At 53.0% G+C, this 165,974-nt stretch carries 165 protein-coding genes, 1 tRNA gene, 1 other RNA gene, 1 pseudogene and 1 riboswitch; of the genes and pseudogenes, 74 read left to right on the forward strand and 94 right to left on the reverse strand.

What is annotated here, in order from left to right:
* Positions 1–389 precede the first annotated feature (389 nt).
* From ACTG3Z_RS09515 to ACTG3Z_RS09530, 4 genes are read left to right on the forward strand one after another with little or no spacing between them, the layout of a single operon-like run.
* Positions 390–1,760: a DUF6638 family protein gene (locus tag ACTG3Z_RS09515; RefSeq protein ID WP_439142795.1), complete on the forward strand. Its 1,371-nt coding sequence runs from the start codon at positions 390–392 to the stop codon at positions 1,758–1,760.
* Position 1,761: 1 nt separating this feature from the next.
* Positions 1,762–2,031: a hypothetical protein gene (locus ACTG3Z_RS09520; protein ID WP_439142796.1), complete on the forward strand. Its 270-nt coding sequence runs from the start codon at positions 1,762–1,764 to the stop codon at positions 2,029–2,031.
* A gap of 15 nt (positions 2,032–2,046) precedes the next feature.
* A complete protein-coding gene (locus ACTG3Z_RS09525) occupies positions 2,047–2,667 on the forward strand; it encodes a DUF1523 family protein (RefSeq protein WP_439142797.1) in 621 nt (206 codons plus the stop codon).
* On the forward strand, positions 2,668–2,844 hold the full coding sequence (locus ACTG3Z_RS09530) for a hypothetical protein (RefSeq protein WP_439142799.1): 177 nt from the start codon (positions 2,668–2,670) through the stop codon (positions 2,842–2,844). It begins immediately after the preceding gene.
* Positions 2,845–3,022: 178 nt separating this feature from the next.
* On the opposite strand, the gene ACTG3Z_RS09535 is transcribed toward ACTG3Z_RS09530, so the two are convergent.
* The 7 genes from ACTG3Z_RS09535 to ACTG3Z_RS09565 all read right to left on the reverse strand — a co-directional run bounded on the left by ACTG3Z_RS09535 (position 3,023) and on the right by ACTG3Z_RS09565 (position 12,797).
* Positions 3,023–3,895, reverse strand: a complete 873-nt coding sequence (locus tag ACTG3Z_RS09535) for a dimethyl sulfoxide reductase anchor subunit family protein (protein WP_439142801.1) — start codon at positions 3,893–3,895, stop codon at positions 3,023–3,025.
* Positions 3,895–4,668 (reverse strand): 4Fe-4S dicluster domain-containing protein, encoded by a 774-nt coding sequence (locus tag ACTG3Z_RS09540; RefSeq protein WP_439142802.1) that lies wholly within the window; start codon positions 4,666–4,668, stop codon positions 3,895–3,897. The genes ACTG3Z_RS09535 and ACTG3Z_RS09540 overlap by 1 nt, the downstream gene beginning before the upstream one ends.
* 82 nt (positions 4,669–4,750) lie before the next feature.
* On the reverse strand, positions 4,751–7,570 hold the full coding sequence (locus ACTG3Z_RS09545) for a molybdopterin oxidoreductase family protein (RefSeq protein ID WP_439142804.1): 2,820 nt from the start codon (positions 7,568–7,570) through the stop codon (positions 4,751–4,753).
* Between the two features lie 30 nt (positions 7,571–7,600).
* Entirely contained in the window at positions 7,601–8,350 is a 750-nt protein-coding gene (locus ACTG3Z_RS09550) for a TSUP family transporter (protein WP_439142805.1), read from the reverse strand.
* Positions 8,347–9,399 (reverse strand): phosphate acetyltransferase, encoded by a 1,053-nt coding sequence (gene pta, locus ACTG3Z_RS09555; RefSeq protein ID WP_439142807.1) that lies wholly within the window; start codon positions 9,397–9,399, stop codon positions 8,347–8,349. Before pta ends, ACTG3Z_RS09550 begins: the two co-directional genes overlap by 4 nt.
* A gap of 5 nt (positions 9,400–9,404) precedes the next feature.
* Positions 9,405–11,183 carry a sulfoacetaldehyde acetyltransferase gene (gene xsc / locus ACTG3Z_RS09560; RefSeq protein WP_439142808.1) on the reverse strand — a complete coding sequence of 593 codons (1,779 nt, stop codon included), beginning with the start codon at positions 11,181–11,183 and terminating at the stop codon, positions 9,405–9,407.
* A gap of 144 nt (positions 11,184–11,327) precedes the next feature.
* A complete protein-coding gene (locus ACTG3Z_RS09565; RefSeq protein WP_439142997.1) occupies positions 11,328–12,797 on the reverse strand; it encodes a PLP-dependent aminotransferase family protein in 1,470 nt (489 codons plus the stop codon).
* A 114-nt stretch (positions 12,798–12,911) separates the two neighbouring features.
* On the opposite strand from ACTG3Z_RS09565, the gene ACTG3Z_RS09570 reads away from it, so the two are divergent.
* From ACTG3Z_RS09570 to ACTG3Z_RS09610, 9 genes are all read left to right on the forward strand, one after another.
* Positions 12,912–13,610, forward strand: a complete 699-nt coding sequence (locus ACTG3Z_RS09570) for a GntR family transcriptional regulator (protein WP_439142809.1) — start codon at positions 12,912–12,914, stop codon at positions 13,608–13,610.
* Position 13,611: 1 nt separating this feature from the next.
* A complete protein-coding gene (locus ACTG3Z_RS09575; RefSeq protein ID WP_439142810.1) occupies positions 13,612–14,520 on the forward strand; it encodes a dihydrodipicolinate synthase family protein in 909 nt (302 codons plus the stop codon).
* Positions 14,517–16,007 (forward strand): aldehyde dehydrogenase, encoded by a 1,491-nt coding sequence (locus tag ACTG3Z_RS09580; protein WP_439142811.1) that lies wholly within the window; start codon positions 14,517–14,519, stop codon positions 16,005–16,007. The genes ACTG3Z_RS09575 and ACTG3Z_RS09580 overlap by 4 nt, the downstream gene beginning before the upstream one ends.
* A complete protein-coding gene (locus ACTG3Z_RS09585) occupies positions 16,004–16,765 on the forward strand; it encodes an NAD(P)-binding domain-containing protein (RefSeq protein WP_439142812.1) in 762 nt (253 codons plus the stop codon). The genes ACTG3Z_RS09580 and ACTG3Z_RS09585 overlap by 4 nt, the downstream gene beginning before the upstream one ends.
* On the forward strand, positions 16,762–18,312 hold the full coding sequence (locus tag ACTG3Z_RS09590) for a trimethylamine methyltransferase family protein (RefSeq protein WP_439142813.1): 1,551 nt from the start codon (positions 16,762–16,764) through the stop codon (positions 18,310–18,312). The genes ACTG3Z_RS09585 and ACTG3Z_RS09590 overlap by 4 nt, the downstream gene beginning before the upstream one ends.
* A gap of 44 nt (positions 18,313–18,356) precedes the next feature.
* Positions 18,357–18,686 (forward strand): hypothetical protein, encoded by a 330-nt coding sequence (locus tag ACTG3Z_RS09595; protein ID WP_439142814.1) that lies wholly within the window; start codon positions 18,357–18,359, stop codon positions 18,684–18,686.
* On the forward strand, positions 18,683–20,008 hold the full coding sequence (locus ACTG3Z_RS09600) for an NAD(P)/FAD-dependent oxidoreductase (RefSeq protein WP_439142815.1): 1,326 nt from the start codon (positions 18,683–18,685) through the stop codon (positions 20,006–20,008). The genes ACTG3Z_RS09595 and ACTG3Z_RS09600 overlap by 4 nt, the downstream gene beginning before the upstream one ends.
* 154 nt (positions 20,009–20,162) lie before the next feature.
* Positions 20,163–21,557 (forward strand): aminotransferase family protein, encoded by a 1,395-nt coding sequence (locus ACTG3Z_RS09605; RefSeq protein ID WP_439142816.1) that lies wholly within the window; start codon positions 20,163–20,165, stop codon positions 21,555–21,557.
* Positions 21,558–21,757: 200 nt separating this feature from the next.
* Entirely contained in the window at positions 21,758–22,258 is a 501-nt protein-coding gene (locus ACTG3Z_RS09610; protein ID WP_439142818.1) for a hypothetical protein, read from the forward strand.
* Here the strand turns inward: ACTG3Z_RS09610 and ACTG3Z_RS09615 are convergent.
* Entirely contained in the window at positions 22,255–22,887 is a 633-nt protein-coding gene (locus tag ACTG3Z_RS09615; protein WP_439142820.1) for a class I SAM-dependent methyltransferase, read from the reverse strand. The genes ACTG3Z_RS09610 and ACTG3Z_RS09615 overlap by 4 nt on opposite strands.
* 83 nt (positions 22,888–22,970) lie before the next feature.
* On the opposite strand from ACTG3Z_RS09615, the gene ACTG3Z_RS09620 reads away from it, so the two are divergent.
* The 3 genes from ACTG3Z_RS09620 to ACTG3Z_RS09630 are packed head-to-tail and all read left to right on the forward strand — an operon-like array spanning position 22,971 to position 25,698.
* Positions 22,971–23,867 carry a LysR family transcriptional regulator gene (locus ACTG3Z_RS09620; RefSeq protein WP_439142821.1) on the forward strand — a complete coding sequence of 299 codons (897 nt, stop codon included), beginning with the start codon at positions 22,971–22,973 and terminating at the stop codon, positions 23,865–23,867.
* Between the two features lie 30 nt (positions 23,868–23,897).
* A complete protein-coding gene (locus ACTG3Z_RS09625) occupies positions 23,898–25,061 on the forward strand; it encodes a cytochrome P450 (protein ID WP_439142822.1) in 1,164 nt (387 codons plus the stop codon).
* A gap of 40 nt (positions 25,062–25,101) precedes the next feature.
* On the forward strand, positions 25,102–25,698 hold the full coding sequence (locus tag ACTG3Z_RS09630) for a LysE family translocator (RefSeq protein ID WP_439142823.1): 597 nt from the start codon (positions 25,102–25,104) through the stop codon (positions 25,696–25,698).
* On the opposite strand, the gene ACTG3Z_RS09635 is transcribed toward ACTG3Z_RS09630, so the two are convergent.
* Entirely contained in the window at positions 25,677–26,531 is an 855-nt protein-coding gene (locus ACTG3Z_RS09635) for an AraC family transcriptional regulator (protein ID WP_439142824.1), read from the reverse strand. The two genes, ACTG3Z_RS09630 and ACTG3Z_RS09635, sit on opposite strands and share 22 nt — an antisense overlap.
* A gap of 125 nt (positions 26,532–26,656) precedes the next feature.
* On the opposite strand from ACTG3Z_RS09635, the gene ACTG3Z_RS09640 reads away from it, so the two are divergent.
* Positions 26,657–27,616: an acetyl-CoA carboxylase carboxyltransferase subunit alpha gene (locus tag ACTG3Z_RS09640; protein ID WP_375266501.1), complete on the forward strand. Its 960-nt coding sequence runs from the start codon at positions 26,657–26,659 to the stop codon at positions 27,614–27,616.
* Between the two features lie 54 nt (positions 27,617–27,670).
* Here the strand turns inward: ACTG3Z_RS09640 and ACTG3Z_RS09645 are convergent, their stop codons facing one another.
* The 4 genes from ACTG3Z_RS09645 to sfsA form a co-directional block, all read right to left on the reverse strand.
* Entirely contained in the window at positions 27,671–28,174 is a 504-nt protein-coding gene (locus tag ACTG3Z_RS09645; protein ID WP_439142825.1) for a DUF4262 domain-containing protein, read from the reverse strand.
* A 69-nt stretch (positions 28,175–28,243) separates the two neighbouring features.
* Positions 28,244–29,059 carry a type I methionyl aminopeptidase gene (map, locus tag ACTG3Z_RS09650; protein WP_439142826.1) on the reverse strand — a complete coding sequence of 272 codons (816 nt, stop codon included), beginning with the start codon at positions 29,057–29,059 and terminating at the stop codon, positions 28,244–28,246.
* 59 nt (positions 29,060–29,118) lie between these two features.
* A complete protein-coding gene (locus tag ACTG3Z_RS09655; RefSeq protein ID WP_439142827.1) occupies positions 29,119–30,360 on the reverse strand; it encodes a hypothetical protein in 1,242 nt (413 codons plus the stop codon).
* 40 nt (positions 30,361–30,400) lie between these two features.
* The gene (gene sfsA, locus ACTG3Z_RS09660; protein WP_439142829.1) at positions 30,401–31,123 is read right to left on the reverse strand and encodes a DNA/RNA nuclease SfsA; all 723 of its coding nucleotides are present in this window, start codon (positions 31,121–31,123) and stop codon (positions 30,401–30,403) included.
* A 48-nt stretch (positions 31,124–31,171) separates the two neighbouring features.
* Here sfsA and ACTG3Z_RS09665 point away from each other — a divergent pair, with 48 nt between their 5' ends.
* The 5 genes from ACTG3Z_RS09665 to ACTG3Z_RS09685 are packed head-to-tail and all read left to right on the forward strand — an operon-like array spanning position 31,172 to position 34,873.
* Positions 31,172–31,894 carry a competence/damage-inducible protein A gene (locus ACTG3Z_RS09665; RefSeq protein WP_439142831.1) on the forward strand — a complete coding sequence of 241 codons (723 nt, stop codon included), beginning with the start codon at positions 31,172–31,174 and terminating at the stop codon, positions 31,892–31,894.
* On the forward strand, positions 31,894–32,607 hold the full coding sequence (locus ACTG3Z_RS09670; protein ID WP_439142832.1) for a GNAT family N-acetyltransferase: 714 nt from the start codon (positions 31,894–31,896) through the stop codon (positions 32,605–32,607). Before ACTG3Z_RS09665 ends, ACTG3Z_RS09670 begins: the two co-directional genes overlap by 1 nt.
* A gap of 4 nt (positions 32,608–32,611) precedes the next feature.
* Positions 32,612–33,175: a peroxidase-related enzyme gene (locus ACTG3Z_RS09675; protein ID WP_439142833.1), complete on the forward strand. Its 564-nt coding sequence runs from the start codon at positions 32,612–32,614 to the stop codon at positions 33,173–33,175.
* A 9-nt stretch (positions 33,176–33,184) separates the two neighbouring features.
* On the forward strand, positions 33,185–34,138 hold the full coding sequence (locus ACTG3Z_RS09680) for an OmpA family protein (RefSeq protein WP_439142834.1): 954 nt from the start codon (positions 33,185–33,187) through the stop codon (positions 34,136–34,138).
* Positions 34,139–34,168: 30 nt separating this feature from the next.
* Positions 34,169–34,873 (forward strand): VIT1/CCC1 transporter family protein, encoded by a 705-nt coding sequence (locus ACTG3Z_RS09685; protein WP_439142835.1) that lies wholly within the window; start codon positions 34,169–34,171, stop codon positions 34,871–34,873.
* Here the strand turns inward: ACTG3Z_RS09685 and ACTG3Z_RS09690 are convergent.
* The gene (locus ACTG3Z_RS09690) at positions 34,853–35,800 is read right to left on the reverse strand and encodes an ornithine cyclodeaminase family protein (protein ID WP_439142836.1); all 948 of its coding nucleotides are present in this window, start codon (positions 35,798–35,800) and stop codon (positions 34,853–34,855) included. The two genes, ACTG3Z_RS09685 and ACTG3Z_RS09690, sit on opposite strands and share 21 nt — an antisense overlap.
* Before the next feature lie 27 nt (positions 35,801–35,827).
* Between ACTG3Z_RS09690 and ACTG3Z_RS09695 the strand changes: the two genes are divergently transcribed.
* Positions 35,828–36,961, forward strand: a complete 1,134-nt coding sequence (locus tag ACTG3Z_RS09695) for an aminotransferase class I/II-fold pyridoxal phosphate-dependent enzyme (protein WP_439142837.1) — start codon at positions 35,828–35,830, stop codon at positions 36,959–36,961.
* A 1-nt stretch (position 36,962) separates the two neighbouring features.
* Here ACTG3Z_RS09695 and ACTG3Z_RS09700 read toward each other — a convergent pair whose 3' ends face one another.
* Both ACTG3Z_RS09700 and ACTG3Z_RS09705 read right to left on the reverse strand, forming a co-directional pair.
* Entirely contained in the window at positions 36,963–37,613 is a 651-nt protein-coding gene (locus tag ACTG3Z_RS09700) for a GntR family transcriptional regulator (RefSeq protein ID WP_375266512.1), read from the reverse strand.
* 39 nt (positions 37,614–37,652) lie between these two features.
* Entirely contained in the window at positions 37,653–38,339 is a 687-nt protein-coding gene (locus tag ACTG3Z_RS09705; RefSeq protein ID WP_439142839.1) for a M48 family metallopeptidase, read from the reverse strand.
* Positions 38,340–38,444: 105 nt separating this feature from the next.
* On the opposite strand from ACTG3Z_RS09705, the gene ACTG3Z_RS09710 reads away from it, so the two are divergent.
* Both ACTG3Z_RS09710 and ACTG3Z_RS09715 read left to right on the forward strand, forming a co-directional pair.
* Positions 38,445–38,774, forward strand: a complete 330-nt coding sequence (locus ACTG3Z_RS09710; protein WP_439142840.1) for a TIGR02300 family protein — start codon at positions 38,445–38,447, stop codon at positions 38,772–38,774.
* Between the two features lie 94 nt (positions 38,775–38,868).
* A tRNA-Ala gene (locus ACTG3Z_RS09715) sits at positions 38,869–38,944 on the forward strand.
* Positions 38,945–38,952: 8 nt separating this feature from the next.
* Here ACTG3Z_RS09715 and ACTG3Z_RS09720 read toward each other — a convergent pair.
* The 3 genes from ACTG3Z_RS09720 to rpsU form a co-directional block, all read right to left on the reverse strand.
* Complete coding sequence (locus tag ACTG3Z_RS09720) at positions 38,953–39,465, reverse strand: CAP domain-containing protein (protein ID WP_439142842.1); 513 nt, start codon at positions 39,463–39,465, stop codon at positions 38,953–38,955.
* A gap of 546 nt (positions 39,466–40,011) precedes the next feature.
* On the reverse strand, positions 40,012–40,626 hold the full coding sequence (locus tag ACTG3Z_RS09725; protein WP_439142843.1) for a CAP domain-containing protein: 615 nt from the start codon (positions 40,624–40,626) through the stop codon (positions 40,012–40,014).
* Positions 40,627–40,810: 184 nt separating this feature from the next.
* A complete protein-coding gene (gene rpsU, locus ACTG3Z_RS09730; RefSeq protein ID WP_009830066.1) occupies positions 40,811–41,017 on the reverse strand; it encodes a 30S ribosomal protein S21 in 207 nt (68 codons plus the stop codon).
* A 119-nt stretch (positions 41,018–41,136) separates the two neighbouring features.
* Here rpsU and ACTG3Z_RS09735 point away from each other — a divergent pair, with 119 nt between their 5' ends.
* A complete protein-coding gene (locus tag ACTG3Z_RS09735) occupies positions 41,137–41,820 on the forward strand; it encodes a COQ9 family protein (RefSeq protein WP_439142844.1) in 684 nt (227 codons plus the stop codon).
* A gap of 5 nt (positions 41,821–41,825) precedes the next feature.
* On the opposite strand, the gene ACTG3Z_RS09740 is transcribed toward ACTG3Z_RS09735, so the two are convergent.
* Entirely contained in the window at positions 41,826–42,173 is a 348-nt protein-coding gene (locus ACTG3Z_RS09740) for a hypothetical protein (RefSeq protein ID WP_439142845.1), read from the reverse strand.
* 80 nt (positions 42,174–42,253) lie between these two features.
* On the opposite strand from ACTG3Z_RS09740, the gene ACTG3Z_RS09745 reads away from it, so the two are divergent.
* Positions 42,254–43,225 (forward strand): NAD(P)H-quinone oxidoreductase, encoded by a 972-nt coding sequence (locus ACTG3Z_RS09745; protein ID WP_439142846.1) that lies wholly within the window; start codon positions 42,254–42,256, stop codon positions 43,223–43,225.
* A gap of 51 nt (positions 43,226–43,276) precedes the next feature.
* Here the strand turns inward: ACTG3Z_RS09745 and ACTG3Z_RS09750 are convergent, their stop codons facing one another.
* On the reverse strand, positions 43,277–43,909 hold the full coding sequence (locus ACTG3Z_RS09750) for a ribonuclease T2 family protein (protein WP_439142848.1): 633 nt from the start codon (positions 43,907–43,909) through the stop codon (positions 43,277–43,279).
* Positions 43,910–44,038: 129 nt separating this feature from the next.
* Between ACTG3Z_RS09750 and ACTG3Z_RS09755 the strand changes: the two genes are divergently transcribed.
* Positions 44,039–44,797 carry a DUF1013 domain-containing protein gene (locus ACTG3Z_RS09755; RefSeq protein WP_439142850.1) on the forward strand — a complete coding sequence of 253 codons (759 nt, stop codon included), beginning with the start codon at positions 44,039–44,041 and terminating at the stop codon, positions 44,795–44,797.
* A gap of 86 nt (positions 44,798–44,883) precedes the next feature.
* Here ACTG3Z_RS09755 and ACTG3Z_RS09760 read toward each other — a convergent pair whose 3' ends face one another.
* The 6 genes from ACTG3Z_RS09760 to ACTG3Z_RS09785 all read right to left on the reverse strand — a co-directional run bounded on the left by ACTG3Z_RS09760 (position 44,884) and on the right by ACTG3Z_RS09785 (position 49,723).
* Positions 44,884–45,126, reverse strand: a complete 243-nt coding sequence (locus ACTG3Z_RS09760) for a hypothetical protein (RefSeq protein WP_439142852.1) — start codon at positions 45,124–45,126, stop codon at positions 44,884–44,886.
* Between the two features lie 5 nt (positions 45,127–45,131).
* Complete coding sequence (locus tag ACTG3Z_RS09765; protein WP_439142853.1) at positions 45,132–46,166, reverse strand: zinc-binding dehydrogenase; 1,035 nt, start codon at positions 46,164–46,166, stop codon at positions 45,132–45,134.
* A 73-nt stretch (positions 46,167–46,239) separates the two neighbouring features.
* Positions 46,240–46,833, reverse strand: coding sequence for a recombination mediator RecR (gene recR, locus ACTG3Z_RS09770; protein WP_439142854.1), 594 nt, complete (start codon positions 46,831–46,833; stop codon positions 46,240–46,242).
* 78 nt (positions 46,834–46,911) lie between these two features.
* Positions 46,912–47,256: a YbaB/EbfC family nucleoid-associated protein gene (locus tag ACTG3Z_RS09775; RefSeq protein ID WP_439142856.1), complete on the reverse strand. Its 345-nt coding sequence runs from the start codon at positions 47,254–47,256 to the stop codon at positions 46,912–46,914.
* An 11-nt stretch (positions 47,257–47,267) separates the two neighbouring features.
* Positions 47,268–47,606, reverse strand: coding sequence for a hypothetical protein (locus ACTG3Z_RS09780; protein WP_439142857.1), 339 nt, complete (start codon positions 47,604–47,606; stop codon positions 47,268–47,270).
* 374 nt (positions 47,607–47,980) lie between these two features.
* Positions 47,981–49,723, reverse strand: a complete 1,743-nt coding sequence (locus ACTG3Z_RS09785; RefSeq protein ID WP_439142859.1) for a DNA polymerase III subunit gamma/tau — start codon at positions 49,721–49,723, stop codon at positions 47,981–47,983.
* Between the two features lie 246 nt (positions 49,724–49,969).
* Here ACTG3Z_RS09785 and ypfJ point away from each other — a divergent pair, with 246 nt between their 5' ends.
* Both ypfJ and ACTG3Z_RS09795 read left to right on the forward strand, forming a co-directional pair.
* Positions 49,970–50,815, forward strand: coding sequence for a KPN_02809 family neutral zinc metallopeptidase (gene ypfJ, locus ACTG3Z_RS09790; RefSeq protein ID WP_439142860.1), 846 nt, complete (start codon positions 49,970–49,972; stop codon positions 50,813–50,815).
* A gap of 3 nt (positions 50,816–50,818) precedes the next feature.
* On the forward strand, positions 50,819–51,319 hold the full coding sequence (locus ACTG3Z_RS09795; RefSeq protein ID WP_439142861.1) for a dual specificity protein phosphatase family protein: 501 nt from the start codon (positions 50,819–50,821) through the stop codon (positions 51,317–51,319).
* Here ACTG3Z_RS09795 and ffs read toward each other — a convergent pair.
* An RNA gene (gene ffs / locus ACTG3Z_RS09800) (signal recognition particle sRNA small type) lies at positions 51,318–51,416 on the reverse strand. The two genes, ACTG3Z_RS09795 and ffs, sit on opposite strands and share 2 nt — an antisense overlap.
* 93 nt (positions 51,417–51,509) lie before the next feature.
* Here ffs and nudC point away from each other — a divergent pair.
* Both nudC and ACTG3Z_RS09810 read left to right on the forward strand, forming a co-directional pair.
* Positions 51,510–52,478, forward strand: coding sequence for an NAD(+) diphosphatase (nudC, locus tag ACTG3Z_RS09805; RefSeq protein ID WP_439142862.1), 969 nt, complete (start codon positions 51,510–51,512; stop codon positions 52,476–52,478).
* A 52-nt stretch (positions 52,479–52,530) separates the two neighbouring features.
* Entirely contained in the window at positions 52,531–53,004 is a 474-nt protein-coding gene (locus tag ACTG3Z_RS09810; protein WP_439142864.1) for an SRPBCC family protein, read from the forward strand.
* A gap of 5 nt (positions 53,005–53,009) precedes the next feature.
* On the opposite strand, the gene ACTG3Z_RS09815 is transcribed toward ACTG3Z_RS09810, so the two are convergent.
* Positions 53,010–53,846, reverse strand: a complete 837-nt coding sequence (locus ACTG3Z_RS09815; RefSeq protein ID WP_439142865.1) for a prephenate dehydratase — start codon at positions 53,844–53,846, stop codon at positions 53,010–53,012.
* A 118-nt stretch (positions 53,847–53,964) separates the two neighbouring features.
* Here ACTG3Z_RS09815 and ACTG3Z_RS09820 point away from each other — a divergent pair, with 118 nt between their 5' ends.
* The 5 genes from ACTG3Z_RS09820 (at position 53,965) to ACTG3Z_RS09840 (ending at position 60,416) form a co-directional block, all read left to right on the forward strand.
* Positions 53,965–54,480 carry a c-type cytochrome gene (locus ACTG3Z_RS09820; protein ID WP_439142867.1) on the forward strand — a complete coding sequence of 172 codons (516 nt, stop codon included), beginning with the start codon at positions 53,965–53,967 and terminating at the stop codon, positions 54,478–54,480.
* A 203-nt stretch (positions 54,481–54,683) separates the two neighbouring features.
* Positions 54,684–56,618 carry an extracellular solute-binding protein gene (locus ACTG3Z_RS09825; protein ID WP_439142869.1) on the forward strand — a complete coding sequence of 645 codons (1,935 nt, stop codon included), beginning with the start codon at positions 54,684–54,686 and terminating at the stop codon, positions 56,616–56,618.
* A gap of 6 nt (positions 56,619–56,624) precedes the next feature.
* Complete coding sequence (locus tag ACTG3Z_RS09830) at positions 56,625–57,710, forward strand: microcin C ABC transporter permease YejB (protein ID WP_439142871.1); 1,086 nt, start codon at positions 56,625–56,627, stop codon at positions 57,708–57,710.
* Positions 57,711–57,714: 4 nt separating this feature from the next.
* Positions 57,715–58,821: an ABC transporter permease gene (locus ACTG3Z_RS09835; RefSeq protein WP_375266322.1), complete on the forward strand. Its 1,107-nt coding sequence runs from the start codon at positions 57,715–57,717 to the stop codon at positions 58,819–58,821.
* Positions 58,818–60,416 carry an ABC transporter ATP-binding protein gene (locus ACTG3Z_RS09840; RefSeq protein WP_439142873.1) on the forward strand — a complete coding sequence of 533 codons (1,599 nt, stop codon included), beginning with the start codon at positions 58,818–58,820 and terminating at the stop codon, positions 60,414–60,416. Before ACTG3Z_RS09835 ends, ACTG3Z_RS09840 begins: the two co-directional genes overlap by 4 nt.
* A gap of 137 nt (positions 60,417–60,553) precedes the next feature.
* On the opposite strand, the gene ACTG3Z_RS09845 is transcribed toward ACTG3Z_RS09840, so the two are convergent.
* Entirely contained in the window at positions 60,554–60,697 is a 144-nt protein-coding gene (locus ACTG3Z_RS09845) for a hypothetical protein (RefSeq protein WP_439142874.1), read from the reverse strand.
* Positions 60,698–60,803: 106 nt separating this feature from the next.
* On the opposite strand from ACTG3Z_RS09845, the gene ACTG3Z_RS09850 reads away from it, so the two are divergent.
* Positions 60,804–61,670, forward strand: coding sequence for a LysR substrate-binding domain-containing protein (locus ACTG3Z_RS09850; protein WP_439142876.1), 867 nt, complete (start codon positions 60,804–60,806; stop codon positions 61,668–61,670).
* Here the strand turns inward: ACTG3Z_RS09850 and ACTG3Z_RS09855 are convergent.
* Entirely contained in the window at positions 61,667–63,100 is a 1,434-nt protein-coding gene (locus ACTG3Z_RS09855) for a D-alanyl-D-alanine carboxypeptidase family protein (protein ID WP_439142878.1), read from the reverse strand. The two genes, ACTG3Z_RS09850 and ACTG3Z_RS09855, sit on opposite strands and share 4 nt — an antisense overlap.
* 342 nt (positions 63,101–63,442) lie before the next feature.
* Between ACTG3Z_RS09855 and clpS the strand changes: the two genes are divergently transcribed.
* Genes clpS through hemF form a run of 4 tightly spaced genes read left to right on the forward strand, consistent with a single transcriptional unit; the run spans position 63,443 to position 66,560 of the window.
* The gene (gene clpS, locus ACTG3Z_RS09860; protein WP_375266317.1) at positions 63,443–63,781 is read left to right on the forward strand and encodes an ATP-dependent Clp protease adapter ClpS; all 339 of its coding nucleotides are present in this window, start codon (positions 63,443–63,445) and stop codon (positions 63,779–63,781) included.
* A 7-nt stretch (positions 63,782–63,788) separates the two neighbouring features.
* On the forward strand, positions 63,789–64,772 hold the full coding sequence (locus ACTG3Z_RS09865; protein ID WP_439142880.1) for a class I SAM-dependent methyltransferase: 984 nt from the start codon (positions 63,789–63,791) through the stop codon (positions 64,770–64,772).
* 57 nt (positions 64,773–64,829) lie between these two features.
* The gene (locus tag ACTG3Z_RS09870) at positions 64,830–65,630 is read left to right on the forward strand and encodes an SDR family NAD(P)-dependent oxidoreductase (RefSeq protein ID WP_375266315.1); all 801 of its coding nucleotides are present in this window, start codon (positions 64,830–64,832) and stop codon (positions 65,628–65,630) included.
* A gap of 36 nt (positions 65,631–65,666) precedes the next feature.
* A complete protein-coding gene (gene hemF, locus ACTG3Z_RS09875; RefSeq protein ID WP_439142882.1) occupies positions 65,667–66,560 on the forward strand; it encodes an oxygen-dependent coproporphyrinogen oxidase in 894 nt (297 codons plus the stop codon).
* A gap of 3 nt (positions 66,561–66,563) precedes the next feature.
* On the opposite strand, the gene fliP is transcribed toward hemF, so the two are convergent.
* The 4 genes from fliP to fliF are packed head-to-tail and all read right to left on the reverse strand — an operon-like array spanning position 66,564 to position 69,769.
* Positions 66,564–67,295 (reverse strand): flagellar type III secretion system pore protein FliP, encoded by a 732-nt coding sequence (gene fliP, locus ACTG3Z_RS09880; RefSeq protein WP_439142884.1) that lies wholly within the window; start codon positions 67,293–67,295, stop codon positions 66,564–66,566.
* On the reverse strand, positions 67,292–67,573 hold the full coding sequence (locus ACTG3Z_RS09885; RefSeq protein ID WP_439142885.1) for a FliM/FliN family flagellar motor switch protein: 282 nt from the start codon (positions 67,571–67,573) through the stop codon (positions 67,292–67,294). Before ACTG3Z_RS09885 ends, fliP begins: the two co-directional genes overlap by 4 nt.
* Complete coding sequence (locus tag ACTG3Z_RS09890; RefSeq protein WP_439142887.1) at positions 67,563–68,183, reverse strand: hypothetical protein; 621 nt, start codon at positions 68,181–68,183, stop codon at positions 67,563–67,565. The genes ACTG3Z_RS09885 and ACTG3Z_RS09890 overlap by 11 nt, the downstream gene beginning before the upstream one ends.
* Positions 68,150–69,769: a flagellar basal-body MS-ring/collar protein FliF gene (gene fliF, locus ACTG3Z_RS09895; RefSeq protein WP_439142889.1), complete on the reverse strand. Its 1,620-nt coding sequence runs from the start codon at positions 69,767–69,769 to the stop codon at positions 68,150–68,152. The genes ACTG3Z_RS09890 and fliF overlap by 34 nt, the downstream gene beginning before the upstream one ends.
* Positions 69,770–69,890: 121 nt before the next feature.
* Here fliF and ACTG3Z_RS09900 point away from each other — a divergent pair, with 121 nt between their 5' ends.
* The 5 genes from ACTG3Z_RS09900 to ACTG3Z_RS09920 all read left to right on the forward strand — a co-directional run bounded on the left by ACTG3Z_RS09900 (position 69,891) and on the right by ACTG3Z_RS09920 (position 74,333).
* On the forward strand, positions 69,891–70,385 hold the full coding sequence (locus tag ACTG3Z_RS09900) for a flagellar basal body-associated FliL family protein (RefSeq protein ID WP_439142890.1): 495 nt from the start codon (positions 69,891–69,893) through the stop codon (positions 70,383–70,385).
* Between the two features lie 7 nt (positions 70,386–70,392).
* On the forward strand, positions 70,393–70,770 hold the full coding sequence (locus ACTG3Z_RS09905) for a hypothetical protein (protein ID WP_439142891.1): 378 nt from the start codon (positions 70,393–70,395) through the stop codon (positions 70,768–70,770).
* Positions 70,767–71,339 carry a MotE family protein gene (locus ACTG3Z_RS09910; protein WP_439142893.1) on the forward strand — a complete coding sequence of 191 codons (573 nt, stop codon included), beginning with the start codon at positions 70,767–70,769 and terminating at the stop codon, positions 71,337–71,339. Before ACTG3Z_RS09905 ends, ACTG3Z_RS09910 begins: the two co-directional genes overlap by 4 nt.
* Positions 71,340–71,406: 67 nt before the next feature.
* The gene (gene motA / locus ACTG3Z_RS09915) at positions 71,407–72,276 is read left to right on the forward strand and encodes a flagellar motor stator protein MotA (protein WP_439142895.1); all 870 of its coding nucleotides are present in this window, start codon (positions 71,407–71,409) and stop codon (positions 72,274–72,276) included.
* On the forward strand, positions 72,273–74,333 hold the full coding sequence (locus ACTG3Z_RS09920) for a hypothetical protein (protein ID WP_439142897.1): 2,061 nt from the start codon (positions 72,273–72,275) through the stop codon (positions 74,331–74,333). The genes motA and ACTG3Z_RS09920 overlap by 4 nt, the downstream gene beginning before the upstream one ends.
* Positions 74,334–74,373: 40 nt before the next feature.
* Here the strand turns inward: ACTG3Z_RS09920 and ACTG3Z_RS09925 are convergent, their stop codons facing one another.
* From ACTG3Z_RS09925 to ACTG3Z_RS09955, 7 genes are all read right to left on the reverse strand, one after another.
* Positions 74,374–84,321 carry a Hint domain-containing protein gene (locus ACTG3Z_RS09925; protein ID WP_439142898.1) on the reverse strand — a complete coding sequence of 3,316 codons (9,948 nt, stop codon included), beginning with the start codon at positions 84,319–84,321 and terminating at the stop codon, positions 74,374–74,376.
* 470 nt (positions 84,322–84,791) lie between these two features.
* Complete coding sequence (locus ACTG3Z_RS09930; RefSeq protein WP_439142899.1) at positions 84,792–85,742, reverse strand: MBL fold metallo-hydrolase; 951 nt, start codon at positions 85,740–85,742, stop codon at positions 84,792–84,794.
* 12 nt (positions 85,743–85,754) lie between these two features.
* Positions 85,755–87,011: a fumarylacetoacetase gene (gene fahA, locus ACTG3Z_RS09935; RefSeq protein WP_439142901.1), complete on the reverse strand. Its 1,257-nt coding sequence runs from the start codon at positions 87,009–87,011 to the stop codon at positions 85,755–85,757.
* A gap of 101 nt (positions 87,012–87,112) precedes the next feature.
* On the reverse strand, positions 87,113–88,474 hold the full coding sequence (hmgA, locus tag ACTG3Z_RS09940; protein WP_439142903.1) for a homogentisate 1,2-dioxygenase: 1,362 nt from the start codon (positions 88,472–88,474) through the stop codon (positions 87,113–87,115).
* A gap of 102 nt (positions 88,475–88,576) precedes the next feature.
* Positions 88,577–89,386, reverse strand: coding sequence for a division plane positioning ATPase MipZ (locus tag ACTG3Z_RS09945; protein ID WP_439142905.1), 810 nt, complete (start codon positions 89,384–89,386; stop codon positions 88,577–88,579).
* Positions 89,387–89,489: 103 nt separating this feature from the next.
* Positions 89,490–90,155 carry a DUF1045 domain-containing protein gene (locus ACTG3Z_RS09950; RefSeq protein ID WP_439142906.1) on the reverse strand — a complete coding sequence of 222 codons (666 nt, stop codon included), beginning with the start codon at positions 90,153–90,155 and terminating at the stop codon, positions 89,490–89,492.
* Positions 90,148–91,029 (reverse strand): DMT family transporter, encoded by an 882-nt coding sequence (locus tag ACTG3Z_RS09955; protein ID WP_439142908.1) that lies wholly within the window; start codon positions 91,027–91,029, stop codon positions 90,148–90,150. Before ACTG3Z_RS09955 ends, ACTG3Z_RS09950 begins: the two co-directional genes overlap by 8 nt.
* 263 nt (positions 91,030–91,292) lie before the next feature.
* Here ACTG3Z_RS09955 and ACTG3Z_RS09960 point away from each other — a divergent pair, with 263 nt between their 5' ends.
* The 3 genes from ACTG3Z_RS09960 (at position 91,293) to ACTG3Z_RS09970 (ending at position 93,005) form a co-directional block, all read left to right on the forward strand.
* The gene (locus tag ACTG3Z_RS09960) at positions 91,293–91,781 is read left to right on the forward strand and encodes a twin-arginine translocation pathway signal (protein WP_439142909.1); all 489 of its coding nucleotides are present in this window, start codon (positions 91,293–91,295) and stop codon (positions 91,779–91,781) included.
* Between the two features lie 81 nt (positions 91,782–91,862).
* A complete protein-coding gene (locus tag ACTG3Z_RS09965) occupies positions 91,863–92,381 on the forward strand; it encodes a ferric reductase-like transmembrane domain-containing protein (protein ID WP_439142910.1) in 519 nt (172 codons plus the stop codon).
* Between the two features lie 81 nt (positions 92,382–92,462).
* Positions 92,463–93,005, forward strand: a complete 543-nt coding sequence (locus ACTG3Z_RS09970) for an NYN domain-containing protein (protein ID WP_439142912.1) — start codon at positions 92,463–92,465, stop codon at positions 93,003–93,005.
* Positions 93,006–93,066: 61 nt separating this feature from the next.
* On the opposite strand, the gene rpmE is transcribed toward ACTG3Z_RS09970, so the two are convergent.
* From rpmE to ffh, 13 genes are all read right to left on the reverse strand, one after another.
* Positions 93,067–93,288 carry a 50S ribosomal protein L31 gene (rpmE, locus tag ACTG3Z_RS09975; RefSeq protein WP_009830561.1) on the reverse strand — a complete coding sequence of 74 codons (222 nt, stop codon included), beginning with the start codon at positions 93,286–93,288 and terminating at the stop codon, positions 93,067–93,069.
* A gap of 11 nt (positions 93,289–93,299) precedes the next feature.
* Complete coding sequence (rplS, locus tag ACTG3Z_RS09980; protein ID WP_375265968.1) at positions 93,300–93,674, reverse strand: 50S ribosomal protein L19; 375 nt, start codon at positions 93,672–93,674, stop codon at positions 93,300–93,302.
* Positions 93,675–93,723: 49 nt separating this feature from the next.
* Positions 93,724–94,548 (reverse strand): tRNA (guanosine(37)-N1)-methyltransferase TrmD, encoded by an 825-nt coding sequence (trmD, locus tag ACTG3Z_RS09985; protein WP_439142915.1) that lies wholly within the window; start codon positions 94,546–94,548, stop codon positions 93,724–93,726.
* 1 nt (position 94,549) lies between these two features.
* Positions 94,550–95,233, reverse strand: coding sequence for a pentapeptide repeat-containing protein (locus ACTG3Z_RS09990; RefSeq protein WP_439142917.1), 684 nt, complete (start codon positions 95,231–95,233; stop codon positions 94,550–94,552).
* Complete coding sequence (gene rimM / locus ACTG3Z_RS09995) at positions 95,234–95,740, reverse strand: ribosome maturation factor RimM (RefSeq protein ID WP_439142919.1); 507 nt, start codon at positions 95,738–95,740, stop codon at positions 95,234–95,236.
* Positions 95,737–95,880, reverse strand: coding sequence for a hypothetical protein (locus ACTG3Z_RS10000; protein ID WP_439142920.1), 144 nt, complete (start codon positions 95,878–95,880; stop codon positions 95,737–95,739). The genes rimM and ACTG3Z_RS10000 overlap by 4 nt, the downstream gene beginning before the upstream one ends.
* A gap of 77 nt (positions 95,881–95,957) precedes the next feature.
* Entirely contained in the window at positions 95,958–96,347 is a 390-nt protein-coding gene (gene rpsP, locus ACTG3Z_RS10005) for a 30S ribosomal protein S16 (RefSeq protein ID WP_439142921.1), read from the reverse strand.
* 64 nt (positions 96,348–96,411) lie between these two features.
* The gene (locus tag ACTG3Z_RS10010) at positions 96,412–96,708 is read right to left on the reverse strand and encodes a chorismate mutase (protein WP_439142922.1); all 297 of its coding nucleotides are present in this window, start codon (positions 96,706–96,708) and stop codon (positions 96,412–96,414) included.
* Positions 96,705–97,232, reverse strand: a complete 528-nt coding sequence (locus tag ACTG3Z_RS10015) for a GNAT family N-acetyltransferase (RefSeq protein WP_439142924.1) — start codon at positions 97,230–97,232, stop codon at positions 96,705–96,707. Before ACTG3Z_RS10015 ends, ACTG3Z_RS10010 begins: the two co-directional genes overlap by 4 nt.
* Entirely contained in the window at positions 97,229–97,789 is a 561-nt protein-coding gene (locus tag ACTG3Z_RS10020) for a GNAT family N-acetyltransferase (RefSeq protein ID WP_439142925.1), read from the reverse strand. The genes ACTG3Z_RS10015 and ACTG3Z_RS10020 overlap by 4 nt, the downstream gene beginning before the upstream one ends.
* Positions 97,786–98,316 carry a GNAT family N-acetyltransferase gene (locus ACTG3Z_RS10025; RefSeq protein ID WP_439142926.1) on the reverse strand — a complete coding sequence of 177 codons (531 nt, stop codon included), beginning with the start codon at positions 98,314–98,316 and terminating at the stop codon, positions 97,786–97,788. Before ACTG3Z_RS10025 ends, ACTG3Z_RS10020 begins: the two co-directional genes overlap by 4 nt.
* A complete protein-coding gene (locus ACTG3Z_RS10030) occupies positions 98,313–98,828 on the reverse strand; it encodes a GNAT family N-acetyltransferase (protein ID WP_439142928.1) in 516 nt (171 codons plus the stop codon). The genes ACTG3Z_RS10025 and ACTG3Z_RS10030 overlap by 4 nt, the downstream gene beginning before the upstream one ends.
* Before the next feature lie 2 nt (positions 98,829–98,830).
* Positions 98,831–100,339: a signal recognition particle protein gene (ffh, locus tag ACTG3Z_RS10035; protein WP_439142930.1), complete on the reverse strand. Its 1,509-nt coding sequence runs from the start codon at positions 100,337–100,339 to the stop codon at positions 98,831–98,833.
* Positions 100,340–100,623: 284 nt separating this feature from the next.
* Here ffh and ACTG3Z_RS10040 point away from each other — a divergent pair, with 284 nt between their 5' ends.
* The 3 genes from ACTG3Z_RS10040 to ACTG3Z_RS10050 are packed head-to-tail and all read left to right on the forward strand — an operon-like array spanning position 100,624 to position 103,317.
* Positions 100,624–101,505: a LysR family transcriptional regulator gene (locus ACTG3Z_RS10040; RefSeq protein ID WP_439142932.1), complete on the forward strand. Its 882-nt coding sequence runs from the start codon at positions 100,624–100,626 to the stop codon at positions 101,503–101,505.
* Positions 101,502–102,419: a DMT family transporter gene (locus ACTG3Z_RS10045; RefSeq protein ID WP_439142934.1), complete on the forward strand. Its 918-nt coding sequence runs from the start codon at positions 101,502–101,504 to the stop codon at positions 102,417–102,419. Before ACTG3Z_RS10040 ends, ACTG3Z_RS10045 begins: the two co-directional genes overlap by 4 nt.
* Positions 102,394–103,317, forward strand: coding sequence for an alpha/beta hydrolase (locus tag ACTG3Z_RS10050; RefSeq protein WP_439142935.1), 924 nt, complete (start codon positions 102,394–102,396; stop codon positions 103,315–103,317). Before ACTG3Z_RS10045 ends, ACTG3Z_RS10050 begins: the two co-directional genes overlap by 26 nt.
* Before the next feature lie 28 nt (positions 103,318–103,345).
* Here the strand turns inward: ACTG3Z_RS10050 and ACTG3Z_RS10055 are convergent, their stop codons facing one another.
* The 11 genes from ACTG3Z_RS10055 to ACTG3Z_RS10105 form a co-directional block, all read right to left on the reverse strand.
* Positions 103,346–104,185 carry an alkaline phosphatase family protein gene (locus ACTG3Z_RS10055; protein WP_439142936.1) on the reverse strand — a complete coding sequence of 280 codons (840 nt, stop codon included), beginning with the start codon at positions 104,183–104,185 and terminating at the stop codon, positions 103,346–103,348.
* Between the two features lie 53 nt (positions 104,186–104,238).
* A complete protein-coding gene (locus ACTG3Z_RS10060; protein WP_439142937.1) occupies positions 104,239–105,873 on the reverse strand; it encodes an ABC transporter ATP-binding protein in 1,635 nt (544 codons plus the stop codon).
* Positions 105,873–106,691, reverse strand: coding sequence for an ABC transporter permease (locus tag ACTG3Z_RS10065; RefSeq protein ID WP_072630382.1), 819 nt, complete (start codon positions 106,689–106,691; stop codon positions 105,873–105,875). Before ACTG3Z_RS10065 ends, ACTG3Z_RS10060 begins: the two co-directional genes overlap by 1 nt.
* An 11-nt stretch (positions 106,692–106,702) precedes the next feature.
* Positions 106,703–107,659, reverse strand: a complete 957-nt coding sequence (locus tag ACTG3Z_RS10070) for an ABC transporter permease (RefSeq protein ID WP_439142938.1) — start codon at positions 107,657–107,659, stop codon at positions 106,703–106,705.
* A 14-nt stretch (positions 107,660–107,673) separates the two neighbouring features.
* Positions 107,674–109,257 (reverse strand): ABC transporter substrate-binding protein, encoded by a 1,584-nt coding sequence (locus ACTG3Z_RS10075; RefSeq protein ID WP_439142939.1) that lies wholly within the window; start codon positions 109,255–109,257, stop codon positions 107,674–107,676.
* A 131-nt stretch (positions 109,258–109,388) separates the two neighbouring features.
* The gene (locus ACTG3Z_RS10080) at positions 109,389–111,380 is read right to left on the reverse strand and encodes a CocE/NonD family hydrolase (protein WP_439142941.1); all 1,992 of its coding nucleotides are present in this window, start codon (positions 111,378–111,380) and stop codon (positions 109,389–109,391) included.
* A 188-nt stretch (positions 111,381–111,568) separates the two neighbouring features.
* Positions 111,569–112,129, reverse strand: a complete 561-nt coding sequence (locus ACTG3Z_RS10085) for a F0F1 ATP synthase subunit B (protein ID WP_439142943.1) — start codon at positions 112,127–112,129, stop codon at positions 111,569–111,571.
* Positions 112,130–112,133: 4 nt separating this feature from the next.
* Positions 112,134–112,679 carry a F0F1 ATP synthase subunit B' gene (locus ACTG3Z_RS10090; protein WP_439142945.1) on the reverse strand — a complete coding sequence of 182 codons (546 nt, stop codon included), beginning with the start codon at positions 112,677–112,679 and terminating at the stop codon, positions 112,134–112,136.
* 84 nt (positions 112,680–112,763) lie between these two features.
* Complete coding sequence (locus tag ACTG3Z_RS10095) at positions 112,764–112,988, reverse strand: F0F1 ATP synthase subunit C (protein WP_072630388.1); 225 nt, start codon at positions 112,986–112,988, stop codon at positions 112,764–112,766.
* Positions 112,989–113,057: 69 nt separating this feature from the next.
* On the reverse strand, positions 113,058–113,801 hold the full coding sequence (locus ACTG3Z_RS10100) for a F0F1 ATP synthase subunit A (RefSeq protein WP_439142946.1): 744 nt from the start codon (positions 113,799–113,801) through the stop codon (positions 113,058–113,060).
* Between the two features lie 3 nt (positions 113,802–113,804).
* The gene (locus ACTG3Z_RS10105; RefSeq protein WP_439142947.1) at positions 113,805–114,134 is read right to left on the reverse strand and encodes an AtpZ/AtpI family protein; all 330 of its coding nucleotides are present in this window, start codon (positions 114,132–114,134) and stop codon (positions 113,805–113,807) included.
* Positions 114,135–114,353: 219 nt separating this feature from the next.
* Here ACTG3Z_RS10105 and ACTG3Z_RS10110 point away from each other — a divergent pair, with 219 nt between their 5' ends.
* On the forward strand, positions 114,354–114,677 hold the full coding sequence (locus ACTG3Z_RS10110) for an ArsR/SmtB family transcription factor (protein WP_439142948.1): 324 nt from the start codon (positions 114,354–114,356) through the stop codon (positions 114,675–114,677).
* A 21-nt stretch (positions 114,678–114,698) separates the two neighbouring features.
* Here ACTG3Z_RS10110 and ACTG3Z_RS10115 read toward each other — a convergent pair whose 3' ends face one another.
* Positions 114,699–115,121 carry a bleomycin resistance protein gene (locus ACTG3Z_RS10115; protein ID WP_439142949.1) on the reverse strand — a complete coding sequence of 141 codons (423 nt, stop codon included), beginning with the start codon at positions 115,119–115,121 and terminating at the stop codon, positions 114,699–114,701.
* Between the two features lie 101 nt (positions 115,122–115,222).
* The gene (locus ACTG3Z_RS10120) at positions 115,223–117,022 is read right to left on the reverse strand and encodes a PIG-L family deacetylase (protein ID WP_439142951.1); all 1,800 of its coding nucleotides are present in this window, start codon (positions 117,020–117,022) and stop codon (positions 115,223–115,225) included.
* A 344-nt stretch (positions 117,023–117,366) separates the two neighbouring features.
* On the opposite strand from ACTG3Z_RS10120, the gene ACTG3Z_RS10125 reads away from it, so the two are divergent.
* The gene (locus ACTG3Z_RS10125) at positions 117,367–118,473 is read left to right on the forward strand and encodes an alcohol dehydrogenase family protein (protein ID WP_439142952.1); all 1,107 of its coding nucleotides are present in this window, start codon (positions 117,367–117,369) and stop codon (positions 118,471–118,473) included.
* A gap of 174 nt (positions 118,474–118,647) precedes the next feature.
* Positions 118,648–119,121 carry a tRNA (cytidine(34)-2'-O)-methyltransferase gene (locus ACTG3Z_RS10130; RefSeq protein WP_439142954.1) on the forward strand — a complete coding sequence of 158 codons (474 nt, stop codon included), beginning with the start codon at positions 118,648–118,650 and terminating at the stop codon, positions 119,119–119,121.
* 32 nt (positions 119,122–119,153) lie between these two features.
* Here the strand turns inward: ACTG3Z_RS10130 and ACTG3Z_RS10135 are convergent, their stop codons facing one another.
* The 9 genes and pseudogenes from ACTG3Z_RS10135 to cobN form a co-directional block, all read right to left on the reverse strand.
* Positions 119,154–119,900, reverse strand: a complete 747-nt coding sequence (locus ACTG3Z_RS10135) for an SDR family NAD(P)-dependent oxidoreductase (protein ID WP_439142955.1) — start codon at positions 119,898–119,900, stop codon at positions 119,154–119,156.
* Positions 119,897–120,673 carry a FadR/GntR family transcriptional regulator gene (locus ACTG3Z_RS10140; protein WP_439142956.1) on the reverse strand — a complete coding sequence of 259 codons (777 nt, stop codon included), beginning with the start codon at positions 120,671–120,673 and terminating at the stop codon, positions 119,897–119,899. The genes ACTG3Z_RS10135 and ACTG3Z_RS10140 overlap by 4 nt, the downstream gene beginning before the upstream one ends.
* 109 nt (positions 120,674–120,782) lie before the next feature.
* Positions 120,783–121,130 (reverse strand): Lin0512 family protein, encoded by a 348-nt coding sequence (locus ACTG3Z_RS10145; protein ID WP_439142957.1) that lies wholly within the window; start codon positions 121,128–121,130, stop codon positions 120,783–120,785.
* Positions 121,127–121,474, reverse strand: a complete 348-nt coding sequence (locus ACTG3Z_RS10150; RefSeq protein ID WP_439142959.1) for a Lin0512 family protein — start codon at positions 121,472–121,474, stop codon at positions 121,127–121,129. The genes ACTG3Z_RS10145 and ACTG3Z_RS10150 overlap by 4 nt, the downstream gene beginning before the upstream one ends.
* A 52-nt stretch (positions 121,475–121,526) precedes the next feature.
* Positions 121,527–122,186: a hypothetical protein gene (locus tag ACTG3Z_RS10155; protein ID WP_439142960.1), complete on the reverse strand. Its 660-nt coding sequence runs from the start codon at positions 122,184–122,186 to the stop codon at positions 121,527–121,529.
* Between the two features lie 3 nt (positions 122,187–122,189).
* Positions 122,190–123,589: pseudogene (locus ACTG3Z_RS10160) on the reverse strand (selenium-binding protein SBP56-related protein).
* A 607-nt stretch (positions 123,590–124,196) separates the two neighbouring features.
* The gene (cobO, locus tag ACTG3Z_RS10165) at positions 124,197–124,805 is read right to left on the reverse strand and encodes a cob(I)yrinic acid a,c-diamide adenosyltransferase (RefSeq protein WP_439142962.1); all 609 of its coding nucleotides are present in this window, start codon (positions 124,803–124,805) and stop codon (positions 124,197–124,199) included.
* Between the two features lie 28 nt (positions 124,806–124,833).
* Positions 124,834–125,745, reverse strand: coding sequence for an endonuclease/exonuclease/phosphatase family protein (locus tag ACTG3Z_RS10170; RefSeq protein WP_439142963.1), 912 nt, complete (start codon positions 125,743–125,745; stop codon positions 124,834–124,836).
* Positions 125,746–125,796: 51 nt separating this feature from the next.
* Positions 125,797–129,507 carry a cobaltochelatase subunit CobN gene (cobN, locus tag ACTG3Z_RS10175; protein WP_439142964.1) on the reverse strand — a complete coding sequence of 1,237 codons (3,711 nt, stop codon included), beginning with the start codon at positions 129,505–129,507 and terminating at the stop codon, positions 125,797–125,799.
* Positions 129,508–129,669: 162 nt separating this feature from the next.
* Between cobN and ACTG3Z_RS10180 the strand changes: the two genes are divergently transcribed.
* A complete protein-coding gene (locus ACTG3Z_RS10180) occupies positions 129,670–129,831 on the forward strand; it encodes a hypothetical protein (RefSeq protein ID WP_375264401.1) in 162 nt (53 codons plus the stop codon).
* Between the two features lie 2 nt (positions 129,832–129,833).
* Here the strand turns inward: ACTG3Z_RS10180 and ACTG3Z_RS10185 are convergent, their stop codons facing one another.
* Together ACTG3Z_RS10185 and cobW are read right to left on the reverse strand one after the other, a co-directional pair.
* Positions 129,834–130,295 (reverse strand): GNAT family N-acetyltransferase, encoded by a 462-nt coding sequence (locus ACTG3Z_RS10185; protein ID WP_439142965.1) that lies wholly within the window; start codon positions 130,293–130,295, stop codon positions 129,834–129,836.
* Complete coding sequence (gene cobW, locus ACTG3Z_RS10190) at positions 130,295–131,377, reverse strand: cobalamin biosynthesis protein CobW (RefSeq protein WP_439142966.1); 1,083 nt, start codon at positions 131,375–131,377, stop codon at positions 130,295–130,297. Before cobW ends, ACTG3Z_RS10185 begins: the two co-directional genes overlap by 1 nt.
* 34 nt (positions 131,378–131,411) lie before the next feature.
* Here cobW and ACTG3Z_RS10195 point away from each other — a divergent pair, with 34 nt between their 5' ends.
* Complete coding sequence (locus ACTG3Z_RS10195; protein ID WP_439142967.1) at positions 131,412–131,741, forward strand: DUF1636 family protein; 330 nt, start codon at positions 131,412–131,414, stop codon at positions 131,739–131,741.
* A gap of 4 nt (positions 131,742–131,745) precedes the next feature.
* Here the strand turns inward: ACTG3Z_RS10195 and ACTG3Z_RS10200 are convergent, their stop codons facing one another.
* Entirely contained in the window at positions 131,746–132,429 is a 684-nt protein-coding gene (locus tag ACTG3Z_RS10200; RefSeq protein WP_439142968.1) for a CbtA family protein, read from the reverse strand.
* Between the two features lie 21 nt (positions 132,430–132,450).
* Positions 132,451–132,621 (reverse strand): CbtB domain-containing protein, encoded by a 171-nt coding sequence (locus ACTG3Z_RS10205; RefSeq protein WP_375264396.1) that lies wholly within the window; start codon positions 132,619–132,621, stop codon positions 132,451–132,453.
* A gap of 37 nt (positions 132,622–132,658) precedes the next feature.
* Positions 132,659–132,881, reverse strand: a riboswitch (cobalamin riboswitch).
* A 205-nt stretch (positions 132,882–133,086) separates the two neighbouring features.
* On the opposite strand from ACTG3Z_RS10205, the gene smc reads away from it, so the two are divergent.
* Positions 133,087–136,542: a chromosome segregation protein SMC gene (smc, locus tag ACTG3Z_RS10210; RefSeq protein WP_439142969.1), complete on the forward strand. Its 3,456-nt coding sequence runs from the start codon at positions 133,087–133,089 to the stop codon at positions 136,540–136,542.
* Between the two features lie 72 nt (positions 136,543–136,614).
* Here smc and ACTG3Z_RS10215 read toward each other — a convergent pair whose 3' ends face one another.
* Complete coding sequence (locus tag ACTG3Z_RS10215; protein ID WP_439142970.1) at positions 136,615–136,941, reverse strand: AzlD domain-containing protein; 327 nt, start codon at positions 136,939–136,941, stop codon at positions 136,615–136,617.
* On the reverse strand, positions 136,938–137,648 hold the full coding sequence (locus tag ACTG3Z_RS10220; RefSeq protein ID WP_439142971.1) for an AzlC family ABC transporter permease: 711 nt from the start codon (positions 137,646–137,648) through the stop codon (positions 136,938–136,940). The genes ACTG3Z_RS10215 and ACTG3Z_RS10220 overlap by 4 nt, the downstream gene beginning before the upstream one ends.
* 83 nt (positions 137,649–137,731) lie before the next feature.
* Here ACTG3Z_RS10220 and ACTG3Z_RS10225 point away from each other — a divergent pair, with 83 nt between their 5' ends.
* From ACTG3Z_RS10225 to ACTG3Z_RS10245, 5 genes are read left to right on the forward strand one after another with little or no spacing between them, the layout of a single operon-like run.
* Complete coding sequence (locus tag ACTG3Z_RS10225) at positions 137,732–138,604, forward strand: formate dehydrogenase accessory sulfurtransferase FdhD (protein WP_439142972.1); 873 nt, start codon at positions 137,732–137,734, stop codon at positions 138,602–138,604.
* Positions 138,601–139,209, forward strand: a complete 609-nt coding sequence (mobA, locus tag ACTG3Z_RS10230) for a molybdenum cofactor guanylyltransferase MobA (RefSeq protein ID WP_439142973.1) — start codon at positions 138,601–138,603, stop codon at positions 139,207–139,209. Before ACTG3Z_RS10225 ends, mobA begins: the two co-directional genes overlap by 4 nt.
* Positions 139,206–139,706, forward strand: a complete 501-nt coding sequence (gene mobB, locus ACTG3Z_RS10235) for a molybdopterin-guanine dinucleotide biosynthesis protein B (RefSeq protein WP_439142974.1) — start codon at positions 139,206–139,208, stop codon at positions 139,704–139,706. Before mobA ends, mobB begins: the two co-directional genes overlap by 4 nt.
* Complete coding sequence (locus tag ACTG3Z_RS10240) at positions 139,703–141,805, forward strand: molybdopterin-binding protein (RefSeq protein ID WP_439142975.1); 2,103 nt, start codon at positions 139,703–139,705, stop codon at positions 141,803–141,805. The genes mobB and ACTG3Z_RS10240 overlap by 4 nt, the downstream gene beginning before the upstream one ends.
* An 18-nt stretch (positions 141,806–141,823) precedes the next feature.
* The gene (locus tag ACTG3Z_RS10245; RefSeq protein WP_439142976.1) at positions 141,824–142,195 is read left to right on the forward strand and encodes a VOC family protein; all 372 of its coding nucleotides are present in this window, start codon (positions 141,824–141,826) and stop codon (positions 142,193–142,195) included.
* On the opposite strand, the gene ACTG3Z_RS10250 is transcribed toward ACTG3Z_RS10245, so the two are convergent.
* Together ACTG3Z_RS10250 and greA are read right to left on the reverse strand one after the other, a co-directional pair.
* The gene (locus ACTG3Z_RS10250) at positions 142,192–143,208 is read right to left on the reverse strand and encodes a hypothetical protein (RefSeq protein WP_439142977.1); all 1,017 of its coding nucleotides are present in this window, start codon (positions 143,206–143,208) and stop codon (positions 142,192–142,194) included. The genes ACTG3Z_RS10245 and ACTG3Z_RS10250 overlap by 4 nt on opposite strands.
* 40 nt (positions 143,209–143,248) lie before the next feature.
* The gene (gene greA / locus ACTG3Z_RS10255) at positions 143,249–143,719 is read right to left on the reverse strand and encodes a transcription elongation factor GreA (RefSeq protein ID WP_439142978.1); all 471 of its coding nucleotides are present in this window, start codon (positions 143,717–143,719) and stop codon (positions 143,249–143,251) included.
* 277 nt (positions 143,720–143,996) lie between these two features.
* On the opposite strand from greA, the gene ACTG3Z_RS10260 reads away from it, so the two are divergent.
* Positions 143,997–145,631, forward strand: a complete 1,635-nt coding sequence (locus tag ACTG3Z_RS10260; protein ID WP_439142979.1) for an electron transfer flavoprotein-ubiquinone oxidoreductase — start codon at positions 143,997–143,999, stop codon at positions 145,629–145,631.
* A 31-nt stretch (positions 145,632–145,662) separates the two neighbouring features.
* Here ACTG3Z_RS10260 and ACTG3Z_RS10265 read toward each other — a convergent pair whose 3' ends face one another.
* Complete coding sequence (locus ACTG3Z_RS10265; protein WP_439142980.1) at positions 145,663–146,463, reverse strand: LytTR family DNA-binding domain-containing protein; 801 nt, start codon at positions 146,461–146,463, stop codon at positions 145,663–145,665.
* Positions 146,464–146,800: 337 nt separating this feature from the next.
* Here ACTG3Z_RS10265 and ACTG3Z_RS10270 point away from each other — a divergent pair, with 337 nt between their 5' ends.
* Together ACTG3Z_RS10270 and ACTG3Z_RS10275 are read left to right on the forward strand one after the other, a co-directional pair.
* A complete protein-coding gene (locus ACTG3Z_RS10270; protein WP_439142981.1) occupies positions 146,801–148,510 on the forward strand; it encodes a tetratricopeptide repeat protein in 1,710 nt (569 codons plus the stop codon).
* Positions 148,500–149,327 (forward strand): 4-(cytidine 5'-diphospho)-2-C-methyl-D-erythritol kinase, encoded by an 828-nt coding sequence (locus ACTG3Z_RS10275; protein WP_439142982.1) that lies wholly within the window; start codon positions 148,500–148,502, stop codon positions 149,325–149,327. The genes ACTG3Z_RS10270 and ACTG3Z_RS10275 overlap by 11 nt, the downstream gene beginning before the upstream one ends.
* Here the strand turns inward: ACTG3Z_RS10275 and ACTG3Z_RS10280 are convergent.
* Positions 149,320–150,321, reverse strand: a complete 1,002-nt coding sequence (locus ACTG3Z_RS10280) for a polyprenyl synthetase family protein (protein WP_439142983.1) — start codon at positions 150,319–150,321, stop codon at positions 149,320–149,322. The genes ACTG3Z_RS10275 and ACTG3Z_RS10280 overlap by 8 nt on opposite strands.
* Before the next feature lie 66 nt (positions 150,322–150,387).
* Between ACTG3Z_RS10280 and ACTG3Z_RS10285 the strand changes: the two genes are divergently transcribed.
* The 3 genes from ACTG3Z_RS10285 (at position 150,388) to ACTG3Z_RS10295 (ending at position 151,645) form a co-directional block, all read left to right on the forward strand.
* A complete protein-coding gene (locus tag ACTG3Z_RS10285) occupies positions 150,388–150,603 on the forward strand; it encodes a putative signal transducing protein (protein WP_439142984.1) in 216 nt (71 codons plus the stop codon).
* Positions 150,587–151,372, forward strand: coding sequence for a tRNA1(Val) (adenine(37)-N6)-methyltransferase (locus tag ACTG3Z_RS10290; protein ID WP_439142985.1), 786 nt, complete (start codon positions 150,587–150,589; stop codon positions 151,370–151,372). Before ACTG3Z_RS10285 ends, ACTG3Z_RS10290 begins: the two co-directional genes overlap by 17 nt.
* 108 nt (positions 151,373–151,480) lie before the next feature.
* Positions 151,481–151,645: a YdcH family protein gene (locus ACTG3Z_RS10295; RefSeq protein ID WP_375264379.1), complete on the forward strand. Its 165-nt coding sequence runs from the start codon at positions 151,481–151,483 to the stop codon at positions 151,643–151,645.
* 78 nt (positions 151,646–151,723) lie between these two features.
* Here the strand turns inward: ACTG3Z_RS10295 and carB are convergent, their stop codons facing one another.
* Positions 151,724–155,059, reverse strand: coding sequence for a carbamoyl-phosphate synthase large subunit (carB, locus tag ACTG3Z_RS10300; RefSeq protein WP_439142986.1), 3,336 nt, complete (start codon positions 155,057–155,059; stop codon positions 151,724–151,726).
* Between the two features lie 199 nt (positions 155,060–155,258).
* Between carB and aspS the strand changes: the two genes are divergently transcribed.
* Positions 155,259–157,034 (forward strand): aspartate--tRNA ligase, encoded by a 1,776-nt coding sequence (aspS, locus tag ACTG3Z_RS10305; protein ID WP_439142987.1) that lies wholly within the window; start codon positions 155,259–155,261, stop codon positions 157,032–157,034.
* A 36-nt stretch (positions 157,035–157,070) separates the two neighbouring features.
* On the opposite strand, the gene ACTG3Z_RS10310 is transcribed toward aspS, so the two are convergent.
* Positions 157,071–157,895, reverse strand: coding sequence for a polysaccharide deacetylase family protein (locus tag ACTG3Z_RS10310; protein WP_439142988.1), 825 nt, complete (start codon positions 157,893–157,895; stop codon positions 157,071–157,073).
* Between the two features lie 72 nt (positions 157,896–157,967).
* Complete coding sequence (locus tag ACTG3Z_RS10315) at positions 157,968–158,543, reverse strand: GcrA family cell cycle regulator (RefSeq protein WP_439142989.1); 576 nt, start codon at positions 158,541–158,543, stop codon at positions 157,968–157,970.
* 131 nt (positions 158,544–158,674) lie between these two features.
* On the opposite strand from ACTG3Z_RS10315, the gene ACTG3Z_RS10320 reads away from it, so the two are divergent.
* The gene (locus ACTG3Z_RS10320; RefSeq protein WP_439142990.1) at positions 158,675–159,493 is read left to right on the forward strand and encodes an ABC transporter permease; all 819 of its coding nucleotides are present in this window, start codon (positions 158,675–158,677) and stop codon (positions 159,491–159,493) included.
* On the opposite strand, the gene ACTG3Z_RS10325 is transcribed toward ACTG3Z_RS10320, so the two are convergent.
* Positions 159,483–160,382 carry a DMT family transporter gene (locus ACTG3Z_RS10325; protein ID WP_439142991.1) on the reverse strand — a complete coding sequence of 300 codons (900 nt, stop codon included), beginning with the start codon at positions 160,380–160,382 and terminating at the stop codon, positions 159,483–159,485. The genes ACTG3Z_RS10320 and ACTG3Z_RS10325 overlap by 11 nt on opposite strands.
* A gap of 264 nt (positions 160,383–160,646) precedes the next feature.
* On the opposite strand from ACTG3Z_RS10325, the gene ACTG3Z_RS10330 reads away from it, so the two are divergent.
* Positions 160,647–161,825 (forward strand): aspartate aminotransferase family protein, encoded by a 1,179-nt coding sequence (locus tag ACTG3Z_RS10330; RefSeq protein WP_439142992.1) that lies wholly within the window; start codon positions 160,647–160,649, stop codon positions 161,823–161,825.
* A 78-nt stretch (positions 161,826–161,903) separates the two neighbouring features.
* Positions 161,904–162,830, forward strand: coding sequence for an ornithine carbamoyltransferase (argF, locus tag ACTG3Z_RS10335; RefSeq protein ID WP_439142993.1), 927 nt, complete (start codon positions 161,904–161,906; stop codon positions 162,828–162,830).
* A 15-nt stretch (positions 162,831–162,845) separates the two neighbouring features.
* On the opposite strand, the gene ACTG3Z_RS10340 is transcribed toward argF, so the two are convergent.
* The 3 genes from ACTG3Z_RS10340 to ACTG3Z_RS10350 form a co-directional block, all read right to left on the reverse strand.
* Complete coding sequence (locus tag ACTG3Z_RS10340; protein ID WP_439142994.1) at positions 162,846–163,748, reverse strand: hypothetical protein; 903 nt, start codon at positions 163,746–163,748, stop codon at positions 162,846–162,848.
* Positions 163,749–163,814: 66 nt separating this feature from the next.
* A complete protein-coding gene (locus ACTG3Z_RS10345) occupies positions 163,815–165,296 on the reverse strand; it encodes an inorganic phosphate transporter (protein ID WP_439142995.1) in 1,482 nt (493 codons plus the stop codon).
* Positions 165,297–165,407: 111 nt separating this feature from the next.
* Positions 165,408–165,866, reverse strand: a complete 459-nt coding sequence (locus ACTG3Z_RS10350; RefSeq protein WP_439142996.1) for an NUDIX hydrolase — start codon at positions 165,864–165,866, stop codon at positions 165,408–165,410.
* Positions 165,867–165,974 lie beyond the last annotated feature (108 nt).

The following is a 165,974-nucleotide window of genomic DNA, read 5'->3' on the forward strand; positions in this document are numbered from 1 at the left end:
CAAGTACCGTGGCTGTAGGCTAAATCCGTCTGGGGTAAGGGGGAGATCGGCCTCAGACCGATTTGTGCAACAAAGCCATTCTTAGAGCTTTGCGAGGGCGTGCACTCTGCTCGTTCTGATTTGGCAAAAGGTAAAGCGCTTTACCGTGGTTTGATCAAATTACACGCAGACATGAGAACATATACTAAGAAAAAATTTGAATGTACTGGTACTGAATCTGTTTTCATCGGTGAACTGTCACTGATGTTACATATGTTAAGGCCCGAAAAGTCGCGGTTAAGTGAAGGTATACAGCTAAAATATGATCATATGGAAATATCGAATAGCACAGCTCTCGCAGATGAATTGGAGAGTTTGAAAGCATTCAGGCCATTTGAAGAAAACCCCCAATGATCCACCTCATCCAACGCGGCCTCATGTTTGGCAACCTCATCCACATCGCCTCACCCGCGCTGGTGGAGCGCTATAACCGTGCGCTCAAGCATCTCACCAACCACCAAACAAACCTCACCGAATTTCACATCGATATCTCCGGCTACTCGCCCGAGATTGGCGATGAGCTGAGTGATCATCTCTACCTCAACCACGCGGGGGTGAACCGGCAGTTTATCTTGCTCACCACCGATCAGAAATCAGCGCCACTGCTCAACGCGAAATTCTCGACCTCTCGTGAAATCCTCAAAGAGTTCATCACCAAGAATGAGCCGCAACTCTTCGCCTTAACAGCGCGGGATGCGGTGGCGGGGGAGTTGGTGAACTCTGTCTATGCAGTGGATAGCCCCGTGAAACTTTTCGACATTCGCCGCGTCAAGATTGAGGCGGATACGACTACAGGCACGGTCGCCGAAGCCCAAGCGCTGGGCAAAGATGTGGATCGTTTCATGCGCGAGGAAGATGCGTGGTTCGATGACGTGCTGATCGCCGATATGATCAGCAAGGCTAAGCGCACGGGCGATGTGACGCGCAATCCTGTGCGCCTTGATCTGATGGAATTTGAGCAGCAAAATTTCTGGACGGCGCATTTTGGCGGGCTTTATGTGTTCCAAGGTATGGATCATCCGGCGGTGATTTCTAGCGGGAGCAAAGCGGCGCTGGGCAAGCTGCCGATCAAATATGTGTTCGACACTAAAGATCGCAATCAGATTGCTAAGTTCTTGGAGTATAACGACCTCGCTGAACCCATCGTAAAAGCGCGTGGCATTGATGCGGCGTCTATCTTGCGCCAGAAAATGGACTTTATCGTAGTGGATACCGCGCAGGAAAGCGGGATCGATCTAACAGGGGCAACGCGCCGTGACATTCGCGCGCTTGCGCGGCGACACGCGCAGGATTTGCCGGACGAGTTTCACGGCCTCGCAGATTTGTTGCGTTGGGCGGAAGAAGGCGGCAAGTGGCCGCGCATCACCTCCGACCACCCTGCGTATTTCTATACATTGCGCAGTGCGGATCATGCGGACCGCGATTTGGTCAACATGTTGCTTAGCCAGCTCAGCCCAAAAGATGTGCGCCAACTGTTTATCTGTCACAAAGAGCTGTTTTATCAGCTTTATGCGGGTTGGCATGAGACCAAGAAATCCTATGTGGCGGATTTCTTGGATCGGGAGTATCAAGTCGATAAAGCTGGCGCGCGTGAAGCGCTTTTCGGGCATGAGCCAGAGATGGAGCAACCTGCGCCTGCGCCAAAGAAAAGCGGCCCTTGGGGCGTAAGTGAGAAACGAATTGCTGCCGTTGGCCCTTGGGGCGCGGTACGGGGGAAGTAAAATGTTTGCACTGGCACGATTGCTTGTCGTTGGGTTCGTGGTTTGCACGCTCGTTTATATCTGCCTGTCGCTCTATTCACGCTCTGTGCGTCGCGACAAGCTAGAGACGGAGTGGCGCGAGGGCGACACCAAGGGTGCAAACATTGAAGAGTATGTGCAAAAAGGGCTGAAAGACTATGATGGGTCCTTGCGGCGCAAGCTTATTCTTGGGGTCTATGTGGTTCCGTTTTGTATCGTGTCTTTTATCATCTACGCGACAAACTTTATGTAAGAGGAGCCTGAACTGATGGGCTATATCAAATGGGCATTGATGATCACCTTCTGGGTTTTTGTTGCGGCTTTCTTTCACTACACGCTACCGCAACACGATGTGGCACGTATCACCGACACATATGAAAAGCGGATTGATTTTGGTGAGAACTCGCTGTTCTGGGCGTCTGCAGATACCGGAAATGCGACGACCACGGCAAATCGTGATGTGTTCTTCATTCAAACGCGCCTGAATACCGAAGAGGTGATGGTCTATCGTAATGAAGACACAGGTTGGGGCTGGCCACCTTATTTCAAGTTCGACACGACAAATTTGCAAGCGGAAGCCTCTGATCTACGATCTGTCGCGGAGACGCCTCAGTGGGTTGTGATCAAGCATTACGGCTGGCGCAATGAGTTCATGTCGATCTTCCCAAATGCAGTAAGCCTGCGTGCTGTGGACAGCCCTGACGTGCGCATTATCCCATGGTTGAACATCGTGATCTTATTGCTCTTTGTTGCTTTCGTTTGGGCAATCTGGGTGCGCTGGCGTCGCTTCCGTGAAGCACGCATTGATCCCGTGCTCGAAGATGCGGGCGATAGCATTGCCAACACCAGTGACGGTGTGAAGCAATGGTTTGGCAGCTGGCGGAAGTAGATGTCCTGTCTTGTCGTCACAGTGCGACTATGGGTGAAAGAGGGGCGGTTTTCTGAGTTTGCGGACTTCGAAGCGGGTGCTTTTGAAATTATGGCGCATCATGGCGTAGAAATCGTCAGTATCGTTCAGGATCATGCGCAAACTCTAAGCGCTGCCCCCATGAAACGCATATTTTGAAGTTTCCTGATAGCGCAGACCTTGAGGCGTATCGTGCTGATCCGGCCCTACTTGCTTTGGCAGATTTGCGTAATGCATGTATCGCGAGAACAGAGATCGCCACTCAGTGATCTGCTTTGAATCATAAAGCCCCCGTCGCAATTAAGCGCGGGGGCTTCTTTCGTCGGAAAATTGGCGCTCAGCGTTTACCGTAGTACAAGCCAACCACGTGCTCTGCTTGTGCAAAGAATAACCAACGTGAAGTCATAATGCCTGCGACGTGACACAGCACTGCGAGTAGCGCGAAGATGTGGCCAAAGGGCAAAATCAGGAAGAACAAGGGCAACCCAAAGCCCAAGATTAACGCAATCGCGCGCAGCTTCATCGCGTGCTTACGTCCAACCACATGAATGAATTCGCGCATCAAATAGTTGGTGCCTGTATGTGGCGGCTCAAACGCTTTGACTTTGCCGATATGGCCCAAGCCTGTCGCGCTCTCTATGTTGGACCCGGATGCCGCAAGACGGCCATCACCCATGATCCAATACGCCACTTGTACGCCCGCTGAGATGATCAAGAATGCAATCGCAAGCGAGACCTGACCTGCAAGCAACGCACCGCCCGTTATGGACAAAGCCATGAACAATGGGCTCGTCAGCGGCATATGCCAACGCGGCACTGTCTTAAGCTGCGCGTAGATCATTGACGTTGTGTAGACGGTCAACAGCGACAGGACCGCCCCGATGCCGCCGATCAGGCCCCAGTGCTGTGCGAAGAAAACGCGTCCAATGCCATAAATCGCCATGACGACGAGGGCGGCAACAGCGCAGATCCCTTCGCGTGATAGCCAGCTTGAACGCCATTGGCTGAAGGCTTTCAGCGCGCGCTCTGGATGGCCAAGGTGGAACGTCGAGAACAAAAGCCCACCAACCGCAAGCAAATACGCGATGGTGAAGAAGACGAAGGCTGTGAACCCAGTGGAGCCGGGCATGCCGAGACCGAGGAAGGTCAAAAGGCCGAAGCCAAGACCAGAGAGGGTGGTGAAGAGAATAATCGACGGTGCTGGATGCATTAGTTCGCTCCTCCCGCAGAATTACCCGGCAGTTTGTCGAGCGCTTTGTCGAGCCAACCCAAGAAGCCGCCTGCGTCTTTTGCAACAGGCTCAAGATACGGTGCGAGGATGTCGAACTCTTCCATCGTGTCCTTTGGACGCGGTGGCAGGTACTTGTTCACAGGCTTCGTGCCTTGCTCTGGCATCAGATCAAAACCGCCCCGCTCTGTCACAAGGATGCTCACGTCGGATGTTTCATCCGCGAGATCACCAAAGTGGCGCGCACCCGACGGGCATGTGCGTACACATGCGGGCTGACGATCTTCTTCGGGCAGATTTTCGTTGTAGATACGATCCACGCAGAGCGTGCATTTCTTCATGACTTTTTCTGCCGCATCCATTTCGCGTGCGCCGTATGGGCAGGCCCATGCGCAAAGACCGCACCCAATGCAGTCTTGCTCGTTCACCAGAACGATGCCGTCTTCCACGCGCTTGTAGCTCGCCCCTGTGGGGCAGACAGTGACGCAAGGTGCGTCTTCGCAGTGCAAGCAGGACTTGGGGAAGTGGATGAGCTGTGCTGCGCCCTCATCAGGCTGCACTTCGAACGAGTGCACGCGGTTGAGGAACGTGCCCGATGGATCACCGCCGTAGGGGTTTTGATCGCTCAGTGGCGCGCCGTAGTTTTCGGTGTTCCAGCCTTTGCAGGATACGACGCAGGCATGACAGCCAACGCATGTGTCCAAGTCGATGACGAGGCCAAGTTTTTTCTGGGTGCTGGTGGGCAGTGTGGTCATGTTCTGGCCTCTGCTTTTGATTTTTGATTTCGGGACTGGGGTGCTACCCCAGACCCCGGGATATTTATGGAAAGAGGAAACATCATGGTTTGCTCTTCCACTTCAGCTCGGATGGGCCTGTGCCAACGGGCGATTTGAGTGGTGGCATAGCAGGCTGGCTTTCAGATGGGGGTGTTGTCGCCTTTGCGATTTTTACGCGAAGGTCGAACCAAGCGGCTTGGCCGGTGATTGGATCGGAGTTCGCCCATCTAAGACCATCACCTTTAGGGGGCATCAGTTCGTGGATGAGGTGGTTGAGCAAGAAGCCCTTGGTGACTTCCGGCGCATCCTCTTCCAAGGCCCACGCGCCTTTGCGTTTGCCAATGGCATTCCACGTCCAGACTGTATTCTCGTTGAGCGCAGCCATTTCCATTACAGGCACTGTGATTTCACCATGCGTTGAGGAGACCGTCGCCCAATCTTCATCCTTAAGCCCATGCTTTTGCATAAGGTTCGTCGGCAGATAGAGCGGGTTGTGACCGTGGATCTGGCGCAGCCACGCGTTCTGGCTGCCCCACGAGTGATACATCGCCATCGGGCGCTGCGTCAGCGCGTGGACAGGGTATTCGTCCACATCAACAGCGCTGTCTTCAAACGGTTCATACCAGATTGGCAGCGGATCCATTGTCTCTTTGATACGCTCGCGCAGATGCTCTGGCGGTTGACGCTCGCCGTGGCCTTCAGCCGCGCGTTGGAACTTGCGCATTGGCTCAACATAAAGCTGGAACAGATAAGGTTCAGGCTTGTCGATGATGCCCATGCCCACGGCCCAGTCTTGGTAGGCTGTGTTCCACGGCTTGTAGTAGTTCGCGCCGTCTGGAATGTGCTCCACAAAAAAGCCGCCGTTCTCGATATACGCATCGAGTTGCGCTTCATTCGCGTCGCCGCGCCCGTTTTGCAGACCGTTTTCGCCCATGCGCCAACCAGCCAGCGGGCCAATGCCCGGCTTGCGGATGTGGTTGGTGATGTAGTCAGCGTAATCGGCGTATTTCTGCGATCCGTCCTCGTTGATGAAGCCCGGCAAATCAAGACGCGCGCCTAACTCACAGAGCACGGATTGGAAGCCGCGCACATCGCGATCAGGCTCAATCACAGGCCAGCGGATTGCGTCGGCAGCAGCATCAGCTTCGCAGATCGGACGATCAAGGAGGGAGATACAGTCGTGACGCTCGAGGTAGGTCGTGTCAGGTAGGATAAGGTCCGCATAAGCGACCATCTCGGAGGAATAGGCATCGGAGTAGATGATCCGTGGGATCACATATTCGCCCGTCTCTTCATTCTTATCCGTCAGCATATCGATCACACCACGCGTGTTCATCGAAGAGTTCCACGCCATATTGGCCATATACATAAACAGAGTGTCGATCTTGTAGGGATCGCCGGCATAGGCGTTGGAAATCACCATGTGCATCATGCCATGCGCGCTCATGGGATTGTCCCATGTGAACGCCTTGTCGATGCGTGCGGCAGTGCCGTCGTCTTTCAGCGCAAGATCATCAGGGCCGTGTACGAAACCAAGGTGCGGACCGTCCAAAGGCTTGCCCGGTGTCACGCCATAGTGTGGCTTCGGATGGATCGTCGCTGGTTTTGGATAAGGGGGCTTGAAGCGGAAACCACCGGGCACTTCGACCGTGCCAAGCAGGATTTGCAGAACATGCAAAGAGCGACAGGTTTGGAAGCCATTCGAGTGCGCAGAGATGCCGCGCATGGAGTGGAAAGAGACAGGGCGCCCCGTCATTTTTGCATGCGTTTCACCGCGGAAATCGGTCCACTCGTGATCCAGCTCAAAGCTTTCTTCAAACGCGACGCGCGCGATCTCGTTGGCGATGCCGCGAATACGCTCGGCGGGAATGCCGCAACGCTCCGCCACAGCTTCGGGGGCGTATTCTTTGGACAGATACCGCTCTGCCATCAGGTGGAACACAGGCTTATGCGTCACGCCTGCATGGCGATGGGTTGCAGACAGATCAGGGCGCACGCCTTTTTGATCAAATGGGGTCAGCTTGCCTGTGTTGCGATCGATCACAAGCTCTTTGCCAGCTTCATCGCGCATCAACAAGCCTGTCTCAGCATCGACCAATACAGGCGCGTTGGTGTATTGCGCGAGATACTCTAGGTCGATCTTACCCGCCTTCATCAACTCATGCACGAGCGCGAGGATGAACAGGCCATCGGTGCCCGGTGTGATACCGACCCAATCATCTGCGACAGCATTATAGCCTGTGCGGATCGGGTTCACACCGATCACACGCGCACCGCGCTCTTTGATCTTGCCGATGCCCATTTTGATCGGGTTGCTGTCGTGATCCTCCGCAACGCCAAAGAGCATGAACAGCTTCGTATGATCCCAATCCGGTTGACCAAATTCCCAGAACGCACCACCCATCGTGTAGATGCCAGCGGCGGCCATGTTCACGGAACAGAAACCACCGTGCGCCGCGTAGTTCGGCGTGCCGAAGTGCTGCGCCCAGAAGGAGGTGAAGCTCTGTGACTGATCGCGCCCTGTGAAAAACGCCAGCTTCTCAGGGTTCTCTGCACGGATCGGTGCCAGCCAATCAGTCGCAATTGTAAGTGCTTCTTCCCATGAAATCTCTTCAAACTCACCAGAACCACGCGGACCAACACGCTTCAAAGGAGCCTTCAAACGCGAAGGCGCGTTGACCTGCATGATGCCCGCGGACCCTTTGGCGCACAAAACCCCTTGATTCACTGGGTGGTCTTTGTTGCCCTCAATGTAGGCGACTTTTCCCTCTTTCATGTGCACGTTAATGCCGCAGCGACACGCGCACATGTAGCAGGTGGTTTTTCGCACCTCGTCAGAGACGTGCGGAGAGAGATCCAGAACCGGTTGATCTTTGGGCATTGTGTGTAATCTCCCTTTGGGCGGTAAGCTTTAGAGTGCGAGACGGATCAGACCTAAAGATGCCAAAAACATCAAGAGGCTGAGACAAAATGGACGGTAATAGGGTTCCCACTTGGGGCTGAAGAACTTCGTGCCAACGAACACACCAAGCATCGCCACAGGCGCGAAGGCCAAGCCGCGCGTCGCGGCGAGCCATGTCATGACATCGAAATACATCAGAAACAGGAAGGACCCGAAAGAGGCGAGGAACAGGTACACCACCAGCGTGCCACGCATCATTTTCGCAGGTTGATTTTGCGAAAGCACGTAAAGAGCCACGACCATTCCACCTACATGACCGACACCTGCAGCTATACCCGCAACGATGCCAGAAATGAGCGTGCCGGGGCGTGTTGCAAGGCCCGGAATGCGCAGGCGCGCGAGTTGGAGGGCTGCAAGCGCGAGTATGATGCAGAGCGCGATGAGTGTGGAAGTTTCAGTCGGCAGCGATGTGGTAAGGCTTAGCCCGATTGGCCAGCCTATGAAGTTGCCGACAACCAAAAGGATCGCAATCGTGCGATTTGCATCGCGCCAGCCGCCGCCAGCCATCTGCAAGCTCGCGGCCATTTCTAAGAACCACAGAACAGGGATCAGCGAGATGGGTGAAATGATTGTTGCGGCTGAGGCCATGACCAAAGCAGAGAGCGCAAAGCCAGCGAAACCGCGCACGATGCCTGCGGCAAAGCAGATGAGTGCCAAGGTCGCGATCTGAAATGTTGTAAGATCGAGCAGCTCTGTCATGCGGTCTGCGCTTGCAGTGCCGTTACGGCGATCATCGCGAGCACATCACCAGAAACACAGCCGCGTGACAGATCATTCGCAGGTTTGGCAAGACCTTGCAGAACAGGGCCAATCGCAACGGCGCCGCCGAAACGCTGCGCAAGTTTGTAGCCGATATTGCCCGCATCCAAATTCGGGAAGATCAGCACGTTCGCAGCACCTAGCAACGGACCTGTCGGGGCTTTGGAGGCGGCAACTGACGGTACGAGCGCCGCATCAAGCTGCAATTCACCGTCCACAGTCAAATCAGGGCGCGCGGCTTTCAAGGCCTCAGTCGCTTCTTGAACTTTGGTCACGCGCTCATGCTTGGCAGAGCCATGCGTGGAGAAAGACAGCATCCCCAGCTTGGGGTCATCGCCAACCAAAGCCGCGAAACTGTCAGCGGCTTGGGATGCGATACCAGCCAGTTCGCCAGCATCAGGATCAATCACCATACCGCAGTCAGAAAAGATCATTGCGGGTCTATCAAGTGGATGGTTCTCAGGCAAAATCATCAAGAAGAACGACGAGACCAAAGGCTCGGACTTGGCTTTGCCGATCACTTGCAAAGCGGCGCGTACAGTATCGGACGTCGTGGCAACAGCACCACCGATAGAGCCATCCGCGCGGCCCGTTTCAACTAACAAAGCGGCGAAGATCAAAGGATCAAGTGTGGCTTTCTGCGCCAACTCCAGCGACAGCCCTTTGTGCGCACGCAGCTCAACGAAACGCTTAGAAAGCGTGTCGAATAGCACGGAGTTTTCGGGATCATGGATTTCGACGCCGGAGGCATCGGAGAGTTCAAACGTAGCCAGCGTGGCCTCAACTTTGGCTTGAGACCCAACAAGATGCGCTTGTGCGATAATTCCAGCGTTCAATGCAGCAACTGCGGCTTCAACAATCCGTGGATCGCCGCCTTCAGCGAAGGCTATTGATTTGGGGGCCGCCGCCGCCCGCGTCATCAAGGACGCAAGCGGCGGGAGCTTGTTTGCTTCATCTAGCAAAGCGGATGGGTTCGTTTTGCTAGACATCAAGCTTAAACCGCCTGCTCGACCATGTCGTCGGCACTGATGCCAGCCACTTCGACTGGCTTCTTCATCGCGTCACGGCGGAACGGGTCACCCAGCTCTTGGTTGATCATTGCTTCGATCAGCGTCGTGATGCCGTTCTCCATCTGATCTTTAACCGCTTGGTTCAGCGCTGCCGTCAGCTCGTCCTGTGTGCGTGCGACGACGCCTTTCAGGCCACATGCATTCGCGATACCTGCGTAGGAGACTTGCTCGTCCAGCTCTGTGCCAACGAAGTTATCGTCGAACCAAAGTGTGGAGTTACGCTTTTCCGCGCCCCACTGGTAGTTACGGAAGACAACCTGTGTCATCGCTGGCCAGTCGCCACGGCCAATCGCCGTTAGCTCGTTCACCGCAATGCCGAATGCGCCGTCGCCAGCAAAGCCAACAACCGGAACATCAGGGCAGCCGATTTTTGCACCAGCAACTGCAGGCAGACCGTAGCCGCATGGACCAAACAGACCCGGTGCGAGGTACTTACGGCCCTCATCGAAATCTGGGTACGCGTTACCGATCGCGCAGTTGTTGCCGATGTCGGAAGAGATGATCGCTTCACGCGGCAGAGCCGCTTGAATTGCGCGCCATGCCATACGCGGGGACATCCAGTCAGGCTTTGCCGCACGCGCACGTACGTTCCAGTCTGTGCCCGGATCGTCCTGCTCTTCTGTCATGGACGTCAGCTCTTGAGCCCAAGCGGATTTGGTTGTCGCAATATGTGCTTCACGCTCTCTACGGCCTGCATCGCCCGCATCGTCAGACAGTTGCGCTGTGATGCCTTCAGCAACTTTGGCAGCATCGCCAACGATACCAACAGTGACCTTCTTTGTGAGGCCAATGCGATCAGGGTTGATATCAACCTGAATGATCTTCGCATCCGCTGGCCAGTACTCCATGCCGTAGCCCGGCAATGTGGAGAAGGGGTTCAAGCGTGTGCCAAGGCACAGAACAACGTCTGCGTCTTTGATCAGTTGCATACCCGCTTTGGAGCCGTTGTAGCCGAGTGGACCTGCGAAAAGCGGGTGATTGCCCGGGAACGCGTCGTTGTGCTGGTAGCCAACGCAAACAGGTGCGCTCAAACGCTCTGCAAGCACTTTAGACGCTTCAATGCCGCCCTTGGACAGAACAACGCCTGCGCCGTTCAAAATCACTGGGTTCTTTGCGGCAGACAAAAGCGCTGCTGCTTCTGCAACAGAGTTGGAACCACCGGAGGAGGCTTCAAACTCAATCGGGTCAGAAATCTCAACGTCGATGATCTGTGTCCACATATCGCGTGGGATGTTCAACTGTGCTGGACCCGACAAACGCTTCGCTTGGGAAATCACGCGTGTGAGAACCTCAACAACGCGGGATGGATCACGCACTTCTTCTTGGTAGGCAACCATGTCTTCGAACAGTTTCATCTGCTCAACTTCTTGGAAACCACCTTGGCCGATTGTTTTGTTCGCGGCTTGTGGCGTGACGAGCAAAAGCGGCGTGTGGTTCCAGTAAGCCGTCTTAACAGCTGTCACGAAGTTTGTGATGCCCGGACCGTTTTGCGCAATCATCATGCACATCTTGCCAGTCGCGCGTGTGTAACCGTCAGCCATCATGCCTGCGGAACCCTCGTGGGCGCAGTCCCAGAACTTGATACCCGCTTTTGGGAAAATGTCAGAGATTGGCATCATTGCAGAACCAATGATCCCGAATGCGTGTTCGATACCGTGACGTTGTAGAACCTTAACGAATGCTTCTTCGGTGGTCATCTTCATGGATGCGCTCCTAGGTTGAGTTTTGAATTAAAAAACGGCCCGTGAAACAGGGCTTTGTCTTGAGGACTTCATATGGAGCCAGAGAGATTCCGGTTAGCGCCAGTTGATAAGGCGAAATATGTCCAGACGCAATATTATTGAGACTCATTGTCTCGATAATTGCTCGACTCCTTCTGCGATGCGGCTCACGCCTTCGGGAATAAGGTCCTCAGAAATCGATGAATAGGCAAGGCGGTAGAAGTTTTTGATCCCTGCGCCGGCTGCGAAATAAGGGTGGCCAGTTTCGATCAAGACATTCCGCTCCATCAGAGCATGCTTTAAATCGAACGTTGCCACGTTTTCAGGCGCACGCATCCAAAAGCTCGAACCGCCATAAACACCACGCCCTGCAATCTCTAGGTCATGCTGTTTTAAGGCCGTTTCCATCACTTCGCGGCGCTTCTGATATACTTTGGAGATCTTACGAACCAAGGCATCATAGTGCCCGAGGGACAGGAAATAGGCGGTCGTTCTCTGAATGTGACCCGGCGGATGACGCAGCACAGAGGCACGCAGCGCACGCGCTTCGCGGATGAATTCCTCAGAGCCGACAAGATAGCCGAGCCGCAAACCCGGAAAGATAGATTTTGAGAAACTGCCCACGTATATCACGCGGCCATCCTCATCGAGCGACTTCAATGCAGGCATCGGTGCGCCGAGGAATGACACTTCGAATTCGTAGTCGTCCTCAACAATGATCGCATCAAGATCACGGGCGCGTTCAAGCAATTCTTTGCGCCGTGCATGAGGCATTGTCGCGGAGGTGGGGCATTGATGGCTTGGGGTCGTGAAAATGACGTCTGTTCCGTCCTCAATCAGCTCTGGCTGTATCCCGTCACGATCGACCGGAATAGGCGACAAATGGCACCGCGACTGGGTGAGCACATCGCGCAGCGCATGATAGCAAGGGTCCTCTATGGCTGCTGTGCGGCGCTGGGTCAAAAGGATTTGCGCGGTCAGCCAAAGCGCGTTCTGTGCGCCAACGGTGATCAAGACTTCTTCGGGGCGCGCAACGATACCGCGACGGGGAAGAGTGTGGCGCAGGATGAACTCAATCAGCTGTGGATCGTCTTGATCATAATAGTCTGCCGTAAGCGCAGAAAAATCGCGTGCACCCAAAGCTTGCAATGCACAAAGGCGCCAATTGGCATGATCAAATAGGGTCTTATCAACTTGGCCGTAGATAAAGGGGTATTTGTATTTCTGCCAATCCACTGGCTTTGTGGGCGCGGAACCACCGGTAAATTTTTGCCCAATCGCACGCGACCAATCCACTGTCTCGGTCTTCTTCTCTTGCGGCGCAAACTTAGGGGGTTCTGGTGCGTTGTCAGACACAAAATAGCCAGAGCGTCCGCGACTGGTGAGGTAATCGTTAGCCAGCAATTCAGTATAAGCAAGCGTCACAGTGATCCGGCTGATCCCTAAATGCGTGGCAAGCTTGCGTGAGGAGGGTAGCTTCTCTCCTTTTGCATAACGCCCTGCAAGAATGCCCTGCGCAATCATTTGTTGGATTTGCGCCTGCAAAGTCCCTTGCGAGTCTGGGTCGAGGAAAAAGGTGTCTATCGATATGGCCATACCGTACATTATGCTGGCCCTATCGTGCAATGCAACTGGACTTAGTCGCAAACAAGATAGAATGTCGAATTTTTTGTATACAACATGAATACAAAAAGAGTGAGTCGTTAAGATATGTCTAAGAAAGACGCTTGCATTGCTGACCTAAAGACCCGCGTCCTCACGTTAAATCTTGCGCCGGGGGCAATGCTGGATGAAGTGTCGCTTAGTGCGTCCTACGGTTTGTCGCGCACGCCATTGCGCGAAGTGTTGCAGCGATTGTCAGGCGAGGGATATATCAGCTTAGAAGCCAACAAAGGTGCGCTGGTCTCTGCAATGGACTTTGCGGCAATGCGTCAGTTCTTTCAAACAGCGCCAATCATTTATTGCGCGATTTCGCGCTTGGCGGCTGAAAACGCGACCCCCGTGCAATTGAAAAAGCTAAAGGCAGCGCAATTTGAGTTTAGCAAGGCAAAAGGTGGTCTAGATGCGGGGGCTATGGCACTGGCCAACCACCGCTTTCACGAGATTACAGGGCAAATGTCAGCGAACCCCTACCTTTTCCCAGCAATGGGCCGTTTGCTGATTGATCACACGCGTATGTCACAACGCTTCTATCGCGGCGCTGCACCGCAAGATGGCGTGCGCATCAATCAAGCAGCGCACCAACATGATCTGCTGATCGATGCAATTGAACAGCGTAGCCCGGAAGAAGCGGTTGAAATTACCCTCGATCATTGGGCGCTCAGTCGCGGCGAAATTGAACGCTATGTTTGGCCTGATCCTTTGCCTAACGATTTTGGGCCAGATGACACTGCACGACAGGAGACTTAAGATGAAATTTGAAGGCATATATACGCCTTTGGTGACGCCGTTTAATGACGATTTCACCCTCAATAAAGACGCGCTGGAACGCACGGTAGAATACCTGATCGACGCAGGCGTGCACGGTTTGATCGTCGCTGGTACCACTGGCGAATACTACGCGATGAGCATGAAAGAGCGCGTCTATATGATGGGCTTGTGCCGCGAGTTGATCAAAGAACGTTTGCCGATGATCGTCGGCACAGGCGCGATCCGCACGGAAGAAAGCATAGAGTATGCACAACAGGCGAAAGCCAATGGTGCGGATGGTCTGCTAATCGCGACACCGCCTTATGCTTACCCAAACAGTCGCGAAATCGCGATGCATTGCCTCGCGATTGATCGCGCTGCGAACTTACCTGCGATGCTCTATAACTACCCCGGCCGCATGTCTGTGAACATGGATGAAGAAGTGTTGGACCGTTTGGGGCGCTCACCGAACTTCTGCGCGATCAAGGAAAGTTCGGGTGATATCAACCGCCTCCATATGCTCGCGCGTGACTATCCTCATATCCAAATGAGCTGCGGCATGGATGATCAAGCGCTTGAGTTCTTCGCCTGGGGCGCGCGTTCTTGGGTGTGTGCGGGCTCCAACTTTGCCCCGCACGCGCATATCGCGCTCTACCAAGCCTGTGCAGTCGAGGGCGATTTCACCAAAGGACGCGCAATCATGTCTGCGATGCTGCCTTTGATGCGCGTACTCGAGCAAGGTGGCAAATTTGTGCAATGCATCAAACATGGCCTGACGTTGCGCGGTATTCCCGCAGGGCCACCCCGCCGCCCGATGCTGCCGCTTAACAAAGATGACAAACGTGAATTGGATCAGGTGATCCGTACAATGGATGCGGCGCTCGCCGCGATTGAAGGAGAGAGCGCATGAGCGATTTACTGACCCGCGCGGAATATGCCGCGATTGCTGATGAAATCAATTTCCCGCGCTCCGCCTTTATCGATGGGGGCTTTCGTGCTGGCACAGGCGCGCCTTTGGTGACGCTGAACCCCGCGACGGGGGAGGAGATTTGCACGATTGCTGCGTGCGGCGCGGATGATGTGAATGTCGCAGTCGCGAAAGCACGCGAGGCGTTTGACGGGGGTGCGTGGAGAACCACACACCCTACGGAGCGTAAGGACATTTTGATCCGCCTCGCCAAGCTGATGACCCGCAACAAGCGCGAGCTTGCGGTGATGGAAAGCTTAGAAAGCGGTAAACCCATCGCTGATTGTGAAAACGTTGATATCCCAGAAGCGATTGCCACGATTAAATGGCACGCAGAAGCGATTGATAAGATCTACGATCAAACAAGCCCAACAGGCGATGATGCGATTTCGATGATCGTGCGTGACCCCATCGGAGTTGTTGCTGCCATTTTACCGTGGAATTTTCCATTGCTTATGCTCGCATGGAAGATTGGTCCAGCTTTGGCAGCGGGCTGTTCGGTGATTGTAAAACCAGCAGAGCAAACGTCGCTCACTGCTTTGCGTATTGCGGAATTGGCGATGGAAGCGGGTCTTCCACGCGGTGTCTTGCAAGTGCTTCCCGGCGATGGTCCATCTGTGGGTGAACCGCTCGGGATGCATATGGATGTGGACATGGTGAGCTTCACCGGCTCCACCGAAACTGGTCGTCGTTTCTTGCGATACGCTGCGGATAGCAACCTCAAGAAGACGGTGCTGGAATGTGGTGGCAAGAACCCTGCAGTCGTTTTGGAAGATGCTGAGAACCTTGGTCATGTGGCGTCGCACGTGGTGAATGCCGCCTTTTGGAATATGGGCGAAAACTGTTCGGCCGCGTCACGCCTGATCGTGCACGAAAGTGTTAAGGATGAGTTGTTGACCCATATCACGGCACAAATGCGCGAATGGAAAACGGGTGACCCGCTTGATCCGCAAAACCATCTTGGCGCGCTCATTGATGCAGAGCATTGCGCGAAAGTTGCGAGCTACCTGAAGGGCGAGGCGCTTATAGGCGGCACCCAAGATGGACCTTATGTTGTGCCGACTGTGTATGACGTTGCCAAAGAGGACCCGCGCGCGCGGGAAGAGATTTTTGGACCCATCTTGAGCGTTTTGACCGTCGCGAGTGATGAGGAAGCGATTGGGCTGGCAAATGACACTGAGTATGGCTTAGCGGCGTCTGTCTACACCGCCAACACCCGCCGTGCACTGCGCGCTGCACGTGCGATCCGCGCAGGCACTGTGACGGTGAATTGCTATGGCGAGGGTGATATTGCAACGCCGTTTGGTGGCTATAAGCAATCCGGTTTTGGGGGGCGCGACAACGGTATTCATGCGCATGATCAATATACTGAGATCAAAACGATTTGGGTCGATCTAAGTGATCCCAACGACGTGGACGCGTTGACATGAGCCGCATTGGGTTCATCGGCACTGGCCATATTGCAGCGCCTATGGTGCGGTTTCTCGCCTTGAAAGGACATGAGGTGTTTGTGTCCGAGCGCGGTGCAGATGTCGCCACTGAACTCGCTGCGTCGGTGGGGGTGACGGTGCTGCCCAACCAATCAGTCGTGGATCGCTCGGATATTGTTTTTCTGTGTCTGCGTCCTGCCGTTTGGCAAGAAATTGCTACACCTTTGACCTTTCGCATTGAGCAACAAGTCATTTCTGTCATGGCCGATGTCTCTGTCGCGTCTTTGTTAGATGTAATTGCACCTGCCACGGATATTTCCGTGACGATACCGATTGGTTTTCTTGAACGCGGTGGCTGTCCTTTGCCAGCTTTTCCAAAAGCAGAGCCGCTTGCCAGCCTATTCAGCCCGGAAAATCCTGTAATTGAACTCAGCGATGAAAGCCAAATCGCAGATCATTTTGCGGCCTCTGCGCTCCTATCCGGTGCTTTAACGATCATGAAGGACGGCGCAGATTGGTTGGGTCAGCAGACGGGCAACTCTGCGGGGGCAGACACCTACGTGGCCTCACTTGTTGCGGGTTTTATGCGTGATGTGCCGAAAGACGGGCAAGGGCGTATCTTAGAAGCGCGCAGCGCGCTGGCGTCGCCCGATACGCTGAACCGCGCGGTTGTTGATGCAATGGAGCACGCTGATACGCGCACAACGATTCGAACAGTACTTCAGAGTTTGAGCGACAAAATGAGGGGTGTGACATGAGTATTGATGCAGTTGGAAGCACACGCCGTGGTCGTGGGGCGCGCCGTGCCATTCGCCAGACGCGTGATGTGACGATGTTACCAGCGCTGAAGCGTGGCATTCCACTGACCGAGCCGATGAGCGCTGAACAGATTGCGCAGATCGATGAGGCCTCGATGGGTATCCTCGAAGATGTCGGTGTGGTCTTTCGCGATGAAATTGCGCTTGAAGATTGGCGTCGTGTTGGTGCGGATGTGCGCGGTGAAACAGTTCATCTGGACCGGGCCTTGGTACGCGAATTGATTGGTACCATTCCAGAGACTTTCACCTATCACGCACGCAATCCGGCGCATAACTTGCCGTTTGGCAAAGATCATTCCATCTTTATTCCCATGACAGGCGCGCCGTTTTTGCGTGATCTCGATGATGTGCGTCGTAATCCGACGTTGGATGATCTCGCGAATTTTCACAAGTTGAGCCACATGCTGCCGGCGATGCACTCTTCCGCGCATCATATCGTAGAGCCGTATGATCATCCCATTTCACAGCGCCATTTGCGCATCACCTATTCGTCGATGAAGCATTCCGACAAGACATTCATGGGGATGACAACCAGCCCAAAAAACGCTGAAGATGTGCTGGATATGGCTGCGATCTTGTTTGGCGAAGAATTCATCGACACGCATCCCGTTGTGACCGGCAATTGCAACGGCAATTCCCCGCTTGTTTGGGATGAAACAATGCTTGGAGCGCTAAGGGCCTTCTCACGGCGTAATCAGCCTGTGTTGTGCTCACCCTTCGTGCTGGGGGGCGCAAACACGCCTGCTTCTGTTGCGCCAACAGTTGCTCAATTGAATGCGGAAGCGCTGAGTGCTTTGGCCTACACGCAAGTGATCCGTAAAGGTGCGCCTGCAATCTATGGCCATTATCTTAGCACGGTATCAATGAAGTCCGGTGCGCCCATGGCAGGCACGCCTGAGATTAGCTTGATGAACATGATGATCGGGCAAATGGCACGGTTCTACGGTGTGCCTTGGCGAACCTCTAATACCTTGGGCGGCGCGAAGACATTTGATGCGCAAGCAGGCTATGAGAGTGCAACAACCTTGATGGCTGTGATGATGTCAGGCGCGAATTACATTTGGCATTCGGCAGGTTGGAACGAGGCTGGCATGCACTGTTCAATGTCCAAATTCGTTGTGGATGCGGAGCAATGCGCGATGGCCTACCGGATGGCGCAGGGCGTGAATTGGGATGATTTCGACGTGGGATTAGCGGCCGTCCGAGACATCGGTCCTGGAGGTCATTATCTTGGGCACCCACATACTTTGGAGAATTTCCAACGCGCATTTTTCATGCCGGAGCTTTTTGACAATAACTCAATTGAGCAGTGGCAGGCTGAAGGTGGGGTTGAGATCAATGAACGTGCATTGAACCAAGCGCGCACGATGCTAGGGGAGTATGAAGAGCCCAAGTTGGACGCGGGCGTAAACGAAGCGCTCTTGGATTACATCGCGCGACGGGAACGGGAAATTCCTGCCGCAGATGCGCTTAATCAGCAGTACTAGCGTGTTTTGTGATCCGGCCCTCTGGGAGGAGTTTATTCGGAAAAATGAAGATGCGGTTTCAAGAGGAAAAAGCGCTTATCACGGGCGCATTTGGCGGTTTGGATAGTCTTGTAAATGACGCTGGCATCGTCACGCTAGGTAAAATCGCTGAAGCGCGTGATGATGACTTTGCTCGGTCGATGGCTGTGAATGTGAAAGTACCGTCTCGTTTGTGTCGTGTAGATCCTGTAGCAGACCATCCGCTGCGTAGAACTGGTGCGCTGATGGAAATTGAGAAGCCTATGTGTTGGCTGGTCTCTAAAGAGACGAGTTTTGTCACAGGTCAGGTTTGGACGATTGATGTTGGCTGCATGGCACAGTTAAGTTTTCCATGAAGGTCACAGGCTTTCCCTCTAATCCCGGTCCTGCTGCGTGGGATGCGATTTTGCCAACACGCGCTCGTTTTGGCGCATTGGAGGCAGAAGAAACTAGCGACTGGTTGGTGATTGGTGCCGGTTTTGCAGGTCTTGCGGCTGCGCGTCGGTTAAGCCAGCTTGCCCCAGGCGACAAAGTTACTGTGCTTGATGCGCTGCGCGTCGGCGAGGGACCTGCGGGTCGCAACACCGGGTTTATGATTGATCTACCGCATGACCTTGCCTCTTCCGATTACGGGGGCGATGTGAGCGCAGATAAATCCATTATTGCGCGCAATCGTGCGGCGATTGCGTTTGCGCAAGACATGGTGGATGTGCTGGGCGTGCCACGTGAAGCATTTCAAAAAGTTGGCAAGATCAATGGTGCGGCGAGCGCCAAGGGTATCCAGCATAACGCAGAATACGCAGCACATTTGACGCAACTGGGTGAGCCGAGCGAAGGACTTGATGCGCGCCAGATGCAGGACATAACGGGTAGCACATATTACAATGGAGGACTGTTCACACCAGGCACTGTGATGCTGCAACCTGCGCTTTTTGTACGCTCGGTAGCGCATAAGTTGCGCTCAAACCGCGTAAGGATTTATGAGCAAAGCAAAGTCGTTGGTCTAGAGCGAGCCAATGGGCTTTGGCACGCGCGCTGTGAAAGAGGTGTGGTGAAAGCGCCTAAGGTGATCCTTGCTGTGAATGGCCATGCGCAGAGCTTTGGGCATTTCAAACGTCGGCTTGTTCATGTGTATACTTATGGCTCTATGAGCAAAGCTTTCCCTACAGAGCGACTAACAGGCAAAGAGAATTGGGGGCTCACCCCTGCTGATCCGTTGGGTAGCACAGTGCGTCGGATCTCTGATGCGCGTGGATCTCGTGTGATCGTGCGCAACCGCTTTACCTATGAACCCAATATGACGGTAAATCCCGCGAAACTCGACCGTGTTTGGCGGACACATGACGCAAGTTTTAAAGTACGTTTCCCAGAGCTTGATGGATTAGAGGTGGAGCATCGTTGGGGCGGGCATTTGTGTTTGTCGCTGAACAATGTGCCTGCATTTGGCGAAATCGATGAAGGTTTGTTTAGTGCTTGTTGTCAGAATGGTCTGGGGACGGTGCAAGGCACGCTTGGCGGGATGATGGCGGCCGAACTGGCAACGGGTCACCACTCGGATATGCTTGCGCAAATGCAAACGCTTGATACGCCTAAACGTTTGCCGCCTGAGCCGATTGCCACGTTTGGTGCGCGGGTGCGATTGATGTGGGGCGAAAGGCAAGCTGGGGTCGAGCTATAGGCACCGCATTTTGGACATAGAACAAACGTAAACTGGCCCTATTAGACTCGCGTGTTTCCATACGAACTACAAGGATCGAACCTCTTGCCAGACAGGGGTGTTTTAACGCGTTTGAGCGCTGCGGCGCGCATCAACCAAAAAAAGGTGAATGCAAATGGACGGTACATTCAAAGACAACGACTATTCCAAAGTCGTCGACGCAGATCGTGCGCACGTGTGGCACCATCTGATCCAGCACAAAGGTTTTGAGACCGGCGAGCCTAAGATGATCATCGAAGGCAAAGGCATCCACGTCTGGGACCAGCACGGCAAGAAGCACACTGATGCTGTGTCTGGTGGTGTTTGGACTGTCAACGTTGGCTATGGCCGCGAAAGCATCGCAGATGCTGTGCGTGATCAGCTCGTGAAGATGAACTTCTTTGGTGGCACGACGGGCTCTATTCCGGGCGCTTTGTTCGCAGAAAAGTTGATTACCAAAATGCCGGGCATGAGCCGCGTTTACTACGCAAACTCCGGTTCTGAAGCGAACGAGAAAGGCTTCAAAATCGTCCGTCAAATCGCGCACAAGCGCTATGGCGGCAAGAAGCACAAGATCCTTTACCGTGACCGTGACTACCACGGCTCAACACTTGCGACGATGTCCGCAGGTGGCCAAGACGAGCGCAACGCGCAGTATGGTCCGTTTGCACCCGGGTTCATCCGCGTTCCACATTGCATGGAATACCGCAAGCATGAGCAGGACGGCGCACCTGAGGAAAACTATGGCGTTTGGGCCGCAGATCAGATCGAAGAGGTCATTTTGCGCGAAGGTGCGGACACAATCGGCGCGCTGTGCCTTGAACCTGTCACAGCAGGCGGCGGTGTTATCACGCCGCCCGAAGGGTACTGGGAGCGTGTTCAAGAGATTTGCAAGAAATACGATATCTTGCTGCACATCGACGAGGTCGTTTGTGGCGTTGGCCGTACAGGCGTTTGGTTTGGCTATCAGAATTACGGCATCAAGCCTGATATCGTCACAATGGCGAAGGGCGTGGCGTCTGGCTATGCGGCGATCTCTTGCTGTGTGACGACGGAAGAAGTCTTTGACATGTTCAAAGACAACAGCTCTGATCCGATGAACTACTTCCGCGACATTTCTACGTTTGGTGGTTGCACGGCGGGCCCAGCAGCGGCGCTTGAAAACATGCGCATCATCGAGGATGAAAATCTGATGGCGAACACGCTCACGATGGGTGAGCGCATGATGAACAATCTTCATGCTTTGTCTGAAAAGCACGCCGTCATCGGTGATGTGCGCGGTAAGGGTCTTTTCATCGGTGCCGAGCTTGTGTCGGATCGTGCTTCGAAAGATGCGATGGACGAGAAAATGGTTGGTGCAGTGGTTGCAGATTGCATGGCGCAAGGCGTGATCATCGGCGCGACGAACCGTTCTATTCCAGGGCGCAACAATACGCTTTGTTTCTCACCTGCTTTGATCGCAACAGCGGACGATATCGACCACATCACTGATGCAGTTGATGGCGCATTGGGTCGCGTCTTCGGGTCATAAAAATTTTCTGATGCGACAGTTACAAAGCGCCGCCGGACATTGGTCCCGCGGCGCTTTTCTTTTGCAATCTTCAAAAATATTCAATCGATCTAATAAACAACTGACGTAAGCACATAGTGTCGCGGAGATTTGGCTGCTCATTGACGGATATCTGTTCGTCGACATACGCTAACGTATGCTGCAAGAAGGCAGGTGCATCCATGTCGAAAATAGTTTCATCCGAATTGCCGAAAGGGGCCTTTCTGAAGGCTTATGAAGCTCAGCCAGACACCCATACCGATTGCTACAAAACGAGCTTGCCTAAGCAGGTTTCGCTTGAAGGGTTTATCAATGCATTCTTCACTACTTGGCTGTTTCGGATAGAACGTTTGATCCTGAGACTCGCGATGAAAAAGCCATCGAGCGACTATGATATTGCTGAGTTCGCGAAAGGTACCACAGATATAATGGCCGCATGGGAGACGGAGCAGAGGGATAAAGATCAAGTTCTTCTCCGAGTACCCAATACTCCAATCAGGACTTGGCTCATGCGCCGCACAGACGGGGATCAAACTCACCTTTACTTTGGTAGCGCAATTTTACCTGTTCGCACTGATAAGGATGGCAAACCTGCGCTGGGGCGCATTTTTGTTTTGCTGATGGGCTTTCACAGGCTCTATGCGCGCGCACTTTTGTATTTTGCGGAACGTACACTGCGCTAGATTTTGCGCGCTACGATATAGCGGGCGGGTGGGCTCACTGGATGATTGCCGCTTTCCACAATCTCAAATCCTGCCGCCTCGATCATGCGATCATAGGCGGCAACCGTGAAACTTTGCACAAACGGCGCTTTGCCGAGCATCTGCCCAAGCGGGATGAGCTTTAGGAGAAGCTTAATTTTCCAATTTGAATCCGCCAAACAGGGCGTTTTTGTGATCAGCAAGCCGCCGGGCCTTAACGCGGCATGTATCGCGTTTAACGTTGAGGGAATATTTTCTAACAGGTGCAACAAGTTGAAACCCATGACCGCATCCAAACCGTCGTGTGCATGTATCCCGTCCAACGCAGGGTGCGCTTCAAAGCTCAAGTTTGGTAAGCTGGTTTCAGAAACCTTGTTGCGTGCAATCTTGATCATCTCGCCAGAAATATCGGTGCCGTGATAAGTACCAACACTTTGTGCAAGTAAAAGCGCAGTCGAACCTGTGCCACAGCCGATCTCTAAAACGGTGTCGCTGTCGCGCAAATAGCTGCGCGTGCGCTCTAATGTATAGGTATAGGATGCCATGTCCTTAATTGGATCATTTGCGTATTTCGCAGCGGCCTTGTCCCAGAAAGTGGCGGAATTGATCATTGGTATCTCCTTTCGTGTACCATAATCCATGCATGCTTAATCAAGGAATTGCCAAATTTCGTCTCTCTGATATGCGTTAATGCATGAATTGGCAGGCTGTCTCTTTCGATTGGAACCAAGCACGCGCGTTTTTGGCGGTGATTGAGAGTGGTTCGCTCTCTGCGGCGGCACGCGATTTACATCAAACGCAGCCCACTATTGGTCGCCAAATTACAGCCCTTGAAACAGAACTGGGTGTGACCCTGTTTGAACGCGCGGGCCGCAGCTTGAAAGTCACGCAAACGGGCCTCGAATTGGCAGAACACGTGCGCGCGATGGCTGCCTCTGCGACGCGAATATCGATGGTGGCGTCAGGTCAGTCCCAGGCGATCGAGGGGATCGTGCGCATTTCCGCCTCTGATCTCTTCTCGGCTTTTTTGCTGCCTCCGATAATCCAAAAACTGCGCACCCTCGCGCCTAAGATCGAAATTGATATCGTCGCAGTCAACACCATCAGTAATCTACTTGAACGCGAAGCAGATATTGCGGTGCGCAATGTGCGGCCAGAACAGCCGGATCTCATCGCACGCCTCGTGCACGATTCCAAAGGGCGTTACTACGCTGCCAAGTCTTACCTCGATAAACGAGGACGTCCAAAGTCACCCGATGATCTTGTATCCCATGACATGATCAACTTTGGCGATGCAGAGCAAATGCTGATGTATTACGCGCAGTTCGGCATCACGCTGACGAGGGACAATTTTAAAGTCGGCTCGTCGAACGGGCTTGTGGCTTGGGAACTGGTTAAACAAGGCTTTGGAATTGCGCCGATGTCTGTGGATGTTGCTGCCGCCTCTCCAGAGGTTGAGGTCGTGCTCCCTAATGAAGCACCGATGACGTTTCCAACATGGCTTGTCACGCACCGCGAACTACACACTTCCAAGCGCATCCGTCTGGTCTATGATCTGTTGGCGGAAGAGTTGCCCAAACACATGGCTTGACGCGTTCGTAAGGACGTCGCAGCTTACCCCATGTCCAACGCTCCAATTTATCACATCGACCCGAAGGCATTCTGGATAGATCCCTATCCTGATCTCGCGAAAATGCGGGCTAACACACCAATCGCCTATGTGCCTGAGCTCGATGCAACACTACTCACGCTGCGCAATGATATTTTTCGCGAAGAAAAGAACATTGTTGTTTTTAGCTCTGAGCAGCCCGGCGGCTTGATGACGACCCTCATGGGCGAAAACATGATGCGCAAAGATGGTGCGCCCCATATGGCAGAGCGTAAAGCGATCTTTCCAACCGTGTCACCGCGCACTGTACGGGATGTTTGGAAAAGCCAGTTCGAGAGCGCGACCCGTGCTATTCTGGACCGTTTGCCAAGTGATCAAGTTGACCTTGTAAGCGATTTTGCGATGCCGGTTTCTGCTGAGGCGCTTAAGGCGATAACTGGTCTGACCAATATGCATTTCGCTGAAATGGACCGTGTCAGCCAAGGCATGATTGACGGTTGCGCCAACTACGGTGGCGATCCAAAGGTCGAAGCCAATTGCCATGATTGTACGGCTTCGATTGATGCGCATATTGATGAGCAGATTCCGATATTGAAACGCGAGCCTGATCTATCCCTCCTGTCCGTCGCGATGAAGTCCGGTATGCCGGAGGGGCAGGTCCGAGCGAATATAAAACTTGCGATTTCAGGGGGGCAGAACGAACCGCGCGATGCGATTGCGGGGGCCATTGCGGCTTTGCTGCAGCATCCTTTACAATTGGAAAAGGCTCTAAGTGGTAAAGTCTCGTGGCTCCAAGTTTTTGAAGAATACGCACGTTGGATGTCGCCGATCGGTATGACGCCGCGCCGAATTGCGCAGCGCTACACTTTGGATGATATTACTTTTGAACCGGAAGATCGTGCATTTCTAATGTTTGGTTCGGGCAATCGTGATGAGTTGATCTTTGATCATGCGGATACATTTGACGTCACTCGGGACACCACCAAAGCGATTTCTTTTGGCGCAGGTCCGCATTTTTGTGCGGGCGCTTGGGCATCGCGCTGCATGATTGCTGAAGTTGCGTTGCCGATGTTTTTTGAGCGTTTTGCAGATGCGACCCTTACAGAGCCGGTCGCCTATCGTGGCTGGGCGTTTCGCGGGCCCCTCAGTGTTCAAGCAAGCGGTTTGGTACAATAAAACTGTTCTCCCAATCGATAAACTGAAGTAGCGATAGGACATGACCTATGACCTTGTTCTCGCACTCACCGTTTTTGCATTCGTGTCGTCAATCACGCCGGGGCCGAACAATTTGATGCTCATGGCGTCCGGTGCGAATTTTGGCTTTCGTCGTACAATTCCGCATATGCTGGGCGTTGGCATTGGGTTCACGCTGATGATTGTCTTGGTTGGTGTGGGACTTGTTCAAGTCTTTGATCTTTACCCGATCTCACATCAAATCCTGAAAGTGGTCAGTGTGTTGTATCTTCTTTGGCTTGCTTGGAAGATTGCAAATGCAGCTCCGCCCAAAGAGAATGTCGTAAGTGAAAGCACGCCTATCACATTTGTCCAAGCGGCGCTGTTTCAATGGGTCAACCCAAAGGCATGGACAATGGCGCTGACGGCGATCACTGCCTACACGCCAGAGCAAACGCTTTACTACGTGAGCCTTGTTGCGCTGGTCTTTGGCGTCGTCAATCTGCCCAGCGTATCTGTTTGGACCGTGCTTGGGGAACAAATGGCGCGCTTTTTAACAAGTGCGGCCCGCCTTCGCGCGTTCAACTGTGCGATGGCGGGCCTACTGGTGCTGTCCCTTTACCCTGTCGTAATAGGCTGAAGTGGCACGTAGATTTCGGTCAACAGCTCCGCTGGTGCGGTGTCCATCGGCGAATTCAGATAGACTTCATAGCTGGGTAAATCTGCAGGCATCCGGCCCGATTGTGGCAACCATTGTCCGTAGAGCCAGGTATAGGCGTCTTGTAGGCCACTGTAGGCGCCCTTAAGCAGCAAAACAGCGCTTTCGCCACCTTCAATCGTAACCTCTTCCAGACCGTCCGGCACTGTCGCGCCCTCAGCGAGTTCAACCGAAGCGTGGCTGCGCAACTCTGCCTCCGGAACTGTGGAAGGGTCATCATAGTAGATGCCCACCATCCCGCGCGCTTGGCTCCACAGATTGCGCGATGTGAACACGGCAGCCACCTTCTCGTAGCTTTTGCTGACCTCGTTGTACGGACCAACATGCGCCATCGCTGCCAAGCGGCGCTTTGGGGCGTCGTTTATTTTTATCTCATACATATCGTCATCTCCTTCTTTGCGTTTTAGCGTTAAGACATGCTGCGCTTGAGCCTCACGAATTTCCAAAGGTTTGGCATCAAATATCTCGCGAAAGGCGCGGGTAAAGCTTTGTGTATTATTATACCCAACATCGCGCGCGATCTTTGCGACGGTCCAATCTGTCTGAACCAACCAGAATGCAGCGCGGTGCATACGCACACGGCGCACAATTTGTGCACAGCTTTCCCCCGTCAGGGCTGAGAAAACCCTATGCCAATGGAACCGCGACATCGCAGCGACATCCGCGAGGCAATCGAGCGACAGGTCGGCGCTCGGATTGGAATAGATGTAATCTATCACCCGCGAGATACGTTTATCGTAACTATGGTCGCTCATTTGTTTTGTCCTCGTGACTGCTGTCCCTACCAATAGCCAAAGTGCTTGGACCGATCTTGCTTTATTGCATCTGGCCCACAGGCGCGCCATACAAGCAGCAAGTACCCAGCAAGTGAGCGCGCCCTATGAACTATCTTGATTTCGAAAAACCTTTGGCAGAGCTGGAAGGCAAAGCAGAAGAACTGCGGGCAATTGCGCGCGCGAATGAAGAAGCACATGTGGAAGATGAAGCTGCAGCACTTGATCAAAAAGCATCTGATCTTTTGGTTGAACTCTACGGCAACCTGACGCCTTGGCGAAAATGCCAAGTTGCGCGTCATCCAGAGCGTCCGCATTGCGCGGACTATTTGTCTAGCATTTTCACCGATTACACCCCTCTTGCGGGCGACCGTGGCTTTGCTGATGATCACGCCGTCATGGGTGGGCTTGCACGTTTCAAGGATCGCCCGGTTGTAGTCATCGGCCAAGACAAAGGGAACGATACTGCCACGCGTATCGCGCGCAATTTTGGCATGGCGCGGCCCGAAGGCTATCGCAAAGCGATCCGTTTGATGGAAATGGCGAGCAAATTTAACCTTCCAGTCGTAACGCTAGTGGATACTCCCGGCGCATACCCTGGAAAGGGTGCGGAAGAGCGCGGGCAATCCGAGGCCATCGCGCGCTCAACCGAGATGTGTTTGCAAATCGGCGTGCCCTTGGTCAGCGTAATCATCGGCGAGGGCGGCTCTGGTGGCGCTGTGGCATTCGCGACGGCCAACAAACTCGCGATGCTCGAGCATTCTGTTTACTCCGTCATTTCTCCTGAAGGCTGCGCATCGATCCTTTGGAAAGACAGCGAAAAGATGCGCGAAGCGGCGGAAGCGCTGCGTTTGACCGCGCAGGATTTGCAGAAATTAGGCGTTGTAGATCGCATCGTGGACGAACCTTTAGGCGGAGCCCACCGTGATCGCGCGGCGACGATGGATGCGGTGAGTAATGCGATTGCAGAGATGCTGGCGGACTTGGACGGCATGGACGCGAAAGCGCTGATCCAAGCACGCCGCGAGAAGTTTTTAGCGATGGGGTCGACTGGGTTGGCGGCTTAAAGGGTTTGTGAATACCCCCCGATTTAAGATGTCAGTAGGGTGCATATTGCAGCCTTATTGGGGCCAACTAATTTTCGAAATATCCGTCTGCAAACCTTTCAAAGTGGGGTCAAAGTCAGGATGCCATGGGAAAATACCCGAACGATCAGGCCAAATGATTTGAAGGCTTGCAAAGGCATGACCTTTGTAAAACCAAACGCTGGACCTCAAATACTCTGCAACAGCGTCGTCTGCCACTTCGAGCAAGTACACGTTTTCGCCGCCAAGTATTCCGCTTGTCGGCTCATTTTGCGAAAATTTTTCGCCTTGCGTCTGTTTGTTGAACATTTGGCCAATAACGTCATGCGCCAATGCCGCTGGAAAATCGAAAACGATGACTTCGGGCTGGCCTAAGGTTTTCCAAAATCCCGTGGAATAGGTGAAGCAAGGCTCGGTACTAGTGTCGCTTGCAACATGGGTCGCCCTCCAGCCGAACTCTCTAATCTGCGAGAGCATTTGCGCTTCGTAGTCAGTGTGGTTCTCGGGCGGGTCGTCCAAGGTTGTCGCGATTGATGTCACGGTGTTACCCTTTTCGATATAGGCGTAGTACGCGTGTAAGCACTGGTTTTGCTGTGGCTATCCGCGCGTTCAAACCTCATACGTCGGATGATACTTCCCCGCAGGCGAGAGCGTGAAAATCTCATAGCCTGTTTCAGTCACACCAATTGAATGCTCAAACTGCGCGGACAGTGACTTGTCGCGTGTCACGGCTGTCCAATCATCAGCCAGTACTTTTGTCTCTGGCCGACCCAAATTCACCATCGGTTCAATCGTAAAGAACATGCCGGGTTCGAGCACAGCACCTGTTCCCGGCTTTCCATAGTGCAAAACATTGGGTGGAGCGTGGAAAACCCGTCCTAAACCATGTCCGCAGAAATCGCGTACGACGGACATGCGATGGCTTTCTACATAGGTTTGGATCGCCGCGCCGATGTCACCAAAGGTGTTGCCCGGTTTCACCGCCTCGATCCCCTTGAAAAGCGCGTCATGCGTGACTTGCAACAAACGCTCAGTCTTGCGGGATAGTTTGCCTGCGACATACATCCTGGATGTGTCACCAAACCATCCGTCGACAATGACAGTGACATCGATGTTGACGATATCGCCGTCTTTCAGCTTTTTATCTCCGGGGATGCCGTGGCAGACAACGTGGTTGATCGAAATACAGCTCGCGTGCTTGTAGCCCTTGTAGCCAATCGTTGCTGACGTGGCTCCAGCGGCGTTCACACGATCCTCGATGAATTTATCGATCACGCCTGTGGTTTGTCCGACTGTGACCAGCTCGGCTACTTCGTCAAGAATTTGCGCCGCAAGTTTGCCAGCTGCTGCCATGCCTGCGAAGTCCGCTTCTTCATAAATGCGGATGCCTTCTTTGGTCATGTGGCCTTTGGGTTTCCCGAACATGGCGATGCTCCTTAGGGTGCGTTGCTTGATGGGTATGTAATTGGGAAAGGCGTTGGGTTCTAGGGGGCGTTACTAAATCTATAGACGTACACTGCGCCCTTGGTGTTCTCTGTGACGCGTGCTTCTTGAGCAACGATTACTGCTCCTATTTGGCCGAGTGTGACGCCGGAGCCAAAATACTCAAACGATTGAGCCGCTGGATTGGGGATTTCCTGAAGCAAAACACCAGTGCCAAGGTCGAACAAATAAGCGCTTCCGACCTTTTTCTTGCGTTTTTGACCCTCGCTGCGTGGTATCTCAATATCGGCTGCCCCGACGAGCAAAAGATCCTGCCAAAGCGCGATAGATCGACCGAACTGGCTGTTTTTACGGATATTTTCTGGTGCTACGAATTGGTGCGCGAGACGATAATCATCCAAGGTATAGACCCAGACAGTGCCTGTTTCGCGCTCGGTTTGGAGGGTGTCGAATGTACTGGCGATGACCAAACGCGTGTCATCCATCCTTATCTGCGCACCAAAGATGCCGGAGTTGTATGGGATTTCATTTTCCGGTCGCTCAAATCGCTGCAAATGCGCACCAGAGGACAGATCATAGAGATCGACATACCCGAAATATCCATGCTTCAAACTTGCCCCAGTGGAGGAAATTGCGAGCATTTCACCATATATCGCCACATCTGTGCCAAACAGCGCGCGCGTCTTAGGGTCGTCAGGCTCGATTCGCTGTATTTGTGCGCCCGTGGTCGCGTCATAAAGATAGACAACGCCTTTGATCCCCTCGACTTCGCTCTTGAGGGAGGGTGCCGTGATCACAACTGTATTCCCCTTGATCTTGCAAGTGCGCCCAAAGCCGTCACCGCGATGGGCTTTAGGATCACTGTGATAGAAGCGCTGTTGGAGTGTGCCGCTTTGTGCATCAAACAAACGCGCACTTGGGGTTTCTTTGAACCGCTCATAGGAGCGCCCGCAAAAGAGCGCGCGCGTGCTATCAAGATCGACACCTGCATTTGCGCCCGACACAACATACTCTGGCCCATCGTTCAATATTTCAACGGTTTCGCCCGTGTTCACGTCGATCAGCATAGCTTCGCGGCTGCTGCGGTAGTCGTCATCTTCATAGTGGTGAGTGACAAGGGTAAGGACGCCAAAGCTTGCCATGCGCCCGCTGATTGACTTCGTATACTGGGGCGCAACGATTGTGCGCTCCAATTCAAGGATATCTGCGCTTAAAGGGGCCGAGACGCTTGCGAAAAGCGCAACTGCGCTCACCTTTAGGGACTGAACGAAGGTGAGCGACATAACGGGAATCCTACTTTTTGAGTAGGGCGGAGTATTCAGATCAATTTGACGTGTGTGCGGCAGGATCGCGAAATTCGAGGGGCGCTGATACCCAAACACCCTCTGGCGTGATGCGTGTGCTCAGGCACATAACCTCTACGCCAGTTTTGCGCGCATCTTTAAACGCTTGCGCGTAAGTTGGATCAATGTCCGCCGCAAGTGTCATTGCCGTGCAATCCGTGCGTTGGATCAGATAGAGCATCACAGCGCGGTGCCCTTGAGCGACCATCGCGGACAGTTCTGACAAGTGTTTCGCGCCGCGTTTGGTCACGCTATCCGGAAACTCTGCTAGCCCTGTTTGTCGCGAAAGCGTGACGCTTTTCACTTCCACATATGTATCAGGCCCGCCGCCTTGCAAAAGGAAATCAATGCGACTGTTTTCACCGTACTTTACTTCTGCTCGCACGCTTTCGTAGTCACCTAATCCTGCGACTTCGCGCGCTTCCAAAGCCACTTTCAATGCGCGGTTCGGAACAGAGGTATCGACCCCTGTGAAATGCCCATTTTCATGATCGACAAGACGCCAGCCGAATTTCAGCTTTTTCTTTGGGTCATCGTTTGGCTCCAGCCAAATTTTCATACCCTCGTCCGCCAGTCCCATCATCGAACCGGGGTTGGCGCAATGGGCTGTAATTTCGCGTCCATCCTCCAAACGAGCATCGGCGAGGAACCGTTTATAACGACGAATAAGGCGGGCAGGAATTAGATCGGTTTGAAAGCGCATGCGGCAAGGCCTATACGAGTGCAAACTGCGCATCAAGGAGAGCCGCAAATGCCAAACCCCACAGCCGCCATGTTGGTGATCGGTGATGAAATTCTCTCTGGTCGTACGCTTGATTCAAATACCAACCACCTTGCAAAAGAGCTGACATCGCACGGCATAGATCTGCGTGAAGTACGCGTGGTGAGCGATGAACCTGCAGCGATTGTGGGGGCTGTCAAAGCGCTTTCCGAAGCGTTCGATCATGTGTTCACCAGCGGTGGGATCGGCCCAACCCATGACGATATCACCGCCGATTGCATCGCTGAAGCTTTTGGGGCGTCGATTGACGTGAGAGAAGATGCGCGCGCGCTTCTGGCCGCGCATTATGAGCGTCAAGGATCAGAACTGAATGAGGCCCGCCTGCGCATGGCGCGTATTCCTGATGGGGCGACGCTGATTGATAACCCAGTCTCTGTCGCGCCGGGCTTTTTAGTTGAAAACGTGCACGTTATGGCCGGCGTCCCGTCAGTTTTTAAAGCCATGGTCGCTTCTGTTCTTCCTACGCTCACAGGGGGGGCTCCATTGCTGAGCCAAACCTTGCGGGTCGATCGGGGTGAGGGGGATATTGCAGGGCCCTTGGCGACATTGGCGCAAGACTATCCAGAGCTTTCTATTGGCTCTTATCCGTTTCAGAAGGATGGCAAATACGGTTCTAATATTGTGATCCGTGGGCAGGATATCACTGAAATCGACGCTGCCATCGCACGCCTTGCAACTGAGATGGGCGTGTGATGCCAAATATCGAAGCGCTATATGAGGTTTGCTCTCAGACGTGGCCTGCTGCTTCAGAACAGCGTGTCGGCCCGTGGACCATTCGCGATGGGCAGGGCGGCGGACAAAGGGTGTCTGCAACAACTCAGGATGGCGATGCGCCATGGGATTTAGCTGCAGCCGAAGATGCGATGACGCAACTGGGGCAACCAAGATTGTTCATGGTGCGTGATGGCGAAGAGACGCTGGACACCGCGCTCGCGTCCAACGGCTACACCATCAAAGATCCCGTCAACATTTACATCTGCCCAATCACGCACCTTACGGATGTTGCGATTCCGCGCGTGACTGCGTTCACTATTTGGGAGCCGTTGCAGATCATGCACGACATCTGGGCGAGCGGTGGCATCGGGCCTAAGCGTTACGCCGTCATGCAGCGTGCGAAATGTCCCAAAACCGCGCTCCTCGGGCGTTGGAATGATCAGCCCGCAGGCACAGGTTACGTCGGTATTCACAACAATATCGCCATGGTCCACGCTCTTGAAATCCTGCCGCATCAACGTGGACAGGGCGTTGGTAAATGGATGATGCGGCGCGCGGCGGTTTGGGCGCAAGAACAGGGTGCGGCCCACATGTCTGTCATCTGTACACAAGAAAATGACGCTGCGAACGGGCTTTACACCTCGCTTGGTATGACGCTGACTGGTACCTATCATTATCGCATTAAAGGATAAGTCGATGAGCAAACCCACCGCCCTCGATCTGCAAATGGTCGACCCTCTTCCCGCGCCGACGCAGAAGTATTTTGATATTTGCCAAGACAAGCTTGGAATGGTCCCGAACGTTCTGCAAGCGCATGCTTTTGATATCGACAAGCTGAATGCATTCACCGCGCTTTATAACGACCTGATGTTGTCTGAGAGCAACCTCTCCAAGCTTGAGAGAGAGATGATTGCTGTGGTCACGTCCTCTATCAATAAGTGTTTTTATTGTTTGACGGCTCATGGCGCAGCGGTGCGCCAGCTTTCAGGTGATCCCAAGCTTGGTGAGATGTTGGTAATGAACTGGCGAGTAGCTGACTTGGATGCGCGTCAACGCGCGATGCTTTTGTTTGCAGAACATGTCACCAAAGAAAGCCACTCTATCGAAGAAGCAGATCGCCAAGCACTACGCGATGTGGGTTTCACTGACCGTGATATCTGGGACATCGCTAATGTTTGCGCATTTTATAACATGTCTAACCGCGTCGCGAGCGCGACCGACATGCGCCCAAATGACGAATATCACGCGCAGTACCGATAATCTGGAGTGATGGTATTTCGTGCGCTCCTTCTTTGTTTCTTGTGTGGTTTGCCTATTGCAGCGTCCGCTATTGAGCTGACCTTACCGGCTTCTGCGCGCCAGACAGCAGGGCAGGATCTGGGTGTCAGTAGCTATGCCTTACCCACTGCTGCATTCGACGGCGTTGAAATTCCGTCACGCGTGTTTGAGGGTTTCGTCACCCGTCAAGCTTGGCGGCTAGAAGGGGGGGGCGTGACGCCGCTTCAGCTTTTGCAGCCTTTGCGAGACGAGCTTACAAACGACGGTTTTTCGTTGATTTTCGAATGCGCGGATCTTCAGTGCGGGGGGTTTGATTTCCGTTTCCAAACGGAGGTTATTGACGCGCCTGAAATGTACGTTGATCTTGATGACTATCGTTTCGTCTCTGCAATTAAAGGGGACGCTGATGCGCCTTCTGCGGCTGTATCAATCCTTGTTTCGCGGAGCGCTGCTTCAGCCTACATTCAGGTCATACAAATTTCTGTCGATCAAAACGCTGATATCAATGTGGCCAAAGGTGAAGAAATTATTGCGAGCACGCAAGGTAGCGGAGCGATTGTATCAAGTGGTGAGCTGGGACAAGAATTGGATGTTTCTGGCCATGTCATCTTAAGGGATCTAGTTTTTCAAACGGGGTCTTCCAACCTCGGGGAAGGCAAGTTTGACTCGCTTGCCAGTCTCGCCGCTTATTTGCGTCAGAACCCGACCCGCCAGATTGCATTGGTCGGCCACACCGATGCCGAAGGAAGCCTTGAGGGCAACATCGCGCTTTCTAAACGCCGCGCGTCATCTGTGCGCGAGCGCCTTATCGCAGAGCATGGTGTTGCGGAAGCCCAAGTCTCGGCGCAGGGCGTTGGTTTTCTAGCGCCTGTGGTCAGTAATCTGAGCGAAGCGGGCCGCACCGCCAATCGCAGGGTTGAAGCGGTGCTAATTTCCACCAAGTAGTAGGGTGTGAGCAACACAAAGGTACTTTGCATGTCTGATCCTTCTGCCCATCCCGGTGACCCGCATTATGTTACACGCAGCAACTGGCTTCGTGCCGCTGTGCTTGGCGCGAATGATGGCATCGTTTCGGTATCGTCGCTTATTGTTGGGGTTGCCGCGGCGAATGCGGGTCAGGATGCCGTGATCATCTCGGGTGTCGCTGGCCTGGCCGCAGGGGCAATGTCTATGGCAGCGGGTGAGTATGTGTCTGCATCTTCTCAATCAGATATCGAGAACGCAGATATCGCTCGCGAAGAGCAAGCGCTGAGCGACTTCCCAGAAGATGAACTTGCAGAGCTTGTTCAGATCTATCGCGAACGTGGTTTAAGCGACGAAACAGCCCGTATTGTTGCCAAGGAGCTGACCGCGCACGACGCTCTTGGTGCGCATGTGCGCGATGAGCTGGGTATTGTGGATGAGCAGTCGGCAAATCCCTTGCAGGCGGCGTTTACATCTGCTGTGACCTTTAGCATTGCGGCGGCGATCCCAGTGCTCGCGGCTTGGCTTGCACCTGCTAGCTCGATCATTCCAGTTACACTGTTCGTGACAGTCCTTGCGCTTGCAGCACTTGGCGCGCTGGGTGCGAAGGTTGGTGCTGCCCCGCTTTTGCGGCCCACGCTGCGTGTTGTGGGTTGGGGGGTGTTTGCGATGGCTGTGACGGCTGGGATCGGCTCGCTATTTGGTGTGAGCGTTTAGGATGCAAGTTGCGATGGCAATGTCCTGCGCGGCGATCCCGGTGAGATCTGCGAGGGTGATCTGTCCTTCGTTGACACGGCCTTTGCTTGGTTCTTTAAGGATCACACCCAGCTCGGTCACGTCGCGTTTGTGAATAAGGCCAGCGTGAAAAGCATGTGACACTTCGCCATGATCGAAACATTGCGTCGCAAGATCGACAGCAATCACATCCGCACGTTTCATGAGGTTTGGATCGAGCTCTTGCTTGCCCGGTGCATCTGCACCCACAGCCGTAATATGAGTTCCAGCATGTACCCATTCCGAATGGAGCAAAGGGCTGTTCGCACCCGTCGCAGTCACGATGATATCTGCATGTTTGACGGATGTTTGAAGGTCGTCTGAATAAGTGATGTCAAACTCATTTGAAAGCACTGCCGCCAGTTCCTTTGTGCGTTCTGTGTTGCGGCCCCAAAGTTCAAAGCGAAGCGGGTTTGGCATCAAGGCGGCATGTGCCTGGATTTGTCTGCGTGCTTGTGGGCCTGTGCCGACAATCAATACCCGTTCACTATCTTTGCGCGCCAGAACACGACTGGCAATCGCGCCACCAATGCCTGTGCGTACATCTGTTAAGAGCATTTCATCATGTAAAACCGCCTGCACAACGCCTGTTTTGGCCGACATCACAAGGACCAGACCGTTGCCTGTCTCAAGGCCTAGGGCAGCGTTGCTCGGGAAGCCAGTCGCTACCTTGATCACAAAGCTATCGCTCGCAAGCAGATGACCATATTTAATGTGACAATCCGCGTTTAGATTTGGAAATGTGATATGCCCCACAGGAGGTAAATTTATCTCGCCTGCACTCGTCAATCGATACGCCTCGTCAATGTGGGGCGCGATGCTTGGTAAGTCGATTAACGCTTCGATTTCGGTGCGGCTTAGACTAATCATGAACAAACTCCTAAGAGGTTTCTTACTATGCCAACGCTTCCTGATTTTCGACTAGAAACGCATTTTTCTAAATGGGAATTCAAAGCGCGTTATCACATGACTGCTTCGGATGCGGAAAGCATGTCTTTGCCAGACTTGCTCTCTATGGCCTCGCCTGAGGATCGCGCAGGGTTTGAGAACATGTGGCTTGGTTACACGGAAACCTATGGTGCCCCAGACTTGCGTGCCGCCATCGCGCAAACCTTTGCGAAACAAAAGGCCGAGGATATTTTGTGCTTTGCAGGGGCAAGCGAAGGAATTTTCGCGGCCAATCAAGTGCTGCTTGAAAAGGACAGTCACGCGATTGTCGTTACGCCGAATTATCAGAGCCACGAAACCATGCCTTTGGCGATTTGTGAGGTCACGGGCGTGCCGCTCGATGCTAATGACAACTGGTCGCTTGATATAGATCGCATTGCCGCTGCGATCCGTCCGAACACCAAGCTGGTCACGATCAACTTCCCACATAATCCGACGGGTGCGATCCTGCCGCTAGAGCGTTACCGAGCTTTGATAGCGCTCTGCCGCAAACACGGGATTTACATTCTGCACGATGAAATTTTCAACGGGCTTGGTGCGAGTGACGCAGAACATTTGCCATATATCGCGGATGAATACGAACGTGGCTTATCGTTGGGTGTGATGTCGAAATCCTACGGTTTGCCGGGCTTGCGTGTGGGATGGATAGCCTGTCAGGACCGCGAAGTGCTCTCAAAGATGGAGCGCATGAAGCATTATTTGTCGATCTGTAATTCCGGTCCAAGCGAACGGCTCACAATGATCGCGCTTAATAATCGCGAAAAGATCCTCGCGCGTAATTGTGCGATTGTGGATGAGAATTTGCCAAAGTGGGACGCCTTCTTCGCGCGCCACGCCGAGTTGTTTGAATGGCAGCGTCCGGATGGGGCGTGTATGGGTTTTCCGCGCTACAAGGGAAGCGATGGCGTCGAGGCATTTTGTGCTTCTTTGGTTGAACAAAGTGGCGTCCTTTTTCTGCCAAGCACGATCTATTCGTCAGAGCTTGGAGAGACCCCCAAAGATCGCTTTCGACTCGGTTTTGGCCGCCGCAATCTTGACGAAGGAATCGCTGCGCTTGATGCGCATCTGATGAAGAATAAGTAAGCTAGCGCGCTAGCATCTTCAGACCTTGGGTCACATCAGAACGCACAGCAATGCGCAGACCGGGTTCATCCCCTGCTTTCAACGCTGCGACGATAAGGCGATGAAAATGCGGCAGTTCTTTGCGCCGCAAACGCCCGTACAGCGCGCGCATGGTTGGGCCGAGTTGTAGCCAGACCTGTTCCGCCATCGCGAGCATAGCAGGGGCTTGAGCGCGCAGATATAGGGTACGGTGAAATTCTAGGTTGGTGCGGATGTATCCAACGGCATCTTGTCGCGCGATTTGCTCTGCGATGGATGTGTTGATCATTTGCAGACGTTCGATAAGCGCCATATGCGCGCGGGGGAGGGCTCTGCTCGCCAGTTCAACTTCGATCAAAGCGCGTAGGGCTGCAAGTTCTTCGATTCGTTCACTGCTAAGTTCAGGCGTCGAAACGCGACCGGAACTCGACATTGACAACGCACCCTCTGCAACAAGTCGGCGCATGGCTTCCCGCGCTGGCGTCATCGAAACTTCGAATTCCTCGCCAATTCCGCGCAGGGTCATCGATTGGCCGGGCGCAATATCGCCGTACATGATACGTGAACGCAGCGTCCGGTATACACGGTCATGGGCCGCTGCGGGGATTTCTGAAGTGCGTGGATTAATCAGCATCCTAGCCTTGTGATCACAAAGGTTAGGCAGGTCAAGAGATCAGAACTTATAGCTGTGCAATCCACTGCCATTCTTGCGCAACCAAGCACGAGGCTCTGCATATGGCCCATGTATGCGCGTAACCGTTTCCCAAAACGCGCTGGAGTGATTCATCTCAGCGAGATGCGCCACTTCATGCGCCGCGACGTAGAGCAATACCTCTGGTGGGCAGAGAATCAACCGCCATGAGTACATTAAAGCGCCGGCACTGGAGCAAGACCCCCAGCGCGACCGCGTGTCGCGAAGCGTAAGCCGCGAATATGATTTCCCCAACGTATCAGCGTAATGGTCAGACGCCGCCGCAAGTTTGTCACGCGCCATTTGCTTCAAGAAGGCTTGTACACGCGGCGCGATTTGCTCTGGTTTGCCCGGTACTTGAAGCGTTGCGCTGTCCAAGACAACTCGCTTGTTCGCGCCTGTGACAAGTTCTCTGTCTACGCCCTCAATAGGCAGGCTCGCACCTAATGCGATTGTTTGATCTTCTCCGCGGTTCTCTAAATGCCTTCTGAGCCAAGTCTGCTTTTCGCGTGCAAAGGCGATTCCCTCTGCCTCACTCACATGACGCGGCAAAGTCAGCGTTACACGCCCATCTAGCTGGCTAATTCTTAATGAAATCCTCTTAGCGCGCGTGGATTTTCGTAAAATTATCGCCACCGGAGGGTTGCCGTCCAAAATATGCTGCCCCATATGCACCCCAGTCTGGTAATTCGCCGCAAAGCCTTTGACACTCTTCTTAGGTTGTGGCAGTTGCCGTTGACCGTCGAAAGACCAATTAATTCGTGAGGAATTTTCATGCCCAAGGAAGAATGGGGCGTCAAGCGCCTGTGCCCGACCACGGGTAAGCGATTTTACGATCTGAACAAAAATCCGATTGTTAGCCCATATACAGGCGAGACGATCGAGATGGAAAACGGCAAAAGCCGGATGATCGCAGCAGACGCTGAAGACGCGGCAACAAAGAAAGCCAAAGATGCAGAGGTCGATGACGCTGATGAAGTGATCCTCGATGACGACGAAGACGTCGATCTGGACCTTGGCGATGATGTGCTGGACGACGATGATGACGACACAGTTTCGCTAGACGAAATTGCGGATGTCGCTTCGGACGACGACGACAGCTAAATAAAAATTTTGGCATCGGGGTCGCGTGAATTTACTTGATCCCGATGTTATCCTTGCCTAGACCCACGTCCATGTGGACGTGCGCGTCTTATTCGGGGCCTTAGCTCAGCTGGGAGAGCGCCTGCATGGCATGCAGGAGGTCAGGGGTTCGATCCCCCTAGGCTCCACCACTTACCGTCTATTGTACGCCAAGCATCAAAGTCCAAGTTGTGTTTAAACCTGTTCCGGCGCGACCAAGTCCAAACTCCTCAAAGACTGGCCTGACGTTGTTTTCTTGATGTCCGGGCGAGCTGATCCAACCATTCATCGCTAAATTTTCGTTTGCCTGGCCTCGGGCAATGTTTTCACCAATCGCTATAAAATTGTATCCTGCTGCGCGGGCACGTGATGCGATGGTGGATCCATTTAGCCCCACGTGTGCAAGATAACCGTTGGCGACCATATCCTCAGAGTGAGCTTGTGCCGCGGCATCGAGTTGAGCGTTATAGGTTAGCGGCGTTGTGCCCGCAGCGGTGCGCACAGCATTGATCAATGTGCCGAAAGAAGCATCTGCAGTTGGATTCGCTTGGAACCCATCGCCGCCAGAGATTGTCGTCGGAAATGGGCCGTTCTGACCGGTCCAGTCGACAGGGCCGTTGGCTATGTTCAGAATATCTGTGGCAGTCACGCTAGCGACAGAAGTTGCAGCCATGGAAAGCGTCGGTGTTGCCACAACAGGCGCGACCGGCGTCGTGCTATTACATGCGCCCAGCAAGACAGCGGGTAGCGCTAAAAGAAATGATTTTTTAAAGGGCTTAAGCACAAATTGAGCCTTTGGAGAAATATGATTTGAAGCGGTAGGGACATCGTTCCTTGATGCCGCCGTGTAAAGAAAAAAGTTCAAACTTCTCTTAAGATATTTGGTGTTTATCTTTGAATTCTGGGCAGTGCGGCAGGTCCGCAAAATAAAGCCCCGGCCAAGAACGTCTAGAGACTGGGTGAATGCGAGAGTTCTTCAGCTATTGTAAGTGAAGTTTTGAGGGTTCGTTGATACGCGACCTAGAATTCATTTTTATAAAGGTTCGACACCATTAATGAAGGGGGGATGATAGGTGCATGTAGCTAGGCGTCACAGGGAAGCTGCCCGAGCAGACGCACTGGGGAAGCATTTATGATGATTATGCTGGCGGTCTTTCCAAAAGACAAAAGGCCCAAACGCACTGTTTGGACCTTCGAGAACTTTGCTTGTTAAAAATTGCTATTGCGCACCCAACATGAGCGTCCAAGTCGTATTTGAGCCGGTACCTGCACGACCGAGACCAAACTCTCTGAAAGCTGGGTTCACGTTATTCGCTTGGTGGCCCGGTGAACTGATCCAGCCATTCATCGCTAAGTTTTCGTTGGTTTGGCCTTGTGCAATATTCTCACCAATCGTGGTGAAATTGTATCCTGCAGCGCGGGCACGCGATGCTATCGTAGATCCATTTTGCCCCGTATGAGAGAAATATCCATTCGCAACCATATCATTGGAATGTGATTGCGCGGCTGCATCCAACTGCGCGTTGTAGGTCAGCGCAGTCGTGCCGGCGGCAGTTCTTACCGCGTTGATTAAAGTGCCAAATGATGCATCATTCGTTTGATTGGCTTGAGATCCGTCGCCACCGACAATCGCGGTTGGGAATGGGCCATTCTGTCCGGACCAATCAACAGGGCCATTCGCGACCGCTAGAATGTCAGCAGCGGTGACACCGGCCACAGTCGTCGCGGCCATGGATAGCATTGGTGAGCTAGATTGAGTGGTCGTCGTATTACATGCTGTGAGAAACAAAGGCGCAGCAGCTGTGAATGTGATCTTGAAAATGGACTTGAACATCATGGGCCTCGAATAAGTCGAAAAATATGGGGTGATTACAGCATTATTCACCCCCCTTTTGTAAAGGGACTTTGTGCAATCAAGCCTGAAAATAACCATTCTTACCGCTCCAAAGTAAAACCCCCGCAGAGTAAATCTACGGGGGTTTCAAATTCAAAAGTATTCTTGCTCGTGTAAAAGATGCTTAGAGCATACCTTCACGCTGTAGCTTCTTGCGCGCCAATTTACGGGAGCGACGGATAGCTTCAGCTTTCTCGCGTGCTTTTTTCTCGGACGGCTTCTCGAAATGTTGCTTGAGCTTCATTTCACGAAAAACGCCTTCACGCTGGAGCTTTTTCTTCAGGGCACGAAGCGCCTGATCGACATTGTTGTCACGAACACTAACCTGCATGTGGTTTTCACCACCTTTCTAGTTTGAAGTTGCAAGGATTTGCAGGAGCTGGCCGTATAGCAAAGCGCCCCTATATTGTCTAGTAAGAGGATAACTTGGCAAATAGGACGTGTAGCGCGATGAATAATGCACTTGTGAAAGACCAAATTTTAGATGCTGCTTTGATCCACGTTGCATTTGATGGTTGGAGCCCAGCAACGTTCGAAGCAGCTGTTCAGGATGCCGGAATAGCAACTGATGTCGCGCATATTGCTTGCCCTCGCGGTGCGATTGATCTTGCGATTGCCTATCATCTACGCGGTGACGCAGATATGTTGGCGCGCTTCGAGCGTGAAGACGTAAGTGCATTGCGTTATTCGGAAAAAGTCACCGCATTGGTTCGATTCCGGCTTGAAGCTGTGGACGGCAAGGAAGCTGTGCGTCGTGGGACGACATTGTTCGCTTTGCCACACCTTGCGGGCGATGGTGCCAAGCTGATTTGGGGTACCGCTGATGCGATATGGACGGCTTTAGGCGATAGCTCAACTGACTCTAACTGGTACACAAAGCGCGCAACGCTGAGCGCTGTGTACTCCAGCACGGTTTTGTTTTGGCTTGGGGATCAGTCTGAAAACCATGCGGATACATGGGCGTTTCTGAAGCGGCGAATCGAGGATGTGATGCGCTTTGAGAAAGTTAAATCGCAGGTGAACGAGTCTGCTTTGCTAAAGCCATTACTGGCTGGTCCGAAATGGGCGTTGAGCTTTTTGAAGGCACCAAGCGCAGAGGCACGCAATGATTTACCCGGCCGCTGGAACGCTTAAGCGGTCTACTTCACGAGCCTGAAAACGGTCACCACGTGCAGAGCGACTATTGCGAGGTTTGCTTGAACGACGGGATGGGACAGTCCAACCATCGGGCCTGTTAAAGACTTGTATAAGATTTGAACGAACAGCAGGGGCAACGCCCAGGCAACGGCGGTTTGTACGTCTTTCAGGCCAAAAATCGCCAAACAAACGATGCTCATGACCAAAATCGCCAAATAGACCGCAGTCAATATTGAACGCGCTGCCGAAACGGGTCCATAAGCGGCGTCCATCGTGGCCGAACCTGTGAGCAATGCAAAACAAAGTGGAACAAGAACCAAGATGTTCACTACTAAAGACAAGATCAGCATCGGCACCCTTTCGGTTTTGAATTGCAGTGATAGAGTTACGTCCAAGCCAGGAACTTGGATGACTTAAGAAAGGGTCGAACATGCGTGCAGTTGAAATCACCGAGGCAGGTGGCCCTGACGTTCTTCAAATATGTGAGCGCTCCATGCCGCAAGCAGGTCATGGTGATGTCGTCATCAAGGTGGCGTACGCGGGTGTGAACCGTCCAGACGCTTTGCAGCGCGCAGGGTCTTATGCACCTCCGCCCACGGCAAGCGACCTGCCCGGGCTTGAAGCTGCGGGCGAAATCGTAGCTGTTGGGAGCGGCGTGACAGAATGGGCTGTCGGCGATCAAGTGTGCGCGCTATTGCCCGGGGGCGGATATGCTGAGTATGTCGCGACACCTGCTGCGCATTGCTTGCCGGTTCCCAAAGGGATGAGCCTGAAAGAAGCGGCTTGTTTGCCAGAAACATATTTCACGGTGTTTTCCAATGTCTTTCAACGTGGTGGTTTGAAAGCAGGGGAGCGTTTTTTGGTCCACGGGGGCTCTTCAGGCATTGGCACAACCGCGATTCAATTAGGTAAGCTTTTTGGTGCTCGTGTGTTTACGACGGCAGGGTCTGACGAAAAATGCGCTGCTTGTCTCGATCTCGGCGCAGAGCGCGCAATCAATTATCGCAACGAAGACTTCACAGACGTTTTGAAAGTTGAAGGTGGCGCTGATCTCATCCTCGATATGGTCGGCGGTGACTACTTGCCGCGCAATGTGAACACTTTGGCACATGATGGACGCTTGGTGCAGATCGCATTCTTGCAAGGTCCGAAGATTGAACTCAATTTTGCGCTCATGATGATGAAACGCTTGACGATTACTGGATCTACTTTGCGGCCGCAGAGTGATCTCGCGAAAGCAAGAATTGCGCAAGCATTAAGGGAACAGGTTTGGCCGTTGCTGGATGCGGGTCGTTTGGGGCCTGTAATGGATAGCGAATTTGATCTCGCAGACGCGCCAAAGGCACATGCGCGGATGGAAAGCAGTGGACACATCGGGAAAATTGTTTTGAAGGTCGGTTAAAACTCTTTTCGCAAAAAGAGTTGCAAGCTCCTTTGCAAAGGAGCTTGTGCCTCAGCGAATGGGATCAAATAGCGCGTTGGTCATGGAGCAATCCTTAATCGTATCGCGTCCACAGGGGACAGGATCCAGATCCTTAGACAAACAAACGCGGGCTTCTTGGATCCGACCTTTTTTGCATGTGATTGTGAGTGAATTCGACATCAAACTCGGATTTGCTTTGAGAAATGCTTCTTCGATCACCTTTGCAGGAACCTTTACTGGGTCTTTGAGTTTGCGAAACACAGCAGGGCGGTTCACTTTGCCATAAGCTTCGCGTGACAGCGCATAGTAGTCCCGCGCACTCAGGCCGGAACAAGTCCCGTGCTTCTTCCATTGATGCCAAGCGAGGCCGGAGGTCCCCATAATATCGCTCATTCCATTTGTCATCGAGCGTGAGGGTTGGCGTTCTGACGTACGACAAAAACTGGGCCAGCCTTGGTGGAATTGTGGCCACAGACCATGCAGCGTCCAGCCGAAGTCCTTGGAAGCATAGCATTGCTCTGAGTCGCGCGCATCGCCCTCCAAAGCGCACCATGTTGGGGTCCAGCTTAAGGCAAGCACGTAGTAGTCAAATTCGCCAGCTTTCTCGCCATCAGCCGACAAAGTTGTCGCCATCATTATCAGTGCCAGAACCAGTTTGCGCATTGCCTCTTCCCTCTTGGTGCAATCGCTACTATATACCGCTTAAGTTCCCCCACAATGGTAACCCGCACCTAAGAAAAAGGTGCCGCCTATTTCAGGCGACGAGAGAGATTTGTTTGAAGGAGAGTTCCCATGGCCAAACCGATTATGGCAAAAGCAACCGCTGTATGGCTGGTGGATAACACAACGATCAGCTTCAAGCAGATCGCAGATTTCGTCGGGATGCACGAGCTGGAAGTGCAAGGCATCGCAGACGGTGACGTGGCTGCAGGTGTCAAAGGGTTTGACCCGATTGCGAACAACCAATTGGTGCAGGACGAAATCGACGCGGCGCAAGACAATGTGATGCATAAGCTGAAGCTAAAATTCAACGCAGCCGCGCAAGGCGAAGAAAAGCGCCGTGGTCCGCGCTACACCCCTTTGTCAAAGCGTCAGGATCGCCCTGCCTCCATTTTGTGGCTGGTAAAGTTTCACCCAGAACTGACAGACGGTCAGGTGGGCAAGTTGGTCGGAACGACCAAACCAACGATCCAAGCGATCCGTGAGCGCACGCATTGGAATATTTCTAACATCCAACCGATTGATCCGGTTGCTTTGGGTCTGTGTAAGCAGTCCGAGCTAGACGCAGCGGTTCAGAAAGCTGCAGCTAAGAAAGCGGCGGACGGCGAAGTTATGAACGATGATGAACGCCGTAAGTTGGTGAGCACAGAGCAGTCTTTGGGCATGGAAGCGGAGCCGAAGATCCCGACAGCGATTGAGGGTCTTGAGACATTCTCGCTTGGGGATGCCCCTGTTGAGGCGGAAGAACAGACTGGTGACATCTTGGATGCGGAGAGTTTCTTCAACATTAAGAGTGATGATGACAATGAGAATGACAGCGACGAAAAATAAGCGCTGTTTTGTTTAATACTCAAAGGCCTTGTGCATTGATTTGCGCAGGGCCTTCTTTGTTTGCGAAGCGCGCGACGGTCTTGATGTTACGCGGTCAACGTAATCACGTGACCGAGAAGGTTATCATTGAGTGTGTATCTGCGACCTGCGCTCCATCGTGAATTTGTAAGGGCATTTGCCACTTGCTCCGTGCTTACATGTTTCGAAGAACGCGGGTTGGAATGCGTAACGAGCATCACTGATTCTGCCAAATCGCTATTGTTCTTGAGCCAAACACGTAGTCCGTCTTCAGAGGCGATCGTGGCACGTTTGAGTTTGGGAATATTCATCGCCGTTACCCCAAGAAATCCGTAATGACCGCCGTGCCTGGAGGGGTTGGGCCCCTCATCGCGCGCAGTTCTGCAGATGCATCAGATAGGCCGACCTCGCGATCTAACATAGGGCTTAGATCTACTTCTCCGCGCTCGATCATGCTTAGTAAGTTGGGGTACTTCCAAGAGGGCATACCACGCGTGCCAAAGAAACTGAGTTGTTTGGAATAGATCGCACGCATGTTGATTTGCATCACACCATCACCTGCGGGCAAACCAACGTGAACGTGCCGTCCAAGGGTCGCAAGACATTCGACAGAGGCATTCGTTGTTGCCTCGATCCCGAGCGCTTCGATGGACACTTGAGCACCGCCGCCTGTGATCTCTCGGATACGCTCTGCGGCGTTCTCGCTGGCGGCATTCAAGGCTGCATCTGCGCCAAGGGAAAGGGCGTGCGAGAGCTTTTCTTCAACGATATCAACCACAATCACCCGTGCGCCCAGCATCTTGGCAAGCAGCAAGGACGACAGGCCGATGCCACCTGTTCCATGCACTGCAACCCATTCGCCTGCGCGCACATTGGCGCGATCTGTGAGCGCATGCCAAGCCGTCGTAACGCGGCAACCAAGACCGGCAGCGAGGGCGGGTGACATGCTCAGAGGAAGATGCACAAGGTTATGATCATAGGGAACGGCCACATACTGTGCATAAGCGCCGGGCGCGCCAAAGCCGGGCACAATCGCGCTTTCACAGGTGTTTGACATGCCGGTCTGGCAGGCGGGGCAATCCCCACAACCAAGGATGAAAGGCGCGATCAAATTGTCGCCCACTTTGTACTTTGCTTGCGCACCTGCTTCGACGACCGTGCCGCAATATTCATGCCCCATGACGGAGCCGTTCACGACTTTGGGGTGGCCACCGACCCAGCCATGAAAATCAGAGCGACATACACCACAGGCGGCGACCTCAAGAACGACGCCGTTTCTTGGGCAACTGGGGTCAGCTACGTCTTCGATGGACAAGTCTTCGTTAAATTCTCTGACAACAGCTGCGCGCATTGCTTTGGTTTTCCTTTTGGGGGTCTTTTGCGGCACAGTTTGCGAAGAGTCGCGTATTTTGCAAGTGTTTGCGTCAAATAGGCTTTCGCGCGTTCATTGCGGCGGTGATTGTGCCATCATCGAGGTAGTCAAGCTCGCCGCCAATCGGCACACCCTGCGCGAGGGATGTAAGCGTGACGCGGGTTTCGAGCAGGTCGGCAATATAGTGTGCGGTGGTTTGGCCGTCGATCGTCGCGTTGAGGGCGAGAATGACTTCGGTGATTCCTTCGCTCGTCACGCGATCAATCAAGCGGGGGATGCGCAGTTCGTCGGGGCCGATAGCGTCAAGAGCCGATAGCGTACCGCCAAGAACATGATAGCGACCTTTGAATACGCCTGAGCGTTCCATCGCCCACAGGTCTGCTACATCCTCGACGACGCAGAGAATGCCATTTGCACGTTTTTCATTTTCGCAAATGTTGCAGATATCAGCAGTGCCGACGTTGCCACAGTTAAGGCATTCGCGCGCAGTGGCGGCGACTGTTTGCAGGCTGTCAGCAAGCGGGGTCAGCAAAATCGCGCGTTTGCGGATCAGATGCAAAACCGCCCGCCTTGCTGAGCGAGGGCCAAGCCCGGGGAGCTTGGCCATCAACTCTATGAGTGTATCGATGTCTTTTGTACTGCTCATCCATCCGTCCTGTTTGCAGGCTTCTGGAGCCTCCGGCGGGAGTTTATCTGGAAAAATGAAGCGCGTATTTGCAAAGCTTTAAAACGGGAGCTTCATATCTGCAGGTAGGCCGAGACCTTCGGTCAATTTGCCCATTTCTGCCGCAGATTTATCCGCTGCTTTTTGCTGCGCATCTTTGATCGCGGCGAGGATAAGATCTTCGACCACTTCTTTCTCATCGCCATTGAAGATTGACGGGTCAATGTCGAGCGCTGTGAGTTCACCCTTGGCTGTTGCCGTCGCTTTAACGAGGCCAGCGCCGCTTTCGCCGATAACAGTCATGGTGGCCAGGTCTTCTTGCAATTGACCCATCTGGTCCTGCATTTCTTTGGCTTTCTTCATCATACCCGCCATATCGCCGAGCTGGCCTAGTCCTTTAAGCATTTGCTTCTCCGTTAAGTTTTGCGCGCCTCGTTGGGTGCGGTGTAAAAGATCATTAGGATACATATCGCAGCGACAGCGACGATGAACAAGGTCGGTGAGCCAAGACACCCCTCTGCGCGTGCAGTTGTGAAGGTATTTCCAGGGTCCAGTATGGTGAGGAATGACACGTAGAAAGACCAAGCCACGACAAGTGCGAGTGCACCCCATTGATTGCGAAAACGCAGAGTGATGACTGTTGCAGCGAGCAGGATCAACGTGATGGGTGCCGAGGCAAGCGAAAGTGTTTCAGCGAACATGCTCACGGGGGTGCCATCCCAGTCTGGTTTGATTTGTGTACAGATTGTGCTCATTGTGGAAGGGCCTTGCGTCTTTGTTTCAGCGTCATCACAAGGATGGCGATACAAAGCAAGCTTGCAAGGATAAGGTAGGTGTTTGTCGTACCAATGCAGCCAATTTTCTGCGCTGTAAAAAGCGCACGGTTCATGAAGCTGTCAAACAGGATATGAACTGCCCATACTGCCCAAGAGAGACACAGAACGCTCGTCAGCCAAAGGCTGCGACGCCAAAGTGCAATCAGTGAAAATGCGATTAATGAGAGGCTAATGGGGGAAGCGGCGAGCATGAGCGATTCGTGCACGTCAGAGACTGGAGTGCCATCCCATCGCGGGCGCAGGACCCCGCAGGCGTAGCCGAAAAGTGCGTTGGTTTCGAGAATATGCAGCGCTTATTCCTCTTCGAAGGGGTCCCATTCATCCTCGACCTCGGGCAAGGCTTCGACCATCGCCTCTTGCGCGATTTCAGCGGGTGTTTTGATGTCGATGATCTTTGCACTTGGGAATGCTTCGAAGACAGCTTGCAGCAGCGGATGAGATGCGGCTTCAGCTTTGATCGCTATGTCCGCGGCATCGCGTTTTTCAGCAATGCTTTCTTTGCCACCTTCGTTAACGAGTGTAACGGCCCAACGATTTCCTGTCCAAAGTTGAAGTTTCTGACCCAAACGCTGAGCCAGATCAGCAGGTGCTTTAGGGTGTGGCTCAAACTCTATTCGACCCGGTTGATAGTTGGCCAAGCGCACTCCGCCTTCGACTTCCACCAAGAGCTTTACATCGCGGTTGGCACGGATCAATTCGACAACATGATCAAATGTAGGAAAGCGTTGCAAAGCGTCTGCATCAAGTTGTTGGGCCGTAGCTGCCCCGCCCGCAGAGCCACCAGAAGTTGCCATGCGAGACTGTGCATTGGCGACAGACGTCGCGCCCGCGCTCATCCCGCCGCCGCCTCCGCCGGATGGGGGAGGAGGAGGTGTGTCTTGCAACTTGCGGATCAGCTCTTCTGGGCTGGGGAGTTCGGCGACATGTGTGAGGCGAATGATCGCCATTTCAGCGGCCATCATGGAATTGGGCGCACTCGCAACTTCGTCTAGGGCTTTCAGCAACATTTGCCACATGCGGGTCATTGCGCGCATGGGAAGGTCATTCGCCATTTCTAGGCCGCGCGCGCGCTCATCAGGAGAGACGGTTGGATCATCAGCCGCATCTGGGGTGATCTTCACGACAGAAATCCAATGGGTGATTTCAGCAAGGTCACGCAGCACTGCCATCGGGTCGGCACCCGCTGCATATTGTGCGCCAAGCTCGGTCAAGGCGGCCGCTGCATCGCCGCGCATGATCATCTGATAGAGGTCGAGCACACGACCGCGATCCGCAAGACCCAGCATCGCGCGGACCTGTTCAACCGTGGTTTCGCCAGCACCATGAGAGATTGCCTGATCGAGCAGTGAGGTTGCATCACGTGCAGAACCTTCAGCGGCGCGAGTGATAAGCGCCAAAGCATCCTCAGCAATTTCAGCATTTTCGCCACCGGCAATGCGTTTGAGCATGCCGATCATGTCTTCGGGCTCAATGCGGCGCAGATCGAAACGCTGACAGCGGGATAGAACCGTGACAGGAACTTTGCGAATCTCGGTGGTTGCGAAGATAAATTTGACGTGCGCAGGCGGCTCTTCCAGCGTCTTCAACAAAGCGTTGAAGGCGGAGGTGGAGAGCATGTGCACTTCGTCGATGATGTAAATCTTGTAGCGCGCCGAAGCCGCGCGGTAATGCACGCTCTCGATAATTTCGCGAATGTCACCTACACCTGTGCGCGAAGCGGCGTCCATTTCCATGACGTCGACGTGACGTCCTTCCATGATCGCTGTGCAATTCTCGCACACGCCACAAGGCTCTGTCGTGGGACCACCGTTACCATCAGGCCCGATGCAATTGATTCCTTTAGCGATGATCCGTGCAGTGGTGGTTTTGCCGGTGCCGCGAATGCCCGTCATCACAAAAGCCTGCGCGATCCGGTCTGCTTCGAAGGCATTCTTAAGTGTGCGCACCATCGCTTCTTGACCAACAAGATCGGCGAAGGTTTCAGGGCGATATTTTCGCGCGAGAACTCTGTATTCGGTGGTTGGCGCGTCGCTCATATCAATTCCCGGATTCGTATGCTCGTTAATCCTAATCTGCGTAGCAGGCCGGGTCTAGAGGAACCAAAGGAACACACCTTTAACAACTGTCGCTACCGTCATTGCGCCCATTCGAGAGAATCGAGTTGTCTTGGGCCTATTGAGTGCGGATTTTGCTGTCGCTTGCTTTTTTGTTCAAGTTCATGCGCATACTGTCACTCAAGATAGCGATTAAGAAAAACGCTATTGTGGTTCAGGAGAATACACATGCGGTTGCGCGGGATCCGTGGAAGTCGAAATGTTGAAGATCATCGCCGTCAAAGCGGCGCGCGAGGCGGTAAAACAGCACCTATTGGTGGCGTCGGCTTGTTGGTGATCTTAGCAATTGGCTATTTTGCTGGAATCGATGTGACGCCTTTGTTGCAACAGGGTGGTGTGCCACAGCAGAGCCAGACGCGGCAGGTGACTGCGCAAGAGGAACGCGCGGCGGAGTTTTCTTCGCAAGTTTTGTCAACGACTGAGCAGGTCTGGAGCCAGATTTTTCCGCAACAAGTGGGGCTTGAGTATACTCCACCGACGCTGGTGCTTTATGCAGATGTCACGCAAAGTCCATGTGGTGGCGCATCTGGTGCAACGGGACCATTCTACTGCCCTGCGGATAAAAAAGCCTATCTTGATACTGCGTTCTTTGCGACACTTTCCAGCCAGCTTGGTGCGCGGGGCGATTTCGCTGCGGCCTATGTGATTGCCCATGAAGTGGCGCATCATGTGCAAAATGAGCTGGGGATTCTAGGTCAAGTCCACCAAGCACGACAACGCTCCAGCCAAACAGAGGCGAACGCATTAACAGTTCGTTTGGAGTTGCAGGCGGATTGCTTGAGTGGCGTATGGGCGCGGTCAGTCGAAGGGTTGTTGGAGCCCGGCGATATTGAAGAAGCCTTGAACGCTGCGCGGATGATTGGTGATGATCATTTACAAAAGCGTGCTGGGCGCGTGCCGCAGCCACATACATTTACGCACGGCACTAGCGCGCAACGCGCAAGCTGGTTTGGTAAGGGTTTTCAGAGCGGAAACATCAACACTTGCGACACATTTAGTGCGCGTAGGCTTTAGCGTATGACAGATCTGATTATTCATGCACTTGGTGTCGGTGGTGGATCGCTTGCGATTTCACAGATGCCAGGAATGATGGGTAATTATCAAAAAGATCTTGATTTTATACGCGATTGGAAGCCTTCGATCGTCATCTCTGCAACGACCAAGGGCGAACATGCCGATGCGGGTGTCGAAGCGCTTGGCAAAGATATCCCAGAATGTGGAGCGCGATGGTTGCATCTACCTGTCAATGATTATGGCACGCCAGATGCGACTTTCATACGAGCCTGGCCCGAAAAGAGCGCCGTTATTTTGAAAGCGCTTGGCGGTCGCGGGCGGGTCTTGATTCATTGTAAGGGTGGATGCGGGCGCTCTGGGATGCTTGCCCTTCGTTTGATGGTCGAATCTGGCGAGGACGCCGTTGATGCACTTTTGCGTTTGCGAAAAGTGCGCCCCTGTGCCGTTGAGACGGATGCGCAACTTCGTTGGGCGGTGACAGGATTGCTGCAAAAAGGGAATTAGGTGAGAGGTTGGACATCGACCCAAGTGGGGCTCGTTGTGGCTGCTTCCTTCCGGATCTGACCAGGTTGGCGAGGCACTTGCCCGCGCCAACCTCTCACTCGGTGATATACGAGCAGAGACATTGCATTGCAAGGCTTGAACCCAAGTGAGTTTCGCCGCTAGCTTGCGCAAAAATATTAAGGGGTAGGGTATGAAAAATGCAGAGGCGGTCACCTTCGGTGGTTCGGGCTTGGAGCGCGCAGCGCATTTGCGCGGCGATGCGGAAGCTCTTAAGGCGCTTCGCGCTGATCCGAATGCACAAGCAATTGTATTCTGGCGTGGCAAACCCCTGATCCGCCGAGGTGATTGGGATGCACTTGCGCGTTTGCCGATGAGCCACGCGTTGCTTGTTCCAAGGGCGGAACAGTCAGTTTTTCTTGGGATAGAAGATCATGGTCCGACGTTTGCCCATGACCTGTCTGATTGGGAGCCTGATAATGTTGATCCAAGTGCGATGAACACATTTCTTGATCCGACTGAACAACAGCATCCAGATTTGCCGGAAACAGATGTGTTTGCAGAATTGCGTGCGAATATGACCCGCTTAACACCGCGAGATGCAGAACTCGCAGTGAGCGCGCGGGCGCTTTATTCATGGCATGATAGCCATCAATTTTGCTCTAAATGCGGGGCAAAAAGTGTGATGTCGATGGCGGGTTGGCAGCGCGATTGCACCACTTGTGACGGCAAACATTTCCCGCGCACTGATCCTGTTGTGATCATGTTGATAACACATGGAAATTCTGTGCTTATGGGCCGCTCTCCAGGTTGGCCTGAGGGGATGTATTCCTTGCTGGCCGGTTTCGTCGAGCCCGGTGAAACACTTGAGGCGGCCGTCCGACGCGAAGTGTTTGAAGAATCTGGTATCAAAGTCGGTCATGTAGATTATCTCGCGAGCCAACCATGGCCTTTCCCAAATTCATTGATGTTTGGATGCCGAGGCGAAGCATTGAATACCGACATAACCATTGATCCTGTCGAAATAGAGGACGCGATATGGGTCACCCGAGAAGACATGATGCTTTCATTCGCAGGTGAAAACACGAAAATTTTATCTGCTAGAAAAGGCGCAATCGCACATTTTATTCTTGAACGTTGGCTGAGTGATAGACTTGATTAAGTCTACCGCGCTATAGAATCCGGAAAACGTACAAAAGATGCGAGCAGGTTTTATGAAGTTTTCTACCAAAGAAGATATTGAAGCGTCGATGGCAGATGCGTTCGTGCTTTTTGCTGACTTTGATCAGTTTGAGCGTTCCGCTCTACGCCGGGGCGCACAAGTGCGACGTACCGATTCGTTGAAACGCAAAGATGTCGGCATGTGTTGGGACGCGGGTTTTAAATTTCGCGGCAAAGCGCGCAAAGTGTCTGCGGAACTGATCGCATACAATCCAAACGACGGCTACGAGATGGACATTCAAAGCCCTGATCTAAGCGCAATCGCCTCGCTTGAACTGATGTCACTTTCCAAAAGCCGCACGCGCGCGACATTTTCTGTCGAACTAAAGCCCAAAAGCCTGTCGGGTCGCTTGATGATTCAAACAATGCGCCTTGGTAAATCACGTTTGGATAAACGCTATCGCATCAAGGCATCTGATTTCGCGCGCATTATTGAGCGGCAGCATAAATCTAACGTCAAAGCGTAGTCGCTTTATGAATCGCGCTCCTTGGCACGCGGGTATGTGCCAAGGATTGTAATTTCACTGGTGAAATAACTCAGCTCATCAAGCGCCCGTTTGACGTTTTCATCCTCGGGGTGGCCCTCGATATCTGCGTAAAATTGCGTCGCTGTGAAATGGCCGCCAACCATGTAGCTTTCAAGCTTGGTCATGTTCACGCCATTTGTCGCAAAACCGCCCATAGCTTTATAAAGCGCTGCAGGCAGGTTGCGCACACGAAAGATGAAGCTGGTCATCATGCCGGTGTCACCACGGGGGCTTAGATCTTCATCGCGCGACATGACCAAGAAGCGTGTCGTGTTATGGCCGTGATCTTCGACATTACGCGCAAGCACATCGAGCCCATAAATCTGTGCCGCGATCTCGCTCGCAAGAACGCCGCTTGTTCTGTCACCGCTGTCTTTCAACTCAGCTGCGGCACCAGCGCTATCGGCTGCGGCTTCTGGCTTTATTCCATGTTTATTTAAGAATGCAGCCGCTTGAGGCAGCAGCACCATGTGCGCGCGCACTTTTTTGATGTCGCTCAGCGTTGTTCCCGGCAACGCCATCAAGCTGATGCGCACACGTGTGAATGCCTCATCTACAATATGCAGGTCAGAACTTGGCAGCAGGCGGTGAATATCTGCAACCCGCCCGTAGGTTGAGTTCTCGACTGGAAGCATCGCGAGTTCAGCGTCTTTATTGTTTACCGCGTTGATCACTTCTTCGAATGTGCGGCACGGAAGTGATTCATATTCGGGAAAATTGTCCACGCAGGCTTCGTGAGAGTAGGCTCCGAGTTCGCCCTGAAATGCGATCTTTTTGCTCATAGTGCCTATTCCCTTAAAATCTGCCAAACTCGGGCGTTTCGTCGCGGGTTCTACACCTTGCTTTAACCTCTTTAAAGCCATAGATACGCGCCCAACGATATACATTGGAACGAGCCTTATGTTTGACACGATGACCCTAACCAAGATCCTCGGCGCTGTGTGCGGATCTTTGCTGATTTTCCTTCTTGGCAGCTGGGCTGCTGAAGAGCTTTTTCACACAGGCCACGGCCATGGTGACGGTGAGCACCTAGCTGGCTATGTCATCGAAGTTGAAGGTGCTGACGAAGTTGAAAAAGTTGAAGAAGTGAACATCATAGAGCTGATCGCAGCTGCAGATGTTGGCAAAGGTGAGAAAGTCTTTGGCAAGTGCAAAGCCTGCCACAAGCTTGAAGATGGCGCGAATGGCACAGGCCCACATTTGTTCAACACTGTGAACCGCGACAAGGGCTCTGTTGAGGGCTTTGGTTACTCCTCCACACTCGCAGAGATGGAAGGCGCATGGGGCTACGAAGAGCTGAACGCGTTCTTGTTGAACCCAAAGGGCTACGTCAAAGGCACAAAGATGAGCTTCTCTGGCCTGAAGAAAGACGCAGATCGCGCGAACATCATCGCCTACCTTGAGACCATCAAGTAAGCGCACAGCGAGCTTCTGAGTTTGAAAAGCCGCCCAGCCAAGCGCTTGGGCGGCTTTTTCTTTGTCGAAATACTTGATTTTGGCCCAACACACGCTCAGTTCACAAGCAGTTCAATATTCAACGCTTGAATGTGACGCGTGCAGCGCATTAGCTATGTTACAACAGTGATACGCATGCGTGTGACAGCTATTGGGAGACCTCGATGATAGATAAATTTCCAAAGACTGAGTTAGTCCTGAAACGTCGCGATGTCATGAAAGGGATCGCCGCGAGCGGTGCTGGTCTTGCCATTGGATTGCCTGCTGGCATGGCGCAGGCCCAAGAGGCCGAAATGATCAAAAGCCACGGCTATTCGTTTTTTGGTGATCTGAAATACGCTCCTGATTTTACCCATTTCGATTATGTGAACCCCAACGCGCCCAAAGGGGGCCAAATCACACTTAGTGCACGCGGTACTTTTGATGGTTTCAATCGTTGGGCTTGGCGCGGAAACCCTGAAACTTATTCAAGCGTTATTGGCGAATCTATGTTTGCTGAAATGCCTTGGGGTGGTGGCGCGCCAGCGGATTCGCTGACGGATGCCTACGGTTTAATCGCGCAGGAAATTGAATATCCCAAGTCAAAAGAATGGTGCGTTTTTCACATGCGTAAGGACATCGTGTTTCGCGATGGATCACCCCTTCGTGCACAGGACGCCGCCTTTACGCACAACCTTTTCCTAGACCAAGGCATTCGCTCTTATGCGCGATCCGTTAAAGAGCGGATCACGGGTGTCGAGGTGATCGATGATCATACCATCCGCTTCAATTTTGCCGACGGCATTTCGCGTCGCTCTTTGATTAGCCAAGTGGGTGGAACGCCAATTTTGTCTGAAGAATGGTACAAGCAAACGGGTGAACGTCTGGATGAACCATCAATCAACTCTCCTATGGGGTCAGGTCCGTACCAAGTTGGGGATTATGAATTCAACCGCTACGTCGTTTACGAACGCAACCCAAACTATTGGGGTGTGGATCATCCGGCCAATGTAGGGCGTCATAACTTTGATCGCATCCGTATTGAATATTTTGCAGACGCAACGGCCGAGTTTGAGGCGTTTAAATCTGGTGAAGTGACCTTCCGCTCTGAGGGTTCCACTAAACGCTGGGCAACGGGGTATAACTTTCCGGCGTTAGAAAAAGGCGATGCGATCAAAGAAGCGATTCCAAATGGGAATGCGCCTAACAATTCAGGAATCATTTTCAACACGTTAAGAGCGCCGCTTGATAATCGGGATGTGCGCCATGCATTGTCATTGGCGTTTAATTTCGAATGGACACGTGAATCGCTCCAGTTCGATTTGACGACCCAGCGCAATTCGTTTGTGCAGAATCAAGAGTGGGAAGCCAAAGGCGTGCCAGAGGGCGATGAACTGGCGTTTTTGCAATCACTTGGCGACGTAGTGCCACCTGAACTGCTGACCGAACCTGTGGTCATGCCGCATACTTCTCGCAAAGAAAAACCGGATGACCGTCGCAACAAGCGCGAAGCTTTCCGTTTGCTTAAGGGCGCGGGTTGGACTGTGAACAGCGAAGGTCACATGGTGGATCAAGAGGGCAAGCGCATGTCGCTTGATTTCTTAGTGATCTCGACTTGGGATGACACGCGCAAAGCAATAATTGAGACCTATTCCAAAACCTTGGAGGGTTGGGGAATTGAGGTGAATGGCAACGCAGTGGACAGCGCTCAAGGCCAGCAACGCTTCCTTGATAAAGATTATGATTTGATCTCAACTCGTATCCTGACCTTCGCGACAGTGGGCACAGGGCTCAAGCAGTTGTTTGCCTCTGAAACGGCTGAAGTGTCCTCCTACAACCCTTCTGCTTTGCGCAGTCCCGTTGTTGATGCGATTATCGATGCAGCGCTAGAAGCGGACTCACGAGAGGCAGAAATTGCAGCCTTGAAAGCCCTTGATCGCGCTCTTCGTTATGAGCGCATCATCGCACACTATGGCTATGTCCCTGCTTATTGGGTGTCGTATTTCGATATGTTCGAAAAGCCTGAAAACCTTCCGCCTCTTGCGCTCGGTGTGCTTGATTTCTGGTGGTATAACAAAGAGAAGCATGAAGCGTTGAAAGCTTCTGGCGCTTTGAGGTAACTCGCTTTGGGTGCCTATATTCTTCGACGTTTGTTGCTGATCATCCCAACACTTTTGGGAATAATGATCATCAATTTTACGCTGGTCCAATTTGTTCCCGGTGGCCCTGTTGAGCAGGTCTTGGCTCAAATGCAGGGTGGCGGAGACGTGTTCGAAAGTTTCTCGGGCGGTGGCAATGACGTCGCTGAAGAAACCTTTGGATCGGACAGTGACTACGTTGGTGCACGTGGCTTGCCCAAGGAATTTATCGAAGAGTTAGAGAAAGAGTTCGGTTTTGACAAACCGCCTCTTGAGCGCTTCTTGAATATGCTCTGGAACTACATGCGGCTTGATTTCGGCGAGAGTTATTTCCGCTCCATCGGGGTTGTTGATCTGGTACTGGAAAAGATGCCTGTGTCGATCACGCTCGGTCTTTGGTCCACGATTATTGCGTATTTGGTGTCTATTCCGCTAGGGATTCGCAAGGCCGTGCACGATGGCAGCAGCTTTGACACATGGACCTCTGCGATGATTATCGTCGCCTATGCGATTCCTGGATTTCTGTTCGCGATTCTTTTGCTCGTGCTGTTTGCAGGCGGATCGTATTATCAAATCTTCCCACTCAGGGGGCTGACGTCTGAAAATTTCGAAGAGTTGAGCCTGCTTGGGAAGATAGGTGATTACGTCTGGCACATCACTCTGCCCGTGCTGGCATCGACCATTTCCGCCTTTGCGACGCTGACGTTGTTAACCAAGAACAGCTTCCTTGATGAGATCAAAAAACACTATGTGATGACCGCGCGCGCCAAGGGGCTGAGCGAAAGCAAAGTCCTTTATGGCCACGTGTTTCGCAACGCGATGCTGATTGTTATTGCGGGTTTCCCTGCTGTATTCATCTCGGTTTTCTTTAGTGGCTCGCTGATTATTGAAACGATTTTCTCGCTAGATGGTCTGGGCCGCCTTGGGTTCGAGGCTGCTGTCGCAAGGGATTATCCTGTCATCTTTGGAACGCTTTTCATCTTTGGTCTTATCGGCTTGATCGTCAGTATCTTGTCAGACCTGATGTACGTGCTGGTTGATCCACGCATCGACTTTGAAAAGCGGGAGGGCTAGCACATTGGCACTCTCCCCCCTCAATCAACGTCGTTGGCGCAATTTCAAACGTAACCGTCGCGCGCTTTGGTCTTTGATCATTTTTTCAGTCTTGTTTGGCCTGAGCCTCTTCGCGGAATTTATCGCCAATGATAAGCCAATCATGGTCAGCTATCGCGGCGAACTCAGCATGCCTGTCTTCAAATTCTATCCTGAAACTGCCTTTGGTGGCGACTTCGAGACTGAAGCTGTCTACCGCGATATCGAAGTGAAGTGTTTGATCACCTCTGGTGGTATGGAAGAGTGCTGGGATGATCCAGAAGGTGTGATTGAGGCAATTGAGGCCGGTTCGTATGAAGCGGACGGCTTTGAAAAAGGTTGGTTGCTTTGGCCTGTGATCCCTTATGCATACGACACCACAGTTGACCGTCCGGGTGCCGCACCACTTGCGCCAAATGGCGAGAATTTGCTTGGCACGGACGACACCAAGCGCGACGTGCTTGCGCGGGTGATTTATGGTTTCCGACTGTCCATTCTGTTCACACTTATTGTCACCACGCTGGCAAGCGTGATTGGCATCGCAGCGGGCGCATTGCAGGGATATTTTGGCGGCTGGGTCGACCTAATTTTCCAGCGCGTGATTGAGATCTGGAGCGCGGTGCCCTCGCTATACATCATCATCATTATGTTTGCGATTTTGGGGCGAAGTTTCTGGCTCTTGGTGTTTCTCATGGTGCTCTTTGGCTGGATGGCGCTTGTTGGCGTCGTGCGCGCAGAGTTTTTGCGGGCGCGGAACCTTGAATACGTGCGCGCCGCGAAGGCTCTTGGTGTGAGCAACACAGTTATCATGTTCCGGCATATGCTTCCGAACGCCATGGTTGCAACGGTGACGATGCTGCCGTTTATCGTAACAGGTACGATTAGCTCGCTTGCGGGACTTGATTTCCTGGGCTTCGGTTTGCCATCGTCTTCGCCGTCCTTGGGTGAGATGACGTTGCAAGCCAAACAAAACTTGCAAGCGCCTTGGCTCGCCTTCACAGCGTTTACGGTATTTGCTGTTATGCTTTCGCTTCTCGTGTTCATCTTCGAGGGCGTGCGTGACGCGTTTGATCCTAGAAAGACCTTCTCATGAGCGCACTATTAACGGTCAAAGACCTCACCGTAGCGTTTCAGCAAGATGGTAAGCTAAGCCAAGCTGTCAAAGGCGTCAGCTTCACGGTGGAGCGTGGCGAAACAGTCGCGCTCGTCGGCGAAAGTGGTTCGGGCAAATCTGTAACCGCGTTAAGCTCTGTGGCGCTTCTGGGCTCTAGCGCGGTCACGGGTGGCTCTATTACCTATGATGGTCAAGAGATGGTTGGCGCAGATGAGGCGCTGCTTCGTAAGGTGCGTGGCAACGACATTAGCTTTATATTTCAAGAGCCAATGACATCGTTAAACCCGCTGCATACGCTTGAAAAACAATTGGGTGAATCACTGGCGTTGCATCAGGGTGTGGTTGGTGATGCTGCGCGCGGGCGCATTGTAGAGTTGCTTAATAAGGTTGGCATTCGCGATCCTGAAAGTCGTCTGAATTCTTACCCACACCAACTTTCCGGCGGACAGCGGCAGCGCGTGATGATTGCGATGGCGTTGGCAAATGGCCCGGATTTGTTGATCGCTGATGAGCCAACAACAGCGTTAGATGTGACAATTCAGGCCCAAATTCTTGAACTTCTGGCTGGGCTAAAGAAGACAGAAAACATGGGGCTTTTGTTTATCACCCATGATCTTGGGATCGTGCGCAGCATCGCTGACAAAGTTTGTGTCATGAAAGCTGGTGAGATCGTTGAAGCAGGCCCGACGGAGGATGTTTTCAACGACCCGAAGCACGACTACACCAAGACCCTTTTGAGTGCTCATACTGTGGGCACACCTGATCCCGTACCCAGCGGTGCGAGTGAAATCGTCAGCACTGAAGAATTGAAGATCTGGTTTCCAATTCAGCAAGGCCTGCTGCGGCGCACGGTTGGCCATGTGAAAGCTGTGAATGACGCAACCTTGTCCGTCCGCTCTGGTGAAACACTTGGCATCGTTGGTGAAAGTGGATCAGGTAAGACGACGCTTGCGCTTGCGATCATGCGCTTGATTGCCTCTGAGGGTGCGATCAATTTTGAGGGAAATGATACGCGGTACTGGTCTACGCGTCAGCTTCGTGCTGCGCGCAAAGACATGCAAATTGTCTTTCAGGATCCTTTTGGCTCGCTGTCACCTCGCATGACTGCGGAGCAAATTATTGCCGAAGGTTTAGGCGTTCATGGCACTGATGGTTTAAAATCACCGCGCGACATGGTGGCGGATATCATGCAAGAAGTGGGGCTCGACCCCGAGACAATGCACAGATATCCGCACGAGTTTTCTGGTGGTCAACGCCAGCGTATTGCCATCGCGCGGGCGATGATTTTGCGGCCAAAATTGGTTGTGCTCGATGAGCCTACGAGTGCGCTGGATATGACCGTACAGGTGCAAATTGTTGAGCTTCTACGCGGCTTGCAGCAGAAATATGGGTTGGCTTACCTCTTTATAAGTCACGATCTCAAAGTTGTTCGAGCGATGTCGCACAAGGTTCTTGTGATGAAACAAGGCGATATCGTTGAAATGGGTGAAAGTGAAACGCTCTTCAGCGCCCCTCAAGACCCGTATACGCGTGCGCTTTTGAGTGCAGCTTTGGATCATCGCACAAACGCATAGTTGCGCCCAAAACCGATGGTCCTGGGCGCATCTTTCAACGTCTAAACGTGAACTTTTTGCAGCAGTATGCTGGACCGGCGCGGCAGGTCCCGAGATTGCAGTGCTTTGCAATCTGTGGCGCGAGAAAAACAATCGGATCAATCATGGCGCTGCTCCTTTGATGGGAGTTTTGGTGCATAGTGACGGGCTTCACGCCAATGCACTGGTGCAGTCCAGCGCGGTTTGATGTGTCCTTCTTGATAAGTCGCACGGACAAAGCTGTCAGCAAGAATGTTCAACATTTTCTTCTCCTTTGTAATTAGTCACTCAGTCTATGCTTCCACTATTCTTTTATTTGTGGATTAATACGAGTCAGGAAGAATTTTAATATGTAAGCTGGAGTTACATATGGACTGGCGTCAAATGCCGCCCCTCTCTGCACTGCGCGCGTTTGAGGCTTACGCGAGTTTTGGTTCGCTCCAAAAGGCGGGTGATGCGCTAAGCGTGTCTCATGCGGCGATTAGCCAGCAAATTCGGAACTTGGAAAGCCATTTGAATGTCGCGTTGTTGGATCGTACCGGGCGCCAGGCGCAGCTCACGGAAGATGGTGAAGCACTTGCTACAGAATTGAAGCGCGGATTTGAGATAATTGCGGCTGAGGTACGTAGGCTTGCGATCAAGGATGCGGATCGCCCGCTTATTGTGTCAACGACACCAAGCTTTGCTGCAAATTGGTTGGTCCCGCGCCTCGCAGATTTTCGGCAAAAACATCCGCAGATTGATGTGGTCATCGACGCAAACCCAAGTGTGAGCGATTTTGGGGCCAGTGGTCCGGACGTTGCAATTCGGTTTGGGCAAGGCGGCTGGAGTGGGGTTGAGGCGCAGCTTTTGGTGGCCACGCGCCGCTTTGCTGTCGCAGCTCCATCTTTCATTTGTGATGATTGTCCGACGTCACCTTCAGATCTTGCACGCTTTCCGCTTTTGCAAGAGGTCGGCACCTCTGAGAGTTCTTTGTGGCTTGCGAAGCATGGGGTCTGTAACGCGGGGCAGGGGGGCGTCACCGTCTTGCCCGGCAACCTAACGTTAGATGCCGCGCGCATGGGGCAGGGAATTACCGTCACAGCGGGCGTCTGGGTGCAAAGCGATATCGAAAGTGGTCGTTTGGTAAAGCTTTTTGAAGATGAGGAAGATTTTGGATACTATATCGTCACGCGCGCAGGCGTTCAGCGCGCGTCTTTAAAGGCGTTTACCAAGTGGCTTCGCTCGCAAGTTTAAGAGCTGGGGCCAACCATAAAACACTGAACATTACGCGCCGCAAGTCGGCGACATGCGAGATCAGCACTGTCGCGGGTCATGCCAACGAAGTTTGCATCATAACCAGACTTGCGTTCTGTTACCGAACGCCGTGCGCCATCAAGCGCACTCATTTCGGCAAGCGCAGTTTTTAACAAAACACGTTCAGCACGATAGCGATTGGGATAGCGTCCAATGTTGATACCCCAATGGCGGCCCCCTGATGTGGAAACACGTGTGACCACTTCTTGCTTGGGCTGGCTGCGCGGTTCTGGCTTAGGTTGGGTCAATGACGCGAGTAACAACGCTTTTGGCCGTGCTGCGGGCTTAAGCGAACGGGTAACTGCCGCGGTTGAAGCTGATGCTACAGCTGCGACTTGTGCATTCGCGGCGCTATTCACTTGAGCTTCAACAAGCGCTTGGCGCACATCATCTTTTAATGAAACAAGCACTGGCGCTGTTTCTGGCCGCAATTCACGCGCCTTTGGACGCAGGCTCTTCTTAACAGCACGCACGACGCGGATCGTTTTGGCGGTTGCACGGGAGCCGCCATAGGCTGGCTTAGCGGGTTTGCGCAAAGCAACCCGAGAAGGCGCGCGTTTGAAGCCCATATCCAGTAGTTCCGCAACGCGCGCGTTGCGGGTCGCTGTACTGCGACCGCCAAAAACAGTGGCAATAATTCTTTCCTGTCCACGCTCTGCAGATGCAACAAGGTTAAAACCAGCGGCACGTGTATAACCTGTCTTGATACCATCGGCACCTTTGTAATTACTAAGCAGACGGCGGTTTGTGTTGGGCACCGTTTTCACACCAGCGTCGGTCGATATTCGTGAGAATAGATTATAGTATTCTGGGTAATCATAGAGCAGGTGGCGGCCAAGTTTTGACATGTCGCGTGCGGTCGACAGGTGCCCCTGTTCCGTAAGGCCATGAGCGTTTTTGAAGGTTGTCTTGGACATACCTAAGGCTTTTGCAGTGCGCGTCATACGGCGCGCAAATGCGGCCTCCGAGCCTTCTAGCGTTTCACCAATGGCTGTTGCGGCATCATTGGCAGACTTTACTGCGGCCGCACGAATAAGATAACGGAACTTGATGCGTTGACCGGAGCGCAGTCCAAGTTTTGAGGGTTGTTCTGCTGCGGCTTTCGAAGAAATTTTCACCACTGTATCGAGCGAAATTTCACCGTTTTCGACGGCTTGGAAAGCCACATATAGCGTCATCATTTTGGTGAGAGATGCTGGATGGAGCCGCGTATCCGCGTTGCGTGAGTGCAAAACTTCACCTGTGCGCGCATCCATGACATATGCCGCATAGGGAGCCGCCGACACGCTCAACGGGAGCGCGACAACAAGCCAAAGAAGTGAGATGACAAATAGCCCAATACGGGCCGGCGATATGTGCCGTACCTTCACGATGTCTGCCTTTTACTGCCTCAGTGTCGCCGATTTTTCGACTGACTTATATTTTTATGCCTAATAGTTAGCATATAATTTTCGATTAATAAAGCATTCAAAACAAAGGAATTTATGGATTTTTGCTCACCTAAAATCGCAACATCTTGCGGTTTTCTCAGGCATCACCCCAACACAAGCTATTGTGTCAGGAATGTGTCATGCGACTCAATCTCCACCCCCCTCATATTTGCTGCGAAGAAACGGGCTTTGATTGAGTATCGCTCTGCTCCCCTCTTTTCTAACTGCAGTTTGGCGTTATATAGAGGCAAGCCCAACGTATGAGATGAGACACGCACGATCATGACCTTTCAGCCGATTATCGCTTCTGGAAATTCTGACGACGACTCTGACACGAGCGTTGTTATTGAAACGCGTCCTAAGACCAAAAAGCCGCCACTTTATAAAGTGCTGTTGTTGAACGACGACTATACTCCAATGGAATTTGTTGTCCTCATTTTGGAGCGTTTCTTCGGGCTGACACATGCGCAGTCTTTTGAAATCATGCTGACTGTGCATAAAAAAGGTGTCGCCGTCGTGGGCGTGTTTAGCCATGAAATTGCAGAGACCAAGGTTGGTCAAGTGATGGATTTTGCGCGCCGACATCAGCATCCGCTGCAGTGTACGATGGAAAAAGAATAAGATTGCGATGAAACACGCGCGTCTTGAGCTTGCGCGCAGCGCAGAAATTTTGCCCGAATTTAATGGTAAAATTGCCGTTTTTGGTCAGATCGAGCTGGATCGGCTGCGCAGTTTGGATTTCACAAACTTGCGCGCAGTCAGCGACAGCGCGGTGACAACAGAAGTTCTGTCATCCGCTGGTATTACAGTCCAGCGAAGGCTTGATGAAGACACTCTGGATGCCATCGTCTTTGTTCCACGTGCCAAAGCACAAGCTTGGCAACTTATCAGCGCTGCAATTCAGTCTGCGCCACAAGGCTGGGTGATTGTGGATGGCCAAAAAACAGATGGTATAGAAAGCATCGCCAAAGAGATTGCGCGAACTGTTGGAGGCGCTTCAAGCTATTCCAAAGGACATGGCAAAACGATTTGGTTTCGCGCTTCGAAGGCGCAGGCTTTGCGCGTGTCAACTGAGCAAGAGCCCAACAAGGATGGTTTTCTGACAGCGGCTGGTGTGTTTTCCGCAGATGGTGTTGACCCAGCATCCGCTTTCTTGATCGAAAATATGGTGAGCGACCTTTCAGGTGAAGTTGCAGATATTGGAGCTGGTTGGGGGTATCTGTCTGAACAGGTTTTGGCCCAAAACTCCAAAATCAAGGCGATGCATTTGATCGAAGACAATGCCGCGGCTCTTGATTGCGCGCGGCAAAATGTGGCGGATTCGCGTGCGTCTTTTCATTGGGCAAATGCGCTTACATGGCGACCCAAAACTCTTTTGGATGCGGTCGTAATGAATCCGCCGTTTCACACAGGACGCTCCGCAGAGCCCGCACTTGGCATTGGTTTTATTCAAACAGCAGCGCGTGTTTTGAGGCCTGGCGGTGTTTTATATATGGTAGCAAACGCACACTTGCCTTACGAACCCGCACTCGAACTGGCTTTTGTTGATGTCACGCTTGTGGCTCGGACAACGCGGTTTAAAGTGTTTTGCGCTAAGCGCGGACGCAAATAAATAGTTTAGGATCAGAATCGGCTAAAACCTGATCAATAGAAGGCTCAAGGAGCGCTGATGTCTTTTTCAATCGATGGAAAAACCGCAATTGTAACCGGTGCGGCCAATGGGATCGGGCTTGCGATTGCGCGCCACTTTGCAAATCAAGGCGCAAACGTGATGTTTGCTGACATGGATGACGCGCGTCTTGCTGACGAAGTTGGTGATCTTACAGAAGACAGCAACGTGCGATATTTTTCCGGCGACTTGCGTGAAAAACTAACACTGGCAAATCTGTTGTCTGGAACAATTGATGCCTTTGATTCCATTGATATTTTGGTGAATGGATCGCGTCAAATGTTGACCACTTCACCACTTGATGCTGACGATAAGTCAATGGATATTCTGGTCCAACAAAATTTGATTACCAGCTACCGCTTGTCCCAGCTCGTTGCGCGGCGGATGATCAAGCAGGCACAGGATCGCGACGCAGGGCCTGTCGGGTCTATCATCAATTTGTCATCGGTTGCTGCGCGTTTGGCGCGACCTGAGTTGTTGGCCTATTCTGTTTCAACTGCCGCTTTGGAGCAAATGACGCGCTCCATGGCGGTTTCGCTCGCGTCTGAACGGATCAGAGTAAACGCAGTCGCTTTTGGATCAGTGATGAGCGCTAGCTTAAAGGAAAGTCTGAAAGATAATCAAAGTTTTCGCGAAGACATTGAAGAACACACGCCACTTGGCCGAATTGCTGCCCCGCAAGAATTGGCAGAGGCAGTCCAGTTTTTGGCATCCGACGGGTCCGGTTTTGTAACAGGGCAGGTTTTAACCGTCGATGGTGGTCGGACTTTGCTTGACCCCGTTTGCGCCCCAGCCCATTAATTGAAAGCGATACAGTGCGGCAAGGAGAACGCGGATATGACGACTGAAATGCATGCTGAAAAGGCTCAGGCCGCACAATGGTTTGAAACTTTGCGCGATGACATTGTGTCAGCGTTTCAGGGACTTGAAGACAATCACAACACTGGCCCTATGAGCGATCGTGCGGCAGGTTCTTTTGAAGTCACGAAAACCAAGCGTCATTCCGACGACGGCAGTGATGCCGGTGGCGGTGAGATGAGTGTGATGCGCGGAGGGCGCGTTTTCGAAAAGGTCGGGGTTAATATTTCGACAGTTTTCGGCACTCTTGCGCCTCGTGCTCAGGCAGCAATGGCTGCTCGAAAAGGTATTGAAGGCATGGCAGAAGACCCGCGTTTTTGGGCCTCCGGGATTTCTTTGGTCGCACATATGCAAAATCCACACTGCCCTGCCGTTCACATGAATACACGCATGTTCTGGACGCCACATGCTTGGTGGTTTGGTGGTGGTTCTGATTTAAATCCTTGCCTGGAGTATGACGAAGACACTTCGCACTTCCATAAAACTCAAAAAGAGTTTTTGGATCCGCATGGGGAAGAGCATTACCCAAAATTAAAAACTTGGGCAGATGAGTATTTTTACATTCCGCATCGTGGACGTACGCGCGGGGTCGGTGGAATATTTATGGACGACAGATGTAGTGGTGATTGGAATGCTGATTTCAAACTAACCCAAGATATTGGTCGGGCGTTTTTGCCAGCCTATCAACCTCTTGTCGAAAAACGTCGTGTTGATCCTTGGGGCGATTCTGAAAAAGACGCTCAGCTGGTTCACCGTGGTCTCTATGCGGAATATAATTTGGTATACGATCGCGGCACAAAATTCGGACTTGAAACCGGTCACGATGCAAATGCTGTTTTGATGAGTTTACCGCCACTCGCAAAGTGGACTTGAGGCTTAGAAGTAGCTTTGGACGAGGCCGCTCGCGATGAGCGTCCAGCCATCAGCGACCACAAAGAACGCGAGCTTGAATGGCAGTGACACAATTGCAGGTGGCACCATCATCATTCCCATCGACATCAAAATTGCAGCGACAACGAGATCAATGATCAGGAAGGGTAGGAACAAGAGAAACCCTACCTGAAACGCTCGCGCAATCTCAGAGAGCATAAAGCTCGGTACGAGCAACGAAAGCTGTTCAGTTGATTCTGGATCAGCGTTTAAAAGTTCTGGTCTCAATTCTGCTAAGGCAGAAAGCGTATCGGGGTTGATACGCTGTTGCATAAACTCCCGAAATGGAGCCATCGTTTCGCTGAAAGCAGTTTCAAATTCGATCAAGCCTTCACCATAAGGTGCGATGCCATTGTTCCAGGCGACCGTGAAGACAGGCTCCATAACAAAGAGGGTAAGGAATAGAGCGAGGCTTACCAACATCATATTTGGTGGCGATTGTTGCAAACCGATCCCTTGGCGTAAGATCGACAAGACGGTGATCATAAATGGGAAACAAGTGATCATAATTAAAATGCCAGGCGCAAGGCTAAGAACAGTGATCAAAAGTATGAGCTGGATGCTACTTTGTGAGAGCGACCCGTCTTGTAAGAGACCTTCGGTTATAGATTGTGCCAAGATAGGTTGTGGCGTGCTAACGAGAAGCACTATGACGGCAAGGGCAAGAGTGCGGTTCACAAAGTACCCATATCTGGCTCAACAATTTCGGTAATCCGCACTGCGAGCATTTCCGGCGCGCCCTCTTCTGCTTCTTCCAATTGGCCACGGCCGACGAGACGGTCGCCAATAAAGAGGTCGACAGGTGCATCAACTGTTTTGTCTAATGTAAGGACCGAATTTTCAGTAAGGTCTAAAAGATCTCGAATACTCGGCCTTGCTCGCCCAACTGACACTGTAATCTCGACTGGGACGTTGCTAAATGGTGTGGCTTTCACGGGTGTTGTCTTATCTGGCAACGGCTTGCTCCAGTTCTGGTTGATTTAAAAAACTGTCAGCGCGGCTTTGAATCTCGCGGATTGCTTGCGTGACATCGATTTTACGTTGAAGCGTCGCGCAAGAGACGTACGCTTGACCTTCGGCTAGGGTGTCTTTTGTAATCAAACCGATATCTGACAAAGCACGTGACGAGTTTAAGAATGCAGCGACCGTCATTTCATCTTGCTCAGAGACTACGAGCGAAATGTCTTTGGAAGCATTTGTTTTTAAGAGTGTCTCAATCTCATCGACGACCAAGGCTCTCAACCCTTCGCTCTGTAGGCCGGGAAGCAATGTTTTCATTATCTCTTCTAGAACCGGTTTCATTGTTTTTAAAAGTTGAGTCTGAGCTTCGATCAAAGTGAATTCAATTTGCTCCAAGTTTTGGCTCAACGTGGAACTTAAGTGGGTTTGGGCGTCTTTATGCGCGTTAACGGCGTCATCCCAACCAGCTTGATAGCCCGTTTCATACCCGCCCAGAGCGTCGTCTTGGGCCTTCGAACGAGATCGAGATAGGTCTGTTCCAATTGAAAAATCTTCAAAAAGATGCGCCCGATTCATGAGTTTTGCTTCTCTTTTTGTTCTAGCCACTGCCGTAAAATGTCGATTGTTTCATCTTGTCGATTCTCAATCATTTCCCGCAGTCGCTGAACAGGCGACTCGTCTGAGGCATCAAATGAGGTATCGAGGCTTGGAAGCGTGGCAGGCATCGAATTGGGTGCAAAATTTGTTGTCGTGCCATCGAAAGTTACGTCGTCTTCAGCGTCTGTTGAAAGATGACTATTGCTATCAAGTGTTTGATCTATCGTTATCGGTGCGGGTAATTCTGGCAATGGAGCAACTGTTGGTGACCGTAAAAGTGGCCTTACTACGAACAATGCTGTGACGATTGTAACAATGGCCAAAATAGCCATCTGTATAAGTGTCATAGCATCAAGCGTTGTATTGAATAGTGGCGCTTCAATTGGCCCAGACCCTTGAGGGGTTTTGGGGGTAAACGTCATAGACTGTACGGTGACGACATCGCCCCGTGCTTCGTTGAAACCTATTGCAGAACGTACAAGCGCGGAAAATTGTGCGAGTTCCTCATCGCTTCTTGGAACGAGCGTCCCTGGTATTTCAGCGCTTTCAACACCGTTAACCAAAACTGCGACCGAAATTCGTTTGATCGCGCCAGGCGCTTTAATAATTTCTCTTTGTGTTTCCGAAACTTCATAGTTCACCCGTTCTCTAGTCTCAGTCGCATTGCTTTTTGAAGTTTCTCCTGTGCCCGCCTCCCCGTCCGGTAAGTTTGAAGCGACAGTGACACCCGCTGTGCCACTTCCTTCCGCAGTATCACTGCGCTCTTCGTTGTCAGTGCTAACAATCACGCGACTTGCAGGGTCAAAAATTCGCTCGGTGATTTGCTCACTTTGCAGGACATTTTCGACGCTGACTTCTACGATTGCGTTTTCGCCACCTACGCGAGCTTCTAACAAACGCAAAATCTTAGATTTTAGCTCAATGGAACGGGTATCGCCCGCTGGATTTGACACAGTGGGATCATTATCCCCAATGAGCCCACCTTTCTCATCAACGATCGATACATTTTCAGGTGAGATTCCCGCAACCGCAGACGCAACAAGATAACGAAGCGCCTTTGCTTGCGCTATATCGATACCAGTGCCGGCAGGGGTCACAAAGACCGAAGCCGTACCTGTTTTGTTCCGACTGAAGGCGTTCGAGTTGATTTGCGCAATATGGACACGTGCCATTGTAATTTGGCTTGAAGAAATAATCGTGCGCGCCAACTCTCCTTCTTTGGCTCTTAAGTAAGCGGCGTCAAACATTTGGGATGTGGTGCCAAAGCCAGACAGCGAGTCGAGTAACTCATAGCCTGAAGCGCTGTTCGCGGGCAAACCTTCAGTCGCTAGCTTCATTCGAAGCTCATCCCGCCGTTGGTGTGGCACGAAGATCGTGCCGCCCTTTATTTCATAAGCCTCGCCGCGTTGTTCTAAGGCACGGACGACTTCACCAGCTTGTGGAGCCTCTAATCCAGCATAAAGCAAAGTCATTGATGGTTGGGTCGCCATTCTAGCAAGAACGAACAAACTCGTTGAAAGTGCGATTATGCCGAAAACAAGCGCGACGCGTTGCGCAGCTTTAAGTTGGTTCCACCGCAATAGTATCGAATTCACTACCGACCTCCTAATCGAGTGACCAATTGAACGCCACTTTTCAAACTTCTGACAGGCCAAGCTTAACAATCGGTTAGTGAGTTGCAGTTATTTAAGGAGCCAAGCAATGGAGTGAACTTAAATGGCAAATGCCGAGCTTGAAGTTGATGCAACCCCAAAGAAAAAAGGGAAAATTGGGTTTTTGCTTGGCCTGGTTTTGGCGATTCTTGTTGGCGCCGGCGGCTTTTATGCTGCGTTCTCCGGCTTGATTCCCAGCGGTTCGGAGACTCAAAAAAACTCTAAAGATGCACCGAGTGTTACGTTAAAAGCGCTGTCTACCTCAAGCTTCATTCCACTAGATCCGCTTATCGTGAATATCCGTTCATCGTCCAAATATCAGCTACTGCGCTTTGTAGGTCAGTTACAGGTTAAGCCAGAATATCAAAGCGATGTTGAAGCTCTGAAACCTAGGTTGGTGGACGTGATGAACACATATCTGAATGCACTTGATGCTGCGCGTTTTGAAGATCCCATCGCGCTGATCAAGCTCAGATCACAGTTATTGCGGCGCATTCAAATTGTAACAGGAGATGGTCGTGTAGAAGCTCTCCTAATCATGGAATTCATTTTACAGTGAGGGTTATATGAGCTTGGTATCAGATCTTTTCCTAGTCGCAGGTGCGCTGGCTGCTGGGTTCTATTGCTACATACTTTCTCGACGTTTGTCGGCGCTCACTGATGCAGAAAGTGGTGTGGGCAAGGTTGTTGGGACGCTCTCTAAGCAAGTGGATGATTTAAACAATTCGATTCAAATCGCGTGTACTGAAGCTGATGCGTCAAGCAGTGCGTTAACCGAGCTAACACTGAGAGCAGAAGGTGTCGCACAACGGCTCGAACTGATGGTTGCTTCGATGCATGATATCCCAGAGCCAAAAGATGAAATGGTTTTGCAGACAAAGGCACGAACGGAAGGCCCAGTGTTTAGCACGCGTATCAAGGCTGAAAAGACGGGCTTTCAATGATCAAAATGAAAAATATCCGCTTCGGGCCACTGAATGTGATCATGATGCTGCTAATCCTTTCGGCAGGGCTGCGTACGACAGGTGCTGTAGGTATTGCGTTTGCATCAGCCGACACACCGTCCTCAGAGACCGCCGGTACGGCTGAACAGGAAAATGGCACTGAAGATATGGATGCTCTTTTACTGAGTTTTCAAGTTCGTGAAAAAGAAATTTTAGAGGAAGAAGAACGGATTGCAAAGCGTTCGGAAGAGCTGGAAAACGTTGAGGCTCAAATCGCGTCAAAGATCGGAAAACTTAAGGCATCTGAGGCTCGACTTCGTGAACTTTTGGCGATTGCGGATGTTGCGGCTGAGGATGACGTAACCCGTTTGACGAGCGTATATGAAAGCATGAAGCCAAAGGCTGCTGCTACTGTGTTCGAACAAATGCCACCAGCCTTTGCAGCTGGATTCCTGAGTCGGATGCAACCTGCATCCGCAGCGCTGGTTATGGCAAGTTTAACGCCTGAAACGGCTTACGCTATTAGTGTCGTATTTGCAGGAAGAAATGCAGAAAAACCGCCTAAATGAAGGGCGGCTGACCAATCATTAACTCCTTTGTGAAAAGATCACTTCAGCTGAAATCTAGGAGTTAAATATGGTTGGTATAATTGGGATCGTTGTTGTGTTCGTTATGGTCTTTGGCGGATATCTCGCCGCTGGCGGCAAGATGGGGATTATTCTTAAAGCGCTTCCTTTTGAGATGACGATGATCGGAGGTGCTGCGGTTGGTGCATTTCTCATAAGCAACAGCGCGTCGGAAGCCAAACATACGTTAAAAGACATGGCAAAAGTCTTTAAAGGTGCCAAATGGCACCCCGAAGACTATCGAGACTTGCTTTGCCTGCTTTTCCAATTGCTTCGAATGATGAAGCAAAATCCGATGTCCATCGAGCAACATATCGAAGATCCTACTGCGTCAGATTTATTTGGAAGTTACCCTAAAATACTAGCTGACTCTGAAGCCACGTCTTTGATTTGCGATACTTTGCGGACTGCATCGATGAACTATGATGATCCGCACCAAGTCGAAGAGATTTTAGAAAAACGTATGGATGCGAATTTGCACCATTCGATGCATTCGAGTCATGCTCTTCAAACTGTAGCAGACGGATTACCTGCTCTTGGAATTGTTGCTGCTGTACTTGGGGTAATTAAGACAATGGGCTCAATCGATCAGCCACCTGAAATCTTGGGAAAACTAATCGGTGGTGCTTTGGTCGGTACTTTCTTGGGGGTGTTTCTCGCTTACGGAATCGTTGGGCCATTCGCCTCAAGGTTGAAGACGTTAACTGAGGATGACGGACACTTCTATCAGCTAATCCGAGAAGTTCTTGTCGCAAATCTTCATCAGCATTCGGCAAACATTTGCATAGAAGTTGGGCGTCAAAACACACCTACATCTTACCGGCCATCTTTCAATGAGCTGGAAGAGGCGTTGAAAGAGCTGAAGAAAGCGGCAGCATGAAGGGAGCGTTCGTATCGATTTTCATGTGCGTTTTTTGGTCGAGTTTGGGTTGGGCGAATACGGTCGGCCTTAGATCGGCTGAACATGACGGGTTTACTCGAGTTGCCATTGATTTAGCTGATCCATCGGCGGCGAGAATTCTAAAGATAAGCGCAGGTTTCAAAGTAATTCTGCCCGCAGATACTCAGGAAATAGGAACCGAAGGTTTTTTTGAGAGGATTTCTAACAAACGAATTAGTGGCTTAGACGCCAATAAAGAAAAGAAAGAAATTGTATTTTTGACCTCTTGCACCTGTGCGCACAGAGTATTCGTTGCAGGGACAAGCACTTTGGTTCTCGACATTTTCGATGACGAGGGCGTTGAGGTTGAAGCGATACAAGACAAGGCTCAAGCAAGTTGGCTGGCGTTGCCGCGATCAGATAAAGTACAACTCCAGTTTCCCGTTAGCTCCGATAAAGAGGATCGGCCAGAGGGTCAAATTGATACGGTGATTACACCAACTGAGCGCAACATTTCAAAAGCAGTCCAAACGAAACGCCTTACATCAGCGAGAGATGATGTGACCGCCAGCCTTGACCGCAGGTTCAGTGTAACTTTGGAAGACGATAGCAAAGATCAGCGCACTGAAACGGGCGTTACGGGTACTGAACAGATCAAGTTTCATTCGCTGCAGAAGCTGCAAACGCAGGCACTTTCACGCATCGAACAGAATGCACAATCAATCATGAGTGATTGTGATAATTTGGCAGAATTGAATCCTGAGAATTGGCCCCAATATGAAGACGCGAGCAATTTTTTAGCTTCAGTACGAAATCGCTTTGCGCAGAATTATGACAACAGCAATCAAGCGGCGATTACATCGCTTGCGGTTTCCTACATGAGTCTTGGCATGGGCGCCGAAGCGACTGCTATTTTGGAAGCGATACCAAAGCCAAGCATCAAAGACAGGCAGCTTTTGGAACTCTCTCGATTTGTTGAGGATCCTGAGTTGCCTCTTGCATCAAGTGTTATAGCAACAGATCAAACCTGTGCTGACATGCTTATTTGGCGATTACTTGGACCGGGTGTCGAAATGAATAGTTCGTTTATAGGTGAAGACGAGCTGCAAAGAGTCCGTGCCGCATTTGATCGTTGGCCGAGCGCGCTCAAAGGTCTGTTTGCTCCCAAGCTTGCCAACGTGATGCTGAAGCTTGGGTCTGAAGATGCCGCAAAATATGCTTTGCGTACATCAGAAGAATTACCTTCAAGTCGCAATGGTGAGCGCGAGCTTGTCAAAGCTCGGATTCTTGAAAAAACAGCGTCTGCAAAAGACGCGATCGAGATTTTAAAGCCTATCGTTGACAAGGATCAAGAAACTGCGCCAGAGGCAGTCATTTCACTTGCTCGGTTGGTCGCTGAGCAAGGTGCAGACATGCGAGATGTGGATAAAAACGCACTCGCTGCATACCAAAACGAGTTGAAAGGAACAGAACTTGAACAAGAGCTAATTCGAGCGCGCATAATAACGGCGCTGCAAGAACAGGATTTGGAACTGGCGCTTGGTCTGATCGAAGAATTCTCTGCTTTGGTAAGACGTTCGAAGGTTAACCTGGTCTTGGATGAAGCTGGTATGGTCATTTATAGCTTATCTAGTGACGCAGATTTTTTGAAAGAGGCTGTAAGTCTGCCGGCGAAATTTTACAATCAAATGGCGCAAGATATACAAGAGCAGATAAAGACCCGCGTTATCGAGCTTGGTTTTCAAGATCTTGCGGATCAGTTGGGCCAGTACAGCGCCCGTAAGCGGGACGAGACGACACAAGCGAATATACAATCAGACACGCCGACAGTTTACAATCTAAGCGAGGCCGAGCCTACAATTGGAGCAGAAACCGATCAAGTGTCTGAACGGGTGCCACAATTGGATGTAAACCCAGCAGGTGCAGCTCCAGCATCAAGTATAAGACAGGCTGACGTCAATGACGCAACTCCACTTGCAGGAGCGATAAGTGAAACGCGTTCCATTCTAAATAGCATAACCGAGCTGGAGAAGGAGTTAACGCGTCTCGGGTTATAGATAGGCCCTGCAACTTTGCAGTTCAGAGCCTATTTTACGTTTAGAAGTTCATCAAAGCACGCGCTTCGTTTGCACGCAGGCTTGTGCGAGCGCTTTGTCCATAACTTGTCAGATCACGGCGCATCTCCGGGAATAAAGCGAACAGTTCTTCACGAGCGCGCGGTGCCAGACAATCAACGCCAAAGGACCCTGGGTGGAAGCTTTCTGTCGCAATGCCTTGGGCAAAGATGATCTCATGTTGTTCGAACATGATGTGAATATAGGTCACCATTTCAACGCTCTCGCGGGTCACGCTATGACCATCAAGAAGATGAATAGCAGGAACCAAAACTTCGTTTTCACCAAAGAGAAGCTCTGCTTCATACCCTTTGAACAACATACGGTGCTGTGGCGACACAAGCAGGTCATCGCTTGCCCCTGCAAACACGCTCTTGTCAAAGCGGATAGGTGCGAATTTGTCTGTTGCTGGTACCGTCGTCTTGCCGATCCAGCGCACCTTTTGCACGCCATTGTCCTGCGTGACAACGCTATCGCCAATCTTGAGATCTTCGATCATGCGTCCACCATAAGGTGTCGCGATCTCGGTTCCAGGAACGAAACAAATGATGCTTTCGATGTTGAAGAAGTTTACAACCGTTCCGTCAAGCAATGTTACATTGCCAGAAAGACCGCCATTTACATCATCTGGATCAATGATGTTGATAGTGTTTCCACCGTGCAAACCATTCAGTGCAAGCGTGTCACCATTGGTTTCACCGCCTTCGCCACCGGTAATCGTAATCGTGTCGGTGTCGAGTTCGCCAAGGTCAACAAGGTTGAAGAAATCATCACCGTCGCCGCCTGTGACTGTATCGCCTTGCGCAACGTTGATCGTGTCATCGCCATCGCCACCAACAAGGCTGTCGCCGTCAACACCACCTGAAAGCGTATCGTTGCCAATGCCACCTTCGAGCGTATCAACACCGGATCCACCGATGAGATTGTCGTTACCATGATCGCCCAAGATCGAGTCGTTGCCAATGCCACCGTCAACCGTGTCGTCGTCAAGCCCACCATCCAGAACATCGTCACCAGCGTCGCCTGTGATGGAGTCGCCGTCGTCCATGCCGAAGATGGTGTCGTTGCCCTCGCCACCGCTGATCGTATCAAGGCTATTGGCCGTCAATAGATCGGTCTCATCCGCAATGTTGAGCGGAGCCGCATCGCCAGAAACGTCGTCACCATAGATCAGGTCGCCACCATCACCGCCATCTAGGCTGTCGTTGCCCTCGCCGCCTGTGATCGTGTCGCTTCCGATGCCACCATCAACCGTGTCATCGTCAAAACCAGCGTCGATCGAGTCTGCGCCATCACCGCCAGCGACGCTGTCGTCATCATCGCCCGTAAGGATCGTGTCGTTACCAATGCCACCGTCGACCGTGTCTTGATCGTTTGTTGCGTCGCTATCGCCAGTGAAAGCCCCAGGATATCCTTGATCCGGCGCACCCGTTCCGAGCGAAGTGCGTGTGTTGATGAAGTCATCACCACTGCCACCATCGACGCTGTCGCTGCCCTCGAATCCAAGCAAGCTGTCGTCGCCATCACCACCCAAAATGGTGTCGTCGCCTTCTTCACCGCGAATTGTGTCCGCGCCAATGCCGCCTTCAATGCTATCATTGCCGAGACCAGCGTTGACGTTGTCATCGCCGAGACCAGCAATGATTGTATCATCGCCGCCGCCCGCGCTGATGCTGTCATCATCGCCTGTGTAGCCCGCAAGATGTGCATCGCCATTGTCAACGAAATCACCATCTGGATCGCCCGTGTAGTTCTCATCGATGAGCTCACCGACACCCGAACCTGTCACCACGCCATCAGAAATAGGAATGCCGAGGGCCGCGAGCTGTAGATCAGATGTGACCGTTGCCGGATCAACACCAAGAAGGGTGATCGCCTCACCATTCGGGAAGGTCAGGATCGCATCGCCCGTGCCATCACCATTCGTGTCGGAAACCGTCACATCAAAAGTGTTGACCGGATTGCCATCCAAGTCTGTCATGCCAGAAACATCAAGTTGATCGGCACCTGTAAAGGTCCCATCACCGTTATCGGCAGGGGGTACGAAGCCTTCTACAACATCTAGGCCAGAACCGTCCGCGAGGGTGATCGTGTCTTCCCCACTCGACAGAATGATCGTTTCGATATCAGCAAAGCTAGCTGTGGACGTGCCATCAGCAAATGTACCGTCTTCAGGGTTCGCGCTGCTCAGATCAACAGTCAGACCTGTTGTGACGTCGCTCAGATCAAGCGTGTCCCCATTGGTTTCTAGATCAGAACCGCCGAATATATCATCATTTCCAAAGTCATTGGTGATGATGAAAGTATCATCGCCAAATCCGCCTTCCATGGTGTCAGCACCAATACCGCCTTTAAGCGTGTCGTCGCCAAAGCTGCCAAGCAAGCTGTCATCGCCAGCGCCGCCATCAATGCTGTCGTTGTCGTCACCACCATTCAGCGTATCGTTGCCAATACCGCCCTCAAGCGTATCAACGCCGAGGCCACCTTCGATAACGTCATCACCACCATCGCCCATAAGGCTGTCAGCGCCTGCTTGGCCAAATAGGCTATCATTGTCTGCGCCACCTGAAATCGTGTCGGCATCATCGCCGCCAAAGACAGTGTCGTCCCCAGCACCAGCATCAACGCTATCCGCACCTTCGTCACCAAAGATGCTATCGTTTCCAGCACCAGACAGGACTGTGTCGTCGCCTGCACCGGCTTCTACGATGTCATCATCAGACCCGTTCTCAGCGTCGCCTGCATCGATGATGTCGCCCTCTGGGTCACCCAGATATGCAGCATCAATCAACTCGCCAACGCCCGTGCCTTCGACGATGAAATCGGCCAAAGGTATACCAATCGCCGCCAAAGCTTCAGGAACGGGGAACGCGCTTGGAAGCACGCCAACCAGCGTCAGCGTTTCACCGCCGGGGAAGGTCAGAATCGTGTCGCCTGTTCCATCGCCATTGGTGTCACTGATATCGACATCACCCGTGTTTACGGGCGCGCCGTTGCCGTCGATCATGTTGCTGACATCGAGCTGATCCAAACCAACCCAAGAACCGTCCCCTGCGAGGAAAGGTGCTGCAAAGCCGGAAACGATATCGTCGCCAGATCCGTTGTCGAGCGTCAGGATATCTGTGCCAGAGCTAAGTTGTATGTTTTCAATCTCGCTGAAGGTCACTGTGCCAGTGCCGTCAGTGACGGTACCTGCTTCGGCGTCAACGCCAGTAAGATCGTAGGTCAACGCACCGCCAACACCGCTCATATCAAGCGTATCGCCAGCCGCATCATCAATCTCGCCACCAACAATGGTGTCACTGCCAAAGTCATCCTCAAGCGCGAAGACATCAGAGCCATCGCCACCAAGCAGCTCATCGTCACCGACTTGACCGTTTAACGTGTCATTGCCTGCGCCGCCAACCAAGCTGTCGTCACCAAATCCACCGACAAGATTGTCAGCGCCAGCTTCGCCGTCAAGCGTGTCGGCACCTGCACCACCTTCAAGCGTGTCGTTACCTATGCCACCTTCGACGCTATCGTTACCTGCATTCGCGATGACGCTATCGTCACCTGCACCTGCACGAATAAAGTCATCATCACCAGTTGCACCGGGCAGTTGCGCATCGTTGTTGTCGACGCGGTCAAAGTTGGGATCGCCGGTGTAGTTGACATCAATCGTGTCATTGCCAGCGGTGCCATCAACATACCCGTCTGGACCCTCAGGAATACCCATTGCAATCAGTTGTGCCGGGCTAGAAACATCCGCCGCGGGCACGCCAACAAGTGTTAGGGTTTCGCCATTCGGGAAAGTCAGAACAGCGTTGCCGCCAACCTCTGTGACTGTGACATTGCCCGTGTGCGTCGCGTTGCTGTCAAAATCGAGCAAACCACTGACATCTAGCTGATCGTTGCCAGAGTATGTCCCGCCACCTGTATCTGTAGGTGCAGAAAAGCCGGAAACTGTGTTCGATCCGCCAAAAGTACCAAGCGTCAGCGTATCAGTGCCCGCACCGAGAATGATGTTCTCAATATCGACATAGGTGCCTGTGTTGGTGCCGTCAGTAAAGCTACCTGCTTCTGGATTGGGATTGGTCAGATCCCATGTTAGATCACTGACAACATTCGACACATCCATCGTGTCGCCAAGTGTTTCAGCATCTTCTTCGCCCTCAATCGTGTAGTCACCAAAGTTGGCATCCACAACAATGCTGTCGTCACCAAAACCACCCCAAAGCGTGTCATCACCGGTGCCACCGATGATCGTATCATCGCCAAAGCTGCCTCGCAGGAAGTCATTACCAGCACCGCCAACGATAGAGTCATCACCAATGTCGCCATTGACCCAGTCATCACCATCACCAAGAAGAATTGTGTCGTTTCCTGTACCACCTTCAACAGTGTCGTTGCCGGAGCCTGCAATGATGCTGTCATCATCTTCATTGCCGTAGAGTTCGTCGTCGCCTTCTTCACCGTAGATGGTATCTTCGCCAATCCCGCCAAAAATCGTGTCGTCATTCGTGAGTGCCGTCTCCTGCAAAGACACTTCATCGAAATTTAGAACGCCGAATTGACCAGAGGACAAAGTGTCATCTTCAAGAAGACTGAGTGAGATCGTTTCAATGTTTGTTGTTGGTGTGAACGTGATCGAGACGATTTCCGTGCCACCGGAATTAATCGTAGTCGTGACAGAGGCAGTGCCCAAAAGAACAGAGCCAGCCGGTGTCGATGAACCATCCACACCCGTAACGCCAGCGGTCGGATTGCCCCAAACCTCGATCTCTACGCTGCCACCTAAGGGATCTGAGGTGGTGGTACCCGAATAGACACCTGCTGCAGCATTAACAGTGAGTGTGTATTCAGTGCCTGCCTGGAGGGGTGCCGCAAGGTCTTGCGAAATACCTTCTTTGTACCCCGTGCTACCGTACACTAAAGAAACAAAGTTGTCGCCATCTGTCGGTGCGGAAGGGGCGGCATAGCCGCCTTCTTCGTTCAAGTCAGAAGTGCCTGTGTTCCAGGAATTCCAGTCTGACAAAAGGTTAACTTGCCCAAACGCAGTCGGTGTCGCGCTTTCGAACGAGCCGTCTGCGATCAATTCGGCCGCGTCAGGTCCCGGTGTGCCGTCACCGCCGTAAATTTCGTCAGCGCCGTCGCCGCCATCAATGCTGTCGTTGCCGGATCCGCCGTAGATGGTGTCTAAGCCGCCTTCACCGAAGATGGAATCTTCGCCCGCGTCACCTTCAACAGAGTCGTTGCCCGCGCCCGCAGTAATGCTGTCATCGTTGTCGCTCTCAAGGCTATCGCCTGCATCAACCATGTCGCCTTGCGGATCGCCGGTATAACCGGCGTCAATGGTGTCATCGCCGCCTGTACCTTCAACGATATAGTTGAGCGGATCGACAAAGGTGAATGAATCCAGATCATAGGTGCCGCCACCTGAAAAATCAGACAAATCGCCGGAATCTGGTGTGTCTGAGATATTGGTAATCTCAAGCGATGTGACGGTGTCACCCTCAATATTGTTCTGGTAATCGCCAACGAAGAATTCACCGTTTTCTAACTGATAACCAATTGCCGTTGTCGTCCCAGTTGAGCCATCGATGAACGTAAGCTCAAGCGTTACAATGACGATTTCATCAATCGGGCTGGACACGCCATCGACCGTCAGGTTTTCGCCCGGATTCATGTGGTTTGCTTCAAAGCGCGCGTCACCATCCAAGTCGAGGTAGTCGAATGTTACAATATTCGCGTTCGCGGCTGCACCAGATAGGGTTGTCCCGATGATTGGGGCGGTGCTGCCCTCATATCCGCTCGACCCTTCGTCGGTATCAAGCTCTGCAAAATTCCCAAAGGAGATAAGCTGGGAAACGTTTGTGTATTGCACTGGTACCGCAGGAATACCCATCGCAACCAGTTGCTCATCACTCGTTACGTCCGCAGGATCAACACCAAACAATGTGATGCTTTCGCCGTTGGGAAAGCTCAGGATTGCGTCGCCTGTACCATCCCCATTTGTATCCGAGACGGTCACATCATCCACATTAACCGGCTCGCCAGTGAGGTCTGTTAAGCCTGTGACATCAACTTGGTCATTGCCGCTGAAGGAACCGCCACCAAGATCAGTTGGGGTCTCAAACCCTTCGATTGAATCGTTGCCAAAACCATCAACCAGAACAAGCGTATCATCGTCACCGTCCGTTGCAGAGAAATCCTGCGTTTGACCCATCGCAATGATGTCGTCGCCGATACCACCTTGGATCGTATCGGCGCCTTCGCCACCATCAAGAATCTGCTGAACCGACGATAACGATGCATCAATCGTGTCAGAGCCTTGACCCCCTAAAAAGTGCTCAATCTCGGTAAATTCTATCGAACCAGATGCGCCGGTGACGTCACCAGACTCATCGCCATCAAAGACAACGTTCAAGCCTTCGACGCTATTGTGGGCATCAATCTTGTCACCGCTATTCGTTACAGCCGTGTCATTCAGCTCGCCGCCGACAATCGTGTCGTCGCCTGTGAGCGTCGTGTAGTCAAATGTTTCAAGCCCTTCACCACCAACAACGGAATCGTTGCCCGCGCTGTCAAAGATGGTGTCGTTGCCATCGCCTGCATCAATCGTGTCGTCACCTAGACCTGCGTCAATGACGTCAGCACCTGCGCCAGCTTGCACGGAATCCGCGTTGGAGCTGTCAGAATGATCCAGATTATCGATCTGATCGCCCTCAGGGTCACCCACATAAGAGGCGTCAATCGTATCGGCACCACTGCCTCCCTCGACAATGAAATTTGGTAGCGCGGGGGGAATGCCGATAGCCACCAAAGCTTCAGGGGTGTTCAAATCAGACGTCGCGACGCCCATAAGCGTTATGCTCTCGCCGCCCGGGAACGAAAGAATGGCATTACCGGAACCATCCGCAGTAACTGTGACGTCGTTTACGTCTACAGGTGTCGTGCCACCATCAGACGTCAGGGCCGACACGTCGAGTTGATCAACCGCTGTTGTGTCACCTGAATCAGATAGATCGAAACCAGTTACAGTGTCATCACCGCCGCCATCCGCGAGCGTAAGTGTGTCACGGCCAGAGCCGAGGGTAATGTTTTCAATCTCTTGAAAACTTGCTGTGCCTGTTCCGTCCGAAACTGTACCCGTTTCAGCGTTGGCATTGCTCAGATCAATCGTCAGATCATCTGTGATAGCGCTCAGGTCAAGTGTGTCGCCAGTGGTTTCGCCTGTTTCACCACCAAAGATAGTGTCATTGCCAAAATCATTTTCCAGCTCGATGCTATCGTCGCCGGCGCCACCATAAATCGTATCGTTGCCGATCCCGCCATCGATGATATCAGCATCGCTTCCTGCGAAAATGGCGTCATTGCCAGAGCCGCCGTCAATCGAGTTGTTGCCGCTGGAAACGTAGATTTCATCCGCACCGGCACCGCCGAGCAATGTGTCGTTGCCATCATCGCCGATAATCGTGTCCGCGCCCGCGCCACCATCAATGCTGTCCGAGCCGCTATCGCCGTCAAGACTGTCGCCGCCGCCTGTGCCAGTGATGACATCATCGCCACCAAAGCCCCAAACTGACGTACCCTCGGTCGTCGCAGCCGCTCCATTGAACGTGTCGGCACCTGCGGTCAGCTCAAAGGCCTCTATACCAGTGAATTCGCCGTCATCACCGTCATCATCCAGGAACGTACCTGCTTCGTTGCCGGTCAAGGTAATTGTCAGGGTGTCATTTGCGCTGGTACCTGTCAGCGTGTCAGCGTCGTTACCGCCTTCGCCACCTGAAATCGTATCGCCACTTGATATTCCTATCGCAATTCGGTCAGCGTCATCTCCGCCGTCAATAACGTTGTTAAAGCCATTGCTTTCAATCGTGTCATCGCCCGCTCCGCCAAGAACAGTATTGTTGCCTGCGCCTGCGCCGATGTTGTCATTTCCGTCACCCGCAATGATACTGTCGTCACCCGAACCTGTGCTGAGCGTATCGTCGCCTAAGCCACCATCAATCGTTACATTTGCGCTTGAGTTGTCGCCGTCGAAATCATCGGCCTGATCGGTGAGAACAAAGCTCTCAATTTGTTCGAAGTTGGCGGTGCCTTCGGTTGATGTCACTGCACCAGTTTCGTTGCCCGAGAGGAAAACGTTAACGCCGTCGTTGGTAACACCAGACGCGTCCAATATATCGATGTCGAGGCCGTCAAGATCCTCTCCGCCGACAATACTGTCACCCAAGTAGCCGTCGTTGAGTAAAATCGTGTCGTTGCCGGTGCCACCAAGGACAGTGTCGTTGCTTAGACCGCCATCCAAAAGGTCATCGTCTGCGCCACCATCAATAACATCGGTACCGGACCCACCAAAGATGGTATCGTCGTCCGCGCCTGTGAGAATGACCAGATCATCGGCGGCTGCTGATGCGTTATAGGAATCATTACCGCCGTCAGAATTGAAAACCTCAATATTTTGGAAGGTTGAGCCATTGTCAGTCGAACCGCTATTGTCTGCGTTGAATACGACTGTCTCGCCGAAAGCGCCAAAAGTGGCGTCTAACAAATCTATGTCCGTGCCACCGTCGAGCACGTCTGAGTCCGACAATTCTAGCGTGTCATTACCAGCGCCGCCTAGAACGGTGTCACTTCCTGGGCCTGGGCGCAGCAAATCGTTTCCATCGCCACCTTCGATAAAGTCGTCACCCGACCCCGCGAGGACCGTATCGCTGCCAGTTCCTGCATCAATCGTGTCATCACCGTTACCCGCCGCGATCTCGTCATTGCCGGCACCCGCGCGAATGCTGTCCGCGTCTGATCCGTCGCTGTGATCTAGGTTGTCGATGCGATCCCCTTGGGGGTCACCGACATATGTCGCATCAATTGTGTCGTCGCCAAAAGTGCCTTCAACAATGAAGTCACTGGCAACGTCCGCTTCTGTATTGATTGTGACGAATCCAATATCAGAGCTACCTGCACCGTCCACAACGCGATACGTGAAGGCTTCGCTGCCAATATCACCATCGTTTTCGATGGTGAGCGTGCCATCGGCGTTTAATGTAATCGTTTCGCCTGTTGGCAAAACAACATTCCCACCGGATGCGATGGGATTACCGTTGATCTCTGTGATCGTTAAACCAGCGCCGTTGGTATCAATATCATTATCGAGCACATCGACAGTGACAGCCGTGTTCGGCTCCATTGCGACAGTGTCTTCAAACGCGAGCGCAATTGTTTGAACAGAATTTGCTGCAATTAAAACGTTGGAATCCAGCGCACCATCGCCGCCATCACCCAAAGCGATTTTAATGGTGTTGGTTCCTGCAGGATTAACGGGTGCTTTGATAGATAGAACAACTGTACTGCCATCCATCTCAGAATTATAAGTGTCCGCGGTCTCCGGGTTGTCCATGTAAAGGTTGGATGATGACGTGTTGTTGATCGTATCGATCGACACCAAGTCATTAGTGGCAGGTGTGAAGGGTGCGTAGGTTCCGTTGATCCAAACACCAAAAGCATCGTTTACACCGCTGTTCACATACTCGAGATATTCTTCCGAGGAAAAGGTGAACTGCATCGTGATGAAGTTACCAGTTGTGGTAAAGTCCGCCTCTAATACGACAGCATCAAACGTGGTTTGGCCACTAACGATATCGAGATCGGTGTCGCCGGCACCAGTATGATTTGTAGATGTTCCAGCGCTGATATTTGTATCTGTTGAAATGCCGTCACCGGCATTCGTAAACGCAGCGACGTCACCTGTTGATAGAATTACGCCTGTATCCGCAACTGAGAGATCTCCAAGCGTCGCGTCGCCGCCAGAAAATGTTCCCGATTGCGTACCTACACCTGAAATCGCTGCAGTTCCGGTAACGATGGTGACACCGTTTCCGAAAATGGTCTGCATGAGCGTATCGGCGGAGGCCGTGTTATCAATCGTCAGTGCTGATGCGATAGGCATAGATCGTATTCCTTGGTCGTTGGAATGCGCCTTGCCGTAGTGACCCTGCTCGTGTGTCTATGCCGTTGCAGCTGTTTTCAGGCATTCTGAAGACAGCGACACGTCCAACACTCAGCAACAGGTCTTACACAACAAAGACACATCCCACATCTCAAACATGAGATGCGTTCAAGGATGGGTATCCATCAGCACTGTGTGCAAACTGTGGTAGATCAAGGTCGAATTAGGGAATTGTTCACCGAATTGGTCACAATGCCGCCCAAATGTGGCACGCGGCATGGAACGCGTTTTTATGCTGAATGAGGTTGGTTATGTGTGCCGGCAAAACAAAGAAGTCATTGCGCAATCGTATCAGCGATGCGCTTTTCTTCCAGCGCGCGGTGCGACAGAAGAAAAGCGTCAGAGGTTTTTAAATGCTAGTACAGCAATAGTGATGGCTTTCATCACGCGCTGTAAAAGCATCAAGGGTGTTAGCCTTGCAGCGCGTCCCACATTTCCAGATCGCGTTTGTCTGTCCAGATGCGAGGATGCAAAATGCCACGTGCTTCGTCATAAGCGCGCGCAACGTTGAACGGCAGGCAATGCTCATAAATTGCGTAATCCTTGAACTTTGGATCACACTCGGCACGCACTGCGTCCCACGCTTCTTTCAGCGAACCACCACGCGCCGCAACACGTGCGGCAGGCGCATAGGTGCTATCAACGAAGTCCCGCGTGCTTTCAATCGCGCTTGCAACGGCGTCTTTGCCCACAAGTGCGCCGCCCCGACCCGGCGCAATCGCGTCCACGTCATAGGCGATGATATTGTCTAGCGTTTGACCCCAATCGCCAAAGTAGCCGTCACCGCAATAGCAGGCAGAGTGGTCTTCAACGACATCACCTGTGAACATCACGTTCTCATCCGGAACATGGATCACAGCATCCCCCGCAGTATGCGCGCGGCCAATCTGTTTGATGTCAACGCGGCGCTTGCCGAGGTAAACAGTCATGCTGTCGCTGAATGTTGTCGTTGGGTAGGTCAGGCCCGGAATGCTTTCATGTCCTTCAAAGAGACGTGGGAAGCGCTGGAATTCGCTGTCCCAATCTTCCTGACCACGCTCTTCCACCATACCGCGCGCGATGTCGGACATGATGATTTGATCAGCGCCATAGGCAGACGCACCCAGCACGCGCACAGCATGGTAATGCGTGAGTACAAGATGGCTGATCGGCTTGTCTGTGACAGAACGGACTTTCTCGATGACCTTTTCTGCCAGACGGGGAGTCGCCTGCGCCTCAACGATCATCACAGACTCATCGCCGATGATAACGCCAGAGTTTGGATCGCCTTCTGCTGTAAACGCCCAAAGATCTTTGCCCACCTCGTCGAAAGTGATTTTCTTTTCGGTCATGTCGCCTTGCGATGCGAATGCTTTTGCCATGTTGTTCGTCCTTTACGCGGGAAATTTTGTGGAAGGTCTGATCGTGCCCATGCAGGAACCAAAACCAATGCGGTAGCCATCACCAAGGGCGGCACCATGAAGGCCAAGTGTGTCACCATCTTCAATAAATGTGCGTGTCTCATTGCCCAAAGCAATAGGGTTTTTGCCACCCCAAGACATTTCCAAAAGCGATCCGTAACTGTCAGGCGTTGGGCCGGAAATAGTGCCGGAGCCAAGCAAATCGCCCGGCGTCATCGCGCAGCCGGATGTACTGTGATGTGCCAGTTGTTGCGCAGCAGAATAATACATCTGTGTGTAGTTGGTATTACAGATCGTGTGCACATCATCGCTGCCAGCGGCTTGCATCGTGACGCTGAGCGCAATGTCAAAGAGGCCTGGTTTATCTTCTGCGAGATAAGGGAGGAGCTCTTTTTCGCGCTCAGGCGTGCTTGTACGAAACGGCTCCAGCGCGGCTTGCGTGACGATCCAGGGGCTGATCGAAGTCGCGAATGCTTTGGCTTGGAAAGGGCCAAGCGGTTGGTATTCCCAAGCCTGAATGTCGCGCGCAGACCAATCGTTTAGCAGCACATAGCCAAATATCATCTCTCCCGCTTCGGCCACACTCACAGGGTGGCCCATATGCGAGCCCGATCCGACGATCGCGCCCATCTCGAGCTCAATATCAAGCCGCTTGCAGGGTCCAAAACTTGGCATATCGGCGTCGGGTGCTTTGGTCTGGCCATTGGGTCGGATAATATCTGTGCCACTTACAACGACGGTGCTGGAGCGGCCATTGTAACCAATCGGGATGTGCAGCCAATTCGGTGGAAGCGCGTTTTCAGCGCCGCGAAACATTGTGCCCACATTTACGGCGTGTTGCTTGCCCGCGTAGAAGTCAGTGTATTCTGCGACAAGGAAAGGCATATGCATTTGCGCGTCTGCTTGTGCAACAAGGCAGCTTTCAGCGACGCCTTTGTCGTCAAAGCCCTCAGACAGAATATCGGTCAAACGACGGCGCAAAGTCGCCCAAACCTGAGAACCTGCCTCCATGACTTCGTTCCAGAACGGTACATCAAAAAGCGGCTCGTCCGTGATGTCGAGCAAACCTGCTTCTTCGGCGGCGGAGCAATCGAATATCATGTCGCCAATGGCGACGCCGCAACGTGGTTCGAGCGTGTCGGTGGAAAATACGCCGTAAGGCAGATTGTTGAGCGGGAAATCAGTTTCTGCAGAATTTGCAGACGTCACCCATGAAGTTTGCAGCGTCATATTTAATCCTTTTGGCGGTGGTGCGTGCGATAGCACGGCACTCTACGGGAGCGAATGAATGTAGGGCGCCGTGCTAGTGCACGCGCCCATCGAGCGTTGATCTACTTCTTACCGGGGGTGCCGTCGAACTTCTTTTCGATGTCGTCCCAGCAGTCGATGTAGTCATCTTGAAGGGGTGCTTCATGAGCGGCGAAGCTTGTCAGATGTTGCGGGAAGCGGGTCTCGAACATGAAGGACATGGTATTGTCCAGCTTTTGCGGTTGCAGCTCCGCGTTGGACGCACCCTCAAAGGCATTTTTATCAGGTCCATGCGGGAGCATCATGTTGTGAAGGCTCATACCGCCGGGAATAAACCCTTTTGGTTTCGCATCATATTGACCGTAAATATTGCCCATCAACTCGGACATAATGTTCTTATGGTACCAAGGTGGGCGAAACGTGTCTTCGGCCACCATCCAACGCTCACGAAAGAGCACAAAGTCGATGTTTGCAGTGCCTTCCACGCCAGAAGGCGCGGTGAGAACAGTGAAAATCGATGGATCAGGGTGATCGAACAGGATGGAACCAACAGGACAATAGGTTGTTAGATCGTATTTGCAGGGCGCATAATTACCGTGCCACGCGACGACATCCAATGGCGAATGCCCGATCTTAGTTTCGTGAAACTGACCGCACCATTTTATCGTAACAGTGGATGGTGTTTCGCGATCCTCAAACGCCGCAACGGGTGTTTTAAAATCACGACGGTTCGCCATGCAATTCGCGCCAATCGGCCCGCGGCCGGGCAGATCGAATTTCTGGCCATAATTTTCGCAAACAAAGCCGCGGGCAGGGCCGCTGAGAACTTCTACACGGTAGAGCAATCCGCGGGGAATAATTGCAATTTCTTGCGGCGCAACATCTATCACGCCCAATTCGGTGACAAAGCGCAAATGCCCTTCTTGCGGGACAACCAACAGCTCGGAGTCAGCGGAGTAGAAATAGCTGTCTACCATGCTCTGCGTCACCAAATAGATGTGGCTTGCCATGCCGACCTGCGTGTTCACATCACCCGCAGTTGTCATCGTACGCATACCTGTGAGCCACGTAAGATCTGCATCTGTATGTGGGACTGGGTCCCAGCGGTACTGACCCAGACTTACCACATCGGGATCTACATGCGGTGCAGATTTCCAATAGGGCAGGTCAATCTTAGCGTAGCGGTGGGAATGTTTCACAGAAGGGCGGATGCGATAACACCATGTACGTTCGTTCTGATGGCTGGGGGCTGTGAATGCGGTGCCGCTCAGTTGCTCGCCATACAGACCGTAATTTACCTTTTGCGGGCTGTTCATGCCTTGTGGCAATGCACCTGGCAGCGCTTCTGTTTCAAAGTCATTCCCAAAGCCTGGCATGTAGCCGGGGTGCGTGCCCATCGGGGTTGCAGCTTGGGTGAGCGGGGTCGGACTGACGTGGCGATTCATCTGTGGCTCCTGTGTTCAGGTTGCCCTGTAGATATTAGTTGGTTTTGTAACTAACAACATCCAAAACGCGTTTGTTTGGAATTCAAATGATGAAAACGAGCCTTAAAAGTCGATGGTGACGCCCGGTAGGTTCAGCGCTTTCATCAGATCACGCAGTTCCTGACGCGCGGCGACATTAGAGATGTTCATCTGTTTCACGCCAACCTCTTTGAGATCAAGCAACGTCAAACCGCGTGGAAACAGTTCGCGGAAAATAACACGCTCATTGAAACCCGGCGCAACGCGAAACCCAATGCGTTTCGCCAGTTGCTCAATCGCGGCTTCCATCTTTTGCTTGTTCACCATGTTCTGCGCACCCATGCGATTGCGAAGCACGATCCAATCAATCGGCGGCAGTTTCGCTTGCGCGCGCAATTGGCGGGCGTTCCAAACCATTTCGGAATAGACCGAAGGCCCTTCGATCTTAACGCCATCTGTATCTGTATGCGCGAGCAGGTCGAAATCCACAAAGCTGTCATTAAGCGGTGTCACCAATGTATCTGCAAGTGAATGCGCCACTTGGCTCAAGCGGGTATGCGAGCCAGGGCAATCGATCACAATGAAATCGCAATCAGGCTCCAGCGTGGCGACAGCTGCAGAAAGACGGTGATCGTAGACGTTCTCACCAGGGCGTAGGTTGGCTTGGTCGATCTCTGGTAACTCACGGTAATCAGGGCAGGGCAGTTCAACGCCTTGTTTCTTCAAGAACGCTTTGCGATTGGCGACATAACGCCCGAACGTTTTCTGACGTAGGTCCAAATCCAATACGCCAACCTTATGGCCCATGCGAGAAAGAGCTGTGGCCACATGCATTGAGACAGTGGATTTACCCGCACCGCCCTTTTCGTTTCCGACAACAATAATATGCGCCATCTTTAGGATTCCCCACTTCGGTATTGATCTCGAATTAGAGCATGCGTCTCTTAAGGGGAAGAGGGCGTGCGCGGCTATTTGGAAACAGACGCATTGCAGTCACTTAATGCTGCGATGCGTGCGACATTGGCGCGCGAACAATTTGCTCAAAGAAACCATCCGTGCGCTGCCCTGCCACTGTAAGGTGCGTCATATGAAATGGTCGGGGTAAAAGGGGCGTGAAGATATCTGTAACTTCATCGCGGACGAGCTGTGCGCGTGTATCGTTTAAAGGTGCCGTTAGGGTCGCATGAAACTGAAATTGCTCCATCACATGAGGGTATCCCCAGCGCTCTACATTCGCGAGTTGAGCAGCGTTCAAACGTCCATTAAGCCGTCTTGTGCGCTCTTGTTCTGTCAGCGGCGCACGAAAGGCATCTAGCTCACGTACGACCGTGCCCGCTAATGCCATAAGGGCTGTCGTGTCCCCTTCAGCTGTTAGTGCAAGGAAGCGACCAATGCTTTGGATTTGTAGCCCTTCAAGCGTGATCGGCGTTAATTTTGTGCACAAGCGAAAAAACGCATCTCGCAGTTCAGCCTCGCTCCGGTCTTGTGCCAATTGAAACGGCGCTTTTAGCGTTGCGTGAAACCCGTATTTGCGAGGTCTTTTGGTTTCTTCTCTGGCATCCCTAATCGCCGTAGCGCGAACGATATCCCAGCCCAGCCAATCCGCTCCAGCCGCACCAAGCGCGCCATCAAAGGTGTAGTAAACCGCATAGCGCTCAAACATCACGTTTCTTTCGTGTTGCGAGATAAACACCAAGCGAAGCAACAGCGAGGCCGAGCCACGCGAGCGGTGGCATTACTTCACCCAGCAAAACCCACGCGACCATCGCGGCCAGTGGCGGAACCAAAAAGAACAATGCTGAGTCGCGGCTGACATCCCCTGCACGGATCATCGCAAGCAACAGGCCAACAGCAATCACCGAATTGCCAATCACCAGATAGGCGAGCGCAGCGATGAACGGGCTAGTCCATTCCACTTCAAAGCTGTCTTGCAACGCAAGTGCAGGCAGAATGCCAATAAAACCTGCCGTGTATCCGATCAGGTTTGAGGTGACAGGATGATGATTCAAACCAAACCGTTTCTCCCAAAGTGAACCGCTGGTGATACCCAACAGTGCAAGTGTGGAAAAGGTGAGGCCCAAAAGCGTGGGTGGTTCGATTTCTGTACGCGCGTTGATCACGAGAAGTGTGCCGCATAAACCTAGGGCAAGACCGATCCAGGTGCGTCGTGATACAATCTCGCTTGTCCAAAGGGGGGCAACCAGCGCAACCAGAATAGGTTGAAATGACATGAAAAGTGCAAGCGTTCCAGCTCCGACGCCTGAATTAAAGGCGTAGTAGTTCATGCCAAAGTAAACCGCTTGAAGCAGAAAACCGACAAAGGCCAGATGCCCCCATTCAGCGCGTGTTTGGGGCAAGGGGGGTCTTATGATCAAATACAAAATAATCATAATGACGATGACGCAGCCAAACCGCAGCGCGAGCAAGGTCATGGGGTCGGTGTAGAGTAAGCTGATCTTGGCAACAGAGTAGCCCACGGACCAAAGCCCGAGGAAAATGAACGGCGCAAGAATGAGCCAAAGGGGACGTTGGGGCATAGCAGTGTTACTCAAGATAAGCCAGGTTATGTAGCTGTTCCAGTCCTGCGCTGATAGTGCCGATATGTCCAGTATTTGCGAAGGAATACCGCTACACTTGCGGAGCGATGGCTTGGACCTTGCCTTTTTAGCTTTACCTACACAGTCACGCATCTGTGTTGGTCTTTGGGCCGTCTTTATCATGCATCGCGTGGGGTTGAGTAGAAAGGCGCTCTATCCAGTGCTATCTTTCGTTTTGACCGTGAACATCGAAAGGCGCAAAAATGACCTTGATACATCCAAATCGTAGAACTCTATTGACCGCCACTGGGGCGGCACTGGTGACTGGTGTTTCGGGCTTTCGCGTTCCCGCTCAGGCAAAGACGCTTGCGCCAAGCAAAACGATGCGCGGCGGTTCGAACAATTATCGCCCGGATGCACCTATCGTCGATAAGATTGGTGGCGGTGGTTTCTGGATGAGCGGCACCGTGCGCCGCGCCGGTGACGGTGCTCCGCTTGCGGGTCAGCGCATTCAGATTTGGGCGCATACGACAGAAGGCCATGAACGCGATCAACGCTCTCACGGCGCGACGTTGAGCGACGAAAATGGGGTGTTTCGGTTAGAAATGCCACAAATCGTTCCTGCGTTTGGGCAAGCGCATGGGCACTTGGCCTACGATAGCGCAGATTTCAAAACTGTGTTTTTGCGCCCTGTAATGGAGCGCTCGAGCGACACCAGCCTAGAAGCGCATTTCGTGCTTGAGCCTGCTTAGGTTTTGCACGCCAATCGTACCAGATCGCTTTTAGTTTGGAGCGCGCTGATTATCGCGCTTGTGCTGCCAGTCGTACTCGCGATGAACAGTCCGCTTTTGGCTTGGCGGGATCCAATCTACATCTTAGCGGGAATTTCTGGCGTGCTCGGCCTATGTGTTTTACTGCTTCAACCCCTCCTGGCGAGCGCAGCGCTGCCACATGTTACTGTGCGAACAGGACGACGCCTGCATCGTTGGCTGGGTGCCGCGCTTACGATCTTTGTTGTCCTTCATGTTGCTGCTCTTTGGATTACCAGCCCACCGGACGTTGTGGACGCTTTGCTTTTGCGGTCACCGACGCCCTTTTCACTTTGGGGTGTCATCGCTATGTGGGCGCTGTTGGGGACAGCTGTGCTGGCTTTGGCGCGTCGCAGGTTTCGTTTTTCACTACGCCAATGGCAGATGGCGCATAGCGCTTTCGTGGTTGTAATCGTGGCAGGCAGCATTTTGCATGCACTGTTAATTGATGGAACTATGGAAAGCGCTTCCAAAGCTTTGCTTTGTATTCTGGTATTGGTTACGACGGCGTTTGGCCTGCGTCGAACTTTTAGAAGTCGGTAATAAAGCACGATTTGAGCTTATTTTCTCCAAAGCTTTAGGTGGTCAAAGTTTGTTCGTTGTAATCTAAATAACAGGCACCTTATGAAAACGCCTTTGATATTGTTTCTTTTTTCCCTGATCCTCTGCGCTGCTGGGCTAATCTTGAGGGCATGGTCAGATCTACTTCTTCTTGGAGTTCCCTGCGCGTTTGCGAGCCTTTGGTTGCTTTGGCGAAAATGGCGAAAGGCAAAATGGATCATCGTCGACGGGTCGAATGTTATGTATTGGCGCGATCAAACGCCTCGAATAGAACCGCTTCGTGACGTGATCCGAGAATTGCAGGCGAAAAAATATATTGTTGGCGTAATGTTCGATGCCAACGCGGGCTATTTACTCCGCAATGAATATCTACATCACCGGGCTATGAGCAAACTCGTGAAGCTTCCGGCTGCGCAGGTGATGGTTGTTCCCAAAGGAAAACCAGCTGATCCATTTATTCTTAAGGCCGCGCGTGACTACGGCGCGCGCATCGTGAGCAATGACAAGTTCCGCGATTGGGTTGACGATTTTCCAGAAGTCGCCAATGGAGGCAATCTTGTCAAAGGGTGCTATCGCACCGGTGTGTTAGAACTGGAATTGACCTAAACGAAAAACGCCGCTCCCCAAAGGAACGGCGTTTCTGCGATCTCGAAGTAAGTAGCTAAGCTTAGAAGCCAAGACCTTCGTATTTCTTCTTAAACTTGGAAACACGTCCGCCAGCATCCATCAAGCGTGTGCCGCCACCAGTCCATGCAGGGTGCGCAGACGGGTCGATGTCGAGCGCGAGCTGGTCGCCCTCTTTGCCATATGTGGATTTCATCTGGTGGATCGTACCATCGGTCATCTTCACATTGATGATGTGGTAGTCTGGGTGAATATCGTTTTTCATGTGCGCTCTCCTTAGCCCTTGAGTGGCTTGTAAGTTGTATCTTCAGCGATACGTGCGGACTTACCGCGACGTGAGCGCAGATAGTACAGCTTGGCGCGACGAACGCGGCCACGGCGCACAACTGTGATGCTGTCGACGTTTGTGGAATGCAGTGGGAACACACGTTCCACGCCTTCACCAAAGGAAATCTTGCGAACTGTGAAAGAACCGGCGATGCCTTTGCCGTTCTTGCGCGCGATGCACACGCCTTCATAGTTCTGAACGCGAGAGCGCGTGCCCTCGGTTACTTTATAGCCAACACGAATTGTGTCTCCGGCTTTGAAATCAGGAATATCATTCCCAAGTGCGGCGACCTGTTCGGCCTCCAATTGTGCGATAAGATCCATGTCTCATCTCCTATGTATGCTCACGGTTTTCCCGCGAAGTGATTGCGTCCTATGAGAGCTCTTGGTCTTCATCCGGGTCCCTGTTGTGCGCTGCACACCAAGCCCGCCAGAGGTCAGGTCGTCTTTCTTTTGTGAGCCTTTCGGCCATTGCCTGCCGCCAGTCAGATATCTTCGCGTGATGGCCGGACTGAAGTATTTCCGGTATCGCACGATCCTTCCAGACCGCAGGTTTCGTATACTGAGGATGCTCTAGGAGACCATGCGAGAACGATTCGTCCTGCGTGGAATCATAGTTCCCAAGCACACGCGGTATAAGCCGCACTGTCGCATCAATCAAGGCCTGCGCTGCAATCTCGCCGCCTGTGAGGATAAAGTCACCAAGAGAGACTTCTTCGATGTCGTATTCTTCGATCACACGCTCGTCGACACCCTCAAAACGCCCGCAAAGCAAGGTGATCCCGTCACAAGCCGCAAAGCGTTGCGCCATCTTTTGATCCAGGCGCTTACCACGCGGGGACAGATAGACGCGCGGCCAGTTTCCACGCTCTGATTCTGCGGCGGTATCAAGGGCTTTTCCCAGCACATCCGCACGCAAAACCATGCCTGCGCCGCCGCCTGCTGGTGTGTCATCTACATTGCGATGTTTGGTTTCCCCAAAAGGGCGTAAATCAATCGTCTCCATCTGCCACAGTCCCTCTTGAAGAGCTTTGCCTGTCAGAGATGCCCCAAGAACGCCGGGAAACGCATCAGGAAACAATGTGATAATTTGCGCGCGCCATACGCCGGCAAGTTCGGGCGTTGGTGTCATCAATTCGCGTGGTTTGAAAGTCGGGCGGATCGCCTTGCGACCATGAGAGCGGGGTTTATCGGTCATTTTAAACTACCTTTAACCCAAGCTGGCCGAGCAAATCTGCGGCTTGGCTTTTGGAAATGATCGCCCCTTTGAAACGGCGTGCATCGCTCATCTGCAATCCGCCAAGGTCGCTGGATCGTAGATCCGCACCCTTGAAATTGGCATCCGTGACGATGCTTTCACGCAAGGAACACTCCTCCAGATAAGCATTTTCGAACGTCGCGTTTGACAGGTCCGCTTGATCAAAATTCACCGAGTTGAGTGTGGCGTCTTTCATCTCAAACCCGCGCAATTGCGCGAGGCCTAGGTTGCACTCTGATAGAGCCACATCTGCGATTGCAATGTCTGTCATATTCGCGCCGATCATTTTGCAGCCACTGAAACTCACGTCTGCCAGTTTGCCAAATGTAAAACCAGCGTTGCTCAAATCACAGTTTTTGAATTGGACTTGCGATAAACGCGCAGAGCGAAAGGTCGCTGCCGCCGCGCGGCATTCGATGAAGTCAGTCTCATCGATAATGCAATTGTCGAAGCGTGCATTGCCCAGATCACACTTTTTGAACGTCCACTCAGTGAGTTCCAATTCTTGGAAGTTAACGTTCTCAAGCTGGCAAGATTGAAAATGCACGGGCTGCCCAACTGAGGCAAATTTTGCGAGCTCTTTGAACGTTACTGCGCGATCTGTGATGAAGTGCTCATTGCTCATCTAGTCAAACAATCCATATGGCGGATCTGCGATGATACGTCCTGCTTTAAGATCAATAGTCGGCACAGCGTCTCGCGTGAAGGGCAACAGCACAGCAGTTTTCAGATTGGGACCATGGACCTCTAAAAGATCACCGGCACCGTGGTTCTGCACATTCTTCACATGCCCCAAGACAACGCCACCTGTATCGAGCACTTCCAGCCCCTCAAGGTCGGTATGGTAATATTCATCATCGGGGAGCGCGGGCAGTTGGGCGCGCCGCGCAAACAGCTTTTCACCGCTCAAGGCATCTGCATCTTCTTTGGTTACGACGCCAGAGAGCCGCGCCGAATAGCCGTTTTTCACAGGGCCGAGCAAAGTCAGTGTAAAACTGCGCCCGTTCTCAGTGACCAAAGGATTGTAGTCGGCAATATCAGAGGGTTCAGCACAAAAACTTTTAAGTCGCACATCGCCTTTGACGCCAAAAGCACCACCGATGGAGCCAACGCAAATCAGATCATCACTCATTCAGATACTCCCCGGCAGATACCGCTTTTCATCGAGCCACCCGCATCCACACATTTGTCCAATGCTGCGTTGCGTTCTGAAAGCACGCCAAAGACGAAAGCAGCGCCGAACATAATGGGTAGGCGGATGAGGCGAAACATATCAACAAACCTGTCTTAGAAAAGCAAAAGACGGCGCAAATGGTGCGCCGCCCTTTTTCACAAGCGTAAAGAGCGGTTTACTCTTCCGCAGCTGCTTCTTCAGCAGGAGCCGCCGCAGCTTCTGCCGCTTCAGCTGCTTTGCTTGCTTTCTCTTCAGCGCGCGCAACAGCTTTCTTGCCAGGCGTACCCTTCTTAGGGTTTGCACGGTCTTTCTTCGGCAGCAGGTCAGCCGCTTCAAGCATACGAGACACACGGTCTGTTGTCTGTGCGCCTTCACCGAGCCAGTATTGGATGCGCTCAACATTCATTTTTACGCGCTCTTCGCTGTCTTTTGGAAGCAGTGGGTTATATGTGCCGAGCTTTTCGATGTAGCGACCGTCGCGTGGCATGCGGGAATCCGCTGCAACGATGCGATAGAAAGGGCGCTTTTTGGAACCGCCGCGGGCGAGACGAATTTTCATAGCCATGGTGTAGTACTCCTAAGTTTTCTTTTGTCTGTTTGTTAGAGGGGGGTGCGTGACTTCACGCACCTTACGTTTGGTGTTGTTTATGGTGGTGGATCACTTCCTCAATGATGAAATTGAGGAATTTCTTGGCAAATTCAGGGTCAAGATCGGCCCTGTTTGCAAGGTCTTCGAGCCGCGCAATCTGCGTGGCTTCGCGGGTGGGATCGCTCGCAGGCAGTTCATGTTCTGCCTTTAGCTTGCCCACGGCTTGGGTGTGTTTGAACCGCTCGCCGAGTGTGTAGACGAGGATCGCATCAAGGCGATCGATACTCGCGCGATGCTCTTTAAGCACCTCTGCGGCTTTGCTCACTGCGTCGCTCATGCGGTGTCTCCTTGTTTTGGGTGGCGGTAGATGTCAGCGACTTCGCCGAGCAATTTTCCTGTGCTTCCGTATGAAGCACCAAGGCGTGTTGCAAGCGCGATAGAGCGTGTGTTCGTCGGGTCGATATAGCTGACAACGCTGTCCAGATCGAAGTGTTTTGCGCCATACGCGCGCGCAGCGCTTGCGGCTTCAAAGGCATAGCCTTTGCCCTCATAGCCATCATGTACGTTCCAGCCGAGTTCTGGTTCATCCCAGCCCTCGCGAAATATGAAACCGCAGGCACCGATCATGCGATCATCGCCTTTATGGTGGATGTGCCACATGCCGAAACCACGCAGTGCCCAGTGACCAATGCCGCTTGAAATAATCCGCCAGCAACTCGCGCGATCTTGTGGGCCGCCAATCAGATGCGAACGCTCTGATTGATTGAACACTTCCAACGCATCCAGATCACTTTCCAGCGGCGCGCGCAGGATCAAGCGGTCTGTCTCGATGGTGGGAATTTCGAAATTGAATGAGGTCATTGCGCAACCTCATTGGTATGAATGTAGGCCAGCATCGTGTCGTCATGCACCGTGCGTTTGGCACCAAGGCGTTCGGCCAAAACGATCGAGCGCGCGTTGTCTTTGTGAATGTAGCTCGCCAATTCGTTGAGCTTGAGCGTATCAAATGCAAACGCGCGTGCCATTTGCGCTGCTTCATGCGCGATTCCCAGACCTTCGTTGGCCTCAGATACGAGGTAGCCCAATTCGATCTGTTCATCACCCGGCTCAAGACCCAAGATCACAAAACCCAAGAGCTCTTCGCTGTCCACATCCACAATCGACCAACCGCCGTGCCCATGCAGCATCCAGCCAGAAGCGAGTTGGACAAAGTCCCACCACGCATCCTCACGGCTGAGCGGCCCACCCATATACTGACCGCGCTCGCTGCACATAACCTCTGCATAAAGCGGGAAGTCTTCAACACTCGGCGCGCGCAACAATAGCGCATCAGACACGAGCGTCGGGATCTGCGCCGCGACGTTCGCAGCAACGGCTGACGGGATACCCGTGGGGGCCTGTTCATGTCGCAGGGTCATTTCAACGCCTCCGGTGCCGGATGGCGATAGAGGTGGTCGAGACCCATTTGCACGTTGTCATATTCACGCTCGAACGTTGCACCCAAGCGTTTGGCCAAAGCGATAGAGCGTGTGTTGGACGGCACGATATTCGAGGTCATCGTTGCAAAACCAAGATCGGAATAGGCCCAAGTACGCGCTGCAAGTGCCGCTTCGTAAGCGATGCCTTTGCCCTCGTACCCTTCAAATACGACCCAACCGAGTTCTGGTTCAGGCCAGCCCTCTGGGTTCCAAATGCCTGTGATGCCAGCTGGGTTGCCAGTCGCTTTGTCCTCGATGGTCAGGTAGCCGTAGCCATGGATATGCCAGTGGCCGATGTTCAAAGCGTACCAACGCCATGCATCGTCGCGTTTTGTGTAACCGCCGAACCCTTCGGAGCGGACCTCATCCATGAGAAAACCGATGAGTGGCTCCGCGTCACGCAATTCTGGGCCGCGCAGGATCAAACGATCCGTTTCAAAACGGGGGGCGTGTGCGACTAGGGTCATGCGGCCCTCCGGTGACGGTAAACTGCCGTCTCGTCAGGGGTTTCGCCATCAGGCAGGGTTGCCTGCGCGTCATGAGAGGCACCAAGACGTTCCGCCAAGGCAATCGAGCGTGCATTCTTTGGATCAATGTAGCTCACAAAGGTCTCCAGCGAGAGCGCATCAAACGCCCAAGCACGCGCAGCTTGTGCTGCTTCAAATGCGATCCCTTTGCCCTCGAATTCAGGCATGATCAGATAGCCCAACTCAATCTCAGGAAAATGGCTTGGCTTGTTGATGCCAACTTGGCCCACAAACGCGCCATCATGCGTTTCGATGCCCCAACTGCCAAAGCCCTGCAAGGACCAGCTGCCGACTTCGCCAGCCACCCAATACCACAGCTTTTGGCGATCAATCGGCCCGCCCATATAGATCGAACGCTCAGACGCAAACAGCGCTTCCAGAGGGGCGAAATCGCTCATCTGGTGGTGCCGTAGCGTGAGCCGCTCGGTGCGTATGGTCGGCGCGCGATCCAAAGTTACTTCTTCTTCCCGAAGCCAGACAAGCCAGGGGGCAGGCCCATGCCGCCACCTAGGCCACCAAGACCGCCGGGCAGCTTGCCGCCCATAGCCTTTGCCGCCGCTTCCATCGCTTTCGGGTCCATCTTGGAAGGGTCCATGCCAGCGGGCATTCCTGCGCCACCGCCTTTACCGAGCATGCCTTTCATCGCCTGTTTCAGCATCCCGCCTTTGCCCATCTTCTTCATCATGTCGCCCATCTGGCGCTGCATTTTGAGAAGTTTGTTCAGCTCGGAAACTTCCATGCCCGCACCTTTGGCGATGCGCTTTTTGCGGGACGCCTGCAACAATTGCGGGTTCGCGCGCTCGCGCTTGGTCATTGATTGGATCAAAGCAATTTGCTGCTTGAGGATGCGATCATCAATGCCCGCGCCCTCCATCTGCTTCGCCATCTTGCCCATGCCCGGCATCATGCCCATGATACCTTCCATGCCGCCCATCTTTTGCATTTGCTCAAGCTGGTTTTTCAGGTCGTTCATGTTGAACTGACCCTTCTGAAAGCGCTTCATCATGCGCTCGGCTTGCTCGGCCTCGATAGTTTCTTGCGCCTTCTCGACCAGCGCAACAATGTCGCCCATGCCAAGGATACGGCCCGCAACACGCTCAGGCTCGAACGTCTCAAGTGCGTCCATCTTTTCGCCCAAACCGACAAACTTGATTGGCTTGCCAGTGACCGCGCGCATCGACAGTGCCGCACCGCCACGACCGTCACCGTCCATACGAGTGAGGACCACGCCGGAGATACCGATCTTGCCGTCGAACTCTTCTGCGACCTCAACAGCCACCTGACCTGTGAGGCCGTCAACAACCAGCAATGTCTCGCGCGGGTTGACCGCGTCGCGCACATCTTCGACCTCTTTCATCAAGGTCTCGTCGATCTGCAAACGACCCGCTGTGTCGAGCATGTAGACGTCGTAGCCACCAAGGGTTGCCTGTTGCTTGGCACGTTTGGCAATCTGCACGGCAGACTCACCAGCCACGATTGGCAAAGTATCCACACCAATCTGCGTGCCCAAAATCGCAAGCTGCTGCTGCGCCGCTGGGCGGTAAATATCGAGCGAGGCCATCAACACGCGCTTGCCGTTCTTCTCCGTCAAACGTTTGGCGAGCTTACCTGTCGTCGTTGTCTTACCACCACCTTGCAAACCGACCATCAGGATTGGGGCAGGGGCGTTGTCGATCTTTAGTTCACCCGGCTCACCCTCGCCGCGCAGAACGTGCTGAAGTTCGTCGTGAACGATCTTAACAACTTGCTGACCGGGGGTGATGGATTTGGTGACGGCTTGGCCTGTAGCCTTTTCCTGAACCGCTTTGACGAAATCGCGTGCAACTGGCAGAGAGACGTCTGCCTCAAGCAAAGCGACGCGAACTTCGCGCAGGGCTGTTTTGACGTCATCCTCGGACAATGCGCCTTGCTTGGTCAGGCGATCAAAAACACCTGATAGACGGTCGGATAGATTTTCAAACATGCCTATTGGCCCTTCAGTCTGCTGCAAGTTGATCCCAATGTAGGTAGGATCGGCGAATGTTCCAAACGACAATCGCACCAGTGGGCGCAACGCGCTGACTGGTGGCGATCCTCGTGTAATCGAGGACCGGAAGAATTGATGCTTCCGGGTATTGACCCGCGTTTAGGCGTTGGGCGGTTCAGAGTCAACACGCAGGACATCTTTGAGCGATGCATTGATTGCATTTTCAAACACTAAAGGTGAAACTGGCGCGCACTTACAAATTTGCGCACAAAGGATGACCGATGCAGAACTGGGATGAGGTACGTACCGCATATCAGGTGGCACGTATGGGTACCGTAAGCGGTGCGGCAGATGTTTTGGGTGTGCATCATGCGACTGTTATCCGCCATGTGGATGCGCTTGAGGCGCGCCTTGGTGTGAAGCTTTTCCAACGGCATGCGCGTGGATACACGCCGACCGAAGCAGGCCAGGATTTGTGCCGTGTAGCGCAAGCGACAGATGAACAATTCAGCCAACTTTCAGGGCGCGTTAAGGGTAAGGGTGACGAGGTCTCTGGCGAATTGGTCGTCACCTCGCTTGTCGGACTTGCTCCCTTGATGGCGCCTACGCTGACAGCGTTTCAACAAGCCTATCCGGAAGTCATTTTGCGTTATCTGACCGGAGACCGCTTGTTTCGCCTTGAATATGGCGAGGCGCATGTTGCGGTGCGTGCAGGGCGCGTGCCAGACCAACCGGACAATGTCGTGCAAGCTTTTGTTAAACAACCCATCGGGCTTTATGCTTCGCAAAGTTATATCGGCCGCTATGGCATGCCTAAGGATGAAAGCGAATATAACAAACATCGTTTTGTGGGGCACGATTCCGAGAATAACGGATCACCGTTTTTCCAATGGTTGATCAAGAATGTTCCGCGTGAAAACGTTGTGTTCCGCTCCACCGATAACCGAGCAATGGAACTTGCCATTCGTGCAGGCGCAGGCATCGGGTTCATGAATGCCCATGATGCTGCGGCCCATAAAGGCATGGTGCAAGTCGCGCCTGCGCGTGATGATTGGAATGCACAGCTTTGGCTGGTCACGCATGTCGATCTACACCGAACGGCTAAGGTCCAAGCCTTTTTGCGCTTTGTAAAAGAACAGGCGAAAAGTTGGGATATGTCATGAACGAGGCTCTGCGCGGACATGGTGCGATGCTGTTGTTCTCGATGCTGGTCGCTGGGTCTTTTTCGCTTGGTGCCATGGCGTCGCCGTTCGTTGCGCCGGAACTTGTTACAGTATTGCGCTTTGGCATCGCGGCTCTCGTGCTTGGTGCGCTTTGTGGTTTTCGGGGTGAGCTTAAAACAGAAAATGTGACGGCTGTTTGGCGGTATGTTCTGCTCGGGGGTGTGTTTGCGACCTACTTTGTGCTGATGTTTGCAGGCTTGAAAACAGCGCCAGCTGTTTCTGCGGCGGCGGTATTCACGCTCACACCGATTATAACCGCGATCGCGTCATTTGTGTTGCTGCGACAAATCACAACGCTGCGCATTGCGGCTGGGCTAGCCATCGGCGCGCTTGGCGCACTTTGGGTCATTTTTCGCGCTGATTGGTCCGCCTTTATCCTTTTTGAGGTCGGCAAGGGCGAGATCATCTATTTTTGGGGCTGTGTTTGTCATGCAATTTACATCCCACTCGTGCGCTTGTTGAACCGTGGCGAAAGCGCTTTTTTATTTTCGTTCGGCACAACAATGGGCGGTATTCTTGTGCTGCTGGTGTGGAGCTGGTCAGCCCTATGGAGCACCGATTACGCGGCTTTGCCAAATATCGTTTGGATTACCATTCTTTATGTGTCGATCTTTGCGACAGCAGCAACTTTTGTGCTGGGTCAATTTGCATCCCTAAGGCTACCCGGGGCAAAGGTGATGGCTTATACGTATTTAATTCCCTCATGGGTGATCTTGTGGGAAATCGGACTAGGCCACGGCGCACCTAAAGGGCTTATTTTGGGCGGGGTTGCCTTGACAGTCGTGGCGCTCATTGTCTTGCTCAAACACGAAGAAACGGGAGGGCGAGATGGCCGATTATCAAAAGCTCATTGATGCAGAGACTTGGGCGTTTATCGAGAAAACCAACAGTTTTTATCCTCCTGACACGGCCACTTACGGGGTTGAGGATCAGCGCCGGATTTATGATGGCATGTGCGCTGCGTTTCGCGTGGGTTATCCTGAGGGTGTGATCGCTAAGGACCGCGCTTATGGCGGCGTTCCGTGCCGCCATTACACCAGCGTTGGCAGTGATGCTGTTGTGATGTATTTCCATGGCGGCGGGTTTGTTGTCGGGGGCTTGGAAAGCCACGATGATGTCTGCGCTGAGATCTGTGCAGCGACGGGTTTAGATGTGGTGTCTGTCGATTATCGTATGGCACCAGAGCATAAGCACCCCGCGATGTTTGAGGATGCTATGGCGGCGTCCGTGGCAGTGACAGTTGAAACAGGTAAGGCGCTGGTGCTGTGCGGTGATAGTGCTGGGGGTAATCTTGCGGCTTGCGTCTCTCATATGGCGCGGGGGTCGGACTTGATAATCAAAGGTCAGGTACTTGTGTATCCGGGTCTTGGTGGGGATTTTGACAAAGGGTCCTACATGGAATTCGCGGATGCCCCTATGCTGACGCGCGACGACATCGTGATCTACCGCGATGTGCGCTTGGACGGCGATGAGCCTGTTGGGGATCCAAGCTACGCGCCTTTGCAAGACACCACATTTGAGGGCTTGCCCCCGACTGTGATCAACACGGCACAATGTGATCCGTTAAGCGATGATGGCGTCGACTATGAGCAGGCCTTAAAGGCCGCAGGCGTGCGCGTGCACCGCGTTGATGAAGCGGGCTTGGTCCATGGACACTTGCGCGCGCGGCATATGTCCAATCGGTCAGCTGCAAGTTTCAAACGAATTACGGACGCAATCGCTGCTTTGGCCTTGGATGATTGGCCTTACTAAAGGCGCTCGGGTTTCTTTCAAACCGGTGTTATGCGGGTAGGAAAGGCTCTGCCTTCATGCTTGCAGGGATTGGCGCGCCGAGGCGATTTAGAATGCTAGGCGCAAGTTGGAGCTGGTGGAGGGGTGTTCCCGCATCAGGGCCATGCGCGTCGCCAAAATAATAAAGCGCAAATTCCTGTTGCAGGGGATCGTTGCCGCCATGATGCCCCCGTGTGTCTTGACCATGATCTGCCGTCACAATCACCTCGTAGCCCATGTCGCACCAGCGTGGGATGAACGGGGCCAACATTTCATCCATCACAAAACAGGCGTGATCCATTTCATGGCTTTCATGTTGAAAGCGATGCCCCATGCTATCAAGCGTACAGGTGTGCAAAATCCCATAGTTCAGATCGAAACGCCCCGCGAGATTTGTGAGCGTTGCGAAGAGATCTAGATCCGACGGCGTCATTTGGTTCGCATGCCCATAGCCCGTCATCGAATGGAAACGACCATGGTTGATCGTTGTGCTTTCTGGTTCATCATACTCGATATCGCGCACGTAATCGAAAGGGTGGCGATTGAAGAACTCAGACCAGAATGAATGCGTGACCGCACCTGTCGTTCCGCCGGCTCTTCTGATTTCGGAAAACAGATCAGGTTGTTTTATGCGAAAGACGTTGCCGTTGCCTGTGCAGCCATGTTCCTGTGGTGTGACGCCTGTGTGAATGGACGCGTAGCAGCTCGCAGAAATGGAGGGCAGCACACTGGTCATGGTCCATTTCTGAGCCGTTCCATTCGCAACCCAGCCTTCAAGGTTGCCAAACAAACGTGCCCAATTGCGCAGGGGGACACCATCGAGGATGATGAGGAGTAGTTTGCGTTTCATGGGAGCCTCCGGCGGGAGTTTATTTGGAAAAATGAAGCAGAGTGCGGGTTTGTTTAGTTCCCTGCGCTTTCCATTTTGCGGGTTGCGATGACATTTTCGAGCCAGCCGAGCTTCATTTCAGGAACCGAACTGAGCAGTAAGTCGGTGTAGTCGTCAAAGGGCGGGCTAAGCACTTCTGATTTTGTACCGTAGCGTACGACGCGGCCTTGATACATCACGGCGATGCTATCGGCGATCGCGCGCACGGTGGCAAGGTCGTGGGTGATGAAGAGATAGGCCACATCTTCGCGTTTTTGTAGATCGAGCAAAAGTTTCAAGATGCCATCCGCAACCAATGGATCAAGGGCGGATGTGACCTCATCACAAATGATCAGCTTTGGCTTGGCAGCAAGCGCACGTGCAATGCAGACGCGTTGTTTTTGTCCGCCAGACAGTTCCGCTGGATAGCGATCAATGAAGCCGTCGCCCATCTCGATTTCTTCGAGGAGTTCGGCGATGCGCTTGCGCTTTTCTTCGCCCTTCATACCGAAATAGAATTCCAACGGACGTCCAATGATCGTGCCAACGGTTTGGCGGGGGTTCATGGCGACATCGGCCATTTGATAGATCATTTGAAGCTCGCGCAGATCTTCGCGTGACCGGCTCGGTTGGTCAGGGGTTAAAGTGCGCCCTGCGAAATCTGTGCTGCCACCTTTTGGGGGAAGGAGACCTGTGATCACGCGCGCAAGCGTGGATTTGCCAGAACCAGACTCACCAACGACAGCCAAAGTTTGACCCGGTGAAATATCAACGCTCACATCATGCAAAACGTCGAACTTCGTACCCTTATAGCGCGCGGTTATGTTCTTAGCGCTGAGGATGGGTTGGGTTGGCGTTTTCTCTTCGTGATTGATTGAGCGCACAGAAACGAGCGCTTTGGTATACTCTTCTTGTGGGTTGTTAATGATCTGATCGACGGATCCATATTCGACCATATTCCCCATTTTCAGAACCATGATATCGTCGCTTACTTGTGCGACGACAGCGAGGTCGTGGGTGATATACAAAGCCGCAACACCTGTGTCGCGTATCGCTTCTTTGATCGCGGCCAACACATCAATCTGCGTTGTGACGTCCAAAGCCGTCGTAGGCTCGTCAAAGACGACAAGATCAGGCTCAGGGCAAAGCGCGAGGGCTGTCATACAACGTTGAAGTTGGCCGCCTGACACTTGATGCGGATAGCGCGAACCGATGTTGTCGGGGTCGGGCAAACCAAGTTTGTCAAACAGTAAGCGCGCTTTGGCCTCTGCATCGGCACGGCTGAACTTGCCTTGGCTTACAGAAGCTTCAACGACTTGATCCATAATCTTCTTGGCAGGGTTAAAGCTTGCCGCCGCAGATTGCGCCACATAGGTCACTTCCGCGCCGCGCAGTTTGCGCAAATCGCGTATGCCACCTTGCAGGATATCGCGCCCATTTACCCAAACTTCGCCGCCTGTCAGTTCGACGCCGCCGCGCCCATAGCCAAGCGCGGATAAGCCGATGGTAGATTTGCCAGCGCCAGACTCGCCAATCAGGCCAAGAACTTTGCCTTTTTGAAGTTCAAAATCAACGCCATGCACAATCTTGATCTTATGCGGTTTGGCATCGGGGGGATAAACTGTCGCGCCAATTTTCAGACCGCGTACTTTGAGGAGAGGGTCGCTCATTATCCACGGCCTCCTTTAAGAGAGGTGGTTCTGTTGAGCACCCAATCTGCCACTAGGTTCACAGAAATAGCCAACGTTGCAATTGCAAAGGCGGGGACAAGTGCGGCAGGGATGCCATAAACAATACCGTCTTTGTTTTCTTTCACGATTCCGCCCCAGTCTGCGCCGGGCGGTTGTACACCGAGGCCCAAGAATGACAGGGTTGAAACGAAGAGCACTGCAAAGATGAAACGCAGGCCCATTTCCGCAACAAGCGGGCTAAGCGCATTTGGTAGGATTTCGCGGAAAATGATCCAAGATTTACCCTCACCCCGCAGTGTCGCGGCTTCCACGTAGTCCATAACATTGATATCCACGGCAACCGCGCGGGACAGGCGATATACGCGTGTGGAGTCTAAAAGACCCATCACAACAATCAAAACCGGAATGGTGACTGGCATGACAGACAAGACGACGAGCGCAAAAATCAAAGACGGGATCGACATGATCAAATCGACAAAGCGCGAAATAGCTTGATCGACCCAGCCGCCCATAACTGCTGCCAAAAGGCCAAGACACGAGCCGAGCGTGAAGCTCAAGATCGTTGCTGCCGTGGCGATGAAGATTGTTGTACGCCCACCGTAGATCATGCGGCTCAGAAGGTCACGGCCGATGCTGTCTGTTCCAAGCCAATGTTTCGATGAGGCTGGCTCCCAAACATCACCGACTGCTTCAGCCATGCCGTAGGGCGCAAGCCAAGGCGCAAAAATCGCTATGAAGAAATAGAGACCTGTGAAGAACAGACCGATGAGGGCGGAAATCGGGATATTTTTGAACATGTCCGCTCCTGCTATTTTGGATGCCGCAAGCGCGGGTTGGCAAGGATAGACACGATATCAGCGATCATATTCAGCCCGATGTAAACTGCTGCAAAGACTAAGCCGCAGGCTTGCACCACTGGCACGTCACGCTTGGCCACGTGATCGACAAGATACTGACCCATGCCGGGATATACAAAGACCACCTCGACAACCACAACACCAACGACAAGGTAGGCAAGGTTGAGCATCACAACGTTCACAATTGGTGCAATCGCGTTCGGGAAAGCGTGGCGCGCGATGACTTGAAAGCTGGACAGACCTTTGAGTTCAGCCGTTTCGATATAGGCCGATTGCATGACATTCAGGATGGCCGCGCGGGTCATGCGCATCATATGCGCGAGGACAACAAGGGTTAAAACTGTAACGGGGAGCGCAATTGCTTGCAACTTTTGTCCAAGGCTCATGCTGTCATTTATCATTGCAACAGAGGGTGCCCAACCAAGTTTGACGCCGATGAAATACATCAAAACGTAGCCGATCAGGAATTCTGGGATCGAAATGGAAGTCAGCGTGACCGCTGAAATCATTTTGTCCGGCCAACGGTCCTTGTAACGCACAGCGACCAGGCCAAGGAAAATTGCCAAAGGCACGGAGACGACAGCTGCCCAAAATGCAAGGAACAGGGTGTTGCCGAGGCGCTTGCCCATGGAAGTCGCGATGTCCTGACCATTGGTCAGAGCTGTGCCGAGATCACCTTGAATCGCGCCGCCAAGCCAGCTGAAATAGCGGCTCAAAGCGGGCTCGTTCAGGCCGAGATCTCTTCGAAGGTTGGCCAATGCCTCAGGGGTTGCGGACTGGCCTAGAATGGATTGTGCAACATCGCCTGGAAGAATTTGTGTTCCCACAAAAATCAATGCAGACGCCGCGAGAAGGAGAAGGAGCCCCAGCGCTAAGCGCTGGGACACCAGTTTCAAAATCGGGTGCATGTGCGAACCGAACCTTACGCGAAGGACAGTTTGCGTGTGACCTGACCGTTCATCAGTTCGCCATTTGGATCGGTTTCCCACCCCACGAGCTTGTCGCTGACGCCGTCGATGAAATCGTTGAACATTGGGCAGATAAGACCGCCCTCATCACGTACGATGTGACCCATCTCAGAGTAGAGCGCTTTGCGCTTCTCAAGGTCCAGCTCTGCCTTCGCGGCCAGTAGTTTGGCGTCGAAGTCTGGGTTGTTGAACTTCGTGTCGTTCCAGTCTGCAGACGAGAGATACGCTGTGGAATACATCTGGTCCTGCACCGGACGGCCACCCCAGTAGGATGCACAGAACGGCTGTTTGTTCCAAACTTCAGACCAGTAGCCATCGTTTGGCTCACGCTTGATTTCGAGCGGGATACCAGCTGCTGCTGCGGACTGCTGGAACAGCTGTGCTGCTTCAACCGCACCGGGGAAGGCACCGTCAGCTGTACGCAGGATGATAGGCGAGCCATCATGACCAGACTTTGCATAGTGCTCTTTGGCTTTGTCCACGTCGTACATGCGCTGCGGGATAGAGCTGTCAAACAGTGGATACGCCGCATTGATTGGCATGTCGTTGCCAACAGAGCCGTAGCCGCGCAGGATCTTCTCAACCATTTCTTCACGGTTGATCGCATATTTCAGCGCGAGACGCAGTTCTGTGCTGTCAAAGGGCGCGGTGTTGGTGTGCATGATGAACACATAGTGACCCCGGCCTGGTGTGGACTGAACAGACACACCAGGTGCGCGCGCAAGAAGGCCAGCAATCTTTGGCTCAAGACGGTTGATCAGGTGCACCTGACCAGATTGAAGTGCTGCTGTACGTGCTGTTGCGTCGTTGATCGCAAGGATTTCGACAGAGTCAAAGTGCCCATCGTCGCCCCAATAGTTCGCGAACTTGGAGTACATGTGACGTACGCCTGGCTCATCAACTTCAACTTTGTATGGACCTGTGCCGATGCCTGCTGCCGGATCGTCCATTCCGCCATTTGGCTGAACGATAAGGTGATAGTCCGCCATCAAGTAGGGAAGGTCTGCGTTGGCATTTTTCAGAGTGACAGAGAATGTGTCACCTTCAACTTTCATGCTCTCGATGTTTTTCATCACACCCAAGGCACCAGACTTGGAGTCTTCGTTGGAATGACGCTCCATGGTCTTCATGACATCTTCGCCGGTCATCGTCTTGCCGTTATGGAATTCTACGCCTTGGCGCAGTTTGAACATCCATGTTTTCGCGTCTGGTGTGCTCTCGACGCTCGTAGCAAGGCGTGGCTCAATCTCACCTGTTGGGGAAACTTCTACCAGTGTGTCACCGAATTGACGACCGTTGTGATAAGGGACCTGGCTGGCGTATGTCGCTGGATCGAGTGAGTTTGTGCTTTCACCACCAGTTGAGCCGATCTTCAGATCGCCACCTTTTTTGTGGCTCGCGGCTTTTGCAGCTGTCGCAAACATTGTGCTCGCGGCTGCTGCGCTGACGCCAAGCGCGGACGCTTTGCCCATGAAATCGCGGCGCGACAGTTTGCCTGCGCTCGCACGCTTTGCGAGGTAGTCGAGTTGATCTTGCATTAGGAATCTCCCAGTTGGCTATTTTGATCCGCCGTCGTTTTGAAAGCAGGCGGTTTTGAACTTAGTACTCCTAACAATGCGGATTGCGGCGCACCTCGCAAGGGCTAAATACTTTTTTTGACATCACGCTTTTACAAGTTGTCACGTAAAATGCTGCGCTGCACGTCTTTTTCGAGGATGAGTTCATCGTTTTCGAAAGCTTCCAAGCGAGCCTTGAGGTGGAAGTGGGTCGCATCACAACTCATTTCAGAGGTAGCTTCTGTGCGCAAAGCGATTCCCTCGCGCTCGAGCTCATCGGTCCAGTGGGTGCGGCCATGTGCGCTAAGCGGATCATCTGGATGGATAGACCACCACTCGCGCGCAATTGAACCATTGATCAAGCCATGATCGCTGTCTTTGACCTTGCCAAAATCATCTACGATTTCCAGTGTAACGACCCCGGTCGTCCAATCCGTAACCGTTTTGCGACTGTTTGACCCCTCGCGCAGTGTGTCCACCTGCCAAAGGGTGTCTGCTTCTGGCAGCTCGAATGTCCATTCATCCACATCACCACTAGGACAAAGCGGTAAACTCAGTGATCCTTGCGTGAGTGTCAGTGTGCTCGCTTTTGGGCTTGGCCAAATCAGTGGCCAATAGGCTGTTGAGACAGCAATTCCAAGGCGATGCCCTTTGGGCAGGCGATACGCGATATGATCAAGGACGATCGTGACCTCTTCCACCTTATTGGGGGTCATTGCAGAGGGCGTGCTATGACTGTCGCGGTGAGAGAGGTTCAAAACACCATATGTAATCCGTGCACTTGCCCCGTTTGGCTGAATATCTAACAAACGCACGGCAATTTGGCCTTGAGGTGTATCAGAGCTGAGCTTGAGTGTGACACTCGGTGCGCCAATGATATCGCGCTGTGCTTCAAGCGGTTCTGTTTTGAAAACCACCGACATGGCATCATCGCTTCGTTGATCATCAGGCAATTCCGGCCCAAGCCAGATCGCGCAATATTCGCCCGAATGGGCACCACATGTTTGAGGTGAGCTAATCGTCGTTTCAAAAGGCGCTGCGGTGTCTTGCAATGTTTGATCACCAAGATGCCAAATTTCATGCGCGAGTTGGGAAGGTTTTTCGTTAATCGCTAGCCAAGTGCCTGCACGCTCAGTGTACCACGATTTTGGTGGTACAGACTCCATAAGGTAGGGCCGATAGAGCGGGTCATCTTGAACGCCTGTGTCCTCGCCCTTTAGCCAATGATCCCACCATCGCAACGCTTCTTGCAAGAAACCTATGCGCGGTTCTGGAATGGCGAAATGCGGATATTTATGCACCCAAGGACCGATGATCGCCTTTGCGGGGGCGTCTAGGTTTTCGATCAATGTAGGGGGCGCGTTCTTGTAAGCATCGCCCCAACCGCCAATGGCGAGCGTCGCGGCTTTGATCTTGCTGTAGTCTTCGCAGACAGAACCATGCTTCCAATAGGCGTCGCGAGTTTGATGATCCAACCAGTGCGCCGCGAGGAAGGGTTCGTTTTCCAATCGGTCGAGCCAGATCTCGCGCCAATCATTGGGGCGCAGCGCTGGGTCGGGCGCACGAGAGGAGTAGGACCACATCGTGCCGGACCAGCCGAGGTTTTCATTCAGTAAGCAGCCACCTTTGTAGTGGATATCATCAGCGTAGCGATCCACGGTCGAGCAGAGCGTGATGATCGCCTTAAGCGCTTCGGGTTGAAGGGCTGCGACTTGCAGCGCATTGAAACCGCCCCACGAAATACCCATCATCCCGACGGTGCCAGAGCACCACGGTTGCGCTGATAGCCAATTGATCGTTTCGACAGCGTCACTTAACTCTTGCGGGCTGTACTCGTCCTCCATCAGCCCTTCGCTATCGCCATTGCCACGCATGTCGACGCGGATGCAGGCGTACCCGCGTTTGGCAAAGTAAGGATGGGTAAGGCAATCGCGCGCCGTGGTGCCGTCGCGTTTGCGGTAGGGAAGGAATTCGAGGATAGCAGGGACGGGGGCGTCTGTTGCGTTGTCCGGGATCCATGTGCGGGCCGAAAGGCGCGTGCCGTCGGGCATAGTGATGCCAAGATCCGGGTTTTCGGTAATTGCGCGCAGAATGTTTGATGTCATAGCTGCATCGTTGTATGCTGTGCGGTGGGAGTCAAGTTGTGCGTGCTTACGCACGCGCTTGATACGCTGCTGACGCAGCAGATTGGGGCGCAGCCCCAAACCCCGGAGTTTGTGTGGAAAAATGAAGAGGCCTAAAACGACAAAACCCGGCGCTGAGGCCGGGTTTCGATTTTAGTTTTTTGAGTTGATTAGTGAAGCTTGCTAGAGACTTCGCCAATCGCGTCATCGATAAGAGATGCGCCGTCTTTGGCCGTCATCTGCTTCGCGATCACGTCGTTCGCTGCTGCAATTGCAACGCCAACGGCAGTGTCACGGACTTCCTTGATCGCACCGGCTTCTGCAGAAGCGATTTGATCGTTGGCAGCTGCAAGGCGACGCGCGATGGAGGTTTTGAGATCCTCTTTCGCTTGATCCGCAGCCGCAGCCGCGTCTTTCTTAGCCGCTTCTACGATGCGGTCAGCTTGCTCTTGCACTTCTTTTTGCTTGCGCTCGTAAGAGGCCAGCAATTTCTGTGCATCTTCGCGCAATGCTTTCGCTTCGTCCAATTCATCGCGAATATCAGTCGCACGCTTATCAAGCATGCCACCCAACAACGCTGGAATTTTGAAGTAAGCAATGATTGCGAGGAACAGCAAGAAGCCGAGCAAAACAACGAAATCTGTGTTGCCGAGCGAGAAGAACGGGCCGGAGGCTGCCAAGGCAGGCTGTGCGGAACCGATCAATAGGAGAGTAAGTGCTTTGATCCGCATGATACTATCCTTTCAAGCGCGCAGCGACAGCTGCGCTCACGTCTTTAGCTGAGGCTTTGCCACCCAGTGCAGAGACGATCTCTGCCGCTGTATCTTTGGCAACTTCTTCAACGCTTGCCAGAGCACCTGCACGGATTTCAGCGATTGCTTTCTCCGATTCAGCGGCTTTCGCGGCAATCTCTGCGTCTGCTTTCGCAATCGCTACGTCGAGATCAGCTTGAATGTCTGCTTTGGCACCTGCCACGATGTTTTGCGCTTCGGCGCGCGCATCTGAGAGGGCCTTGTTATATGCGTCTTCTGCTTCGCTTGCTTTGTTTTTCAACATTTCAGCGGCAGCGATATCATTGGTGATCGTTCCAGAACGCTCTGCCAAAACCGCAGCAATGCGCGGTAGCGCGATGCGGGACAGAACCAGAAAGATCACTACAAGAGTGAGAACGAGCCAGAAAATCTGGTTTGGGAACCATTCAAAGCACAGTTGCGGCATACCAATGGCTGAGCCATCGGGACCTACACATGAGCTGACGGCACCTGTTGTTTCGGTAGCCATGTCGTCCTCCGTCGGAACTTTTCTCTACATCGGGCGGCCTGAGACATCTCTAGCCGCCCGCGCGTAAGGATTAGATCAGTCGGCTTAGACTGCGAACATCAACAGAAGGGACACGAGGAATGCAAAGATGCCCAGTGCTTCTGCGAACGCGATGCCGATGAAGAGTGTTGCTGTCTGACCAGCAGCAGCGGATGGGTTGCGCAATGCGCCAGCCAAGAAGTTGCCTGCAACGTTACCAACACCGATAGCGGCTGCGCCGGAACCGATTGCTGCAAGTCCTGCGCCGATGTGTGCGAGATCGCCTTCCATAGTATTTCTCCTTACGATTGGAAGTTTAGATAGATGCGTAAGGTGCGTGGTTTCACGCACCCACGTTAGTTAGTGAGACGGGTGCAATGCGTCCTTTAGGTAAACGCATGTCAGGATAGTAAAGACGTAGGCCTGGATCGCGGACACCAGCACTTCAAGGCCGTAGATCGCGACAACCCCAAGGATCGACAAAGGCGCGACCGCTGTGAGTGCTGCGAAGCCTGCGAAAACCTTCAGAACTGCGTGGCCCGCCATGACGTTGCCAGCGAGACGAATGGAGTGGCTCACAGGGCGTACGAAATAAGATATAACCTCGATCAGCGCCAAAACAGGGCGCAACGCGAGAGGCGCGCTAGAGACCCAGAAAAGCCCCAAAAAGCCTGCGCCGTTCTTGATGAAGCCAATGGCTGTCACTGTGAAGAACACGCCAAAGCCCAAGATTGCGGTTACAGCGATGTGCGACGTTGGTGAGAAGGACATCGGGATCAGCGCGAGGAAGTTAGAGAAGAGAATGAAGATGAACAGCGTGAAGATATATGGGAAATATTTGATCCCATCTTTACCTGTTACGTCTTCGACCATCTTGTAGACGAAGCCATACATCATTTCCGCGATGGACTGCGCGCGACCCGGAATAACCGCGCGGCGTGATGTGCCGATGATCAACAAGCCGATGACACAGACCGCTGCAAGCGCGAGCCAGAGCGTCATGTTCGTGACTGTGAACATACCAATCGGGCCATCGCCAAACAAAGGTTTGATGATGAACTGATCCATTGGGTGGAAAACTAGTCCGCCTTTTTCCTCAGCCATGCTTCAGTCCTCTTTCTGCGCGTCCGCCTGTGCGGACATTTGTTGGTCTTGGATCTCTTGAGCGGTGCGCATCATTGTTTTGATACCGGCCGCAAGACCCAACATTATAAACAGCACCATGAAAATCGGCAGCGTGCCAAACAGCACATCCAGTCCGTATCCGATGCCAAAACCGATCCCAAGACCGGCCACGAGCTCTGTCACCATGCGCCAGCCTTGTTGGGCTTGGCTGTAGTGTTCCTCTGACGCGGGCTTAGGGCCTGTCGCTGCTTTCACCTTGGCGATCCGTTCGTCCAATTTCTTGAGACGGTCTTGATTGTCAGGCTCGGTCAACGGCTCAAATCCCGTTTAGAGGTTTAGGGGAGTGCTATGCCCGCACTGCTTATGAGTCAAGTGAGTGTCGGTTTAAGCTAAAGCTCTGATAATTAATGATTTTAAGGTTGAATTCTTGGCTGCGACAGCTGGGCGCAGGGGCGGTTTCCCTCGTTTTCGCACTTATTGCATATTCAACCATTTGGTTGACGAATATCACCGCTTTGCGTTTATGGCCCTATGAGCCAAACTCTCGACACTGTCTTCGCGGCCCTCGCCGATCCAACCCGCCGCGCGATCCTCACAATGTTGTTAGAGGACGATATGGCCGTGACCGATGTTGCTGACCCTTTCGAGATGTCTTTAGCGGCAGTGTCCAAACATTTGGTGATCCTTACCAAAGCGGGTCTGATCTCCCAAGAGAAACGCGGTCGTGTGAAATGGTGCAAGATCGAACCCAACGCGATGAAAGACGCATCAGTTTGGATGCAAAGCTTTGGTCAGTTCGAAGAACTGGACATGGACGCGTTCGAGCGGTTCTTGGAGGCGGAGTTGGAAGGGTGACAACTTTTGTAGCTTTGAAGTCTACCTAACTGGTCTGTCTCCAATATCTTCGCTGAATCTCAAAAGGTATCCATCTGGATCCTGCATCAAAAATTCACGCTGACCATGTTCGCGTTGATCAATTCTGTACCATGATGTTTCCAAGTTTGCGAAAACTGGAATGTTCTGACTTACAACGAGCTCGTATAGCTGTTCGACGTCATTGACGAGAATTTGGAAATTGATGCCGCGCCCGAAAGGCTTTTGTAGTTCACCCGTACTCCAAAACCCGTTGCTTTGTTCAAGCATGATTTGCGCCTTTCCTAATGCGATATAAGCAAACCCGTTTTCAGGGCGTCCATGCATAACTTCGAAGCCGAGTTTGTCTGTGTAAAATACTAGACTGGTTTGAAAATCCGAGCACGACAGCTCAGGTACAAGAGCTGCATAAGAGGAAGCGGTCATTTGTGGTTTCTTTCGATGTCGCAAGTCGATGCTGTTAGGTGAAAAAAGGCATCAAGCTGCAAAATGAATTCTACGGACTTACCCCGATATTTTAGAGAGGCTTAAGCATCCGCCATCTCTGATGCGTCATCTGGTTCAACAACAGCTTCCTCGTCCTCCTCAGCATCGCCACTCATCAAAGGCAGCAAAATATCATCCACGACGGATAACTCCGTCATCTCATCAAACCGCGAGACCGCGTAGCTGATGAATTCGCGTGACGCGACCGCGCCGTCCTCATCCGTGCCTGTCCGCGTAAGCTCGTAAACGTTGTTCTCGTCCTGATCCCAAGGGTCGCTGAAGTCAGGCACGAACCAATCTTTTGTGCTGACCTCCCCGCTTTCGCTGTTCATTTCAAACAGGAACGCGTCAGCACCAGACATTTCATAGGTGACAGTCGCCGCAGGATCATCGTTTACAGGATCGTCGCCGCTTGGGTCATCTTCGACAGGGTCATCGCCAGGAGCGGTGTCGTCCAGAATGGCAAGAACGCCCTCTGCTTCTGTATCAAACCGGATCAACTCTGTTGAAGGCGCGCTGCCATCGTCGGGTGTTTCAATGCGCGTGACCTCGTAGATGTAATCCTCATTTTGGTCCCATGCGTCGAGCAAACTGGGCGAGAACCAGCCTTTAGTCGTAATCTCGCCAGTCTCCGTGTCGATGTTGAAGTAGAAATTGTCCGGATGCTCACCCAATGAAAACGTCGACTGCGCCGCTTGGGGGTCGTCCTCGTTTGCAGGGTCGTCATCGCTTGGATCATCCTCCACCGGATCATCGTCCGTGGGCGCGTCGTCCAGGACAAGCAAGGGGCCGTCTGTTTGCTCTTCGTATCGGATCAACTCGGATGTAGCAGGGCTGCCATCGAGCGGTGTCTCAATGCGCGTTACGTTGTAGATAAAGTCTTCGTCTTGATCCAAAGCATCATAGCGCGTTGGAACGAACCAGTCCTTCGTTGTGATCTGTCCTGTGTCAGCATCGATCTCGAAATAGAAATTGTCCGGGTTATCCCCAAGCGTGAAGGTCGATAGAACCACAGGGTCTTCATCCTCACCGCCCTCGTTCGACACAACATAAGTTTCGTCGATATATTGGCGCCCCGTCCATGCGACGTAGATAGGAAACAGATTGCCGTCCGCGTCCAAAGTTGCGGGGTCAAAAGCAGCATAAGCCTGCATCACTTCTAACGAAAAAGCCGCATCTTGCGGCGATAGATTTGGCGCTAAACTTTCTGTTTGGTAGTTCACATAATGTGTGACGGTGTAGCCATCGCCGCTGAACTCTTGCATCGCTTCCAAGGCGAACTCGGTCGTGTGGATGTGATCGGAATGCTCGTCTTCCGCACCTTCACCTTCGGCCACTTGCAAGCGAAAAGCAGTTGGCTCATGCGCTTCCATCAATCCTGCAAGAACATTCACCACATCTTCGCGCGCATAGGTGGCTTCACCGTCGATTGTATCGACTTCCAAGCGGCGGCCATCCTCAAGCCGCGCGAGCGATTCAAAGTCTTCAGGATCTTCTATGAAGCCACCGCCATCGGGGATGCGCATGAAATACAGCCGCACTTCGGGCGCGCTTTGTAAAAAGGAAGATGCGATTTCGTACTCGGAGCCGTTCTGCTCAATCGGCACGACTTCATCGACCCAATCATCTTCGCCTGCCATCAACGCATAGGCGGCTTTGATCCCTTCTTCACGGCTTTGCCAATACCAATCCTCAACCCCTGCATCGCCAGCCGTCACGAAAACCGTCGTTGCGACATTCCCCTCCGCGATAGAGGTCGCGATGTCCGGATTCATGAAAAGCAAATCGTCGTCGGTATGGGCCACGATTGTCATGACGCCGTTTTGAAGCAGGGTGGGCATAATGCGCCTTTATCACAAATAGACCCATACGGTGGACCAATCCGGACACTCATTCAACCCTAGGTAAGGTTATTCGCGCCTCAGGTGCGGTTCTATTGGTGAGAGTTTACGAATTATTCCCGTTTTTCAGTCAAAGACCGACTATGCGCTCGATCCACCTGAATTCCGCTTGCTATGCGAATGACGAATTTGTCTTATCTGAAAGTCGTGCCGCGAGCGGCAAGGACCGTCCCCAAAAGGATCAAAAACAAGTTCTCAGATTTGATTGATTGTGTTTCGAAGCTTGGCTTGTGCCTGCGAGTCTGACACACCCGATGGGTCAAATGTGACCAAAGGGACAGTGAATGACACGCCATAGCGCTCTCAGTTTGAAAAAAACAATGATGGCCGTCGAGACGACAGGCAATGGTGGGTATGACAAACTCGCATATCGCGAGGTTCCAACCCCTGTTCCAGAACAAGGTGAAGTTTTGATCCGCGTCTTGGCCGCGGGTGTAAACAATACTGAAATCAACACCAGACTTGGTTGGTATTCCTCAAGCGTTACAACGGATACAAATGCGGCTGCTCAAGAACAGGACGTTAAAGCCGATCAAAAAGGTGACGGTGGTTGGAGCGATGCAACCCCGTTTCCTCTGATCCAAGGTACAGATTGTTGCGGGCAAGTCGTTCAGGCCACGGATGATGTTGACGCTGCCCTCATTGGTAAGCGCGTGCTTGTACGTGCCTGTATGCGGCCTAATGGGTTTGATGACATGCAATGCATCTGGATGGCTTCGGACTTCAACGGGGCCTTCGCGCAATACGTCAAGGTGCCTGCAAGCGAGGTTTTTGTAGTAGACTGTGATTGGTCTGATGCCGAGCTGGCGACTATTCCATGCGCCTATGGAACGGCTGAAAACATGCTCCATCGGGCAAATGTGAGATCGGGCAATCTGGTGCTGGTCGCGGGCGCGTCGGGTGGTGTCGGATCCGCGACTGTTCAATTGGCGAAGCGCCGCGGCGCGCGCGTGGCTGCTATCACAAGCTCGAACAAGGCCGATGCGCTTAGACAACTTGGCGCGGATATCATCCTTGATCGTGGGGCTGACCTAGTGGGTGAGTTGGGCGAAATGGCGGTCGATGTGGTCGTCGACAATGTGGCGGGGGACGGCTTTCCGAATATGCTGAAGGTGTTGAAACGAGGTGGTCGGTTTGTCTCGTCTGGCGCGATTGCAGGCCCGATCGTTAGCCTTGATATGCGAGACATGTATCTCAAAGACATTACATTGATTGGAAGTACCGCGTGGGATGCGCCAGTCTTTCCCAATCTCATTTCATATATCGAACGCGGTGAAATACGTCCTTTGCTTGCGAAGGTCTTTCCGCTTGAGAAAATCGCTGAAGCACAGCAGGAGTTTCTGAAAAAGGCCCATGTAGGCAATTTTGTGTTAGTGCCCCCAATAGACTAACGCCGTGCTTGGGTGAAAGTATAGAATTCGCCATCACCGTGCTGCGAAACGACGCGCAGAACAGTGATGGCCGTCATTTGTGATGCCCGCCGAGGGTTATTGCGATTAGATCATGAGCTAGGTATCGGTAGCGCGTTCGCGCAGATCAGCGCATCTTCTTGAAAGCCTGTGCTTATGTCTCTGCCACGTATGAAAATTGTACTCGTCACGCCTGAAATTCCTTGGAACACAGGCGCGATTGGGCGGACCTGTGTGGCGCTTAATCTAGAACTTATCCTGATCAAACCGCTGGGCTTTTCATTGGACGAAAAATCTGTGCGCCGCGCGGGGACAGATTATTGGAAGCATGTGAACTTGACCCAATATGAGAGCTGGGACGATTTCTTGGAGATCCGCAAACCTGAGCGTGATGCGCTTTATTTCTTTGAAGAACACGGGCAGCAAAGCCTCTATGAGCCGGAATACGATCCAGATGGCTATCTTATCTTTGGCTGTGAATCTGCAGGCTTGCCGCGATCCCTATTAGATGGGATGGAAGATCGAGTCTTTCACTTGCCAATGCTGAGTGAAAAAGTGCGCTCACTGAATCTAGCTAATGTTGCGACTGCGGTCATCTTTCAGGCAATGAAACCGCAACTTGGGGGCTAAGCGCGCTTGAGCGTTGTGCTGTGCCAACGCTTTTATGTGCGCAAAGCCGGCAGTCCTACACCAGTGCTTTCAAAGCCGCCATCAGACGCGATAATTTGACCCGTGACATATGACGCCTCATCCGAGCAAAGGAAGGTGATGACTGAGGCTATTTCATCTTCTGATCCGTAGCGATTGAGCGGGATCGCGTCATGATAGCTGTCGATGATCTCTTGTGTATGTACTGCCAACGCGAGCTTGGTGCGCACAGGGCCGGGGCAGACGCAATTGGCACGAATTCCATATTCGCCTAGCTCTGCGGCTTGTTGTTTGGTCAGGTGAATAACGGCTGCTTTGGACGTACCATAAGCCACGCGCAAGGTGGATGCGCGCAAACCTGAGATGGAGCCGATGTTCACAATTGCGCCCTTGCTCGCCTTGAGCGCATCAGTCGCAGCTTGGGAGAGTAAGAATGTCCCATCGAGATTGATGGACATAATCCGACGCCACCGATCAAAGTCGGTTTCCTCGATGGGGCCAAAATCAGCGACGCCCGCATTATTGACCAACGCGTCAAGCTGCCCAAATGCCTCTAGGGTTTTTGAAACCACGCGGGCCACGTCTTGTGTTTGCGAAATATCGTAGTTGAGCGTTATCACATTCTCTAGGTCCTTGGTGCTATGCGCGAGCTCATCACCATCCCAATCGACCATTACAACGCGCCATCCCTTCGCAAGGAATTGGTGCGTCGTTGCTAATCCAATACCGCGCGCGGCACCTGTGACGAGAGCTACTTTCATTTACGACCTCTTGCGTTTTCGTGTTCAAAGCGCTGCTGCGCAATTGCTTCATTTGCTTGCGCTTTGACATCGTCGCGCAAGGACCCCTCTACAAAGCTGAGATGCGAAACGACAGCGTCGCGCGCAGCTTGAGGGTCGCGCGCTTGGAGCGCCGTGTTTATCTTTTCGTGCTGCTGCAACAGCGCGTCTCGGGTGGTGCTTTGTTTGAATATCACCTGACGATTGTAAAACACACCTTCGCGCAAAAGCTGATACATCGAGCGCATCATATGGAGCATAATCACGTTATGGCTTGCCTCGATGATGGCGAGGTGAAAATCGGCATCGAGCTGGGCTTCTTCGTCCGGCGCATTCTTCTCATGCGCGTTTTGCATTTTGTTGAAAATCGCGTTGATCACATCAAGATCGGTTTGCGAACCTAGCTTTGCGGCGCGTTCAGCGGCTAGCCCTTCCATATCGCGGCGAAAGGAAAGGTAGTCGAACACTGCATCGTCATGGCGCGCAAACAGACTGGTCAGCGCAGGCGAGAAGGCAGACCCAAGCACATCAGCGACGAAAACGCCTGCACCGGCTTTGCTGGTAAGCAGACCATCGTTTTGCAAGCGCGCTATCGCATCCCGCAAAGACGGGCGCGAGACACTTAAGCGATCCGAGAGTTCACGCTCGGATGGCAAGCGTTCACCGGGACGCAAAATGCCACGCAAGATGAGGTCTTCGATCTGACGAATAACCGCGGTTGAGAGCTTCTCGGGTTCGACGGGACGAAACGGCATGCGGGGCTTTCTTGCTGATTGGTCAAGTTATATGACCGCAATAGTTTTGCAGCAAGCGTTGGTTGGGGGCCAGCCCCCAAACCCCCGAAGTTTATTTGGAAAAATGAAGTTAATCTTGTTTGGGCAAGAAGGCTTCTACCGCTGCTGTTGCAATTACAATCGTGTCGCCGTTATCAGGATTGATCACATTGAGGCCGCCGTGTGTGGCCGTCACAGTCGTTGTTCCGCGTGGAAGCTTGGATGTGAGTGCCTTTGTGTCGAGTTTATCGGGTTCCTGCACCCCGATCGTTACTTGCACGCGCATGTCAGTGTGCGCAATTGCGCGAGCGGCGAGCATTGGAATGGCAGAGTGGCGAATTGCATCTTCAATCGCGCGCGCGGCAGCTTTGGTATAGTCCATGCCGTACTGGTCATTGCCAGATCCCATTTCGATGATGAAGCGCTGATCATTGCTCATGTTGCTGGCTCCAGATCAAGGGACACGTTGATGGCCACCGTCGCAATCACCGTAGGGTTGCCATCCGGGCGTGGCACATCAAGCCCGCCTTTGGTGCCAGTGATGCTGATTTGACCATAGGGGAAGATGTCTTTGAGCGTTTCTGTATCGAGCTGATCTGGCTGTTGTACGCCCACTTCTACATCAATGATCATTGCTTCTTTGTCTTTGCCAAACAGCTCTGCGAGGTTGATGGAGTTATGCCACAATGCGTCTTGCAACGCGCGGCGCGCAGCTTGGGTGTAGTCTTGGCGGCGCAGGGATGCGCCTTGGCCAAATTCGGTCAGCAGGCGGGTTTTGGGCATGGCGTTGATCCTTGATAGAGAACTTCAATGTTCGCGCAGGAGCGCAGCTAGGTCAATGCAACGTGGCCAGTGAAATGACGCCGACAAGCACGAGGCTCAGAGCCCAGACAATATCTAGGTTGAACCAACCTTGGCGTAAAAACTTCAGGCCGAGCCAATGATAGACCCCAATCGCAATTGCCCCGCCAGAGAGTGCCATCGCCGAGGTATGTAACAAGGCAACGAGCAACGCGGTTCCCATATTGCTGGCCATAAGAGCGGCAGCTGCGGCATGTCCTGTATCGCTTTCAATTGTGCTACATATCCCAAGAAAGATTGGAACCAGCATCAGGCCAGCACCATGCGCCATCGCTGCCAAAAAAGACCAAAGCGCCAAACGCGAGGGCGGGACGCGCGACAAAAAGCGGGGGTGGCGACGGTTGATCAGTAAATAAACGCCAAGCGCGACAACAAGCAGCGCCGCAGCGATTTGGATTTCGCGTTGCCATTCGGCCAGAAACAGGAGCGCGGAGAAAGGCAGCAAAATCGCTGTCATCGCCAGAACATGGCCGAACGCGAGCGCGCCAAGTGCCTTATATAGTGCGCTATATTGACGATCCATGAGGGCAGATGAGACGGCCAGTGGCCATCCCATACCCGGGTTCACGCCATGATAGAGGCCAGACGCGACGACGGCCCACCAAAGGGCCGCCGCAGTTGTTATCTCATCCATGAATTAGACGGACGGGTAGCAGAAACTGTCTGTGGAACAATCACCGCCTTCAAGCCGGATTTGGTGGCTGCGATAGCCTTCAGGGAAATCAACGTAGAAATCCTCTGCCAATGTCAGGCCGCCATTCTCGCCCACATGGGCCATAACCATTTGGCCACCTTCGTCATTGGGATAGAATTGGTCATCCCAAGTGGAATACAGCGAATTGGTCCAATACACGCGTTTGCCGTCGCGGCTGATTTCAACCATCTGCGGGGCATATGCGAAAGGCTTGCCGTTGGGATGATCTTTCTTAGCTGTGATACCGCCGAGCTCAACCTTGCCCGTCAACACAGGGTTCATCGGGTCGGACACATCATATTGGTGCATCTGACCAAGGCCCCAACACGCCACGTAAAGATACTTGTCATCCAAGCTCAGATCGATGTCGGTGACCAAAGGGGGCACCGCGCCAAAGCCTTTGAGCAGATCAGGCAGGTCATCCGGATCAGCAGGAACCGGATCAATGGTGATGGTCTTTTTGGCCTCAAATGTACCGTCATCATTGCGCCACCACGTAAAGATGGCACCTTGCAGATTACTCGTATCAACAACAACACCGCAGAATCCGAATTGCTTGGCAGGATCATGTGCCGGGCGAATTTCGAGCGCCATCTGATGGTTCGCACCCAAATCAATGGTTTGGATGTTCTTGCGCGCACGCAGATCCCAGAAGTGGATCGAATGACCGTATTTATTGCTAAGCAAGTCTTCGGGCACGACACCGTTCTCGAACTGCGGCGGTAGGCCCCATTCGGAGCTGATCATGTAATCGCGCGGCAGGTTCCACCAGAAGTCATAATGCTTGTCCTGAATGCCACGATCCATCTCATATCGACCGAGAATCTCAAAGGTTTCGCAATCCATAATGAAAATGCCGGGTGGTCCGTCTGTGCCATCCTTGCCACCACCGCCAAGGGTGGATACGTAAATACCCTCAGGACCGCAGTGGATCGTATGGGGGCGCGAATAGCCAGTTTTCGCAAACAGCTCTTCGGGTTCGATTATCTTGTGGATCTTGGCCTTCAGCGGTTCTTTCACATCAATAATATAGATGCGGCTAGAACGAATGCCCGGAATGATCAGGTAGCGACGTTCAAGAAAAGCATGGCCCGTCAGCGGCGATAGCGCAGAAGAGCATGCGTTCCATCCAAAGTGGTGAAACTCATCGCCAAGATTTGGCATGAACAAGCTATGCCAATGGTGCCATAGGTCTTGGATGTGGGGTCTACATCGACCACAGCAAGACCGTCTGGCTTGCTGCCATCGGGGCTGAGCATAAGGGTAAAAGCCAGTTTTTCCACTGGCGCGTCCATCGCCATTTTTGGCGTTGGATAAAATGTTGGATCAGGTCTTAGATTCATAATGTCCTCCCAAAGTGTGCGTATGTTGTTCAGCTCTAATTGGGCTGCACGCAATCTAAGCGTGCCAGAGAATCATAAATTCACCTAGGATTAATTGTCAGACATTTAAAATCGGGCATTTTTGAGCGCATCACGTTGAGTTTCAGGGATGAAGAATTCGATGTGAAAACATGGTTAAGTTGTTGTTGCGAAACCAAATGGGGGCATTGAATTAGACCCTGATGCCAATCGGTTGACTATTCTTCGAGCCAAACGGTTGCCAAGGCTCTGGCCCAATCTCTACGTCCGTACCCGAGTGCACATGCGCTTGCTTGCGCTACATAATTGGGAATCGCGCGGAATGTCACGATCCAGTCTCCCCGCGATTTTTCAATCACGGCGTATGACGCATTCGGGGGGGCCGGCTTGCGTGTGATGATAGACAGTCAAGTCATCATCATAAGCGGGGCAACCCAGGCTCCCAGAACCTAGGAACACTAAACAAATCCCCTAGGTTCAACGCTGCCTTAATAGCAAGCTGTTCCATGTCTTGAAGGAGCGCTTTTAAGGCGTGGGAATTGCCTTTTTGATTAGGTGATATCTTCCAAAGAAGCGCAATATACCCCTCTTAAAACTCCACCCCAATCTGCGCCTTTACCCCAGACCTAAACGGATGCTTCACCAGCTCCATCTCGGTCACCAGATCGGCGATCTCGATCAGATCATCCTTGGCATTGCGGCCCGTCATCACCACGTGGGTCATAGCGGGTTTCTCTTCTACCAAGAATTCAACCACCTCGTTCACGTCGATATAATCATAACGCAGCGCGATGTTGATCTCGTCCAGCAACACCATCTTGTTGCTCTCATCGCGGATCAGTTCTTTGGCTTTTTCCCAAGCGGCCTGCGCCATTTCGGTGTCGCGGTCGCGGTCCTGCGTTTCCCACGTGAAGCCTTCGCCCATCGTATGAAACGAACAAATGTCAGAGAACTTGCCAAGGATCAGATCACGCTCGCCCGTGCTCATCCCGCCTTTGATGAACTGCACCACGGCGCATTGCATATCATGCGCGATGTGGCGAAAAATCATGCCAAACGCAGCAGAGCTTTTGCCCTTACCTTTGCCCGTATGAATGACGATCAGACCTTTTTCATCGGTCTTTGTGGCCATGATTTTATCGCGTGCGGCCTTCTTCTTGGCCATTTTCATCGCGTGACGTTCGCTATCAGCACTCATCGGAAAGCTCCTTTTAATTTCGTTTAGCTTAGGGCAAGCGCAGGTCTAGCGCGACAGGATAATGATCTGACGGCCACACACCATCGAAGCTTTTGCGCAAAACCACAGGCGGGCTAACGGGCACCGGGCCATTTACAAAGCCGATATGATCAATCGCGCCAAACAAGTTCGCACCGCGATTAAGGTGATAGGTCGAGCCTGCAACGGGCGCGAAGATAATGCCCGCCCCCTCTAGAATTTGCAAGGTTTTAGCCCCTTTGCGGGCATTGAGATCGCCAAGCATCACCACAGGTGTGCCCGCTTTGATCCATGGTGCAATGCGGTCAGCAACGAGTGCGGCAGACAGCTGGCGGTTGGACGCGCTTTTGAATTCGAAATGCAGGTTAATGGCGTAGAACTGGGAGCCGCTTTGACGATCTTCCATCAAAGCCCAAGACGCAAAGGCGGGGTACGAGCCGTTGAAGGTGCGTGAATAAATCACGTCAGGTGTGTCGGAGAAGAAAAACCAGCCTTGGTCCACCATGTCCAATCTTTCCTTGCGGTAAAAGATCGGTTGGGTCGGCGGAAACACGTCCGCAGGTCCGTGTGCAGCCAAGGCGTAATCTGGGTTCTGCGCAGTCAGCCAATCGCGCGCAAGATTGATATTGGGATCGCTGCCAAAGTCAAAACTTTCCATTTCCTGAAAGGCAAACAGATCGGCGTCGATGGTTTTGAACGCCGCGTCCATCGCGTCTTTGCGTCGCTCCCAATCGCTCACGGACCATGCGCCGTCAGCTTTTCCTAGCCAGATATAGTGGACATTTTGCGTAGCAACGCGCAGCGCGCCTTGAGGTTTTGGCGCAAGCTCTGGTTGGCCCGAATTGCGCAATTGTTGCGCGCAAGCGACCAGTGCTGTCAGTGCAAACAGCGTTAGAATGATCTTCGTCAAAGATGCGAGCATTGGAGTCTCTTTTAACTTGTGCGGGTTTGCGTCGAGTGTGTTTGGTCGACCTTAATCAAAAGAATGCCCGGTCTGGGTTAAAATTTGTGTGATACGCGCGCGGGCGGAGTTGGATTTGGGGATCCAGAGGCCTCTGTCTATGGCTTCTTGGAAGCGTTCGGCCATTTCAATAAGGGCAGGTTGATTATGCTCTTCGATAAAGTCGCGTGTGTCGTCGTCTTCCAAAAATGCGGATTCAACAAGATCAAAATGGTGGTTTTTCACTGCGCCAGTTGTGGCGGAAAAAGCGAAAAGGTAATCAACGGTCGCCGCCATCTCGAACGCACCTTTGTAGCCGTGACGTTTCACTCCGTCGATCCACTTAGGATTGACCACGCGAGAGCGCACAACGCGGCCGATTTCTTCGTCCAACGTGCGAATAACAGGGCGCTCTGGGCGCGAATGGTCATTGTGATAGATCGGGCGATCTTGGCCTTGCAAGATGCTGACCGCAGCTGCGGCGCCGCCTTCAAACTGATAATAATCATCGCTATCGAGCAGGTCATGCTCGCGGTTATCTTGGTTTTGCACGATCGCTTCGGTTTGCTTCAGTCGATTTTCAAACCCTGCACGATCCGGCTTGCCCTCGCTGCCCGCGCCGTAGGCGTAGCTGCCCCATTCCAGATAGGCTTCTGCTAGATCGGCTTTGTTCGCCCAGAGGCGTTCGTCGATCATCGCTTGCAGTCCTGCGCCATATGCACCGGGTTTGGAGCCAAAGACGCGGGATGAGTTGCCTTCTTGCTTGGCACGTGCAGCGGCTGGGTTTTGATCCTCTGATTCATCAAGGGCCATCACGGCTTTGGCTGCGCCATCAACCAGTGAAATCAACTGGGGGAAAGCATCGCGAAAGAAGCCTGAAATGCGCAATGTGACATCCACGCGTGGGCGCCCAAGCACGCCTTCGGGAAGAACCTCAAAGCCCGTGACGCGGCGGTTGGCGCTGTCCCATTTTGGTTTTACCCCCATGAGCGCGAGCGCCTGCGCAATGTCATCGCCACCCGTGCGCATATTGGCGGTGCCCCAAGCGGTCAGCAGCATCGTGCGCGGCCAATCGCCATGGGTTTGCAGGTGCTTTTCAATCAACAGATTGGCTGATTTCCATCCCAATGCCCACGCGGTCGGCGTCGGCACTGCGCGGCTATCAACAGAGAAGAAGTTGCGTCCGGTGGGAAGCACATCAAGGCGCCCGCGCGTGGGTGCGCCAGAAGGGGCAGGGGGGACGAATTTACCATTCAGAGCGGTGAGAAGGCCCGCCATTTCGGTAGGGCCGCATGATCGCAGATTTGGTAGAACTGTTTGATGAAGCTCGGCCAAAACAAGCGCGCTGGCGTTGAAACCTTCAGGTGGTTTATCCCAAGTGATCGCCTGCATCGCGAGCAATTCAAGCCGCTCGACGGTATCACCGTTGGAGCGCCAAGTGTCGCCACTTTGGTCTTTCAAGATTGTGTGCCGAGGGCCTGTGTACGCTGTGCCCATGTCGCAATCGAGCGGGTCGATATCAACATCGCAGTCACTGGCTAATGCGCGGATCAATGAGGCATCGCCACCCTCTCCAGTTCCACGTGGCACGCGGAGCAATGCGATGGCTAAGTCACGTTCGAGATCATCAACAGGAGAGCTGCCGAAGACGTGCAGGCCATCCCTGATTTGCGCTTCTTTCAATTCGCACAGGTAGGAGTCGAGCTTGGCGAGATCGCCGTCTTCGTCTTCACCTGAAAGGCCAGCGTCTTTGTCGAGGCCCGTTGAGGAGGTCATGGATAGGATTTCACGGCGCAAATAATCGATACGACGCGGATCTACGCCAGCGGCTTCATAATATTCGTCTACCAGCGCTTCTAGGTCTTTGAGTGGACCATAGGTTTCGGCACGGCCGAGTGGTGGGGTGAGGTGATCGATGATGACCGCCTGCGCGCGGCGTTTGGCTTGGGTGCCTTCACCCGGATCGTTGACGATGAAAGGATAGATATGAGGCGTTGGGCCAAAGACGGCTTCGGGCATACAGTCTTGGCTTAGCGCGATTGCTTTGCCGGGAAGCCATTCAAGATTGCCGTGCTTGCCCATATGGACAATCGCGTGCGCACTGTGGACATGGCGTAGCCAGAAATAGAAAGCGAGATAGTTGTGCGGCGGCGCGAGATCTGGGGAGTGGTAGGTGTCTGTTGGATCAATATTATAGCCGCGCGCGGGCTGCACGCCGACAACCGCATTGCCGTATTTGAAGATCGACAGTTTGAAGCCCTCTTGCGTCAAAAATGGATCATCCTGAGGGTCGCCCCACTGCGTGGTGATCTGTTCTTTGACGTCAAAAGGCAGTGATTCAAAATGCTGTTTGTAGATGTCGAGCGGCAGAGTCTCGCCGCCTTCTTTGCGAGCGCGATCTGTAAGCCAGTTGGTGGGGCCTGCCATGATCTGAGACATTAACGCGTCGCTGTCGCGCGGGGCATTTTCGATGCTGTAGCCAGCGTCTTGGAGAGCGCGCAACGTGTTAACAGTTGCTTGAGGCGTATCGAGACCAACACCATTGGCAAGGCGACCGTCTTTGTTTGGATAGTTTGCCAGTACCAAAGCAACAGTACGGTCTTGCGCTGAAACCCTACGTAACTTGGCCCAATTCGCGGCAAGTTTCGCGGCGAAACCTATGCGATCGCCCTGAGCGCGGTAAGTGGCGATGGGGCACTCTGTTGCTTCGTCGAAATAGGCTTCGCCCTTGAAAGAGATCGCTCTGGAAAGGATGCGTCCATCAACTTCTGGTAGCGCCACGTTCATCGCGATGTCGCGGCCAGACAGACCTGTGAGGCCACTTGCCCACGCTTCTTCGGTCGAGCCAGAAAGGACAGTCTGGAAAATTGGCGCGTCGTTGGCGGCTGGCATGGTGAGCGGGTTACTTGGGGCGTTATCGCCTGCGTGTGGCGAACCGACAGCGAATGAGGTGCAATTCAGGATGACGCTTGGCGGAGCTGCGCTAAAAACCTGTTCCAGGGTGGCGACGCTAACAGGGTCCTTGAGGGACGCCACAAAAAGAGGCAGTGGGTTGAGCCCTTCTTTCATCAGTGCTTTGGTCAAACGATTGATCGGGTGCAAGCCTGCCCCTTGAACGAGGGCGCGGTAGAAGATGATCGGCACGATTGGCGCGTCTTTGATCCATGCCTCTTGCGCGGCGTCGAGATTTGAGATGCCAGCACCGGGCCAATAGACGCCAGCGCGCAAGAGTGGTGATGCAGCGCTTGGTTTTTCAGCGCCATCGAGCATGGATTTGGCGTAGCGCAGCAGGTTTTGTGCGTTGTCTGGGCCGCCCTCCACACAATAGGCCCAAAGCGCGTCGTAATCTTCATCTGAGACAGTGCTTAAGCGACGCAATTCATCATCGGGCTTATCGTCGCCCGGTAATAGAGCAAGCGGAACACCTGTGCTGTGCATTTGTGCAGCGTACTGTTCGGCCCCATATTTCCAGTAGCCAACACCGCCAAGCACGCGAGCGATCACTAGTTTGGACTTGGATGCGCACTCATCGATATGGAGATCAACAGACATAGGGTGCATCAAGTGCATCATTGAGGCGAGACGCAGGGTTGGAGCGGAGGCGATTTGCGCACGTGCATCTGAGAGTGCCGCGAGTTCGGTGTCTGCTGCGGAAATGATGACCACATCGGCAGGTGTTTGACCGAGATCAACGGGTTCTTTGCCATCGTCGATGGAACCGGGGGTGGCGGCGAGCAGGTGCATTTTCGATCTTTCGACTGAGTTTTGGAGAAGAGAGAATTTTCTACGAAAATTCAGGGCCTCCGGCGGGGATATTTATGGAGACAGGAAACGTATGATGGAGTCTTATGTGTTGTGCGAGAGGTGCGCTTGGTGCATTGCAGGGCAAGCTATGAGGACAGACAGATGAACAGTAAAAACCCAGATGCGCCGAAGTTTGGCAGCAGCACCTACAACAAGCATGACGATCATAAAGGCCATGCGCCGCGCCGCGCGCGTGGCAAGAAGCGACTTACCAAAGAAGAGATGCTGGAGCAGATGAAAAAGAACGCAGCTGACAAGGCGTAAGGTCACTGGGCGTCGTCCAATGATTTTTCCATGAATAGGCTTTCGGGGATGTCTTCGTAATCTGCGAAAGGGCCACAGAATGCAAAGCCGTGCCGCTCATAAAGGCGGTGTGCCGCGTGCAGCTTATCGCCGGTTTCAAGTTTGAGCGCTGGCAGGCCGTGTTCGCGTGCTGTGTCCTCGATTTGACGCAAGAGTGCAGCGGCGACGCCTTTCCCACGTGCCGCTTCTAATGTGAACATAGATTTCACTTCGCCGTATCCGTCTTTGATGGCAAGCGCCCCTGTTCCTAGGGTTTCTTGCCCTTCGCGCGCTGCAAAAAGATGGATGTTATCCGCTTCGAGCGCGTCCAGATCCAAGAAATGGCAGGATTCCGGTGAGAAGAGAGAGAGCATAAGTGCATGGCTCATTTCTAACAGGTCTTGTGTACCAGCCGCGCGCGGTGAAGTGGGTTCAACGACAATCATCAGACTTTGAGCGCAGCTGAGATTGCTGCGTGATCAAGGCCTGCTTGGCCGATGACGACAAGGCGGGTGATGCGTGGGTCGCTGCCAAACGGTTTGTCGAAATATGTATCTACGCGCGGACCAACGGCTTGCAAAGTAAGGCGCATCGGTTTGCCCTCGACTGCTGCGAAGCCTTTCAGGCGCAAAATGTCGTTGGCGCGAATGACGTCCGCGACTTGCTCTGCAAATTTGGTGGCATCGGTGATTTCGCCGCGTTCCACAACGAAGCTTTCGAAAGCGTCGTGATCGTGATCATGGTGGTGATGGTGATCATCGGCATGGTGGTCGTCATGATGATCATCTTCGTGATCATGATGGTGGTGATGCACTTCATGGCGCGCGTCCATATCGCCCTCTGCGCCGATGCCTTGGCCAAGCAGAACGTCGACAGGCAAAGCGCCCATAGAGGCTTTGACGACTTGGACGCCATCGCGGCTCTCGGATTTGAGTTGTTTGGCGAGTGCATCGGACGCCTCGGGACCCAAAAGATCAGATTTGTTTACGACAATCATATCAGCGCAGGCGATTTGATCCTCGAACAACTCGGACAGGGGTGTTTCGTGATCAAGGTTTTCGTCCAGTTTGCGCTGGGCATCGACGGCCGCAACATTATGGGCGAAACGCCCCTCGGACACGGCCTTGCCATCAACAACAGTCACAACGCCATCGACGGTGACTTGCGTGGAAATCTCTGGCCAGTTGAATGCGCGGATCAAGGGTTGCGGCAGCGCAAGACCAGAGGTTTCGATGACGATGTGATCTGGCTTGTTCTCGCGCGCGAGGAGCTTTTCCATGGTGGGCACAAAATCATCAGCAACGGTGCAGCAGATGCAGCCATTGGACAGCTCCATGATGTCATCTTCGGTACAGGTTTCATCGCCGCAGCCTTTAAGGATATCGCCATCAACGCCAAGGTCGCCGAATTCATTGATGATGAGTGCAATGCGCTTGCCTTGAGCATTTTCAAGCATGTGACGGATCAGCGTGGTCTTGCCCGCGCCAAGAAAACCAGTGATGACAGTGGCAGGAATTTTAGCAGGCATAAGAGGGCTCCGATTGGGCGAAGATGTGCGAGATATGACCCGCGTTATCATTTGCGACACATGTGCCGCTGTGGGGGAGAGTGCGCAAGGGGAAGCGTTTGCGCAAGTGTTGCGTTCGCGCGTTGGCGAAGGCGTGCGTGTTGAAACGACGTCCTGTATGAACCAATGCGACACGCCTGTTTCTTTGGCTTTGCGCAAAGAAGGGAAAGACGTTTACTTGTTCCATTCGCTCGATCCGACGCGTGATTTGGAGGATACGCTGGCCTTGATCGAACTTTATAGAAACGCCGAGGGCGGCACTATTGAAGATGCGCGCCCTGCGGGTCGCTTGCGGCACTGTCTGGCAGGACGCGTGCCGCGTTGATGTTTTAAGCTTCATCTGCCTTGGTCCAAAACCATGCGCAGAGAAACCCGAGGCTTGACCACCCTGCAAGTGCGGTTCCAAAGCTGAGCGCTGCGAAACGCGCGGCAAGCTCTGGCGGTGCCACACCGAAGTAAGTGTCCAAATACGGCGCGCCAATGATATGGGGAGCGAGCAAGAGCGGGATGCTCAGTAGGGCAATCCAACCTTTGCCAAAGGCGATTAAAGCCAGCGCAATTGCCGTCAAGATGATCGTCATTGCCCACCACGCTTGGCGCGGGCCGACCTCGGAGCCGATAGCGCCAGGAAGCACAGGAGGCTGACCAATGCCGGGGGCGAGTTGCACGGCAATAAAGCCCGCAACGCCCCAGATGAGACCTGAGCGAGGCGTTAAGGGATGACCTTTGTCATTGGCAAATATCATCAGCGCGAGCAGGATTAACCCGTAGCCCGTGTAGGTGATCATGTTGAACGCAACAGTCATGCCGTGGCGTGCGTAATCCGTCCCGATAGACGGCTGTGCACGGTCAGACTGGGTTGAACCATCTGTTGCGAAATGGATGCGCGCGCCAGTTTCGTAAAGCTCCCCCTCCATCAAGTGAGGGATCACAAACGTAAATTGCAACAGAGCGGCAATCAGCCCTGCAGCAACGCCAGCGAGCACCGCGCTGGTCAGCAAATTTTTGGTCATTGGGTCGTTAAACCGCTGCGCTTAGTGGCAGGGAAACGCCATCGCGTGACGCTGGTCGTGCGCTGCGTCGTGCAAAACGGTCGCTTGCGCAATGCCGGATGCCATCAACAGGAACACGCCTGCAAGTACTGCGATTGCGAGGCCGAGAGCTGAGCTGTCAGAGCGTGCGATTGTCGCTGTTTGAGTCGTCATAGTTTTCTCCTAGAACCGTCACACCCGACGGCCAGATTTGTTTCACTCATGCAAGGCTGGTCTCCTGGCTCACGGGTCGATGCGTTTTGGCGTCTTCCCAGATCCGAAGATCCAGTGACATTTACCAAAACGCTCGCCGCTTACAGTCGCGGGGGCGGCTGCGGCTTTGGGTCCCTGATTGGATCCCCCATTTCCGCATTCCCATTTGACCCGCCGACGCTTTGCGCCGTGGCGCGGGTACCATGCATACGTTCACTTGGCCCTGAATCAGCTTGGCTGTCAAGATCGATAGCGACATAGCGGGTCGGGAATGCGAAGTGGTCTATGCCCTAAAAATAGCAGCTTTGACGCAATATCTTGTGGATAACTCGTATAGTTGGTCCATATAGGGAGAGCTTGCGTTGACACGTGCAATGTCGCTGATCACAGTCACTTACCGAAGAATCATCCGCGAGAGCAGCAAACGTGCGCTTTTCCAAACTCAAACTGCAAGGCTTCAAGAGTTTCGTGGACCCCACGGACCTGATTATTGCTGATGGCTTGACGGGGGTTGTGGGGCCGAACGGTTGTGGCAAGTCAAATTTGCTAGAAGCGCTGCGCTGGGTGATGGGTGAAAATCGCCCGACCGCAATGCGCGGGGGCGGAATGGAAGATGTAATCTTTGCCGGAGCCTCGACGCGGCCCGCGCGCAATTTCGCAGAGGTGAGTTTACAGATTGATAACTCCGAGCGGCTGGCACCGGCGGGGTTCAATGATCTTGATACATTAGACGTGGTGCGCAGGATCACGCGCGATGTCGGGTCTGCTTACAAAACCAACGGAAAAGATGTGCGCGCACGCGACGTGCAGATGTTGTTTGCGGATGCGTCGACTGGCGCGCATTCGCCTGCACTTGTGCGCCAAGGTCAGATTGCAGAGTTGATCAATGCCAAGCCAAAGAACCGACGGCGGATCTTGGAGGAAGCAGCAGGGATATCAGGTCTTTATCAGCGCCGTCATGAGGCAGAGTTGAAGCTGAAGGGTGCTGAAACTAACCTCGCACGCGTTGATGATGTGATTGAGCAACTGGCTGCGCAACTTGGTCAATTGGCGCGCCAGGCGCGTCAAGCCGCGCGATATCGCGCGATCGGTGATGAGTTACGGCAAGCTGAAGGCATGCTTTTGTATCGTCGTTGGCGAGAGGCTGACGAAGCACGACTGAGTGCTGAAGAAGAATTGCGTGAACGCACGACAGCTACGGCGCAAGCTGAAAGTGCCGCGCGTTTAGCCGCTAAAGCCAGACAAGAGAGCGAAGGGTTTCTGCCACCTTTACGCGAAGAGGAAGCGATAGCCGCGGCGGTTTTACAGCGTTTGATCGTACAGCGCGATACTTTGAACGATCAAGAAAGCCGTGCGCTCCAAACTATCGAGACACTACAAAATCGCATCATCCAGCTCGACAAAGATACGGAGCGTGAAGCGGCGTTGAACCGCGATGCCGGTGAGACGATTGAACGTTTGGAATGGGAAGCGCGCGAGTTAGCGAAAGCCTCTGAGGGGCAAGAAGATCGCTTGGAAGCTGCTGCGGAGCAGGCTCGTTCTGCGGCGGCCATCTTGCAAGAGCGTGAAGCGGATCTTTCCGAGCGCACGGAAGATGTCGCGCGTTTGGCGGCGCGGCATCAGTCTGCGTACCGCGTTTTGGCCGATAGTCGCAAAATGCTGGAGCGCAGTGACGGCGAAGCGGAACGCGCGCGCGCGGCGGTTGAAGGCAGCCGTGCAGCTTTGGCGCAGGCGGAATCGGATATGCAAGCGGCGGCGGGCAAAGAAAGCGCAGCAATCGCAACGGCTGAACGTGCGGATGCGGCGCTGAGCGCAGCAGAGGTGGCACGTACACAGACGCAAGCGTTGGAATCGGACGCGCGGGCTGAAAGGTCCGAGGCGGAAGGTGAAGCCAATGCGTTGCGCGCTGAGGTCACAGCATTGGCGAAATTGTTGGAGCGCGACACGGCTGAGGGTGGTCAGATTTTGGACCGCTTGCAGGTTGAGCAAGGCTTTGAAAAAGCGCTGGGCGCGGCATTGGCCGATGACTTGCGCGCGCCTGAAGTGGAAAGCGATGGGCCGTCTGGCTGGCGTATTTTGCCAAGTTATGAGGGGCGTCAGCCTTTGCCAGAGGGTGTGACATCATTGGCGCGACATGTGTCTGTGCCAGAGGTCTTGGATCGCCGTGCAAGCCAGATTGGTTTGGTCGACGCGGATGATGGCCAGCGCTTGCAAGCGCAGTTGAAACCGGGTCAACGTCTTGTTTCGCTTGAGGGTGATTTATGGCGCTGGGACGGGTATCGCGCTTGGGCGGAAGATGCGCCATCGGCGGCAGCTTTGCGTTTGGAGCAGTTGAACCGACTTGAGGTTCTCAAGCAAGAAATGGAGCGCGCGACGTCGCGGGTTGAGGCTGCGCAGCGCGCGCATGAGACTTTGACCAACCGCTTGACTGAGTTGACGCGGGCTGACCGCGATGCGCGTGAGGCGCGTAAAGAAGCGGATCGTCTGGTGAATGACGCCGCGCGCGCGTTGAGCCGTGCTGAAGCAGATCGTAATTTGGCCGAAGGCAAGTTGGAGAGCCTTGGCCTAGCGGTGACGCGCCATGAAGAAGATGCGATGGCTGCGCGCAAGCAGGTGCAAGACGCGGAAGCGGCTGTTGCGGAGCTTGGCGATCTAGAAGACGCGCGCGCCGGTGTTGAAGATGTAAAGATGACCGTCGAAGCCTCGCGGATCACGATGATGGCGCGACGTTCGCAACACGATGAACTTCGCCGTGAAGGTGATGCACGGATCAAGCGTTCGCAAGAAGTGACCAAGGAAGTCAGTGGTTGGCGCCATCGCTTGGAAACAGCGGAAAAGCGCATAGCGGAACTGGTCGAGCGCAAAACAAGCTCTGAGGTGGATCTGAAAGAAGCAAGTGCCGCGCCCGCTGAAATCACGGCCAAGCGCGAAGAATTGACGGATGCGATTGATACTGCTGAAGCGCGGCGCAACTCTGCAAGCGATGCATTGGCAGAGGCGGAGACAGCTTTGCGCGCAGCGGTTCAAGCAGAGCGCGATGCAGAGCGTGGCGCATCCGAGGCGAGAGAGGCGCGTGCACGGTCTGAAGCCCGCTGTGATGCGGCCCGCGAGACGGTTTCTTATGCGGCGGAGCGTATTTCGGAAGAAATGGAAACGACACCCGCTAATTTGTTGGAAAGTTTGCAGATCGATGTGGACAAGATGCCCGCATCTGGGGCGATTGAAGCTGATGTGAACCGGCTCAAGCGTCAGCGTGATGCATTGGGCGCGGTGAATTTGCGTGCTGAGGAGGATGCCAAAGATGTGCAAGTCGAGCATGACACTTTGGTGGGTGAAAAGGCAGATCTTGAAGAGGCCATCAAGACGTTGCGCGGGGGCATTGCAGGATTGAATCGCGAAGGTCGCGAACGGCTTTTGACGGCATTTGAGCAAGTGAACAGTAACTTTTCGCTCTTGTTTACGCATTTGTTTGGCGGGGGCGAGGCGAATTTGGTGCTGGTGGAGAGTGATGACCCGCTTGAGGCAGGTCTTGAGATCATGTGTCAGCCGCCGGGTAAGAAACTTTCAACGCTGTCGCTTTTGTCGGGTGGAGAGCAGACGTTGACGGCTATGGCTTTGATCTTTGCTGTGTTCTTGGCGAACCCTGCACCGATTTGTGTTTTGGACGAGGTTGACGCGCCGTTGGACGATGCAAACGTGACGCGCTTTTGTGATTTGCTGGACGAGATGTGCCGCCGCACGGACACGCGTTTTTTGATCATCACACACCACGCGGTAACGATGGCGCGTATGGATAGATTGTTCGGTGTGACCATGGCTGAGCAGGGTGTCAGTCAGTTGGTTTCGGTTGATCTTAAGAGTGCCGAAACTTTGGTCGCTTGATTGACCCTTGGGGGCCAGCCCCCAAACCCCCGGAGTTTATTTAGAAAAATGAAGGGGCACTCATTATCATGTTTAGTTTAACAAGATTTGTAATGCATAGAGCGTCGCGATTCCGCCGATTATTGAGCCAACGACATTCTTCCAGATGAGCCCGAGCGTGAGGGTGACGAGAGCTGCGCTTACACGCGGTAGATCGAAATCGCCTTGTGTGGCCGCGGGCCACAGAACTGCAGGGGCGATAATTGCAGGGAGAATGCCGACGGCCGTGTAGCGCAAGTGACGCATGAGCCAGACAGGGAGTTGGCGGTCGCCCACAAGGCCCGTAAAGGCGAAACGAAGCGCGAAACTACCGATGCCAAGGCCGATGATAACAATCCAGAGTTCTGTTCTATCGATCATTGGGCGCCCTCATCTGTCATAGTTTCGATCCGTGCGCCGACCATCATTCCGCCCATGCCAGCGAGTAAGATGCCAAGGTTGAAGGGGACTGAGAACAGCAGCAATGATAGAAAGGCCGCTGTGATTGCCGCCCCAATATGTGCCCGCGTGCGCAACGCGGGGGCGACGATGGCAAGAAATGTGATGGGCACTGCGAAATCAAGCGCGAAGGACGCGGGAATTGCTGCGCCAACTATCGCGCCAACCAGTGTGAAGATCCACCACAAGGGGCAAACGGGCGTGACGGTTCCAAAGAAATAGGCGATTTTTTCTTGGGGCGACATTTCGGGCGCTGTTTCATATTTGGTGATCGAAACAGCATAGCTTTGATCGACGGTGAAATAGGCCGCGATCGCACGTTGCCATAAGGGTGCGGCACCAATGTGCGGCGTCAGGGAGGCGGAGTACATTGCCATGCGCAGATTGACCGCAAGTGCAGAAGCAAGCACGACAAAGGTGGGTGCTTCTTCTGTCATGAGTTGCAATGCGGTGAATTGTGCGGCGCCGGCGATGACAACAACTGAGAATGAAAGTGTTTCGAAAACGCTAAGGCCAGCTTCGGTTGCAAGGACGCCGAAGAGCATGGCGAAGGGTGCGATCACCAACATAAAGGGTGCGCCGTCGCGAATGCCTGCGTGATAGGCTGATTTGAGGCTAGTGGATGCCATGGGCGACCTTTACATTGCGGCTGTGCAAATGCAGCTATCTTGCAAATCGTAGTTTTGCAATCGCGAGCCCTGAGGAGTGGACGTTGAACGACTTAAGCGAATATATCATCGCACCTGACCTTAGCCGCGTGCGGCTGACGCGCCGCGTTGTGGGCGTCGATCAAACAGGATCAGAGGTCGCGCAGGACGTGATCGAAGAGCGCCCTTTGACGATCTACCTGAATTCACAAGAGATTGTCACTGCAATGACGATTGGCGATTATCCCGAATATCTTGCGCTTGGCTTTTTGCGTAATCAAGGCATGCTGGAAGGGGCCGGCGCGGTCACGCAGATTGACTATGATGCAGAGCTTGAAATTGTCGTTGTCCGCACGAGTGCGCCGACCAATCATGAAGAGAAACTAAAGAAGAAGACCCGCACATCAGGCTGCGCAGTTGGAACTGTTTTTGGTGACATGATGGAAGGGCTGGATGGGGTTGTTTTGCCGAAGGCACAATTGCGCACCTCTTGGCTTTATGCGTTGGCGCATAAGATTAATACGACACCGTCGCTTTATCTGAATGCAGGTGCCATTCATGGGACAGTGCTGTGCAAGGAGGATCAGCCTTTGGTCTACATGGAGGACGTTGGGCGGCACAATGCAGTCGATAAGATTGCAGGATGGATGGTGCAGGAACAGGCATCTGCGGGCGATAAGATTCTTTATACGACGGGGCGTTTGACCTCGGAGATGGTAATCAAATGTGCGCATATGGGAATCCCTGTGCTTGTGTCGCGTTCTGGTTTTACGGCTTGGGGTGTGGAGCTGGCAGAGCAGGTTGGGCTTACCTTGATCGGACGTTTGCGTGGCAAGCGGTTTCAGTGTTTGGCAGGGGCAGACCGGATTATCTGGGATGCGGATTTGGCACAGATTAAGGATGAGCCGAAGAAATCTGGCCGAAAGGGTGCGGCATGAAGCAGCCCTTAGGTGTGATCCTTGCAGGCGGACAGGCGAGGCGCATGGGGGGTGGTGACAAAGGGCGTTTGATGCTTGGCGATCGTAGTTTGCTGAGCCATGTCATCGCCCGATTGCAGCCGCAGGTGAGTGCGCTTGTGTTGAACGCCAACGGTGATCCGAGCCGGTTCGAGGATACAACCATTCCCGTGGTTGGGGATAGTATCGCTGGTTTTGTTGGGCCGTTGGCTGGTGTGCTAGCAGGTTTAGATTATGCGTATGAGCAAGGGTTTGAAACGATTGTGACGGCTGCGGCTGATACGCCATTTTTTCCCTGTGATCTGGTGCCGCGTCTGATGACGGCGGCTGAGGGTATGGAACATCCTTTGGTCCTTGCGGCGACGCCGGATAGCGAACGTGGGCGCAATCGCCACCCGACGTTTGGCGTGTGGCCAGTTGCCTTGCGTGATGATTTGCGCCGCGCGCTTGAGGGTGGACTGCGCAAAGTTGTGCTTTGGAGCGATCAACATGGAGGGCGCGAAGCAATGTTTGAAGCAGAGCCGTTTGATCCTTTCTTTAACGTGAACACGCCCGAAGATTTAGCGCGTGCTGAGGGCTTGATATGAAGATTTATGGCGTGGTCGGTTGGAAAAACGCGGGTAAGACGGGGTTGATGGAGCGCCTTGTCAGCGAGATTACTTTGCGAGGATATTCTGTTTCGACGGTCAAACATGCGCACCATAGTTTTGATGTGGATCACGTTGGGAAAGACAGCTACCGCCACCGTGCGGCGGGCGCACGTGAAGTTCTTTTGGCATCGCGTAACCGCTTTGCTTTGATGCATGAACTGAGCGATGAAGATGAACCGGCACTTGAAGAATTGCTGGCCAAGCTCGCCCCAGTTGATCTGGTTTTGGTGGAGGGGTACAAGCGCGACAAGCATCCAAAGATCGAGGCGCATCGCCATGAAACTGGCAATGCCCTGATCGCGGATGAGACTGTGCGCGCTTTCGCAGCAGACCGCACGCTGGACGTGGATCGCCCCGTTTTTGATCTGAATGCGACGGCTCTGATCGCTGATTTTATCTTGCAGGATGTGGGTCTGCTGGAGCGTTGGGAATGACGTTTGACACTTTTATCGTTGTTGATTGGGCCTCTGGCAAAGCATCGGGGCCGACACCGAAAAAGGATGCGATTTGGATCGGCGTTGCCAGCGATACTAATGTAGAACCACCGCTTTATATGCGCTCGCGTCTTGAGGCGGAAGCTTGGTTAATCGCGCGTTTGAGTGCAGAGCGCGCACGGGGGCATCGTGTACTTGCGAGTTTCGACTTTCCTTTTGCTTATCCCAAAGGTTTTGCGCAGAGCTTGATTGGATCTGATGATCCCTTTGGCGTTTGGGACTGGCTTGCAGCGCGGATTACCGATGATGCAAAAGGTGACAACAACCGATTTGACGTTGCTGCTGAGATAAATAGGGCTTTCGGCGGAGATGGTCCGTTTTGGGGTAATCCGTTGAAGCGAGATATTGCTGGTTTGGAGCGAAACAAGTCTGTTTATTCTTTGCACGACCTGCCTGAAAAACGTGGGTGTGAGCAGGCTGAGCAAGGGCTGTTTACATGTTGGCAGCTTGCGGGTGCAGGTGCAGTTGGTGCGCAAGTCTTGATGGGTCTGCCGGTTTTGCATCGGTTGCGTAAACGCTTTGGTAATGAAGTGTCTGTATGGCCATTCGAAGCGGCGGACGCGCCGATTGTGTTGGCAGAGATCTGGCCATCCTTGTTGGGTCCTGTCGTGAAGGAGGCGGAGAAAAACGGTGAATTAAGAGATGCTGCGCAAGTGCGGCTTTTGTCAAAGGCATTGGCGGGTCTTGAAGCGTCTAAGCTCGCTGAAATGATGGATGTGTCGTCCCCTATTGAGGGCGCGATCCTTGGTGCAGGTTATTCGAGTGATTTGCAAACTTTGGCGACAACCCTCGAGCCGCCAAAATTGTCCAATGATTGTTTTGCATTGCCCGCTGGTATTGATTGGACACCAGTGGATGACGCTTTGCAGATGCTTCGCGCGCGATTAAAGCCTGTGGTGCAAAGCACGACGAAGTCTGTGGAGCGTGCTGTAGGAAGGGTTCTTTCGTCTGACGTTAGTGCGCTGCGCTCTAATCCACCGCTGCCGAATACGGCTGTTGACGGGTTTGGTTTCGCCAGTGCGAGTGTGCTTGGCGACGGCCCCTTTGAACTTCCGCTCGTGGACGGGCGCGCGGCAGCTGGTTTGCGTTTTGACGGCCATGTGCCGTCGGGCTGGGCTATTCGCATTTTGACTGGGGCCGCTTTGCCTGATGGTGTCGATACGGTTGTTCTGCAAGAAGATGTGCGTAATGACGGAACGCGGATTGCTTTTAATGGGCCAATCAAAACAGGCAGCAATACACGGCGCGCTGGTGAAGATGTGCGCGTCGGAGAAACGATTTTGCGCGCTGGGCGCAAAGTGACGCCAGCAGATGCAGCCTTGCTCAGCGCTGTTGGGGTTGCAGAGGTTCACACGTATACGCCTTTACGTGTTGGTGTGTTGTCGACGGGGGATGAGCTGGTTGAAACCGGTCAAACTGCGCGGGATGGCCAAATCTATGACGCGAACCGTCCGATGCTGTTGGCGCAGCTACGCGAATGGGGATTTGAAGCAATTGACCTAGGGCGCGCGCCGGATAAGCGGGCAACGCTCAAAGGGATGTTGGACGCAGGTGCCGCTAAATGTGATGCGATCCTTACGTCAGGTGGCGCGTCCGCAGGGGATGAAGATCATATGTCCGCGCTTCTTGCAGAGACAGGATCGCTTGCGCTTTGGCGAATTGCGCTGAAGCCGGGGCGTCCCTTGGCGTTAGGCGTTTGGGACGGTGTTCCGATCTTTGGATTGCCAGGGAATCCTGTCGCGGCTTTGGTGTGCACATTGATCTTTGCGCGCCCCGCTTTGAAGTTGTTAAGCGGTGCGGGATGGTCAACGCCAAATGGCTTTATGGTGCCCGCCGCATTTGAAAAGAACAAAAAGGCGGGACGACGCGAATTCTTGCGCGCACGTTTGCGCGTTGGTCAGGTTGAAGTGTTCAAGTCAGAAGGCTCAGGGCGCGTCAGTGGCTTGAGCTGGGCGGAGGGGTTGGTCGAATTGCCAGATGGCGCAATAGACATCGTGCATGGCACGCCCGTGCGCTTCATTCCATATGACCTGTTTTAAGGATGAAAGTGGGCTGAAATGAGCGAGCGTCGTCCTATATCTTTCATCGCGACGGCGCAGCCTGATCTTGCGAAATCGTTCTATCGGGATGCTGTCGGCTTGACGCTTCTCGACGTGTCACCATTCGCGCTGGTATTTGATGACAAAGGTCAAATGTTGCGTGTGCAGATCGTAGATGCGCTTTTGCCGCCACCCTATACGGTGCACGGTTGGCAGGTTTCCGACATGAGGTCTGAGATCACAAAGCTGGTTTCCAAAGGCATCGAATTTTTAAAGTTTGAGCACATGGAGCAGGATGCGTTGGGTATTTGGACAACCCCGAATGGCGATAAGATCGCTTGGTTCAAAGATCCCTGCGGAAATACGTTGTCTTTGACCGAGTTTACCTAGTCAAATGTCCCTGCAACGCGGCCCAAAAGCATGAAAGCGCGCGCAGTTCGTGTGCTGGATAGGGCAGCGATTTCAGCGTCGGTCGCGATTTCCTCGAATTCTGAAAAACTCTTGTCGAAACGACGAAGAAAGTGATGTGCCGCGTCGCGAAAAATCGTGTCTTGCTTCATGCGAGCCGCTGAAAGCGCGAGTGAAGAGCGATCTCGTATCCCACCAAGTGCCGCAATGGCGCGACCACGTTCGCCCGCAGCAAAGCTGCGCCAAATCTCTGGGCGCGCAGCATCCGGGCGCAAGTCATCCATATAAATGCCGTCTTGGCTCAGAAGGGTCAGTACGTCCTGCGCCGCCTGAATAAGTTGCGCTGATGTTCTATCTTTCAAAGCATCACGCAAGGCGTCAAAACCGGCTTTATCGTTGGCGTCCTCTGGAAAATTCAAAGCACGGATCAACACATCCCGTTCTAGCGGCGGCGCCATTTCCGCCGCTTGAGTGCCAAGCGCAAGGCTGGCTTGCTCGGAAGGGTCGGCAGCGGTCTGTTCTACCGGCGCTGGCTTACGTACAGGGGCCGTGTCACGCTTGGTGGAAAAGGTCGCGAGCGTTGTTTCAGTCTTACGTTGCGCTGCTGCAATTTCATCCAACTTGCGGGTGACTGAGGGTTCTGCGGCCATGTTGCGCCCTTGGCTTTGAGCCACATAAGCCTGACGAATGCCGTCAATAGCCGCTTGTAAACGCTGACTTTCTTCGCGCATCACACGGCTGGAGCGCGCAGCTGTTGCTGCAACCCAGATCATTGCGACAGGCATGAAAATTGCAAGCATCGTCATTAAGAAACGCAAGCCGCCTGTGCTCTCGACAGCCGCTTCGCTCGGGAGCGTAAGAAAGAAAATCGCAGCGCCCAACAGCCACAACAGGCTCAGCGCAATCGCGATGATTTCGATCCCCGTGATCGGGGATTTTCCTGGGCGGTCATAGATGCCCAGTGGTGTTGATTTACCGTCAGAGCCGTCAGCCATGCTCACTTCTTTCGCTCTTCACCTGTGGAAAAACCACGGTTTAAATATATTCGACTTTAAGCACTTCGTAAGATTTGCCACCGCCGGGAGTGCGCACTTCGACGCTATCACCTTCGTCCTTGCCAATCAAAGCACGTGCAATCGGGGATTTGATATTAAGCAATCCCTCTTCGATGTTTGCTTCGTGTTCGCCGACAATTTGCCACGTTTTTTCTTCATCGGTGTCTTCATCAACAAGCGTGATAGTCGCGCCAAATTTGATTGTGCCGCTCAGCGTGCTTGGGTCAATCACTGTCGCCAAGGATAGCACGCCCTCGAGTTGTTTTACGCGGCCTTCGATGAAGCTGTGTTTTTCACGTGCGGAGTGGTATTCGGCATTTTCTGAGAGATCGCCATGTTCGCGCGCTTCTGCAATCGCTGCGATAATTGCAGGACGTTCCACCGTTTTTAGGTTCTTGAGTTCTACCTCAACGGCCGTATGGCCAGCTTTGGTCATCGGTATCTTTTCCATGGGCGACCCCGTCTTCGTCTAAAGTGCCAGTTTGGCATGAATATATATACAAAAACGCCGGACAAACCGGCGCTGCACACTTGTCTATTTCAGCGCTCAGATTGCCCCGAGCATGTGGTTAAATGCAAGTGATGATCATCGTATAAGCATATTCACGCGAATGCGTAGTTTTTTCTGCTGAAACGGCACGATTTACGTATCGTTCCGATTGACCCTATTGGGCATGCCTTGATACCCATCGGCGCAACATTATTTCTTGCTCACGAGAGGAGCCATCATGTCTGAGATCGAACGCGAAGCGATGGAATACGACGTAGTGATCGTGGGCGCGGGCCCAGCGGGGCTGTCCGCAGCAATCCGTTTGAAGCAACTGGATGCTGATTTGCAGGTTGTTGTGTTGGAAAAAGGGTCTGAAGTGGGCGCGCATATTTTGTCTGGTGCTGTCCTTGATCCGATTGGTTTGAACCAACTTATTCCAGACTGGAAAGAAAAGGGCGCGCCGTTGAACGTGCCTGTGAAGGACGATAATTTCTACGCCTTGGGTGAAGCGGGTCAAATCCGTATCCCGAACTTCGCAATGCCACCGCTGATGAACAACCACGGCAACTACATCGTTTCTATGGGAAATGTCTGTCGCTGGATGGCGGAGCAAGCGGAAGAGCTGGGTGTTGAAATTTTCCCAGGCATGGCCTGTTCCGAATTGGTTTATGGTGACAATGGCGAGGTCAAAGGTGTTGTTGCTGGCGTGTTCGGGCTTGAAGCGGATGGATCGCTCGGCCCCAATTCTGAGCCGGGTATGGAATTACATGGCAAGTACGTTTTCCTTAGCGAAGGTGTGCGCGGCTCGTTGAGCAAAGAGGTGATCGCGAAGTACGATCTCTCCAAAGGGAAAGAGCCACAGAAATTCGGCCTAGGCATGAAAGAGATCTGGGAAATTGATCCGGCCAAGCACAAAGAAGGGTCTGTCACCCACACAATGGGTTGGCCTTTGGGCAGCAATGCCGGTGGCGGTTCGTTCATTTATCACCTTGATAATAATCAAGTTTACGTCGGTTTTGTGGTTCATCTGAACTATGAAAACCCGCATCTGTTCCCCTACATGGAATTCCAGCGTTTCAAGCATCACCCGATGGTTGCTGATCTGCTCAAAGGTGGCAAACGCGTCGCTTACGGTGCGCGCGCTATTTCTGAGGGCGGGGCGCAGTCGATGCCGAAAATGGTTGCACCTGGCGTTGCCTTGCTCGGTTGTTCCGTTGGCATGGTTAACGTGGCGCGTATCAAGGGCAATCATAACGCGATGCTCTCTGGCATGGCCGCGGCGGAAGCGGCGTATGCTGCTATTGGGCAAGACCGGTCTGGTGATGAGCTGAGTGATTATGAAGCAAACGTGCGCTCTGGTGAAATTGGCAAGGATCTACACAAAGTGCGCAACGTGAAGCCGCTTTGGAGCAAATACGGCCTTGTCGCTTCGCTCTCAGTTGGCGGGTTCGACATGTGGACGAATACATTTGGCTTCTCTTTGCTAGGGACGATGAAGCACGGCAAAAATGATGCTGACGCAACCGGTAAAGCTGCGGCGCACGAACCAATTGAGTATCCAAAGCCCGATGGCACGCTCAGTTTTGATCGTCTTACGAATGTTGCGTTCAGCTTTACCAACCATGAAGAAAGCCAGCCAGCGCATTTGCAACTAGGCGACAAGATGGTGCCGATGGCGGTGAACATGCCTCATTATGCCGAACCTGCGCAGCGTTATTGCCCAGCGGGTGTATATGAAGTGGTTGACGACAATTTTGTGATCAACTTCCAGAACTGCGTGCATTGTAAAACATGTGACATCAAAGACCCGAGCCAGAACATCACTTGGGTCACGCCGCAAGGTGGTGATGGGCCGAATTATCCCAATATGTAATCTCGCTGTTGGGCGGTTAGAAAGGGCAGGCTTAGGCCTGCCCTTTTTCGTTTAGCATGCGTTCTACAGCGTCTCGGTAACTGCTGCTTACCGGAACTGAACGCCCATCTTTGAGTTTGAGTTCATGACGTCGGCCTGCACGCGACAGCGTGTCTGCATGTGCACTGGCGGCCCAGTGGGAGCGATGAGTTTGCGCCCCTTCTATCCCATCGAGCAGGTCCATTGCGTCGCTAAGGCGCATCAAGATCATCTCGCTTCCTTTAGTCGTAGTTACTTCTACATAGTGATCCTGCATAGACATTGAGATGACCTGCCCTTCGCGCAAACGTGCTGGCAAACGTTGCAGCAGGCGAGGCGTTTTTAGAATGGCCGGTTTGTCGGCGCCATCTTTTGGCTCACGATTTGTCGCCTCTTCTTGGGCAGTTTGATTGCGAGCACTGATCAAGAGTTCTAGTCCAGCGATAAGGACTCCCATTATTGTGACCTTCAGCCACAGTTCGGGAAACTGCGAGTCTTCTAGGTGCTCAGGTCGAAAAATTTTGTTGAGCGTAATGACAACAGAAGCGCCTGGAAAACCAGCGATTGCAGACCCGATTGCGATGATAATGAGGCTTGGCAATTTTACGAGCCACTTGCTTTCAAGTGTCGCCAGTATGCAAATTTCCATAAAGATGCCGACGGTACTTATCGCCACAGTCCAGAACGCGACACGATCCCATAAGTTCAAGTCGTCACCTGTGCCAAACGGGCCAAGGAAAACACAAATAAAAATTGCGACTCCAAAAACGACAATGCGTCTGTCTCGTGTGTTCTGGCCTGTATTTTCACGCATCGTGTATTTGCAAATCCACTGATTTCACGAAGAATCTTAACGATATGCGTAGTTTGACTTCGACGCGTCGCGAAATGCAATAATTATTATTCTTGTGAGTGAGGCAATCGGTAACCCAACCCCGCTGATTGCAGTTAACTAAAATTCCATTTTCTAAATCTCTCTGGAGTGGTGCATTTATTTGCATCACTCCTTATTTCTTTTCTGACAGCCACCTCCGCGAAAAAATCGCGCAAACTTGAGCGACTCTTTGTGTACTTCGGCCGTGCAATCATTGCTTTACCTGTATTGACGCCCTAGCTTCCATCTTAGCAGTGCACAAAAAGGAGCATCACACGTGCCCATTCGCGTTCTAAGGCAGTTAAGTTTTGCAGCGGTTCTTGCCGTTACTGGGATACCGCTCATCGCTGAACCTGCGGGGCCATACCTTGCTGCGCGCTCTGCTGCTGTTACGGGCGATTTTGATGCGGCTGCGCGCTACTATACGCAAGCGCTTGCGCGCGATCCGTCTAACCCAGAAATCTTGGAAAATGCTAGTTTTGCTTTGCTTGCCCTTGGCGACATTGATCGCGCGGCTGTCGTGGGTAATACGTTGCTTGCAAATGGTCAAAGTAGCCAAGTCGCGCAGATGGCCGTTCTTGCGCAGCGCGCGCAAGAAGAGAACTACGCAGATGTACTTGGCCGCCTTTTGGATAACCAAGGTGTCGGGCCTTTGGTTGACGGTCTTTTGCGTGCATGGGCGCAGGTTGGCATTGGTGAAGTGACCACCGCGCTGGAGAATTTCGACAAGATTGGTGAAGAACGTGGGCTGCAAGGGTTTGCGCTTTATCACAAGGCGCTTGCGCTGGCGCTTGTCGGCGACTTTGAGAGTGCGGATGAGATATTTTCGCAACCCGAGTCAGGTGCTTTGCGTCAGACCCGTCGTGGTGCGATTGCCCATATTGAAGTGCTGAGCCAGTTGGGACGCGCGCAGGACGCTTTGACACTTCTGGATGAATCCTTTGGCCCAGACATCGACCCTAAACTAAAAGCGATCCGCGCAGCTTTGAGCGCCGATGAAACTGTTGAATTCAGTCAGGTTAAAACGGCGCGCGATGGAATGGCAGAAGTCTTTTTCACTGTCGGAAGTGCTTTGCGCAACGAGGCAAGCGAAGATTACACGCTGCTCTACACCCGTGTCGCTGAATATTTGAACCCGACACATAGCGATGCGACTTTGCTGTCTGCGGGTTTGCTTGAGCAAATGGAACGTTTCGAACTGGCGACAGAAACCTACAAGAAAGTTGGGCGCGATGATCCTGCCTTCCATGCAGCAGAGTTGGGTCGCGCGGATGCGTTGCGACGCAGTGGGAAACCTGATGCTGCGATCGAAGTGCTTGAAAGTCTTGCCCAAACGCATGGTGAGTTAGCAGTTGTGCACTCTTCTTTAGGGGATGCGCTACGTCAAATGGAGCGGTTTGAGGATGCGATTGAAGCGTATGATACCGCTTTGGAACAGTATGAAGAAGAAAGTCGCGGACAGTGGTTTATCTACTATGCACGCGGTATTTCGTACGAGCGTTTAGACGATTGGGACAATTCGGAAGCGGATTTTCGCAAAGCGTTGGAGCTTAATCCAGAGCAGCCACAAGTCTTGAACTACCTTGGGTATTCTTTGGTTGAAAAGCAAATCAAGCTTGATGAGGCACTTGATATGATCGAACGCGCTGTCGCTGCGCGTCCTGACAGCGGCTATATCGTGGACAGTCTCGGCTGGGTTCTGTTCCGATTGGGTCGCTATGAAGAAGCCGTTGCGCCGATGGAACGCGCGACGGAACTCATGCCAATTGATCCGATTGTGAATGATCATTTGGGAGATGTGTATTGGTCTGTTGGTCGATATCTCGAGGCAGAATTTCAATGGAAGCGCGCGCTTTCTTTCGTGGATTACGGTGATGCCAGCCAAGAAGCAGACCCTGAGCGCATCAGGCGCAAGCTAGAGGTTGGACTAGACCAAGTGCTGGAAGAAGAAGGGGCAGACCCACTTCGTTTGGCAGATGACGGCTGATCTCGTTAAGCGGACTGCCCGCGCTAAGGTTAATTTAACGCTGCACGTAACGGGCCAAAGGGCAGATGGGTATCATCTGCTTGATAGCTTGGTATGCTTTGCGGATGTGGGCGATATTGTTAAAGCAGAACGCGCGGATGCACTTTCTCTAAGTGTTGATGGGCCGTTGGCGGAAGGTGTGCCGACAGACGATAGAAATTTAGTGCTCCAAGCAGCGCGCTTGTTTGGCAGCACGCAAGGCGCACAAATAAATCTAAGCAAACATTTGCCACACGCCGCTGGCATTGGCGGCGGGTCGGCCGATGCGGCTGCTACGCTACTTGCGCTTGCTGAACTTTGGGACATGCCGCTGCCCGAAGATGTTGTGAGCCTTGGCGCTGATGTTCCGGTGTGCTTGTCCCCTATGGCGCTGCGTATGCGCGGTGTCGGCGACGCGTTATCTGTTATTCCGATTTTGCCAGAGCTCCCAGCGGTCTTGGTTAACCCCGGAGTTGGCGTTGAAACACCGCCAGTCTTTCAAGCTTTAACGCAAAAGGCGAATGCCCCCATGGGTGAAATACCTGAATTCGCGGATGTGCAAAGTTTTGCGGTTTGGTGCAGTGATCAACGTAATGATTTGCAAGAGCCTGCAATACGCATTGCGCCTATCATTCAACAGGTTCTTGATACCTTAGAGCCTGCACTTATGGCGCGCATGTCAGGCTCCGGGGCGACTTGCTTTGGGCTGTGTGAAAGTCAAAGTGCTGCTGACGCGCTCGCAAGCGATATTCGAACCCAGCATCCAGATTGGTGGGTTGTAGCAACCAGCTTTAGTTGATGCGTGCAACAACATAGCCCGCGATATCGCGAAGCATGTTACGAACTGGATGCTCTGGCAGTTTATTGATGGCAGTCACAGCCTTGTCAGCCCAAGCAAGAGCTTCTTGGCGGGTGTCTTCCAAAGCGCCGTGTTTGTGTAGAAGCGCAATCGCATGTTCCAGATCGCCGTCTTCTTGGCGACCTTTCTCAATCGTGCGTTCCCAAAATGCGCGCTCTTCAGCGTCGGCTTTCGCGATGGCTTTGATCAATGGGAGCGTGAGCTTCTTTTCTCTGAAATCATCGCCGACGTTTTTGCCGATTGCATTTGGATCGCCGGACATATCAAGCAGGTCGTCGACGATCTGGAACGCAATTCCCAGTGCATCACCGTAGTCGAATAAGGCTTGTATCTGCGCATCATTGGCATCAGCAACCACACCGCCAACTTCTGTCGCGGCAGAGAATAGCGCAGCAGTTTTTCCGCGAACGACTTGAAGATAGATCGCTTCTGTTGTGGCCAGATCTTGCGAGGCGGTGAGTTGCAGCACTTCACCCTCTGCAATTGTGGCGGAGGCGTTAGCGAGAATGTCGAGGACCCGTAAAGAACCGGTTTCAACCATCAGCTGGAAAGACCGTGAGAAAAGATAATCCCCCACGAGCACGGAGGATTTGTTGTCCCATAGCAGGTTTGCAGTCGGGCGGCCACGGCGTTGGCCGCTCTCATCGACCACATCGTCATGGAGTAATGTCGCGGTGTGAATGAATTCAACGGTTGCTGCGAGATGCACATGGTAAGGGCCGGTGTAGCCACACAGATGCGCCGCTGCGAGAGTGAGCATCGGGCGCAAACGTTTACCGCCTGCCTCGACCAGATGCGCTGTGACTTCTGGAATGCGCGGAGCATGCTCAGAAGCCATGCGCTCGCGAATGAGGATATTCACAGCATCCATATCAGCGGCCAAATAGGCTGCTAAAGCATCATGCGGCTTTATTGAAATCTCGTCCAAGCTCATCACACTCTCGTTCCTGCCCTGTCGTATCTCTGTACATTTGGGCGCGCCGCGCTTAACTCTATTTTTATGCAAGAATTGATGCGAACCAATGACATAACACTCACTGCTCTGGTCCGAGCTATCCTTGATGACGCGGGTATACCGATCTTTGAGTTGGACGTAAATATGAGCGTGCTTGAGGGCTCCATAGGCATTTTGCCGCGCCGAGTGATGGTGGCAGAACGTGACTATGAACGGGTGTTGCGTATCTTGGCGGAAAACGAAGTTGAACTCCCCAATTGATCATCCTGAACTAGGGCCGTGCAGCGTTGATGCCTTCCTTGGTGGGCTGGTGCAACTTGCGCAACCGCTGAACGGGTACCGCGCGGGGGTAGATCCGGTTTTGCTATCTGCGAGCGTGAATGCCAAGGCCCAAGATACGGTGCTAGAACTGGGATGCGGTGGCGGTGTTGCGTCGCTTTGTCTGGGGCGGCGCATTCACGGGCTGACGTTGACGGGTGTTGAGCTGCAACCGGCCTACGCTGATCTTGCGCGCGAAAATGCGTTGCGCAATGGAATAGAGTTAACAGTTTATGCCGCCGATTTGAATACGCTCCCACCGGAGGTGAAAGCGCAACGCTTTGATCATGTGATTGCCAACCCGCCCTATTATGATCGTTCACGCAGTGTGCCATCTGAGAACGAGCAGCGTGAAACGGGGCTCGGCGGCGACACACCGTTGAGCAAATGGGTCAGCGTAGCGTCCAAGCGCCTAGCGCCCAAAGGACTGCTTCATTTTGTGCAGCGCGCGGACCGTTTGCCAGAGCTCATGAGTGCTGTTTTCAAATCACTTGGTTCGATTGAAGTGCAACCATTGTATGCACGCAGGGGTCGCGATGCGCATTTGGTTCTCATTCGTGCAAAAAAAGAAGGACGCGCTGATTTTCGCCTACATGCGCCGATTGTGATGCATCAGGGCGCTCAGCATGGTGGAAATGATAAGAATTACAATGAGGTAATCGAAGCGGTTCTACGCCATGGAGCTGGTTTGGACTTTGGTGGCGGCGCTTAATTCTTACGCATTTTAACGGTGGATTAACCTTAGGATGCAACTGCAGCGTGACAGATGAATTTTTTTGTGCTGGACTGAAGGTGCACATCCAACCTTAGGAGGACCTCGATGAGCTTGAGTTCACATCTGGAACAGCTGAAGAAGAAACACCTCACCCTATCTGCCGAAGTGGAAGCCGCGCAGCGCGCTCCCGGTACGCAGGACCTTCAAATCGCAGAACTCAAAAAACAAAAACTTCGACTTAAAGAGGAAATTACGCGCCTTTCGAGTTGAGCGTATTCTCATTTTAAGATGACTGGACCGGCGCTGGAATGATTTCCGCGCCGGTTTTTTGTTGGCGCCAGCTTTAACTTACGCAACACCCTGCAAAGACATTACGCCCAAATCATCGCTGATTTGTGCTTCGATCGCGAGAGCGGCGGCTTGGGCACCGGCGGCGGTGGTGAAATAAGGGATTTTGCCGTAAAGCGCGACGGAGCGGATTTCGCGGCTGTCTTCGACGGCTTGTGAGCCTTCGGTCGTGTTGATCACCAATGCGATTTCGCCATTCTTGAGATTATCGACCACGTTCGGGCGACCCTCATAGACTTTGTTCACCACTTCGCATTCAAGACCTGCCGCCGCGAGCCAGCTTTGCGTGCCCCTGGTTGCAGTGAAGGTAAATCCGAGTTTTGCAAGGAGCTTAGCGGCCTCCAAGGTTTTGTCAGTCTTGTCGTCATCGCGGATGGAAACGAAAACTTTGCCCTCACGTGGCAAGACAACACCAGCGCCCATTTGCGCCTTGAGGAAGGCGCGCGCAAAGGAGGTATCCCAGCCCATGACCTCACCCGTAGAGCGCATTTCAGGGCCGAGTATCGTGTCAACGCCGGGGAAACGCGCGAAGGGTAGAACCGCTTCTTTCACAGAGAACCACGGCATGTTGTAATCCGCGAGCGTCATTTGATCAGGCATTGGTTGTGAGCCCGGGATCGCATCTGTCGGATATGCACCGCGCTTGGTAAAGTTGGAAAGCGGTTCGCCTGCCATAAGACGTGCCGCGATGGAGGCAATTGCGCTGTCAGTGGCTTTGGCGACGAATGGTACCGTACGCGAGGCGCGTGGGTTGACTTCGATCAGGTAGATTTCATCGTCTTTGATCGCGAATTGCACGTTCATCAAGCCAACAACGTTGAGGGCCAACGCGAGAGCATGTGTCTGCTCTTCAATCCGTTTGATCACATTTTCAGAAAGCGAATAGGGCGGCAGTGAACATGCGCTATCGCCGGAGTGAACGCCCGCTTCTTCGATATGCTGCATGATGCCCGTAACGTGAACGTCTTTGCCGTCACAAAGCGCGTCAACATCAAGCTCGACGGCGCCAGCGAGGTAGCTATCGAGTAGAACTGGGCTGTCGCCGGAAACAACAACTGCCTCAGCAATGTAGCGCTCGAGCTGAGCCATGTCGCGCACGATTTCCATAGCGCGACCACCTAGAACGTAGGATGGGCGGATCACCAGCGGGAAGCCGATGTCTTCCGCGATGGAAAGCGCTTCTGCGTCGGTAGAGGCGATGCCGTTCTTTGGTTGCTTGAGGTTCAACTGGTTCACAAGCGCTTGGAAACGCTCACGATCTTCGGCGAGGTCAATCGCATCAGGTGTTGTTCCGAGAATTGGAATGCCTTCCGCTTCGAGCGCATTTGCCAGTTTGAGTGGTGTTTGGCCGCCGAATTGGACGATGACCCCGTGCAACGTGCCATTCTCAAGCTCAACGCGCAGGATTTCCATGACGTGCTCAAACGTCAGTGGTTCGAAATAGAGTCGGTCAGATGTGTCATAATCCGTCGAAACCGTTTCAGGGTTACAATTGATCATGATCGTCTCGTAGCCCGCGTCTGTCAGTGCGTAACAGGCATGACAGCAGCAGTAGTCGAACTCAATCCCTTGGCCGATACGATTTGGGCCACCGCCAAGGATGACGACTTTCTTACGATCAGATGGGCGCGCTTCGCATTCAACATCGCCAAACGCAGGTGCCTCGTATGTGGAGTACATGTAGGGCGTCTGTGCTTCGAATTCGGCTGCGCATGTATCGATGCGCTTGAACACGGCTTTGACGCCAACCGCATGACGGGCTTTGCGTACATCTTTTTCTTTGAAACCGGTGAGCTTGGCGAGACGGGCGTCTGTGAAGCCCATCATTTTGAGGTGGCGCAAGCCAGCCTCATCGCTTGGAAGCCCATCGGACTTAACCCGCTCTTCCGTGTCAATAATTTCGCGAATACGGGCCAGGAACCAAGGGTCAAACATTGTGACACCATGAATTTCATCATTTGTCAGGCCGTGACGCATCGCTTGTGCAATGGTGCGCATTCGGTCTGGCGTTTGCTTGGAGATGGCTTTGATAACCGCAGATTTCTCTGGTGCGCCTTCGATTTCGATCTCATCAAATCCTGTGAGGTCGGATTCCATAGAGGCGAGTGCTTTTTGCAGGCTCTCGTGGATTGTGCGACCGATGGCCATTGTTTCGCCCACGGATTTCATAGCAGTGGTGAGATATGGTTCAGAGCCTGGAAATTTTTCAAAGGCGAATTTCGGGATTTTGGTGACGACATAGTCGATGGTCGGCTCGAACGACGCAGGCGTCACCTTTGTTATGTCGTTGTCGAGCTCATCGAGTGTGTATCCAACAGCCAACTTCGCCGCGATCTTGGCAATCGGGAAACCCGTGGCTTTGGACGCAAGCGCAGAGGAGCGCGAAACACGTGGGTTCATTTCGATAACCACCATGCGTCCGTCGGCAGGGTTCACCGCCCATTGCACGTTGGAGCCGCCTGTTTCCACGCCGATTTCGCGCAAAACCGCGATGGAGTGGTTGCGCATCACTTGGTATTCTTTGTCCGTGAGGGTCAGCGCAGGGGCAACGGTGATCGAATCGCCTGTGTGAACGCCCATTGGATCGACGTTTTCGATGGAGCAGACTATAATCGCGTTGTCTGCCGTGTCGCGCACGACTTCCATCTCATATTCTTTCCAACCCAAAAGCGACTCGTCCACGAGGATTTGATTCACTGGTGACGCGTCCATGCCTGAGCGGCAGAAAAATTCGTAATCTTCGCGGTTGTACGCCACACCACCGCCTGTACCGCCCATTGTAAAGGCCGGGCGAATGATAGCTGGCAGGCCGACATAGTCGAGTGTTTCAAGGGCGATGCGCACGCCTTCAGAAAGGTCAGCTTTGCCACTTTCATCTGTGGGGGCCGTCACGATTGTCGCTTTGGGATTTTCGATACCGAGGCGGTCCATCGCGTCGCGGAAAAGTTTGCGATCTTCAGCCATTTCAATGGCTTCGCGCTTGGCACCAATCATTTCGACGTTAAACTTTTCAAGCACGCCCATTTCTTCGAGCGCGAGAGATGTGTTCAAGCCAGTCTGACCACCCATGGTTGGCAGCAATGCATCGGGGCGTTCTTTTTCGATAATTTTGGCAACAATTTCGGGTGTGATTGGTTCGATGTATGTCGCGTCTGCAAGGTTCGGATCTGTCATAATCGTCGCTGGGTTCGAGTTGACCAGAATGACGCGGTAGCCTTCTTCACGCAGGGCTTTACAGGCTTGGGCACCCGAGTAGTCAAATTCGCAGGCTTGCCCAATCACAATTGGCCCCGCGCCGATGATCATTATGGATGAGATATCAGTACGTTTGGGCATGGGCAGACCTCTTTTTTCAGCGCGCATTCAAGGGTGCAAACCTTGAGTCGCAGCAGCGTGCAAATTGTCGTGGGTTATAGACATGGGGTGGGCAGGTTCAAGGGGCATATGAACCTTGCCTGAAGCGAGACTTGACTTTCGCGCCCCCGCGCGGTGTATCGGCCCCAATCCTATAGCCCTTTCCGAAGGAAAAAGCACCATGCACGCCTATCGCAGTCATACATGCGCCGATCTCAACAAATCCAACGTAGGCGATAATGTGCGTCTTTCTGGCTGGGTGCACCGTGTGCGCGACCATGGTGGTTTGCTGTTCATCGATTTGCGCGATCACTACGGCATTACGCAAGTGATGGCTGATCCTGACAGCCCTGTGTTCAGCCAAATTGAAAAAGTACGCTCCGAGTGGTGTATCCGTATTGATGGTAACGTCATGGCGCGCGACGAAAGCTTGGTGAACCCTAAGATTCCAACGGGTGAAGTTGAAGTCTTCATTCGCGACATCGAAGTGCTTGGATCTGCATCCGAGCTGCCGTTGATGGTGTTTGGGGATCAGGAATATCCAGAGGAAACGCGCCTGAAGTATCGCTACCTCGATCTGCGCCGCGAAAAGTTGCAGCGTAACATGACGTTGCGCTCTGACGTGGTGGCGTCCATGCGCAAACGCATGTGGGATCAAAACTTCCGCGAATATCAAACGCCGATTATCACGGCATCCTCGCCTGAAGGTGCGCGCGATTTCCTTGTGCCATCGCGCCAGCACCCCGGTAAATTCTATGCACTGCCGCAAGCCCCGCAGCAGTTCAAACAGCTGATTATGGTTTCTGGTTTTGACAAGTACTTCCAGATCGCACCGTGTTTCCGCGACGAAGATCCGCGCGCAGATCGCTCGCCCACAGATTTCTACCAGCTCGACCTTGAGATGAGCTTTGTGGAGCAACAGGATGTGTTTGATACGATCCAACCTGTTGTCGGCGGTATCTTTGAAGAGTTCGGCGGCGGCCGAAAAGTCGATCAAACCTGGGAGCAGATTTCCTACAAGGACGCTGCGCTTTGGTATGGTTCTGACAAGCCCGACCTGCGCAACCCGATTAAGATGCAAGTTGTTTCCGAGCATTTCGCTGGCTCTGGCTTTGCGATTTTCGCGAAGCTTTTGGAGCAAGAGGGCACAGAGATCCGTGCAATCCCAGCGCCGACAGGTGGTTCGCGCAAGTTCTGTGACCGCATGAACGCGTTTGCGCAGAAAGAGGGTCTGCCAGGGATGGGCTACATCTTTTGGCGTGATCAGGGCGAGGGCATGGAAGCAGCGGGACCGCTGGCCAAGAACATCGGACCTGAACGCACAGAGGCGATCCGCCAACAGTTGGGTCTGGGCGTTGGCGACGCGGCGTTCTTCTTAGGCGGCAAGCCAAGCGCGTTTGAAAGCGTGGCTGGGCGTGCTCGCAATGAGATTGGTCAAGCGCTCAAGTTGATTGATGAAGATCGTTTTGCTTTTGCGTGGATCGTCGATTTCCCGATGTATGAAGCGGATGAAGAGACGGGCAAGATCGACTTCTCGCACAACCCGTTCTCGATGCCGCAAGGTGGCCTAGAGGCGTTGAACGGCGATCCTTTGGAAGTTTTAGGCTATCAGTATGACCTAGCGTGCAACGGCTATGAGCTGATTTCAGGCGCGATCCGAAACCACCAACCAGACATTATGTTCAAAGCGTTTGAACTTGCGGGTTATGGGAAAGACGAAGTCGAGAAGCGTTTTGGCGGGATGGTCAACGCGTTCCAATATGGTGCCCCTCCCCACGGTGGTTGTGCTGCTGGAATCGACCGGATTGTGATGTTGCTCGCGGATGAAGCGAACATTCGTGAAGTTATTATGTTCCCGATGAACCAGCGCGCGGAAGATCTGATGATGAACGCACCATCTGATCCTATGAGCGATCAGATGATGGAATTGGGTCTGCGGGTCATTCCACAGGACTAACGGCAAAGTTGGCCCTGCGTGCTGCAGCACGCAGGGTTACTCCCCTAGCACACGTTCGATTTGGGACAGCCCCTTTGAACCTGTGTACGTCTCTGGCGCTGAGAAGAGCGGATCATGCAGGGCTTCGACCAGTGTGATGAACGTCCACCCCGTATCGGCATACCACGCTAGCAGATCACTCAGATGATCTGCATTTATTTTGTTCATATGCAGCAGCAAGACATGCGACACATCCCGGCCCATCTCGCGCCTTGCGCGGGATTGAAAATGCGCTGTGCGCTCTTTCATATGCTTTAAATAGGCTTGTGCGATGCGCTGAGCTTCAGATTGATTTCCCATTTCCAAAGCATCGACGTACTCCAAATTGAATTGCCATTCGTCATTGTCGATGGTGACGGGCGCATTCACATAGCCTTGGTTCTTAAGAACAGTGTCCGCGACACGCCTGGACTTCTCTGTCTTGCCTTCGCGCAGAAATGGGAAGCGGTAGTATTTTGGGCCCTGCATCCATGCGCGCAAGGCGCGATCTGTGCGACGGACTTCACGGCGAAAGGCCCAACGCGTGAGAGTATCGTAATCTGGATGCGACCAGCTGTGATTGCCAACCTTGTGGCCCGCGCCTGTGAAGACATCCATCACAGTTATCGTTTCTTCATCGATCTGGCTGCCAATCGCAAAACCTGTCGCAACGATGTTATAAGGTTTCATTGCCGCATTGATGTCATGGACAATTTTCAGACCTTCTTGCGGTGTCGTGCGAGAGCGCAAAACAAAAGGCAGATCGTCAATCGTGATGGCGATTTGTTGTCCTTGAAGGGGAAGGGCGCAAAGGGTGAGCCATATTGCTAAAATGCGGCTCAACATAGCTTTGCTTTCAAGGGGGGTGAATGCGCGTGCTGCAGCACGCGCACAACGACACGTTATGCGATGCGGTTAACGGCGACGATCGCGGCGCGCTGACATAGGCTGGAACGCCACACCAACATGCGCTTCGCAATAGGGCTTGCCAGCTTTGACAGGCAAACCGCAGAACCAAAAATCTTCTGTCGCAGGATCACCCACAGGCCACTTGCAAGTGCGCTCGGTCAATTCCATCAAGCCGATCTTCTTTGATTTCTTCTCAACCTCAGACACCTTCGCAAGCGCCTCCGGACTGATTTCATTCGCCGAAGGTTGCGGTGGCAAAGGCTGACCCGCAGGAATAATCGCACGGCGCGCGCGTGACGGTGGCGGCGGGGGCGTTGTCGGCTCGGCAATCGGCGTCACAGCTTTCGGAGCGGCTTCTGCCTTTGGCGCTACCTTCGCTTTCGGTTCCGCCTTGGCGGCCTTTGGCTTTGCGTCGGTTTTTGCAGTGCTCGTGGTCGTACGGTTCGAAAGACCCAAGCGGTGCACTTTGCCGATCACAGCATTGCGCGTCACGCCACCGAGTTCTTTGGCGATCTGGCTTGCGGACTGGCCTTCGCCCCACATCTTTTTCAGCGTCTCTACGCGTTCATCTGTCCAGGACATTCTGGCTTCCTTATGTAAAAAAGCGGCCCGCTCGACGCGCCGCTCCTGATATCTGGTGCTTGCCCCTATTCTAATCAGCCTCGGCTGAGATACAAGTCGCACGAATCAGGGACGTAAGGCTGGAGACACCTATGACACAAAACACCGCACTGGATACACCACAGATGGGTGCGCGCCGCTTTGGTCGCGTAAATTGGTTGGGTTTGCAAACTTTGATTTGGCGCGAAACACGACGTTTCTTGGCCGTGTGGACGCAGACGCTCTTGGCTCCCTTGGTGACTGCGGGACTTTTGCTTTTGATTTTTAACCTCGCTGTCGGGCCACGTCGTGGCGAAGTCATGGGTGTGCCGTTTATCGAATTTATTGCGCCTGGCATTTTGATGATGACCGTCATTCAAAACGCTTTCGCAAATGTGTCCTCTTCGATTGTGATCTCTAAAGTTCAAGGGAATATCGTGGATACTTTGATGCCACCGCTTTCCCCCTTGGAGATGGTGATCGGTTATCTTGTCGGGGGTATCGGGCGCGGTGTGTTCGTTGCGATCGCTATTGGACTTGGTTTACTGATTTTTCTGGGCGTTGGGGTGCAACATCCATTTATGGCGCTGGTTTTTGTTGTGCTTGGCTCTGCCTTCTTGGGCGGGCTTGGCATCATCGCAGGCGTATTCGCAAATAAATTTGATCAAATGGCTGCGATTACAAACTTTATTGTGACACCGCTCGCAATGCTTTCGGGAACATTTTATTCAGTCACTGTTCTTCCGCCAATCTTGCGAGAGATCACGTATTTCAACCCGATCTTCTACCTAATCGATGGGCTGCGCTATTCGGTGATTGGCGTTTCGGACAGCAATCCGTGGTCGGGCATGTTCATTTGCACCGTTGCCGTCACCATGGTGAGTGCGATTGCCTTTCAAATGCTGCGCACAGGATACCGTCTTAAACCTTAGTGCTTAGCGCCTGTCGCCATGCCAAAAGTGCGGCACCCGCGATGATAATGCCCGCGCCAAGCAAAGACACGCTGGTCGGGATAACGCCAAAGATCAACGCGTCGTAGAGGGCTGCAAATAAAAGGGTTCCGTAGCTGAAAGGCACGACAAAAGACGCATCGGCGCGCGCGACCGAGTTCAAAAAGCATGTTTGCGCGGCCGCCATCAAAACACCTACTCCGGCAAGTGCGAACCATTGTTGTATTGTGGGTGGTTCCCAGATGAACACAACGGCGAGCGTGGCCATGATCAGTCCGATCGCATTGTTTACAAGCAGGATTTGAAACGGTGCTTCTTTTCCTGACAAGCGTTTGATGAAGATAATTTCCAAACCCAATATCAACGCTGCCCCCAGTGCAAGCAATGCGCCGGGCGCAATCGCACCTGAACCGGGTCGCAGTAAGATTAAAGCACCAATCATTGCAATGCCAGCTGCGCACCAGCGAATAGGGCCTATCTTTTCACCAAGCAGGAAGATCGCAAAAACCATCGCAAAAACTGGGTTCAAGAAGCTTATCGCCGTGGCATCCGCAAGAGGAATGTACACAGCAGCTGCAAACATCAAAGTGACACCCGCTGCACCGCAGGTGGTGCGCATCACATGAAGCTTCAGATCAACGGCTTCGAATTGCGGGCGCAAGATCAGCGCGGCACTGCCGAGGCTTAGGGCGGCAAACAAGAAACGTGCGTGCGTGATTTGCACGGGGTGCAAAGGGGACCCGAGTGTATCGGTGCCAAGCGCTTTCGCCAACAGAGTTGTCGCTGCAATAAACGCGGTCGCACAGATCATCAAAATCATCGCGAGGCGCGGGTTATGGGTTGGTAAATTGCTTTTGCAAGGATCGATCATACGCCAGACCTGCTTTGAATCAGATCTATCTACAAGCGCGCAATTGTACCGAGCATACAATCGCGCGCTTGCATTCTCTGTGTGCTCGGCTACAAGACGCCATGATCAAGAACGCACATACCCGTCTTCGACGACACTTGCGCCGCGCCTAAACGCGTTTGATCCGCCGTGCGTGACGGCCAACTCTATCACGCATCACCCAAATTGTTGACTTGCCCCTGCCGCTCAGGCACTCAAAGGGCTCACTTTTCTAAGGATACTCCCATGATCCCCTCCGTTTTGCCGACTTATTCGCGTGCGCCTATGTCCTTTGTTAAGGGCGAAGGGAGCTGGTTGATTGAAGCAGACGGGCGACGCTTCCTCGATTTAGGTGCTGGAATCGCTGTGAATGCGCTCGGTCATGCACATCCAGCGCTGGTTGCGGCGCTTACAGATCAGGCAAATGCGCTGTGGCACGTGTCCAATCTTTATCAAATCCCGCAACAGCAAAAGCTCGCGGATCTGTTGGTGGAACATACCTTCGCAGATACCGTCTTCTTTACCAATTCAGGCACAGAAAGTTGCGAACTCGCCGTGAAAATGGCGCGTAAATACTGGTACGATAAGGGCGCTCCAGAACGGGTAGAGATTATCACGTTCGAAGGGTCTTTTCACGGCCGATCTTCCGCAGGGATTGCCGCTGCAGGCTCAGAAAAAATGACCAAGGGATTCGGTCCATTGCTTGGAGGCTTCAAACATCTGGCTTGGAATGATCATGAGGCGCTTACAGCCGCGATAAGCGATCAAACCGCTGCAATCATGATCGAGCCTGTGCAAGGCGAAGGTGGTATTCGCCCCCTTCCTGATCAGTGCCTCAAAGGGTTGCGTGATCTGTGTGATGAACACGGTATTCTGCTCATTCTCGATGAAGTACAGTGTGGGGTGGGTCGGACTGGCAAACTCTTCGCGCATGAATGGGCAGGGATTGAGCCTGACATTATGATGGTTGCGAAAGGCATTGGCGGTGGCTTCCCGCTTGGTGCTGTCCTTGCAACCGAAAATGCTGCAAGTGGGATGACCGCTGGCACTCATGGTTCCACTTATGGCGGTAACCCTTTGGGCTGCACGGTAGGGTGTGCTGTACTTGATACCGTTGCCGACCCAGAGTTCCTTGCAGATGTTTCACGTCGTGCAGGCGCGCTGCGTCAAAGCTTAGAGGGTTTGATTGCTGAGCATCCGGACGTTTTTGAGTCGGTTCGCGGGACTGGCTTGATGCTCGGAGTAAAATGCAAAGCAAGCAACATTGATATCGTCAACGCAGGCTATGACCAGCAAGTCATCACCGTGCCTGCGGCTGATAACGTGATCCGCCTTCTTCCTGCGTTGAATATTACGGAAGCTGACATCGCAGAGGCGACTAAGCGTCTCAGTGCCGCTGCCTCTAAAATAGAGCAAACGGTCTAGCCTTCCTCTTTCTTTAAATATCCCGGGGAGCGCGAGGGGCTGGCCCCTCGCACCGGCACTAACAAAAAGCATATCAATATGAACCATTTTCTAGACATCCACAAAACAGACCCTTCCGCGTTAACCAGTATCATCCACGAAGCACGCGCTATGAAAGATGCGCGCGTTGGTCTGCCCAAAGCGACGCTTGATGCTGAACAACCGCTTGCGGGTCACATGGTTGCGCTCATTTTTGAAAAGCCCTCCACACGAACACGCGTGTCCTTTGATGTGGGGGTGCGCCAAATGGGTGGGCAAACTATGGTGCTGTCTGGCTCCGATATGCAGCTGGGGCACGGTGAAACAATTGCTGACACAGCACGCGTGCTGTCGCGTTATGTCGATCTGATTATGATCCGAACTTTTGATGAAAGCGTGTTGTTGGAAATGGCTGAATACGCGGATGTTCCTGTGATCAATGGCCTAACCGATCGCACGCACCCATGCCAAATCATGGCGGATATTATGACGTTTGAAGAACATCGTGGGCCAATCAAAGGCAAGAAAGTCGTGTGGTGTGGCGATGGCAACAACGTGTGTGCGTCTTTTCTTCATGCGGCAGGCCAGTTTGGGTTTGATATGGTCTTCACGGGGCCAAAGCAGCTTGATCCTGAGGATGAGTTTGTCGGACTTGCGCGCAAAGCGGGTGTTAGCGTGAGCATTGAACGTGATGCTCACACAGCAGTTCAAGGGGCCGATCTTGTGGTTGCGGATACTTGGGTGTCGATGCACGATAGCCAGTCTGCCAAAGAGCGCCGCCATAATATGCTGCGCCCTTATCAGGTGAATGAAGAACTGATGTCACACGCCAAACCAGACGCGCTGTTCATGCATTGCTTGCCCGCACACCGCGAAGAAGAAGCAACCAGTGCCGTCATGGACGGCCCAAATTCAGTGATTTTTGATGAAGCGGAAAACCGTCTTCACGCGCAAAAAGCAATCATGCGGTGGTGTCTCGAAAAATAAGATCTGCGACGGCGGTTAATCGGCCAGAAAGATTGTCGTCAAAGATCCGTCGTCGCCTCTCAGATAGCCAATTCCGCCGGCCTCGTCAGGTTGACCGGAATTGGTCAGCCCAAAGAAACGCCCCAGCGCGCTTTCTTGCGCCCGATCTGTGATGATTTCGACGTCGCGGCCATTTTGTTGCGTGGTGATCGTGCCGCCAGAAAATTGGTTTCCAAAGATTTTCATACCGGTGATCTTGATGCCATTGAAACCCACGTTGGCCGAAACGCCTGTTTCTCGGTTGGTAATGTCAAATTGATCAGTGGTGACGTCCACAGTGCCATTTGCAAAGTTTGCTTCAATTTTGGACGTACCTTTGCTCAAATCGAAGTTGGTTGTGCTGTTGAAATAGCTCGCTTGCGCTTCACCCGTCAACGTGGCCGACCCGGTCGTTGGCATATCTTGCGGTCGTGTTACGACGCCGTAAACGCCGGTGGTCACGAAAGGTACAGTGTTGATAAAATAGGCGTGCGAATAGACCCGCGCATAGTCATAGTTGCCGCTAAAACCCTGCGCAGGCGTTGAAAATAGCGTGGACACACCATCAGTAAGCAACCCGCCCGCGCTAAATCCATCTGGGTCAACCAAAGTGTATGCGCCGTCGTTGATCGTAGTTGCTCCGCTCGCATGATCAAGCGTTCCTGAAGAAGTGGTCAGTGTCGTCGCCGTTGGGATAGGTTGCAACCTTAGTGCTACGCCGCCAAGTGTGCTGGTCTCGTTTGCCGTACTTGCAAGGCGTTCGTAGTCGGGGCTGAGGTTCGTGCCAGACGTGCTTGTCCGGCTTTCATCGACCGAATTGCAGGCTGGCAGAGCTGTTACCAGCAACATTGCGCAAAGCGCTTTTGGGCGTGAAAGTGCAGTTAAGGATGATGCAAACATGCGCGCCAGCTTAACCAGTTGGGGCGCATTGCATAGAGGGTTCCGGCTGATCCGGCGATATCGCGCTTAGACCGCGATCCAATAGAGCAATGTGAAGATGCCTGCGGACATAAGGGCTGCGGCTGGCACAGTGATGACCCAGGCCGCAACGATCGTCATAAAGTGCGAACGGCGGACGAGTTTGCGACGTCGGCGCTCGATCGGTGCGATGGTCTTCGCGGCAGGGACCGGTCCTTTCAGACCACGCAATCGCCGCTCCATGTGCCATTCGCGGTAGAAACCGACGCCGAAAATACCACCAACCGCGATGTGCGTGGAACTGACCGGAAGGCCCAACCAGCTCGCAACAATCACAGTGATCGCGGCAGATAAGGCAACGCAATACGCGCGCATCGGGTTCAGTTTGGTGATCTGGCTACCCACCATGCGGATCAGTTTGGGGCCAAACAAGAACAGACCGAACGAGATACCAAACGCACCAATCACCATGACCCACATCGGGATCGCGACTTTGGACGAGAAATCACCAAACTCGGAGGCATGTACAATCGCCGCCAACGGTCCAACCGCGTTCGCGACATCATTTGCACCATGCGCGAAGCTCAAAAGTGCAGCCGAGAACACCAATGGAAGGCCAAACAAAACCTTGAGCGATTTATTGCGGTTCTCTAAGCCCTGAGACTGCTTTAAAATAAGCGGTTTCGTGATGAAATAAGTCGCAATACCAATCGCAGCACCAATGAAGAGCGCAGTTTGTAGATCAATCTTGATGATCCGCTTGAGGCCTTTCATCGCAAGATAGGTCGCAAAGACACCCGCCATAATGCCGACGAGGACGGGTACCCAAACGCGCGCCGCGGCGATTTTATCTTCGCGGTAGATGATCTTATGTTTAATAAACGCCAGGAACATTGCCGCGATCAAACCACCAAGGACAGGTGAAATAACCCAGCTAGCTGCGATTGTGCTCATCGTTGGCCAGTTTACCGCAGACAGACCTGCAGCAGCGATACCAGCACCCATGACACCGCCCACAACAGAGTGTGTTGTAGAGACTGGTGCGCCGACGTAGGTGGCAAGGTTGACCCAAAGCGCGGAACTGATCAATGCGGCCATCATCGCCCACATGAAGACTTGACCGTCCTCCACCGCTTTCGTGTCGATAATTCCTTTGGAAATGGTCGACACAACATCCCCGCCCGCCAAAAGCGCGCCTGCACTTTCGCAAATTGCAGCAATCGCAATAGCACCGCCCATAGTTAGCGCATTCGCGCCCACCGCAGGACCCATATTATTAGCGACATCATTCGCACCAATGTTGATCGCCATGTAAGCGCCAACAGCGGCAGCGGCGGCCACGATCAACGACCCTTCAGTGCCCCCGAACCAGATCATCGCGATCAAAAAGGCCATCAAAATAAAAGCAAAAGCAATCCCCAGACCCACCATAGGGCGCGCCACGTAGTTGGTTGCCATTTCCAGCTGGCCAATACGGTTCAGGTCGCGGTCCAGTGTTTTCCACTGGCTGCCTAGAGGGTTTTCCGCCATTTTCTGTCTCTTTCGCATGCAGCAATGTTGCAAAGCGGTTAGACGTGAAAACGCTTCAAGACAAGTGATTCATCTCGACATAGGCTGGTATTGATATGCGTTAGCGCCGGGTCAGAAGTTCTTCAGAAGCGCTTGTAAGCCGGGCTCTTCGACCATTTCAGCTGCTTCGACAGGATACACCCATTTGCGTGTGCGCTCAGTCGCTTCGGGGAAGTTGTCTTCCAAGTGATCCACTTCAACCGCGTAGACCTGTGTTGCGCAGGACACGACCCCGCCACCATCCATGCGTTTTTCATAGTCATAGCTGCCAATTGGTTCAGGCGCGATTGCCGCCGCCTTTACCCCAGCTTCTTCCCACGCTTCTTGGGCTGCTGCTGCATTTGCTTCAAGCCCGTCAATCGGCCAACCCTTCGGGAGGATCCATCGCTTGGTTTCGCGACTGGTGATTACGAGCACTTTGCGATCGGTGCCGGTTCCTTTGTAGCAAACTGCCGCGACTTGCACGCGAGCCGGGCGCTGCACCATGGGTTTCACGACTTCGTCCCAAGCTTTTTTAAGCATACCTGCCATTCTATTCGATCGTCCTTTTCTTATTATTATGGGCTTTGTTGCACAAATCGGTCTGAGGCCGATCTCCCCCTTACCCCAGACGGATTTAGCCTACAGCCACGGTACTTG

This window comes from Planktotalea sp. (assembly GCF_965659345.1).
GTDB lineage: Bacteria > Pseudomonadota > Alphaproteobacteria > Rhodobacterales > Rhodobacteraceae > Planktotalea.

Excerpts from the sequence above, each read along its gene's own strand:
- ACTG3Z_RS09595 (WP_439142814.1), top strand. The coding sequence starts at position 18,357 with ATGAAGATGCGGTTTCAAGAGGAAAAAGCGCTTATCACGGGCGCATTT.
- ACTG3Z_RS09850 (WP_439142876.1), top strand. The coding sequence starts at position 60,804 with ATGGACTGGCGTCAAATGCCGCCCCTCTCTGCACTGCGCGCGTTTGAG.
- rpsU (WP_009830066.1), bottom strand. The coding sequence starts at position 41,017 with ATGCAGGTTAGTGTTCGTGACAACAATGTCGATCAGGCGCTTCGTGCC.
- ACTG3Z_RS09750 (WP_439142848.1), bottom strand. The coding sequence starts at position 43,909 with ATGCGCAAACTGGTTCTGGCACTGATAATGATGGCGACAACTTTGTCG.
- ACTG3Z_RS09990 (WP_439142917.1), bottom strand. The coding sequence starts at position 95,233 with ATGAGCAATGAGCACTTCATCACAGATCGCGCAGTAACGTTCAAAGAG.
- ACTG3Z_RS09725 (WP_439142843.1), bottom strand. The coding sequence starts at position 40,626 with ATGTTCAAGTCCATTTTCAAGATCACATTCACAGCTGCTGCGCCTTTG.
- ACTG3Z_RS09925 (WP_439142898.1), bottom strand. The coding sequence starts at position 84,321 with ATGCCTATCGCATCAGCACTGACGATTGATAACACGGCCTCCGCCGAT.
- ACTG3Z_RS10345 (WP_439142995.1), bottom strand. The coding sequence starts at position 165,296 with ATGGCGGAAAACCCTCTAGGCAGCCAGTGGAAAACACTGGACCGCGAC.
- ACTG3Z_RS09710 (WP_439142840.1), top strand. The coding sequence starts at position 38,445 with ATGCCCAAGGAAGAATGGGGCGTCAAGCGCCTGTGCCCGACCACGGGT.
- ACTG3Z_RS09630 (WP_439142823.1), top strand. The coding sequence starts at position 25,102 with ATGACCTATGACCTTGTTCTCGCACTCACCGTTTTTGCATTCGTGTCG.
- ACTG3Z_RS09700 (WP_375266512.1), bottom strand. The coding sequence starts at position 37,613 with ATGCTGATTAATCCACGCACTTCAGAAATCCCCGCAGCGGCCCATGAC.
- ACTG3Z_RS09515 (WP_439142795.1), top strand. The coding sequence starts at position 390 with ATGATCCACCTCATCCAACGCGGCCTCATGTTTGGCAACCTCATCCAC.
- ACTG3Z_RS09535 (WP_439142801.1), bottom strand. The coding sequence starts at position 3,895 with ATGCATCCAGCACCGTCGATTATTCTCTTCACCACCCTCTCTGGTCTT.
- ACTG3Z_RS09795 (WP_439142861.1), top strand. The coding sequence starts at position 50,819 with ATGACAGATCTGATTATTCATGCACTTGGTGTCGGTGGTGGATCGCTT.
- ACTG3Z_RS09655 (WP_439142827.1), bottom strand. The coding sequence starts at position 30,360 with ATGTCGCTCACCTTCGTTCAGTCCCTAAAGGTGAGCGCAGTTGCGCTT.
- rpmE (WP_009830561.1), bottom strand. The coding sequence starts at position 93,288 with ATGAAAAACGATATTCACCCAGACTACCACATCATCAATGTGAAGATG.
- ACTG3Z_RS09620 (WP_439142821.1), top strand. The coding sequence starts at position 22,971 with ATGAATTGGCAGGCTGTCTCTTTCGATTGGAACCAAGCACGCGCGTTT.
- ffh (WP_439142930.1), bottom strand. The coding sequence starts at position 100,339 with ATGTTTGAAAATCTATCCGACCGTCTATCAGGTGTTTTTGATCGCCTG.
- ACTG3Z_RS10070 (WP_439142938.1), bottom strand. The coding sequence starts at position 107,659 with ATGCACCCGATTTTGAAACTGGTGTCCCAGCGCTTAGCGCTGGGGCTC.
- ACTG3Z_RS10110 (WP_439142948.1), top strand. The coding sequence starts at position 114,354 with ATGAGCCAAACTCTCGACACTGTCTTCGCGGCCCTCGCCGATCCAACC.
- ACTG3Z_RS10220 (WP_439142971.1), bottom strand. The coding sequence starts at position 137,648 with ATGGCATCCACTAGCCTCAAATCAGCCTATCACGCAGGCATTCGCGAC.
- ypfJ (WP_439142860.1), top strand. The coding sequence starts at position 49,970 with ATGCGGTTGCGCGGGATCCGTGGAAGTCGAAATGTTGAAGATCATCGC.
- ACTG3Z_RS10120 (WP_439142951.1), bottom strand. The coding sequence starts at position 117,022 with ATGCCCACCCTGCTTCAAAACGGCGTCATGACAATCGTGGCCCATACC.
- pta (WP_439142807.1), bottom strand. The coding sequence starts at position 9,399 with ATGTCTAGCAAAACGAACCCATCCGCTTTGCTAGATGAAGCAAACAAG.
- ACTG3Z_RS09580 (WP_439142811.1), top strand. The coding sequence starts at position 14,517 with ATGAGCGATTTACTGACCCGCGCGGAATATGCCGCGATTGCTGATGAA.
- ACTG3Z_RS10245 (WP_439142976.1), top strand. The coding sequence starts at position 141,824 with ATGAGCGAGCGTCGTCCTATATCTTTCATCGCGACGGCGCAGCCTGAT.
- ACTG3Z_RS09920 (WP_439142897.1), top strand. The coding sequence starts at position 72,273 with ATGAAGGGAGCGTTCGTATCGATTTTCATGTGCGTTTTTTGGTCGAGT.
- ACTG3Z_RS10125 (WP_439142952.1), top strand. The coding sequence starts at position 117,367 with ATGACACGCCATAGCGCTCTCAGTTTGAAAAAAACAATGATGGCCGTC.
- greA (WP_439142978.1), bottom strand. The coding sequence starts at position 143,719 with ATGGAAAAGATACCGATGACCAAAGCTGGCCATACGGCCGTTGAGGTA.
- ACTG3Z_RS09610 (WP_439142818.1), top strand. The coding sequence starts at position 21,758 with ATGTCGAAAATAGTTTCATCCGAATTGCCGAAAGGGGCCTTTCTGAAG.
- ACTG3Z_RS09640 (WP_375266501.1), top strand. The coding sequence starts at position 26,657 with ATGAACTATCTTGATTTCGAAAAACCTTTGGCAGAGCTGGAAGGCAAA.
- ACTG3Z_RS09865 (WP_439142880.1), top strand. The coding sequence starts at position 63,789 with ATGAAACACGCGCGTCTTGAGCTTGCGCGCAGCGCAGAAATTTTGCCC.
- cobN (WP_439142964.1), bottom strand. The coding sequence starts at position 129,507 with ATGCACCTGCTCGCCGCCACCCCCGGTTCCATCGACGATGGCAAAGAA.
- ACTG3Z_RS10325 (WP_439142991.1), bottom strand. The coding sequence starts at position 160,382 with ATGATCGATCCTTGCAAAAGCAATTTACCAACCCATAACCCGCGCCTC.
- ACTG3Z_RS09870 (WP_375266315.1), top strand. The coding sequence starts at position 64,830 with ATGTCTTTTTCAATCGATGGAAAAACCGCAATTGTAACCGGTGCGGCC.
- ACTG3Z_RS09945 (WP_439142905.1), bottom strand. The coding sequence starts at position 89,386 with ATGGCGCATATTATTGTTGTCGGAAACGAAAAGGGCGGTGCGGGTAAA.
- ACTG3Z_RS10250 (WP_439142977.1), bottom strand. The coding sequence starts at position 143,208 with ATGGCTGACGGCTCTGACGGTAAATCAACACCACTGGGCATCTATGAC.
- ACTG3Z_RS10040 (WP_439142932.1), top strand. The coding sequence starts at position 100,624 with ATGCAGAACTGGGATGAGGTACGTACCGCATATCAGGTGGCACGTATG.
- cobO (WP_439142962.1), bottom strand. The coding sequence starts at position 124,805 with ATGAGTGCTGATAGCGAACGTCACGCGATGAAAATGGCCAAGAAGAAG.
- ACTG3Z_RS09600 (WP_439142815.1), top strand. The coding sequence starts at position 18,683 with ATGAAGGTCACAGGCTTTCCCTCTAATCCCGGTCCTGCTGCGTGGGAT.
- ACTG3Z_RS09775 (WP_439142856.1), bottom strand. The coding sequence starts at position 47,256 with ATGCTTAAAGGACTAGGCCAGCTCGGCGATATGGCGGGTATGATGAAG.
- ACTG3Z_RS10085 (WP_439142943.1), bottom strand. The coding sequence starts at position 112,129 with ATGCGGATCAAAGCACTTACTCTCCTATTGATCGGTTCCGCACAGCCT.
- rplS (WP_375265968.1), bottom strand. The coding sequence starts at position 93,674 with ATGGATCTTATCGCACAATTGGAGGCCGAACAGGTCGCCGCACTTGGG.
- ACTG3Z_RS10265 (WP_439142980.1), bottom strand. The coding sequence starts at position 146,463 with ATGCGTGAAAATACAGGCCAGAACACACGAGACAGACGCATTGTCGTT.
- ACTG3Z_RS09740 (WP_439142845.1), bottom strand. The coding sequence starts at position 42,173 with ATGCTGATCTTGTCTTTAGTAGTGAACATCTTGGTTCTTGTTCCACTT.
- ACTG3Z_RS10025 (WP_439142926.1), bottom strand. The coding sequence starts at position 98,316 with ATGACCCTAGTCGCACACGCCCCCCGTTTTGAAACGGATCGTTTGATC.
- xsc (WP_439142808.1), bottom strand. The coding sequence starts at position 11,183 with ATGAAGATGACCACCGAAGAAGCATTCGTTAAGGTTCTACAACGTCAC.
- ACTG3Z_RS10260 (WP_439142979.1), top strand. The coding sequence starts at position 143,997 with ATGTCTGAGATCGAACGCGAAGCGATGGAATACGACGTAGTGATCGTG.
- ACTG3Z_RS09520 (WP_439142796.1), top strand. The coding sequence starts at position 1,762 with ATGTTTGCACTGGCACGATTGCTTGTCGTTGGGTTCGTGGTTTGCACG.
- ACTG3Z_RS09690 (WP_439142836.1), bottom strand. The coding sequence starts at position 35,800 with ATGATTAGTCTAAGCCGCACCGAAATCGAAGCGTTAATCGACTTACCA.
- ACTG3Z_RS09585 (WP_439142812.1), top strand. The coding sequence starts at position 16,004 with ATGAGCCGCATTGGGTTCATCGGCACTGGCCATATTGCAGCGCCTATG.
- ACTG3Z_RS10200 (WP_439142968.1), bottom strand. The coding sequence starts at position 132,429 with ATGACCAAAAATTTGCTGACCAGCGCGGTGCTCGCTGGCGTTGCTGCA.
- ACTG3Z_RS09785 (WP_439142859.1), bottom strand. The coding sequence starts at position 49,723 with ATGAGCGACGCGCCAACCACCGAATACAGAGTTCTCGCGCGAAAATAT.
- ACTG3Z_RS09905 (WP_439142891.1), top strand. The coding sequence starts at position 70,393 with ATGAGCTTGGTATCAGATCTTTTCCTAGTCGCAGGTGCGCTGGCTGCT.
- ACTG3Z_RS10060 (WP_439142937.1), bottom strand. The coding sequence starts at position 105,873 with ATGAGCGACCCTCTCCTCAAAGTACGCGGTCTGAAAATTGGCGCGACA.
- ACTG3Z_RS09615 (WP_439142820.1), bottom strand. The coding sequence starts at position 22,887 with ATGATCAATTCCGCCACTTTCTGGGACAAGGCCGCTGCGAAATACGCA.
- ACTG3Z_RS09635 (WP_439142824.1), bottom strand. The coding sequence starts at position 26,531 with ATGAGCGACCATAGTTACGATAAACGTATCTCGCGGGTGATAGATTAC.
- sfsA (WP_439142829.1), bottom strand. The coding sequence starts at position 31,123 with ATGCGCTTTCAAACCGATCTAATTCCTGCCCGCCTTATTCGTCGTTAT.
- mobB (WP_439142974.1), top strand. The coding sequence starts at position 139,206 with ATGAAGATTTATGGCGTGGTCGGTTGGAAAAACGCGGGTAAGACGGGG.
- ACTG3Z_RS10195 (WP_439142967.1), top strand. The coding sequence starts at position 131,412 with ATGACCCGCGTTATCATTTGCGACACATGTGCCGCTGTGGGGGAGAGT.
- ACTG3Z_RS09530 (WP_439142799.1), top strand. The coding sequence starts at position 2,668 with ATGTCCTGTCTTGTCGTCACAGTGCGACTATGGGTGAAAGAGGGGCGG.
- ACTG3Z_RS10350 (WP_439142996.1), bottom strand. The coding sequence starts at position 165,866 with ATGGCAGGTATGCTTAAAAAAGCTTGGGACGAAGTCGTGAAACCCATG.
- ACTG3Z_RS10150 (WP_439142959.1), bottom strand. The coding sequence starts at position 121,474 with ATGCCCAAAACCCGCCTGCTGACCGAATTTGGCCAAGGCGCATCCCTG.
- trmD (WP_439142915.1), bottom strand. The coding sequence starts at position 94,548 with ATGACCGATAAACCCCGCTCTCATGGTCGCAAGGCGATCCGCCCGACT.
- ACTG3Z_RS09695 (WP_439142837.1), top strand. The coding sequence starts at position 35,828 with ATGCCAACGCTTCCTGATTTTCGACTAGAAACGCATTTTTCTAAATGG.
- ACTG3Z_RS09565 (WP_439142997.1), bottom strand. The coding sequence starts at position 12,797 with ATGGCCATATCGATAGACACCTTTTTCCTCGACCCAGACTCGCAAGGG.
- ACTG3Z_RS10020 (WP_439142925.1), bottom strand. The coding sequence starts at position 97,789 with ATGACCCTGCGACATGAACAGGCCCCCACGGGTATCCCGTCAGCCGTT.
- ACTG3Z_RS10205 (WP_375264396.1), bottom strand. The coding sequence starts at position 132,621 with ATGACGACTCAAACAGCGACAATCGCACGCTCTGACAGCTCAGCTCTC.
- ACTG3Z_RS10285 (WP_439142984.1), top strand. The coding sequence starts at position 150,388 with ATGCAAGAATTGATGCGAACCAATGACATAACACTCACTGCTCTGGTC.
- ACTG3Z_RS10010 (WP_439142922.1), bottom strand. The coding sequence starts at position 96,708 with ATGAGCGACGCAGTGAGCAAAGCCGCAGAGGTGCTTAAAGAGCATCGC.
- hemF (WP_439142882.1), top strand. The coding sequence starts at position 65,667 with ATGACGACTGAAATGCATGCTGAAAAGGCTCAGGCCGCACAATGGTTT.
- ACTG3Z_RS09685 (WP_439142835.1), top strand. The coding sequence starts at position 34,169 with ATGTCTGATCCTTCTGCCCATCCCGGTGACCCGCATTATGTTACACGC.
- ACTG3Z_RS10090 (WP_439142945.1), bottom strand. The coding sequence starts at position 112,679 with ATGGCTACCGAAACAACAGGTGCCGTCAGCTCATGTGTAGGTCCCGAT.
- ACTG3Z_RS09815 (WP_439142865.1), bottom strand. The coding sequence starts at position 53,846 with ATGAGCAAAAAGATCGCATTTCAGGGCGAACTCGGAGCCTACTCTCAC.
- ACTG3Z_RS10065 (WP_072630382.1), bottom strand. The coding sequence starts at position 106,691 with ATGTTCAAAAATATCCCGATTTCCGCCCTCATCGGTCTGTTCTTCACA.
- ACTG3Z_RS10115 (WP_439142949.1), bottom strand. The coding sequence starts at position 115,121 with ATGACCGCTTCCTCTTATGCAGCTCTTGTACCTGAGCTGTCGTGCTCG.
- ACTG3Z_RS09705 (WP_439142839.1), bottom strand. The coding sequence starts at position 38,339 with ATGGGGCAGCATATTTTGGACGGCAACCCTCCGGTGGCGATAATTTTA.
- ACTG3Z_RS10275 (WP_439142982.1), top strand. The coding sequence starts at position 148,500 with ATGACGGCTGATCTCGTTAAGCGGACTGCCCGCGCTAAGGTTAATTTA.
- rimM (WP_439142919.1), bottom strand. The coding sequence starts at position 95,740 with ATGAGTGATGATCTGATTTGCGTTGGCTCCATCGGTGGTGCTTTTGGC.
- ACTG3Z_RS09570 (WP_439142809.1), top strand. The coding sequence starts at position 12,912 with ATGTCTAAGAAAGACGCTTGCATTGCTGACCTAAAGACCCGCGTCCTC.
- ACTG3Z_RS10145 (WP_439142957.1), bottom strand. The coding sequence starts at position 121,130 with ATGAGCAATGATCAGCGCTTCATCATCGAAATGGGATCTGGCAATGAC.
- ACTG3Z_RS10170 (WP_439142963.1), bottom strand. The coding sequence starts at position 125,745 with ATGCTCGCATCTTTGACGAAGATCATTCTAACGCTGTTTGCACTGACA.
- fahA (WP_439142901.1), bottom strand. The coding sequence starts at position 87,011 with ATGACGCTGCAAACTTCATGGGTGACGTCTGCAAATTCTGCAGAAACT.
- ACTG3Z_RS10055 (WP_439142936.1), bottom strand. The coding sequence starts at position 104,185 with ATGAAACGCAAACTACTCCTCATCATCCTCGATGGTGTCCCCCTGCGC.
- mobA (WP_439142973.1), top strand. The coding sequence starts at position 138,601 with ATGAAGCAGCCCTTAGGTGTGATCCTTGCAGGCGGACAGGCGAGGCGC.
- ACTG3Z_RS10215 (WP_439142970.1), bottom strand. The coding sequence starts at position 136,941 with ATGATCGATAGAACAGAACTCTGGATTGTTATCATCGGCCTTGGCATC.
- ACTG3Z_RS09525 (WP_439142797.1), top strand. The coding sequence starts at position 2,047 with ATGGGCTATATCAAATGGGCATTGATGATCACCTTCTGGGTTTTTGTT.
- ACTG3Z_RS10015 (WP_439142924.1), bottom strand. The coding sequence starts at position 97,232 with ATGACCTCATTCAATTTCGAAATTCCCACCATCGAGACAGACCGCTTG.
- ACTG3Z_RS09840 (WP_439142873.1), top strand. The coding sequence starts at position 58,818 with ATGAGCGCACTATTAACGGTCAAAGACCTCACCGTAGCGTTTCAGCAA.
- ACTG3Z_RS09545 (WP_439142804.1), bottom strand. The coding sequence starts at position 7,570 with ATGCCCAAAGATCAACCGGTTCTGGATCTCTCTCCGCACGTCTCTGAC.
- ACTG3Z_RS10330 (WP_439142992.1), top strand. The coding sequence starts at position 160,647 with ATGATCCCCTCCGTTTTGCCGACTTATTCGCGTGCGCCTATGTCCTTT.
- ACTG3Z_RS10295 (WP_375264379.1), top strand. The coding sequence starts at position 151,481 with ATGAGCTTGAGTTCACATCTGGAACAGCTGAAGAAGAAACACCTCACC.
- cobW (WP_439142966.1), bottom strand. The coding sequence starts at position 131,377 with ATGCCTGCTAAAATTCCTGCCACTGTCATCACTGGTTTTCTTGGCGCG.
- ACTG3Z_RS09845 (WP_439142874.1), bottom strand. The coding sequence starts at position 60,697 with ATGTTGAACATTCTTGCTGACAGCTTTGTCCGTGCGACTTATCAAGAA.
- ACTG3Z_RS10100 (WP_439142946.1), bottom strand. The coding sequence starts at position 113,801 with ATGGCTGAGGAAAAAGGCGGACTAGTTTTCCACCCAATGGATCAGTTC.
- ACTG3Z_RS09760 (WP_439142852.1), bottom strand. The coding sequence starts at position 45,126 with ATGAATATTCCCAAACTCAAACGTGCCACGATCGCCTCTGAAGACGGA.
- ACTG3Z_RS10180 (WP_375264401.1), top strand. The coding sequence starts at position 129,670 with ATGAACAGTAAAAACCCAGATGCGCCGAAGTTTGGCAGCAGCACCTAC.
- ACTG3Z_RS10320 (WP_439142990.1), top strand. The coding sequence starts at position 158,675 with ATGACACAAAACACCGCACTGGATACACCACAGATGGGTGCGCGCCGC.
- ACTG3Z_RS10130 (WP_439142954.1), top strand. The coding sequence starts at position 118,648 with ATGTCTCTGCCACGTATGAAAATTGTACTCGTCACGCCTGAAATTCCT.
- ACTG3Z_RS09910 (WP_439142893.1), top strand. The coding sequence starts at position 70,767 with ATGATCAAAATGAAAAATATCCGCTTCGGGCCACTGAATGTGATCATG.
- ACTG3Z_RS09745 (WP_439142846.1), top strand. The coding sequence starts at position 42,254 with ATGCGTGCAGTTGAAATCACCGAGGCAGGTGGCCCTGACGTTCTTCAA.
- ACTG3Z_RS09720 (WP_439142842.1), bottom strand. The coding sequence starts at position 39,465 with ATGGCTGCAACTTCTGTCGCTAGCGTGACTGCCACAGATATTCTGAAC.
- ACTG3Z_RS09665 (WP_439142831.1), top strand. The coding sequence starts at position 31,172 with ATGCCAAACCCCACAGCCGCCATGTTGGTGATCGGTGATGAAATTCTC.
- ACTG3Z_RS09810 (WP_439142864.1), top strand. The coding sequence starts at position 52,531 with ATGAAGTTTTCTACCAAAGAAGATATTGAAGCGTCGATGGCAGATGCG.
- ACTG3Z_RS09950 (WP_439142906.1), bottom strand. The coding sequence starts at position 90,155 with ATGTTTGAGCGCTATGCGGTTTACTACACCTTTGATGGCGCGCTTGGT.
- ACTG3Z_RS09675 (WP_439142833.1), top strand. The coding sequence starts at position 32,612 with ATGAGCAAACCCACCGCCCTCGATCTGCAAATGGTCGACCCTCTTCCC.
- ACTG3Z_RS09550 (WP_439142805.1), bottom strand. The coding sequence starts at position 8,350 with ATGACAGAGCTGCTCGATCTTACAACATTTCAGATCGCGACCTTGGCA.
- ACTG3Z_RS09625 (WP_439142822.1), top strand. The coding sequence starts at position 23,898 with ATGTCCAACGCTCCAATTTATCACATCGACCCGAAGGCATTCTGGATA.
- ACTG3Z_RS10240 (WP_439142975.1), top strand. The coding sequence starts at position 139,703 with ATGACGTTTGACACTTTTATCGTTGTTGATTGGGCCTCTGGCAAAGCA.
- ACTG3Z_RS09590 (WP_439142813.1), top strand. The coding sequence starts at position 16,762 with ATGAGTATTGATGCAGTTGGAAGCACACGCCGTGGTCGTGGGGCGCGC.
- motA (WP_439142895.1), top strand. The coding sequence starts at position 71,407 with ATGGTTGGTATAATTGGGATCGTTGTTGTGTTCGTTATGGTCTTTGGC.
- ACTG3Z_RS09605 (WP_439142816.1), top strand. The coding sequence starts at position 20,163 with ATGGACGGTACATTCAAAGACAACGACTATTCCAAAGTCGTCGACGCA.
- ACTG3Z_RS09955 (WP_439142908.1), bottom strand. The coding sequence starts at position 91,029 with ATGCCCCAACGTCCCCTTTGGCTCATTCTTGCGCCGTTCATTTTCCTC.
- carB (WP_439142986.1), bottom strand. The coding sequence starts at position 155,059 with ATGCCCAAACGTACTGATATCTCATCCATAATGATCATCGGCGCGGGG.
- ACTG3Z_RS09960 (WP_439142909.1), top strand. The coding sequence starts at position 91,293 with ATGACCTTGATACATCCAAATCGTAGAACTCTATTGACCGCCACTGGG.
- ACTG3Z_RS09680 (WP_439142834.1), top strand. The coding sequence starts at position 33,185 with ATGGTATTTCGTGCGCTCCTTCTTTGTTTCTTGTGTGGTTTGCCTATT.
- ACTG3Z_RS09970 (WP_439142912.1), top strand. The coding sequence starts at position 92,463 with ATGAAAACGCCTTTGATATTGTTTCTTTTTTCCCTGATCCTCTGCGCT.
- ACTG3Z_RS09820 (WP_439142867.1), top strand. The coding sequence starts at position 53,965 with ATGTTTGACACGATGACCCTAACCAAGATCCTCGGCGCTGTGTGCGGA.
- ACTG3Z_RS10000 (WP_439142920.1), bottom strand. The coding sequence starts at position 95,880 with ATGTTTCGCCTCATCCGCCTACCCATTATGTTCGGCGCTGCTTTCGTC.
- ACTG3Z_RS09900 (WP_439142890.1), top strand. The coding sequence starts at position 69,891 with ATGGCAAATGCCGAGCTTGAAGTTGATGCAACCCCAAAGAAAAAAGGG.
- ACTG3Z_RS10075 (WP_439142939.1), bottom strand. The coding sequence starts at position 109,257 with ATGCAAGATCAACTCGACTACCTCGCAAAGCGTGCGAGCGCAGGCAAA.
- ACTG3Z_RS09735 (WP_439142844.1), top strand. The coding sequence starts at position 41,137 with ATGAATAATGCACTTGTGAAAGACCAAATTTTAGATGCTGCTTTGATC.
- ACTG3Z_RS09825 (WP_439142869.1), top strand. The coding sequence starts at position 54,684 with ATGATAGATAAATTTCCAAAGACTGAGTTAGTCCTGAAACGTCGCGAT.
- ACTG3Z_RS09765 (WP_439142853.1), bottom strand. The coding sequence starts at position 46,166 with ATGCGCGCAGCTGTTGTCAGAGAATTTAACGAAGACTTGTCCATCGAA.
- argF (WP_439142993.1), top strand. The coding sequence starts at position 161,904 with ATGAACCATTTTCTAGACATCCACAAAACAGACCCTTCCGCGTTAACC.
- ACTG3Z_RS10045 (WP_439142934.1), top strand. The coding sequence starts at position 101,502 with ATGAACGAGGCTCTGCGCGGACATGGTGCGATGCTGTTGTTCTCGATG.
- rpsP (WP_439142921.1), bottom strand. The coding sequence starts at position 96,347 with ATGGCTATGAAAATTCGTCTCGCCCGCGGCGGTTCCAAAAAGCGCCCT.
- hmgA (WP_439142903.1), bottom strand. The coding sequence starts at position 88,474 with ATGAATCGCCACGTCAGTCCGACCCCGCTCACCCAAGCTGCAACCCCG.
- clpS (WP_375266317.1), top strand. The coding sequence starts at position 63,443 with ATGACCTTTCAGCCGATTATCGCTTCTGGAAATTCTGACGACGACTCT.
- aspS (WP_439142987.1), top strand. The coding sequence starts at position 155,259 with ATGCACGCCTATCGCAGTCATACATGCGCCGATCTCAACAAATCCAAC.
- ACTG3Z_RS10140 (WP_439142956.1), bottom strand. The coding sequence starts at position 120,673 with ATGCCGTTTCGTCCCGTCGAACCCGAGAAGCTCTCAACCGCGGTTATT.
- ACTG3Z_RS10080 (WP_439142941.1), bottom strand. The coding sequence starts at position 111,380 with ATGACATCAAACATTCTGCGCGCAATTACCGAAAACCCGGATCTTGGC.
- ACTG3Z_RS09575 (WP_439142810.1), top strand. The coding sequence starts at position 13,612 with ATGAAATTTGAAGGCATATATACGCCTTTGGTGACGCCGTTTAATGAC.
- recR (WP_439142854.1), bottom strand. The coding sequence starts at position 46,833 with ATGAGCAGTACAAAAGACATCGATACACTCATAGAGTTGATGGCCAAG.
- ACTG3Z_RS09780 (WP_439142857.1), bottom strand. The coding sequence starts at position 47,606 with ATGAGCACAATCTGTACACAAATCAAACCAGACTGGGATGGCACCCCC.
- ACTG3Z_RS09930 (WP_439142899.1), bottom strand. The coding sequence starts at position 85,742 with ATGGCAAAAGCATTCGCATCGCAAGGCGACATGACCGAAAAGAAAATC.
- ACTG3Z_RS10280 (WP_439142983.1), bottom strand. The coding sequence starts at position 150,321 with ATGAGCTTGGACGAGATTTCAATAAAGCCGCATGATGCTTTAGCAGCC.
- nudC (WP_439142862.1), top strand. The coding sequence starts at position 51,510 with ATGAAAAATGCAGAGGCGGTCACCTTCGGTGGTTCGGGCTTGGAGCGC.
- ACTG3Z_RS10050 (WP_439142935.1), top strand. The coding sequence starts at position 102,394 with ATGGCCGATTATCAAAAGCTCATTGATGCAGAGACTTGGGCGTTTATC.
- ACTG3Z_RS09540 (WP_439142802.1), bottom strand. The coding sequence starts at position 4,668 with ATGACCACACTGCCCACCAGCACCCAGAAAAAACTTGGCCTCGTCATC.
- ACTG3Z_RS09670 (WP_439142832.1), top strand. The coding sequence starts at position 31,894 with ATGCCAAATATCGAAGCGCTATATGAGGTTTGCTCTCAGACGTGGCCT.
- ACTG3Z_RS10095 (WP_072630388.1), bottom strand. The coding sequence starts at position 112,988 with ATGGAAGGCGATCTCGCACACATCGGCGCAGGACTTGCAGCAATCGGT.
- ACTG3Z_RS10185 (WP_439142965.1), bottom strand. The coding sequence starts at position 130,295 with ATGATTGTCGTTGAACCCACTTCACCGCGCGCGGCTGGTACACAAGAC.
- map (WP_439142826.1), bottom strand. The coding sequence starts at position 29,059 with ATGTTCGGGAAACCCAAAGGCCACATGACCAAAGAAGGCATCCGCATT.
- ACTG3Z_RS09965 (WP_439142910.1), top strand. The coding sequence starts at position 91,863 with ATGAACAGTCCGCTTTTGGCTTGGCGGGATCCAATCTACATCTTAGCG.
- ACTG3Z_RS10135 (WP_439142955.1), bottom strand. The coding sequence starts at position 119,900 with ATGAAAGTAGCTCTCGTCACAGGTGCCGCGCGCGGTATTGGATTAGCA.
- ACTG3Z_RS10340 (WP_439142994.1), bottom strand. The coding sequence starts at position 163,748 with ATGTTTGCATCATCCTTAACTGCACTTTCACGCCCAAAAGCGCTTTGC.
- ACTG3Z_RS10315 (WP_439142989.1), bottom strand. The coding sequence starts at position 158,543 with ATGTCCTGGACAGATGAACGCGTAGAGACGCTGAAAAAGATGTGGGGC.
- ACTG3Z_RS10155 (WP_439142960.1), bottom strand. The coding sequence starts at position 122,186 with ATGGATGAGATAACAACTGCGGCGGCCCTTTGGTGGGCCGTCGTCGCG.
- ACTG3Z_RS09755 (WP_439142850.1), top strand. The coding sequence starts at position 44,039 with ATGGCCAAACCGATTATGGCAAAAGCAACCGCTGTATGGCTGGTGGAT.